Consider the following 230686-nt stretch of genomic DNA (forward strand, 5'->3'; position numbering starts at 1 on the left):
GGGGCTTCGCTACCAGCAGCAGGCCGCCGAAGTCATCGCGCTGCAGCGGCAGGGGTTCGAGCTGGCAACGTACCGCTTGAAGGACCAGATAGCTGCCCATGGTGAAGACGCTGAGCTGGCTATCATTACCGATCTTGATGAAACCGTTATTGATAACAGTGCGTTGTTGGTGCGCGATATGCAGGCATGTCACGACTTTACGACTTGGGACACGTGGAAACACTGGGAGCGCGAAGGTGAGCCGAGCCTGATTCCGGGCGCCAGAGCTTTTTTGGAATTTGCTGATGAGCAGGGCGTTGCCATCTATTATGTCTCTGACCGCTATGAGGAAAACAAGTCGGCAACGCTAGCCACACTGGAGGCGTTAGGATTACCCCAGGTGTCTGAGCAGAGTGTTATGCTGCTGGGGCCGCCCAAAGGCGAGCGTCGGGCCGTCGTGGCCGAGCAGTACGCGCTGGTGATGCAACTGGGCGATACGCTTCACGACTTTTCTGACGTGTTTGCTGGCGTTGAGCTGGAGGAGCAGAAACGGCTGGTAGATGAAAACGCTGAACGGTTTGGGCAGGACTGGATCGTGTTTCCCAACGCGACCTATGGCAGCTGGCGCAACGCTGAGCTTGATGCTTGGCAGGCTCCCTTCGAAGACAATTAAGCAAGACATTAAGCAGAAGGCCGCCTGAACCGGTGGCCTTTTTCGCTTGAGGCGATTACGTCTCTTCAGTCTGTTTCTCTTTGCGCGGGTCTTCACTGTTTTCATCCAGCCAAGTGCCACAGCGAAGGCAGTAGCGTGCGCCTTTTTCGTGGCGGTCGTGGCCGCATCCAGGACACGCTTCATCAGAGTACCGGTCTTCACGGATGGAGCGGATTACTTGGGCTGAAAAAATGCCGGTAGGCACGGCGATAATCGAGTAGCCGATCAGGATGAGAAGCACGGTAATCGCCTTGCCAAGCGCGGTGCCCGGCACGATATCGCCGTAGCCCACGGTGGTGACACTGACCACGGCCCAGTAGATCGACATGGGAATACTGGTAAAGCCGGTTTCCGGCGACTCGATGGTATACATCAGCGCGGCAAACATGGTGACGACCATAAAAATACTGCAGAAAAACAGCAGTACCTGACGCACGCTGCGCTTTAAAGCATCAATTAATAAACGCCCTTCACCGACGAACTCCATTAACCGCAGGATGCGGAAAATACGCAGCACGCGGAGTATGCGAATGATCACCAACGCATGAAAGCCGGGTATTAGCAGCACCAGCCATGCGGGCAAAATGGAAATCATGTCGACCACGCCATAAAAGCTTTTCAAGTAGATCGAGGGGCGCTCAAGGCAGTAGATGCGCACCGCAAGCTCCAGCGTGAACAGCACGGTAAATCCCCACTCCAGGTAATAGAAAAGCCAGCCATACTCCTGGGAAACCTCCTGAACACTGCCGAGCAGAATGACGGCGACGCTGCCCAAAATCATCACAATCAGCGCAATATCGAATCCCTTGGCAGTGGGCGTGTCGGACTCGAAAATAATGTGAAATAGCTGCGAGCGAAGCCCTTCAGCGGCAGGGGTCAGGTTAAAACTCATGGCGATCCTGATGAAATGAACAATCACTTATCACAGTGATTAGGTCTATGGGCAAACGTGCCTGAATCTATCTAAAGCAACGTGAAGGTTAGCTTAGCTCGCTTTGCAGCGCTAAACGATGAGAAAGCGTCAAGAGCGTCACGCCATAGGTAATACTCGGCCGACCAGCGTCATCTAGCGCTGTGGATAGGTGGGCCGCTTGGGCCTTCATGTCCTCGGGCAGTGATGCGTGTTCGGCCAACTGGGTCAGCGCTTCGTGGGTAAGGTTTAGGAACTGGCGCTGCTGGCTATCGTGGTAGGCATCAAGGGCAAGCGTTGCCCGGTGTAGCCATTCAGCAGGTGTCGTTGCATCAGGAAGCGACCACTGTTGGGCGCGCAAGGCGTTACCCCGCGATGCCTTGCTGCTATCAGATGGGCGAAGCGGAACCTGTTCTGCCAGCGCAATCGCCAGCGACCAGAGCGCTTGCGGATCACCGTTTTTAAGCTCCAGTTCCACTTCACAAATGGGCGTGCGGTAGTCACCACTTTCAATTTCGCCCTCATCCAGCACCAGCTCAACCTGGCTGCCCTGCCAGTCGAGTTGCCAGCTATATCGGGTAAAGTCGGTGCGCAGTTTCGGCGCCAGTTGCGTAAGCCGTTCACCAAGCTCACCTTTAAAAGGCGGCAGCGCGGCAAGCCCTGCCTGGTCGAGTTCAGCGCTTGCGACCGGCCACTCCCACTCCTGGCGGCTGGATAATCCGCCACCCCCCTGGCCCGCTGTTTTTACCGTTTGCAGCACGCGACCATCGACTTGACGAAGACGCACCGCGATCCGTGCGTTGGCCAGGTCATGGGTCGGTGTGTCGAAGTAGGTATTGGCTAAGGTCTGGATTAACGGTGTTTTTGTGTCGAGTAAAGGGTGGTGCTTGAGCGCCTCAATATTGGCTTGGGCAAGCGCAAGCTTTATCTCTACTTCGATTGGTGTTGCATTTTTCATGACAATAGCCACTCTTAAACGTGAAGTACTGGTTAAATTTTTGCTACCAATATGAAGTTTTCATGACGGCGGCGAGCGCACTCTTTATACTGGCGTCGCCATTTCCAGGCTCCCCGAAAACAGGCTAAAAGGCTCTATGGTTACCTCCAACCCTTTTTCCGCGATGTTTGGCCGCTCGCCATTCCAGCCGTTGCTGGCCCACATCGTCAAGGCCAATGAATGCGCCGACCAACTGTTACCATTTTTTGAAGCATCGCTTGCTGGCGATTGGGAAACAGCCACTGAGCTGCGTGAAAACGTAACCCGTTTAGAGCACGAAGCGGATGTGCTGAAAACGGATCTACGGCTCAACCTGCCCAGCACCATGTTCCTGCCGGTTTCACGGTCTGATCTGCTGGATTTGATTAGCGTCCAGGACAAAATCGCCAACAAGGTGCGCGACATTACCGGCATTATGCTAGGCCGTAAAATGCGCGTGCCTGATGAGCTCGCTAATCCGATGCGCGATTATATGGCGACTAGCGTGGCATGTGTGGCCCAAGCGCGCCAGGCCCTTGAAGAGCTGATGGAACTTTTAGAGTCAGGCTTTGGGCGTAACGTCGCGGATGTTATGCGCAATATGATCAGTGAGCTGCATAACCTTGAACACCAGGCAGACAGTCAGCAGGTGGCCATTCGTCGCCAGCTGTTTCAGCTTGAAAGCCAGCTACCGCCCGTCGATGTGATCTTTCTCTACAAGATTATCGAATGGGTGGGTGAAGTGTCTGACCGTGCTGAGCGCGTAGGCAGTCGCTTGCAGATTTTGACCGCACGCTAAGGGAAACCAATGCAAATTATTGCCCAGTACGGCGAGATATTTATTATTCTGGCCTGTTTATTTGGCTTTTTCATGGCGTGGGGCGTCGGCGCAAACGATGTTGCCAACGCCATGGGAACGTCGGTGGGGTCGAAAGCGATCACCATCAAACAAGCCATTATCATTGCTGTTATTTTCGAGTTTTTAGGTGCCTGGCTTGCCGGTGGTGAGGTTACTGCCACCATTCGTGGCGGCATCATCGACCCGAACCTGCTTGAAGCCAACCCACAGTTTTTGGTTTACGGCATGCTGTCAGCGCTGTTGGCGGCAGGCATTTGGCTGATGGTCGCTTCTGCCCGTGGCTGGCCGGTGTCGACCACACACTCCATTGTTGGCGCCATTGTCGGTTTCGCAGCGGTAGGGTTAGGCGTTGATGCGGTGGCCTGGGATAAGGTCGGTCAGATTGCCTCTAGTTGGGCCATTTCTCCGCTGATTGCCGGTACCATCGGCTATATGCTGTTTAAGTCTGTACACCATTTGATTTTCGAGAGTGCAGATCCGTTTGCGGCGGCCAAGCGCTATGTGCCGGGCTATGTGTTTTTGGTCGGCTTTATTGTTGCCATGGTGACGCTGACCAAAGGGCTTTCTCATGTTGGCCTGCATCTTAGCTTCAGCGAAAGCCTGCTGCTTTCGATTCTGATCGGTGTGCTGATCATGGGCCTTGGCATAGTGATGCAGCGGCGTATCAAGTACACCCAGAACGCCAATGACCACTTTGGCTATGCCAATGTAGAGCGTGTTTTCGGTGTGCTGATGATCTTTACCGCGTGTGCCATGGCCTTTGCCCACGGTTCCAACGATGTCGCCAATGCGGTGGGCCCGCTGGCCGCAGTAATCAGCGTAGTGCGTAGCGAAGGCATGATTGATAGCGCGGCGCTGGTGCCCTGGTGGGTGCTGGTGTTGGGCGGCGCGGGTATCGTCGTTGGTCTGGTGACATATGGGCGTCGGGTAATTGCTACCGTGGGCACCGGGATCACCGAACTCACCCCTAGCCGTGGCTTTGCCGCAACGCTTGCCGCTGCGAGTACCGTCGTTGTTGCCTCGGGCACGGGCCTGCCAATTTCAACGACCCATACGTTGGTCGGTGCGGTGCTGGGTGTAGGGCTGGCGCGCGGTATGGCGGCACTTAACCTGCGCGTTATCGGCACCATTGTTGTCTCGTGGTTGATTACGCTGCCCGCCGGTGCGGGTTTAGCGATTGTGTTCTTCTTTATGTTTAAAGGCATGTTCGGCTAACGGTGTTACAGGCGGCGCCGCCCGGCGTACGCCAGCACGAAAAGCCTCAAGATCAGCGGCACCTTCATGCAGATTTGCGCTAGCCGATTTGCAATAGAAGGTGCCGCTGTTTTTTGCGCTCTGGTAAAGTAACGCGAGTAGTGTTGTAAACGCCGGTTTTTTCTTTCATCTGCTGCCGGAGAGCGGCCCTTGGATAAGCATTTCCCCTTTGTTGATTGGTTTCGTAACGCATCCCCCTACATTAATGCACACCGGGGGCGAACCTTCGTCATCTTGATTGAAGGCGAAGCTATGGCGTCTGGCCGTGGGGAGCAATTGATTCAGGATTTAGCCCTGCTGCATACCTTGGGCGTGCGCTTGGTGGTGGTGTTTGGCACCCGCCCGCAAGTGCAGGAAGCGCTTGGCCAGGCAGGGGTTGAACCCATGCGCGTTAATGGACGCTGGGTGGCCGACCGCGCAGTAATGACTCACGTAGAGCAGGTTGCTGCCCATCAACGGCTTTGGCTTGAAGCTCGGTTATCGCTTGGCCTGCCCAGCACGCCACTTCATGGTGTAGAGCTTAGCGTGATTTCCGGGAACCTGGTCACCGCCAAGCCCTTGGGTGTTCGGGAGGGTGTGGACTTTGATCATAGCGGCGAAGTACGCCGCGTTCGGGCTGGCGCCATTGAAGGGCTGCTCGACAAGGGCTCGCTGGTACTCCTGCCGCCACTGGGTTTCTCAAGCACCGGCGAAGTGTTCGACCTGGACGCCGCGGAAGTCGCCCAGCATGCTGCCGTTGCGCTCAAGGCCGACAAGCTGATCCTGCTGGGCGAATCAGAGGGTTTACAGGATGAAGGGGGCGCCTTGCTGCGCCAGCTAACCCCTGCCGATGCTGAACCCCGGCTTGAGAGTGCGCTGCCTGGCAGCGAGCTTGCCCGCCACCTCCAAGCTGCTTGCAGCGCTGCACGTGAGGGTGTGGCCCGCACCCACCTGTTGTCGTGGCGCAATCACGATGCGCTGCTGGGTGAGCTTTTCACCCGCGATGGCGTGGGCACCATGATTACCCAGCACCGTTACGAGCAGCTACGCTCAGCGACGCTAAACGATATTGCGGGCCTGCTGGAACTGCTTGAACCGCTGGAGCACCGCGGCATGCTAGTGGCGCGCTCGCGTGAGCGTTTGGAGCATGAAATTGATGACTATATGGTTATCGAACGCGATGGCATGGTGATTGGCTGCGCCGCGCTGCACGTGTTCCCTGGCACCACGGTTGCCGAGTTGGCCTGTGTGGCCGTGCACGGTAATTACCGCGGGGGCGAACGCGGTGAGCGCTTAATGGAAGCGCTGGAACGCCGCGCACGCCAGCGCGGTGTCAGCGAAATCTTCGTGTTAACCACCCATACTGCACACTGGTTTGTGGAGCACGGCTTTCAGACCGCCAGCCTTGAAGAGTTACCCCCTTTAAAGCGCGAAGCCTATAACCACGCACGCAAATCGAAGGTATTACTGAAAACGCTGAAAGTTTAGCCAATAACGTAGCGTGTGGTAAGCGCAGCGCACCCGCGGGAGCAGCGCGCAGCGGTGCCGGGGTTGAAGTTTGATGGTGCACTTGGGCGGCAAAGCCGCCCAGCTCTCTTGCATCTTTTGGCCTTTAACATCTTTTGGTTTTTAACACCTGTGCCGGGCTTACGTATTTAAAATAACCCCACCGTTCAGGTGGATCGTCTGCCCCGTCATGTACGAAGACTCTTCGCTTGCCAGGTACACATAGGCAGGCCCCATTTCGCTCGGTTGCCCGGCGCGCTTCATGGGTACTTGCCCGCCAAACTCGGCGACTTTCTCATCGTCAAAGCTTGCTGGGATCAGCGGCGTCCATACCGGGCCTGGGGCAACAGCGTTCACCCGAATACCGCGACCGACCAGCGACATGGCAAGCGAGCGCATTAAACCCTGGATGGCCCCTTTAGTGGCGCTGTAATCGATCAGCGTGTTGTTGCCTTTAAAGGCATTAATGGAGGAGGTGGCAATAATGGTATCGCCTTCCTCCAGATGAGGTAACGCTGCCTTGGAAAGGTAGAAATGGCTAAACAGATTGGTCTGAAAGGTGCGTGTTATCTGATCATCGGGGATCTCGGTCAGATCGCTCCAGTCGTACTGTTCGGCCGCATTGTTGACCAGAATATTAAGCTTGCCGAAGTGGTCTAGCGTTTTTTTAACGATGTCACGACAAAAGGCGGGGTCAGCTACATCGCCCTGTAATACCAGGCAGCGGCGACCTTCCGCTTCTACCAAGGCTTTCGTATCTTCGGCATCTTTAGGCTCTTTAAGGTGAACAATCACACTATCGGCGCCTTCACGGGCGTAATGTACCGCTACCGCGCGCCCAATACCGCTATCACCGCCGGTAATAATCGCTACCTTATCAACAAGCTTATCGGTGCCTTTATAGCTATCACGAATAAATTCAGGTTCCGGACGCATTTCATGCTCATCACCGGGCTGTTTATTCTGGTGCTGAGGCGGCTGTTTCTGATCGCTCATGTGCAGTGACTCCTTGTTGGGACGTTAATCCTTCCTCTACGAAAAGCCGTGGCCTAATCGTATTTCTGCGTTACTTACACTAGCGCAAGGTTTTATCAAGAGCCAATTCAAGTACGTTTTATTTATAAAAGATTGAATTATTATAAAGTTCGGGGTTAATGGGTAAAAGGTTTTTATAGGCTTGGGTTGGTATAGGTGAGTTGTTTATCCTTTTAATCTTTTTATCTCAACCATGTAATGTGTTTGTTGAGCTTTAAGGTTTCTTTGCGTAGATCTTTAAATGGTGGGTTGGGTGTTTTAGGCCCTGATGCGCTGAGATGAACAGCTTGAGGGATGCAGTGATTTATCCCTGCTGGATGTGAGGAAAGATAGCTGTGGTGGGAGGTCGAGGCGGCTTGGTTGATGTTTGTTAAAGGCTGGGCTTTGCTTTTAATTAAATGTTTTTTGATATTGGTTAAATAGCGGTGCCGCAAGAGTGTGTCCAAGCTTATAAGTTGACAGAGGGTGATGGGTAACTATAGTAAAAAAGCCGATTTATATTAAACGACTATTTAGGTGGTGAGCTCGTTATCTATTGCGTGTGTTTAATTGATTAGCGGTTCAGTTCGTTTTGTTTCAAGCCGCTGCTTGTTAATAAGTGTTTGTTAATACGTGCTTGCTAACAAGTACATTAACGCGTGAAACGACAAGGAGGAAGTAACAAATGAACGATTATGGAAAACAGGCTGACCCAGGTTCTTCAAATACCGACTCGCTCAAACAGCAAGGGCGCGATGCGGCACATGACGTAGGTGAAGCGGCTCAGCATCAGGCTGAAAGCTTTTACAATCAGCAGCGTGATACCGCCACCGAGCAGACGCAAAAATTTACCAGCGCTTTTCGTAAGATGGCCGATGAGTTTGATCATCAAGATCAGCCGTACTTCTCACAACAGGCGAGAAAGTTCGCCGATACAGCTGATCGTTTTTCAAACAAGCTACGCGACAAAGACTTAAACAGCATCTGCCAGGAAGCGAAAAGCTTCAGCGAGCGTGAGCCTGCATTGTTCGTTGGCGGGGCGATTGCTGCTGGTTTTTTGGTGACACGCTTCTTGCGTAGCTCAGGCAAGCATTCGCACTCGTCTGGCGGTTCAAGCCGTTATTCAAACGGCCCAAGTAGTTATGCTCATCCGTCATCGGGTGCTTATTCAAGCCATGAGTCTCCTACGCCTGAGAACCCGGAAGGTGGCGTGATGGGTGGGGCATCTTCGCGTGCCTCGGACCCCACACAGCAACGCTCAGCGCCTACGGCAACGCCCGGCGGCACGGCCGATAACACTACTGCTACGCCAGGTTCAACCCATAAGCCCGGTGGCTCCGGTCGGCTGTAGCTGGCCTGTGTAGCCGCCAACTGCGGATCAACTTGCCGCCAAGTTTAAAAGATTGAGTTGTACGCCCTTAATCAAGGGCAAGAGAGGTTATGAATGGATTCAGATCAGAATACGCCCCCACAAGGCTCGTCGGTCGGCTCGCTTTTAGCGACGGTGATGCAGGAAATAACGTCGTTAGTGCGCAATGAAGCCGAGCTTGCCAAGGCAGAGGTGTCGGAAAAAACGCATCAGGCCATGATCTCCTTAGCGGCCATTGCGGTCGCAGGCGTGGTGCTTTTAGGCGGCTTTCTCACGCTGCTTGCCGCCCTTGTCTTTATGCTCAATGAGGTGCTTCCTCCTGATATGACGCCTTGGCTCTCTGCCATTATCGTAGGCGTGGTGGTATCGGTAATTGGCATCGTGATGCTTAAAAGTGGGCTTGCCAAACTTCAGGCGCGCAACCTGGTGCCTGATCGCACGTTGCATAGCCTAAAGACCGACAGGGAGCTCGCCAGAGAGCATAGGCATAACGTCAAGGAGGAGTTGAAATGAGCGATCACGGCCATAACGACAGCCACAGCGATACCCATAATCAGCGTGACCACCATGGCCATCGCAGCACCGAAGAGATTGAAAAGGACATTCATCGCTCGCGTGAACGCCTTGACGCCACGCTGCATGAAATTGAAGAGCGCTTCTCTCCTCAGCAGCTGTTAAACAGCTCTTATGACTATATTCGTCATGGCGGTGCTAACGAATTTGTGTCCAACCTTGGCGCAGCGATCAAGCAGCACCCGCTGCCGTTTTTGATGACCACTGCCGGTCTTGGCTGGTTAATGCTTTCCCAGCGTCACCCGAATCATGAACGGCGCGATCAGCATGCGTCTTCGCACCGCTATGCAGATGAACATGCGGTGAGCGGTTCTCACGGCTCGCCGGGAGTGCCGGTTCATGAAGGGACACATACCGATGATGGAACGCCTATCTATAGCGGTACGCCAGGCTACGTTGCCGGTAATCCAGCACATCACAGCAGTAGCAAAGGCCGTATGAGCAGCATGAAAGAGGGGGCGAAAGACAAGGCTCATCATATTAGCCAAAAGGCCAGAGATACCGCTCACCACCTTGGCGACAAAGCGCATCATCTTGGCGAAAAGGCACAGCATATGGGAGGCAGTATGCGAGACACCACATCCCACCTTCAACATGGCACGCGGGATCACCTGCACAACATGTCGGATCGCGCTCGCCACGCGGGCAGTCAATCCTCTGAGTTTATTCAGGAGCATCCGCTGGTTGTTGGTGCGCTAGGGTTTGCGCTAGGTGCTGCGTTAGCGGGGCTGTTCCCCACTACGCGTAAAGAGGATGAATATATGGGCGAATACCGCGACCGCGCCTTGCATAAGGCATCCGAAGCGGGCCACGAGCAGGTGGATAAAGCCCAGCAAAAGATTCATGAGAAAGCCGAGCACATGAAAGAAGACGCGCATTCTGACCACACGCATTCGACTTCCGGCCAGCCTTCAGCGTCTTATGCAACGCCGGGCATGTCATCAAGCAGCAGCCCCACAGGCCATGGTTCGGCTTCAAGCATTAGCGCAAGCACCACGGGCACCACGCCGAATACGGCTAAGGGAGTCACCGAACCCGGCCTTGCAGGCTCAAGTACGCCCTCCGGTAATACGCAAGGCAACGACACCTTGACACCGCCTAGGCGTTAATCAGGCAAGCAGAAACTCTTATCTTGTCGCGCAGTGCCCGGCCTTGGCTGGGCACTTTTTTATGGGCAGCATCAATGCTTGTTGCGCCCGAAGCCAACCAAAGCGGTAGCGTTCACTCTCGCCGGGGGAGCGCATTCGAGTAGGTATTAAGATGCGCAAGGTGGTCATCGGCGTCCTGCAGTGCTGCTAGCGTGGCAGGGCGGTCACGCTCGGCCAGCAGCGTGCAGAGCACTTCCGAAACGGCCAGCGCAGGGGCCAGAGTATGAAAGAAGCTGTAGCTCTCGGTGGCGCAGTAAACCGTATGCTCGGAAATACTCACCAGCGGTGATACCTCGCTATCGGTGATCGAGAGAACCGCCAGGCCTTTATCTTTTGCTAACTGCGCAAGCGTTAACGTATCGCGCGCGTAGGGGTTGATGGATATGACCAGCAGCACCTCATCCGGTTTTGCACGAATCAGGGCATCGCCCCCTGTGCCAGCAGGCCCATCAAGATGTACCGAGCGCTCGCCCAGCAGCGACATAACGTAATGAAAATGCCAAGCCACCACATGGCTTGAACGTAACCCCAGCACATAGATTTTTTTGGCTGCAGCCAGCTTGCTGGCCATGGCGGTCAAGCGTTGTAGCGGTTCAGGCTCGCAAAGCGCGGCTATTTGGGCGCTTAACCCGTGCAGCATGTGATGCGCAATATCACTGCCTGGCGCGCTTGCCGCCTGACCATCACGTTGGCGCACCTTGGCCGCAAAGCCATCGTTTCGCTGACGCACCGTTTCAGCATAGTGGGCGCGAATTTCGTTATAGCCCTGAAAGCCCAGCATCTTGGCAAGCCGCGTCATGGTCGCTGGTTGAACCGCCGCCAAGCGCGCCAGTTCGCGCATGGACACCAAGGCCACTTCTTCCGGATGCTCAAGTACGTAGCGCGCGGCCTGTTGCAGCTGTGCTGACATACCATCGAACTGCGCAATGATCTGCTCTCTTAACGGATCGCTCTGAGATACAGGGCTTTTTGACGCAGAGCTTTTTGATGTAGGGCTTGTTGGCATGGGGCTTTTTGACATAGGGCTTTTTGATGACATAGAAGAGCTGCCTCTTGAATACGCCCAAGGGCTTTAGATGATTGCGCACGAGGGTAAGGGCGCTTTTCGATAAAATAATGATCCAATTGTTTTAATTTTTCAATTAAAGATTGGTGTGTTGCATTGGCGACCTCGGTCGTGTCACTCTTATTCTAAATAGTGTGGTTGATGGTCATCTGAAGAGGAAAGGGCTATGACGCGTATTCTTCATCGCAGTATTGGTCAGGCGTTACCGCATGCGGCGTCAGCGCAGGGCGTTTATATCACTGATACCGAGGGGCGCCGCTATCTGGATGGTTCGGGCGGGGCGGCGGTGACGAGTGTGGGGCACGGCCATCCGGAAGTGCTGGCGGCCATGCGCGCTCAAATTGATAACCTCTGCTACGCCCATACCGGCTTTTTCACCACGGATGCCGCCGAGGAACTGGCCGAGCAGTTGGTGAACTTGGCGCCAGACGGGCTGGATTATGTCTATCTGGTATCCGGCGGTTCAGAAGCCGTAGAGGCCGCGTTAAAAATGGCCCGCCAGTATTTTGTCGAAACCGGCAGGCCAGAGCGGCGGCATATTATTGCCCGGCGCCAGAGCTATCATGGCAATACACTGGGCGCGCTTGCCACCGGCGGCAACGCCATGCGTAGGCAGCAGTTTCAGCCGCTTTTGCCTCAAACGCACCACGTTTCGCCCTGCTACGCCTACCGTGACAAGGCAAGCGACGTATCTTTTGAGGCGTACGCCGCAAGGCTTGCCGATGAGCTTGAGGCCAAGATTCTCGAGCTGGGCCCTGAAAGCGTGATGGCGTTTGTGGCCGAACCGGTGGTGGGGGCCACGCTTGGCGCGGTGGCCTCTGAGGCCGATTACTTCAAGCGAGTGCGTAAAATCTGCGACCAGCATGGCGTACTGCTGATTCTCGATGAAGTCATGTGCGGCATGGGGCGCACAGGCACCCTGTTTGCCTGCGAGCAGGACGGCATCACGCCCGATATTCTCACCGTGGCCAAAGGCCTGGGCGGCGGCTACCAGCCGATTGGGGCTGTGCTATTGTCCTCCGCTATTTTTGATAGCTTCGCCAACGGCTCCGGCCTTTTTCAGCATGGGCATACGTATCTTGGTCACCCGGTCGCGGCTGCCGCTGCCAACAAGGTTGTCGAGATCATCGCACGGCCTGAAACACTGGCGAATGTAAACGCTATGGGTGCGCGCTTGCAAAGTGGCCTTGAAGCGGCGCTGGGCGCGTCACCTTATGTGGGCGATATTCGAGGCAGGGGATTGTTTCGTGGCATCGAGTTGGTGGCCGACCGCGAGCTAAAGACGCCGTTTGATCCCGCTCGAAAGATTCACGCCAGGATCAAGCGGCAGGCCATGGCACGGGGCCTGATCAGCTATCCCATGGGCGGTACGATTGATGGCGTGTATGGCGATCACGTGCTGCTCGCGCCCCCCTATACCATCCAGGCAGACGAGATTGATCTACTCATTGAACGGATTGCTCAGGCGATTGACGCCGCAATTAACAGTTTCAATAATTGACGCGACGGATAGAGGCAGGAATCAATCATATATGCGTTTTTTACACCAATGATTGCGACATGATTGAGGCCAAATAACGCGACAGTGTTCCATTGGTGCAGGAATATATGCGACAACCATCGAAGGTTGATATATCAAGGGTTCAGGTGCGGCACAATGGTGACAGCAACGGAGACTATCCAGTAATAGATGAAGAGGCGGCACTACAAGAGACTAAGCGGTACCGTGTTACGGCTAACCACATGGTCTGCATCGAGGATGCGAGCATCCGTATCAAACGGTGGGACAGAGACAAAATTGAGGGTGAGAATCGCTGGTATCGTTGTAGTCCCATACCATGGTAACGCTTGGCGCTATCCTTCTTGCTAGCGTTGCACACCCCTGTGTATCGCTTCGCGTTACCTTGTCGCAGCATTTGTTCAAACATCGCAACAATAACTGCAACTGACAGACATCGCGATGCCCTGTTTGGCCGTTTAGGTGAAAAGTGGCAGTACGTGGTCGCCAAGTTCCTGAAGGGTATCTTTCACTGATCGGTGTGATACGCGCATGTTTAATGCAACATGTGAGACGCCCTGGTCGCGTTGGCGTTGCCATAAATCAATGAGCGTTTTGCGCCCACCCCGTAAGCCTCGCCCCCACCTCAGTGGTGCATTTGGATTGCTGTCCAGCTCGAAGAACGTCCCGTAACCGTACGGTTTGAACGTCTCAGGACCGCATACTGAGCGCCATGCTTCAATCAGCTTGGGCAGGTGGTCCAGATTGCTCTGGTGCCAGATCCAGCCATCCATGTTGTCGGCTAACCAGGAAATGTCCTGGCCACAACGGCCGACCGCCACTAGGGGCAACCGCGCATTAAACGCCTTAGGCACTAGGTCTAAAGAACCATCCAATGAGCCAAAATTACTTGTCTGATGAACCGGGAAAGACTCGTTAGCGAGTACCTTTATCATCGAGTAAGCATCACGGAAACGCTCGGTGCGATTTTCGAAATCAACTCCGAAGGCAGGATACTCGGATGGCCGGTCTCCGGTGGACACACCCAGTACGAAGCGGCCATTCGAGAGTTGATCCACTGACAGCGCTTGCTTGGCGATGGCGATAGGATCGCGCAGCGGCAGAATCATACCAGCGGTTCCGATCGCGATTCGCTGCGTAACGGCAGTCAGCCAACTTGCGTAAACCATGGGATCGTAGATCTGCGCGACATCGCCGAAGGCAGGATCACGGAACGGCACATCGCGCAGCCATAGCGCAGCGAAACCAAGATTGTCTGCCTGCTTGGCCAGCGCGGTATGCCCTTCCATGGTAGGGGTGTCGCTCAGGGGATATCCTTCAAGGGGGGCTAGGATGCCGAAAGTGAGTTTTTCCGGTCGGAAAACCGTACTAAAAACACTATTCGCTAGGCCAGCGGGGGGATGAAGGTCAGGCATAACCTACCTCTAAAGAAAAATTGCATTTATGGCTGTCGATTGTCTCGTTAATAAAAGAGGCCACGATTCCCCATGGCCTCTTGAGACAACGCAGAAGCGATTTAGCGTTCGGAGTTAATCGGGTTGCGATATTCCACCGGCACCCAACGGTAACCCGTCTCCTCGCCTTGCAGATGGCCTATGCCAGGGAAGGGCAAATGCGCTGCGGCAACGAGCCAACGCTCGCTCGTAGCCTCAGCTAATAGCCTAGTACGTGATGCAATGGCTGCTTCTGGATCGACATCCACTGCAATCGTGACGTCTGGATGCTGTAGCTGCACAGAGTGCATATGGACAATGTCACCCCACAACAGAAGCTTCTCAGTGCCAGAACTCAGTAGGTAGGACGTGTGGCCAGGCGTATGGCCGTTCGACGGTACTAATTGGATGCCCGGAACGATGGAATCTCCATCGTTGAAGGTCTTGAACTTGCCTGCACTGTCGTAGGGCACAATCGCATTACGCGCCATTTGGAAGAAGGGTCGTTGATCTTCTGGAAGAGTGCTTTCCATATCTTCGTTGAGCCAATACTCCGCATCACGGCTGGCTGCCCAAACAGTCGCATTGGGGAAGGCCCGCTCGCCATCTGGTAGTGCCACACCGCAGGCATGGTCAGGGTGCATGTGCGTCAATAATACGGTATCGACTTCTTCCGGCTCGAAACCTGCGGCACGGATGTTGTCGACCATCCGGCCCATGGTCGGTCCGAAACAGTCCGAAGAACCTGAGTCAATTAAGACCAATTGCTCACCATCGTCGACCAGAAAAGCGTTTACGGCCGTCTGTACGAGCGGCGATGCCTTTTGATACTCGTTGAAGATGTGTTCTTGAATCTTGTCCTGGGACAAGCCCGAAAGGTGATTCGGGTCAAGGTCGACGTAACCATCATAAACAGCGGTCACAACCGTTTCGCCCACCATTTGCCGATAAAAGCCAGCCGCTTGTTGATACTGATCGGTGGGGGCCGCAAACGCCATTTGAGTCGCCGCCAGAATCCCTGCTAGCCCTAAGACGCCCGCAAGGCGAGGAAGGTTTTTAATTGTATTCATTACTGTAACTCCAGTGTCAGGCTCTTTTAGAGCGGTGCTTATTCAACCTCAGATTCCTCGCGCCCAGCACTTAGGAAACTTTGATGACTACTTTGCCGAACGCACCGCGGGCTAGGTGCTCGTAAGCCTGAGGAGCTTCGTCAAACGAATAGACGTGGTCGATCACCGGCCGGATTGCGTGCTGGTTCAGGAAGTCATTCATGCGATCAAAGGACGAACGAGGTGCTACCGCGATTCCCCGAATGGTTGTCTGTCGGAATATCAGTGGCATTAAGTTGAGGGTGGTCGTCTGCCCAGTGAGGAAGCCGATCTGCGCGATCTTGCCTGCGGCCTTGGTGGCCGCGATAGACTGGTTCAGCCCCTCACCACCCGCAACATCCAGTAGAAGGTCTACGCCTTTACCATCGGTGAGCTTTAGCACTTCCTCTTCCCAGCGTGGGTTTGTCCGATAGTTTACGCCGGCGACAGCGCCGAGCTTCTTCACCGCTTCCAGATTGTCGTCACGGCTGGAGGTGATGATCACCTTTGCGCCAAGCGCGGTGGCAAGCTGCACCGCGAAGATTGACACACCACCGGTCCCTTGCACGAGTACGGTTTGACCCGGCTGAATCTGGCCGAAGTCCACCAACGAATACCAAGCCGTCAGCGCGGCAATCGGCAGGGTTGAGGCCTCTTCGTCAGACATGTTGTCAGGGGCACGAACAGCGCTTTCCTCGTGGATGATCATGTATTCGGCTAGGCCGCCCGGTAGCGGAGAGCCGAAGCAGTAGTCGGGCTCGTTCGGCCCCGGCTCGCCATCGAGCCAGCGTGAGTAAAGGTGCGAATTGACGCGGTCACCGACCGTGAATCGGGTGACGCCTTCGCCGACCGCGACGACAGTACCTGAAGCGTCGCTAACCGGGATCAGCGGCTTCGGCACCATGTGCGGTTCGTAAATGCCATCGACGATGGCTTTATCACGAAAGTTCAGTGAGACGGCGCCGACTTTCACCAGCAGCTCGCCCGCTTTGGGTTCAGGGGTGGCTGTATCGCCAAGTACCAAATTATCGAGACCAAAATCTTTTAAAAGCCACGCTTTCATTGCCTATCTCCAGGTGGGTGAGTAACCAACTGGCGCTATTGTTCGGCATCGGCGCGGTTCGATAAATGCCTAGCGAAGGAAATAGTTATTGCCTAATAACGTAACAATCTTCATTGTTGATTTGCTTTATATGGCAACAAAAGGGATGGGCGAGGGAGAAACTGATGGAGCTACTCAAGACAATGCAGGTGTTTTGCCGATTAGCGGAACTGGGCAGTTTTACCCAAGCAGCGGAGGCTATGCAGTTAGGGCGCCCCCAAGTCACCAGAACGATTCAGGCGCTAGAGACGTCCTTAGGCGTGCGGCTTTTTCATCGTACTACCCGAAAGGTTCGACTTACTTCTGAAGGTGAGCAGTTCTATGAACGCGCTCAGGAGATCCTCGGCGACGTCGCGGAGGCCACATCGATGTTCGGACGCCCCGACGCCACCATGCATGGAAAGCTACGTATCGACATCCCTACCGCATTTGCGCAGCCAGGTTTCATTGAGAGCCTTCGAGAGTTCACCGCCCTCTATCCCGAGATTGAGCTTGCACTAGGGGTCACGGATAGAACCGTGGATCTGGTGGCCGAGGGGGTAGACTGTGTCATACGCATCGGGGAGTTACCCAATTCGAGTTTAGTCGCCCGGCGCATAGGCCAAGCGACCATGGTTACTTGCGCAGCCCCCAGCTACCTTCAAGACTACGGTGAGCCTAAGACACTGGACGACCTGAATGCGCACTACGGTGTCAGGTTCCTCTCTGGACAGAACAAGCGACCACTGCCTTGGCATTTTCTAAATGGGAGTAGCGACCAAACCTATGTCAGCCGACGGGGTATTACCGTCAATGAGTCCAACGCCTATGTAGAATGCGGTGTTGCTGGCTTCGGCATTCTGCAGGCACCTGGTATCACCCTTGACCGGTACCTGGCTGATGCCTCCCTAGTCGAAGTGCTCAGAGGCTACCGGCCGCGCCCTCGGCCTGTATCGGTCTTGTACCCCAGTCGATCCCACTTGGCCCCGCAAGTCCATGCTTTCGTCGAGTGGGTGCGCGAGCGATTTCCAGCGCTCAACGGCCGTTGGCTAGAGCAGTAGCAATTTAGGGACAGACTCAGTAGCTTCGAATCAGCTTTGAATGTCGTTTTAAACACTTGAGTTACGAAAGTATAGATCGGCTCGTGCTTGTTCAGGGCTACCGCATCGAGAAACTTCGGTAAGCTTGTAAAACACTAAATACGCTGTATTGCTGCCATTCGAGCGTATGAAATATTGATGAGACTTATAGCCCACGTTGCAACAATTGGTGAAATGCCGCAACAGTTATTAGAAATGACAGCAATAGCCGAATAACCTGGCGCGATAGCCAAATAATACAAGAGGAAATGCACCATGAAGCAGTCTCCCTGCCCGCCGATGAGCGACGCCGATTGGCCAGAAGCGATTGCAGAGTTACGTGAAGGTTTTGCAGGCGCGATGAACGTCTACCGCACCATGGCACACCATCCGGCCCTGCTAAACGCCTGGGCGCCGTTGCGGCAGCACGTGGTGAAAGACAACGCCCTAGGCCCCGAGTTAACCGAGGTGGTGATTCTACGTGCCGGTTTTCGCCTGGGGTCGGCCTATGAGTGGGCTCACCATGTCAGCCGTGCGCTGGCGCTAGGGTTTTCTGATGCGAGGATAAACGCTATTCGTGGCGTGCCTGAATCAATTAACGGCGTTGATGGCCTGATTGTTAACGCGGTAGATGCGCTACTCGACAAGCGAATGCTGGCAAGCGATCAGGAAGAAACATTGGCCGAGGCGATTGGGCGTGAAGCCGTGATCGACCTGATGGCCATGGTCGGCTTCTATTCGGTGCTGGGGTATTTGCTCAAGACCTACGACACGCCGATTGATGAGGGTATTCAAGAAGAGGCGCGGTTGAACCCAGGGCTGTTTTCGCTAACGCCACCTTCCGCGTAACCAACGAAGGTTTCTAGCTGTTTACTTGAAGCGCCGTTTCACCTCGACGCTCAGCCTGCCTTCACCCAAACGCAGTGAGAGTTTCTGGCCGGGTTTGGTCTCCTCGGCGCGGCGCACGACCTGGCCCTTTTCATCCTGGGCAATGGCGTAGCCCCGGCCCAGTACGGCCAGAGGGCTAATCGCATTGAGCTCCCGTGCGGCGCTGGTTAAACGCGCCTGCTGACGTTGAAGCTGGCGCTGCATGGCGTTTTCCATACGGCGGTGCAATTGGCCCACCCGTTCGCTTTCTGCGCGGTGCAAACGCGCCATGTCCTGGCTCGCCAAGCGCTTGCCCAACTGCGTTACGCTTGCCTGCTGCTGAGTAAGCGTTTGCTGCATAGCGCGATTTAAACGCTGGGAAAGGGTCGCCACGTGCTGGCGCTGGCGGTTTAGCTGCTCGCCAGGATGGCGAAGCCGTGCGCGCAGGCTATCCAACTGCTGGCTGTCGCGCTCCAACCGGCGCTGCATGGCGCGGTGCAGGCGGTGTTGCTGATCAACTAGCTGGCGCTTCAAGGCGTGTTGATCCGGCACCAGGCGCTCGGCGGCAGCCGAAGGGGTCGGGGCGCGTACATCGGCGGCAAAATCGGCAAGCGTGACATCCACCTCATGGCCCACCGCTGACATTACCGGCAGGCGTGAATGAAAAATCGCCCGTGCCAAGTGCTCGTTGTTAAACGCCCATAAATCTTCCAGGCTGCCGCCGCCCCGTGTGATTAACACCACATCGCGCTCAGGGTCCAACCGTGCCTGGCGGTTGAGTAGCCCAAGTGCTGCGATCATCGCGGAGGCGGCTTCCACGCCCTGTACCGGCACCGGGATTAACGTGACATCCGCCAGAGGCCAGCGCGCCGCTAAAACGGCCAGCACATCACGAATAGCCGCGCCGGTGGCAGAGCTTAAAATCAAAATCTTGCGCGGCGGAAAGGGCAGGGGACGCGTATTGGCAAACACGCCCTCGGCATCCAGCTGGGCTTTTAAGCGCTCAAACGCGGCCAGCAGCTCACCAAGCCCGGCCGCCTGCACGGCTTCGGCAATCAGTTGGTAGTCACCACGCGGCTCAAACAGCGACACCCGCCCGCGCAGTTTTACCTGGTCACCATCGCGCATCGGCGCCGATACAAAACGCGCCCGCTGGCGAAACAGCGCGCAGCGCACCTGGGCGCGGTCATCTTTAAGCGTAAAGTAGATATGCCCGGACGCCGGGCGCGAAACGTTAGAAAGCTCACCTTCCACCCACACCTCGCCCACATCGCGTTCAAGCGCCTGGCGGGCCTGCTTGTTGAGCTCGCTGACGGAGAGGGCGCGGGAGGCGTCTGGCATGGCAATCACCTTGGTTTACATGAAATAAAAGCGGTTAGTTTAGCCTACCACCAACGCAGAGTAGATAATTGGTCGCATGCTCACATTGCTGGGGAACCCCTCAAAACGCTATAATGGGGGATTAACTTTTCACGCCCCTTCTTCCCACATCAAATTGGGTGTTGCCGCTATGCTACGTATGGCCCAAGAAGCGCTTACGTTCGATGACGTACTTCTCGTTCCTGGTTTCTCCGATATCCTCCCCAAGGATGTCAGTCTCAAAACCCGCCTGACCCGTAATCTCTCGCTTAATATCCCGCTCGTTTCTGCCGCGATGGACACCGTGACCGAAGCGCGTCTGGCGATTGCGATGGCTCAGGAAGGCGGCATCGGCATCATTCACAAGAACATGACCATGGCCCAGCAGGCCACGGAAGTGCGCAAGGTCAAAAAGCACGAAAGTGTCATTGTTAAAGACCCGGTCACCGTTAGCCCCAAGGCCAAGCTTGAAGACCTTCTCGCTATGGCGAAAGAGAACGGTTTCTCCGGCTTCCCAGTGGTGGAAGGCGAAACGCTGGTGGGTATCGTGACCGAGCGTGACATGCGCTTCCAGCCGAACGTAGGCGACAGCGTGGCCGATATCATGACCCCGCGTGATCGACTGATTACCGTCAAGGAAGGCACTGACCTTGAAGCCAGCAAAGCCAAGATGCGCGAACACCGCATTGAGAAAATGCTGATTGTCGATGACGCCTTCCACCTGCGTGGCCTGGTCACCTTCCAGGATATCGAAAAAGCCCGCACCTACCCGATGGCCGCTAAAGACAGCGATGGCCGCCTGTTAGTAGGCGCCGCCGTAGGCACCGGCCCGGAAACCCCGGACCGTGTTATCGCACTGGCGGAAGCAGGCGTTGACGTCATTATTGTCGATACCGCCCACGGCCATTCCCAAGGCGTTATTGACCGCGTTAGCTGGATCAAAGAGCACTACCCGGACATCCAGGTCATCGGCGGCAACATTGCCACCGGCGCCGCTGCCAAAGCACTGGCCGAAGCGGGTGCCGACGGCGTGAAAGTGGGCATCGGCCCTGGTTCCATCTGCACCACGCGTATTGTGGCAGGTGTGGGCGTGCCGCAAATCACCGCCGTTTCCAACGTCGCCGCCGCGCTTAAAGAGTATGACATTCCGTTGATTGCCGACGGTGGCGTACGCTTCTCTGGCGACCTGGCCAAGGCAATTGCCGCTGGCGCAAGCGCGGTGATGGTTGGTGGCCTGCTGGCCGGTACCGAAGAAGCGCCGGGCGAAGTCGAACTGTTCCAGGGGCGTACTTATAAAGCCTACCGCGGCATGGGCTCCATGGGCGCCATGGCCCAAAACCAGGGCAGCGCCGACCGCTACTTCCAGGATAAGGATGCCGGTGCCGAGAAGCTGGTGCCTGAAGGCATTGAAGGCCGCGTACCTTACAAAGGCATGATGAGCGCCATCGTTCACCAGATGATGGGCGGGCTGCGTGCCTCCATGGGCTACACCGGCTGCCGCGATATTCAAGAAATGCGCACCAAGCCGGAATTTGTCCAGATTACCGGTGCTGGCTTTAACGAATCCCACGTTCACGACGTGCAGATCACCAAAGAAGCTCCCAACTACCGGGTGAGCTAACCAGCGCTTTTAAGTAACACGGCGGCGGGCATTGCTCCGCCGCTTGCTTTTCGGCCTTACCAGCAGCACCTCCACTGCTTACTCGAGATACCGCCATGAATGATATCCACGCCCACAAAATCCTGATTCTCGACTTCGGCTCACAGTACACCCAGCTGATCGCCCGCCGGGTACGCGAAATTGGCGTATTTTCTGAGGTTCGCGCCTTCGATATCACCGAAGAAGAGATCCGCGAGTACAACCCCAACGGCATCATCCTGGCCGGTGGCCCGGAGTCCGTGACCGAGCTGGATTCCCCGCGTGCGCCGCAGTGCGTGTTCGAAATGGGCCTGCCTGTGTTTGGCGTTTGCTACGGCATGCAGACAATGGCCGAGCAGTTGGGCGGTAAAGTGGAAGGCTCCAACAAAAGCGAGTTTGGCTACGCACAAATCCGCATCGACGCTGAAAACGCACTGTTCAAAGACATCAAAGACCACGTAGACACCGCCACCGGCAAAGCCCTGCTGGATGTGTGGATGAGCCACGGCGACAAGGTAGCCCAAGCGCCTGCCGAGTTCACCATTACCGCTTCCACACCCAGCTGCCCGATTGCGGCGATGGTCTGGGAAGAGAAGCAGTTCTACGGCGTACAGTTCCACCCGGAAGTCACCCACACCCTGCAAGGCCAGCGGATTCTTGAGCACTTTGTGCTGGATATCTGTAAAGCTGAAAAACGCTGGACGCCTGCCCAGATCATCGAAGACCAGGTACAGCGTGTACGCGAGCAAGTGGGCGACCGCCACGTACTGCTCGGCCTTTCCGGCGGTGTGGACTCTTCCGTAGTAGCCGCGCTGTTACACAAAGCGATTGGCGACCAGCTGACCTGCGTATTCGTGGATAACGGCCTGCTGCGTAAAGACGAAGGCAACCAGGTCATGGAAACCTTCGCCAAGCACATGGGCGTCAAGGTCATCCGTGTAGACGCTGAAGACCTGTTCCTAGGCAAGCTGAAAGGCGAGAAAGACCCGGAAGCCAAGCGCAAAATCATCGGCAACACCTTCATCGACGTGTTCGATGAAGAAGCCAGCAAGATTGAAGGCGTCGAGTTCCTGGCCCAGGGCACTATCTACCCGGACGTGATCGAATCCGCCGCCTCCAAAACCGGCAAAGCGCACGTGATCAAATCCCACCACAACGTGGGTGGCCTGCCAGAAACCATGAAGCTCAAGCTCGTCGAGCCGCTGCGCGAGCTATTTAAAGACGAAGTGCGCAAGCTTGGTTTGGAACTCGGCCTGCCCTACGACATGGTTTACCGCCACCCCTTCCCAGGGCCGGGCCTGGGCGTGCGTATTCTGGGTGAAGTGAAGAAAGAATACGCCGATATCCTCCGCGAAGCCGACGCCATCTTCATCGAAGAACTGCGCGCTTCCGGCTGGTACGAAAAAACCAGCCAGGCATTCGCCGTGTTCCTGCCGGTGAAATCGGTAGGCGTAGTAGGTGACGGCCGCCGCTACGAGTGGGTCATCGCCATCCGCGCGGTAGAAACCATCGACTTCATGACCGCACGCTGGGCGCACCTGCCCTATGAGCTGCTGGAGACCGTTTCCAACCGCATCATCAATGAGTTGGGTGGGGTTTCTCGGGTGACTTATGATGTGAGTAGTAAGCCGCCTGCTACTATTGAGTGGGAGTGATTGGGCGTCTGGTACTGAATGGTACTATGTAGCAAGACATACTCTAAAGTTCGCGTAGTCGAATGCATCCCGAAAGTTGGATACCTACAATCTTCGGGGTGTTTCTATGAGGGAAAGTGCAGCGAATAGTTGAAGCTAAAGATAGTGCACTAGTACCTCCATGGAGTTTTCTTATAGCCAGTGCATATTTGGAATCAAACTAGCTTACGAAGGCGACTATAAGGGCTTAAAGTCTAAAAAATCTAGACTCAATAGCCATTTATGCATAACATAGCTGCAAATTATAACCTCAGTTACCTGTCCCTAATCTGTGTGTAGGAACTTTAGACTTTTAGGAAAATCGTATGGCCCTGCGTGCCCAAAAGCCAATTGCTCTGGATCTATTCTGCGGATCTGGTGCCGTTTCCTTAGGGTTGCAACAGGCTGGGTTTGAGGTCGTTGGTGCAGTGGACTACGAGGCTGGGGCATGCCGTACCTACCGTGCTAATCATCCCTCAGTGCGTCTGCTCGAAAAAGATATCCGACAAGTCGATCCTGATGATTTTGCCGATCTTATACCGATCAAACTTGATCTCTTGGTCATCTGTGCGCCTTGCCAGCCTTTTAGCAGCCAAAACCGTCGCAAAACTCTCAGCGACAGCCGAAACAACCTTGTAGCAGAATCCAAAAAATTCATTCTGCGCTTTAGCCCATCGCTGGTCTTTCTTGAAAATGTTCCCGGTTTGGCATCAACCGATATTTTTGACGACTTCACATCATGGCTTCGTAATGAAGTCGGCTATGAAGTGGCAGAGCCAATGCGAGTAGATGCTGCAGAGCTAGGTGTTCCCCAACGCCGATCTCGCATGATACTCGTAGCTGCTAAAGGAGTCGCTCTGCAGAAAGCAGTTAGTATAGCTACAACCAGAAGAACGACAGTTGGGGAGGCCATCAGCGATTTACCTGAGCCTCCCATCGGCCGGACAGCTGCGGGAGCGGACCCGCTGCACTATGCAAGAAAGCATTCTCCACTTAATATCGAGCGTTTACGGCATATTCCCATTGACGGAGGCGGTCGCAATGCGCTCCCGCCCCACCTACAACTTGCTTGCCATAAAAATGCTAAAAAAAGCGCTTTTTCAGATACTTATGGGCGAATGGGCTGGTCTGATGTGGCGCCAACTCTTACTACTGGATGTACGGATATAACTCGCGGTAGATTCGCTCACCCGGTACAAAATCGAGCCATTACCCTACGAGAAGCTGCGAGACTGCAAACTTTCCCCGACGATTATATCTTTTATGGCAATGCCAGCCAGGTGGCAATGCAGATTGGCAATGCAGTTCCGCCCAAAATGATGTTTACCATCGCCTGTAGTTTAAAAGCTGCACTCATCTCTTGATGCTTCGCTTAAGCTCTCTACACACCTTCTACTAGCACTGACCCCTTTTATCTCAGTTTATTTTGGCAGCATCATCTCGATTACAGTAGTATTCCAGATACTACTGTACAATAGTTCGTAACTACGTCCTATATGATTCGGCTACCAAATTGATGTCATAACCGGAAAATAGCCATGGCGCGAACTTTAAAAAGTCGCCTGTAGAAATTGCGGTTGGGATGGCTGAGTTGCAGACCAAAACTGATAAATCTAGGGGCCTTAATGACACAGCTCAAGGTTAGAGCTAGAGCTGTCGACATGCTTGGTCGACAGCAAATCGCTGGTATTCCCAATGCGATTCATGAGTTGTTTAAAAATGCGCATGACGCATATGCAGAGAACGTCGAAGCCGACTATTTTCGCCGAAATCGCGTGTTGGTTCTACGAGATGATGGATATGGCATGACCCGTAACGACGTTGAGAATCGTTGGCTTACTCTAGGCACAGAATCACGAGTCAACGCAAACGTTGTAAATAAAGATATTGCTGAACACGAATGGCGTGGCCCAAAAAATTTACCTCAACGCGCAATTATGGGTGAGAAAGGTATTGGAAGACTCGCGATTGCAGTAATTGCACCAATTACCATTCTTATGACCAGAGCGAGCCGTCCAGATGGATTGAAAAATCTAGTGGTAGCCCTCGTTCATTGGGGACTCTTTGAACAACCGGGGTTAGATATTAGTGAAATTAATGTTCCTGTTGCAGAGTTTCCAGGCGGAATGTTGCCAACTCGGGAAGATATATGTGGCCTCGCTGATAAGGTTGCAAAAAATCTGGAGGACCTAAGGCACGAAATATCTCCAGAAGCTTTTAAACAGCTAAAAGAAACATTGCAGCAGGTCAGGTTCATTGGGCCTGATATGCTGGATAAAACTTTAAATAAAAACAGTGACGGTAGCGAGAGACAAGATCCGCTAACTCTCTCAGGCGACGGCTATGGCACCACCTTTATTGTGCTTCCAGTAGCACCAGAGTTAGATGATGACATTGATAGCGGCACTGAGCGTGAATCATCAAAGCTAGAAAGAAATCTATTAGGTTTTTCCAATGTAATGTCTTTACTTAAACCAGTAATAAAAACTGAGTTTAGAGATCACCTTGCGGACGGTCCGCACGAACGTATCGGCTCGAAAAGTTTTTTTACCAGTGAAGACTTCAAACGAACCGACCAATATTTTGAAGGCACATTTAATGAGCAGGGTCAGTTCATAGGTACTGTTTCGATTTATGGTAAGCCTCGACCATATGTATGTAACTGGATAGACGGAAAGGGGAGAACTCCGAGGTGTGGGCCGTTTTCCTTAAGGTACGGATACGTTCAAGGCAGATCCACCGAATCTCGCCTCAACCCAACAGATTGGCAAGAAATGTCGTCTAAAACGGATCGTGTCGGTGGACTATACATTTATAGAGACGGAATACGGGTTTTACCTTATGGAAACTCGGATGTAGATTGGCTTGATATTGAGAAACGAAGAACTTATTCAGCTAGAGATTGGTTCTTTTCATATCGACGGGGGTTTGGTTACGTCGAAATAAAACATTCTGTAAATGATTCATTGACTGAGAAAGCTGGTAGGGAAGGTTTTAGAGAAAACCTTGCATACCGCGACTTTCGTTCTATCCTAGTTAACTTCTTCAAACAACTTGCTTACGAATTTTTTCGCAATACTTCTCCTCAGGGTGAAGATTACATTGAAGGTAAGGAGCTATTTACAGCGCAAGCAGAGCTGCTAAAAAAACAAAAGGTAAAAGCCGAGTCTCGCAGAAAAGATTTTCAAAAGCTTTTAGATGTTTTTTTCGAAAAGTACAACTCGGGATATTTTGAAACCGAATCGAAGCGAATTCTAGAGGAGCTGTCCGAAAATATTTTTAAACTAGATGGAATAAAATCTACCGAAGAATTTGCATATGGCTCGAGAGTTCTTGAAGCTGAAATAAAACAAAAAATTAATAAAATTAACTCGTCAAACCCAAATTGCTATGCCTAGGGGGTTGCAGCTAACAAAGCGTTTACAAAAAGATTGGGCAGCATATGAAGAGGTTTCTAGGCAATTAATTACTGAAGTTCTGGGCCCACTTCGGAGTGAAGCGGATGAGAAAATTGCAGAGACGAATAAAGGACGAATTTCTCAATCTGAACTTAGAGCTATTGCTCTCCAAGATATAGAAAAAGAGAAAGAAGAGATAGTGCGCGACTTAGTTAATCTTCGCCGAGAAGCTGTAAGTGCTAGCGAAAAAATGCAGGGTATCGTACAAAAAGTACTTCAGGAAGAGTTTTCTGAGTTGCGCGCTAGTATGGAAAAACATGTTAGCAATTTTACAAGGATTTCTGCTGAACAGCCTGAAAAATTGGATATACTACGCCGAGAAACAGAGCAAAAAATACTTACATTAAAGATGCATGAAGCCAGCCTATTTGAGTCGCTTAAGCGTCAGATGGTAGAGATTTCGGAAAGTGTGCAAGTTCGCGAAACCCTAGATGATCAGCTTGGAGCACTTGAATCAAGAAACCAACTGCTAGAAGAGCAAGTTGAGTTTTATGCAGATTTTGCACAAATGGGAATGTCAGTAGGTATTTTACAACATGAGTTTGAAGGTGCTGCTCGTGGTATCCGAAGTGCCATGTCAGAGCTAAAACCATGGGCTGACAAAAATCCGCCCCTTGCCAAAATTTATAAAAAACTACGTGATCATATAGAACATTTAGATGGATATTTAAAAGTATTAGATCCATTAGGCCGTCGAATGCATCGTTCTACAATTGAAATATCAGGAAGCGAAATCCTAAATGTAATACGCAATGTATTTGAGGATAAACTTACGTCCTCCAATATCAAGCTTGAAGCAACGCTATCTTTTAGAAGCTTTAAGGTTAGTTGTAAATCTTCTGCTGTGATAGGAGCTTTTATCAATATAATAGATAACGCTATCTATTGGCTTGATAGCCGTGCACAAGGAGATAGAACAATCACAATGGATGCAGATGACGAAGGCTTCTTAATATCTAATAATGGACCTGGAATTGAGGAACGTATGCAGCGGCGTATTTTTGAGTTCGGTGAGACCCAAAAACCTGGAGGGAGAGGTATGGGCCTTGCTGTAAGTCGTGAAACTTTGCACCGTGAAGGGTTTACTATTGAGCTTAGCCACTCGGGAGCTTATCAAAATCCTCAATTCAAGATTTATCCGAAGGATATGCAACATGGATAATATGGAAGATACAGCTGCGGTGGCTGAAGCTCCATCTCCAAGCCCTAGTGAAATTTGGAGTGAGCATATTCAAAGCGCGGTTAAAGAGTTTCTCAAAACTGCAGTAGTCATAGACAATGAACCATGGGTTAGTTATAGCACCCCAGAAGCTACTGCACCATTAGTCTCAGATGACGGGTTTGGAGAAGACATACCTACTCTTGTTCCTCCAGATGCGGTGACGATTGAAAATCGTCATGATTTAGATGTTCGTGCGATCTCAGATGATTTCGCCTCAAAGGGAATCGCGTGTGCTTTCGTTCTTCCTGATGATAACGACAAACATAATAATGAAAAGATCAACCGAGCAGTGGCAGCTGCGAAGGTTTCAGATCTAGTGATCATAGATTGGTACTTAAAAAAACAGGATGAGTCTTTAACACTTCAGATACTACAAAAAATAGCTGAGTCCGATTCATTTGAGAATGGAAGGCTTCGACTTATATGTATTTATACAGGCGAGCCATTAAAGAAAACTATATTTGCCGATGCAAAAGAATATCTTCAAAAGGGAGGCGTTTCACTCAATGACCTCGAAGGAGAGGAGTTTTGCGCATTAGGAGATAGCACTATTATTGTTATGAAAAACAAAGCGGCTACCTCCGCTTCGGAGCTTCCTACCGAGCTCATAAATATTTTTTCCCGTTTTGCAGATGGTTTGGTCCCTGCCTTTTCAATGGCCGCCGTAGGTGCAATTCGAAAAAGTGCACATCATATGCTCACCAGGTTCGGCAACTGGTTGGATGCTGCATATATTTCAAATTACATCATAACTAATCCCTCTAGCGATGTTTCGGAAATGTTACGAGAGTTATTCGTCGCAGAGTGTGATGCTGCGCTCGGAATTGAGTCGGTAGCCGACCGATATCTAGATTCAAAACCGATTTTAAAATGGCTGGCAGCCAATGAGCAAACCATACAGGTTCAAAATGCGGGCAAAAATTTAAAAATTGATTATGCACTGATTGATGAAATTCTTAGGAATGGCATTAAGGATGACAATTTTTTTTACGGTGACATGAAGGATATAAAGATAGCAAAAGATCACCGCCACTTTATCTCTTCAGCATTAGCGGGATCCGTTGATACTTCAAAAACATCGCAACATGAGTTTGCAAGGCTAGTGGCATTAAAACGGGAAGCATATGGACGCTCAAAGCTACAGGGAACTGAAGGCTGGCTTCCATCCCTCACTACTGGAACTCTTATAAAATACAAAATTGAAGATGCACAAACTAATGACGAGGGGCAAATAACTCCTGAGCTATTTGAATATTTGGTTTGCTTAACCCCTGCATGCGATACCCTTCGGTTAGAAACTGACACCCCATTTGTCTTTTTAAAAGCGAGAATTGAAAACATAAGATATGGCATAGTTCTAAAAGAGCATAGTAGTGAGGAGACTCGGCTAAGTTTAGACTCAAAGAAACCGATTATTAGGACTTTTTTCTTTACGCCCGATGCAGCAGTCCAGCGTGTTTTAGCATCACGATCCGAAGAGGGGGACTTTAAGTTCTTCGACTCTGGAAAAAGAGAGTTTTACTGGCTTGGCGAAATCAGATATACGCGTGCCGCAAGTGAGATGGCCGGGCTGGTTCGAAATTGGATGAGAATAGGAATCGCAGACTCTGAATACTTGAGGCTAACTGGGCAGGGGAAAACTTAGATAATCTAATACATGTTGGGCTGTTTAAGGAAGTCCACTTTCTGTTCAATGCTTTAAAGCACAGTGTTTCAAGCTTGATAAGCGTATTACTGGGCGCCGTCGACATAAGCTCAGCCTGCCTCAAGCCCTGATGCATAAAGTAACGTGGCTGTAAGCGCAGTAAGCGGGCCAATGCTTCAAGGCGCGAACGCTCGATGCTGCCGGGACGGTCCGCACTGTTGATGTGAAGCTCAAAGTATCGCGAGAAGTAGCTCTATAGCGTCGTGCTCATTAGATCATAAAACGGCGCTAACCGTGGCCCTTCGGTGTAGAGGATAGAGAGATTCTTAGCATGGCTGTCGTTGTTTTCGATCAGCAAATTAAAGAATAGCCAACCGATTAGGCGCTGCAGATCTCTGGTCGGTGCTCCTACTTCCTGAAGGGGGGCACGTCAGCGAGCCAAGCCGAGGCCGCCGTCGCTCTCATATTTGATCAACGATGGCGTTCCTGCAAGCTGGCAGAAGTCGAGCTGGTGTAGGCGGCGCAAGCTGGCCTGTGCATCGGAAATCCGGTCGTAGTAGTGTACAAGGTAGGCGCGGATTTCGGGTTGGTAACACAACTCGGCGGCGTCGAGCCCAAGTCCATCGGCCAACTGCATACATAAGGTTCAATCTAGGCAACTGGTTAAGCGTCTGTTTCTCCCGTTGGTCGGGCGTCATGGGCACGCTTGGTTTTCGCACCTATCAATTGAGAGTGCGAACCTCGGTCGTGGTAAGCGTTCGCTTGTTCTTGGTGGCCGCCTGCATCCCGCGTATCACATTGTCCTACTGGGAGACCTTGATTGAGCAGTTGGAGTAAGAGGCGACCTGCTCTAGTCCGCTATGTGCTTTACTATCTACACCTGTTATTCACGGAGAAAACATCCATGGCCATAGGCGGCTTGATTGGATTGCTGGATGACATTGCCGCATTGGCGAAGTTGTCCGCCGCATCATTGGACGATGTGAGTGCCGCCGCTGGGCGGGCGACGGCGAAGGCGGCCGGGGTGGTGGTGGATGATACGGCGGTAACGCCGCAATATTTGCAGGGGGTGGCAGCGGAGCGTGAATTGGCGATTGTGAAGAAAATCGCGCTGGGTTCGATCCGCAACAAGCTGATTTTTATCCTGCCGGTGGCGCTGCTGTTGAATCACTTTTTGCCCGCGCTATTGCCGATCATCCTGATGGTGGGCGGCACCTACTTGGCCTTTGAGGGCGCGGAGAAGGTCTGGCACAAGCTCTGGCACAAGCTCTCTGGCAAGCATGACGACGATAAGCCAGCGGTAGAGAAGGGGCCGGAAGCCGAGAAACAGATCGTGAGTGGTGCCGTTCGCACCGACCTGATTCTTTCCGCTGAAATCATGGTGATCGCGCTTTCTACTGTTTCCCATCAAGGGTTCTGGTCACAGCTGGCGAGCCTGGTGGTGGTCGCGTTTGTCATCACTATCCTGGTGTATGGCGTGGTGGCGCTGTTGGTCAGGATGGATGATGTCGGCCTAAAGCTCGCCCAGCGGGAGAGTTCGATCATGCAGAAACTGGGCCGTGGTCTAGTGACGGCCATGCCCAAGGTGCTAGCGGCCATCGCAGTGGTGGGAACCATCGCCATGCTCTGGGTGGGTGGGCATATTTTGATGGTCAATCTAGGTGCCGATGGAACGGGTTGGTTCAATTCCCCCTATGAGTGGGTACACCACATTGAGCATGGCATTAGCGAGGCAACCGGTGCCTTGGGCGGCCTGTTGGGCTGGAGCTTCAATACACTGTGCTCTGCGGTGATTGGCTTTTTGGTGGGTTCGGTGGTGGTGGGTGTGCTGCACCTCGTGCCCTTCAAGAAGGCGCATTCGGCATAGGGGCAGCCGCGACTTCATTTACTCGACAATCCGCGCAGCATTGGGCGCAATCACTTTACTGCTAACGTATCGTGAACAGATTCCAAGGGATCAGTAAGAAACGCGCTTGCAGTTGTCTTGATACAGCGGGGCATCGGTGCCCAACGCCAGTCGCTTGGTGTTGCTGTTGTAGTAGAAGCGACCGGACTCGGCGCCTGAAAGCGCATAGTCGCCGCACACCCCATACCCCTTGTTGACAGTCGCCAGGTTGGAAATTTCGGCCGGTGCTTGGCTATTAAGACGCTCCGAAATCGTCTCGGCGATGTGGGCATCACGCTGGGCCTCGGAATAGGCTTGGCCACCGAATATCAGGCCCGCAACGACGAAAATGGCGACGACGGGAATCCATAGGTTATGCATAGCGTGTCCAGTGAAAGAATATAAACGTGCATGAAGTCTGCAGAAAACTATTTAGCAGGATAATAACTTTATCAGATTTGCGCAGAAAACCCCGTACTTTTAGTGCGGGGATGTCGAGCGCGCCGTATGACTACCTAAATTCATCAAGCCCAACGCAGCCAGCATCTTTTTCAGTTGAAGAGTCGGCTTTCACTATGAATTTTTCTAAACTTACCATGAAATAAGACCATTTTTATTCATCTTTGTACTCCTGTATAAAATCCCCAGTACTCTTCGTTATAGAGCCTGTCAGCTTCTCATGAATAAGGCTGTCAGGCTTAAAAGCTGTAAAGCCGCCCGATTTATAAATATTGGGCCGTTCCGCAGAAGCGAAGAACCGGTTCGATTTTTTACTATTGGAGGCGAGATGATGAATAACGACGTCGCATTTACTATCAAGCGTATCGGCTTCGATGAGAATTATCGTCCGTCGGACAATACGCGTATCACGACCAACTTTGCCAATTTGGCCCGGGGCGAGAGGCGGCTCGAGAACCTCCGCAATACCCTGGACATGATCAATAACCGTTTCAATGCCCTGGTGCATTGGGATAACCCCGAAGGACGTCGTTATTCCGTCGAACTCGACATCATTTCCGTGAGTATGGAGGTTGGCGCAGGGGGCCATGAAGCGCCTTTTCAAATCATCGAGATACTCAAAACCAGTTTTCTGGACAAGCAAACCGGCAAACGCATTGACGGTATCGTAGGGAACAACTTTTCATCCTATGTTCGAGATTACGACTTTAGCGTGCGCCTTTTAGAGCATAACAAGCACCAGTCGACTTTCAGTATTCCAGATGATTTTGGTGTTCTGCACGGCAACTTGTTTAAAAGCTTCGTGAATTCATCCGTTTACAAAGAGCATTTCGGGAAACCTCCCGTCATATGCTTGAGCGTGTCGGATAACAAGGTCTATCACCGAACCGATAATCAGCATCCCGTATTAGGCGTTGAATATCAGCCGAACGAGTCTTCGCTGACCGAGCAGTACTTCAAGAAGATGGGGCTTCAGGTTCGCTACTTTATGCCTGCCAATAGTGCTGCCCCCTTGGCGTTTTATTTTTCTGGCGACCTGCTCAACGATTACACCAATCTTGAGCTTGCCGGCACCATCAGCACCATGGAGTCTTTTCAGAAGATTTACCGGCCTGAGATCTACAACGCCAATGCGGTCGCGGGAAATGTTTATCAGCCCAACTTGAAGAACTCGGATCATTCACTCACTCAAATCGTTTACGACCGAGAAGAACGTAGCCAGTTGGCCGCCGAGCAGGGGAAATTTGCTGAAGAGCACTTCATCAAACCCTATCAGGCGATGCTTGAGCAGTGGTCTTCCAACGGCTCGCTTTAACCTAATCAAATGCACGGGATGATGACTCATGAGTAAACGCTTACCCACCTCGACGGCGGGCAGCCTGCCCAAACCCTCCTGGCTTGCGCAGCCCGAAACCCTTTGGTCGCCCTGGAAATTGCAAGACGAGGCGTTGATTGAAGGTAAACAGGATGCGCTGCGCGTATCGTTGCAGGAACAGCAACAAGCCGGTATCGATATCGTCAGCGACGGCGAGCAAACGCGTCAACATTTCGTGACGACCTTTATCGAGCACCTTAGCGGCGTCGATTTCGAAAAGCGCAAAACCGTGAGAATTCGCAATCGCTACGATGCGAGCGTGCCGACGGTTGTGGGCGAGATCAGTCGCCATAAGCCAGTTTTCGTCGAAGATGCCAGGTTTTTGCGTCAGCAAACCCGCCAACCCATCAAATGGGCGCTACCGGGCCCGATGACCATGATCGACACGCTGTATGACGATCATTATAAAAGTCGTGAGAAGCTGGCGTGGGAGTTTGCTAAAGCGCTCAATCAGGAAGCAAAGGAACTGGAGGCAGCGGGGGTCGATATCATTCAGTTCGACGAACCTGCGTTCAACGTATTCTTCGACGAGGTGAATGATTGGGGAATCGCCGCCTTGGAAAGAGCCATTGAAGGGCTCAAATGCGAAACCGCTGTCCATATCTGTTATGGCTACGGCATTAAAGCCAATACGGATTGGAAAAAGACGCTAGGGTCGGAGTGGAGGCAATATGAAGAAGTCTTCCCCCGGCTGCAAAAATCCAACATCGATATCGTTTCGTTGGAGTGCCAGAACTCCCACGTGCCCATCGAGCTGATCGAACTTCTTCGCGGCAAGAAGGTGATGCTGGGTGCCATCGACGTCGCCACCAACACCATTGAAACGCCGGAAGAAGTCGCCGCAACACTTAGAAAGGCACTTCAATTCGTTGATGCCGACAAGCTCTACCCCTGCACCAACTGTGGCATGGCGCCGCTTTCTCGCTCGGTCGCCAGAGGTAAACTCAGTGCCTTGAGTGCCGGGGCGGAGATCGTTCGAAAAGAGCTTTGATATCTTAACGTCAGTAAAAATCTGGTTTCTATCTGGGAACGAGGTGGGGCTGACGACTTTGAACGCCTGCTCCTATACATGGCAGAGCAAGCGTTCAGATTAAGTAAATCAGATCTAGCTTAGCCCTGAGCAAGCGCGCGGCGTGCTTTAAGCGTGGAAAAAAAGCTCCATATCAAAATCAGCGCAGCAATGGCGAGGATGGTGGCGCTGATCGGCCGCTCAATGAAGGTCGCAAAATCTCCCGACGAGAGCAGCATGGCGCGGCGGAAGTTGTCCTCCATCATCGGGCCAAGTACAAACCCCAAAATGAGCGGCGCCGCAGGGAAAGCCAGTTTGCGCATCAAAACGCCCAACGCACCGAATATCATCACCAATAGTACGTCGAACGAGCTGTTATTGACGCTGTAGGTGCCCAGGCAAATGAACATCAATACGGCTGGAAACAGCAGATGATAAGGGACGGCAAGCAGGCGTACCCATAGACCAATAAGAGGAACGTTAAGGATAACCAGCATAATATTACCGATCCAGAAGCTCATGACGAGACCCCAGAAAAGGCTCGGTTGCTCTGTCATCAGACCGGGGCCAGGTGTAACGCCATGAATAATGAGCGCACCTAACATTAGTGCCATTGTCGGGCTGCCGGGTATACCCAAGGCCAGAGTAGGGATGAACGAGGTTTGGTCAGCTGCGTTATTGGCGGATTCCGGAGCCATGACGCCTTCAATTGCTCCTTTACCAAATCGGCTTGGATCTTTGGATGAGCGCTTTTCCACTGCATAAGCGATAAACGCGGCCAGTGACGGGCCTGTTCCCGGTAGGGCGCCAAAGAATGAGCCAATGCTTGAGCCGCGCAGCATCGGGAACCACGAACGTCGCATATCATCGCGCGTAGGTTTCATGGCGCGTAGCGTCAGGTCAGACGATTTAAAGCGGTTTGCCTTAACACTGCCAACACTAATAATGAGCTCCGCTACCCCGAACACTCCCATGGCCAGTGCTACCAGGCTAATGCCGTCACCGAGTTCTGGGATACCAAAGGCAAAACGTTGTGTGCCTGTGTAAACGTCGGTACCGATACTGCCAAGGAAAATACCCAACATGACCATGACGAAGCCTTTGACTGCGGAGCCATCAGCAATACCGGTCGCCGCAATTAGCCCTAGCAGCATTAATGAGAAGTACTCAGCGGGGCCCATGCTCAAGGCATATTGTGCTATCACCGGTGCGAAAAGGGTCAGGATGACGATGCCGATGGAGCCGCCAACGAAAGAGGCCACTGTGGTCATAAACAGAGCAACGGCACCACGACCTTTTTGTGCCATAGGGTAGCCATCTAAACAGACCACCGCATTGGCAGGCGTGCCTGGCACGTTAAGCAGGATAGACGCCGTGCTGCCACCGTAACTCGTGCCGTACCATATTCCTGCCAGCATTATGAGTGCTGATGTCACTTCCATATGAAACGTTATGGGAAACAGCATGGAAATGGCGGCTAAAACGCCAACGCCCGGGATAACGCCAAGCAGTGTTCCTAGAAACACACCAACAAAGCAGAAAAACAGGTTGCTGAGCGAAAGTGCGGTGTGCAAACCAAGTGAAAGATTGCCAAAAAAGTCCATTAGAATGCCCACCTGAAGATCGGTATGTTCATGCCAAGTGCCAAGCGGAAGATCAAAATGGCCACCAGAATGAGAAAGGCGATGAGTGCCAAAACCGTCTTGATTCGCAACTGCTTATCGGCAAGCGAGGTGATCAGTGTTAACAGGAAAATGGCAGGCACTAAGCCAACACGTGGTACTGCAAGAGAGAAGACCAAAATTCCGCTGAGGATAGCGGCTAGCGGGCGCCACTCAATGCTTGGCATTGGAAAATGTGGGCGCGATGCGCCTCCAATGGAAAGCATTATGCCAAGCAGGGCAATAATCGATCCTATGCCCATAGGAACCATGCCAGGCCCCATACGCTGAAGTGACCCAAGGTTATAATGCGTAGTGGCATAGGCGGCAATGATTAAGCCAAAAGCTGCCAGTGCCATCCCCGTAATAATGTCAACGATATCGCGATTTAGCATAATGATGTCTCCCATAAGGCCGAGCAAATAAATCAATGCCCGGCCTTAAATGATCACTCCACTGTCGCGCCCGAGGCGCTTACTGCTTCAGCCCAGCGCTCATACTCGGCCTGCAGGTAAGCAGCAAATTCATCGGCGGAACCACCTTCCACCGTACTGCCCTCGTTCTCTATCGTTTCGATCAGGCGTTCATCCTGAAGCGCCTGATTGATAGCGGCGTTAAAGGTTGCGACTACATCGTCGGGAAGACCGGCGGGGCCGACCACTGCTTTCCAGTCGGAGGCTTTAAAACCTTCATAGCCTAACTCGGCTATCGAGGGAACGTCGGGTAGGGCTGCATTGCGCTCAAGCGAGGTAACCGCTAACGCTTTTAATGAGCCTGATCGGATATGCGACAATAAGCTGGGAAGGCTGGCAGTCACAAAGTCCACATGTCCGCCAATAGCGTCTGTTACCGCTTGGGCCGCACCGGGGTAGGGCACATGCATGAACTCTACGTCTGCTTGGTCGCTAAATACTTCCATTGACAAGTGACTCACCGTGCCAGAGCCGGGCGTACTCATGGAAACCTTGCCTGGGTTTTCTCTGGCGGCGGCGACTAAAGATTCAAAATCTTCGTAGGCCGAGTTCTGGTTAACGGCTAGCACCATGGGTTGAGAACTAACTAGCGCAATAGGCGTAAAATCATTTAATGAGTCGTAGGGAATGCTGGCGTACAGCGTTGGGTTAATCGCCATGTTAGACGTTTGCCCCATGCCCATAACTTGCCCATCATTTTTAGCACGCGCGAGTTGTGAAAGGCCGATGTTGCCTCCAGCTCCGCCGCGGTTCTCAATAACAAAGTTCCACCCTTGCTGCTCGGAGAGCTTCTCTGTCAGTACGCGTGAGGCAAAATCTGTACCTCCTCCAGCGGAGAAGGGCACAATAAAGTCGATCGATCCTTTGGGATAGGATTGGGCCATTCCTACGGTAGGAAGTATAAGCAATGCGGCGCAGGCGATAGATTTTAAAGCGTTGTTTTTCATAGCGTGTTCCTTATTATTGATGTTGTCGTACTGCTTGTTGTTGTGTGCTGAAGTAATGCTGGGTGTTGAAGTAATAGCTAAAGCGGACAGCCTTTCTTACGCAGGATGGAGTCAAAGCGCTCGCGGTCGACCTCGCCGGTCTCATTCTGCGCACGTATGCGCGCCTCTTTCTCTGCCTGGGCTTGGCACAGGCTTAAAAGTGCCTCGGCTTCACTAGCGGGAATAGCGATAACACCGTCGGCGTCTCCCAGAATCAAGTCGCCAGGCATCACTGTCATGCCGGCACAGGAAATGGGGATGTTTATTTGACCTGGGCCATCCTTGCTGGGGCCACGATGAACATGGCCACGGGCGTAAGCCGGTAAGGCGCCTTCGGCCCATTCAGCGACATCGCGTAGCGCGCCATCAATCACGAAGCCACCTAGTTGGCGAGCAATTGCTGTTGTGCGCATCAGCCCACCAATCACTGCGGTAGAGAGGTCGCCGCCCCCGTCGATAACGATAATGTCGCCTGGCTGGGCGCGCTGTATGGCGACATGCACCATGAGGTTGTCACCTGGGCGGGTACGTACCGTAATAGCTGTACCACACATGGTGAGCCCAAGGTCGTTGTGATAAGCGTGAAGGCCTACTGCCCCTGTATGGCGACCCATCACATCGCCTGCATGAGCGACCGGCACTTGTTTAAAGGCGGTCAGCAGCTTTTGCGTTAGGGTGGTTTGGCGCGGTTGGACAGCAAAGCCAGCAGGCCATGTTCCGCCATCAAGTGTCATGCTCATTGAGTTATCTCCAGCAAGTGTTCATTGACGATGCGTCCATGCGCAGGGGGGTGCCCAGACAGCAACGCCAAGGCATTTTCGGCAGCGGCACGGGCAGTCATTGCCAGCGCTGCATCGCTATTGCCGCCTACATGCGGAGTGAGTACCACTTGGGGTAAGCGCAGAAGAGGATGGTTTTCAGGCGGGGGCTCAATATTCAAGGTATCCAGCCCCGCGCCCTTCAGGTGGCCAGCCATGATGGCGTCGGCCAATGCATTCTCATCAATCAGCCCACCGCGTGCGGTGTTGATCACAATGGCGCCCGAGTGAAGCTTCGCGAGTGCTGCGGCATCAATCAGGTTCTGGGTAGAGGGCAATAGCGGGCAGTGCAGAGAGAGGACATCGCTACTGGTTAGCAGGTCGTCCAGATTAGCCGCCTTGGAAATACCTTCTGGCATGGTTTCAAGGGCGGGGTCATAAGCGATAACGCGCATACCAATGGCATTGGCCATTCGGGCTACATGACGGGCGATGGTGCCGCAACCCACCAGCCCCAGCACACGGCCTGAAAGTTGTAAGCCAGGGGTTTGTCTCGGCCATTCACCGGTACTAACACGTTGGCCCAGATCCGACACGTTACGCGCCACGGTGATCATCAGGCCAATGGCTAGCTCAGCGACCGACTGCGCATTGGTATCACCGACGACTGTCACAGGAATACCCAGCTCAGCCGCTGCTTGAATATCTACTGCGTCATGGCCTACGCCGTGGCGGGATATCGCGCGCAGCCCTTGGCACGATGCAATGGTTGCTTTATTCAGCGTGAGCGTGCGTGCGATGACGGCGTCGATAGGCTGGCTGGCCATTATTTCACCCAGGCTATCTTCCTCCCCTTTGGGGATGAATAGCAGACGGCAGCCTGCTTGTTCCAGCACTTCCCGGCCTTCGTCAGCCAAGCGAGGGGCCGTCACCAGAATCGTATAACTCATGGCTGGCCGCCTTCCTGCTCAACACTACGGGGAGCATGGCCGGTATAGGTCCAGGTTTCGGTACGGGGGAGTGGGCCTTTATTGCGCTCGGGTCGCTGCATCTGTTCCCAGGCATGGCTCATGATGCCTACCGAGCGAGATAGCACGAACAGGCCGCGGCATAGCGTTGGTGGAAATCCCAGTGCCGCATAAATAGCACCGGTTGCACCATCCACATTCATGGGAATTGCACGGCTGCGGCCTTGGGATATCTGGCGCTCAACTTCTTCTGCAATGTCGGCGAAATGAGTGTTGATGCTGTCGTCGGCTGTGGCGCGTAGAACCTCCATCAGTTTGGGGGCTCGTGGGTCTTTAGGATGGAAGCGATGCCCGAACCCTGGGATATAGCGCACGCCACTCTCTTTAAGCTTGGCAAGCTCGGTATGGGTGGCAGAGGTAATATCTTCACCAGCTTCACAGCGTGCCTGGATAGCGTTATATAGCGCCACGCACTGCTCGCCCGCACCGCCATGTACATCGCCTAGTACGTTGGCTGCAGAAGCCATGGCGTTGTTGATGCCTACACCGCAGGTGGATGCAATGCGCGCAATGGCAATAGACGGCGCTTGTGGGCCGTGGTCAATGGAACTCATCAGTACCGTGCTTAACAGAGACGCCTGGGCTGCACTGGGTAGATCGCCGCGTAGCATCAACCAGATCATTTCCGGAAAGCCAACCTTGCCAATCAGGTCCTCAATGGCGTAGCCGTGGTAGCGAATTATACCGGGGGACATTTCTATGATATCGGTAGACCACCAGTCTTCACCGGCGGTACGGCGGTTCTCTTCAATCATTTTTCCGTCTCTTTGGTTGTTATGTTTGGATGAGTGAAGGCGGCGCGTGCGGCAGCGTCATAGCCGAGCTCTGCAAGAATCGCATCAGTGTCCTGACCCAATGTGGGAGGCGGTGTTTTGGGTTCGGGATCGCCGCTGCCCAGGCGAAAACCTGAGCGCACTACTGAGAGGTTTGTCTGGCCGACGACGCCGGGGAACGTGCGCGTTAACTCACGCTCTTCGACCTGGGGGTGGCGAAGCGCCTGAGGAACGGTGAGCACTTCGCCTGCGGGTATGCCGCGGGCGTTCATTTGTGTTGCCCACTGCTCAGCGGAAGCGCTTTGCAAGGCGGCTTCCAACTCGATAGTTAAAGCGTTACGGTTGCGCTTGCGCTCTTCACGTAATTGAAATCGTGGATCGGATATCAAATCCACGCGCTCTATCAACTGGCACAGAATCTCGAACTGTTCCTGCTTATTGGCAGCGATGTTCAACAACCCATCACCAGTGCGGAAGGTGCCGGATGGGGCCGCCGTTGTATTTTGGTTTCCCATAGGAAGTGGCTCAATGCCACACGTCAGCCAGTTGGACACCACCCAGCCCATGGTGCCCATCATGGATTCAAGCATGGATACATCAATAAACTCGCCGTGCCCGGTTCTATGTCGGCCGACCAAGGCGCTGGAAATGGCGAAAGCTGCGGTCATACCACCGATGGTGTCGCAAACGGGGTAGCCAACGCGCAGTGGTGCAGACGTTTCATCGCCTGTCACGCTCATTACGCCGGAAAGACCTTGGATAATCTGATCGTAAGCAGGGTTCTTTGCCAGCGGGCCGGTTTGTCCAAACCCTGAAATAGCACAGTAGATCAGGCGTGGATTAAGCGCTTGAAGGCTCTCATGGCCAAGGCCAAGCCGGTCCATTACGCCAGGGCGAAAGTTTTCGACCAATACATCGGTGGTTTGTACCAGTTTGCGAAAAGCCTGCTTGCCTTGGTCGGATTTTAGATTGAGCTCAATGGAGCGCTTGCCCGCATTCTGGGCGAGAAATGAAACGCCCATTAACTGGGCATTCAGTTCGGGGTCAGCGCCTAATTGGCGGGCCAAGTCTCCACTTCCGGGTTGCTCAACTTTGATGACATCGGCACCCTGCTGCGCTAACTGATAGCAGCAGTAAGGACCAGCAAGAACGTTGGTCAGATCCAGTACCCGAATCCCTTTTAACAGTTCAGACATGGGGCTTGCCGAATGCTGTAATTTTGATAAGCGGCATAATGGTTCCTTTTTGTTCTGTCAGGCATAATGATGTTCTTTATGGCAGAACGATTTTTACATGTCAAACATGTTCTATTTTAAAAATGTTTGTTCTGTCAGGTAGAACTATATGCAGTGGAGGTGTAGCTTGGTCCAAAAGCAAAATCGAGTAGAAGCCGTTGAGCGTGCTTTAACGATCCTGGAAGCGTTTACAGATCAGGAGAGATCGCTGTCGCTCGTTACGTTAGCGGAGCGTACGGGGCTTTATAAAAGCACTATTCTTCGGCTGATAGGATCCTTGGAGCGCTTTGGATATATCGTTCGTGAAGGCGATGGCACGTATGCTTTGGGGCCCAGCCTATGGCGGTTAGGAAATCTATTCCGTCATACAGGAGATATGGGCGAGCTTATTCGTCCACAGTTGACTAAATTGGTAGGGCAAACTCAGGAAACGGCATCGTTCTTTATCCGCTTGGGTAACCAGCGCATGTGCCTTTATCGGCTGAACTCGCCAAAGCCTGCCCGGCACCATCTGGATGAAGGGGCATTGCTACCTATCGAACGGGGGGCGACAGGCCGCGTTCTTTTAGCGTTTAGTGGGGAAGAAGGCGCGTTCTACGATGATATCCGTACCAAAGGCTATGCCTTCTCGAAGGGCGAACGAGACCCGGATGTTGCTGCCATAGCGCTGCCGGTACTCGACCGGCATGGAGTAATGCGCGGCGCAATATCCGTTTCTGCATTAATCACCCGATTAACCGATGATAAAGTCGAATCAACAGTCGAGCTGCTCAAAGCGAGTTGTGACACCTTGCGTGAAACCATGCCTTAAAAAGTATTACCACAGAGACAGCAGGACTGTTGAACACTGGTCTAATTGTCTCGCGTATTTTAGCCCCCAAGCTGCTGTGCCCAATGAGAACCCCTTGCCTTAAATGGTGAAGGAGGAGGCTGCTCTTGCGGGCTTCTTGATAGGTGCTGCCTTGGGACCAGGCGCGGGCGGCGGTCATGCCGGAAAAACGCAGAGTTACCGCGCCTTCCATTACTTCAAAGTCGCCGTAAAAGGCGACCAGCAAGAAGTCGAACAACTGATCAGTAGGCGTGCCAGCTACTCTTCCAACTGACGATTCGCCGCCCTAACAAAAGCGGTGGGAGTTTGGCCAAGCACCTTACGAAACATACTGGAGAAAGCGGCTGGGCTGTCGTAGCCGAGTTCCAGCGCGGTGCGAGTAACGGAACTACCGGACAGCAGCCTGGGAAGGGCGGCCATCAGGCAGGCCTGTTGACGCCATACGGCAAAGGACATGCCGGTCTGCTGACGGAATAGGCGATTGAAGGTGCGCTGGCTGCGATGCATCTGCCGGGCCCAGTCCTCGGGAGGGCTGTGTATATGTGGCTGGCCGAGAAACGCTCGGCACAGGTTGGCTAGTTGAGGGTCATGGGGCAGGGGCGCAAACAGCGGCAGGGCCTGAGCCTGTTGCAGCTCGTATAGGAGTAGTTGCGCCAGGGCGCCGTCGCGGCCATTTTCATCATAGAGCGCGGGTAGATGGGCGGAAGCCAGCAGCAGGTGATGCAACAGGGGCGTCACGACCAGCACCTCACAACTGCAAGTCGTGCGTGGCGAGACACGGGGCTCGATATACAGGCTTCGGGTGCTCACCCCGTTCATACGTACTTGGTGGCGCTTGCCCGCAGGCAGCCAGACTCCGCTATAGGGCGGCACCATCCAGGTGCCGTCATCCGTATTGACTTCCATCACGCCTGTCATGCCATAGAGAAACTGGGCGCGGCGATGGGCATGAAAGTCAAGAAGCGTACCGGGGCTGTAATCAGTGCCGATGGCCACCATGGGCCGTGCCACGTGATCCACGTCGGATAAAAGAGTATTGAGCATAATCGTTATTCTGGCCGAAATGCGATGATTGTTGTCCAAAAATCGAAGGTCAGCCAGTTCTAGTCGGCATATTCTCCCTGCTGTTGAATTTCATCAGGAGAGTGGCGGTGTATAGCGTATTACTTCTTTGTGGCGGTTTGGCGGGCGTCACCACCGTGTTGTTCGGCTTCGGTGGTGGGTTTGTAGTGGTTCCCTTGCTGTATACCTTACTGATTGCCGTCCATGGGCCAGATAGCGCGGCGGGTATGGCAGCCATGCATATCGCGGTGGCGACCTCGACGGCGCTGATGATCTTCGCGGCTTCAATGGCAACATGGCGTCATCATCGGCGACAGACCGTGCAGTGGCATCTAGTGCGTCCGTTAGTCGGCTATATCGCCATGGGGGCGGTGCTCGGCGCGGCAGTGGCAGTATCGTTAAGTGGCGAATGGGTGCGCTGGGCGTTTATCGGCTATCTGGGTATTACGATTGCGGATGCTATTCTGCGGCCCGGTTTTCTGCGTCAGTCAGGGAGTGATGTGCGCCCTATGGGGCGTGGGGTAACGGCAATGGTGGGTACACTGATTGGTGCGGTGGCTGCTTTGCTGGGCGTGGGTGGCAGTGTAATGACCGTACCGCTTATGCGGCGAAGAGGCGCGAGCATGACGGCGGCCACCGCCATGGCCAATCCGTTGTCGTTGCCCATGGCAGTGAGTGGCACCGCGACATATGTGTTGCTGTCGGCAAATCACTCAGCGTTAGGAAACTGGTATGCCGGTTATGTGGATCTGCGTGCCTTGCTGGTACTTGCGGTAGGCTCATGGCTCGGTATCCGCCTGGCGTCAGTCTGGATCGGGCGCATCCCTGACCGTATTCATGCCAAGGTGTACCTGCTATTGCTGACAATGGTGCTGGTGGTGATGGTTTTTATGCATTGAATTGAGCCAGGCTCCCACGATTGCTACTGCCAAATCGTTTTTAGTCGGGGCAGGTGTTAGGTGCTTACTGTTACGGTGCAGAGATCATGTGGCTTATTCTGTATGAATAAACAGTTGCTGTATTAAGGTTTACTTAACCTCTTATAGCAGGTGCGCTTGAGTATTTGCTTTGGTGTGTAAAGGTGAATATTGCTGCATTGAGTGATGCTTGCTTGGCAAGTGCATGTTTTGGAGGTGCGTGGCGCTTGATGTAAACCTGGGGCAACACTTATGAATGATCAGCAAATACAGATATTCACCAGTGAAGATGGGCAAGCACACCTTGAGGTGACGCTGGAGCAAGAGACTGTTTGGCTAAGCCAAGCGCAGATGGCTGAGCTGTTTAACACCAAGCGCCCTGCAATCACCAAACACTTAAGTAATATCTATAAGAGTAAAGAGCTGGATGAAAACAGCACATGTTCCATTCTGGAACATATGGCTGAGCATGGGCAGCGATACCGCACCAAATACTACAACCTTGATGCCATTATTTCTGTTGGTTATCGGGTTAGCTCGAAGCGTGCCACTCATTTCCGCAAGTGGGCAACTCAAGTATTAAAAGACCATTTGGTGCATGGCTACACTCTGAACCAGCAACGCTTAACCGAGCGAGGAATAGAGTTCGAGCAGGCGGTAAGTTTGCTCAGCCGCACCTTAACCAATCAAGGTTTGGTCTCAACAGAAGTCGAAGCCGTCGCCCGGTGATCAGCGATTACGCGCGCTCTTGGAGCTTGTTGCAAAGCTACGATGAACAGCAATTAGCTGAATTAAATATCAAGCAATCTGATATGCAGTCGCTGGGATTGGAAGAAGCCTTGAAAGCCTAAAGCACACCTTAATCACCAAAGGTGAGGCAACCGAGCTGTTTGGGCAGGTGCGAGGCGATGGTTTGACATCGGCTTTGGCTACTATTGGCCGACGGTAACAAGCGCTGTGGATCGTTTCTGTTTTTATGGTACCTGCGCCGCAACGCGGCCCTATTGGCCCGGCCCGTCGAGCAGTTGATCAACGACAACACTCTGGTGGCGCTGGCGCTGGCGCTATTAGTCGCGGAGAGCCTACCCGGTCAAAAAACGCTGATGATTCGACTGATCGAGCATTTTATACTGTTGAAAGAAAGCTGATTATCTGTGTCACCTCAAATCACGAGCGCTGCCTTGGGCTTCATAGTAAGCTGCTTTCATCAGGGTGCACCATCCATCTTTTCAGGTAAAAGTGCGCAGCAAAGCGCTAGCCACTGCGGAAAAGATATTCTAGGTACTAGGGGATAATTGAAAAGTAGGCACTGTTTTGATATGTAGGGATATATTTTATACTAATGGCGAGAGTGTAACGGGTGAAGAACGAAGGTCATGAGTACCGATGCACTGTTGAAGCGACCGTTGCGGTTGCTGGCGGCAAATGGAAACCGCTGATCATTTACTATCTACTCAGCGGAACCAAAAGATTTGGAGAGCTTCGCAAGCTTATCGGTGGCATCACGCAGCGGTCGTTGACATTGCAACTTCGAGAGCTTGAATCGCACGGTATTATCTCTCGAGAAGTGTTTGCCGAAGTTCCACCACGCGTCGAATACTCGCTGACCGAGCTTGGGTTTACTCTTTCCCCTGTGCTCAACGCCATGAAAGAGTGGGGAGATAGTTATCTCTCTTGGCAGCAAGATAAAGAGCAATAATATTGATGAAACTAGCTGGCTCTTTTGGAACTGGTAAATGATATGGCCAACCTGCGCGCTTTGGACCTCAATCTTCTGGTTATCTTGCATGCTCTGTTAGAGGAGCAACACGTAACACGAGCAGCACGTCGTCTCGCGCTTTCGCAACCTGCCACTAGTAACGCACTAGACAGGTGCCGACATGTTTTTGATGATCCTTTATTGGAGCATATTGCAGGTGAAATGCGATTAACGGCGAAAGCCCAGTCGCTAAAAGAACCGTTGTCCCAAGCACTGCTTGCCATATCGGCTGTCGTAGAGACACCGCAAGCTAAATTGACGCAAGTTCGCCAAACGGTCCGCTTGATAATGGCAGATCAACCAGGCCTTACGGTTATGACCCACCTTTTAACCAGGTTAAGTACCAGCGCTCCAAAAGTGAATTTAGTGCTATTGCCATGGCGCAGCAGCAAGGATGCTCTGCATCGTCTGGAAAATGGTGAGGCTGATATTGCGATATCAACATTTTCTGCGCTGCCTCCAAAATTCCATCGTCAGGAAATTGGGTATGAGGGCTATGTTGTGGCCATGCGGGCCTCGCATCCTGCCGTTCAGAAATTTAACGTGGATGAGTGGCTGGCCTGGCCACATATCGTTGTTTCCGGTGAAGGGGATATACGCGGGTCTCTGGAAGGAGTGTTAGCCCAACAAGGAAAAGCTCGTCATGTCGGTGCTGTTGTACCGAATTTCACCATGATCGAGCCCTTGCTTAGAGCAACGGATATGATTGCTACCACACCTATAAATTGTCTTTCTGACACCCAAGCCCTAGCGATTTTCGAGCCGCCCATCCCGGTGCCAGGCTTCAGTCTACATTTAGCTTGGCATGCGCGAAGAGATGGCGATTTGGTCGTACAACATGTGACCGAAACGCTGCGATGCCTCTTTCAAACAGAAGGCATCGCAGCAGCGATATAATGCACCGCCAGCGATAAGAAATTGTCCTAAAACACCACATGGAAAGACCCCAGCTAGTAGGGGATACCAGCGAGGAATCTTTTGCGAGGAATTGGTAACATGACTATTTAACTCACTCATCACTCAAACCTCCTGTGGCTCGGGTGATGCAATCCAGGATTTTAATACCTCTGCATAACGGGCCCCTTCGGTCTTGAGCTCGTCCAGAGACAGCTGATTGGCACGGTAGACGATAAAAGGGTTGCTCCAGGTCAGCTCACAACGGTGGGCTGTCGCGCGAATCGGGGCAAGTAGCTCAAGCATGGTGAACATATTACGCCCGCCCTTGCTATAAGCGTCGGGCGTATTGCCTGCGGTCACCGAGACCATTATGGGCATGCCTCGTAGCCTGCGCCCCTCCGACTCGTAGTTAATGTAGAACAGTCGCGTTAGCACGGCATCTAGCCATGCTTTCAATATCGGCGGGGTAGCGTACCACTGCATAGGGTACTGCAGGACGACCCGGTCCACGGCCAACAAACGATGCACCTCGGCACCGGTGTCAATCTCGCCATTGGGGTAAGCTCGCTGTACGTCGAAGATTTCGACATCATCGATTTGGGAGGCGGCAGTGGAAAGGGCTGCGTTGGCATGCGAGCTCGCAATATCAGGATGGAAAAGTAGTACAAGTGTTTTCGACATGGGAATACTCCGGTTGGGATTACCCCGCTAGCTTTATCCTGTGCGCATTATTTGTCTAATGGATAGTTGGTATGGCTATCTATTGATTTGGTGAATGGCTGGTGTGAGTAATAATGTTTGTCTCAATTAGCCTAGGAAAATGCCGGATTTAATATTATTTTAGGCGACAGCCTGTGATCATCGGTTCACTGACTTTGCTAATCCTATAAGCCGGTTGGTCCTGATTATCGACTCCAACTACTATCGGTTCATGAATACAAACCTTATAGATATAGTGCGTCGATATTTGGATGCACATGCAGATACTGTGGGCCTCGCGCAAACACCGGTTTCCGGATTGACGATTATTCGCTCGACCAAACCAAGCGATCTGCAACATGCCATTCCCAACCCGCTTATCTGCTTGATATTGCAAGGCACGAAGCTCGTCACGTTGGGAAAGGAGACCTACAATTTCGAGGCAGGAAACTCGCTGTTGATCACGGCCGATGTCCCAACGGTCAGCCAGATTACGCACGCCAGTACCGATAAGCCCTATATGGCACTTGTGCTGGATCTCGATCCGGTGGTAATTAGCGATTTGGTACTGGATATGAAAATGGTACCGAGGGTGAACGGAGCCGCCGTACGTTACGATGCGACTGATACGGATGTGCAGGATACGGCACTGCGTTTGATGAAACTTCTGGATCGCCCTGAGTCTCTGCCGGTGCTACATAGCCAACTGGTGCGAGAGATGCACTATTGGCTGTTGTCTGGCCGCCATGGAGAAGCCATTCGGCGCCTCGGAGCCCCAGAAAGTCGTGAGCAGCGAATCTCCCGTTCAGTTGCTATTCTTCGCGCCGATTTCAGGAAGACACTACCGGTGGAACAGCTTGCCGCTGAAGCGGGGATGGGCGTCTCGTCTTTTTATCAGCACTTCCGTGCTGTGACGTTGCTCTCGCCATTGCAGTTCCAGAAACAACTTCGACTTATTGAGGCCCGCCGACTTATGGTGTCGAGAGGTCTGTCTGCAAGCAGTGCAGCCTTTGACGTGGGTTACGAGAGCGTTTCTCAATTTTCAAGGGAGTATCGACGCCTGTTTGGCTTGTCACCAAGCCGGGATAAGGAATCCGCTAAGAAAGTGCTTCATACCAAATAAAATTAACAGTTCGGCCGTTGCTCACAGAGAAAAATTTACGATTTTTCAGTCCGGACACTAACATAAAAAGCCTGCCGTAAAGGCAGGCTGTTGGTTAGCTACATGCATGTACCTAGCGAAACTATTCTGATCAGATACCTTGCCCGCCGGATACTTCAATCCGTTGCCCGTTCACCCAGCGATTGTCGTCGGATAGTAGGCTAGCAATCATAGGCCCGATATCATCGGGTACTCCGACGCGGCCAAGTGCAGTCATATCAGCGAACACTTTGTTAAGGTCCGGGGTATCCCTTACGGCGCCCCCTAGAAAGTCGGTTTCGATAGCGCCGGGCGCAACGGTATTTACCGCTATTCCTCGTTCACCAAATTCCTTCGCCATATATCGGGAGAGTACTTCCACAGCCCCTTTGACTGCCGAATAAGCAGAGAAGCCCGGGAATGTACTTGTGGTCAGACCGGAAGACAGGTTTACGATTCGTCCACCGTTAGCCATTAGTGGCAGTAAAGATTGTGTGAGGAAAAATACCCCTTTGAAATGTACATCAACCAATCGGTCAAACTGTTCCGGGGTGGTTTCGGTAATAGGAGCCATATCTCCATGGCCGGCATTGTTCACTAAATGATCGAACGTCTCGCGTTGCCATATGTCATTCAGCACTTTTCGTAGCTGATCGACAAGCTGCGGGAAACTGGCGATATCTACTGTATCTAATTGCAGAGCAATGGCCCTACGGCCTAGCCCCTCAATTTCCTGAACCACTGCCTCGGCGTTTTCTCGGCCGCTATGGTAGGTCAGGATTACATCGCTGCCTTTGTGGGCAATGCTGAGCGCAGTATTTCGGCCGAGGCCTCGGCTCCCACCTGTAACGATAGCGATACTCGACATGCTTCACCTCCACTATGTATTTGTGTAACACCTCGCAATTATTGCGAATATGGTGAAAGAGTACGCAGCCGGAACCTCGAAGAATTTTGCCTATTTCTCCAAATTCGCTAGCATTATTAAAATCAGGATAGTGAAGCCCTTTAGTATTCTGAATGAGCATACGTTGCAGACAGGAAGATGCGGTGCATGAAACTGGAAGTTGGAACTCGCCCTGTATCGAGTCGAAAGGCCGGTCAGCTAGTAATACTTGTTTTTGTGGTGAATATCCGGATGGGCTAAGTCATCGCGCCTCTAGTAAATTATTAATTTCACTCTCAATTGAATCCTCTACTGCGGCTCGTACTGGATAGCCGAATGCCTTGCCCAGAGGTGCCAAGGCGACACGCAGAGATAGCGCTACGGCTGGGCTTTTGACGATGACGATGTTACCCGCACACACACGCTTGAGGTGTTCCCGGTTGCGCTTGAGCCATAGGGAAAAGCGCTTTCTTTCTTCCTTATCGACTTCCTGATCCCGGTTCGGCACCTCGCGTGTCAATAGGACGAACTGTTCGCTTTGGTGCAGCAAACTATCCAATTGTGATTCCCAATTGGAGGATCCAATAGAAGATATCCAAACGCGTGGAAAGTGGCTGGTGTCGATATGCATATAACAATCCTCTGAATGATTACAGCCGATGATGAGGAGAGGTGATTCGTTGCTTAATTCCTGCGATGAGTAAATCCAAGCCCGTTGCAAAACGATTGTCGAAATCTTCTGAAAAGATCGCCTCGCGTGCGGCCCAGCTATGTGGATATTTCTCTCGCGCTGAGTCGAGAAAAGTCTGCTTGCGTGCAGCCAGGTCCAGATTGCTCTCGGGACCCAGTGCTTGCTCCTCCATCACGAGGCCCAAGACATAGTAGGTCACCGTGAAACTGGAGGTGGCGGCTAGCTCTGCATTTGCACCTGCTTGTATAAAAGCTGAGATCATGGCTTCGCCAGTGCGCAACACGTTGTCGGTAACGACATAGGTGCCAGCAAACACTCTTGCGCCATCGCGGTGTCGTAACAGCGCTAGCCGAAGTTCTACGGCGACTTGGTGAACACGGTCCTCCCATGGCTGTGCTTCAGGTAGATCCTTTGCAACAGCGTCAACCAAGGCGTCGGCCATACCGTCGATAAGTGACTGCTTATTTTCGAAATGCCAATACAGCGAAGGTGCCTGTATCTGAAGCGCTTGTGCCAGCTTGCGCATCGTCAGTCCTTCAATCCCATATCGGTCAAGTAGTGACAGTGCGGTCTCGATGACCCTGGATCGCTCGATTCGAGGTGCTTTTGTCGCCATGTTCTTTCTCTCATGTTCTTGCTCTGCAGAGGTTGACATCTAACACTGTTAGTCTAGCATGACGCACTACTGCCTAACAGCGTTAGATTGGTGTTGACCATGAAATACCTCTGGAACCTTATGCTCGCAGTCACGCTTTCGGGTTGTGCCAGCATGGGGGATATAGAAGATCCCCAGTCCGCTTTGAATACCCCGAAATCATTTGGGGCGGTGGATACAGGGTGGCATCGGCCATCACCGCATTGGTGGGAGCGATATCATGACGCCGGTTTGAATGCGTTGATAGATCAAGCGCTTGCCCAGAGTCCTGACATACGGTTGGCGCAAATACGGGTCTCTCAAGCGGCGGCTGTTGCCGATCAAGCCGGTGCGGAACATGGGCCCAACGTGGACGGAAATGCTCGTGCAACGCGTAAACGTTATGCAGAGCAATACGATGTTGGCGCACCTTTGGCGGGGCACTATGGATCGACGTATGTTCTTGGGGTTGAAGCTCGCTATACCTTCGATTTCTGGGGGCGCCAGCGTGCTGCCTTGAAGGTAGCGCTGGGGGAGACGGCAGCACGGCAAGCCGAGGTGCAAGACGCAAAGATCTTACTCACAAGTCAGATAGCCGAGAGTTGGTTTGAGCTATCCAGATTACTAGAGGTGAAAAAGTTAGCTGAGAACGCTCTCGAGTTGCGCACTCAGACTCTGCGTATTGTCGAGTCTCGAGTTAAGGCGGGGCTCGACACCGAGGTTGAGCGCTGGCAAGCCGAGGGTGATTTGCCCGCTACGGAACGTGATATTGCTGAGCTCGACGAACAGATCGGCTTGCAGCGAAACACATTAGCAGCCTTGGCAGGGCTGCCGATGAATGCGTTGGCCGATGCGGTACCAGACCTGGAGCCAACACAGGGCACCTTCTTGCCGCCCTTTATACCTGCTGAATTGATCGGGCAGCGTGCCGATGTCGTGGCGGCGCGCTGGCGCGTGGAAGCGGCCACCCAAGGCATTGAAATCGCCAAGGCCGATTTTTATCCCAATATTAACTTGCATGCTTTCGCAGGTTTGGCTCGGCAAGATCTTTCTGTGGGGCTATCTGACTGGCTGGATGCTGGTAGCCGCACCTACAGTATTGAACCTGCCATCAGTTTACCTATTTTCGATGCTGGCCGATTGCGTGCTCATCTAAAAGAGCGTGTATCGGATCTTGATGTCGCCGTTGAAACCTACAACCACGTGTTGCTGACGGCTGTTCGTGATGCAGCGAATCAAATGGTCTCGCTGGGTGCGCTGGAGCCACAGCTTCAAGCTCAAGAGCGAGTCCTGACGACTAGACGTACAGCATTTGATCTAGCCAAGCGGCAGTACGCGTCGGGTTTGACTAACTATCTGACCGTGTTGAATGCCCAGAATGCCCTACTTCAAGCGCGTAAACAGCAAGCGGATATAAGATCGCGAGCCTTGGTGCTTGATGCCGAACTCAACCGCGCTTTGGGTGGCGGTTTCGATACCTCAAACTCAACCATGCATTTTACGGGTAAGTCATCATGAGTACGTCTGAAGTAGGTAAGCGGCGGTCCTGGGCTCTGCGTTTGGCACCATGGGTCGGATGTATTGCCATTTTCGTGTTGGTGGTAATGGTTACAACACATTGGCGTCACTGGACAAGTAATCGAACGATACAAACCACTCAAAATGCCTTTGTAAAATCGAATTTCGCGATACTAAGTGCCAGGATCTCGGGGTATATCAATGTATTACCCGTCGGTGATTATCAAGCCGTCCAGGCGGGTGACATTATTGCTCAGATTGATGATGCCGATATTCGGCTCAGGATCTCTTCCAGAGAAGCGGCCCAAGCCAAGGCCCAGGCTGAGTTGGAGAACCTGGATAGAGAGTTAGCCCAGCAGCTTGCACGCATTGAGCAAACTCAGGCCAAAGTGCGCGCGGCCGAGGTAAGGGCGCGCCAGTATCGAACCAGCCCAGAACGCCAGTCTGAGCTGGTTCAGGAGGGAGCATTATCCCGTCAAGTTTTTGAAAGAGCCCAGGCAGACTTGGAGCACGCTGAAAGTCAACATGAGGAGGCGGTTGCAGAATTAGAGTTAGCAAACACTTCGTTGAGTGTTTTGGAAGGCCAAAGGGCCGTCCGTCGAGCCGAGTTGGATGCAGCCACCGCTGATCTCGAAGCTGCTCGCCATGATCTTGACTATACGCGGATCGTAGCACCTTTCGATGGTGTCATTGGCAAGCTGAAGGTTCAGCGTGGCAGCCTGGTCACCACTGGAACACAAATTGTTTCTCTTGTCCCATCAGCGCGGCCTTACATCATCGCCAACTATAAGGAAACGCAGCTCGCACGTGTGAGAAATGGTCATCCAGTTGAGCTGACTGTCGATGCATTGCCCGGGATAAAGTTACATGGCCGTGTAGCGGAAATTGCTCCTATGAGCGGTGCTGAAACCGCATTATTGCCCGCTGACAATGCTTCAGGGAATTTTACCAAGGTTGTGCAGCGAATACCGGTTCGTATTGAACTGGAACCTGGGCAGGAGACTATCTCGGCGCTACGGCCAGGGATGTCAGTTAAAACTGATATCAATACCGGTGGAAAACTAATAACACCCTATCCGTCCATCTCTTCAGAGGTGGCAAGCCTTGTGGCTCGTCATGGAGAAGGGTAATGATGAAGCTCGTGGGCATGCTTTCCAATGCCTCTCGGCCGCGGCCCATCCTGACGGTAATGGCCATTTTTCTGGGAGCAGTACTTACCACCTTGCAGGGGCGGCTGTTTTCCATGGCCTTGCCCGACCTGCGTGGCCAGTTTGGGTTGGATGTACTAGAGGCTGCTTGGTTGGGGACCGCGCTGAATGGCGCCCAACTGATTACCATGCCGATTGTCCCTTGGCTAGCCACGGTAATCGGCCCGACGCGTGTATTGGTCACTCCCAGTCTCGTTCTGGGGCTGGCAACCTTGTTGATTCCCGTATTTGCGCAGAACTATCCCATGCTGCTTATTCTGCACTCCGTCACAGGGCTATGCTTGGGGGTTTACCTCCCTCTAACGATCTCTTTGGCACTGCGCAATCTACAGCCACATTTTTGGCTGATGGCCATGGCTGCCTACAGCCTGCGTGTCTCAACGGGAATGGATGCGGGGGTAGGCATCTCTGGATTTCTCGTGGAAGAGATCAGTTGGCACTGGGTTTACTGGGCCGCGAGCATTGTCGCACCACTGATTGCTCTGCTGGCGTGGAAAGCGATACCTCTGTCACCTATCGATCATGAAAAATGGCATCAGGTAGATTGGGGAGGCATGGGACTATTCTGTAGTGGATTAGTGCTGATTTTTATGGGTCTTGAATCGGCTGAGCGATTGGGATGGTGGGACTCTGGTTTCGTCGTTTCCGCTTTAGTAGGTGGGGGTATTCTTTTTTCCTCTGCCGTTGTGCGAGCAGTGATAAGTAAGGGGGGCAAGTTTGGCGAGCTTATCGGGCTGAGCAACTGGAATGTCAGAATCTGCATGGTGATTGCCTGCTTATTTGGTGTTTTGATGACACCTACTTCACTGCTTATTCCAACATTTATTCAAGAAATGGGAAATCTCAAGCCACTGCAGGTTAGTACTGCCACTTTCGCTGCGTTCGGCGCTTATTTGGCCTCGATACCGTTGGCCATCTTTCTAGCTCGACGGATAGAGGCACGGTTACTGATTATTCTAGGGCTCACGGCGATCGCCGTTGTTGCATGGGTGGGGGGCGGCATCAATCATAGCTGGAGAACGGAGCAGTTTATCTCCATGCTTATTTTCCAGGCTCTGGGTGAGAGCATTATGCTGATTGGTTTGATTGCTGCTTTTGTCACCAATATTAATCCGCAGCATACGATAGCGCTGGGTGCTTATATTCCGATCGCTCGTGTAATGACCCCGGTAGTGGCAGGCGCCGTTATGTCGACTTGGTTACGGATGGCAGGGGATACGAGCCGTGCATCACTAAGTATGTATTTGCAAGGAGGAGATCCTGTCGTTGTTGAAAGTTTATCCAGCATAGGGTTGTCGGGTATTGCACAAGTGCTCACTCGAGAATCACATGTGCTTGCCCATATTAGCGGATTTCACTTAGTGTTTTGGGTGAGTATTTTGTCACTTGCTCTGGCTACACTGCTACGTTCATCGCCTCCTAACCCAATCACGCCACCTGTGGTCGCTGCGGGAAAAACATAGTTCCGTTTATTACTGAATGGTGAATATCTGGAAGAGTGAAACATGGCAGTGAAAGTGCTGTATGCCGGGTATTCTTGCAAGTTGACTAAGTCGTGGAGAGCCTAGCTGATAAAAGAAAGCTGATTACCCGCGCCACCTCAAAAGAAACAATCCCACTATCGCTGGCTAGAGGCGTGTTCTTTTTTTACGCGTCAGATATGGCGCGCAGCGCCTGCTCGATGAACTCATCCATATCGGCAGACAGGGTTACCTCCTTACCTGCCTCCAATACATTGAGCCTTTGCGTTAGCGCTTGGTTAATGGAGTGATAGGCCGTGCTGCCTAATGCTAGCCGTAATGGGGGAGTGGACATATCGACTGTTTCGATGATGAGATTAACGGTTTTTGTCGCATCGCCTTTAATAGTGAAAGCACCAGAAGCTAACGCACGACGAATCTCGCCCGCTGGCGTCTCTTCATATATCGACATCGTCTGCGTGCGGTCCAGCGCATCCGCAAACTGGGTGGCGGTGGGGCCTGGTTCGGCAATAATGAAATCAATACCCCAGGGCGCTACCTCCTGAGCAACCGACTCGACAAACCCCTCAATTCCCCATTTGGTGGCATGGTAAAGGCTGAAGCATGGGTAGGCGATTTGACCGCCTTCTGACGATACTTGCACGATACGTCCGCCCCCTTGCTCGCGTAGATGAGGCAGTACCGCACGAATCAATTGGATCGAGCCTGTGAGGTTGGTCGCTATTTGTCGCTCGATCTGTTCGTCACTTGCTTCTTCGGCGGCGCCAAAAACTCCATATCCCGCGTTGCTGACGACTACATCAATTCGGTCGAACGTTGAAAATGCTTGCGACACCGCCTCTCTCATTGCCCGTGTATCGGTAACATCGAAGTTAACTACCTGTAAACGGTTACCGTGCTTGGCCTGCAAGTCGTCCAGGGCGCCGTTGCGCCGTAGCGTGGCCACGACACGGTCGCCGCGTTCAAGTAGATATTCGGTAAGAAGGCGGCCAAGGCCGGTAGAGGTGCCTGTAATAAGCCAGGTTTTAGCCATGAATTATCTCCTGTGAGTTGATTGAGCGTTGCAAGAGATAGGTTAGGCCAGTAATACTGTTAATAAAATACTCAACAATTGAGATGAAGTAGTGAAGGATGTTCACCAATGAGTAAGCCAACGTTAACCGATCTTAACGCCTTTAAAGCGGTGGCTGAACATCGTAGCTTTCGCCGTGCTGCTGACCTGATGGGCGTTAGCCGGTCATCACTTAGCCACACTGTACGCACCCTTGAACGAAGATTGGGCACGCGGCTTTTACACCGAACCACGCGGAGTGTCTCGCTAACCGAGAGTGGCGAGCGTTTACTCCTGCGCTTGAATCCGTTGCTAGGTGAGCTGGATACCCTTCTGGAAGAGGCATCGAGTCATGAAGGTAAGGTAACGGGAAGATTACGCATTAACGGTAGCGAAGCGGCTATTCGCCTGTTACTGCAACGTACCGTGCCCCGGTTTCTAACGCTTTACGATAGCGTCGAGCTTGATCTGGTCGCGGAAGGGCGGCTAGTAGATATTGTGAAGCAGGGCTTTGATGCGGGCGTAAGGTTAAGGGAGGCCGTCCCCAAGGATATGATCGCTATTCCTGTAGGGGGTGAGATACGTTTTCTTGCCGTTGCTTCTCCTGGCTATTTAAACGGCAAACCGATTCCTGAAACGCCCGACCAACTCGCCATGCATCAGTGCATAAGGCAGCGGTTGCCCAGCGGGAAACTTTACCGTTGGGAATTCCAGCAATATGGTCAGGATGTGTTGGTTGACGTGCCTGGTGTTATGACGCTGGACAGCAGTCAGTTGATGGTGGAGGCGGCAGTGGCTGGATTAGGCATTGCCTATGTACCGGAACCCTATGCTCACGCCTATCTTCGCGATGAAAAGCTAGTAACGGTGCTTGAGGATTGGTGCCCTCACATACCCGGCCTGTATCTTTACTATCCCAACAACCGGCATGTACCGCCCAGCTTGCGAGCATTCATTGATTTGCTGCGAGAGTGACGCGCGTTCCTGAGGGAGGAATCAGTCAGCTACTTCCCACCATTATTGGGGGGCTGAAGTATCATTAGTAGGGATGGGAGCCTGCTATGGAATTACCGAGCGGTAATTATTAAAGGATTAAGGTTAAAAATATGAGAATAGTTACTGAGCGGTAATCTAATGCTGGGCTTGCGCTGTTCAAGATCAGCCAAGCGGTTATTGGGTGGGTGTTCTTTGCACTAAGCAGGCCAGCATATCTTCGGTCTGCCAGAAACATCTGGCTGGAAGCGAGGGGAGGGATAGGGCGTAAAAAGATAGAAGGGCCGTTCGTTAAACCACGAACGTCCCTTGCTGCTTCTAAGCACTACTACAAAAGGCTTTTACGCCTCTTCAACCCCATCCACAATAAATACACGGTAGTCCGCACCCTGGAAGCGGTGTTTACGGGCTTCCTGGTAGGCGTCGCTTTGGTACCAAGCGCGGGCGGCAGCCATGTCGGGGAAGCGTAGAATTACCGCGCCTTCCATGTCGCTGCCTTCCATTACTTCAAAATCGCCGTAGAAGGCGAGCGGTTTCGGGTCGTGGCCTTCGCGGGCGGCTTTAGCCTTGTTGGCGTATTGCTCCATCTCCTTGGCGTCGTGGGTGCGTTCACGGGTCAGTACAACATAAGCCGGCATTCCATTCTCCTTGGGTAATTATCAGGAAAGCTTCTTCAACAGTGCTTGGGCGGTGGCTTCAGACGAACCGGGGTTTTGGCCGGTAATCAGCAGGCCGTCGACGAGTACGTAAGAACTCCAGTCATCGCCTTTACTGTACTGGCCGCCGCTCTCTTTGAGCATATCTTCGACCAAAAACGGTACCACATTCGTCAGGCCAACGGCGTCTTCTTCGCTGTTGCTGAAGCCGGTGACTTTGCGGCCAGCGACCAGCGGCTTGCCGTCGCTACCTTTCACATGGCGCAGCACGCCGGGGGCGTGGCATACCGTGGCGACCGGCTTGTTGGCGGCCATCGCGCCTTCGATCAGGCGGATGGAGGTGGCGTCTTCGGCCAAGTCCCATAGCGGGCCGTGGCCGCCTGGGTAGAACACGGCATCGAATTCAGTCAGGTCAACGTCGGCCAACTTGTGCGTGTTTGCCAACACTTGCATTGCATCGCTGTCGGCCTCGAAGCGCTTGGTGGCGTCGGTTTGAGCATCCGGCACGTTGCTGTTGGGGTCGAGCGGCGGCTGGCCACCAGCGGGGGAGGCCAGGGTCAGCTCGGCACCTGCGTCTTTAAACGTATAGTAAGGCGCGGCCAGCTCTTCGAGCCAGAAGCCGGTTTTATTGCCGGTATCGCCAAGCTTATCGTGTGAGGTAACGACGACTAGAATTTTCATGATTGCGTCCTTTCCTGGGTGAGAGAGAGGTTGGGATCGAGGTTTAACAGAGCGTAGGTGGCTTTTAAGGCGGCATCCAGGGGCACCCGGTCACGGGTAATCTTGGCGCGCAGGCTGGCACCCAGCCATAGCTGGTAAAGGGTGGTAGCCAGTTCCAAGGCACTGCCGTGAATGTTGACAGACTGAGGCAGCGAACCATCGGCAGCGGCGGCTTCGATTGATTGCGCTAACCTGGCAATAATGCGCTCAGTACCGTGTTGCAGCACGCGGCGCATGCGCTCGGAAAGATCGCTGACTTCGGCGGCAAGCTTCACCGCCAGGCATTTACCGCTGGGGTCGCAGTGGTGTTGAGTATCCCGCCAGTGCGCCCAGTAGCTGAGCAAACGCTCAGCGTGGGAAGCGCCCGGTTGGGTAAGACGTTCTTCAGTTTGCGCGAGATAATCACTGAAGTAGTCTTCCAGCAGTGCTTCGCCAAACGCTTCTTTGGAGCTGAAGTAGTGATAAAAGGAGCCTTTAGGTACCTCGGCGGCTTTGAGGATCTCGTTAAGACCTACCGCCGAGAACCCTTTGCCGCCAATGATGACCTGGCCGGTGTTAAGAATGCGCTGCCGGACATCGCCGGTAACAGGTGTCATATTCATAGCCACTAGCTTACGCCTGATTAGACCAGTCGTCTATAAGGGGCGTATAACCGTTTCTATGCCGATTAGGCGTTTCTGCAATGTCGGTCTTCACCCTCGCGTTTTCAAAAACAGTGAATCTTCCTGGTTAGTTGGAGAGTCTCGCAATTACTTTGATTTCAAAATCGAAGCCTGCCAGCCAATTCACGCCGACCGCCGTCCAATTGGGGTAAGGCTTGTCTGGAAACGCGCGGTTCTTGGCTTCCAGCACGGTCGCGAATTGGGCTTCAGGATCCGTATGAAAGGTTGTGACATCGACGATATCGTCAAAGCTTGCGCCCGCAGCTTCCAGCACGCTTTGCAAGTTGTCGAAGGCGAGCTGAACCTGTGCGGCGAAATCCGGCTCGGGCGAACCATCTTCACGGCTGCCCACTTGGCCCGATACAAATAGCAAGTCGCCCGAGCGGATGGCCGCAGAATAGCCATTCTTCTCGTAAAGCGCCTGTCTGCTTTGAGGATAAACTGCATTACGTGTTGCCATATCTCTTTCTCCATCCGTTGTTCAAATACCGGCTTGGCCGTTGGGTGATCTACTGTAGGTCTGCTGTCAGGCTGGATAAACAGAGAATTCTGGTCAACACTGTTTGCACTTTCCAAACAATCACAAGGCGGCAACGCTGTAATGGACCGTTTCAATGCAATGCAGGCATTTGCTCGGGTCGTCGAGACGGGCAGCTTTACCAAGGCCGCTGAAACGCTGCAAATCAGTAAAACCAGCGTGACCCAGTTAGTGCAGCAGTTAGAGGCACGGCTGCGGGTAAAGCTTCTTAACCGCACCACACGAAAAGTTAACGCGACGGCAGACGGCGCGGCCTACTACGAGCGCGTTATAAAACTGTTAGCCGATATGGATGATGCTGAAACCAGCCTCTCCAATGCGGTGGTGTCGCCGCGCGGACGGCTTAGAGTCGATGTGCCCAGCCCGTTTGCGCGAATGATTTTGATACCGGCGCTACCGGATTTCTACGCACAGTATCCCGATATTCAACTTGATATGGGCGTTAGCGACCGCTTGGTGGACTTAATTGACGAAAACGTGGATTGCGTAGTGCGCGGCGGAGAACTTACCGATTTATCGTTGGTAGCGCGCCGGATAGGGGAACTGAGCGTCGGCGTTTACGCCGCGCCCAGTTATCTGCAAAAAGCGGGGGTGCCTCTGCATCCGTCAGCGTTATCTGCCCCGCCTCATTACATCGTCGGCTTCAAGTGGCGTGCCGGTTTGGCTTCCCTCTATACCCCTTACCACGAAACAGAGAGCGTTAGCGTCCAGGGGCGCCATAGGATTACGGTCGATGATGGCAATGCAGCGCTTGCGGCAGGTTTGGCGGGGCTTGGCACGATTTTGCTGCCTGATTACATGGCCCGGGAACACGTTGCACGCGGTGAGTTAGTGCCCTTGTTCGAAGAGTGGCACTTGGACCCCATGCCGATGTTCATCGCATTTCCGCCCAATCGGCATGTAAGCGCCAAGCTACGTGTGTTCATTGATTGGGTCATCGCGCTAATGAATGAGCGTGAGCTGGGGCATAAACCAAACCGCTCATAGACTAAAGTTCAGCGCAGCGAATAGCTATAGAGGCGACGTAACTTGGTACGCTAGCGAGGATTAGCATTTAAGGTTTCAAACGTACGGTCACTTCTCCGTTCCCGTGTCGAGTTAAGGCGAATTCATGATCATTTCAAGCCCTTCTGATTACCGGCAAGCCGCCAAGCGGCGTGTTCCTCGTTTTTTGTTTGATTACCTTGATGGCGGTTCGGTAACGGAAAGCACGCTGCGCAGCAACGTGGAGGCGCTACAGGCCATCCCATTGCGCCAGCGCGTGCTGCAGGGCGGCGGTACGCCGTCACTTGAAACTGAAATTTTAGGCAGTCAGTGGAAGATGCCGGTTGCGCTGGCGCCAGTGGGTGCCACGGGCATGTACGCCCGGCGCGGTGAAGTACAAGCCGCGCGCGCGGCAGAAAAGGCGGGGATTCCCTATACGCTTTCCACGGTGTCGGTTTGCTCGATTGAGGAAGTGGCGAAAAATGCCCACGGCGAGCAGTGGTCTCAGCTTTACGTGCTGAAAGATCGCGGCTTTATGAAAAACGCCCTGGAGCGCGCTTGGGAGGCGGGCATGAAAACGCTGGTATTTACCGTGGATATGCCGCTGCCGGGTTCGCGCTACCGTGACCGTCGCTCGGGTATGTCAGGCCCCAATGCCAAGCTGCGCCAGTACGCCCAGGCAATCACCCACCCGCAGTGGGCGTTTGATGTCGGGCTTAAAGGCAAGCCGCTGTCGTTTGGTAACATCGAGGCCTACACCGGGCACGAAATGAACATGGACGACTACATGGGCTTTCTGGCTAAAAACTTTGACCCATCCATTAGCTGGAGCGAGCTTGAGTGGATTCGAGAGAGTTGGAAGGGCAAGCTGATCATCAAAGGGCTGTTGGATAAAGAGGATGCACGGGATGCGGTGCGCTTGGGGGCTGACGGCATCGTGGTTTCCAACCACGGTGGGCGCCAGTTGGATGGGGCTATTTCCACCGCTCAAGCGCTACCGCATATTGCCGAGGCCGTGGGCGATGAACTGACGGTCCTGGCGGATTCTGGTGTGCGCTCTGGGCTTGATGTGGTGCGTATGCTGGCGCTAGGCGCTCAAGGCGTTCTGCTGGGCCGCGCTTACGTTTACGCCTTGGCCGCACGGGGCGAGCAAGGCGTTTCCCATCTGCTGGATCTGATCGCCGCCGACATGCGTGTCACTATGACGTTGATCGGTGCCAACTCGCCCGCCGAGATCAATTCAAGCCACCTGGATGCTGTGGTTAAAGAGATAAAAATGAGCGAGTAGCACACGCTGCCCTTAAAATGTTCAACGATTGGCTGGTGGTGGCGTCAGTCGGTATCATAGTGCTGATGTTGTCGACCATGACGCCTTTCTACGCGAGCTTTTATGACCCAATCTAAAACGCCCTTTATTGTGGTGCTGAGCCTGGCATTGACCATGATGCTGGGTCCGTTTTCAATGGATACGTACCTGCCGGCCTTTCCTGTCATTGGCGAGTCGCTGGGGATATCTCAGCAGGCCGTGTCGTTAAGCGTTTCAGTGTATGTGTTCGCGATGGCCGTGGGGCAGCTCATTGGCGGTGCGCTTTCGGACCGCTTCGGTCGCCAGCGTGTATTGATGAGCGGGTTAGCGATTTTTGCGCTCTCAAGTATTGTCATCGGCATGGCGGATTCCTTGAACACTCTGCTTAGCGGGCGGGCCGTTCAGGCCATTGGCGCGGGTTTGACGCTGGTATCGGTACCGGCGCTGGTACGCGACAGGGTAGCGGGCCGCGATGCCGCGAAACTGTTCTCGATGATGGGCTTTATCATGGTGCTGGCGCCGGGTATCGCCCCGAGCGTTGGTAGTGCGATTCTGGCGTTGGGTTCCTGGCACTATATTTTCTTTGCCCTGGCGGTGTACGCGGTGCTGCTGGTGCCGTTACTGGTGCGAGTACTTTTTTCCGGGAAGGGCAAGGTGTCGCGAGCGAAAAGTCCCAAGATGAGCCTGTTGGCACGTTATAAACTGGTGCTGTCGACGAAACCAGCCTTGCCGTTTATCGCTTGGCAGGCTGCCTCCTTTTCCACCCTGATGATGTTCATTACCTACGCTTCCTTTATCTATCAGGGGCACTTTGGTCAGTCGCCCTCAAGTTTTTCGGTGCTGTTTGCGGCTAACATCGTTGCGATGCTTTTCTTCAATATTTGCAACCGTGTACTGCTTTCCAGGATGTCGTCGATGCGCATCCTGCAATTGGCAACGGGCTGTCAGGCGGTCGGCATTGCATTGCTAGTGATGGCTGCCTTTATGGAGTGGCCAATGTACGCTTTCCTGTTTGCTATGATGCTGACCATTGGCACAGTAGGGGCGATCTCACCCAATATTCAGGCCTGCTTTTTGGAGTTTTTCCCCACTAGCAGTGGTACCGCCGCCGCGCTTCTGGGTGCCGCCCAGTTCGGTATCGCCGGGATTTTGAGCGCCCTGTCTGCCATGCTGCCGCATACGCTTGAAGCGGTTGTATTGGCCATGGCCGCCTGTGGCTCAGTCGCGTATCTGCTGCTTGCCCGATCAATTATCAAAGGGCGTGCCGCGGTCGAGGCGTAATGAGCCCAACAGCGCTCTTGCCAAAAGCCCCGTGTTATCCAGAACACGGGGCTTTTTTATTAAGCATCTGCTGAGCTTACTAATTGTTCGAAAAGTGCTTCTATGGCCTGCGCAGTTGGTGTTTCGTTGGCAAACAGGATGCGGTACATCAGAGGCGCCACCACTATTTGGGTGACCCGCCCTATATCCATCGGCTGCTCTCCTCTGGCAAGGCCGCGTTCGTTTATTACTTCAATCTGCTGACGCAAGAAGCCATCACATTTACCCGCGCTGGTATGGCCTTCTGTGCCTAGAACATCGCGGAGCATCGCCCGCCCTGGGGCTGATGACATTTCCTCAAAGTACTCAACAAGCCAGGCTAACAAGTCGCTACGCACACTTCCTGTATCGGCTGGCGGCTGCTCCGGCTGCAGTTGTTCGACGGCAACGTCGGCCAGTAACTGGGCAAGATCACCCCAGCGACGGTAGATCGTCGAGGGGGTGACGTCAGCGCGTGTGGCAATGGCGGGCACCGTAAGCCCGGCCCGGCCTTGCTCTTGTTGCAGATCTCGAACGGCTTGATGAACGGCAGCCTGAATACGAGCGCTGCGGCCCCCTGGACGAGGAGTGGGTTTGTTGGTCATGTGTCCCTTCTGTACCTATTCGTCGGCACGGTTTCGTCGGTACGGTGCAATAAATCACTAAGGCAAAATATTTGCGTTAGTGGTTTGTTGAGTTTATGCTCTTTAAAGCTAATATTTTGCCTTTTGGGAGAGATCATGTCCATCAACGTTTCTGATACTGTCCGCCGTTCCTCTAGCTGGAGTTTGTCTCCCGCCCGTACCGTTTTCCTGCACACAGCGATAATGATTGCCTTTTTAGCAGCATCGAGTGCGCCTACCCCGCTGTACCAACTTTATCAGCAGCAGTGGAGCTTTAGCGCAACACTGCTGACGGTGGTTTTTGCCACTTACGCGCTGGCTTTGCTTTTGGCACTGCTGGTGACGGGGAGGCTGTCCGATCATATTGGTCGACGTCCGGTTATTGCCATGGCGTTGTCGCTACAGATCATCGCTATGGTGGTTTTTTTGGGTGCGGCCGGGCCGGGTTGGCTGATTGGTGCGCGCGCTCTGCAAGGCTTTGCCACGGGTATGGCTACTGCAGCAGTTGGCGCGGCGATACTCGATGTTAGTCGGGAGAAGGGGGCTGTGATTAACAGCATCTCACCACTGCTTGGTATGGCAGCCGGCGCGCTAGGCAGTACCTCGTTGGTCGTGTTGGCGCCTGATCCGCTGCACATGGTGTATGCGTTGCTGCTGGCTATTTTTCTGGTGATGCTGGGCTTGATTTGGCTGGCACCAGAGACGGTGACATATCGCCCGGGTGCATGGGCAAGCCTGAAACCACGCATTACCGTGCCGCTGCAAGCGCGAAAAACGCTGTTATCTGTCACTCCTGCAAACGTGGCAGTGTGGATGCTAGGTGGTTTTTATCTATCGCTTATGCCATCGCTGATCGTTGACGTTACGCATGTGAACACGCCATGGCTGGGTGGTCTTGTCGTCGCAGCGCTAACGCTCACCGGCGCCATAGCGGTTCTGGCGGCTCGCAAGCTGAGCGCTTTTACAACCCTCTTGTCTGGCGAGCTTGCCTTGGTCGCAGGGCTGGTTGTCATTTTGGTCGGGGCTAACCAGGGAAACGCTGTCTTGCTGTTGGTCGGGTCGGTTATTGCGGGGTTTGGGTTTGGCGCGAGCTTCCTCGGGGCTGTACGCAGTGTCCTGCCGTTGGCTGAGCCCCATGAACGTGCCGCGCTGATGGGCGTGTTCTATATCGAAAGTTATCTGGCCCATAGCGTGCCCACGATGGCTGTCGGCTTCCTGGCGCAGAAGGCCGGCTTGCTGGCCGCGGTCAATATCTATGGTGCGGTGATCACTGCACTGGCCTTACTCGCCATTATCCTGCTGCTTGTGCAAGCGCGCACTTCAATGAAGAAAGGAAATCAAGCATGACTGCTCAAACTGTTTCTCCTATGTCCGCCGAGGAAACCCTGGCTCTGGCTACCAGCTTGGGGCTGCCCCTGAACTCTGAACGTGCGCCACTGATTGCGGGTGTCCTGCATCACATACACACGGTCATTGCCCGGCTTGACGAATTACCTATCGATGAATCATGCACTCCTTCATTTACCTTTGATGCTAGCCAGGGGAACCAACCATGCTAAATCCATTAAACCTGACACTGGCCCAAGCCAGTGCCGCCATCGCGGCACGCGAACTGTCACCAGTAGAATTGGTGGATGCGGCCTTGGCGCGTATTGGTGCACGAGAGCCAGAGATCAACGCTTTTGTATCTGTATGGGAAGACGCCGCCCGTCAGCAGGCACTTGAGGCCGAGCGAGACATTCAACATGGCCGTTACCGTGGGCCGCTGCATGGCATTCCTATCGCGCTGAAAGACCTGTTCGATGTTGCTGGTCAACCCACCACTGCCAGCTCCCGTGTTCGGGACGGACATCTGGCCGAGGCCAACAGCGCGGTAACGGATGCCTTGCTGCGTGGCGGCGCCATACTCTTGGGCAAGACCCATTTGCATGAGTTCGCTTTCGGCCTGACCACACCACAAACGCGCAATCCGCTTGATCCACAGCGCACGCCGGGGGGCTCCAGTGGGGGCTCTGCAGCAGCGGTTGCCTATGGCGGCGCCTGGGCAGCCATGGGAACCGATACCGGTGGCTCGATTCGGGTGCCCGCAGCACTTTGCGGGTTAGTCGGGTTCAAGCCAACGTATGGCTTGGTTTCTCGCCACGGCACTATGCCCCTGGCCTGGTCGCTCGATCATGCGGGCCCTATGGCACGCACGGTAGAGGATGTTGGCCTGTTATTGCAGGCAGTGATGGGCTTTGATGCGCGCGACCCCGCTAGCCGTACTCCTCCTGCCTCTTTCGATACCAACGCACAGTCAAATGTGCATGGGCTGCGTGTTGGTATTCCGCGCAACTATTATTTTGACCACGTTGCGGAGCCAGTCGCCGCGGCGGTTAGGCGTGCGACAGCGCATCTGGAACAACAGGGCGCCGTGCTGGTGGAGGTGGATATTCCACTGGCTGACTACCTCATCCCGACTCAGTGGGGCCTGATGGTGGCCGAAGCAGCAACCGTACACGCCAAGGACATACGCCAATCAGCATCGCTATACGGTGATGATGTACGCAGCTTGCTCGAAGCCGGACAACTGCTGCCAGCAGGCGATTATCTGAAGGCGCAGCGTGCCCGAGGCCTCATCGCTAAGCGCTGGAGTTCTCTGTTTTCAGACATCGATGTTTTACTGGCACCCACCGTTCCTCAGACAGCAGCACGCTTGGAGCAGGATACGTTTGATTGGGACGACGGCAGCCAAGAGAGTGTCTCCGAAGCGTATGTGCGCTTATGCGCACCCGCCAATGTGACCGGACTACCCGCGCTGACGGTGCCATTTGGTAAGGATCATCAAGGGCTGCCCGTGGGGGTCCAGATTATGGGCAAGGCATTTGATGACGCCAAAGTGCTACAGGTTGGGCGGGCTATTGAGCAGCCTCTTTCCCCCACTTAACCGAGCAGGCATTGAGTTCGAGAAAGTGGTGACGTCAAGGCAACTACCAGGGATTGCTTGGTAGTTGCCTTAAGCACCAGGTTGAACGGGAAGGCCAAGCACATCCACGTCTTCTTCAGGCCTGTGTCTCCCTATCGGCAGTAGATGCATGCTTACGCTTGCACGCCCCATGCCGCCCCAGCGGTATCATCATTGGCTTGCCCGTTACCGGGTCGTCGATGACGCGGCTTTCCAGGCCAAAGACATCGCGTACCATCTGTTCGGTAAAGACGTCTTCCGATGAGCCAACGGCGTAGACATTGCCGTTCGCCATGGCGACTAGCTTGTCGGCGTAACGGGCGGCCAGGTTCAGCTCGTGAAGCACCATCACAATGGTGGTGCCGCGCGTTTGGTTTAAGTCGGTGAGCAGGTCGAGCACTTCGATCTGGTGGTTGATGTCCAGAAAGGTAGTGGGTTCATCCAGCAGCAGTACATCGGTTTGCTGAGCAAGAGCCATGGCGATCCACGCCCGCTGGCGCTGCCCGCCGGAAAGTTCTTCTACGGCGCTGTCGGCCAGGTTGGCCATGTGAGTCGCGCTTAAAGCATCGGCTACGGCGGCTTCATCGGCAGCGCTCCAGCGTTGGAAAAGCCCTTGATGCGGGTGGCGGCCGCGGCTCACCAGCTCAAGCACGGTAATGCCTTCTGGCGCGATAGGCGACTGAGGCAGAAACCCCAGCTGTTGCGCCAAGCGGCGGGCGGGGAGCTTGTGAATGGCATTGCCATCCAGCCACACGTTGCCTTGCTCCGGTGTCAGGAGCCGTGAAAGCACGCGTAACAGCGTAGATTTTCCACAGGCGTTAGCGCCCACAATAGCGGTTGTTTGCCCCGCTTGAACGGTTAGGCTGACGTCATTAAGAATGGTCCGTTCGCCGTAGCCTGCGGTCAGGTGTTGGGTGAGTAGCGACGAAGCGCTCATAGGGTGCCTCTGCTTTTATTGTCGCGAGTAATCAGGTAAACGAGATAGGGGGCGCCTAATACGCCGGTCACAATGCCGACCGGATAGCGGGCAGGTAGCAGAAACTGGCCCGCGTAGTCTGCCAAAAGCACCAGCAGAGCGCCTACCAGCGCAGAAGGGATCAATAGCGAGTCGTTGCGCCCCACTAAACGTGCCGCAATGGGACCGGAAAGAAACGCCACAAACGCAATCGGGCCGGTTACCGCAGTGGCAAAGGCGACAAGTGCCACGGCGGTAATCACCACAGTAATTCGCGTGAGGGCTAGACGAACGCCTAATCCCACCGCGATATCGTCGCCCATTCGCAGGGTTTCCAGGTCTCGGTGGCGGCTTAACAACAGCCCGCCAAACAGTAGCAGGGCGATAAACAGCGGTAGTGCCTGCTCAAGCTGGACACCGTTAAGGCTACCTGCCATCCAGCGTAATGCTTCCTGTAGCGACCAACTGGGCGCGCGCATTAAAAGGTACGCCGTAACGCTTTGTAGCATCGCGGCCAGGCCAATGCCGATGAGAATTAATCGAGCGCCGGTTACGCCTTGCTGCCAGGAGAGCCCGTAGATTAACAGCGCCACGCCTAGCCCAGCTGCAATCGCAATGATTGAAACTGCCGTGCCACTGAGCGATAGCACCACAATGGCAAACACTGCGCCGGTGCTCGCGCCGGTGCTAATGCCGATAATGTCGGGGCTTGCCAGCGGATTACGCAGTAGGGTTTGAAAAGCGACACCGCCCAGTCCAAAACAGGCGCCTGCCAGCACCGCAACCACGGCCCTTGGTAAGCGTAATTCTCGCACGGTAAAACTTGCCCCGGGCACCTCAGCGCCACCCATAATGCGCAGCACCGTGGTGAGTGGCGTAAAGGATTGCCCCAGCATCAAGGTCAACACTACGCCTGCCAGTAAACAGGCGGCCAATACCGCAAGTATCCGCCCCCGGCGCTTGGCGTGTGCCCGACGCATCTGCCTATAAGGATGATGTTCATGGTGTTGAGAGAGGGATGAAGGGGTGGCGTTATAAGAGGGCGGGTTCATAGCGCACCTACTTTGCGGTTGCGTACAATCCAGATAAACACGGGTGCACCGATAAAGGCGGTAACGATGCTTGCATCAAGCTCTGCAGGATGCGCTACCAGTCGCCCCACCACATCTGAAAACGTTAACAGTACGGCGCCACCCAAGGCGGAAAATGGCAATAGCCAGCGGTAGTCACCGCCGACAAGCAGGCGGCAGGCATGTGGTACCACCAGCCCGACAAAGCCGATGGGGCCACAGATAGCCGTAATCGGGCCGCATAGCAGTACCGCGCCCACCGCCGACATGGCTCTGGCGACGGCGACTTTTTCGCCCAGGCCCGCAGCGGCATCGTCGCCCAGTGCCAGCAGGTTGAGCTTGCGCGCGGCGAGTAACGTGATCACAAAGCCTGCGAGCAAAAAAGGCAGCACGGGCATGATCTGGTCGTACGTCGCGCCGCCAATGCCGCCCACCAGCCAGGACTGCGCCAGCCCCGCAATATCGCCGCGTGGCAGTATAACGGCCGTCGCCAGCGAGCTTAACGCCGCCGTCGTAGCGGCCCCGGCCAATGCCAACCTGAGCGGTGTAGCGCCCCCGCGTGCCAGGCTGGCAATAGTGTAAACCGCCACGGCGGCAAGCCCGGCACCCAGAATAGCCGTCCAGATGTAGGTCGTGGTTTCATCAATCCCAAACCACGCGATCCCTATTACAATGGCCAGTGCTGCACCGGCGTTAACGCCTAACAGGCCGGGGTCGGCAAGCGGATTACGGGTAAGCCCTTGCATAACGCCTCCCGATACGGCGAGTGCCGCGCCCGCAAGCACTGCCAGTAGAGTACGCGGCAAGCGACTCGCCACGGCGGCATCGCCAATGGTTTCTACCTGCCCGCTTAGCGCTGCCGCTATCTCTGGCCAACCCACCGTGCGAGCGCCAAACGCTACAGAAAGCGTTAGCGCCAACGCAAGCAGCGCCAGCAGCAGTAGGCCTCCAGCAAGGCGCGTGCCTCGCTTTTTACGCTGCCGGGTAACGCTAGCGGTTGGCGCAGTAACAACGCTACTCTGCGTGGCGTGCGGCTTCTGAGAGCAGGTCAGCATAATCGTCTAATAACCATGAAATCGACATGGGTGTCGGATTGGCCGCAGTACCCAGCGGACTATTGTCGAGCAGCACAATGGCGCCGTTTTCAACGACTGGCAGCCGAGAGGTCAACGGATGGGCTTCGAGCTGTTCAATCAGCGCTTGTCCGCCGTAGGTGACCAGAATATCCACGTCTGCCAGTTGGTCGATTAGCTCAGCGCTGATTTCGCCTGAAAACGTGCCCGGTGCCGAGTTGGCTTGAACGATCTCTGGCGAGACCAGCCCCAGGTCATGGAAGAATCGCACGCGTGCATCGTTATCGGTGTAGAAAGAGATGCGCCCCAGGTTGGTGGGGTCGAGGTGCGTCACGAACATGGCTGTTTTGCCCTCTAGTTCGGCATGCGCCTGGGCAGTTTCAGCAATTTGGCGTTCAAGGCGTTCAATCAGTGCCTGGCCTTCGTCGGCCATGCCCATGCCAGCGCTATTGAGACGAATCATATCGCGCCAGTCTGTCGCCCACGGGCCTTCGGAGTAACCGACTACCGGGGCAATTTGACTCAAGGTGGTGTAGTCCGCTTGGCTAAGCCCTGAGTAGGCCGCAAGGATTACATCAGGTTGACTGGCCGCAACGGCCTCAAAATCAATGCCATCACCTTCATCAAACAGGGCGGGGGGCGTTACTTCAAGTTCTTCAAGCCTGGCTTCCACCCAAGGCAGCAAGCCGTTGCCGTTGGTATCGCCAAAATTAGCGGCAGCAAAGCCGACCGGTACAACGCCTAACGCCAGCGGCACCTCGTGGTTCGCCCACGCCACGGTGGCGATTCGTTCCGGTTTTTCCTGAAGGATGGTGGTGCCAAGGGCGTGTTTGATTTCTAGCGGGTACTCTTGGGCACCCGCGAGGGTTGACCCTAAAGTAAACGTTGCAACGGCCGCAAGGCCTAGTGCTTTACTGCTACGTAGCCAAGTCATTATGCTCTCCGGTTCAATTATGCAATCGCCTCCATTCGAGCAGTGCCGAATGGAGGCGGTGGTATCAAGGCGACGCCATCATCGCTAACGCCTATGCATTAGAACGAATAGCGCAGCGTCGAGGAGATGCTGGCTGGTTCGCCATAGACGCCGTAGCCACCGACATTGCTGTAGTACTTTTCGTCGAACAGGTTCTTGATGTTGACCTGAAGTGATAGGTCTTGATTGAACTGATAGCGGCCAAAAAGATTGGCAAGCATATAGCTGCCTTGCTCATACTCGGTAGGTATACCGGCGGGGGTGGTGAGGTCGCTAGCCAACAGGCTGCTCTGCCAGTTAACGCCGCCGCCAATCGTTAGCTCACGCTTTTGTGGCACGTTATAGCTTGCAAAAAGATTGAACAGCGAGCGTGGCTGATTGGTATTGAATGTGCCTTCTTTGGCTTTCGCGGTGAAGTGGGAGTAGCCGATCGTCATATCAAGATCATCAGTGACCGCACCACTTAGTTCCACTTCAAAGCCTTCACTCACCACGCCGCTAGCGGCGGAGTAGTATGTCTCGGTTTGCCCAGGAAGCCCCGGGTCTGCCATAGCAACGTTGTCTTGCTCTATACGGAAGACTGAGAAAGAGCCGTTAACCAGGCCATTAAGCCAGGCCGCCTTGAGGCCGGTCTCATAGTTTTTGCCTACCACCGGGTCCAGGTAAGCGCCACTAGCATCGCGGTAGTTTTGTGGCTCGAAAATCTCGGTGTAGCTGGCAAAGGCTGAGTAGGTATCGTTGAGATCGTATACGAGTCCACCGTAAGGTGTTACTTCGTGCTTGCTCTGGCTATCCAGGCTGCGGAATAGCGTCATTCCATCCCATTCGGTATAGCGTGCGCCGAGAATCAGCGTTAGCGGATCAGCAAGTGAGAAGCGTGAAGCGGTATAGACGGCTTTCTGACGAGTGCTTGATGCTTCAGAAGGGGTGAATTCGGACCAGCCCTCGTTAGGTGCCGAGCCACCCCAGTTGTTGAAGTCATCAACCGTGAAGAGACCATCAATGAAGCTGTTTTCGTAGTCGTTCTTCTGGTCGCTGTAGCTACCGCCTACGACCAGTTCGTGTTCGCGTCCCAGTAGCTCGAAGGGCCCGCTGACCTGGGCATCTACAGAGTTAACTTTCCGATGCCCCTTGTTCCATCCGGTATAGAAGCCGACACCACTGCCATCCATCTGGTTTGGCAGCATTCCTTCCACGTAGGGATACGCCAGCTTGCCATCCATATCGGTTTTTTCGTGGGTGCCCACTACACGAGCCTGCCAGTCATTAGCAAACCGATGGTTGATTTCCGCGAAGACTTTTTCAGATTTGAAGTCGTAGTAGGACCAATCCGGCGCCACGCTGAACGAGCGTGAGTAATTGGTTGGCGTGCCGTCGCTGAACCACAGCGGTAAACCGCCCCACGTGGGTGAAGAGGTGTGGCTGTCCTGGTAATCAAAGCCCAACGAAAGCGTGGTGGCGTCGGTTACGTCTGCATCAATAACGCCGTAGCCGAACGTGCTTCGCTTATCCTGACGGTCAAGATGGGCACCTCCTTCCTCATAACCACCGATAAAACGCGCCCGCACATCGCCGGAAGCGGTTAGTGGTGTCGTTATGTCGACGGTGGTACCGCGCTTGTCCCAACTGCCCAGCGTACCAGAAACGGAGCCAGTAAATTCCCGGTTCTCAGCATGCTTGCGCACAAAGTTAACAGAAGCGCCTGGGTTGCCCGAGCCACTGACTAGCCCGTTGGCGCCACGTATTACTTCAACGCGGTCGTAAATAGCCGTATTGAGCCGACCTTCGCCAAAATACCAACGGTTATCCGTGTTTAGCGTAGGGATACCGTCGTACTGAAAGCTGTTAATACGAAAACCTCGGGAGGAAAAGCCGACACGATCACTATCGACATTACGCGTTGAAATACCCGTGATGTTACTTAATACCGCCTCGACGGTATTCAGGTTTTGGTCCTGCATTCGTTGTTCAGTGACGATGCTGATGGCTTGTGGCAGCTCTTTTTGGCTTAGTGTTAAACCGGTACCCGCGCTGGTGGTGCGGCGCGTATAGCCAACGTTGTCATAAAGGTTTTCGCCCGTGACCGTCACTGTTTCCAGCGCTTCTGGGCTAGCGGCGTCAGTGGTTTGCGCCACAACACCCGTTGAAGCCAGCAGCGACGTAGACAAAATGGCGGTAAAGGTGACTTCTCGAAAGGATGGCGAGCTTTTAGTGAATAGCTGGCTGGGCATAGAGGTGGAGGGAAGTGCCGTGTTTAAGGCATGGAGCAAAGACGTTTTCATATAATCCCTTGCATCGCGCCTACAGGCGCTTGCTCGTTAGTATTGTCAGTCAATAACGAGGGATCATATAAGAACGGTTCCTATATGTAAATGCTCATGAGAACTCTTATTGTTCGTGCTGCTAGCCTGACAGGCTCTGCCGAAGATACAATGATGCAAAGCGAAACAAGCCAGTACCTCCCACTACTATGCTTTACTCGGGTTCTACTGGACCCGGTGCTGGCCCTAAGTTTGTTTGGTTATTCTCCAGCGCAGCCAGCGCAATTTTATAGCAATCCTCAATATGGCTATTGCCCATATACTTCATCGCCGTAAAACTGATGCCACCCGCCACGGCGCTGCCGACAAAGGGTACATATTTAGCCACACCGGTGGCTGCTAATTTGACGCCCATTTTTTGAAGCAGCGATACCACCAGTTTTTTGGTGATGTACTTCCCGGCCATCTTGCTGCCGACATTGGAAATAGCGGTCATCACCATCACTTTTGATTCGGTATCCAGGTCTTCGATTTGCTCGGGCGTTAGGCCGAATTTATCGTTTATTTTGGGAATGAGTCTTAGCAATATGGCAACGTCTGACCCGATATCCACGCCGGGAATGGGGATGATCGCTGTGCCAGCAGAAAGGCTGGAGCTTCTGGTCACCATTGAGTGGCATGTTTTTCTGATGGCTTCTAGCTCTTCGCGTGATTCGATCATTTAAAAGCCCTTTTTACGATGCGCTAACACCATTGTAGTCGATAGCTACTTGAGGAAGAGGGGCGCCTCGCCACGCTTCTACGCATCGTCGCCTCTATTTATCCACAGCCGTGTTCGCTGCAGGCAAGCGTGTGGTCGTATAGCGTTTGGATGATCTGGCAGTCGGCGGTTTTGCCACCCCGGCATTGCTGTACTACCTGGCGTAGCTCAGCAGCGAGCGCTTGCAACTTGGCAATGCGCGCTTCCAGATGCTGAAGGTGCCGAGTGGCGATGTCGTCAGCCGCGCCGCAGTCGGTGTCCGGGTGGTCTGAAAGTGCCAATAATTCTTGAATGCTATGTAGATCAAGACCGAGGCTGCGGCCGTGACGAATAAAGCCGATACGCGCAAGCGCTGCTTGATCGTAATGCCGGTAGCCTTGCTCGCTGCGTTTGGCGGGTGGCAGTAACCCGAGCTTTTCATAATGACGAATGCTTTCCGGTGAGCAGCCTGTACGGGTAGCCACTTCACCAATGCGATACGTGTTTTTCATCGGCTTGACCCTGTAACGATTACAGGGTTTAGGCTAGCCCCTATTCCCACTGTGGACAAGCAGGTGATGACATGACGCTGGTTATAGAGCTATTGCAAATTGCGTTAACGGCGGCCCCGTGGCTGCTGTTGGGGTTGGTAATTGCTGGGCTAATTAAAGCATGGCTGCCGGAACACGTGCTGCAGCGCTGGATGGGAGGGCGTGGCTTGGGCAGTATTGTTCGGGCGGCGGTCATAGGTATGCCCTTGCCACTGTGTTCGTGTGGCGCGATTCCTACCGCTATTGCTTTGCATCGTGGTGGTGCGGGGCGTGGGCCCACGACGTCTTTTTTAATCAGCACGCCGGGGGTGGGCGTTGATTCCATTCTACTGACCAGCGTACTGCTTGGCCCGCTGATGGCCGTCGTGCGCGTCATCGGTGCATTAGTAACGGCCATTGTCACCGGGCTGCTGGTCGGGTTAACGCGTGAACCTGCCACTCCCGCCCCTGCCACGCCTGGCGGCTGCTGCGCTTCCTCCGGCTGTCATACGCCCACCGCGAAAGCCGACGAACCCAGCGGTTTGAAGGCCGGGCTGCGTTATGCGTTTAGTGATCTGTTGGATGATATCAGCGCATGGGTGTTTGCCGGGCTGTTACTGGCGGGCGTACTGGTAACGCTGGTGCCGCCTGATACGCTGGCCCATTACTCTGGTGGGCTGCTGGCGCTTGCGCTGATGGCCGTGGTGGGCATCCCACTCTACATTTGTGCGGCAGCGGCCACGCCGGTTGCCGCTGGGCTGCTGTTAGCGGGGATTTCACCGGGTATGGCGCTGGTTTTCCTGCTGGCAGGGCCGATCACCAGCTTGGCGACGTTAGCGATATTGCGTCGCGAACTGGGCAATGCCGCGTTGGCGGTTTATCTCGCCAGCGTGCTTGTCGTTACTGTGCTCGTAGGTTGGACAGTAGATGGCGTGCTGGGAATGACGGGCTGGAACGTGGTCGATCAGGCAAGCGAGGTTCAGGAACTACTGCCTGTTTGGCTGGAGTGGTTGGCGCTGGCAGTGCTGGCTCTGGTGGCTGCTCGCCCCGTGCGTAAGCGCTTGCTGGGGTTTTAAACATTCACCGTTTGAGACAGCGTGATAAAGCAGCAACGGGTAGGGAGTACCTACCCGTTGCTTGGTGGTTAGTCAGCCTCTTGGGACGTTGATGGCTGCTCGGGTGGCTCGGTGGATGTTGGCCCGGGCTCCTCTGGCTCAGAAGCGTTTGCTTCAGGCTCCTGCACCGGTGGGGCGGGCGGATTATCCGGCGTAACCCGCCAAATCGCATTGGTCAGGTCATCGGCAATAATAAGCGCGCCATCCGGGTCAATAGTGACACCGACCGGGCGGCCAAGTGCTCTGCCATCATCGGTAAGAAATCCGCTGGCAAAATCAATCGGGTCGCTGTCAGCAAGCTGGCCGTTTCTGAAGGGGATGAAGCTTACCTTGTAGCCAACCGGGTCCGCGCGGTTCCAGCTGCCGTGCTTACCCACAAAAACGCCCTCGGCGTACTCTTCGCCCATGGCGGGCGTAGAAAAAGCCAAGCCAAGCGGGGCCACGTGAGAGCCCAGGCTGTAGTCCGGTGCAATAGCGGACGCCACTTTTTCAGGATCTTCCGGGCGTACGCGAGGGTCAACATGCTGCCCCCAGTAGCTGTAAGGCCAGCCATAAAAGCTGCCCTCCTGAACCGAGGTGAGATAATCAGGTACCAGATCTGGGCCTAATTCATCACGCTCGTTCACCACTGCCCAAAGCTGATCGGTTTCTGGGTGGATGGCGAGCGCCGTGGGGTTGCGCAGGCCGGTGGCATAAGGGCGGTGCGCGCCCGTATCGACATTGATCTCCCACACTTCGGCGCGATTAACCTCCGCCTCCATGCCCCGCTCGGTAATATTGCTGTTCGAGCCGATACCGACATAAACAAATTGCCCATCGGCACTGGCGGTCATCGCCTTGGTCCAGTGGTGGTTGATCGCTGAGGGCAGTTGCGCAATGACCTCGGGCGGCCCGCTGGCCTCTGTTTGACCCTCTTCATAATCAAAGCGTACCAGCGCATCCTGGTTGGCCACATAGAGGTTGTTGTCTACCAAGGCCAGCCCATAAGGCGCGTTAAGGTCTTGTGCGAAAATCATCTGTTCGTAGTTGCCGTCGCCATTGTCATCGCGTAGCAGGGTTAAGCGGTCGCCGCCCTCTACAGCGGTGTTGCCTTGGTCCTTGATGTACCCAGCGATCACATCCTTGGGCTTTAATGCAGGTGCATTACCGCCGCTACCTTCCGCCACCAGAATATCGCCATTAGGCAGCATGATGGTTTGCCGGGGCACCTTAAGATCAGAAGCAATCCTGGCGATGGTGTAGCCCCCAGGTACCGTCGGTAGCCTGTCGCCCCATTCGTCGGGCTCGGGGACGGTCATGTCTGGCAGCAGCCCGCGCTGTGGCTCGGGGAGTGTTGGGTTGGGGCCAAAGGGCTGTTCTACATCAAAGGCATTCGCGCTGCTGGCAGCCAGCATAAATACCAGCGGCGTTGTGTAACGAAGGGCGAAATGTTTCATGACGTTGCTCCGACAGTGGGCCGAGAAAAACCGATCCAAATCGCTGCGACGCTCAATACGGTAACGATGATCGAAAGAATAAAGCCAGTGGGCATCATGGCCCAGGCATCGCGGGCATGCACCAGGGCATTGATAAAGCCAAGTATCCAGATGACCAGCAAGAGTGCTGGGTAAACCAGAACAAGCCCGCGACGATGTTCGGCACGAAAGAGACCGATAATTGCGCATAAAAACGCCAGGCCTGCGAAAACAAGCCCGCCAGCAATTAACCAGGAAGAAAATGTGCCCCATTGAATATGAAAGCTTTTCGAGTAGGCGTAATCGCTTAACGCGGCGCCAAGAAAAAGTGGAAAAATGCTCACCAGTAATACGGCATGAAGCGGATAGATGCCGCCTGGATAGGTCGTCGTTGTAGACCTCCTCATGATACGCCCTCCTTGATAAGTGACCCCAAAAAACGTGGTCAAACCCGCTCTCTATACGGGCTTACGATAGCCAGCTGGATAGCTGACAACGTGAGTATAGGTCACGTTTTGCTACCCCAAAAATTGCCATGTTTTTCGGTTAATACAATAAGCGCAGAAGATGAGCGCTGCGGTAACTATCGAAAAAAATATGTTCGTTAGTTGATGTGAGGATGTTTTTTGTGAACAGGGAATGATTAATTATTATAAGGAAAGGGGGGTTAAACTAATGTCTACTTACTTAAAAAAATTATATTAATCAAAAGAATAGTTGAATATTAGGAAGAGAGTTGTTTTTTTATATTGTTTTTTTCAATACCCCCTATAGGATGAAAAAAGGAAAGCGATATTTTCTAAAAAGAACATTCGATCGCTCTAAACAGAGCGAACCATTCACATGGAATAGCTGGGTACGATGCTTGAAACAATTTTTCTATACGAAATAGTGGGTACGGCCATATTGACGCTCTTGGGGTGTGGCGTAGTCGCTAACGTGCTGCTGAACAAAACCAACGGGAATGGCAGCGATGGCATCGTTATCTTCTTTGGTTGGGGGCTAGCGGTCTTTTGCGCGGTTTATGTTGCCTATGATACTGGGGCACATATCAATCCCGCCGTTACGCTTGGATTGCTCGTCGGCCCGGCGACGGAATACGCCCCCGGCATCCCTATTAACGCTGTGACCACTGCGGCCTACTTTGCGGCTGAGCTCATCGGTGCCTGGTTGGGTGCAACCGTTTGCTATCTGGCCTATAAAAAGCATTACGACGCGACCGAAGACGCGTCAAGCATACTGGCGACGTTCTCTACAGGCCCGGCGATTCCTTCTTACGGGTGGAATCTGGTCACTGAGATCATCGGTACCTTTGTGCTGGTGTTCGTCATTATCATGTTTGGTCATACACCTTCTGGGCTTGGCCCGTTGGCGGTGGCATTGCTGGTAGTATCCATTGGTGCTTCGCTGGGTGGGCCTACAGGCTATGCGATCAACCCCGCTCGGGACTTGGGGCCACGCATTGCCCATGCATTACTTCCCATCAAGCACAAGGGGACGAACAACTGGTCTTACGCTTGGGTCCCTATTTTAGGACCCCTTATCGGCAGTGTCCTTGCCGGGCTTGCCGCGTATGTTTATTAAGTCAGCCGGGTTTATTAAGCCAGCCTGCTGATTTGATTCTTTTTAAAACAATCATTTAACGTTAACGCTTGAGAGGCATTTCATGAGCCAGAAAAACTACGTTCTCGCTATTGACCAAGGCACCACCAGCACGCGGGCGATGCTGTTTGACCATGAAGGCCGGGTTGTCAGCGTAGCCCAGCATGAGTTTGAGCAGATTTTTACGCGCCCGGGTTGGGTCGAGCACTGCCCTCGCGAAATCATGACCAGCGTGCTGACCACCTTGACCGAGGTGATTAACAACAGCGGCGTTGATGTCTCCGAAGTTGCCTCTATCGGTATTACCAACCAGCGTGAAACCACCGTGGTATGGGATAAAAATACCGGGCAGGCCGTACATAACGCCATTGTCTGGCAGTCGCGTCATTCCGCCGAAATCTGCGATGAGCTGCGCGAAGCGGGCCATGCCGATATGATTCGCGATAAAACCGGGCTGGTCATTGATGCTTACTTCTCCGCCACCAAATTGAAGTGGATTTTCGACAACGTAGCGGGCGTTAAGGAAAAAGCGGAAAAGGGCGATTTGCTGTTCGGCACCATCGATTCCTGGCTGGTGTGGAACCTGACTGGCGGTGCTGTGCATGCGACAGATGTCAGCAACGCATCGCGCACGATGCTGTTTAATATTCGTGACCGGAAGTGGGACCCGGAGCTGCTGGCACTGTTTGGCGTACCTGAGTCAATGCTGCCCGAAGTTAAGTCCAGCAGTGAAGTTTACGGCAACGTGCTGCCTAAATTCCTGATGGGGCAGGAAGTGCCGATTGCCGGTATCGCTGGCGACCAGAACGCCGCGCTGTTCGGCCAAGCCTGTTTCGAGCCGGGTATGGCGAAAAACACCTATGGCACAGGCTGCTTTACGTTAATGAACACGGGCACCCAAGCCACGCCGTCTAAAAATGGCCTGCTTACTACTGTTGCGTGGGAAGTGGATGGCACGCTGGAATACGCCCTTGAAGGTAGCGTATTTGTGGCGGGCTCGGTGATCCAGTGGTTGCGTGATGGCCTGAGAATGCTGGGCAAAGCGTCTGATTCCGAAGCGTACGCCACGCGCGCTAAGGATAATGACGGCGTTTATATGGTGCCTGCCTTTACCGGGCTGGGGGCACCTTACTGGAACTCTAACGTACGCGGCGCCATGTTTGGGCTCTCTCGGGGCACTCAAAAAGAGCACTTTGTGCGTGCGGCGGTCGAATCACTTGCCTACCAAAGTGCCGATGTTCTTAAAGCCATGCAGGCGGATGCCGACATTGCGTTAACCGAGCTTCGCACCGACGGTGGGGCGATCTCCAATGATTTTCTCGCTCAGTTCCAAGCCGACATACTGGGGGTCGACGTACTGCGTTGTGAGGTGAATGAAACCACTGCGCTTGGCGCGGCGTATCTTGCTGGCCTCGCCGTTGGCTTCTGGAAGTCGCGGGATGAAATCGTTGCACAGTGGGCGCTGGAGCGTCGCTTTGAGCCACAGATGAAAGATGAAAAGCGCGACGAACTTTATGCCGGCTGGAAAAAGGCCGTCAACGCTACCATGGCATTCCACGTAGAGTCCTAAGCGTAACGCTGTAAGCGCAGGTGTTTGTCACGCCCCGGCCCAGGCCGGGGCTTTGCTTTAAAGGCATCCCTAGGGCATTGATAATGACCTGCCAAGAACCATGCCTTTTTCTTTACAATCTCTCATTCCTTCGGGTTTACTTGGGCTTAGTTAATTAAAAGTGGTCAAGCTATTAGACGTACTACGCTTGAGGCGACCAGGAGAATAACCGTCTGAATATTCATGCCACTATGGCACGCCCCCGATTGGCTTGCTTCACCCCGCGACCGTTGAGGCGAAGGCATGAATAAAGCCACGCTTTATCAACAGCTGGCGCCTGAAGCTCGGCATGAAAAGGGGCTTTCAAGGCTCAATCAGTTTATCTGCCTGTTGATTCTACTTGCCTCGATGACTGCCATATTGGAGACAGAACCGACGCTTCGCCTGATGGCGCCTGGGCTTTTTCCTGCTCTAGAAGCCATCTTTGTCGGGTTGTTTATGGTGGAGTATCTGCTGCGTTTGTATGCCATTGGTGAGGATCCTCGTTATCGAGGCTTGGGCGGCCGGCTGCGTTATATTTTCTCGTTTTGGGCACTGATAGATCTGATGGCGATTTTGCCCTATTTCATGGGCTTTATCGTTTATAACAATGCCTTTTTACTGCGTTTATTACGGCTGGCACGTATGTTGCGCCTGGCACGGCTCGGGCGGTTCAGCCAGGCTTGGGCCTCTTTAGCCGATGCACTAAAATCCCGTTCCCACGAGCTGCTACTTAGTGCGGGCGTCGCCGGTTTATTGCTGCTTTTTTCATCCTGCTGCCTGTATGTGGTGGAAGCTGCTGCCCAGCCTGAAGCCTTTGGCAGTGTGCCGCGCGCCTTGTGGTGGAGCATCGCAACGCTCACCACGGTAGGTTATGGCGATGTCACACCCGTCACAGCGCTGGGAAAAGTGTTCGCAGGCCTAACTGCCGTGGCCGGTATCGGCCTTATTGCTATGCCCACCGGCATTTTGGCCGCTGCGTTTAGCGATGCGTTTCAAAATAAACGTAATTCGTAAAGAGAGTGTAGAGCGTCAGGTTCAGAATAATGGATATTTTATTCCAGAATGCTTGATTCACTATTTACCGCTTTAACTCTGCAGATACTCCTCCGGCAGGCGTTCGGCCAGAAAGTCCATAAACAGCCGGGCGCGTTGGGATAGTGTGGCTTGGCGGTAGTAGACGGCATTGATGGCCTGCATTTGAAGTTCGGTATGACTGGGCAGTACATCGACCAATGCACCTGCCTTGCGGGGCTTGATGGTCATGAAGTCGGCAAGGCAGACGATCCCTTCCCCTTTAAGCGCTAGCTCAATCAGCGTGCTGCCGCTGGAGGCGGAGAGGGCGGGCGTAATATGTAAGCACTCACCATTGGCACGGCGCAGTGGCCAGTGGTTAAGGTGTTCAAGCTGGCTGAAACCGAGCAAACTATGGTGCTCAAGCTCTTCAATACTTTGAGGAGTGCCCGCGCGCTCAAGGTAAACGGGGCTTGCCAAGAGGCGAAGCGGGCTATGGCCCAGGCACCGTGCATGCAGAGAAGAGTCGTCCAGCTTGCCAATACGGATGGCGAGGTCCACATGCTGTTCCAGCAGGTCAATAAAGCGGTCGTGGGTATCCAACTGTAGCGTTATGCCTGGGTAGCGGGCACGAAACTCACCAAGTACCGGCACAATGACAAACTGCATAAAGCTGGGCGCGGCGTTCACCCGTAGCCGCCCTTGAGGTTGGCCGTGGTGATTCTGAACGGACTCTTCCGCGGCTTCTACCGCAGTTAGAATACGGCGGCAGTGCTGTAAAAACGTTCCTCCCTCTTCAGTTAGCTCCAGGCGGCGGGTGGTTCGTCGTAGCAGGGTGGCGCCAAGCTTGCGCTCCAGGCGGTTAAGCGCTCGGCTGACGCCCGATACCGTAATGCCCAGCCGTTCGGCGGCGCCGGTGATCGAACCGCTGTCCACCACGGTAATAAATGCTTGCTGCTCTTCAAGCGTGGTTTTCATGAGCGTTGTTCTTGCCTGTTCAGGTTAAACACGGTTGTTGATTCTATATCAAAAGTCTCTTGCCAGTGGGCGGGTTTTTCCATGTTTTTAAGCATCCCATAATAGGCGGCATTCAAGCCATGCTGATAGGACTATCGCCCATCGGCAGGCAAAGCTATCTATTGGGTAAGAGGTTTTTAACGATGAAGATTCTGTTAATCAATGGCGGCAAGCCGTTCGCACATTCTGGCGGTGAGCTCAATAATACTCTGCATGATGTCGCGTGGCGTACGCTCGCCGAGTTGGGCCATGAAGTTCGCGAGACGGTAATTGAACAGGGTTACGAAGTCGAGGCCGAGGTGGGAAGATTCCTTTGGGCGGACACCATCGTCTATCAGATGCCGGGTTGGTGGATGGGCGCGCCTTGGAGCGTTAAACGCTACATTGATGAAGTCTTCACCGCCGGGCATGGCTCGCTTTATGCCAGCGACGGCCGCTCGCGCCAAGACCCCACCAGGCAGTACGGCAGTGGCGGCTTGTTACAAGGGCGTCGTTATATGCTGTCGCTCACCTGGAATGCGCCGCTGGCCGCCTTCGATGAAGCGGATAACTTCTTTGAAGGGCGCGGTGTCGATGGCGTTTACTTCCCGTTCCATAAGTCTCAGGAATTTGTTGGCTTGGAAGCGCTGCCTACGTTTATCGCCAACGATGTAATCAAGGCGCCAGACGTTGCTCGTGATATGGCCGCTTATGCTCAGCACCTGACGCGCCTGTTCGGCTAAGTGAATTGATGTTATTACGGGATTAGCGATCTTGTACTTCTTGAGTAAAGTGCTTGGCCGGCGGTTTCGACGGGCGCTGAGGGCGTTCTGCCATAATGTGTGCCAAGCGCTCAAGGGATAGCTCCAGTCGCTCAATCAAACCTTCCAGAAGTACACGGCGATCAGCGGGTACATCACCGTAACGTTTAATGGCCTCTTCCAGCTGTTGGCCTGCGGCGTGAATGCCCTGCGGCTCTCGTCCATTAGCGCTCTCTTCAAAACCGTTGGCCAGCGTATGCAGCAGGTTTTGGTGTGCTTCACGAATTAGTGGATGCGGAGCATCATCAAGCCGGTCGCGCAGACGCAGCGTGGCCGTACCCAGGTCAAGCCCGGTCAGGCCGAGTATAAACAGGTGGCGCTGCTCTTCGGGAAGCATGTCGTCGTGCTGGGCCAGCTGCAGAAGGCGGTCGGCCATGTGGCCACTGAACCGGGTTTCGGCATCGCGAATGGAGCGCCGCCGCAGCCCATGAATATCCTGGGATATCGCCTTGATCAAACGCCGCCGTCTTAGCCTTGTGCCCAAACCTGGCAGTAAACGAAAGCTCATCATGACACACGTCAGCCCAATGACGACGGCCACTGCTCGGTTGGCAAAACTGTCAAATGAGAAGTCCATGCCGTTACCGGGCATGGTGAGCATGATATTGAAAATGGTGAAGGAGAGGCAGTAACCCATGATGGCTGGGTTGGTCGCGCCCAGTAGCCCTAAAAACAGCGGGGCACCGAAAATCATCGCCAGCATGGGAAAGCCGTGTGCTTGGGAAAGCAGTACGTGGCCGAATAAAAAGGCGCTTGGGATAGCGGCCAGCATGCCTTTGTAGAACATCATGGTGATCATGACAGGGTTATCGCGGCTGGCAAAAAAGGCCGAGAACAGTGTGCCCAGCATCATGGCGATCATCGCACTTTGCCATGCTGTTACGATCCAAAACACAGCAAGCAGCGCGAATACCAGCCCTGCGCGTAAGGCGTTAATGCCGGCGGTCAGATGGTCGCGGTGCCAAGCCAGCGGTGATGAGCGAAGCGTGTGGCGGGTGGGGAAGGCTATCGCTTCGCGAGCGTCGAGCATGATCATCGCATGGCCAATCGATTCGCGTAGCCCTAGGCGTAAGCGGCGATCAAGCGGCGCTAATGCGCTACTTTCATTGCTTTCATAAACCAGGTGGCGTAACGCCTGGAGCTCTTTTCTAGCCTGGGGAACGCCTTTTACGTGCTCCGCCTCACGCGACCCCTTCGCGACCTGACAGGCAAGTGTGAGGCTTTGCGGATCAAGCCGATCAGCATGGTCGTGCATAAGCTGATGAAGCGCCTGCACGTTAGCGAAAAAGCGCAGCGTACGCCGTGTAAGCACATGGGTGGCGCGAACCCGGCCAGCACCTTCCGGGCCTTCAAAGCGTGCGGCTTGACTATCAGTTTCCAGCAGAGTGAGTGGCCCCAAGCTACCGCGCAGTGCAGTTTGCATGGCCGCGATATCATCGCTGGCCTCAAGGCGCAGCGCGGCATGTTCGAACGCCTGGTTAATCACCGTGTCGGCTTGGGTTGCCAGGTGAGTACCTACATGCGAGGGCCATAACAGCGAGCTGACCAGCATGGCGCAAATGGCACCCAGCCCCAGCTCGGAAAGGCGCGCTACGGCAATATCAAAAATGCCAGCGGGCGTACTGTTGCTGGAAATCACCACAATCAGCATGGCGGTAACCGCCGCCATCAGGCAGCCGTAGGTGTAGTTGTTACGCCAAAGTGATCCCACGTAGGTGCACAGCATGATCCAAATAGTTAAAAAAAGGAGCGCCGGGACCCGTGCCTGGGCAAACAGGGCCATGATGACGATGCCCGCAACGGCACCGATAAACGTACCACCCAGCTGGCAGATGCCTTTCTCGATCACCATGCCGCTCATCGGGCGGATCTGAAGAAACGCCGCTGACATCAATGCCCAGTAGGGGCGCTCCAGATCGAAAAAAAGCGCGATGTAAAGTGCGAGCATCATCGCCAGGGTGGTCTTGATGGCAAACTTGACCGCCGTGGCGTCAGGCATCAAGTAGGTTTGAACGAACGGCGACATGGTTTAGTCAGCCTGTTGGGCGGGATGAACACGTACGGTGGCTGTCATGCCTACGCTGAGTAGCATTTCATCGGGAACCTCATCCAGCGTTATACGTACCGGAATACGCTGCGCCAGCCGCACCCAGTTAAACGTGGGTTGTACCTGCGGCAGCAGTTGCTGATTCAGGTTGGTGTTACTGTCGGCAATGCCGCGACCAATACCGGCAACATGGCCATTGAGATGAATATCACCATTCATCAATATCACATCGACAGGGTCACCCACGCTGATCGACGCCATTTTGGTCTCTTCAAAGTAGCCCACCACGTAGTAAGAGTTATCGCTGATGATGGCCATCACCGAGCTGCCGCGGTTAACGTAGTTACCGGCTGAAAACTGCATGTTTAGTACGTGGCCGCTTACCGGTGCGGTTATTTGAGTGCGTTCTAAATCAAGCTCAGCGCTTGCCAAGTCGGCTTGGGCCTGCTGTAAATCGGCGGCGGCAATTCGTGAGTTGATCTGGGCGACCTGTTGGTCTTCGGCGCTAATCGCTTGGCTATTACGTAGCTGATTGCGGCGACTTTCTTCGGCACGGTTAAGCTCTAACGTCGCGTCACGATGTGCAACCGTTGCCTGTGCTCTATCGACCGCTGCTTGGTAACGCGCATCATCAATTGTAAACAGAAGCTCGCCCTGGTCGACGTGATCGGTGTCCATCACATTAAGTGTTGTCACCCATCCGGAAACATCGGGGGTGATGGTAACCACCTGCGCATGAACGCGGGCATCACGGGTCCAGGGCGTATAAAGGTAGTAGTGCCATAGCCAAATACCGGCCGCAATGGCAATCGCTACAATAACCAGAGTAAGTAGAATACGGAGCGAGTTGCGCATCAGAAACTCTCTTAAGGGCTTTCAAGAAAAATGGTAAACACGTAGGTGATGCCAGCCGTCAGGATGACAAATAGCGATAAATCGAACCATGCCGCGTACCACAGCGTATGGTTTCCCAGCACCCAGTGCAGCAGTGTGCGGATGACCAGCGTGGCAACAAAGCCAAGCAGGGCATAGGCCAGCAGCGGGCTGAGATAAATGCCGCCGAATGCAATTTCCTGAAGACCCATAATGCTCCTTCATGACGGCCATAGCGTCCATCAACCGATGATGAGTAATCAATGACGAGATAAGATGGTTTTTTTATCCAGTAACCTCATAAGCATCGTATCCTCGCGTTAACTAAAAGCGCCACGTAATGCCGGCGATAGGTCCGCCCATTTCGATATCGATGAGTGAGTCTGTTTCATCGCGTTTAACCGATAAATGGCGATAGCCGCCTGAAAGGTAAAGCGTATCGCTGAACTGGTAGTTGAGTGTAGCGACAACTTGCCAGGTGTTTTTTTTCGACATATCCAGACCGCCAATATCCGCATGAAGCAGTGTGGACCAGTTGGGCGCCCAGAGTGATCGCAGGCGTGCCGCCACAATAGGATCTACCCACTGTTTGGTTTTGGCGACATCAATGCCCAGCGCAGGAATGTTGATGTCGGTATCAATTTGCCAGGCACGTGCACCTGCTAGTAGATCAAGCTGCTGTGTCGGGGTCGTCATCACTTGATAACCCGCAGCGGCCGTTATAAAGCGCTGACGTAGCTTACTATTCGCGACAATGCCGAAGGGCAGCGTGCTTGCCTGGCTAAGGGAGGCCCATGAAATATCGCCAAAAAGTACTAAGCGATCCTGGCGTGCGGTGCCGGTCATGAAGAAGGCGCCATCCAAGTCATCCAAAATGCTGCTGAAAGAGCGTGAAGTACTAACTGTAGGGGCATTTTCAAGCGGGCGCACATCGCCTGCCAATCCGGCCATCCAGACATAGGGGGTAAGCTGAAACCGCCAAGCTTCCTCATTAATGTCATCAGCGTTGGTGGGCAGGGCAAGGCCTGCTGCGATAAGACCTATAATGGCTGAAAATGACCGTAATCGACGCATCTAAAGGTTCCCCTGCTGTGTTTTATTCGGTTTCCGCTCTTTTTTTGATTAACACGCTGCTTATCCCAACGCCGTTTTGGGGAGACGTTTTATCGGCCTCGTTAGAGTAAGCTATAGTGAGGTTAGATGCTTTGCAAGTCGCTAATATGACCCTAGTCACACTGTTTTTTTACCCAACCTAAGCGACGCTATGCAGCTTTGTTGCAAGGCCTTACGAATAGTAGGCATAACAGACCGACTCTTTATGCGTGAGGCGGTGGGCAGTATTGATATATTGCTGTTTAGGACTTCGCCTTGCGTCATACCTAAAGGTAGGCTGTAATTTATTTTTTCACCTTCACTGACATGGATAGTCCAGTAACGCTGGATGTTAGTGCAGATCTTTTGACTCCCAAGTGAATATGGGGCTTATGAAAGCACACAGCTCGTGGCCTACATGGATGGTACTGGTAATTGTATTCGCGTTTTCTAACCTCTGTGCCGCGCAAACTCAGGGCGAAGAAGGCGAAGAAGCTACACAGTGGTTTACCACGGATGAACTGAATGTAGGGCTGGGTGAAGCGCCCGACGAGATTAACCGTATGTCGCCGAGGGAGGCGATTCGGAGTTTTCTTGAGCTGATTGAGGAGGAGGACTATCAGGGTGCCGCCCACGTACTGAATCTTGCCGAACTGTCACCAGAAGAGCAGCAGGAGCGTGGACATGTGCTGGCCAGGCAGTTAGCCGAGGTATTCCGGCGCGGCGAGTGGCTGAGTGCGTCGAACCTTTCAGGCCGGCAGGATGCCGTTATCGAAGACACCACGGGCGAAAACCCACTCGCTGGTAATCCGCGACGGGATATTGAGTTGGCCTCACTGCAAGCCGATGGTGAAGCCTACGACATTCGCCTGGGGCGATACCGAGTAGAAGACGAAGACCCCATCTGGCTGATCATGCCGGGAAGCGTTGCCTCAATCCCTTTACTCTACGATGAGTATGGCCCCTCCATGGTTGAGGAGTATATACCCGACCGATTTAAAACCACGTTCGGCTTTCTAATGGTATGGGAGTGGATTGCCGTTCCCGCCTTTCTTGTATTAATTGTACTGCTGGGCTGGGGCATCTACACCTTTGTGGGCCTGATGGCCCGATGGCTACCTTCTGGCGCGCTCAGTATTTTTGCCGCGCGTATCAAGGGGCCGGTGTCGCTCATTGTCATGTCGCTTGTCACGCAGATGCTGCTTGAGTATGTCGTCTCTTTCTCTGCAGTGGCAATGACCACATTCCGTGTTCTGCTGATTACTGTTATGGCGTGGGGAGTCGGCACGATTGCCCTGCGTTTGGTGGACACAATCATGCTGCGCATGGCCCGACGGCTAGTGGGGGAAATCGACGACACCAAACCAAAGGATGAACGTAGGCTTCTCACCACGCTCTATGCGGTACGCCGGGCCGTTATACTGGTGATGGTGTCGGCAGTGACCATCTACGTGCTAAGCCAGATCCAACTCTTTGAGACACTTGGTCTTTCATTGCTGGCCTCGGCCAGTGTGTTGGCGGTCTTGGTCGGTATCGCCGGGCAGACCGTGCTGGGCAATATTCTTTCGTCGCTGCAGCTCTCGCTTGCCAAGCCTATTCGTATCGGCGATCTGGTGATATTTGAGGACGAGTGGTGCTATGTGGAAGGTATTTTCTATACCTTCATCCGGCTGCGGGTATGGGATGAACGGCGGATTATTGTTCCAGTGACCTACTTCGTTTCCAAGCCTTTCCAGAACCTGTCGGTCAAAAGCGCGAAGATGTACCGCAGTATGGAGCTGATTCTGCATTTAAGTACCGATATCGCGCTATTACGCAAAAAGTTTCTAGAGTATGCCCAAGAAGAAGATAGCGTCATTGAGCACCATAAACTCCTGTGTTACGCGACCGGGCAAACGGCGACAACGCTGGTGATTACCTGCTACTTCGTGGCTTCTGATCCCATGTCGGGCTGGACCGCTGAAATGAATATCCGGGAAAAGCTGCTGACCTTTATACGTGAAGATCATCCCGATTGGTGGCCAAGAGACGTTATGGTGATTAGCCATCAGGACGTCGCTCGCGCGGAAGGCACCAAGCCCCACAAAACAATTATGGGGACAAGCAGTGAAAAGCCAGCCACACACTCTGAGCCGCGTAAGGAAGAGTAACCTTTGTGAGATAGCGTACCCTGCAGTGAAACGTAGGGTTCGCAGGGGGGATCTCGCACGAGCAGGTAGAGGGTTCTGATGTTCTCTGGTTATTTCTAGTTTAAGCACTCAATCTTTCTCTTGTAACGCGGCGCCCCAGCAGAAAAACATCATGCTGTGGAGGCTTTCGCGCTTAATTCCAGCACGTGTCTTGCAAACGTTCTCCGCCAGCTCTAAGTGCTTGCCCGCCCAAGACCTTTCATGCATGCCAAAAAGCTACTACGCGCAGTTTTCAGAAAGCTGACTGGTTTCAATATTAAATGCATGATTTTAATAAGCGTGTAATTATTGAATGCAATTATGCTTTAGGCTAATACCCATAAGTAGGGCGTCCTTGTAAGGTGCGCCTGTCTAACAAATGTCTACATTACTAACTATTTTAAGAATTCATTAGACAAAAAAGGCGCACTATACAACACTTCTAATCTTACGATTCTTGCTCTAAACATACCTCACAAGGGAACACCAAGATGTTCAGCTCCAGGCTCTCAATATTAACCGGCGCTATGCTGGTCGGATTGCTTACCGTTTCAGCTCAGGTGCAGGCAGCGACAACCCTACGCTTGGGATGGACCACTGCGGATAGCGAAGTTGATCCTTACGCGATTGCCGCACGCTATTTTGCTGAAGAATTAGAAAATGCCGCGCCTGGCGAGTTTGATGTTAAATTTTTTCCGAACCACCAGCTTGGTGACGATACGGAAATGCTACAGGGCATGCAGTTGGGTATTCTGGACGCCGCTGTTATCACTGGAACTCAAATCAGCACCATCGACTCCAGCTTTCAGCTCAATGATTTGCCCTTTCTCTATTCCAACAGTGAGCAAGCTCACGAGATTCTTGATGGCGAGATCGGACAAGAACTTATGCAGCGTCTTGAACCGCAGGGAATCATTGGTTTAGGATTTGCTGAGGCTGGTTTTCGCCACACAATCAATAATGAACGGGCGATAACATCACCTGAAGATTTTAACGGCATTAAATTGCGTGTACAGCCGAGCGATCTTTACATAGAGAGCTTCCGTGTTCTGGGATCGAATCCTCTTCCTTTGGCTTGGAGTGAGTCATTCACCGCGGTACAGCAAGGCACTGTGGATGGTCTGGAAATTCCCTTGGCGGTGATCTTTGCTAATAAATATCCTGAGGTAACGGACTACCTTTCTCTGACAAGTCATACCTACAATGCGTTGGGCCTGCTGATTTCAAAGCAAGCCATGGACGGCCTGTCTGCTGATATGCAGGGCATTGTTCGTGAGGCTTCCGCCAAGGCGATTGAGCGTCAGCGCGAGACGATTGCGGCCAATAACGAAGAGATCCTTGTTCAGATCGCAGAGCAGGGTATGGAAATTAACGAGATCGAAAACGTTGAGGCTTTCCGTGAAAGAGTCGCACCTGTCTATGAAGAGTACCGCGGCAAAATCGGTGCCGATCTTGTTGATCGTACCCTTCAGCTCGTAACTGAATAAATCGCTGAATAAATCCCTCGCCCGGCCTAAGGCCGGGCAGTTTTGACGCCAGGTAGCCATCATGTACCGTTATATTGATGCGTTCAGTCAAAGGCTAACTACGCTTAGCCAGTATGTAGGCGCCTTTTCCGCTGCGGTGATGGTTCTCACCCTTTTGTTAGGTGTTTTTTATCGATATGTGCTGCAAGACTCGCTGTCCTGGTCAGATGAGATAGCGCTGCTGGCGGCCTCTTGGACCACCTTTCTTTTTTCTAGTGCCTTGGTACGTCGGTTTGAGCATGTCCGCGTGACGCTTTTTCTGTCGCTACTGCCTGATGCACTATCGGGCTTATTCGAGCGTATCAACGTTCTTCTTGTACTGATATTCGGTATTGCCATGGTTTGGACGGGTTATGGCTTTATGGAATTTACGATCAACCAGGTCTCTCCTGCCATTCGTTATCCCCTCTGGGTAAAGAACGCTGCATTGCCGGTTGGGGGCGCCCTCATCTGCGTCCACGCTATCGCCTTACTGTTTAGGCCAGGCTCGCTCAATGCCTTAAGGGAACAAGATAATGGATGACACAGGCCTCGTTCTTATATTCGGTCTCTTCGGCCTTTTATTCCTGGGTACTCCCATTGCTTTCGCGCTTGGCCTGCTGGCCTTGGTCGGCATTTGGATGGCTGATCTCAATCTTTTGATTGCGGCACAGCGCTTTATGGCCGGCAGTAGCTCAACCAGCCTGCTGGCGATTCCTGGGTTTATACTTGCAGGCGCGCTAATGGGCGCTGGGGGGTTGTCACGACGCCTCGTCAAAGTAGCCTCTACCTTTATAGGTCACTTCCCCGGCGGCCTTTCGATGTCAACCGTCGGTGCGGGTACATTCTTTGGTGCTATTTCTGGTTCTGCCCCTGCTACGACAGCGGCTATTGGCTCCATTATGATTGATGAGCTTGAGTCGCGTGGCTATAAGCGTGGGTATGCCGCTGCACTATCAACGGCGGTAGGGCCTCTTGGCCAAATGATCCCTCCCTCTATTCCTATGGTGATATGGGGCGTGCTGTCAGAACAATCGATCTCCAAACTCTTCCTGGCAGGCGTTGTTCCGGGGCTTCTTGCTGCCGCAGGTTTTTGTGTCATCAGTTATTTCTATGCCAAGCGACAGGGGATTGTTAGCGACCCCCGGGCGTCCGGTGCTGAGATTCTTTCAGCGCTGCGGGAAGGCTTATGGGCGCTGCTTGCTCCGGTTGTCATTCTGGGCGGTATCTATGGAGGTATCTTTACACCGACAGAAGCGGCGATGGTCGGTGCGCTCTATAGTGCTGTGATAGGGCTTTTCGTTTATCGCGACCTACATTGGCGCCAACTGCCGGGCTTGTTAATCAGCGCGATGCGCACGACGGCCGTGATCATGTTTATTATTGTGACGGCCTATGGTTTTGCTTGGGTCATCGCGAGTGAAGAGTTGCCTACTAAAATCACCGAGCTGATTCTAGGGGTCACTACCAACCCTCTCTTGCTATTGCTGTTTATCAATCTACTTTTGCTGTTGCTTGGTGCCGTAATGGACAATATTTCAGCCATGGTGATTATGAGTGGCGTACTTATTGGTATCGGCGCACAAATCGGTCTCGACCCCATTCAGTTGGGCGCTATGGTAGTGATCAATTTTGCTGTAGGCATGGTTACCCCTCCGCTGGGTTACTCCATTTTCGTGGCTTCCTCCATTAGCGGAATGAGTATCGAGCGGATCGCAACACACCTGTTGCCGTTCCTGGGAGTACTTCTGCTGGTGATAGGGCTCATTGCCTATGTTCCCGCCGTTACGCTATGGCTGCCGAGTGTGCTTGGATGATATCCGGCTCACAGCCGCCTATACGTGGTCGACGCTTGTCATCTGAAGCAGCGGCTACGCTAGAGCGCGAAATTCGCGAAGGGATTTATCTTCCCAACGCGAAGCTGCCCACTGAAGCGAGCTTAATGAAGCGCTTTGGTATGAGCCGAGCCGTCATTCGTGAAGCGATTGCCGAGTTAAGGCAAACCAACCTGGTTTATACGCAACAGGGTAGCGGTACGTTTATAGCCGCTATTTTGCCCGAAAGGTCTGCATTTGCACTGAATGTGGATGAGATTGATCAACGCGAACTGCGATTTATTTACGAGATGCGTAGAGAAATCGAAGCAGGGGCGGCTGCGCAGGCCGCCACTCACGCTACTCAAAACCAGCGCGATGAGATTGCGTTGGCGCTTGACCGGCTTGCTATCAGCCTGGAGCGTAAAGTGGACGGCGAAAAATACGATCTCGCCTTGCATCAAGCCATTGCTGCCGCCACAGGCAATCATTTCTTCTGCGATTTTATAGACTTCTTTTATAACCGTATGTCCATGGCTATCAGTACCGCACGTCGACATACGGCCCGTGACGCCAAGCTTGAACAGATCGTTCAGGTCGAGCATCAGAATATCGTTGATGGAATCCTGAATGCTGAGCCAGAAGAGGCGCGGGCGGCCATGCGGCTACACCTGACCAATGCTTCGCGTCGTCTTGGCTTGCTTTCCACTGAGTCGAAGGGATCCTAATGTTAGTACCTGATATTTTAGTACCTGATATACCCGCTCCCCACCCCAATCCCCGAGCACCCAAGCGCAAGCTTCCAAAGGGGGCCTGTGATTGTCATGCTCATTTATTTGGCCCGGCTACGCAGTACCCTTATCAGCCGGATCGTAGCTACACACCGCCTGATGCAAGTTTTGACAGCTACCAGCACATGCTGTCGGTGATGGGGTTTGACCGTGCTGTGTTAGTGCAGCCCAGCGTGTATGGAACCGACAACCGCCGATTGATTGACGGGCTCCAACACGCTCAAGCTTGCAATCTTGAATGGCGCGGTATTACTGTTTTAAATACCGATACCAGCGATGAAGAGATTGCTCGTCTGCATGAGCTAGGCGTGCGGGGGATTCGCATTAATATGCTTTTCCGAGGCGGCATCGATTTTGACGCGGTTACCGCACTCAGCGAGCGGATTGCACAGTGGAATTGGCATGTCCAGTGCCTGATTGATGTGTCCAATTTTAACGACCTTGCCCATACCCTGGACCGTTTGCCGGTATCCAAGGTCATTGACCATATGGGGCACATGCCTGTCTCTAAAGGGATTAATGACCCAGGTTTTAAGCATCTGCTTGATCGAATTGAAAAGGGCGACACATGGGTCAAGCTCTCGGGCCCTAACCGTATGACGCTTAAAGCCAGTGCGCCTTATCAGGATGTAGACCCCTTCTTCCATGAGCTAACTCGCCGTAACTCGGATCGGTGTGTGTTCGGTACAGATTGGCCCCATGTGCAGCTGCCAGGGCCTATGCCAAACGATGGCGACCTGGTAGACGAGCTCCTGCGGCTTATAGATGACCCCGCCACGCTCGAGAAGGTACTTGTCCATAACCCTACTAAGCTGTACGACTTTGAAGGTTGATTGTCTGGTAAGTAAGGAGCTATGTAAGGAAGCTTTGCACATAAAAGCGATGCTTTAAAACTGAAGCGCCCCGCAAACCCTTCCACAATGAAGTGTATAAGGGGGCGGGGCACTTGGACACACATTTCGCTGCTATAATGATGGCGCGATTTATATCCGCAAAGGCCTGTTTTTTTTTAAGAAAATGCTTAAGCGAAGATGCGGAAACGTTCTTCGTCATCCATAAATGTCTTCTCGCCTAACGGCGCCTCATGAGAGCCGAATGGCATTTGCGCACGCAGTTTCCAGGAAGCTGGCAGGTCCCAGGTTTCAAATACGGCGTCGTCGATAATCGGATTATAGTGCTGCAAGCTGGCACCGATATCGGCCTCGGCAAGGGCGGTCCAAACGGCAAACTGGGCGATGCCCGTGGCGTGTTCTGACCAGGCAGGGAAGTTGTCGGCGTAAAGTGGAAACTTCTCCTGCAATCCTTTGACAATGTCCTGATCTTCAAAAAACAGTACGGTACCCGCGCCAGCGGAAAAGCTATTGATCTTTTGCTCGGTCGGCGCAAAGGATTCAGCAGGCACGATGGCACGCAGCGTATCCAGCACCAGTTGCCAGAACTTGTCGTGCTGCTCGTTGAACAGAATGACTGCGCGCGAGCTTTGGGAATTGAAGGCAGTGGGGGCCTGTTTCACCGCTTCCTTGATCAGGGAAGTGGCGTCGGTTTGATCGATGGAAATGTTTTTACCAATAGCGTATTGACTACGACGTTGCTTGTAAATATTGATGGCTGGGTTGGACATAAAGCATTCCTCTTTTAGTGGGTAGGAGCTTTTACGAAGCAGTAATTTCATAGGACTATTAGCTTAACTTAATACACATTTATTCTGGATGCTATAAGTAAAAATTATCGGCTCGGATAAAAAAGCGCTTCTTCACACCCGTAATTAAGCCTTTGAAACCAGGCAATTCTTTTAGACACCGCCTGGTTTCTACAGCGCTAATGGGAGCCCATTATTCACGGTTGGGCTACTGTAGCGAGGGCTGCTCGCTTTCGGTTAGTTGTTCCTGCGCCAAGCGTTTGGCACCGGCGATATCAGGCTTCCCGGAACCTAGTTGTGGTAATTGATTAACGGTGAACCAGTGGCTGGGAATCATTAGCGATGAGATACCCTGGCCGCGCAGGGCCGTTCTGACAGCCTGTGCATCCAGCGGGGTTTCCGAGAGCAAGACAATACGCTCGCCTTTATGAGCATCCGGTATGTTGACCGCCATGATGGCGGTATCGGGGTCGGCAAGCGTGGCTTTAACAGCCTGCTCCACCGCGCCGAGGCCAATCATCTCACCGCCAATTTTAGCGAAGCGTGAGTAGCGATCAACAATGGTCAGAAAACCATCTTCATCCAGATAACCCTTGTCTCCGGTGATATACCAGCGCTGGTCGTTGAGATTGCACACTACCTTGGCGGTACGTTCAGCATCGTTCAGGTACCCCTGCATGACCTGCGGTCCGCTAATCAAAATCATGCCTGCTTCGTCAGTGGAAAGTTCTTCAAAACTCTCTGGGTCAACAATTTTGAAACTCGTACCGGGTAGCGGCATGCCAACCGTGCCTATCTTGGCCCCCCGCTGCACTTGCAGGTAGTTCACATCCAGCGTATCGGGAAGATTAACCGCCGCTACCGGCGAGGTTTCGGTTGCGCCGTATCCTTCATAAATCAGCTTATGAAATTTAAGCTGGAACGCGCTGCGTACGCTGTCGTCGACCTTTTCCGCCCCGGCTACTACCACTCTGATGCTATCCAGCATGAGCGGATGAACGTTGGAGCTGCGGGTGAACAAGCGCAGGAACGTTGACGTGCCACACATAATGGTCGCCCGATGCTTGGCAACCGCTTTTGCGATACCCGCAACATCGGTCGGGTCGGGGTGGCACACCAAGGGCAGGCCCTCAATTAACGGTAAGAACTGGGTAACCGTGAGGCCGAACGCATGAAACAGCGGGAGCGAGCCCATCATGACGTCGTTATGCTCGGTATTCAGCGCGTCGGATGTTTGCTTAACGTTCGCCATTAGGTTGCGGTGGCTTAACATCACGCCTTTTGGCTGTCCTTCGCTACCGCTGGAAAACAGGATGGCGGCGGTGGCCTCGGCATCATGTGCTCGGCAGTAGCAGAGGCGCAGCAGCCAGGTCGGCAGCAAGCGGACGCTAAGCCATGTGCCTAAGCGTTCAGCCCGGCCCATGGAGGCTTGTAGTGTTTCCAGGTAAACAACGTTTTGGTTGGCAAGTAACGCCGATACATCAAGCCCACGGGCGTTAAGTTTTTCCACGAAACGCGTAGACGTGAGAACGGTATCTATCCCCGCTTGCGAAAGGGCCGAAGCCAACGCATCGCCGCTGGCGGTGTAGTTAAGGTTGACCACCGTTTTTCCCGCCAGCAGTGTTGCCATATTGGCGAGTACACCCGCGCTACTGGTAGGCAGTAACAAGCCGATGTTCTGCGCTTTGCTCTGTTTACGGATGCGCTTGGCCATCAGAATACTCGCCGTGAGGGCTTTAGCGGCACTCAATGGGCGGCTGATCGTGTCCGTGAGCGCCAGCTTTCCTGGGCGGCGTTTTACGCTGCGTATCCAGGCATCCGGCAGGGTGTGCAGGTTCTCCATCGAGAGCTGCCAGGAGCGGGTAGCCTGCTCAAAGATGCGTCGCTTGAGTACATCGGCTGGGGTCTCTTTTGGCAGCGCTTGGCCAAAGACCACAACGATAGAGCGGTGTAGCGGTGCATGGCGTAGCTCTTTAAGCTTGCTGGAAGAGTGCGAGAACTGGCTGCCCCATAGCCCACGTAGATAAAACGGAACGATTTTTACGTCGGGATTGGCCATTTTGCAGGCCCGCTCATAGCCTCGGCGAAATTCGCCCAGCTGCCCGGTGCGGCTGATAGCGCCTTCCGGAAACAGGCAGACCACTTCACCTGCGTTGAGCAATTCGGCAACGCTATTAAGTGCCCGCTCGGCGGCAGCGCCGCGCTCAATGGGGATACAGCCCAGTGCTTTAAAAAACCAGCGCAAATACCAGCGCTGATAAATGCTTTTCAGCATCACAAAACGCACCGGCCGAGGGCTTGCGATCTGCACCATGGCCCAATCAATCCAGCTGATATGGTTGCCCAGTAACAGCACGCCGCCTTGGGCAGGCAAGTTTTCCAAACCGTAAACATCAACGCGATAGCGGCGGGTCAGCAGAAAGCCCAGTAAAAAACGCACCAGACTTTGGGGCAGTTTTATAATGGTGTAGCCACCCCCTATCATCGCTACGCTAGCGATCACAAGTAATAAATAGTGGCTATCCACGCCCGCCAAAGCAAACAGCGCCGTGAGCGCCAAAAAGCCCAGCATGGCGATATTTTGAATCCAGTTATTGGCTGCCAACACCGTGCCCAGCTCGTTATCCGCAGCGTGGAACTGGATCAGGGCGTTGAGCGGCACAATAAACAGCCCGCCCATTAAACCGATAAACACAAAGTTCAGCGCTTGGCTGAGTGGCGTTGTGAGTAGCGGTAAGCACCATAAACCAACGGCAACGCCCAGAGCGCCCACCGGAATTAAGCCGGTTTCAATACGGTTGCGCGAAAGACGACTGGCCAGCACCGAACCCAGCGCAATACCGATGCCGCTAGCGGCGAGAATGCCTTGCAGCACCAGCGTGTTATCAATGCTGAGCGCGGATTTGGCGTAGGCAGGAAAGGCGGCTAACAGCACTTGGCCAACAGACCAGAAGGTGGCAAGGCCGATAATCGACAGTCTTAACACGGGCTGGCGTGCAACGATGCGCAGATTATCTTTAAGCGCGCTGCCTTTTATATAGCGCTTCCAGGTCAGCGGTGTGCTGGACGGCTGTGGGGTATCCAGCGGCAGACGATAAAGTGCCACCACCTGAATGATGCTATTGAGCACTAATAGCCAGCCTAGCGGAGCAATTTGGCGCAGCAACTGCTCAGGGGGTTGGTTGGCCAAGGGGGTCCATGCTTCAAAGAAGGCAGTAAACACCACCGTGCCCGCTAAAATGGCACCAATGGTAACGGCTTGGACGATACCGTTCGCTTCGGCCAAGCGGGGTTTTCCAAACAGCGTTTTGACCATGCCGTATTTGGCAGGCGAGTAAAAGGCTGACTGTATCGCCAGCAGAAGCGTCATCGCAAAAGCCAGCCAAAACCAGCCTTGATAATAAGCCGCCGTAATGCCTAGTGATACCACGACCGCTGCCCACGCCGAAACGCGTAGGATACGTACTTTGGGATAGGTATCAGCCGCGTGACCTGATGGGCTAAACAGTGCAATGAACGGGAGCAGGATTAACCCGTTCACCAGCGCTGTAAGCACTATTTGGGTGGTGCCATCGTAGCTTTTGAAGATCGAATTCTGAATCACGATCTTGTGCCCTAAATCCATAAAGGCATTGAGAAAGATAGCGATAAGATAAGGCCAAGCACCTGGCGTGCGGAGCAGTCGTTGCATGGTTCGTTAGCCTTGTTTGCGTCTCGAAGTCACCGGACTTTCCTTTAAAGCTCCGCTTTACGCAACCTTTTAAGCACGAGTTGCGTTATGTGTACAGTAAAGTATCGTTATTCGATACTTTTATGCTAGGGGATTGCTGTGTCTCAAACCGACTCACTGCTTAATACTTTAAAGCGTCAGCTGAGAATGCAGGGAAAAACCTACGCCGATGTGGCTCAGTGGCTTGGATTAAGCGAGGCATCGGTCAAGCGCCTTTTTGCTGAACGCAATATCACGTTAGCACGTCTTGAATGTATCTGTGAGCAGCTCAACCTTGAATTTGCCGAGCTGGTGCAAACCATGCAAACCGAAGAGCGCCGCCTGCAAGAGCTTACCCAGGCGCAAGAGCAAAGTATTGCTGACGACCCCAAGCTGTTCCTGATTGCTGTTTGTGTGATCAATGGCTATAGCTTTGATGAGATTCATCACCAATATCAGCTAAGCGAAGCGGAATGCACCCAGCAACTGCTTAAGCTTGAACGGCTTGACCTTATCCAACTGCTGCCGGGTAATCGGATTAAACGCCGGGTGGCGCCTAACTTTCGTTGGCGCACTGGCGGGCCCATTCAGCGGTTCTTCCAGCAACGCATTGCCAACGAATTTTTCCGCTCACGTTTTGACAGCGAAAGCGAAAAGCTGCTGGTACTCAACGGACTATTATCCCGGGCGGGTAATGAGGAATGGCAGCAAGTCTTGCAACGTCTGGCAAACGAGTTTCACGCCTTGTGTGAAAGAGAAAGCAGCCTGCCTATCCATCAGCGTTTTGGCACCACGTCAGTGTTAGCGGTGCGTCAGTGGCAGTATGCCCTGTTTCAGGATTACACCCGGGAAAGCCCGCCAAAGCGCTAGGTGTAGTAGCGTATTCTACGCGAGAGCCTCGCCCGTTATTTGGTGATTTAGCGATAACTTTATTAGTGATACTTTAGTGGTGATCAGTAAGTATTTAACATTTAAAGAGAGGAGAGGAACGCCAAAAGGAACTATAAATTAATACATAGGTACGGCTAAGCATTAAGTTCGCGCTTAATATCGACTAACTTAGTTAGCATGCACACGATTATGATAAAGTAGCGCCGCTACGAATGGGTGATTGCACTTCACCGATAATTGGGTTTGGGGCTTACTATATAACGCAGGAATTGATATGACTCATGCTGGCAGCAAATCAGTATCCGGGCCTGTAAAGGCACTGCTGATCGTTGTAGGTTTAATTTTTGCCGTTGCAGGGCTCGGCTTGGCAATCGGTGGTGCCATGCTGATCTCACGCGGCGGCAGTTGGTACTATTTATTAATGGGGGTTGCACTGCTTGCCACAGGGGTTCAAGTGGTGCGTGGCAGCCCATCAGGCACGGCCATCTATACATTGGCTTTCATTGTCACGCTGGTATGGGCGTTTTGGGAAGTGGGTCTTAATTTCTGGGCGCTGCACGCGCGGATATTTACCTTCCTGTGTATCTTCTTCGTATTAATGCTGCTACACCCACTAATTCTCAAGCGGGCTGGTAGCAGGCCGGTTATGGCGCTCAATCTGGGCGTTGCGGGAGTGGCTTTTTTAGCCATAGTGGGGATGGTCTGGGGAATGTTCCAGCCTCATGGAAACCTGGTTGCCAAGTCACCGACAGGCCAAATGCCGGTTGCTGAAGATACCGCATCGAACTGGGAGCATTACGCGGGCGACGTCAACGCCACTCGCTTTGCAGCGCTTGATCAAATCAATCGCGATAATGTGCAAGAGCTTGACGTTGCCTGGACCTTCCAGACAGGCGATGTTCCCTATAGCGATGGCGGTGGGGCTGAAGACCAGGGTACGCCGCTAATGGTCAATGACACTCTCTACTTCTGTACGCCGCATAACACGGTGATCGCCCTGGCTAGCGCAACGGGTGAAGAGCAGTGGCGCCACGAATTTCCGCCTGAAACGGAAACCTGGGTACGCTGTCGCGGGCTTGCCTATTTCGATACGACCGCAACGCTTGAACAGCCCACAGTTCCCGATAGCACGCCAGTACCCGAGGTTGCCCAGACTGACGAGGCTATCTGCCAGCGTCGTATATACATGAATACCATTGATGCCGTACTGGTCGCGCTGGATGCCGATACGGGCGAGCTTTGCGAAGACTTTGGTAACGCAGGGCGCATAAATCTGAAAGAAGGGCTGGGGAATGCCGAAGCGCCGCTTTATTCGCTAACCTCACCGCCAGCGATGGCAGGTTCCACCGTTGTGGTGGGTGGCCGTGTGGCGGATAACGTCGCGCTGGATATGCCCGGCGGCGTTGTACGTGGTTTTGACGCGATGACAGGCGAAATGCGTTGGGCGTTTGACCCGGGTAATCCTGAAAATCGTGAAGCGCCTGAGGGCGAAGATATTTTTGCTCGCTCAACGCCTAACGTTTGGGCACCCATGACCTATGACACTGCGTCCAACACCATTTATATGGGACTTGGCAATGCGGCGATTGATCTTTGGGGCGTAGAGCGTACTGAGCTTGATGAGACTTACGGTGGCACGATTCTCGCCCTGGATGCCACGACAGGGGACGAGAAATGGCGCTATCAGACGGTACGCCATGACCTATGGGACTACGATGTTCCGATGCAGCCAACGCTCATCGACTTCCCTGACGAAGACGGTAATACCGTTCCGGCCATGGTATTTGGTACCAAGGTAGGCCAGCTGTTTGTTCTTGACCGGTTAACCGGAGAGCCACTGACGGAAGTCGAGGAGCGTGAGGTTCAGCCTGCCAATATACCGAACGAGCAGTATGCAACACATCAGCCTGTGTCAGTGGGTATGCCGCAAATTGGCGCTCAGGAGTTAACCGAAAAGGACATGTGGGGTGCCACGCCCTTTGATCAACTGATGTGTCGCTACATTTTCCGTGGCTATCGTTATGATGGTCTGTTTACAGCGCCCGATGTTGATTACTCGCTCAGTTTCCCAGGCTCGCTTGGTGGACTGAACTGGGGCGGTGTCTCTTATGATCCGACGTCGCAGACGATGTTTGTCAACGATATGCGCCTGGGGCTGTGGGTGCATATGGAAGAGCAGGAAGTGGATGCCGCACCTTCTGATGGTTCTGAAGCCGTTAACGCCGGTATGGGTGCCGTGCCTCTTAAAGGCACGCCTTACTCCGTACTGAAAGACCGCTTCCTGTCACCGCTGGGTATTCCTTGCCAGACACCTCCGTTCGGTACGCTGACCGCAGTTAACATGGAAACTCGCAGCGTTGACTGGGAAGTTCCGCTGGGAACCGTTCAGGACACGGTGCTGTTTGGTATAAAAACCCATCTACCTATGCCGATTGGTATGCCCACCATTGGTGGCTCATTGGCTACGCAAGGAGGCTTGGTGTTTTTCGCGGCAACGCAGGATTACTGGCTGCGTGCCTTTGATAGCGCGACCGGTGAAGAGGTCTGGAAAGCCCGCTTGCCGGTCGGCTCTCAGGGCACCCCAATCTCCTACGTTTCACCGGAAACGGGCAAGCAGTACGTCGTTATTTCAGCCGGTGGCGCTCGCCAATCGCCTGATCGTGGCGACTACGTGATTGCCTATGCGTTACCCGATCGTTGATCGAGTAGAAAACGTGTACGCTACGCATTAAGTGACAGGCTGACGATCATTCACTTGGCACTTGAAACTGCCCACCAGACAACTGGTGGGCAGTTTGCGTTTATACCCAGCACAACTCAGCAAAGCACCAGGCTATACACAGGTATTCCGAAAGAGGGCGGCTTCCTGGGCTAGCCATTCACTAAAACGCGTAACTGCCGGTGGGGCCTTTCCCGTAGAAGGTAAAAGTAGGTCGTAGGCGAAAGGAGAAGCCAGCGGATATTTATCACCAAAAGGGCGCACCAAGACGCCACTGGCCAACCGGTCAGCAATAAGGGGGTAGCTTGCAAGTACCACGCCTTGGCCTGCAATGGCCTGATCAAGGGCCAGGCTGTAAAGCGAATATTGCCGTTGATTAGATACTTTGCGTACCTTTACCCCCGCGCTTTTGAACCAGTCATCCCAGCCAGGAACATAATTGGAAGCATGCGTGCACCAATCGACAGCGAGCAGTGTCTGCGCCAGTAAGTCGCCGGGTGTTGCTATGTTGGTCTTGGCGAGTAGAGACGGTGAGCAAACGGGGAAAAGTGTGTCTTCGAACAGCCGTATACTGGTTGCATCACGCCAAGGGCCTTGGCCGTAGCGCAGCGACAACTTTGCTCGGTTGGGCAGCCATAACGGTGGCGTTAAGCGCGCATCGGCATCAAGTGATATTTCTATTTGGCGCTCGTTAGCTTCGAACTGGGATAGTCGGGGCAGCAACCAAAGCTGTAAGAAAGAAGGTGGGGCGCTAATCAGCAGACGAAAAGCGTCTTCTGAGCGCTCGGTTAAATGCTGTACGCCGTTTGCAATACGCAGAAGACCCGCTTGCACATCGTCTGCTAGCACTCGTCCCGCCTCCGTCACAGAAACACCATTAGCATGACGTTCAAAGAGTACTACGCCCAAATGAGCTTCCAGCTGTTTAACCTGGCGACTGACAGCACCAGGGGTTACCCCCAGACGATAAGCGGCATTTTTAAAACTGTTCTCCCGCACGGCTTCAGAAAATGCGCGCAGCGCATTAAGGGGCAGCCTTTCAATTCTCATAGCGTGAGTTTTCCTATGTCTAGACCTGCTGAGTAATCGTTTGTACGGAATTTTGCTTCCTGCTGCAATGACCGTCTTATTGGAGCAGGAGTTTAAAATGAACAGCAGAAAAACGGTTTTAGCTAGTCATTCATGCACTATAGAGGAGAGATATCAACGTAAGTCTGTGGATTTAATGGCGGCATCACTGATGTTGCTATTCTGTCTGGTGCTGGGCTTTCAGCAGGTTGCTATTAAAGGAGTGGCTGAAGAAATATCACCCCTTACTCAGGTCGCCTTACGTTCGCTTATCGCTGGCGTGTTGATAACGGCATTTGCTTATACACGAGGGATTCGCTGGCAAGATTTCAATTTACATTGGCGCCCTGGACTGCTGGTAGGTTTAGGGTTTGCTTGTGAGTTTGCGTTTGTAGCATGGGGGCTGAACTATACGCTGGCGTCCCACATGTCGGTTTTTCTTTATACGGCTCCCATTTTCGCAGCATTGGGGCTGCATTTGTGGGTACCCGGCGAACAGTTCACGACACGCCAGTGGTGGGGCGTAGGATTAGCATTTTTAGGGATGCTGGTTGCTATGGCGCCAGGGCAAGTGGGCAGCGCTGACGTGGCAATTATCATAGGGGATATGCTTGGCTTGCTCGCGGGGCTGTCGTGGGCAGCGACAACGATTGTTATCCGTAAGTCTTCTCTTTCAGAGGCACCTGCTGAACTTACTCTGAGTTATCAGCTTGGTGTAACGGCGCTCTTACTACTGCCGGTCGCTATTATGTCTGGCCAGTTAATGAGCGCGCAGTTTTCCTCCTTGGCCATGGCGAGCCTTGGGTTTCAGTCAGTGGTTATCTCGTTTGGTGCATTGTTACTCTGGTTCACGTTGCTGCGACGCTACCGCGCTTCGCAGCTGGGTGTATTCTCTTTCTTATCACCGCTTTTTGGCGTTCTTTTTGGTACCCTATTGCTCAATGAGCCGCTAAGTATCAACTTCCTTATAGGAGGAAGCGTGATCTTGCTAGGGATTGTGCTCGTAATGCGCTAGTTATTTGGAGTATCGAATAGCGCCTTCAACCCTTGCTTGTAACTTGGTGAATAATAGTCTTTATGAGCCTGATTATTTTATGAACATGGCCTCTTTTCAAGCGCTTGCCTGCCCACTCGATGGCGACCCGCTGACTCAGGCAGAAGGCGCATGGCGCTGCCCGGCTGGGCATAGTTTTGATATTGCCAAACAAGGCTATGTGAACCTTTTGCCGGTTCAGAAAAAACGTTCAAACGATCCCGGCGATAGTAAAATCATGGTGGCTGCCCGGCAGCGTTTTCTGAATGCAGGATATTACCAGCCTATTGCTGAAGCTCTTAATCACGCTGCCTTGAACGGCGTGCCAGAAAATATGCCGCTAAGCTGCCTGGATGCCGGTTGTGGTGAAGGCTATTACCTGCGCAAGCTGGCCCAAGCGGCGCCTGATACGGCTCTGCTTGAGTTAATCGGCTTGGATATTTCCAAGTGGGCGGTCATGGCAGCGGCCAAGCAAAGCCGTCAGCAAGAGCCGAACCGTCAGCAGGAACAGTCAGTCACCTGGGTGGTCGGCAGTAACGCCAACTTGCCCGTGCAAACTGCCTCGCTGGATAGGCTGTTATGCATGTTCGGCTTTCCCGTGATGAGCGAGTTTTCCCGAGTGCTTAAGCCAGGTGGAGCGCTATTACAGGTGGAAGCAGGCGCAAATCATTTGCGCGAGTTGCGTGAAATCATCTACCCAACGCTTAAGCCTGAACGCAGTGGTGAGCAGGCAGTGCCGGAAGGGTTTGCTGCGCAAGCAGCGGAAACGGTCGGTTATTCGCTCACGCTGAATGGCAAAGAGGCTATTGCGGATTTGCTGGCCATGACCCCGCATCTTTACCGGGCAAGTGCTGAGGGCCGAGAAAGAGCGGCAGCACTGAAGACACTCATCGTGAGTGTTGATGTGCGAGTGATTAAATGGATTAAAAACGCATAGAAGAAGGGTAGGCAAGCCGTGATTGGCGGCTTGTTTGGTTTTGGTCAGAACTTTACCAGCCCCAAAAGCAACAAGGCCCGCCGAGGCGGGCCTTGTCAGTCAGACCCTAAGGTCTGAGCAAACACTTAATAAGAAATATTAAGAAGTTTGCTTGATGTTAGAAGCCTGAAGGCCTTTTTTACCCTGGGTAACGTCAAAAGAAACGCTAGCGCCTTCTTGAAGGGTTTTGAAGCCGTCAGACTGAATTTCGGAGAAGTGTGCAAACAGGTCGTCGCTGCCGTCAGAAGGAGCGATGAAACCGAAGCCTTTAGTGTCGTTGAACCATTTAACTGTGCCAGTTGCCATGATTAAATCCTTTCGCGCATAAGCGCCGTAATAAAGTTCCTGGTATTACCCAGATTGAAGTAGCGGGTGAAACAAGGAATACAATATCAGGCTGCCGAAAGAATCGTACGCTTCTGAAACCATGCTGCTTGCTAACCAACTGACGATACAGTGCCATGATTCGCGGCGCGCGTCAACGGGTTTGTGCATTTGTTTTCTAAGCCCAAGGCAATATTTCACTCTTGCGCACCACTGGCCATGTCGCGAGTGCTAAGTACTTAATACTAATTACTTAGTGGCTGCGCTTGTGCATGGTGAGCTGTAATAACGCACCGCTTGCAGCAAGCGCACCGGCACTTAACGCAAGCGTCCAAAGCGGAAAGGCACTGGCAAGCATAAGCCCGCCTACCGCCGCCCCAGTCGCGCTACCCAGGTAAAGCGCTGATTCGTTCAGGGCCACGGCGAGATTGCCATCGCCATGCGGTTTGCGAACGTGCATTAGCGCGTTATTTTGCGGCACCTGCAACGCCCAACCGACGGCTCCCCATAGGGCGATAGGCACAAGCGCAAGCCATGGATGCAGAGCTGCAGCAATTGGCAGGCTTATCAGCGAAACGGCCAAGACCAGCATAATAGTCAGTACAACGCTGGAGCCTTGGCTTTTATCCACAACCGGTCCAATTAAAAAGCTGCCCAAAATTCCGCCAACGCCCCAAACCCATAAATAAAGTGCAATAGAGGGAGGGCTGCCAGAAGTTGATGCTGCTATAAGCGGTGAAATAAAGGTATACATCCCAAGACTTGCTACGGCAGCTAACAGCGAGACAGCTAAAATGGTCATGGTTGTGGGGTGCTTCAAGATGACCAATTTGCGCCGCAACGATATATAAGGCGCTTCGGGAATATCGGGGAGCTTGTAGTACAGGCCTGCCAGGGAAATCGCGCCAAGCAGTGCAATCAGCCACATGGCCGAGGCCCAGCCCAGTTGCTCTGCGAGTAATAGGCTAAGCGGTACGCCAAGCACGGTGCCACTCGCCATTCCGCCCATAATCATCGCAATGGCGTTGCCGCGCTGCGCTTCAGGTGCGAGTGCCGCCGAGGCTGCAATTCCTAGCGCCAGATAAACCCCAGCTCCCACGCCAGCCAGTGCTCGCCAAGCCATTAGCGTGACAAAGCTTGTGGCCAGCGCGCTTGCAACATTTGCAACAACGAAGATCGCCAATGCGAGGATTAACCCTGTGCGCTGCTGATGACCTGGCAGGAGCGCGACCACGATGGGAGAAACCAGGCCATACGCCAGTGTAAATGCCGTTACCAGTTGTGCCGCCATTGCATCTGATACTAAAAAAGCGGGAGTAATCAGGGGAATAAGGCCTGCGGTGACATAAGACGCCATCCCCAAAGAAAAGGCGCCCAAGGCAATTAAATAAATCGATAGTCGAGAAGAAAATGCCATTAGGTTCTCCAGTCAGGCTCATACGTTACTTGGTAGGCGTCTATTGCTGACGGCTGCCAAGCGGTGAGTGCGCTATTCTGGAGAGGCTTTAAAGGGGGTACAATTTAACTGTTTATACTATTACTAAAGGCAACAAGATGGCGGCAGTACGTTCTTTAAACCGCACCCGCACCGAGCTTGGGGAATTCCTGCGTAGCCGACGCGAGCAGGTAACACCTGAAGAGGTTGGTTTACCCGTGGGTAAGCGGCGGCGCACGCCTGGCTTACGCCGCGAGGAAGTCGCGGCACTCGCCGGGGTTGGATTGACCTGGTACACGTGGCTCGAGCAAGGGCGCGATATTCGCGCCTCGGCAGATTTCCTCGACCGCCTTGCGCGTACGCTTAAGCTTGATGCCACCGAGCGGCGCCATCTGTTTTTGCTGGCGCACCAGCGCCTCCCCGCTGAGCCGGGAAAAACATGGTGCATAGTGCCGCCTTTGATACTTCGTCTGATGAACGATTTACCCACTCGGCCTGCCTACGTGTTGAATTTGCGCTGGGATGTGCTGGCCTGGAACCACGCGGGTGATCGTCTGTTTGGCTTCTCTAAACATCCACCGGAGCAGCGCAATCTTCTGTGGCTACTGTTTACCGATGCAGCCACTCGCGGGCTTTTCGACCCTTGGGAAGTGCAGGCCCGCCAAATGCTCGCCAGTTTTAAACGCGATGCGGCCCGCGCGCCAGAAGACCCGGCGATCAATGCGTTGATCAAAATGCTGGTCCACGTGGATAAGGATTTTAAAACGTGGTGGGCAGGGCAGGATATCCACGGACCTTGCCATGGCGTTCGACACTTTCACTTCGCGCCGTTAGGGGCGCTCGATTTTGAGCATACCTCGTTGTTGGTTGACGAAGACCGCCACCTGCGGCTGGTCTATTACGTTATTAAAGACGGCGCCACTGAAAACGACGTTGCTAACCATGGCATGGGTAACGAAGAGGCATTTAATCGCTGGCTTCAGGACGCCCAAACGCCAGCGTCATAATGAGTGGTTCCAGGCTTTTTCCAATAGACAGCGACTGGACGTTCACTTAAAAGATAATAGTGATCTATTCGTAAATGGTTAAAGAACGCGTTCCCTGTGCACGTCAGGCGTTTCTTGAATGGGTTTCGAAGGCCCGATGGCATATAAACGTTGTATTTTAGCCCCGGCTCCGTAGGGTGACGTTTTCAGTTGGCGGGCTCTAATGAGCTTTCTGGGTAAAGGTGACTAACATGGCGGCGCTTTTGAAAGGGTATATGCGCTCTTCGTTGATTCTACGTGTCACGATCGCGTTGCTGCTGGGTGTGGTGGTGGGTTTGTTGGGTGGGGAAACCATCGCCACTTGGCTGGCGCCGGTCGGCGATCTACTGCTGCGTCTGCTGACGTTTCTAATTGTACCCATTGTACTGTTTACGCTGATGGTCGGTATCAACCAGTCAACGGTGGGCAGCGTTGGCCGCGTTGGTCAAAAGGTGCTGCTGTATTACTTGGCCTCTTCCGCGTTCGCAATTGTGGTGGGGCTATCGGTTGCCTCACTGCTTAATCCAGGCAGTGGCATGACGCTGGATGACAGTGCGAGCTTCTCAGTGCCGGAGAATCCGGGACTCGTTGATGTACTGCTTAATATCGTACCGAACAACATTATTGGCGCGTTGGCTGACCAGAACCTGCTCGGCATCATTTTTACCGCGTTGGTGTTCGGCGTCGCTTTGATGAAAGTGCGCCAAAGCGAAACGCATGGCAAAAGCGCTGAGCGGTTGTATGAAATGATCGAAGGCTTGAATGCCGTGACGCTGAAGGTGATGTCGGGCGTGCTGCATGTCGTACCGATTGGGGTATTCGCTATCGTGGCGGAAACCGTCAGCCAGCAGGGGCTTGAAACGTTACTGTCGTTGGGTGACATGGTCATGGTGCTTTACATTGCCCTGGCCGTTCAACTGGCGATTTACTGTGTCATCATGCGTCTTTTTGGCGTGAAACTGCGCCGCTTTTTTCGGGAGGCGCGTACGCCGATGGCCACGGCGTTTGCCACGCAAAGTAGCGCGGGTGTGCTGCCACTGACCATGGATGCCGCCCGCCGTATGGGCATCGCGCAAGGTGTGTATGGGTTTAGCCTGCCGCTGGGAGCGACCATGAACATGGATGGCGCGGCGATCCGGATCGCTATTTCCTCTGTGTTTGCTGCCAATGTGATCGGCGCACCGCTGGATCTTGCCAGCATGGCGCAGATTGTAGTGATCGGTACGCTGATTTCAGTTGGCACTGCGGGCGTACCGGGGGCGGGTATCATCATGATTGCCACCGTGTTTGCTCAGGTAGGGCTGCCTATCGAAACCGTCGTACTGTTAACCGCTATTGATGCGCTGGTAGGAATGGGCGCCACTGCCCTGAACGTAACCGGTGATTTAGTGGGCACGGCGGTGATCGCCAAAAGTGAAGAAGGCAAACAGAAAGACGTGCCTTTAGACGATATATCTTCCACAGTGAAAGAGTAACGAGCAAGGCCATTAATCGACAGGAGACGCCGGGATGAATGACCAGGAACTCACTTACTTGACCCGTGCCATTGAGCTGGCTGAAGAAGCCCTTGATGCGGGCGATGAACCCTTTGGCAGCGTGCTGGTAAGTGCACAAGGGGATATTCTTGCCGAGGACCGTAACCGAATTGTCAGCGGTGACGTGACGCAGCATCCCGAGTTCACGCTGGCACGTTGGGCAGCACAACACATGACGCCGGAGGCGCGCGCTAAGGCAACGGTGTATACCACAGGTGAGCACTGCGCCATGTGCGCAGCCGCGCATGGTTGGGCAGGGCTTGGCCGGATCGTTTATATCAGCTCATCTGAACAGTTAGGGCGTTGGCTAGATGACTTGGGCGTCGCCCCACCGGCGGTAGCCTCCTTCCCTATTCAGCACATTGTGCCAGGGCTTGAAGTAGCAGGCCCGTTAGCAGGGTGGGATGAAAAGGTCCATGCGTTGCACCAACGGCGCCATGCGGTTTAGCTAGCAGCAACAAAAGAGCCGCCCAGGCATTCGTCCAGGCGGCTTCAGGGTTTATCTATGTTGTACAATCAGTGCTTTAAAATCGCATAAAACGCATGAATGATGCCGGGGATAAAGCCAAGCAGCGTCAGGATGGTGTTTAGCCAAAAATAGCCTTTTAGGCCAACCTCTAAAATACACCTAACGGCGGTAGGATGATGGCAAAAATCATCTTGACCGGATCCGTTGCTGTCAACGCCACAACGCCTCCTTTACTTATATGAATTGTCATCTGCGGCGTTATTTCTATCTTTAATTAACGCTTTTTTTCAACATCCTTAACTATCATTTTTTTATCAGAAAAACGGGAAAGGGAACCCATGTATAAGTTACTACCGCCATCACTACTACTTGCAAGCTGCGCTGTTACTGGCCCGCTTTGGGCACAAGCCGAGCCGGTATCTACCCAAACGCTGCCCACCGTTGAAGTGAGTGCACCCCGTTTAGCGCGTGAGCTTTATGCCACGCCTGCCGCAGTTTCTATTCTGGATCGAGACGCTATTGCTCAGGGCCAGCAGCGCGTGCGGTTGGATGAGTCGTTGGTACGCGTGCCGGGTGTGTTTGTCCAAAACCGGGATAATTTTGCCCAGGGCCAGCGTATTGCAATACGTGGCTTTGGTGCGCGTGCGCCGTTTGGTGTACGTGGTATTACGGTGATGGTTGATGGTATTCCTTATACCTTGCCCGATGGCCAAGCGCAGTTGGACGCCATTGATCTGGACAGTGCCGAGCGCATTGAGGTGATTCGTGGGCCTTCCTCGGTGCTTTATGGCAATGCCGCCGGTGGGGTGATTGATGTGACGACCGCTGACGGGCGTGATAATCCAGGTACACGGCTGCGAGTAGGGGTAGGCAGTGATGGGTATCGTAAAGCTGCCCTGCAAACCGGTGGCGCCCAAGGGGAATGGTCACACCACGTCAGTTTTTCAGCCTTGAACATGGATGGCTATCGCGATCAGAGCTCTACTGAAAAGTATTTGTTGAATGCCAAGCTACGTCGGGAGCTGGGTAGCGAGCGTGCGCTAACCGCGATTGTCAACCTGTTGGAAAACCCACGCTCGGAAGATCCCGGCGCACTCAATGCTGGCGAAGTGGCCAGCGGGCGCCATCAGGCGGCACCTAACGCATTGGCGCTTGATTCACACCAAAAAGTCGACCAGCAGCTAGTCGGTTTGCAGTATGAAGATCTGGCCGCAGGCCCGGGTGAACTCTACATTAAAGGGTTTATTGCGCGACGCGATTTTGAGCAGCAACTGCCCTACGTGGGCGACAGCCGATTAGGGTATAAGCGTGATTACATGGGCGCCAGCGCTGAATACCATCATGATATTACTCTGGGCGAGCTACCGCTGAGCTATGTCGCGGGAATTGATGTCGCGCGCCAGAGTGATGATCGCTTCCGCAATGATGTGAACGCCCAGGGCGCGGTAGGTGATCAAGTGGCGGATGAAACCCAAAAGGCCACGTCGGCGGGTGTTTTTGCTCAGGGCGATTTGGATATCGCCGAGCAGGTAACGCTTTCGTTAGGCGCGCGGTTTGACCGTGTGGATTTGGATGTGGGTGACCAGTATTTTGACGATGGCGATCAAAGCGGTGAGCGTACCTTTAATGAGTGGAGCGGCTCTGCCGGGCTTAGCTACCGCTATCGTCCTCAGCATCAGGTGTATATCAATACCGGGACCGCCTTTGAAACGCCTACGTTCGCTGAGTTTGCTAACCCGGCAGGCGGTGGCTTTAACCCATCTATTGAGCCGCAAAAGGCCTGGAACCGTGAAGTGGGTATGCGCGGGTATATTGAGCCGCTAGCGATGGATTACGACGTTGCTCTGTTCTCGGTACGTGTGCGTGATGAGCTAGTGCCTTATGACGATGGCGGGCGTACCTTCTATCAAAATGCGGGCGATACCAATCGGGACGGCCTGGAAGTAGCGCTGGGCTGGCAGCTTGCCGATCAGTGGCGGCTAGACAGTGCGTTGACGCTGGCGCGCTATGAGTTTGACCGGTTTTCCACGCCTGATGAGCGCTTTGATGGCAAGCGTATCCCCGGCTTGCCGGAGCAAACCTGGGTCAATCAGCTCACCTGGGAGAGCTCAGCGCACCGTTTTGCCACGCTTGAAACGCAGTACACGGGAGATATGGTCGCTGATAACGCTAATGAAACCGATATAGATAGCTACTGGCTGGTGAACCTTCGCGCGGGGGATGGTTGGCAACTGGGACGCGATACACGCTTAAACGCTTATGTGGGCGTGCGTAACCTGTTTGATCAGGAGCACTATGCCAACGTCCGCTTGAACGGCACCTATGGTCGTTACTATGAACCGGCACCGGGGCGCAGCGTTTACGGTGGGGTAGAGATGCGCTTCTAAGCCCGTGGTATAGGCAAAGGCTTCGGTAAGAGCCACTACACTGTAATGACAGCGGGCAGCCCAAGGGCTGCCCGCTGTGTTATGACGAGACGATGAGTAAATGCTTATTCAGGTAGCGCGTACCCGATAACGTAATCGCCCATTTTAGTTCCGAAGGTGCCGTGACCACCCGCCGTTACCACCACGTATTGACGGCCATCGGCGCCGGTATAGGTCATGGGAGTGGCTTGGCCACCGGCGGGCAAGCGTGCTTTAAAGAGTTCTTCACCCGTGGTGATGTCGTAACCACGCAGGTACTGGTCCAGCGTGCCCGACATAAAGACAACGCCGCTGGCGGTGGAGAGCGGGCCGCCTAGTGCCGGAACACCCACCGGCAAACCAATTGGCAAATCAAAGGGCATGCTGTCACGCGTAGTGCCGTTGCGGTGCTTCCACACGACCTCGGCATTTTGCAGATCAATACCCGCTACATCGCCCCAAGGCGGTGCCTGGCAGGGCAAATCAAAGATCGACAGCAGCGGCCCTAGTTCAACGGCGTACGGGGCTCCTGCATTAGGTTGTAGCCCTTGTTCGCTGGCAGAACCCTGGCCTTCTTCAACCTCATCACGAGGAATCAAACGCGAGATAAATGCCAAGTACTTGGCCCCGGTGAAGAGCGCCTGGCGCTCAGGGTCAACCGCGACGCCGCCCCAGTTCATCACCCCGACGTTGCCCGGGTAGATGATACTGCCTTCAAGCGAGGGTGGCGTGTACTGGCCTTCATAGCGCAGTGAGTTGAACTGAATACGGCACATCATTTGATCAAACGGTGATGCACCCCACATGTCGCGCTCGGTCAGCGGTGGGGGTAGCAGATTGAGTGCCGAACGAGGCTGAGTTTCTGCTGTCCAGTCGCCTTCAATGGCGCCCTGGGGCGCAGGAATTTCTTCAATCGGCACGATCGCTTCGCCGGTTTCCCGGTTAAGCACGTAAAGGCTGCCCTGCTTTGTCGGCTGAATCACCGCGGGTTGAACGCCGTCACTGGTCGCCAAATCAATCAGTACGGGTTGGGCGGGCATATCCATATCCCACAGGTCGTGATGAACGAACTGATAGACCCAGGCAACCTGGCCGGTTTCGAGTTCAAGCGCCACCAAGCCTGCGCTGTAGATTTCATCGTTTTCGGTACGGTCCGCGCCATACTGGTCGGGCGTTGCATTGCCCATTGGTAGGTACACCAGCCCCAGCGTTTCATCAACGCTAATGGGCGCCCATACGTTGGGCGAGTTGCGCGTGTAGGTTTCGTTATCGGCAAGCGGTTCTGTTTCTTCCGGGTTGCCGCTATCCCAGTTCCATACCAGCTCGCCAGTGCGCACATCAAAGGCGCGGATAACGCCTGACGGTTCATCGGTTGAGCTGTTATCCGTCACGTGGCCGCCCAAGATGACCAGGTTCTCGGTTACGGTGGCGGGGGAGGTTGAGTAGTAGCCGCCTGGGTCGAAGCTGCCGATGTTGCGGGTTAGATCAACTTCGCCGTTTACCCCAAACCCTTCACAAGGCTCTCCGGTGTCGGCATTCAGGGCGATCAAGCGGGCATCGGCGGTGGGCAGGTAGAGACGGCGCGGGCACATCACATCGGTTTGGCTAATAATTGCCGAGGGAGCATTGTCAGCATCATCTGCAGCGGTTTCGGTCAAACCACTAAGAAGGGCAACGTCGATATCAAAGGCGCTGGCATCCGCAAATAGTTCAGACGCCTGAGCGCTTGTGACACTTTCGCTAGTGCTTTGGGCGCCTGCTTCGCTCGCATCATCCGTACCGCTGTCTGCGTAGTTGGCAGCATCGTAGTACGCCAGGCCTCGGCAGGTCATGTGCGCCCAGCCCGAGAAGTCGTCGGCACCCTGGGTGCTGATTTGCGGGTCAAACTCCCAGAGGGTTTCGCCGGTTTCGGGTGAAAGCGCCATTGCGCGGCTGTGGGAGGTACAGATATACAGGCTGTCGTTAACTTTTAACGGCGTATTCTGGTTGGTAATTTCGGGAGGGGCGTCGGGGCCCGCCTGGTCACCGGTCTGAATGAGCCATACCTCTTCCAGTTGGCCGATGTTTTCAGGGGTGATTTGACTTAACGACGAGTAGTGCGTACCAGCGTTGGTGCCGCCATAGGCAGGCCAGTCGTCGCCGGCTACTTGAGCGGGGTTGACGCTCTCACTACCCGGAGTGTTGTTATTGGCAAGCGTACCACCAATGGTCGTGGGGTCATCAAATTGGCTGGCGATAGCCACCACAATAGCGGCTGCAATGCTGGCGGTCAGCGCGAGGCTTCCGCCTCGTGAACGAAGCGGCTTTCGCCACCAGGGAAGCAGCATAATGATGCCGATGAGCGCAAGAATGGCGACGCGGGGAACCAACTGCCACCAGTCCAGGCCAACTTCCCATAGTGCCCAAAGAAGCGTCGCTATTAAAACTAGCGCATAAAGCCAAAGGGCAGCGCCCCTGCGCATAGCGAGTAAAATACCGGTGGCTGTAATACCAATGCCAACGATCAAATAGTAGGCGCTTCCGCCGAGGCTAATGAGTTTGCCGCCGCCTACCGCTAACGCCAGGCCTGCAACAATAAGTAAGAGGCCTAGCAGTAAGGCAGGCCATTTCCCGCGTGCTCGCGTATTTTCATCCATGAGTGTTCCCCCTGTTTATTACGTTTGACAGCTTATTACGTTTGATAGCTGTTGATGACTAAGCTTGGTACCGGCTCCGACGGGGTTTACCCATCAAACAGGTGACTGCGCTGCGCCGAAAGTACCAGTAATGGATGTGAACTGATCAAACGGCGTTTGATAGCGCATAAAAAAGCCACGCTATAAAGATAGCGTGGCCATGGTGTGTTGCTACTATTTATTCATTCTAACACGGTGTTAGCGCTCTAGTGCCACTAGCATCTTGCCAGTATTGCCACCTTTGAACAGCTCCAAAAACGCATCCGGTGTGCTCTCCAGGCCCTCTTTAACCGTTTCCTTGTAATCAATTTTACCCGCCGTTACTTGGGGAGCCACTTCCTTGAGGAACTCAGGGTAGTGATCCCAATGGTCTGCCACAATAAATCCTTGCATCTTCGCTTTGCGTACAAGCATTTGAGACAGATTACTGGGGCCTGGCGTGGGTTTTTCGGCGTTATAACTTCCGATCATGCCGCAGACCGCAATACGAGCGCCTTCATTGAGCTGGCTTAATGCGGCTTCCAGGCAAATGCCACCCACATTTTCAAAATAAACGTCAATGCCTTCGGGGCTGGCCAGCTGTATCGCATCGCTTAACTCGTGAGCGCTGCGGTCGCGGTAGCTAACGGGCTCAACACCCAACGACTCAAGCCACGCAAGCTTATGCGCTGCACCTGCAATACCGACCACGTGACAACCCTTGGCCTTGGCAAGTTGAACCACTAGTGAGCCCACCGCACCGCTGGCAGCACTTACCAACACATTGTCGCCAGGGCGGCACTCGGCAATGCGGTTAAGGCCGGTCCAGGCAGTCATGCCAGGCATGCCCAATACCCCAAGATATGCCTGCTCGGGTACATCAGCGTTGGGTAGTGGATAAACGCCTGATGAAGAGATCTGAGCGATATCGCGCCAGCCGCCCATATGGCTAACAATATCGCCCTCTTTTAAGCGTTCATCGTTGGAGGCAATAACTTCGCCTATTGCGCCACCTTCCATCGGCTGACCCAACCTGAACGGTGCGACATACGTATGTTGCCCGCTCATGCGGCCGCGCATGTAGGGGTCCACCGAGAGCCAGCGGTTGCGAATACGCACTTCACCTGGGCTGAGATCAGGAAGTGATTGGGAGTCCAGAGTGAACAGTTCACGTTCGGGTAAGCCGTTGGGGTAATCGGATAGGGTAAAGAAATGAGACTTCATGCATAGCTCCTGTCACGTGAAAGCGTATTAACGTACTTGAAACAGATGTACTTGAAGCAGATGTACTTGAAGCATAGAGATCATTACCTTGCGCGCAAGTTCGTTTTTTTTGAAGTCATTTATGGGGTAAGCCAAGTTTTTAAAACACTAGGCAAGAACTGGAGGCAAAAAAACAGGGCGCTCAAATGAGCGCCCTGTAAGGTTCAGCGAATTACAGAAGTGATGTGTCGTTGAGCGGCTAAGGGGTACCACACACTTAGGGGGTGTGCTATCCGTTAATCCAGCAACGTTACCATGACCGGGGCTACTCCTTGGTTCAGCATGCCCAATGTGCGCGCTGCTCGTTTGGATAGATCAATAATCCGCCCTTTTACAAAGGGGCCGCGGTCATTAATCAGCACTTCTACTTCTTGCCCTGTATCAGGGCGGGTTACCAGCACTTTCGTCCCAAACGGTAAGCTAGGATGAGCAGCGGTGAGTGCCTGCTGGTCAAACGCTTCTCCGCTGGCAGTGAGTGCGCCTTGAAAGCGATCACTGTAGTAGGAAGCAACGCCTTCCTGTATATCTGTGTCGTTGGCAAACGCGCTATTTGCTGTCATGGCGATAAGCAGGACAGCTAAACAACTCGTTCGAAATAGTCGTGTAGGGGCTCCCATTGGAGTACCTCAGTTATTCGTATCGAGAGTCTCGTAAGCATCAATGAGGTGCCGGATAGGCGAAGGGATGGTAACGCGCTCTTTCAGAGTCAGCAAGCTTTAAGACGTTCGGTGCAATTGACCCCAAAGTTGCGTGTTTTTTGATGTTCCCGTTATGACCTTGCATTTCAGGGGGTTAATGGGAGATGGCGAAATATGAGTAAAGTTCTTTTGGTACATTAAAATGATACCGCTCATTGAGCATTTTACTTACCATTACGTATTATTCATCTTGCTGAACGACCCATCCTTCCGTCATTGATCAAGGACGCCCTAATGGCTAAATCTTCTCCTTTTGCGCTAATCGTGGTTGCGGTAGGGGGAGCTGTTGTCGGCTTTTTAGCTGCACAAACGCTGTCTTCCGATGCATCTTCCTCTTCCTCGGTGGCGTCTCAATCCGCCGAACAAACGCCAACCGCAGATGCACTGGTGGGGTTGGATAGCATTACGCTTGGCGAGCGACTGCGTGGGGAAATTACGGCCAGTGACCTGCTTAATGGTAATGATGGAAGCCGCTATGACCGCTACATGATGACGCTTGATGAGAGCGATCTGATTGAGTTTAGTTTGCGCGGCGCCCTGAATGGCATCGTAGCGCTTTATGATGACCAGCTTCAGCTATTGAGCGTAGCGCCTACTGCACGCCACCGTATTGAGCAAGCGGGCGATTACATGGTGGTGGTCAGCGGTGCTGATAGCAGCAGTTACGGCCCTTATACGCTGAATAGCCGAGTGGTTGAACTAAGCGATAGCACGGTATTGACCCTTGATGCTCCACTGGACAGCTGGTTGGATGGCACCTCCAGTGAGTATACGCTGACCATCGAAGAAGCTGGCATGTATCAGTTGGAAATGCGTTCCGATGAATTTGATGCGTATCTTGAGCTTAGCGGGCCAAATGGCTATTTCCGGGAGGACGACGATAGCGCGGGTAATTTGGACGCCCGAATTTCAGACTTCCTGGTGCCGGGTGACTACACAGTGACGGCGCGCACATCTTATAACGAAGGTGCTGGCCTTTTCACGCTTACTGCTGAGTCGCGCGAATTACCCGGCGATGGCGAGCTGCGCAACGACGGTAGCATTGTGCCAAATGACTCATTAAATGGTTTGTATAGCGGCCAGAATCTTAGCTATCAGGTTGAAATTGAAGAAGCAGGCATGTACCAGATTGACATGATGTCTGATGATATTGATGCTTACCTGGTGCTCGAAGGTCCTGATGGCTATTACCGTGAAAATGACGATGGCGGTGATAATCTGAATGCCCGTATTGCTGATTTTTTTGAGCCCGGTACTTATCAGTTAACGGCGCGCACTGCTTATGGCAGTGATAGCGGTTTGTTCAGGATTACCTTGGAACCGCAAGAGCTACCTGAGGGGGTCGAACTGCGTAACAGCGGTGCAATCACGCTTGGCGAAACGTTAAACGGTTGGTATACCGGTGAGTCACTGGTGTACGAGCTTGAGCTAGCCGAAAGCTCATTAGTCACCATCAATATGCGCTCCAGCGACTTTGATGCTTATCTGGAACTTGAGGGCGAAGGTGTAGCTGTTAGTGATGACGATGGTGGTGCCGGTACCGATGCGCAACTGCAACAGCAATTGCTGCCGGGCACCTATACGGTCATTGCGCGTGGCTTTAGCACGGCGAGCAGCGGTTTGTTTGAGCTTGACGTAACCGCTGAACCGGCACAAATGCAGCCCAACATGTAATTGATTACGCTATTTTAAGCTGTTGTTCCTCTCCTTGGTGGGCAAGGGCGCTTAAGTATGACTAAACTCAACTTGGCGCCCTACAAAATGCCTTACAAGGAGATAAAATATGCTTCGTTGGAAAATGAGTGTATGTCCCATCGCGGTTCTGCTGCTAAGTGGCTGCCAATCGGCTGATGCTGAAACGGCCGATATCAGTGCCCTCGCATACCAGCCATTGGATAAGCAGTATTCATCTCCTGATTGTCAGGATGAGCATTGTTCAACGGTGAAGATCTCTGCATTAACATTCCCTGATAACCCCGCATTAACAGAGCAGGTGCAAGAGCGCCTGCTTGCGCTTGCCTTGGGTATCACCGATGGCGACGACACGCCCGCTGACGACTGGGATCACTTCGCTGATGAGTTTTTTCATCGTGCTGAAGAGGACAATACCAGGCTGCCTCACCCGATGGCGAGTGAAGCACAGCTGAGTGCCAGCGTGTTTTCCCGTCAGAACGACCTTCTGGTGCTTGAGCTTGATAGCTATGTGATTTATGCAGGCCAGGCCCACGGTTTGCCATCCACGCAATTTATGGTCATTGATGAGCGTTTGGATGAGGTGGTGACTCTCGATGATATGCTCATGGCTGGCGGTCAGGAAGGCTTTGATGAAGCGTTAGCCGAGGCTCATGAGCGTTGGTTGAGTGAGCAGGATGTGGGTGAAGATTTTGCGTCCAGCTGGCCATTTACTAACAGCACCAACGTGGCACCGCTTGAAAAAGAGTGGATGGTAAAATACAACGTGTACGAAATTGCTCCCTATGTGATGGGGCAGCCTGAGTTAACGATCCCTGTTGAGGAATTAAAAGGGATAGTTGAACCTCGTTATTTAGGCCAATGATAGTTGTTAGCGCCATTGGCTTTATAAGGCAATAAAACAGTGGCTGTGGCAGGCAGGAGCACACTGGAAATACACCATCATTCTAAAGCTTCTGCTCTGCTGCCTACTATTAACAATAAAAAGGCATGGATGGCGATGAATCAATCAATGGAAGCACGCCGCTGGGTGTGTTTAGTTATCGTAAACGCGGAAGGAAAATTCTCAGCCAGCTTACCGTTGGTGGACGCTAGCTGAGATGAACGGTGATGCCGATGATGTGTTTAAGCCGAGCTGGTTGCCGGCGCTTATGGCAGGCGTGCTGCTTAGCGAGCCGCTTCTAAACGTCTTCACCGGCCAGCGTTTAAGCAGCCCACCACTACCAGTAGAGCCGCGGTGGGTAAGCGCCAATCCAGTACGCTAACGCCCGCAAGTACCAGCAAAAGGCCCGCTAAAATGGGCACGCCATAGGCAAGACTGCCAACCAGGCTTGCATGCCCCCAGCGCAGGGCTTTATCCCAGGCTACCATGGCGATTCCGTAAGGCCCTAACCCCAATGCAACACCTGCCAGCAGCGCTTCACTGCTGGGTAGAACCAGCTGGCCTTCCATCCCGATACTGGCAAGCGTTGCGATGGCGCAGGCAATCAGCAGCAGGCGAGGAAGAAGCGGCGTAATGCACACGGGTGCGGCCTGGCTTAACCATGAATAGAGTGCCCAGCAGCAGGCGGCAAGCAAGGCGAGCCCATAGCCCAGTGTTGCTCCCCCCAAGCCATTACTTAATGCCTGCGGCACGAGCAAAATGGCGGCACCTGAAAAGGCAACCAGCGCCCCGGTAATACCTGCCAAGCGTATCCGACCAAAGCGACTCCACTGGCTTAACAACACGAAAAGTACTGGCCAGGTGTAAGTGATAAGCGCAGCCTCGGCCGCAGGCGCAAGGCGCATGCCGATGAAGTAAGTGCTTACTGCGCCCAGTATCAACAACGGGATGCCTACCCAGATGCCTAACTGCCAGTTCAGGCTGCAGCGGGTGGTATTAACGCGGCGGCTTAGCGGCAGTGTGGCAAATGCGCCAGCTAATAGTGTTAAAGCTGTTAGCTGCAGGGGCGAAGAAGTGTGAGCTCGTTCAGCAAGCAAGGGGGCCACGCTCCACAGGATGACAGCCACTAACGCGGCGCCAACGCTATACCAACGAGGAAACACAATAGGGGAGTGTGTACGTTGCATGAATGATCTCCTTGCCTGGAACATATGCAATGCAGCATACTCGCCAATAACACATCACAATATCAATCTTTTATGATTGTTTTAATCAATTATGGTGATATATGCGGGCGCCAACGTTAGACCTCACGTTGCTACGTACGCTAGTAGCGATTGCCGATACCGGTAGCGTCACGGCGGCGGCTAAACGGCTGGATTACACGCAGTCCACGGTGAGTATGCAGCTTCAGCGTCTGGAGGCTCAGCTGTCGCTCAGCCTGCATGAACGCGATGGGCGACGTATCCGGTTTACACCTGACGGTGAGCGATTACTTACTCACGCTCGGCGTATTCTGGCGCTTAATGACGAAGCATGGGGCGATATGCAGGCCCAGCAGGTAACCGGGGATCTGACGCTGGGCATTCCAGAAGATTACGCATCGCTGTTGCCATCGGTATTTGCTTACTTTCACCAGCTTTATCCAGCGGTGGGGCTAAAGGTTATTTGCGGAACAAGCGCCCACTTGGTTGACCAGGTAAAAGCTGCTGAGCTTGATTTAGCTCTGGTGACGCGCCAACGTAATTCGCCCGGAGGCGATGTTATCCGCCGTGAGCCGCTGGTCTGGGCGGTGGGCGTTAACCAACAGCCGTTACTCAGCGACCCTATCCCGCTGGCGCTTTACTCGCCAGGCGCCGACGTGTTTCGGGAAGTCGCCGAGCAGGCGCTGCATGGCGCCGGGCGTAACTGGCGGGTGGCGTATACCAGCCAGTCGATGGCGGGGTTGGCACCGATTGTCATTGCCGGGCTTGCCGTTGTCGTGGTGACACGCAGCATGTTGACACCTTCACTGCGCCCGCTGGATGAAAGTAGCGGCCTGCCCGCCTTGCCCATGATCGAGCTGGCGCTGCACCGTGCGCCTCATCGGCCATCCGAGCCAGCTCGGCGCTTGGGCGAGTTGATTCGTGAACAGCTAGCGGCCCCCAGTGAGGCGCTATAAGATCAAGTGTAAAGCGTTGAATGATTAATCGACTTAATATAGCTAGACTAAACGCCATATAACGTTGCTGCCAGGAGTGCTCAATGCACGAATTGGATCACTACATTTATCCACACCGGGTGCTGCATTGGCTGGTGGCCGTCGCCGTGCTACTTGCTCTGGCCAGTGGCTTAACCATCGGAACGATAGGGTATGAACGTACGGTGGCGCTGGTAGGCAACACGTTCACTAACCTGCTTTATACCAGTCATAAAACACTGGGTTTAACGATTTTACTGCTAATGACACTGCGCATTATTACTCGCGTGGCGTTTGTCGTGCCTGACCACGACCCGCCCTTGAATGCGTTTGAGCGTATTGTCAGTACGAGCGTGCATCACCTGCTTTATTTGGCGTTGGTGATGATGCCGCTGCTGGGTTGGGTTGCGACCGCCAGCGGTGGGTATCCGGTTGAGTTTTTTCAGTGGCACCTGCCTGCGCTGATCAGTGAACGCCCAGCGCTTTCTGACCAGCTCTACACATGGCATGGACGTCTTGGCTGGGCCATTGTGGTGTTAATCGTTTTGCACGTGGCGGGAGCGTTATTTCATTGGCGGGTAAAGCGCGATAATGTCACCAAACGTATGAGCCTATTCGACTAGGTTTCAAACGACTGGGTTTCAAGCGACCAGGTTTCAAGCCCAAACCCTCGCAGGGAGCGATGATATATGGGCCTACAGATCGCTTTCATTATCGGTTTGGCCGCCGTGCATATCTTTGCCAGCAGGCTTCGAAAGCTAAGTGCTGTACCTCGCAGCGCTTGGCTTTCATTAGCAGGTGGCGTCTCGGTTGCTTATGTCTTTATTCATATATTTCCTGCCCTTCGCGATGCCCACGAAACCATTAACGCCCATGGGCTGCTGAAGGTGCTGGAGCATAATGCCTATATCGTGGCGCTCATTGGGTTGGCGGTATTTTATGGGCTTGAGCAAGCCGCGACATGCGTTTGTGGCCGGTGGTATTGTGCTTAATGTGTTGAAAGAGGAGTTGCCGGAAGACCGCCATAGCCGCTTTTGGCCTTTTGCGTTAGGCGCGCTTATTAGTACCGTGCTGCTGGTGTTTTCGTAGCGTTTTTTTAAAGTGTCCAACCGGTGCCAAGTCTTGGGTTTAGACAGGCTTTTGATCCTTGCTGGCAATATGGGTGGCCCGCCACACGGTGCTGGGTGTTGCTCCCTGCTCAAAATCTGCACAGCTATCCACGCGTGTTAACACATACGGTTCGCAGGTAATTCGTAGTTCACCCTGCTGACTGAGCGTTTGCCACGTGACGCTTACCTGGCAGGCCGAAGGCGGCTCAGTGAGCGTGACGCGACTCACGTTTAGCTCACTTACAGTGCCGTAGTCATTGAGCCAATTGAGTGCAGCTACCTGGGCACACTGCTGTACGGGCGTAAGGTCTGCGCCGCCGCGATAACAGGGTAGGTAAGGGCGATTGGCCGCTTCGGCATCCAGCAGGCGCGGCAGGTGTTCTTCACTGATTCGCCCATATTTGCGCCGCTGGGGAAATACGATAACGCTGGCGGCCAGCCGACAGCCTCCCAGGTGAGTGCTTTGCCAGACATCGAACGGATGAGCATGTTGCAGCGCCTGCTCGTTAAGCGCTTGATACGTTTTAAAGCCAAACTTGGCGCAGCACTTATCTTTTTTACCGTGAGTACAACACAGGATCAGTGAGCCCTGTAGCGATGTTGAGTACCAATGTTCAAGCGTGATGTTCTGGGTCAGCGCAGTTAGAAAGCCCAGCAGCTCATCGCGAGGCACGTCATAGATGGCCCCTTCGGGCAGCAAGAAAATCCTGTGCTGATGGGATGGTTGGTCGCGACGGTGAATAAGATTGATACGCCGCCCATTGCCCGCAATGCTATCAACCGCTTCCTGTACCGCCTCTGACATATCGCTGGCATGGCGCATGCCGCGTCCCCATTTCTTGCTAGGCCAGCTAATCAGTAAATTACGTTCGGCGTGAGCGCCGTTGCCCGCTAATGGGTCGCCTATGGCAGCACTCTCGACGCTGCAAAATAATGACGCCGCGCTCATAGCGATGCCGTGGCGGTTAACGGGTTATTAGGCAGGCGAGTAGCCGGTGTTGAGCAGTGACCAACGCTGGGTACGCAGACCAGCCGCTGACTGTAAGGATCGCGGATAACGTGAGCATTCAGATCAAAGACCTGCTTCAGGTTATTACGGGTAAACACGTCTTCAGGCTGGCCGCTGTGAACAATTTCGCCGTTACACAGCATTACCAGCCGGTCAGCATAAGCCGCCGCAAGGTTAAGGTCGTGTAAAACCACTAACAGCGTGCGGCCTTTGTCATGGGCGAGGCGCACCAGTAACTCAAGTACATCCACCTGGACTTTTAAATCCAAGAAGGTAGTGGGTTCATCCAGCAGGATCAGCTCGGTTTCCTGCGCGAGCACCATGGCAATCCAGCAGCGCTGGCGCTGACCGCCTGAAAGCGCATCAATCGAGCGGTGAGCAAAGTCGCTGATATCGGCCGTTTGCATGGCATCCTGTACGGCCCGCTCGTCTTTTGCCGACCACTGACGAAAACGGCGCTGATAGGGAAAGCGGCCCAAGCTAACAAGTTCACGAACCGTCATGCCGTCTGGTGCCGTTGGGCTTTGCGGTAAAATACCCAGTTTGCGCGCCACATCACGGGTGGCGTGCTGGTGGATATCCTGCCCATCCAGAATGACCTGGCCACGTTCAGGTATCAGCGTGCGTGCCAGAGTCTTCAGAAGGGTCGATTTGCCGCTGCCGTTAGGGCCCAATAAAGCAGTAACACGGCCTGTCTCAACCGTGAAGTCGACGTCTTTTAAGACGGGCCGGTCAGCATAGCCTGCCGTCAGGTTGATACCGCTAAGCCGCTGTTCGGGCATGGAAAATCGCCGCCTTTTAGTGATAATCATTTGTATCTATGCGCCCAAGTGTGGCATTGTCGCAAGCTTTCTGTCTACTCCAACGAGGCCCTCTTTGCCGGGGCCGGGTGGGTTATGCGCTTTTTGTACGTAATGTTAGCCCTGCTAAGCGGTTTACTGACCAACGCTGCCGTAGGCGATGAGCCCGCGCGCCGGGTGGTGCATCCGTTCGGGGAAACCCTTATCGAAGGCCAGCCTGCGCGGGTCGTGTCGCTGTATCAGGGCGCGACCGATACCGCACTGGCCTTGGGCGTTACGCCCATCGGTGTAGTGGAGTCCTGGGTCGAGCGCCCTATGTATCACTACTTGCGCGATGCGCTGCCCGAAACGGTGCGCTATTTAGGCCTTGAAACCCAGCCTGACCTTGAAGGTGTCGCTGGCCTTCGGCCTGATCTGATTATCGGTGCCGACTATCGCCATGAGCTTGTTTATCCGCTGTTATCGCGAATGGCGCCAACTGTGATTGTAAATACTGGACTTGATTTTAAAGCCCTGCTTACCCTTGTGGGGGCTGCAACCGATCGCGAAGACGCCGCGCACCAGCTACTCATCCAGTGGAATACCCGAGTGGCTGATTTTAAGCGCCAGATCTCAGCCAAGCTGGGCGATGCCTGGCCCCAGCGAGTGGCGATTGTCAGCGTGCGAGCTGATCACGTACGGCTTTATTATCACGGCTTTGCGGCCAGTATTCTTGCCGAGCTCGGGTTCAGCTTGCCTGATAAGCAGGGTAGAGACAGCTGGGGAATCAAGCTTAGCAGCCGCGAAGGCATACCCGCACTTGAGTCCGACGTCATGTTTATGTTCCTGCAGGGCGCTGAGGCGTCCGTCGCGTATACCCTGGCGCAGTGGGCGCAGCATCCTTTGTGGCAAAACCTTACCGCCGTGCGTAATGACCAGGTGTTTGAAGTCGACCCTGTAACGTGGAATATGGGCGGCGGCATTATCGCGGCCAATCATTTGCTGGATGAGCTTTACGCCCATTACCGGCTAGCTCCTTTTTATCCTGAGGAGGGCGTACGTGTTAATCACCCATAGCGCTAAGGGCTGGGGGATGCTCACAAGCGCAGCACTAATGCTGGTGGCTTTTTGGCTGAGCCTTGCGATAGGCCAGATCGAGATGGAGTGGTCCGCTGTTTTCAACGCATTGACGGCCTATCAGCCGGGCAATATTGATCATCTTATTGTGCGTACTGAGCGTTTTTCACGCACGGTGATCGCGGCGTTAGTGGGGGCAAGCCTTGCCGTGGCAGGCGCGTTAATGCAGACCTTAACCCGTAATGCGCTAGCCGCCCCGAGCGTGCTGGGCATTAACGCTGGGGCCATGCTGCTATTGGTGGTGGCAAGCACGTGGTGGGGCTTAAAGTCGCCGTTTGCCTTGGTGTGGGTGGCCTTTTTAGGTGCCGGAGGAGCGGCATTTCTGGTGTATCTATTGGGGCGTAGCCCTGGGCGAGGGCTTTCTTCGGTGCGGGTGGTTCTTGCGGGTGTGGCCATGACGGCGCTGTTTGTTTCACTCGCTCAGGGTGTGCTGATTGCCCATCAGGACCAGTTTGAAAGCCTGCTCTTTTGGTTGGCAGGCTCGGTCGCCGGGCGCGAATTAAGCGCTGTTACCCCGCTATTGCCGCTTTTTGGTGCGGCACTGCTGCTCTGCGCTTTGCTATGCCGTTCCCTGAACCTGCTGGCGCTGGATGATGACGTCGCCACTGGTCTGGGCCAGCGCACCGGTACCATTAAACTTTTAACCGGAAGCGCGGTGATCGTACTGGCCGGTGGGGCGGTGGCTATCGCCGGCATGATTGGCTTTGTAGGACTGATTGTGCCGCATATGGTGCGCGGGATTTTTGGACGTGATCATCACTGGGTATTGCCGGGCTGCGCCTTATTGGGCGCAAGCTTATTGATGTTGGCGGACACCGGCGCACGAGTGTTAATGCCCCCACAGGAAGTGCCGGTGGGCATTATGACCGCGCTGCTCGGAACCCCGTTTTTTCTCTACCTGGCTCGGCGCAGGAGCCTTGGCTTATGACCGCACAACCACGCCTTTGCGCTTTACAACACAGCGATGCGCATCAATCTCGCTGTGTGGTGGCCGTGCTTAGCGTCATACTTTTGGCAAGCCTGCTGCTCTCGGTATCACTGGGCAGTCAGCCCACGGCTTTTATGGATGTGCTGCACGGGTTGATACGCCCCCAGCACAGTGATATCCAACTGATACTTTATGAGCTGCGCCTGCCAAGGACACTGCTGGCCATCTTCGTTGGGGCAGCCCTGGCGGTGTCTGGGCTGATACTCCAGAAACTGGTGCGCAACCCCTTGGCTTCCCCGGATGTCATCGGGATCAGTAGCGGTGCATCTGTGGCGGCGGTGCTGGTGTTAACGTTGGGGGCGGGCGTGATCAGCGAGCGTTGGCTGCCGCTTGCCGCCATGGCCGGGGCGGCACTCGTTGCGCTGGGTATCGTCACGCTTGCCTGGTCGCGCGGAGTAACGCCGACACGCCTGGTGCTGATGGGAATCGGTATTGCGGCGGCCTTGGGCGCCGTTACCACGCTGTTGCTGGTCTTAAGTACCGATACCTCAGCCATGCATGCGTATATCTGGATGACCGGCAGCCTGTATGCGACGCAGTGGCCATCGGTAATAGGCATGGTGTTTTGGGTCGCTTTGGGCCTGCCACTGGCCTTCGTGATGGCGCGCCAGTTGGATGTATTATCGCTGGGGGATGAACTGGCGATTGGCCTGGGGTCACAGGTCACGATGAGTCGTTTAAAGCTATTGGGCTTAAGCGTGATCTTAACCGGGGCGGCGATTGCCTATGCGGGAGGGCTAAGCTTTATCGGCCTGATAGCACCGCACATCGCGCGGCGCCTGGTGGCTAATCGCACAACCGCATTGCTGCCGGTTACCGCGCTCATCGGCGCACTATTACTGCTGTATGCGGACTTAATCGGCCGGCTTGCGTTTTTGCCCCGCGACTTACCGGCGGGCATCTTTGTGGCTGGTATCGGGGCGCCTTTTTTAATCTATCTGCTTTATCGCTGGCAGCGTCATTAATCTTAAGCCATATAACTAATTAATCCTTGGCTATGTACCGATAGGCCGCAGATAAAAAAAGGCGACCCCCAAGAGGCCGCCAATCGATCGCTAGAAGGAATACTAGATGATAGAAAATAGTGGTTAAAAATCGACGCTATAGCCCAGCGTAAAAGTACGTCCGCGACCAGTGAAATAGTAGTCGTCACTGACGCGCGCCGCTTGGGAGTAATAGGTCAGGTACTGCCGGTCAAACATGTTTTCGATACCGAAGCTCGCTCGGCCCAAGGGTAGTTGGTAAGTGAGAGCGGCATCCACCAGGCTGTAGCCATCGAACTCAAGTTCAGGGTCGTCGACGCTGCGGTTAAAGTAATGCGTGCCTTGCAAATGGCTTGATAGCTGATTGTTCCATGCCGCCGACCAGGAAAGCTTGAGCGTGCTGGGCGCGATATTGATCCCGGTAAGCTCGGTATCGACCTGGCCATCGCCGGTAGTATCCGATTTACCCTCGGCATAGGTATAGCTGGCCTTCAGCGTATGGGCGTCGGTAACCTGCATATCGCCGCTAATCTCAACGCCACTAATTTCGGTTTTCTCCCGGCTGCCTACCCACACGCCGTTATCCTGGGTTAAACGCTCGCCGTAATCCGAGTTGGATTCGTAATAGCTAAGCTCAAGCCCATAACGTCCCCAGTCAAACCGAGCGCCGATTTCGCGGTTATCGGTAACGATAGGCTCCAGCTGTAATAGGCTATCAACAGACTGATTGGGGGTTGAAATACTGCGCAGCACGCGACCAACGTCAGGCATGCCAAAGCCTTCCGAGTAATTGGCATAGAGCTGTGCCCAATCGTTAACCTGGAAGACCAGACCCGCATTAAACAGCGTTTCATCGAAGGAGGGTTTTCCGCCTTCAACGCTCACTAAATCCTGGGTTACGTCGCTACGGTCAAGCGTTGCAAAACTATCCACATCCAGTTTTGCATGCTCATGGCGAATGCCGGTTTGCAGCAATAGCCGATCCGTCAGATCCAGGTCGGTCTGCAGGAACGCGGCAATGTTATTGAATTCGCTGTCCGGCACGTAGGTGCGGCTGGTATGGGTCAGCATCTGGCGCGTTTGATCCTGCAGTAAATCCACCCCGGTGGTGAGCGTTAAGCGGTCATCCCACAGCCCGCCCCGGCTAAGCGTGAACTTGGCGCCCAGCTTGTCTGACTCGTTGCGCGTTTGATCATACAGCGTTTCGTCAGCTTCGCCGGGGTAGGGAAACGTGGTGATGGTGTCGAACTGAGCCCGAAACTGTTGGCTGTAAAGCTGGGCATCAAGGGTATTGCCGTACCAGTCGCTATGCGAGTAAGCCGCGCTGATCGTGGTGACTTCGTTATAGCCAGGCTCGCCCAGCGGTGTACCGCGCCTCGCAGTGGTGGGGGTTCCTGCGCTACGGTCGCCCGCAACCGGCACATAGTCATTATGGCCTTCAAGCTCGAAACGATTGACCGAGAGTTCGATATGTTGATCATCGCCCAGCCAGTAGCCGACTTTCGCCAGCACGTCGTAGCTGCGTGAATTTTGCAGCTCGCCTGGGTAGGCAACGCCAATAATCTCGTTGTTACCGTCGAAGAATACGCCGCGCTCGTGGCGTGTAACCGCTGCCAGGTAATCCCAGTTGTCCTGCTGGCCGCTGAGCCGATAATCAATCTGATGACCAAAGCCTTCCGACTCGAAGCGATCATCCGTGGTTAGACGAATGCCAGCATGCTGATTGAAAGAGCCGCTCTCTGCTCGGCGGGTCACGTAGTTAATAATGCCGCCTGTTGCTCCCAAGCCATGCTCGGCACTGGCGCCGTGGATAACCTCTATACGCTCGATCATGCTCAAGTCGATGGTATAGCTGTCTCGGGCGCTGTCACGCAGTGGATTGGATTGCGGTACACCATCGATTAGAAACAGCGGGGAGCGGCCACGGAAGGTTTCTCCGGCATTGGAAAGCTTTTGGCGACTGGGCGAGTAGGATGGAATCAAATTGCTTAGCACTTGCCCTGGGTCTTGGGTGATTGCCAGCTGCTGCTCGATTTGTTCACGGGTAATGATAGTGACTTTTTGCGCCGTTTCCCCTGCGATGCTCTGGTTACGCGTCGCCGATACCACTAACTCAGCTAGTTCATGGGTAGGCGGCTCCTGAGCGGATGAGTGCGCTGGTTGAGACTGTTGAGCATTGGCCAGCGCAGGCCATAAAAGCAGCGGTAGCAAGCGAGCAGGGGTAAGTGTCGAGCGAATAAACATAGCGATTGGGCCCTTACTGGATAGCATTTTTTCGTTTTAATAAAGAGCGAATGTCAGTCTTTCAATATAATGGTAATGTTTATCATTGATATGTGTAAATGATTATGTTTTGAGTTCTGGGTAGGGGCTGAAAAATGCAAATGAAAATCACTTTGCGCATTGACTTGACGAGGTAGTCCGTCACAATTTGCTGCCTATCTTTCTGTCAGGAAGCGCTAATGGAGTTGTTGCAGGTTGTCTTTCGTCATTACCGCTGGCCATTTTTAGGTGCCATTGGTTTAAGCCTTTTAAGCGCGGGCCTCGGGGTCGGCGTCATTGCCTTTATTAATCAACGCTTGATTGAAGTTGGCAGCCCGCTTTCAGCGCTGCCCCAGTTTTTGGGTTTGCTGTTTGTGTTGCTCGTTGTGACGCTGGGGACGCAGTTAGCGATTACCCTGCTGGGTCACTACTTTGTGTATGACCTGCGCACAAGGCTTGTGAAGCGCATTCTGGACACCGATATCGAGCGGCTTGAGCAGTTGGGTAATGCCACGCTGTTGGCGAGTCTTTCAAGTGATGTGCGTAATATCACCATTGGTTTTGTGCGCCTGCCTGAGCTTGTGCAGGGTGCCGTGTTGGCGCTTGCTTCGGTCGCCTATTTGGCGTGGCTTTCACCGAAAATGGTGGTCATTACCGTGATCTGGATTGCGGCCACGATGGGGGTGGGCTGGGTGCTGATTTCGAAGGTATATCGGCACTTTAGCCTGGTACGCGAAAGCGAAGATCGTCTCTACAAAGACTACCAATCCGCCATTGAAGGGCGCAAAGAGTTAGCGCTCAACCGTGACCGGGCTCAGCACTTCTTTGATGCCACCTTCACCCGCAATGCGCGCGAGTACCGCTACCATATTATTCGCGCGGATACGTATCATCTAAGCGCGGGGAACTGGTCCAACATTATGATGCTGGGAGCCATTGGCGTGGTGTTTTTCATGGCCAACGGGCTTGGCTGGGCGACCCCTGCCGTTGCCGCTACGTTTGCATTAACGTTACTGTTCTTACGCACCCCTTTAATTCAAGCCATCGGCGCCTGGCCCACCTTGATAAGTGCACAGGTCGCGTTTGATAAGCTGGCAAGCTTGGAGCTTGCCGAGTATCAGCCGGGCTTTGCGGTTGATGACGCCTTTGCTTCCTGGCAGCGTCTTGAGCTTGTGGATGTGAGCTATCACTATCCTGGCAGTGAGCAGGGCGAAGGATTTCACGTTGGCCCCGTCAACCTGACGCTTGAGCGCGGCGAGCAGGTATTTTTGATTGGCGGTAACGGCAGCGGAAAATCCACCCTGGCGCGTTTGTTAACCGGCTTGTATCAGCCGCAAAGCGGGCATATCAAGGTGGATGGACAGACGCTCACACCGGCGCAGTGGCAAGGGTTCCGAGCGCGATTTGCCAGTGTATTTACCGACTTTCATCAGTTTGACCTAGCGATGGGACCGGACGGGAATAATGCCGACCCTGTGCTGTTGGCAACCTGGCTTGAGCGGTTACAAATGCAGCAAAAGCTGAAGTGGGACGATAATCGGGTCATTAATACCCAGCTTTCCCAAGGGCAGCGCAAGCGCTTGGCACTATTATTGGCGATTGCTGAAGAGCGGGATATTTTACTACTTGATGAGTGGGCCGCCGACCAGGACCCTCAGTTCAGGCGGTTGTTCTACCGAGAACTATTGCCGTACCTGCGTGATATGGGCAAAACGGTGTTTGCGATCAGTCACGATGATAGCTACTTCGTACATGCTGACCGTTTACTGGAAATGTCCCAAGGGCAGCTAAGTGAATTAACCGGCGCGCAGCGCGATCTGGCAAGCCAGGATGCGGTCACTCAGATTAACAGTTGATGTTAAAAATCTGAGGTTAGAAATCTGATATTAGAAATCTAAAGTTAGACAGCCGTTAGGTGGCCCGCTTGCGGGCCACTCGGTCACACCCTTCCAGCGGGCAATTGCTGCACACGCTGAATTCATCAAGTAAATAGCGCAGGCAGCAAAGCTTGCGCACTTGCTTCACCTCATCACTGCCCTTGGGCGTATACGTGCGTACTGGCTCAAAGAGCGGATTGCGCTGGCCATCAATATGGCGTGATTCCAACAGCGCTCGGGCAGCGCTAAGCGCCGCTTGGTTCACTTCCGGGTGTTCGGCAAGTACCTTCACATAGTAATCCAGATAGCCACCGGCGTTGCTCCAGAACACGCGGGGGGCTGCGCCTGAAATGGCGGACAAGCGTTCAATAAGTGGCGCCCAGTGCTGGGTAATTAATTTGGCAAAACGTTCGCTGGAATCCTGAGCGTCCATCAACGCGCCTTCATGAGGTAGCCAAAGCTGCGCTGTACAGCCTTCATCATTCAAAATGACGTGTGCGTCATCCAGCTCTACCGGTAGATCACGGTTAAGAAGCAGGTGAGAGGCGAGGGTAGGCACTGTAAGTGCGCTGAAATGCCACTTCGACCACAGCGACGTAATGGCGCGCTTGTCGCCACCCGGGTAGCGAGCAGCGTAGCGCTCCAGGTCCTGTTCCAGCAGTGCTGTATTGCGCCAGCGCGAAGCCTTTATTGCACCGACCGGTGGCGTGCCGCCAATCAAGGGCGGGGTAAACAGCACAAGCGCGCCCTGATAGCAGTCAGCGAGCGAGGGCAAGGTACGGTTCAGGGCTAGCGGTGGCATAACAAAACTCCCGACATGAACTTGTAAAAGTTCAAGCACACTCGCGCAAACAGTAATGGTAACGATGTGGCATTAGCGCAGGTTGAAAGTGAAGGAGTCAGCTTAATCGATAATGCTTATCAGTTGAAGTGTTAGTTGCGAATCAGTGCGTTTTACAAAAACGCACTTATTGAGCGACCGCGATATTATGCTCGCCGTTAGGATGTTTCATGACCTGCATGGGCAACCCATAAATAGCTTCCAGGGTGCTGTTACTCATCATGTCACTTGGCCTGCCGTGAGCGAGCAAGCGGCCGCTGTGCAGGGCCATCAATTCATCGCAGTAGCGCGAGGCCATATTAATATCGTGCAGAACGATAATAACCCCCAGACCGAGCTCATCGCAGAGCTTGCGAATGAGCGCGAGGACTTCCACCTGGTGAGCAATATCCAGCGCGGCCAGCGGCTCATCAAGCAGCAAAAAGCGGCTACCTTGTGCCAATAGCATGGCAAGCCAGACGCGTTGGCGTTCACCTCCAGAAAGCGTATCGACCAAGCGGTCGGCAAACGCTTCGGTATGGGTGAGCGTGATGGCTCGGTCAATCGCGTCTTTATCTTTCTGGTTATGGCGACCCAGTAGGCCGTGCCACGGGTAGCGGCCAAAAGCGACCAATTCGCGACCGGTTAAATTTTCGGCGCTGGGTAAGTGCTGGGGAAGATAGGCCACCTGGCGCGCAAACTCCCGGTTGCCCCAGGCACTTAGCGAGCGTTGATCAAAATGGATCTCGCCCTGACTTACCGGCTGCTGCTGGGCCAGCAGCTTGATCAGGGTCGATTTTCCCGAGCCGTTATGACCAATCAGGCCGTAGACCTTGCCTTGCTGAAAGGTATGCTCAATGGGCTGTAAAAGGGGCTTGCCGTTGATCGCAAAGGTAGCGCCTTTGACCTCGAACATGGAGAACTCCTGGCCGTCAGAAGGTGATTACGAAAAACCGATTGTATCGTGAATGGTTATCATTTAGTAGCGCTGGTCCAGCGCTTCACGAAAGCGGCTGTCTAATCACGAAGGGGCCCCGCCATACGGGAAAGCACGCCATCTTTGAGCCCGATGGGGTGAATAAGCGCCATTATCACGTGCCCAACCACCAGTGCTAAAAGCAGCCAGGCGAGCGGACTATGTAGTGCGTTGGCCGTCGCTATCATCCATGGGATTTCGCGCTCGGCTGCGCTGAAAAGCGGTAGGCCATAAATATCCAGCGCACCGCCTCTGCCGTACTGGCGCAAGATGGCAAGCGTTGGTAGCGCGATCAGCAGCGCATACAAAGTGACATGCACGCCATGCGCTAGCGCGCCACTTATCCCAAGCGCATACGAAGGACGCTGCTGACGATTTAGCCATGCCCAGCCCGCACGCAGTAACGTCATCACTAAAAGTATAACGCCCAACGAGCCGTGAGGGCCGACGCTTGATAGCAGCAAGGTGAGGGGCGTTTCGCCAAACCCGCGCCACGCCAGCACAACGCTGAACTGAAGCAATACGATAGCGGCCGTTAACCAGTGCAGAGTGCGGCTTATGATGCCGTAGCGCGTAGCGCTGTCCCGCCAGAAGAAGGAGGGGTTTGTTAAAGCAGCAGGGGAGGTTATGTCGGCCATTATTATCTTTCTCGATTCAATAACTGTTTTGATGGTGCGCTGTTACAGCCCTGCAGAGCGGCACTAACGAGGGCATCAATTGTAGTGCTAATCGTTATCATTTAAAATCACGCGCTTATATTCACCCATGACTGATTAAAAAGCCAAGGCGCTTAAATGACCGTGCTGCCTATCGCGTCCACCACACAAGCGTGGACGATTATCCGAGATACCCCGCCATGCTAGATGCAGCCGCCCTTCAAAAAGCGTGCCGTATGTCGCCTGCCAAGGCCGTTTGGTTGCTTAGCCTACCGTTGCTGGTGCTGTTCGGCATTAGTCTTCATGTTCAGGGCGGTATTGTTTCCGGGTTTCAGGCACTGCTGGCGCCTTCGTTTGGAAATACCCATGAGGTATTACTCTATTATGCCTGGTGGCCACGGGTGTGCGTGGCATTGCTGGCTGGCGGCGGTTTGGCGCTGGCGGGTGTGTTGATGCAGCAGGTGCTGCGAAACCCGCTGGCGTCACCCACTACGCTGGGGGTGGCATCGGGTGCTAACCTGGCGTTGCTGGCTACCACGTTGATGGCGCCAGGGCTGCTGGTCATCGGACGTGAGTGGGTGGCGTTAATCGGTGGCGGTTTAGCCGTTGGGCTGGTGTTCGCGCTGACCTGGCGGCGTGGGCTAGCGCCCGTGGTCGTGGTATTGGCTGGGTTGGTGGTTAATCTGTATTTGGGCGCACTTTCGACCGCGCTGTTGCTGTTCAACCATGAGACGCTGGCGGGGCTATTGATTTGGGGGGCGGGGTCGCTTGCCCAGAACGGCTGGAGCGGGGTAGCCACCTTATGGCCCCACCTGGCCATCAGTGCTGTGGCTGCAGGGCTGTTGTTACGCCCACTGGCCGTGTTGGAACTTGACGATGCCAGCGCCAAGAGCCTGGGTATCTCGCTTAAATATCTGCGTTTTGCTGGACTCGGGCTTGCGGTGTTTATTACCGGCAGCGTGGTCAGCGTTGTCGGTATTATTGGCTTTATTGGCTTGGCGGCGCCCAATATTGTGCGCATGGCCGGGGCACGCCGATTAGGCAGCCGCATACTCTGGTCGACGCTGCTGGGCGCGGTACTGCTGGCGACCACGGATCTTCTACTACAGCGCTTTTCGGGCATGCTGACGACGCTGGTTCCCACCGGCGCCATTACCGGCGCGCTGGGTGCACCGCTGCTTTTATGGCTCATTTCTCGACTGAAGCTTCAGGGGGACAGGCCTCCGCAACCCCCGGGGATGTTGGTAAGCCGTCATCCAACGCCGTACCGCTTGGCGATGGGGCTTTTAATCGCGTTATTAATGGCAGCGTGCTTAGGGCTTCTATCAGGCCAGGGTGCCAACGGCTGGGAGTGGGTTAGTCCGGCCCACTGGCAGGTGATGGAGTGGCGCCTGCCCCGAGTCATCGCCGCGGCAGCCAGTGGCTTGATGTTAGCCATCGCCGGAACAGTGCTTCAACGCCTTTCCGCTAACCCTATGGCAAGCCCCGAAGTGCTGGGTATCAGTGGGGGCTGCGCGATTGCGTTGGTCCTGGGTATTTACGTGCTGCCTGCACCGAGCAACGCAGCGCTGATCGGCATTGGAACTCTAGGGGCGTTGACTACGCTGGCCGTGCTAGTGATTTTGAATCGCCGTAGTGGCTTTGTGCCTGAGCGGCTGTTGCTTAGCGGCGTTGCGATTGGCGCACTGTTTGATGCGGTGCGTAGCGTGCTGCTGGCGGGCGGCGACCCGCGGGGGCAGCAGGTTATTGCCTGGCTGGCGGGCTCTACGTATTACGTGGATGTGACCAGCGCGGTGGTCGTGGGAAGTATCGCTGCTGTGTTGGCAGTGATAACCCTTCCTTTTACCCGCTGGCTCGACATCCTGCCGTTGGGCGCGCCGATGGCCCAAGCGCTGGGTGTTTCACTGAATCGAGCAAGGTTGGGGCTGTTGTTGCTGGTGGCACTGTTAACCGCGTGTGCCACGCTGGTCGTCGGGCCGCTCTCGTTTATCGGCCTGCTGGCACCGCACATGGCGCGGTTGGTGGGTTTTTCCCGCGCTCGGCAGCAACTGGTTGGCGCCGCACTGATCGGAATGTTGCTCATGGTGCTGGCCGACTGGGTCGGCCGCCAGATTATGTTTCCGTATGAGATCCCCGCAGGCCTTGTTGCCTCGTTGATTGGCGGCGCCTACTTTATGTGGGGCCTGCGGCGTTTATGAGGCTTACGCGCTTAAGTGTTACCCCTAAGTGTGTTGTTTGAAGTAAACGGCCATCACGTCGAGTACCTTTTCGATATCGGCATCAGCGATATCGCGGTGCACGACAAGACGCGTGGCGTATAGAAGCTCAATTAAAATATCGTGCTGTTTAAGCCATGTTGCAAGAGGCTGAAGGTGCTCTTCCGAAATGTGTATAAACAGCATGTTGGTGGCTTGAGACGTCACCTCTATGCCCGGAAGCAGGGCCAGGCCTTCGGCCAAGCGTGCTGCGCGGCGGTGGTCGTCGGCCAGGTCCTGAATATTGTTATCTAACGCATACTGGCAGGCGGCGGCTATTATTCCTGCCTGGCGCATACCTCCTCCCGCTACCTTGCGCCAGCGGCGGGCGCGCTCGATAAAGTCTCGTGGACCTACCAACGCCGAGCCGATCGGTGCGCCCATCCCTTTTGAAAAGCACAATGAAACGCTATCAAAGGGGCGGCATAGTTGTTCAAGCGGCACCTGGCTTGCAACGGCCGCATTAAAAAGCCGCGCGCCGTCCAGGTGCGTTGCCAAACCTCGTGAACGGGCAAATTCGGTGGCTTGATGAACGTAGGTTTCGGGCAGAACTTTACCGGCAATGGTATTTTCCAACGCCAAAAGACGCGTGCGGGCAAAGTGAACATCATCGGCTTTAATCGCCGCGCTGATTTTCTCTAATGGCAGGCTGCCATCACTGGCATTTTCAATTGGCTGTGGCTGAATACTGCCCAACACCGCAGCGCCGCCGCCTTCATAACGATAGGTGTGGGCTGACTGCCCAACGATATATTCATCACCTCGCTCGCAATGCGCCATCAGTCCCACCAGGTTGCTTTGGGTGCCGCTTGGAAACAGCAGTGCCGCCTGCTTGCCGGTTAAGGTGGCAAGGTGCTCCTGAAACGCATTGACCGTTGGATCATCGCCCCAGACATCGTCACCAAGGGGCGCACTCATCATGGCTTCTAGCATGGCGGCATCGGGTCGGGTGACCGTGTCGCTGCGTAAATCGATCATAAAGATTTCCTTTATAAATAAGTGATTTCTACGTTAACCCACTATGGTTAAAGCTATCGATAAAAACGTTGCGAAGGGGACATGATGGATCTTAAAAGCGGCTATCCGTTTTGGGCGGTAAAGAACGGTCTATTGACTACTTTCCCACAGCTAACCCATGACCATCAATGCGAGGTGGCCGTCATCGGCGGCGGCATAACCGGGGCGCTGATTGCCAATGAACTAAGCCAGCATGGTCATCACGTGGTGGTGGTTGAGCGCCGTGATATAGGCTGGGGAAGCACGGCCGCCAGTACCGCACTGCTGCAGTATGAAATTGATACCCATATGACCGAGCTTGCCGAGCGTTACGGCGAGGCAAACGCGGTGCTTGCCTATCGGGCGTGTGCCGAATCAATTTTTGAGCTTGAAGCCTTGGCGCTTGAGCTGGAGGATGTGGAGTTTGAGCGCCAGCAAAGCCTCTATTATGCAAGCAGTGGGGAAGACGTAGCGTCGTTAAAAGAGGAACTTTTGCTGCGTCAGAAACATGGTTTTAAGGCCAGTTGGCTTGAGCGGGCAACGCTTTTGGAACGCTACGGCTTTGATGCGCCAGGCGCTATTTTAACCGAGCTTGCGGCACGCATGGACCCTTATCGAATGGCCTATCAGCTGTTTGGCAAGATAACCACGCGGGGCAGCAAGGTATACGACCGTACCAGGGTTGAGCGCATGACCCGGCACGGTGAGCATATAGCGCTTACGTTGACGAACGGCGCGACGCTCAACTGCCAGCAGGTCGTGGTGGCCGCAGGCTATGAGTCTCAAGCGTGGCTGCCTGAGCCGATGGCTAAAAACCGGAGCAGCTATGCATTCATTACCGACCCGCTAACGCCTGACATGCTGGGCGAGCTTAAACATACCCTCGTCTGGGAGTCTGCGCGGCCCTATCTTTACTTGCGGACTACTCAAGAGGGTCGGCTGCTGGTGGGCGGCGATGATGATGAGCAGGATATACCCAAGCGCCGCGATGAACGAGTGCTGGAAAAAGCCCAAGGGTTGGCAGATAAGATCAAGATGCTCTGGCCGTCGTTAACGATTAACCCTACCTTTAGTTGGGCGGGCACGTTTGCCGAAACATGCGACGGGCTGCCTTATTTTGGTCCTCATGATTCCCATGGGCCAAACGTGCACTTTGCCATGGCGTACGGCGGAAACGGCATTAGTTACAGCATGATAGGGGCCAAGCTGCTGCGCGCTTTAATTGAAGGAAAACCGCATCCGCTGGCAGAGTTATTTTCGTTTAAACGCCACATTTAAGCCACGTAACGGGCTATGTGATATTGCCACCCCACATTGCCGCTACACGATGAGGGCTGCGCCCATGAACCACTTGCTATTTTTACGTGCCCTTGAGCGTGGCGACCTGCGCTTTGTACATGAACTTAATAATAATCAAAGCATTATGTCGTACTGGTTTGAGGAACCCTACGAATCATTTGATGAGCTGGAAGAGCTTTATAACAAACATATTCATGATAATGCCGAGCGACGTTTTGTAGCGGAAGACAGCACCGGCACGGCGATTGGCTTGGTGGAACTGATTGAAATTGATTACATCCATCGCAGCGCAGAGTTCCAAATCATCATTACTCCGGACCATCAGGGAAAAGGGTTTTCACGTTCGCTGATCCGCCAGGCCCTACACTACTCGTTTACCATCCTGAACCTTCATAAGGTGTTTCTCATCGTCGCAGTGGAGAACGTTAAGGCGATTCATCTTTATGAAGAGAGTGGGTTCATCGAAGAAGGCCACCTGGTTCAGGAGTTCTTTATCAACGGCAAATACCGAGACGTAAAGCGGATGTATATCCTGCAGGAGGCTTATTTAGCAGCGCTTGAAAGCGACGCTACCTAGTGGCTGGCTGATGGGTGGTTTGAATCGACTACTCATGTACAAAAAATAACGCCTCCAAGGGGAGGCGTTGATAGGGAATAAATAGCAGCAGGCTTTAGCAATCGCAAATATAAGCGGCAAAGGCGTCAAACGCTGCGCGCTGCGCAAGCGCGTGCTGTGCCCATACTTCCATAATGTCCGCATTAGTGGCCGGGTACTGAGTCATTGAGTGTTGCATAGCATGCACTCCTGTTAGCAGGGGAGTTAACAACGGTTCTTGTTATGAGGATTTTTGGTTGTGCGTCGCAGCATTGGCTGCGGCGGAGGATAGTAGGCGCTTTTGAGGGTTGATGCTAGTCCTAACGTTGTAGGTAAAAGATGATGGGCTGTAAGTAATGGCTTACAGATTGAGTAGATGAGTGCTTACATTGTTGAATGAAAAAGGTTTTCACAAACAATATAAAAAAGCCTCAGGGTGGCATGAGTTGGATATTTTTTAGCAGTTCGCTGGTGAACTAACGTGTAATTCCCAAAAGCTAAAGCCCATGGCCATATGTCTGGCTTTAAAGCGCCGTCACGGCCCCTCCGTGAGCCTTTACACCTGGAGTAGCTCGCAGCTCCCCATTAAGCGCTGTCTTGGCTAGCGCATGAGCTTTTACAGTTATTTTTGGGTCTATTGGTTAGCTATGGGCCATCATGCACCATTTTATGGGGCATGATTAATAGTTGTGCTGCTTATATTTGCTGCGCTGCACTCTGTGCTCAACCGTTTGTTTTAATAGTTTTTTGCTTTTCGGTTGAGACGAAAGTCTATGTCCTGTGTGATTAAAACTTTGGTCTCAATTTAAGCAATAAGCCTTGCGACACTCGGTACTTGGCAATAATGTTTATTTGTATGATGTATGACGATAAGCCGTGATAGCGCTGTGTGTGAGAGACGACTCTGCTCTCAAGGTTTTAACTAATAACTTATTAGCTTGTGAAATGAGTTGATGTGGCTGTATTCGCAGGTTTGTGAAAGATGCTTAATTTTCGTAAAGATAGGGTACTGAATCGAATGGCAGTGGCAGCCGTTGGAACAGCTTTTTGATAGTGCCAACGAATAAGTATCTTCAAACCGATAAAATCAACAATGAACGCAAAAGGTGAATTTATGTTGCTATCAAAGAAAACAATGATGGGCGTTGGCTCTGCTGGCTTGATTGCAGCATTAGCTATGCACTCCGGCATTGCCATGGCACAAGACGCCCAGATGCGTGGCAATATCCGCGTCGTAATTGGCTCTACTTCTACCGGTGGCGACACTTACCAAAACGCCAGCATCGTTGTTGATCGTCTAGCCGAGCATCTCGGCTTAAATATGAAGGTTGATGCCGTAGGCGCAAGCTCAGCGTTTCGCACACTGGATAGGGATTCTCGGGGCAATACCCTGATGATTTTTCATGATCAATCCTATCTTGGTCATCTCTATGGCGTGCAAGGCTATGACGATATCTTTGAAAAGTACACGATTGGGCCGACTATCGCGATCAACCCCGGCAACGCCTATCTCGTGGCCAAAGACTCTCCTTATGAAACCCTCGACGATATCATCGAGGCGGTAGGTAACGGCGAAACCGTGCGCGTAGCGATCCAGCCTGGCGGCGTTTCCGAGATCGGCTTCAGTGCATTGAAAAATGCCATTGCTATTGAGCACCCCGGACAGGAAGACAATCTGGTAGCCGTTAATACAGGCTCTCAGTCTGATAAAAACCAGCAGCTGTTTGATGGTCAAGCCGATGTCATTAATGGCAGTGTCCAAGCCAATGAGCAATACACCCGTTTACCCGAAGATGATCAGAAAGCCATGCGCTTTGTATGGTTGACAGCACGCCAAGGCACTATCGAGCAGGCGTTGGAAGAGGGTCTTGGCCAGACGACCCGCGAGCAACTTCTTGAATACGTCGAGCCTAATGTGGATGTCACCATGGGTGAAGACGAAAACTTTACCTTCGATAAAGAGTTCTTCTTCCTTTACAACAAAGAGATGGACCAAGGTATCGTAGATCAGATTGATGAGGCGCTTGCTGCAATATATGACGAAGGCAGCATTCAGGAAGCGCAGTTAAATGCGTTCTTTATTCCTGACTTCAACCCCTCAGAAGAGGCTTCTGAATACCTCCAAGAGAAAATGACTCGCTACGAAGAAATCATTAGCAACATCAACTAAGCGGGTAGGCGCTAGTAGCTTGTTACTAGCGCCTATCCATGCGCTGAGCATGGGTATGGGGCCAAGCGTATATACCTTACTTATACGCACGCTGCGTTAATACTTCTGGAGTAAATATGGAGTCAGGGCTGTTTAGTGTTTCGATAGATTTCGAGACTTCACACTTATTCTTTCCCACTATTATTCACTGGATTCTGGGTGGGCTGTTTGCCTTGATTCTAATAACCAAAGTAGCCCCCTTTATGGTTGCGGTTAAGCGAGGAGAGCGCACTTTACCCATTATTGGCGAATCAAGAGACAATTTTCGTTTCTTCGGCACCTTTGCTTTGATAGCCGCGTACTTTTATCTAATGGCGGTTGTCGGTGATCTGTTCCCCTATACGGGCTATGGCTTTCTGTTTGTCTCAATAGCTTTTGTACTTCTCATGTCGCTGCTTTATCTGCATGAGTGGACGAAAAAAGCCCTCGTTATTGTCGTCATCAATGCTGTTGTTGCGCCAACGCTAGCTTGGTTTGTGCTCGCCAAGCTATTCACCATCACACTGCCATAACCAACGCGAGTACCGCCATGGAATTTTTGTCAGTTCTCGATTTTACTTTTTTTCTACTCGTTGGATTTGGCACCCTTGTAGGTATCATTTTCGGCGCGATCCCAGGCATGACGGCTACCATGGCCGTCGCTGTCTGTCTGCCGCTTACCTATGCTTTGGGGTTGAACCATGGCTTGGCACTGTTGCTGGGCCTCTATGTGGGCGGAATTTCAGGCGGTATGGTACCAGCGGTACTTCTGAATATCCCCGGTACGCCTTCTTCGATAACCACCACCTTCGACGGCTATCCTATGGCGCGTAAAGGGGAGGGTGAAAAGGCATTGCGCATTTGTGTCATTGCCTCTGTCATTGGCGGGCTTATTAGCGCAGCCGTACTGTTCCTGTTTGCGCCACTGCTGGCGGATTTTTCGATCAAATTCTCTTATGTAGAGAAGTTCCTGATTATCTTGCTGGCATTGAGCGTTATTGCCTCTCTTTCAAATAGCATGCTGATCGGTATATTTAGCGGCGTCATTGGCGTCTGGCTAAGCCTTATTGGCGATTACAGCATTTCTGACGGTGGTAATGGCCATACGCGGCTGATGTTCGACTTCATGGAACCTTACCTGTTTGAAGGCTTCTCGCTGTTACCGGTGCTAATCGGCATTTTCGGTATTTCCACCATTTTGCTGGAGGCTGAAAAAGGCGTAAAACGCGATGTCGCTGGGCAACGTATTAAAATTGGTAAAGAAGGTGGGTTTTCGCTGTCTATCTTTAAGGGCAGCCTGACCAATCTGACACGCTCTTCTTTTATTGGCACTTTTGTGGGGATGTTGCCGGGCGTGGGTGGCAGTGCTGCTTCCGTTCTCGCCTATACCCAAGAGAAAAACCTGGCACGTAACTCGTCTCAGATGGGCAAAGGAGCGCCACAAGGGTTAATCGCCTCGGAGTCTGCTAATAACGCGCTGACCGGTGGTGCGCTCATCCCCCTGCTCTCGCTTGGCATTCCAGGTGATGCTACCACGGCAGTACTGATTGGCGCCTTTACGCTACAGGGAATACAGGTCGGGCCTCTGTTCATCCCGGAAAATCATGAAACATGGTACGTCATGATGACGGCTTTGGTGCTTGCCAATTTCGTGATGTTCTTTTTGATGTTCTTTGCCATCAAGTACATTGCCAAAGTGGTAATGGTACCCAAACATATTCTCTATCCCATTATTGTGATGATGTGCGTAGTGGGCGCTTACGCCATTAATTACGGCATCATGTTCGATGTTTGGACTCTGCTTATCTTTGGCGTTCTGGGGTATTTGATTCAGAAAATCGGCCTTGAAATAGCGCCACTGATCATCGGCTTTATTCTGGGAAGTCAGGCCGAGGTATATTTTGTAAAAAGCCTTGAATCCTTTGGCACCTACTCGGTCTTCTTCACTAAAAGCCCGATTGCTATGGTGCTATGGGGATTGATCGCTGCCTCTGTGGTGTTTGCAATCATCATGGGCATCAGGTCTCGTGCTCGCCAAAAGATGGAGCTAAGCCAAGCCTCGGGCCCGCACACCGTTTCAGGAAAACACCATGGCTCAAACAATGACTAATTCGCGCGTAATAAAAGTACATCCGAACGATAATGTTGCCATTGTGATTGAGCAGGGCGGGTTGGCTGAAGGTGTGAGTATCAGCGAGGGGTGTACTACCTTGATGCCTATTCCGCAGGGTCACAAGGTGGCATTGACAGCGATTGCCCAGGATAGCCCAGTGATTCGCTATAACGAGGTAATCGGCACCGCCGTGGTTGCTATCGAGCGTGGCGGCCACGTCAATGAAACCAATGTACGCCTGCCGACGGCCCCAGGCCTTGGCGAGCTCTCGTTGGCCACGCGACAGGCGCCAGCTTCCGAACCGCTCGAAGGCTATACCTTCGAAGGGTTTCGCAATCCGGACGGCGGCGTGGGCACCAAGAACGTACTGGGGATTACCACCAGCGTTCAGTGCGTGGCCGGCACCGTGGATTATGTAGTCAGTCGTATCAAGCGTGAATTGCTGCCACGCTTTCCCAATGTTGATGATGTGGTCGGGCTCAACCATAGCTATGGCTGCGGCGTGGCGATCAACGCACCGGCGGCGATTGTGCCTATTCGTACGCTAAAAAATATTGCGCTGAACCCCAACTTCGGTAACGAGATCATGGTGATCGGATTGGGTTGCGAAAAGCTTCAACCCTCGACACTGCTCGAAGATCGCCCGGTCAAAATCTATGAAAACAGCGAAGCCGCCGATCCGGAAGCCAACGTACTGAGCCTTCAGGATGAGAGCTTTGAAGGGTTTGGTGACATGGTCGACGGCATTTTAGCCATGGCCGAGCGCCATTTGGAACGGCTCAACAAGCGCAGCCGTGAGACCTGTCCTGCATCTGATCTTGTGGTAGGTATGCAGTGTGGAGGAAGTGATGCTTTCTCTGGCGTCACTGCGAACCCAGCCGTCGGCTTTGCTACTGATCTGATCGTAAGAGCTGGCGGTAGCGTGATGTTCTCTGAAGTCACGGAAGTGCGCGATGCCATCCACTTGCTAACGCCGCGAGCTATTAACAAGGAAGTGGGAGAAGCGCTGATTGAACAGATGGCTTGGTACGATGATTACCTCTCTCAAGGACAGGCTGATCGTAGTGCCAACCCCTCGCCTGGCAACAAGAAAGGCGGGTTAAGTAATGTCGTTGAAAAGGCGCTTGGTTCGGTGATTAAGTCGGGTAACTCGCCCATTGTGGATGTGATTGGTCCTGGTGAGCGCTTACGGCGTAAAGGACTCACCTTTGCAGCTACACCGGCGAGCGACTTTATTTGTGGGACTCTGCAATTGGCTGCAGGCATGAACATGCAGGTGTTCACCACAGGCCGTGGAACGCCCTATGGTTTGGCAATGGTGCCGGTGCTAAAGGTCTCCACTAATTCACAGTTAGGAAGACGTTGGCACGACATTATCGATTTGGACGCCGGTCGCATCGCCACGGGTGATGCCAGCATTGAAGACGTTGGATGGGAGCTTTTTCATCTGATTCTCGATGTGGCGAGTGGGCGCAAGCAAGCCGCTGCTGATCGATTGGGTATCCATAACGATTTAGTGTTATTTAATCCTGCACCTGTGACGTGAGTGTGGAAAAGACATCCTGGCTGGACTAATAGTACAAGAGGTTAGTGATTTATGTTCCCGAGAATTAAATCCATGAGCGTCGTTCCTGTTGCTGGCTACGATGGGTTTTTGCTCAACTTGAGCGGCGGCCATGCACCATGGTTTATCCGTTGCGTTGTCATTCTTGAAGATGACGCCGGTAATAAAGGGGTAGGTGAAATTCCTTCTAGTGCCGGTATTCTTAAGGGTTTGGAACAGTGCCGGGGTATCGTTGAAGGGTCGCGCATCAACAATATCAAACAAACCCTCAATAACGCGCGCTTGGCATTGGCCAAAAATGGCCGTGAAGAGCGCGGTCGCCAGACGTTTGATCTACGAGTCGCTGTTCACGTTATTACGGGTATCGAGTCCGCATTGTTAGACCTTTATGGCCAAACGTTGCAGCTGCCTGTCGCCGATTTGTTAGGGCAATATGGTCGCCAGCGCGATGAGGTAGAGGCTTTAGGTTATTTGTTTTTACTTGGAGATCCTGGCAAAACCGATCTCCCATATCCTCAAGCATCAGACCCTAAAGATGCGTGGGATGAAGTTCGCTATCAGGAAGCGCTAACGCCTGACGCCGTGGCGAGCTTGGCTAAGGCTGCCTATGAGCGTTACGGATTCAAGGATTTCAAACTTAAAGGCGGTGTGCTGCGCGGTGAAGAAGAAGCTGACTGCATTCGCGCCCTTTATGAAGCCTTCCCTGAGGCGCGCTTGACGTTGGATCCCAACGGCGCATGGAAGCTTGATGAGGCGGTGCGTGTTCTGGACCCGATCAAGCACCTGCTTAGCTATGCAGAAGATCCTTGCGGTCAGGAAGAAAGCTACTCAGGCCGTGAAACCATGGCTGAGTTCAAGAAGCGTACAGGCCTGCCCACAGCAACAAACATGATTGCGACCGACTTTAAGCAATTGCAGTACGCCGTACAACTTAATGCAGTGGATATTCCGCTTGCTGATTGCCATTTCTGGACCATGCAAGGAGCGGTCATGGTTGGCGAATTATGCCACGAGTGGGGTATGACTTGGGGCTCGCACAGCAATAACCATTTTGATATTTCACTTGCGATGATGACGCATGTTGCGGCCGCCTGCCCAGGAGAGATTACGGCGATTGATACCCACTGGATCTGGCAGGATGGGCAGCGTATTACGAAAAATCCGTTTTTAATTCGAGATGGAAAAATTAAGGTTCCTACCACACCTGGCTTAGGAATTGAATTGGATGACGATAAGCTTATGGAAGCACATCGCCTTTATAAAACCCTGGATGTAACGCAACGAAATGACGCCATGGCTATGCAGTTCCTTGTTCCTGATTGGAAGTTTGATCCTAAACGCCCAGCATTGGTTCGTTAAATGAACGGTAAGTCTTGTATGCTAGTCGAGTAGAAGTTTCTCTTACGCTTTGGTTAACTATAATTTTCTTGCTTGTATAAAAGATAGTTGATGTTTCCAAGTTTGCTGCTTATTAATCAGCGTGGTTTTGCTTTTAATTTGCAGCTTACTTGGTGTGTTTCATCAAGTTATAATTAGTGACTTTGCACAATTTGTGTAGAGTAGCAAAACTTTCTGTTCCTGTTCCTGTTGCCATTATCGTGTATCACTTTGACCGGTACGAATGTAGGCAGAGTAAACTATTTGGCTAAGTCTGGACTATAGTCGTATGTTCAACGTATTAAACCCACGCTAGGTTATGGTTGTATGATTAAATACATATGACGTTTGAGGCGGCATACTAATTAATACCGAGATTTGACATAACTATAAAATTAACAACCTGGAGCAGATGTCATGATAAATATCAAAAGCTTATTTGTAGGTTCTGCGTCTGTATCGCTGATCGTAGCCGGTAATGTCGCTTTAGCTAATGAATTTCAAGGGCCTGTTAGGATCGTTGTTCCGTTTGCTCCTGGAGGCACCTCAGATATTCTTGCACGCTACATTGCGCCAGAACTCTCCGAAGCCATTGGTCAACCCGTCATTGTCGAAAATAAGGCGGGGGCAGGGGGGAATATTGGCGCGGACTATGTGGCTAAAGCAAACCCTAACGGGCATACGCTTTTACTTTCGGATCTGACTGCACTACTAGCTGCGCCCAGCGTACTTGATAATGTTGCTTATGATATTGAAAGCGACTTGTCGCCTGTGACGATGGTTTCTTATTCGCCTTATGTGTTAGGCATGTCACAGCAGCATAATTTTGAAAGCTTTGATGATCTTGTCGAGTATTCTCGCAATAATCCTGGTGATATTGCCGTCGCAACATCCGGTGTAGGAGCAAATAATCATATTACTACCGAGCGATTAATCCAGGATTTAGGGCTTGATTGGACGGTCATTGCTTATCGAGGTGGGTCTGATGCTACACGTGCCGTAGTGTCTGGTGAAAGTGATATGTTATTGAACGGTACAACAGCTTCCCTTCCTTTTGTTTTAAATGATCAAATGAATGCGCTAGCAGTAACTGGAGAAGAGCGGTTAGAGGAGCTCCCTGATACGCCAACGTTTCGTGAGCTAGGACTTCCGGGGGAGCTTGATGGAACCTATCAAGGTATTTTGGTAACAGCAGGCAGTCCGCCAGAAGTAGTTGAACGCCTTCAGAAAGAGCTTGCTGATATACTGGCGACTGAAGATTTACAAGCAAAAATTGCCCAACAAGGCGGCCAGGCTCGACCTTCTGAAACCTCTGCTCAGTTACAGGAATGGATGACCGAACAAATGGCAGAGTTAACTGAGTTTATTGCTGGATCTGATATTAAACAATAATTGTTAGCTATTAAGAAGTTTAAATATAAAAATAGAATCCTGCTCTTTGGAGCAGGACTCTCGTTGCCCAAGAAAAGAGAAAAGAAGGATGAGAGTACTCACCAATAGAGATTTTCTGGCAGGGTTAATGTGCCTTGTATTGTCGATATGTGTACTTTGGCAGGCGCAAGACTATAGTTTAGGAACTTTGAGAAATATGGGGCCTGGATATTTGCCAAGAGTCTTGGGCTACTTTCTTGGTGCGCTTGGTGTTCTGATAATAGCTTTTTCAGCCAAGACAGCGACTGATTTTCCGAAAATTAACGTTAGAGCGTTAGTTTGTATTACTGCTGGCATCGTTGTGTTTGCATTCTTAATGAACCCCGCCGGGCTGTTCATTTCAACAATTACGCTTGTTTTTTTGTGCGGTTTAAGTGAGAAAAAGTTCAAGCCAGTAAGGTTGGCTTTGCTATCACTTGCATTATGCCTAATGTCGTATCTAATCTTTATACTGGGGCTTAATATGCCAATTCGCCTTTTTCCTTGGAGTTTCTAATGGAAATTATAAATAATTTGGCACTTGGTATATCCGTTGCTTTTACCCTTGAAAACCTTATGTATTGCGCTTTGGGCGTAACGATTGGAATGTTTATTGGGGTTATCCCGGGTGTTGGCCACCTCGCTGCTATTTCGATGCTCTTGCCCTTAACATATTATGTACCTGCTACAACGGCGCTCGTAATGTTAGCAGGCATTTATTATGGGGCACAATATGGTGGGTCCACGGCGGCAATTCTCCTGAATTTGCCTGGTACACCGTCTTCGTCTGTCATCTGTTTGGACGGCTATCCCATGTCGAAAAATGGGCGGGCTGGTGTTGCGCTTTTTATGACGACGATTGCATCGTTTGTAGGTAGCTTTATTACAGTAATTGTACTGGCTGCTTTTGCACCACCTTTGGCAAATTTTGCCGTTGCTTTTAATTCGGCAGATTATTTTGCCATGATGTTGCTTGGACTCGTGGCTGCTGCAATTCTAGTGCAGGGATCGCCTGCTAAGGGGTTAGCAGCAGTCGTGTTCGGTCTTATGTTAGGGATGGTAGGTACTGACGTAAGTACTGGTATTCAACGATACACGTTTGGGCTTACCTTTCTCTATGATGGTATCAATATTGTAGCCATTGCTATGGGCATTTTTGGTGTTACAGAAGTCATTGCAAATGTTGGTAAAGTGGCCCAGATAAAAAATGATCAAAAAATCACGTTTCGTTCACTTCTACCAACGAAGCGCGATGTTAAAGATAGTGTATTCCCTATATTAAGAGGTACTGGAATAGGTACCGGGATTGGCATATTGCCAGGAACGGGCACGTCAATAGGGTCTTTTATAGCCTATGCCTTGGAAAAAAGAATTTCTAAGGACCCTTCCAAATTCGGCAAAGGGGCGATAGAAGGTATTACTGCGCCTGAAAGTGCAAATAATGCAGCAGCTCAATCTGCTTTTATACCTACTTTAACCTTGGGTATTCCCGGTGATGCAGTTATGGCTCTTATGCTGGGCGCGCTTTTAATCCACGGTATCACGCCAGGGCCTAATGTCATTTCAGATAACCCTGATTTATTTTGGGGATTAGTTGTTAGTTTTTTAATTGGTAATTTACTTCTTTTGATACTTAATATTCCTATGGTGGGGTTATGGGTTCGCTTGTTGAAAATACCTTATCCTATACTTTATCCCGCAATTATTCTGTTTATTGTGATTGGTGTTTATAGTATTAATTATGCCAATATGGATATTATGCTAGTGGCTATGTTTGGCGTTATTGGATGCGTGTTATTAATCTTGGGTTTTGAGCCAGCGCCATTGCTCCTCGGGTATATTTTGGGGCCGATGATGGAAGAAAACTTTCGGCGTGCCATGTTGATAAGCCGGGGAGATTTGATGGTGTTTTTAGAAAGACCTGTTAGCGCAACCTTTTTTGCGTTAATAGCGCTTTTTTTATGTTGGTCAATCTATTCAGCAATTAAGCAAAGGCGTAGCCCAGTTGAGGGTGAGCTTTAGCGTTTTAAACTAATTCTTAAAAAGCTGTTTTTAACCTTGGGAAGTTTTTTAGGTTCTGTCTGAAAAGCTGGCGAGCGAAAGCAAGGCAAAATCGGTAAAGAAACGGAGTTTACTAAAGAGCAAACTGAGCTGATTTTTACGCTGTATTGCCGAACACAGGAAATTTTCAGACAGGGCCTGTGGTTCAGCTACACATTGCTGCCTAGAATTTTTTCATATTAATAATAATTTTCAGTTACTTAGCCAGTAAGCGGCTCCACGTCCTGATCGATAATCCCGGGGGTTGTCTCATTCAGAACCGTCTTAGGCTAAAGTCTAGAGGAAACTTTGTATGATGTATGACAATGTTGGCTATATGATACTGAGATATTCAACCTGGTACTAAATAACTGAGCCACACGAGTCACCGCTCGTCCAGGTTCGCTTACTGTATAAACAAGAGGAGATTACCATGAACTTTTCCAAAGCGACGCTTAAAGCTTCTATTTCTGACGGCCTGCTTTCCTTCCCTGTAACTGATTTCGATGCTGACGGTAAATTTGATGCTGAAAGTTACCGTAAGCGCCTGCTATGGTTGAAAGATTATGAAGTGACCGCACTTTTTGTCGCTGGCGGTACGGGTGAGTTTTTTAATATTACGATCGACGAGTATCGTGAAATTGTTAAGGTGGCTGTTGAAACCATCGATGGAGATGTGCCGGTCATTGCGAGTGCGGGCCAAAATGTCGAGCTAGCGAAAGAGCAGGTTAAAGCCGCCCAAGAAGCAGGCGCCGACGGCATTTTGTTAATGCCTCCCTATCTTACCGAGTGTTCGCAGTCCGGGATTGTTGATTACGCTGCTAGTGTTTGTGAAGCGACTGAGCTAGGTGTTATCTATTATAACCGTGCTAACGGGTATCTGGGTGTAGATGGTGTCAAGGCGTTAGCCGATCGTTGCGATAACCTGGTCGGGTTAAAAGATGGTAAAGGCGATATGCAAACGCTGAACATCACCATCAAAACGCTAGGTGACCGTTTGGCCTATGTTGGCGGCGTGCCAACGGCAGAAATCATTGCTGAAGCTTACTTGGCCATTGGTGTGAGCACCTACTCCTCGGCGGTCTTTAACTTCGTGCCGGAGATGGCCGTGACGTTTTACAAGGCAATGCGTCAAGGCGACAGTGAGTTCGTTAAGAAAGTAACCCGCGAGTTTTTCATTCCTTTCGTTACTTTGCGCGACACCACGCCGGGGTATGCAGTGAGCTTGGTTAAAGCAGGGGCTGGCATCGTGGGCTACCCAGGCGGCAACGTACGCGCCCCCCTGACTATGCCTAATGATCAAGAGATGGGGCAGCTTAAGCAACTGGTTGAGAAAGCAAAGTCTTTTTAAGTATTTCTGTTAGTTCATGAGGGATGGCGTTTTGCCGCCCTCGTGATTTCAAAAGCTGACACCTAAAATGGTTACGCGCTGAAGAAGTAGAATGATGGAGAAGTGTTTATGCCAAGTCACAGTACTCCCACAATAACCGAAATGCGGGTCATACCTGTTGCTGGCCGCGATAGCATGCTGCTCAATATCGGGGGGGCGCATTCGCCTTACTTCACTCGTAACCTGGTTATTTTGAAGGATAGCGCTGGCAACGTTGGCGTCGGCGAGGCACCTGGCGGCGCGACGATTGAGCAATCACTTGAGCAGGCAAGAGAGCTTGTGGTGGGGCAGTCGATTAGCCGTTTACGCTCTATGGTCTCTTCTTTAAGTAATGCGGGGCGAAGCGCTGACTTCGAGGATTTTGGTAAGGGGTCTTGGACCTTTGAGTTGCGCATCAATGCGGTTGCGGCACTAGAAGCCGCTTTGCTCGATCTAATGGGTAAGTTCTTAGGCGTACCGGTTGCTGAGCTATTGGGCAACGGTAAGCAGCGCGATAGCGTCGAAGTACTGGGATACTTGTTCTTCATTGGCGATGGTCACGCCACGCCGCTCGACTTCCGCCGCGGTACGGATGGGGTAAGTCATGAATGGTACCGTCAGCGCGATGAAGCATCGATGACACCTCAGCGTATTGTAGAGTTAGCTCAAGCTGCTCATGATCGCTACGGTTTTAAAGACTTCAAGCTCAAAGGTGGTGCATTGCCGGGCGAGCAGGAAATAGAAGCGGTCAAGGCACTGCATAAAGCTTTCCCTGAAGCGCGCACCACGATTGACCCGAACGGTGCCTGGTCGCTAAATGAAGCCATTCATCTTTGTAAGGATCTGCATGGCGTCATCGCGTACGCAGAAGATCCGTGCGGTGCTGAACAAGGCTTTTCAGGACGAGAAATTCTGGCTGAATTTCGTCATGCCACAGGGTTGCCGGTGGCGACCAACATGGTAGCAACTAACTGGCGTGAAATGGCCCATGCCTTGATGCTTCGCTCAGTGGATATACCGCTGGCCGACCCGCATTTCTGGACACTGTCAGGCGCTGTACGAGTTTCACAGCTTTGTCAGGACCATGGCATGACCTGGGGTTCTCACTCCAATAATCATTTCGATATTTCGTTAGCCATGTTTGCTCACGTGGGCGCAGCGGCGGTAGGACGTACGACGGCCCTGGATACCCATTGGATCTGGCAAGAGGGAGATGCTCGTTTGACGCATAACCCACCCGAGATCGTTGATGGGAAAGTGGCGGTTACTGATGAGCCTGGCTTGGGTATTGAAATTGATATGGATCAGATCGAAAAAGCCCATGAACTTTATCGCAGTTTACCGGCAGGCGGACGCAACGACGCCATGGCGATGCAGCATTTAATTGATGGGTGGACCTTTGATCCAAAAAGGCCAGCATTAGTGCGCTAAGTCGGCTCGAATGACCCAGTCGCCGGAAATAACTTCAAAAAGTGATTGGGCTTATAAACGCTAGATAGAGGTAACTTAACAATGAAAAAATTATTAGGCACGCTAACACTGGCCGTAGGGCTTGTCGCTGGTAGTCAGGCTATTGCGAACGATTACCCTAATAAAAGTATCAATATGATTGTGCCATTCTCGGCCGGTGGTGGTAACGATACCTTTGTCCGGGCGCTTCAGCCGTTGCTTGAGGAACAGCTAGGAGAAACGCTGGTCATTCGCAATATTGCGGGCGGCGGTGGTGCGGTGGGCATGTCTCGTGCAGTCGCTTCTAAGCCCGACGGCTATACATTGCTTGCCGCTAGTAACGCAATGTTGACGCTCGAAGCGATGGGTAACGTCCCGTTTACGCATGATGATTTTGATTTTATTGCGAAAATCATCGAAGAGCCGTACCTCATCGCGGTAAGTGAAGATAGCCCTTACCAGGATCTGGATAGCCTGGTGGAAGCCGCTTCAGATAGCTCTATCCGGATCGGGGCGTCGGGTGTCGGTTCTTCTGCGTACATCACCGCTAATGCTATCGCCAACCGCACCGATTCCAACTTCAACCTTATTCCTTACCCGGGTGGCTCTGAAGCTATCTCCGCCGCTATGGGCGGGCATGTTGAAGCGGTAGTGCTGGGCGGGGCAGAGCTACGTTCAGCGCTGGAATCCGGTCGATTGAATGCGCTTGCGACTACTTACGCCGAACGTAGCGACAATCTACCTGATGTGCCCACCTTTCAGGAGTCTGGTTACGATCTTACGCTTACCGTGTGGCGCGGCATTGTAGCTCCTAAAGGTATTTCTGATGAAGTGAAGGAGCGCTGGGTGACGGCGATTCAGCAGATCATAAGCGACGGCTCTTATGAAGAAACGGCCAGCAACTTAGGTACTGATCTATCGCCTCTTTACGGTGAAGAGCTTGATGTTTTCATCAATGAGTCCGCAGGCGTCATGCGCGAAGCCGCTGGCGATCTAGCCAAGTAAAAGCTCTCTTGTGCAGCCAAGGCCTCTAGGGCTTGGCTGCTTTGTCATTAATCAAAACATGATGGGGCTGCCATTAAGAAGGGGCTGGGGTCTGAATAATGGAACGTGATATTGGAAAGCCGCTATTTAATCTTTTTCTACTGGTCGCTTCGGCAAGTGCTTTTGTGGCAGCTGCAGCGCTACCCAACATTGAAATCGTAGGGGATTTATCACCTGCCTTTTTCCCTCAGCTGTTATCTGGATTGATATTTCTATTTGCTATTCCGTGTCTGATTAAAGATGCGCGAGAATGGTGGATAGCCAAGCAAATACATTCGGATACCCCACATGCTTTACAGGTACGAAGTATCGCGCAATGGCTGTTTGTTGTGGCCTTGCTGGCGGGCTATATCTTTGTATTTGAACGAATTGGATATATCGCCAGCACAGGGCTTTTTACCTTTTTCTGCATAATGGGATTCGTAGTGATAAGCGGCGTATGGTCGACGCTTTCGATGTCTCAACGATGGAAGTCGCTTCTCTCTACCTTGGTGTTTTCCACGATATTAGCCGTAGCTATTTTTTATGTTTTTACCGTTCTTTTCAAAATTCCGCTCCCGACTTAAGCGGGTAGCTCTTTTCCTGAGATTTGGGAGACTTATATGATTTCAGGTTATCTCGATGGCCTAGGTATGGTGCTGCAAATCAGCACGTTACTGGCCATTGCTGGCGGTACTCTGCTCGGCATCATTATGGGGTCGCTCCCCGGCTTGACCTCGGCAATGGCGATAGCGCTACTGTTGCCGGTGACCTTTGGTATGCCGCCCGTCGCGGGAATAGGTATGCTGCTAGGTGCTCTGTGTGGCGCCGGCGCTAGCGGATCAATTCCTGCGATACTGCTTAATATTCCCGGGACCCCCTCATCGGTAGCCACCACCTTCGATGGCTTTCCCATGGCTCAGAAGGGCGAAGCGGGCCGTGCACTTGGCTTGGCGATCGTAGCCTCCTTCTTTGGTGGTGTCGCGAGCATGGTTATTCTCAGCCTATTGGCGCCGCCCATCGCTGAGTTCGCCCTACGATTCGGCCCTGCTGAATACTTTTCTTTGAGTATCTTTGGCTTGGTTATCATTGCTTCTGTCGCTGGTAAGTCGTTACTCAAAGGTTTAATTGCCGGCCTGATCGGCTTTTTTGTATCGACTATCGGAACCGATCCTATTACCGGCGTGGGCCGATTTACCTTTAACGAACTTTCGCTGCTGACAGGGGTTAATTTATTGCCAGCTCTCATTGGCCTATTTGCCGTTTCTCAGGTGCTTAAAGATACATTTGAGTACGACCCTCACGAGCGAATGAAAGAAAGTGCGCATCGCATTGATATTGCACGCCCGCGTTTTATTGAAACGTTGAAACACTGGAAAGCTGTCGTAATCGGTGTGATTTCTGGATCGGTGGTCGGTCCTATCCCAGGCGCCGGGGGGAGTATTGCCTCACTGGTAGCCTATGACCAAGCACGACGTTTTTCCAAAACCCCCGAAAAATTCGGTTCGGGTCATGCGTCGGGTATTGTGTCTGTAGAGAGCGCCAATAATGCATTGCTTGGTGGGGCACTGATACCTACGCTCGCACTGGGGATTCCAGGCGAAGCAGCGACGGCGGTACTGCTCGGTGGGTTGATGATTCAAGGGATCACTCCAGGCCCCCTTCTATTTGCGGATCAAAGTGGCACGGTATACGGCATTTTTCTAGCTTATCTGATCGCCAACATCTTCATGCTATTGATTATGTGTCTCGGTATTAAGCTATTTATTCGGGTGCTTACTGTGCCTAGAAAACAGCTCCTTGCTGCCATTTTAGTGTTCTGCTTTATCGGCGTGTACGGCGTGGATGGAGATGTATTCAATCTTTACTTAATGCTTGGCTTTGGCATTTTAGGCTATTTCCTTAACCGCTATGGTTTCGGGACTGCGCCCGTCATTCTAGGGCTGATTTTAGGGCCGATTGCTGAGTCAAATTTACGTCGAGGGTTACAGTCCTTCCAGGGAGACTGGACACCGTTCTTTACACGTCCCATCAGTATCACCTTCTTGATCATTGCTTTGGCCTTGTTGGTGCTAACGTTGTGGCAGAACTATCGTACCAACCAGAAAAACGCTGCTTCGGGCTAGCTATACTCGAAAGTTATAGCGGTAAAAAAGTGCGCGTCGCGAAAGCGAAGTAGCCTAATTCCTCAGCGCGGTTGAAGACAATCAAAGCAACAAGTTTTGGGTTGTGCTCGCGGTACTGCTAGATGCGCGAGAAAAATGTAAGTAACGCTTGGTCTAAACCGAGAAACTACGAAAACCACTCTCATTTAGGAGGCAAGATGAATCTGACAGGTGAAATGCTCATAGGACAACAGGCTGTTAAAGGTAGCCGTAGTCCCGTTCAGGCAATAAACCCAGCAACCAACGAGCTCCTTGAACCGGCCTATGCGGGTGGTACTCAAGCCGAAGTCGAGCGGGCTTGCGAGTTGGCTTGGAACGCCTTTGATGTTTATCGTGAAACTTCACTTGAGGACCGAGCCAGGTTCTTGGAAACTATCGCTGATGAGATTGAAGTGATTGGCGAGGACCTGATTGAGCGCGCAGTGGCTGAGTCTGGTTTGCCGAAGGCTCGAATTCAGGGGGAGCGCGGGCGCACCTGTGGACAGCTACGTCTGTTTGCAAAAACTGTACGCGCTGGCGAGTGGTTGGACGTACGCATTGATCCGGCTATGCCTGATCGTCAGCCTATGCCACGTTCTGATCTTCGTCAGCGTCATATTGCACTAGGCCCGGTTGTTGTATTTGGTGCGAGTAATTTTCCGCTAGCATTTTCTGTCGCTGGCGGTGATACCGCTTCTGCACTAGCGGCTGGCTGTCCTGTCATCGTTAAGGCTCACGCTGCCCATCCTGGAACCGGTGAGCTGGTTGGCCGTGCTATACAGGCTGCAGTTAAAAAGTGCGCTTTACCAGAAGGTGTTTTCTCGCTGATGTTTGGTTCTGGCCGAGAAGTGGGGACTGCCTTGGTTTCTGATTCACGTGTCAAGGCTGCTGGCTTCACAGGCTCTAGAAGTGGAGGTTTGGCGCTTTGGAAAGCTGCTCAATCACGGCCCGAGCCGATTCCTTTCTACGCTGAAATGAGCTCTATTAATCCGGTTTTCCCGCTACCTGCGGCCCTCAAGTCGCGTGGCGCAGAAATGGGCAAGGCATTTGTTGGCTCACTCAACATGGGCGCAGGCCAGTTCTGTACTAACCCAGGGCTGGTCATTGCGGTTAAGGGGGCCGAGCTAAACACCTTTATCGAAGCCGCAGGTGAGGCCGTTAAAGCGAGTGGCGCGCAAACAATGCTGACGCCAGGTATTTTCGAAGCCTACGAAAGCGGCGTGAAGAGTTTTGCCGACAGTGGTAAGGCGCAAGAAATCGCGCGAGGGCGGAAGGGTGATGGCCCCAACCAGTGTCAAACCGGCTTGTTCGTAGCCAGCGCTCAGGATTTTCTTGGCAATGAAGCATTGCAGGGAGAAGTGTTTGGTTCGACCTCGTTAATCGTTGAGTGTGCTAATACCGCAGAACTCACGCAAGTTGCAGAGCATTTGGAAGGCCAACTGACTGTAACGCTACAGATGGATGATGCTGATCTGGAAGCCGCGCGAGAGTTGTTGCCGACGCTGGAGCGCAAGGCAGGTCGTATTTTGGTTAACGGCTGGCCAACCGGGGTTGAAGTGTGTGATGCAATGGTTCACGGCGGGCCGTTCCCAGCAACATCCGACTCACGTACTACCTCTGTAGGTACGGCAGCAATCTTCCGCTTTCTGCGGCCGGTTTGCTATCAAGACCTTCCTGATGCGCTATTGCCCGCTGCTATTAAACAGGAAAACCCATTAAAACTACGTCGTTTAGTCGATGGTGCACGAGAGAGTTAAGACGTTCGCGTGTATAAATGTTAATGACAACATAGGCCGCTCTCACGAGTGGCCTTTTTAAGCTACGAATATAAAAATATGCACGGTTATATTAAGTCCTTTTATTTCGCCTGAGTATAAAAGCACCTTCATTATGTTTGGAGAAAATATGGCTGACGTTGACTTTGCGACATTGCAAAATACCCTTGAAAAGGCACTATTAAAGGCGGGTCTCACACCAGATGATGCTGCAGTCTGTGCCCAAATTCATGCTGAAAGTACTCGCGATGGTGTCCATTCTCATGGGATTGGCCGGATCCCTCGATTTATTGAATATGTTGGACGTGGATGGATAAATATTAATGCTACGCCAAGCGTTGTACAGCGGTTAGGAGCGATTGAGGTGCTTGACGGAGGCCAAGGCATTGGTGTGCTTAACGCTCTTAGTGCAACAGATCGAGCAATCGCATTAGCGCGTGAACACGGTATGGGGCTGGTAGCGTTACGTGATACTACCCATTGGATGCGTGGAGGAAGTTACGGATGGCGTGCAGTTGAGCAAGGGTTCGCTGCGATTATGTGGACCAATACCGAGTCTTGTATGCCTGCTTGGGGAGGAGTATCGCAGTCTATCGGTAATAATCCATTAGTGATGGCTGTACCGCATAGTTCAGGCCCACTAGTACTCGATATGGCGATGTCCCAATTTTCCTACGGAAAGTTGCAAACAACAGAGTTAAAAGGTGAACAATTACCTATTGATGGTGGTTTCAATGAACGTGGAGAGTTGAGTCGCGATCCTGCAGCTATCGCCGCGACACGGCGCTTGCTTCCAACCGGTTATTGGAAGGGGTCAGGGCTTGCGATTCTACTTGATGCAATGGCCGCTTTACTCGCGCAAGGGAGGCCAAGCCATGAAATTGATGCAGTTCAGCGTGGAAGCGGTGGTGGTAGTTGCCAAGTGTTTATGGTTTTTGATCCAGAGCAGCTGGGTAGCCGTGCGGCCTGTGATGCCCTTGTTGAGGGAATTCAGACGCATTTAGCCGCCACTAGGCCCGCTAAGCAAGGATGCAAAGTACGTTGGCCGGGAGAGTCTACTTTTCGACAGCGATATGGTCGTGAGTTAATCTCAATTGATGATACTTTATGGCAAGCTGTTTGTGAGTTAGCTATCTAGCTGTATGTTAACAAAGGTTAATGATTGTTTGAGATAGTGTATGGTTTGCTAAGTATATATTGGATTTCATCATGATTAGATAGTTTAAATATAGTGGCTAAATAAAACTTGACATCAATGTGTGTGGAGAAGCCATTATCTTAACTAGGCGCCTATGACTGAGGGAGTTGCGATGTTTTATATGAGTTTAAGCCAATTTCCCCCTCATTTGCTGCTAGTAGTCGAGCGCTTTTATGAAATTAATAGATTGACATAAAACATTATTGTGAGGAAGAAACCTGAAACTTTGTATAGCTTTAAATTTAAGCACAGAGTAGTCGCAGCATAAGATGGAAAAGGTATACTGCAAAAGCGATTGCTCTTTTGATGTTAGGTGGTATATGTCGTATGTTCTAATAGACCCCTTGAGTGAGTAAACGCCTGTTGAAAGGGTAGCAGGTCTCCTATGGTGGCTGAAAAAAGCCTCGAGTTAATACCTTATATCAGCCGACCATAGCAAATATCTTTACGTTGAACACGGTAAGGAAACAGTACGGTAGCATGGAGGAAAATTTTTCTTCGCTGGGCATCCTTATAAAGCCTAATAGTACTTATATAACTTTGTTTGTACGATATAGTACAAACAAGTAAATAAATGGAAAGGATCGTTGATATGATCAAACAGACACCTAGTACGGCGTCATTTAAGGTCAATAAAGTCGCTCAGCAGGGCAGTTTGTCTGTTCATGTGGCGGATCAGTTAGAGGCGCTTATCACACAAGGCAAGGTGGCGGTAGGTGATAAATTGCCAACAGAAAATAGCCTTTGTGAATCCTTTGGTGTAAGCCGTACCGTTATCCGAGAAGCCATTACTCATCTAAAATCATTAGGGTTGGTAGAAACCCGGCGTGGTGTAGGTACGTCCGTTCTGCGTTCTTCTAAATTGAAGGCGCTTCCAGCAGAGCGTATCAATCCCACTACGGTGGAAGATATTTTGCATCTTTTGGAGCTGCGCTTAACATTGGAACCTGCGGCCGCCGAGTTGGCAGCCCTGCGCTACGATGATGAAGACCGGCAGCGCTTGGAATTCCAACACCAAGCGTTTGCCAACGCTTATGAAACCAAGTCCCAGGCTCGGGAAGAAGATTATCTATTTCATTTTGCAATTGCTACGGCGACTAAAAACCCTTTTTTTCAATCGTTCTATGAGCAGTGGAGTCAAAGCGTGATTCCACGAGCCAAGCTTCTGAGTAATGATATTAATCCGCTTTCTTCTCAGCGCTATCTGGAGCGGGTGCAAGAAGAGCATGTCCAAATTCTCAATGCTATTTTATGCCGTGATGGCAATGCCGCACGAGAAATGATGCGTCAGCATCTTGGCCGGGCTCGAGATACCTATGCCCAGTATCGTGATTTAAAATAGCGCAGAGAATATCTATCGGCTCTCTCTATCCAGAGAAGCGAATGCCAATTCAGGCCTGAAATGCCATCGGAGGCGCACTCTATGGGCTGCAACTACGTGGCGTAACTGCCAGCGCGCCCATGGTAAGTGTCTATCCTTTACTGGGGCAGCGTTATGGTATGGGGAACGTGGCTGCCGGTGCATTGATGGCGAGCACACTCATGTCCTTTATCACCATCACCATCAGCGTCATCGTTGGTTTGATGACCTATTTTGGCGTGTTGCCTTGATCGCTATTGGCGGCAATAAACGCTTTAGCTCTTGGGTCCTGCAGATAGGCGATATTCAGGCGCAGCCATGGCGTTGTTTGATTGTCAGGGAAAAACAAGTGGCTGGGCGATAGCATGATGTCAAAACGGCGTGCGCTCTCCATTAGTGCCTCCTTCTCTACCGGCGATTTGGCCCATACAAACATGCCGCCTGCCGGTTCAGTGAATACCACCCAACCGACTTGCTTGAGCTGCGTAAGCGCCAGTGCCATCTGGTTGGAGAGCCGGGCCCTTAAGCGTTCAGCGAGTTTTCGATAGCTGCCGTTTTGAAGCAGCGTGATCAGCACCTGCTCAGCAAAACGGGAGGAGGAAATACTGGTCAACATCTTGATATCCACAAGCCGTTGCACTAGTGAAGGCGGGGCGGCTATAAAGCCGACCCGCAGCGATGAGGTGAGCGTTTTGGAAAAGCTGGATAGGTAAATAACCCGTTTAAGACCATCCAGTGCGGCGAGCCGTGTGGTCGGGGTGTGCTGAAAATCAGCGTAGATATCGTCTTCTACAATCGTGAAATCGTACTGCTCGGCGAGCTGTAAAACGCGATGTGCAATCGCCGGTGTGAGCGAACTGCCGGTAGGGTTATGAAACACGCTGTTCACGTAAAAAAGCCTGGGACGGTACTCTGCTAAGAGGGCTTCCAAACGGTTAATATCCGGCCCATCAGCAAGGCGCGGTATTCCTATCACGCGAACGCGCTGTAAATGCAGCAAGCCGAATAGGTTGTAATAGCCCGGCGATTCCACAAACACCACGTCGCCGGGCTCAAGCAGCATTCTCACCAATAAATCCAGTGAATGGCTGCCGCCGCTGGTCATGACAATTTGCTCAGCACTTGCCGATATTGCGAGGGGGCGCAAGCGCTCCTGGATCAAGCTGCGAAGCTCCTGCAGTCCTTGGGGCGTGCTGTATTCAAAAATTCCTGATTGGCTTTTACGCGCCACTTGGCGAATGGCGTAGGTCAGGTCTTCGCTCTCGCGCCAAGCATTAGGCAACCACCCGCAGCCCAGTTTTAGCGAGTGCTCATTAGCGCTAAAAAGCCCCCACAGCCCATTGGTAACTTCTTGAAGAGGGGTAGAGGCTAACGATGGTTGGGGAGTAACGGCAGCGCCATCAGCGATAAAGAACCCGGAGCCGGGTCTTGAGCGAACCAAGCCAATAGCCACCAACCGTTCGTAGGCGTCAATAACCGCGTTACGGCTAATATCGAGCTCTGCCGCTAGGCGGCGTATGGAAGGTAAGCGACGCCCACCCGCTCCATTCTCTTGAATCCAATGGCGAATACTCTCTTCAAGCTGCTGCGCAATCGGGGAAGCGGCATGTCGGTCGACCTGAAGTTTCATAAAAATCTCTGCTGCCGGCCACTGTTCTCAAAAACGCAGGAACAGTGCTTGGGTAATGATGGATAAGTGTACCTTACCTCTAGGCGGGAAGGGTGCGAGCGTAATGGCTTAACCCATGACCCGTTTAGGAAAAAAGATGGACCGATATAACGCGCCTCGGTTGGCTTTTGCACTATGTATGATTACCACTGCGGTTAATTTACAGGCACCGCTTTACGATATTCTGGCGGCGAAAGCAGGCGTAGGCGTGGGCGCAGCCACACTCGCGTTTGCCTGTTACGTCGCGGGCGTCATGCCGGTATTGCTGGGGCTTAATGGGCTGGCGGATCGGGTGGGTCCTAAACCGCTAATTATTGTCGCACTTCTGCTCTGTTTAAGTGCCACTGCGCTAACCCTATTGATGCCTGGCTTGATAACGCTGGGGGTTGCGCGCTTTTTATTAGGCATTGGTACCGGGCTGACCTCAGCCGTCGCGCCTGGATATATGCATCAGTTACTTAATAGTGACGACAGTCGCATGGCAACGACGTACGTAACGTCCAGTACCGCGCTTGGGTTTGGTTTGGGTGCGGCGGTTACCAGTTTGTTTATTCTCCATACGCCCAGTGTGACGCCGCCAAGCCTATGGCTGTATCTGGGCGTAGGCACCATTGCGTTAGTTGCAGTGATGCCACTAAAAAATATCGCACCTGCTGTTACCCAAAGTGCGATGTGGCGACTGCCAGGTTATCCGCCGGGAACACTGAGCTTTGGGCTAGCCATTTTACTTGCATGGGCAACCGTAGGGTTGGTGATTGCTATATTGCCTTCCACGTTAAGCCAGCACGGTTTAACACCCTGGAGTGGTTTTGCCACGTTTGGCATTTGCAGCTGCGGAGTACTGTTTCAGCCTTGGGCACGCGCCTTGGCACCCGTGAAGGCCACGGTGCTGGGGTTGATGATTTTACCTCTCGCCTACGGATTAATTGCCTGGGGCGCCCTTCAGGGGAGCCTGATAGCTGTGTTACTGGGAGCAGTTGCGGCCAGCAGCGCCTGCTATGGGTTTATCTATTTGGGTGGCTTAAGCGGAGTGCTCGCCATTGCTGGCCCGTCTTCTACCCAGACAAGCGCCGGCTATTTTTTGATGGCGTATGTGGGATTTAGCCTCCCGGTAATTACAACGGGAGCCCTTGTTGATTCAGTAGGCCATGTAGCCGCATTGACGCTATTTGGCGTGGCGTTACTGGTGGGCGCCATTGCCACGGTTAGTCTGCTGCTCATCGGCCCGAACAAATCTTCCAAGCGGCTGACGGCCATTCGCCAGCCATAAGCCGTGCGCTTCGCTTACGTGTGTCGCTCAATCAGCAACCCACAAGAGGGCGCTGCCCATAGCGTGTCTGCGGTAAACACCACATCGCACACGACCGGTGCATAGCAGCGCCGCACCTGCTCATCAATCCGTGCGCGAAGCTCATCCTGAGCGGTTAACGACGTGGTGACGCCTTCATCAGGCAGCACCACGTGCACCATAACGTAAAGCAGGCGCCCTGGACGTACCATACGCACACGGACTTCTTGGGTATGCGTTTCTGCCAGTGCCTGAGAGATAGCGTCGCGCACAGGGGCAGCAATGGCTTCTTCGGGCGTTTTATTGAGTAACTCCTTCAGCGCTTGGGAGGCCATGCGTACAGGCACGCCCAAGCACAGCACGACGACCGCAATAACCAGTACCGAATCGATATACGGCACTAGCGTGTTCAAATTTAACTGCTCAAGGAGTACTACCAGGCAGAATGCCGCGAGAACCGCAGCAGAAATCACGCTATTGACGATCCAGTTGAGTTTGTCGGCCGCGATCAGAGGGCTTGCGGTGTAGCGTTGGCTGCGGTGCATTACCCAAGCGGTCAGCGAGCAGGCAAGTGTGGCAAACAGGGCATAGATGACCGCAAGGCCCGCTGCAATCTCTCGCCCGCCTGAGAGGAGCGCGACAATGGCATCGACCAAAGCAAAGATGGAAACACCCAGAATTAATAACCCTTTACACAGGTTAACCAGCGACTCGAAGTAACTGTATCCAAACGGATAAGATTCACTATCAGGACGGCTGGCTAATTTACTCACCTTGATCGTCACTAAAGCTACACTAAAGTAGATTAGGTTAAATAACCCATCGAGCAAAATAGCCTGGGAATTGGAGGCGAGTGTAGCGGTAATCCCGGCACAGCCAATCAAGAACGCCATAAAGGCGGAAAATGCCAGCGTACGCGTTTCTGTTTTCATGGATATTTGGCCCCGCCGCCAGTGATATAACCCGCAAGCATAGCAATATTTGTCATCTTCTAACCAACGAAAGCTATGCATTAAGGCCACAAAGGCGAGTGACAAAGCACTCACAAAGAGAAGGACGTTATGCGTTATGCCAAGGACTTAACCTTTTCGCTATTAACCCCTGAGGACGCTGTCGACCTGTTGGCGTTTGAAACCGCCGAACGTGCCTGGTTTGAGCAGCATATTGAAGCGCGTTATAGGCATTTTTATACGCCTCAAGGCGTCTCACAGCATATTGTTGAGTGCCTTTCCCTGAATGCCCAGCGTCGAATGAGCCCGCTGTTGATACGCAATAGAGGAATGCTTATAGGCCGCGCCAATTTGCGCGATATTGACGAAAACCAAGCGAAGGTAGGTTATCGCATTGCAAAAAGTGCCTGTGGTCAAGGAGTTGCTTATAGGGCGCTTAAGCATCTAATGAAGGAAGCGCGTGGTGTCTATGGTCTCACTACGCTAACGGCGATTGTTTCTGTCGAGAACGATGCCTCTCAGCACGTGTTGCAGAAAGCCAGCTTCGATGCCATGGATATCTTGCCAGCGCACTCCCGAGTGGCCGACAAGCGCGTTGATTGCCTGGTATATCAGTGTGTCTTGAATGCAATCTGCTGAAAGCGGCGTTATAGAGCCCAGCAACGCTCTGTGCTGCGTACCTTGGTAACGTTAAAAAGCGTGTACTACCTTGAAGGCATGCCGTTGATCAATACGCAGCCAATCAGGAGGGGCTAACGATGCCAATGTTAAGCGCGGGGACAGAACAGGGAACGCCGGTAGAGATTTATTACGAGGTATATGGTGCAGGCAAACCTGTGGTGCTTATCCATGGATGGCCATTAAGCGGTCGTTCTTGGGAAAAGCAGGTACCAGCGCTAGTGCAGGCGGGTTATAAAGTCATTACCTATGATCGCCGTGGGTTTGGCAAATCAACCCAGACAGACGGCGGCTATCACTACGATACGCTTGCGAGTGACCTAAAAAAGCTCATTGATACGCTGGACCTGCACGATGTTACGCTAGTGGGTTTCTCAATGGGCGGTGGCGAAGTGGCCCGCTATCTTGGAAGTTACGGCACTAGCCGCGTGACAAAATGCGTATTTTCCGCCGCCGTTCCTCCGTATCTTTATAAGGCAGATGACAACCCGGAAGGCGGTCTGGACGATGCGACCATTAACGGGTTTTTGGAAGGTGTCAGCGGTGATCGAATCGCTTTTCTGGAAGACTTCACCAAAGATTTTTTCTCAACCGCGGAGAACAGCGATTTAATCAGCGAGCCCAATCGGCTTTATCATCGCGATATCGCCGCCTTTGCCTCGCCGCTAGCCACCTATGAGTGCGTTAAAGCGTTTAGCTATACCGACTTTCGCAAAGACCTGCCCAAAATCGACGTGCCTACGCTGATACTCCATGGCGACGGCGATCAAATCGTTCCGTTTGAGGTTAGCGGTAAGCGTGCCGCCGAGCTTTTACCCAAGTCCCAAACGTATGTTATTAAAGGCGGCCCGCATGCGATTAACGCCACCCACGCTGATGAGTTTAATAAAGCGCTGATTAATTTTCTTAATGCTTAATGGCTAATGGTTGTAACGCGCTTCTAACGCCGCCTTGATAGGCGGCGTTTTCGTTGGGGAAAACTGAACTGGGATTTCACCAAAGCAGAAAATCGGCTAAAACAATAAATTGTATTTTTGAGACGTAAAGTGCAATTATGACGCCTGAGATCGACTCATCAATCAATAACGACAATCGTCAGATACGGCGGCGAACTATGCACAATATTGAGAAGCTAACCCACTACACGCACGGCTATTTGACGTTCAAGGGCCATGATTACGCGATTATCGAACTACCCAAATTACTCGGCGAGGCGCTTCACAAGCTGCCCTATGTGCTGCGCCTTCTGCTTGAAAATATTATGCGTAATACGACGGGGGAGGAGCGTAAGCGCAGTGCTCAAGCGCTTTTGAGGTGGCTGGAAAACGGCACGAGCAGTGATGAAATCGCTTTTCAGCCGGGGCGGATATTGATGCACGATACAACGAGTACACCTGCGTTAGTGGATATTGCCGCTATGCGTGACGTGATACGTGAGGCGGGTGGTGACCCTGAAGTGCTTAAGCCGCATTTGCCGGTAGATGTTTCAGTAGATCATTCGCTTGCTGTAGAAGTGTTCGCCAGCATCAGCGCCTCAGAAGACAACCTTCAGCATGAAATGCGCCGTAATCACGAGCGGTATCGTTTTTTACGCTGGGCCTCCTGCGCACTTGAAGGCGTGACCATTCACCCGCCGGGCACCGGTATTATGCACACGCTAAACCTTGAGCAACTGGCCACCGTCGTAACCACTCAAGAGCGGGATGATGAGTGCTGGATGGTGCCCGATACGATGATAGGTACCGATAGCCATACGCCAATGATTAACGGCATTGGTGTATTGGGCTGGGGAGTAGGTGGCCTGGAGGCGGAAACGGTAATGTTTGGTGTACCCACCATGCTACGCATTCCTGACGTGGTGGGGGTTAAGTTGACAGGCACACTGGCGCCACATGCACAGGCCACCGACTTGGCGCTGATAGTCACTCAGCGCTTGAGGGCGCTGAACGTAACGGGCAAGTTCGTTGAGTTTTTTGGACCGGGCGTGAGCACATTAACGGCCGGTGATCGTGCAGTCGTGGCAAATATGGCGCCTGAGTACGGCGCCACTACCGGTTTTTTTGCGGTGGATGAGCAAACCCTGCGCTATCTTGACCAAACAGGGCGTTCAAGAGAAGCCGTTGAACGGGTAAAGCACTATTGCCAAGCGACAGGGCTTTGGTTTGAAGCCGATGAGCAGCCTACCTATACACAGTGTATAGAGATTGATTTAAGCGTTATTGGTGTACAGGTCGCCGGGCCTACGCGACCCCAGGATGTGCATGGCTACACCGATGTGGGAGAAGTGTTGTCACAGCTTGAATTTAAGCCAAGTGCAGTATCTCACCGCGCAGTTTCAGACCTGCCCCGCCACCCCGTAGCGATTGCTGCCATTACCAGCTGCACCAACACGAGCGATCCACGCCTTATTATCACCGCAGGGCTATTGGCCAGAAAGGCTCGCCGCTATGGGTTAACACCGCCTGCTTGGGTAAAAACCTCGCTTGCTCCAGGCTCACCAGCAGCGGCTACCTATCTCAAGCGGGCGGGGCTAATGGAAGATCTGGCCGCTATCGGTTTTGATATCGTCGGGTATGGGTGTACCACCTGCATCGGTAACTCGGGGCCATTGACCCCAGAGATCAGGCAGGCACAGAAAGCAGGCAACTGCCGTGCAGTAGCGATGCTGTCGGGTAATCGAAACTTCCCAGGCCGTGTGCACCCAGACCTTGATCTGGGTTTTATCATGTCGCCTGCGCTGGTCGTGGGTTTTGCCTTGGCAGGTAATGCCGAGCATGATTTCAAGCAGCCACTGGCGGAGTATGACGGTAGGAGTATCTACCTGCGTGACTTATGGCCTGCTAGGGATGACGTCGATGCCGCATTAGCCAAGGCGCTGAACGCTGCCGATTTTGCAAAAGATTTCAAACAGGCAAGCCGTAACGCCCGTTGGGAGGCTCTGGATGCGCCTAAAACAGCGACCTTCCCATGGGAGGAAGCCTCTAACACGCTGCGCCGCCCACCGTTTGCTTCGGTATCCGAGGGCAGCCAGCTAGGCCATTACACTGCTTACCCGCTGCTGATAGTCGGTGATGATGTCACGACCGACCATATCTCACCTGCCAGCGCCATTCCGGCTGATAGCCGTGTCGCTGACTATCTGGTTGAGCGCGGTGAACGTCGTGACGATCTGAACGTATTTGCCTCACGCCGGGGCAATTGGGAGGTCATGGTAAGGGCCGCCTTCCACAATAAAACGTTAAAAAACTATCTCGCCCCTGATGCACCGGTTGCACATACGCGTCATCTACCCAGCGGCGATGTTATGCCTCTTTTTGAGGCAGCCAGGCGCTACCGTGAAGCCAATGAATCCGTTGTGATCGTCGCGGGTGAGCGCTACGGTATGGGGTCATCGCGAGACTGGGCTGCAAAAGGTCAGCGGTTGCTGGGCGTTCGTGCGGTGCTCGCCGCAAGTTTTGAGCGTATTCACCGCTCAAACTTGATCAGCATGGGAATTTTGCCACTGAACTTACCCGCGGGCGTTAGCTCAACCACGCTGAATATTGAGCCGGGTGATCAAATCGACATTCAGGCGCAGGCCGAAACGCTAACCCCTCGTGCTCGAATTACGGTTAATATTTTAAGAGCGCAAGGCGAGATAGAGTCGCTAATGACTATCGCCCAGGTCGATACGCAGGCAGAAATTGTACTGCTTAAAGAAGGCGGCGTTATTCCCTCTCTACTGAAAAAAACATTGGCCTGAGTAATGCTGGCCAAACCCTTCATAAGGAAAGTGATAAGTGAACGATATTAACAAGCTAAGAGAGCTAATGGCGCCTACCGGCGTGTTGCGCACCACTATTAACGTGGGTAACCCAATTTTGGCGGGGCTCGATGCTGATCAGCAGCCCTACGGCGTTTCGGTTGATTTGGCAAAGATGATTGCGCACAGGCTGGACGTTGAGCTTGAGCTTCAAGTATATGCTTCCGCCGGTGAGGCCGTTGCCGTTGTCAGCGATGAAAAGGCCGATATGGGCTTTTTTGCGCTAGACCCCAAACGCGCTGAAAGTATTCAATTCACCGCGCCCTACGTGCTGATAGAAGGCTGCTATCTGGTGCGCGAGGATTCGCCGATTACTGATCAGCAAGAGGCTGACCGCCATGGTCAGAAGATCGTGGTTGGTAAGGGCAGTGCTTATGATCTTTACCTTAGCCGCGCTATTCAACACGCCGAGCTGGTTAGAGCACCTACTTCTCCGAAAGTGGTGGCGTTCTTTATTGAACACAAGCTGGATATCGCCGCAGGCGTGAAGCAGCAGCTGGAAGCGGGTATTGAGGAGTTTGGTGGTTTGCGGCTGTTGCCTGGGCACTTTATGACGATCCAGCAGGCGATGGGCGTTCCGAAAAACCGGCCTCGGGAAGCCGCTGCTTTTCTATCCGCGTTTATTGAAGAGGCAAAAGCGGAAGGGGATGTTGCTCGCTTGTTAGCCAAGCATAATATTCAGGGTGCTTCGGTCGCGCCAAGCGCGTAAAGGATAGGTCGTGGTTAATAGTGCATCACCTCTTACCGCTGAGCTTTTGGCAAAGCGTATTCACACGTTGATTAATGAAGAGGCTATACCCGTAGGGAGCCACCTGACGGAGGCGAGCTATGTAACGAAATTGAAGGTCTCCCGAACACCCATTCGCGCGGCCTTTCAGTTTTTGGAAGAGCAGGGGGTGGTGAAGCGTCAGCCTAATCGCGGCTTCTTTTTAGTGGATACCAAGCGTGGGCTTTTTGCCGATGCTGACGAGCCGCTAGAGCAAGGGTCTTCTATCTCGCCACTATGTTTTACGATTGGCGTCGATTATTTAAAGAATCAGATCGCCGGGAAAATTACCGAGGCGGAACTTGCTAAAAAATATACGCTTGGTCGTAGCACGGTCCTTCAAGCGATGCATGCCATGGAGGCCGAAGGCTGGGTGTCCAGGCTTTTGGGCTATGGCTGGGAATTTAACGAATTCTTAACCTCTCAAGCAACGTATGATCAGTGTTTTCGTTTTCGTCTGTTAATTGAGCCCGCCGCGTTAAGAGAGCCTGGCTACCAGGTTAATGAAAAAGTCTTCGGTCAGTTAAGGCAGTCATTAACCGAGGCCGTGTCTGAAGAAGGTAGCACGATCTCTGAACGCCAAATGTATATAAACGGCACCTACTTCCATGAAAGCATCGTTAATGGCTCAAATAACCAGTTTCTGATTGAGAGCCTTAAACGCGCTAACCGGTTGCGTCGCCTGATTGAATACCACGTTTATGCCCGGCGTGAATCGCCAGTGCCCGAGTATAAAGAGCACTTGGCGATTCTTGATCTGCTGGAGGCGGGGGATAATCAACAAGCGGCTGTTTATCTAACGGAACACCTGGAGCGAACGCGTCAGGAAAAAATGCGCATTGCTCAAGGTATCTTTGCCCGTTAACGGCGCGGCAGGGAAAGATGAAGCTGCTTCTTGCATGGGTATCTTCGCCTATGTGGCTTATTCCTCAATCCACACATCAACCCCTTTAAAACTCACCTTCCAGGTGCGTAGCGTGACGCTGTCATCTTCCAGGCACTGACCATCTTCTAAACGAAAATGCTGCTTGTAGAGGGGGGAAGCCACCACGGCGGCGCCCTTTATATCGCCCACAATGCCGTGGGCGATGACATTGGCGTTGGAAAACGGGTCGTGGTGGTCAATGGCGTAAAGTTCACGCGGGTGGCCGGGTAGGTAGAATAGCGCGACTTGCTTTGGCCCCTGTGGCGTTTCAAACCACGCAGCAACCCCGGAAAACGCGACCAAATCGGCTTTACTGCACAGTTTCTGGCCGGTCGGTACCTGTCTGCTTTGTGTAACCATTGCTTGCTTCATTGCGGTAGCGGTCATGGAGTAGCCCTTTGAAATGATGACGATTAGGCAGGCCGTAGCTGGCCGCGCTCACTGGTCATGATGATTGACGGATCTGGGCGGCTGTCGTTGACGTAGCTTCTAAAGCGCTTGAGTTTATCCGGGTCGCTGATGGCGCCTGCCCATTCGCACTGATAGTTATCCACTACGGTTTGCATCTGGCGCTCCAGTTCCTCGCCCATGCCCAGGCTGTCGTCGAGAATCACTTCTTTTAGATACTCCAGCCCGCCTTCCAGGTTTTCCCGCCATACCGAGGTGCGCTGCAAGCGATCCGCCGTGCGCACGTAGAACATCAAAAAGCGGTCGATGGTGCGGTAGAGGGCTTCATTGTCAAGATCGGTGGCAAACAGCTCGGCATGGCGTGGGCGCATGCCGCCGTTGCCGCACACGTAGAGGTTCCAGCCGTTTTCGGTGGCGATAATCCCGATATCCTTGCTTTGCGCTTCGGCGCACTCGCGGGTACAGCCTGATACGCCAAACTTGATCTTGTGCGGTGCACGAAGGCCCTTGTAGCGGTTCTCAAGTTTGATCGCCATGCCCACGCTGTCCTGCACGCCGTAACGACACCAGGTGCTGCCCACGCAGGATTTCACCGTACGCAGCGACTTGCCGTAGGCGTGGCCGGTTTCAAAGCCGGCCTCGATCAGCTCGCCCCAGATATCAGGCAGGTCCTCCAGGCGGGCGCCGAACAGGTCAATCCGCTGGCCGCCGGTGATCTTGCTATAAAGGCTGTACTTTTGAGCCACCTGGCCCAGCACCACCAGTTTATCCGGCGTGATTTCCCCGCCTGCGATGCGCGGTACTACCGAGTAGGTGCCGTTCTTCTGCATATTGGCCATGAAGGTATCGTTGGTATCCTGCAGCGGAATATGCGCGGCATCGGTAATCGGCTCGTTGAAGCAGGAGGCCAGAATGGAACCCACGGCGGGCTTGCAGATATCGCAGCCCAAGTGGTGGGCGCCAGAAGCACCGTGCTTTTCGATCAGTTCGCTGAAGGTTTTGATACCTTCCACACGCACGATGTCGTAAAGCTCTTGGCGGGTGTGCTGAAAGTGCTCGCAAATCGACTTGTCCACCTCAACGCCGCGTGCGGCCAGCTCATGATCCACCACGCTTTTCAAAAGCGATGCGCAGCCACCGCAGCCGGTGCTGGCGCGGGTATCACCTTTCACGGATGCCAAGTCGCTGGCGCCAGCATCAATGGCCGCGAAAATGCTGCCCTTGGTCACGTTATGGCACGAGCAGATCATCGCCGTTTCCGGCAGCGCGTCCGGGCCCAGTGCTGGCGCAGCGCCGCTTTGAGGCAGAATCAGCGAGGCGGGCTCTTTGGGTAGCTCGATACCGTTGGCGTAGTACTGAAGCAAGGTGTCGTAGACGCTGTTATCGCCCACCAGCATGGCGCCCAAGAGCTTCTTGCCGTCGCTTGAGACCACCATCTTGCGGTAAATCTGGGTAAGTGGGTCAAGGTAGCGAAACATCCGCGCGCCGGGATTTTGGTTGCCGTGGGCATCGCCAATCGAGCCGACGTCCACACCCAGCAGTTTAAGCTTGGTGCTCATATCGGCACCAACAAAAGAAGCGTTGCCGTCGGTGAGTGTCGAAAGCGCTGTCTTTGCCATCTGATAGCCAGGCGCCACCAGGCCAAAAATGCTCTGATTCCACAGCGCCACTTCGCCAATGGCTAAAATCGCCGGGTCGCTGGTTTGACACTGATCGTTGATCACCACGCCGCCGCGCTCGCCGATTTCTAGGCTGCACTCCCGGGCCAACTGGTCCCGGGGGCGAATACCCGCCGAGAACACGATCAGGTCGGTTTCCAGTATTTTGTCATCCTGAAACACCATGCGATGGCGGCTGGCTGCACCATCTTCAATGCGCTGAGTGGCCCGCTCGGTCAGTACCTGAACACCCAAGGCTTCGATTTTTTCGCGCAGCAGCTCGCCGCCCTCAGCATCTACCTGCATGGGCATCAGGCGTGGAGCGAACTCGATCACCGCGGTTTCCAGATTCAATCCGCGCAGTGCGTTGGCAGCTTCCAAACCTAACAGGCCGCCGCCCACCACGACACCGGTGGCGGCACTTTGCGCCGCGTCGCGTATGGCGTCCAGGTCATCCAGCGTGCGATACACCAGGCAGCCTTCGCGATCATTGCCGGGAATGGGTGGCACGAAGGGGTAGGAGCCGGTGGCCAGTACCAGGTGATCGTAGGCGTAATGGCCGCGCTCGGTGGCCACCGTTTTTGCTGCGCGGTCGATGGATACAACCGCTTCGCTGCTGTTGAACGTCACGCCATGGCGTGCGTAGTAATCGGCATCGCAGAGGGCCAGCGCTTCGGCGTCGCGGCCTTTGAAGTATTCGGAAAGGTGCACGCGGTCGTAGGCGCGGTGGCGCTCTTCGCCAAACACGGTGACGTTCATCTGCGTCAGGGCGCCGTTTTCAACCAGCTGCTCGACCAGATGGTGGCCGACCATACCGTTACCAATAATAACCACGTTGCGTTTAGAAGTGGTGGACATGGCTAAGCTGCCTCCAGCGTCGATGAGGGAGTGGACGGATTATCAAGAAGCAGGGCGTTGGCATCGGCTTCACCAAACAGCAGCGCCTGGCGGCAAGTGCCAAGATTGGTTTTGGCCAGCGCCTGGGCGAAATACCAGGGGCCAGAATGGGTATCTCCATACAGCACGGCGCCTTCCAGCTTGCCATTGCGCAGTAACAGGCGGCGGTAATCTCCGCTTTCTGGGTCGCTGTAATGCAGTACTTCATGCTCTGGCGCCGCCACGATGGGGCCAAATGCGTAGAGGGCCACCCCGCTGATTTTAAGCTTGGTGGCGGTCGGCGCTTCACGGTAGCGGGCGCTGCCATCGCCGCACAGGGTGTTGGCTAACACATCCACCTGGCGCCAGATCGGCTCGACCAAGCCGTAGGTGTGCTGCTCGAACTGGCAACACTCGCCCAATGCATGAATATGCGGGTCAGAGGTAGTGAGCGTGTCATCAACCATAATGGCGCGCTGCGTTGCCAGGCCTGCCTGATGGCCCAGCTCTGCGTTAGGCGTAACGCCGGTTGCCACGATAACGCTCTGAGCAGGCAGGCGATGGCCATCCTCGAGTACGACAGCGGTTAAGCTTCCCGCGCCGTCGTCTTCAAAGTGGCTGATGCGTGCGTGGGTGAAAATATTTAAGCCACGCTTGGCAAGCGTCGTTTCAAGCAGCTCAGCGGCCACGCTATCCAGCTGACGATTCATTAATCGCTCGCTGCGTTGTAGAACGCTGACGCTGGCGCCACGCTTGCGAAGCCCTTCGGCGGCCTCCAGGCCCAACAGCCCGCCGCCGACCACGACACACTCGCCGCCCTGTCGGGCAAGCGTTGCGAGCGTGTCGGCATCTTGCAGGGTACGAAACCCATACACGCCGTTAAGGTTAATGCCGGGTACCTCAGGTAGCGTCGGGCGTGAGCCGGTGGCAATCACCAGGCGGTCATAAGTCAGCGTACGGCAGGTGGTGACAACGCGCTGCTCTGCACGGTCGATCTCCAGCACGCATTCATTCAGGTGCAGGGTAATACCGTGCTTGGCGTACCACTGAGGGCCCCGCAAGGCGAGAGCGCTAGGCGGCATTTCATCGGCGAGTAGGGGCGATAGCAGTATCCGGTTATAGGCGGGAGATGCTTCTGCACCAATCACCGTTATCTGCTGGGGTCGATGAGGCAATTTAATGACGGCCTCTAGCAGTCGATGGCTCGCCATGCCGTTGCCGATAACGACTAAGTGATCATCAGGCGAGCACCGAGAGATAGCGATCATGGGTTGCTCCTTACTGTTTAGCGCTTGGCTACAAATGCCTATCTACAAATACGCGGCAGCGATAAATGCTGTCGTGGCGCAGCGCTGAAGAAAAACCAATAAAAAAGCCCCTGAGTTAGCGCCCCAGGCAAGTGGATTGCCAGGAAAGCAGACTCAGGGGCTTCGTTGCCCGGTAGCTGAGGCCAAACCCGTTAGCTGGGTTTCGCACAGAGCAGCCACCGTTGGCTGCCAGCTAAGCTTGAATTTATCTAACCAGTACAGGGCAATTTATCAGCCAAGCCTCGGCTATTATTTATTTTTATATTGATTATCAATGCTTTGATTTAAAGAGATAGATTGAAGGCAGCGCCTTTTCAGCCGCTTACGCTCAGCCTGCGCACGCTATTGGTGCGCTAAGCGGTAAGAATGCACCGTGAGTAGTCAGCGTTAGCAAAAAACCTGCCTACAAGATAAGTCGAAAGATATTTTATTGGTTATTAACCTTCTGTTTAATTTGGTGTTTTTATTTTAATTGGCTTGTTGGCGTAGGCCTTGCTATTACCTTATCAACAAGCAACAAAGCACAGACGGGTTTATCGGCACAATAAAAGGCAGCCATCGAGTTTGACGGGCAAATAACAACGCTAATGCCATTAGACGACAGGCCATTAATAAATGTGCCCAATCCCGGCAGTGCGACATTTGGCACCGGTGCAGGTGTCCCTGAGACAACGGCGTCCAGGCAGGCTTCTTGTGAGGCTCGCTTGGGCGCTTTTTGCTTTTTAAGCGGGAGGAAATCAGTATGTCCCAGGCCACACGCTCGGCTTGTAAAGCAAACACGACGTGCCCTTATTGCGGTGTCGGCTGCGGCGTCACCGCCACTGTAGCTGGCGGCACAATCAGCGCCGTTGAAGGCGACCGCGACCATCCCGCCAACTTTGGTCGGCTATGCGTTAAAGGCTCGGCACTGCAAGAAACACTTGGCCAGCATGACCGGCTCACCACGCCCTGGGTCGATGGGCAAGCGGTTGACTGGAATGTGGCGTTAACCACCTTGGCAGAGCGGTTGCAGGCGACTCGCGCAACTTACGGTGCTGAGTCAGTGGGTGCCTACCTTTCAGGCCAGCTATTAACCGAAGATTACTATGTGGCCAATAAGCTGTTTAAAGGCTTTTTAGGCACGCCACACCTGGATACCAACTCGCGACTCTGCATGGCCTCTGCCGTAGCGGCGTATAAACGCTCGCTGGGCGCGGATGCCGTTCCTTGCAACTATGAAGATATTGAAGAGGCTGAACTGGTGGTGCTGGTGGGCTCGAATCTGGCTTGGAATCATCCAGTGCTCTATCAGCGTTTGAAGGTTGCCAAAACGCGCAATCCGCTGATGCGGGTGGTGGTGATCGATCCGCGCGTGACCGACAGCTGCGAGATTGCCGACCTTTACCTGGGCATCGCCCCCGGCAGCGATGCGGTGCTTTTCAACGGCCTGCTGGCCTGGATGGCTGAGAATAACAAGCTGGACCAACTCTATCTGGATCGTCATACACAAGGTTTCGACGAAGCCCTGCTAGCCGCGAGCCAGTATGGTATTAACGACGTAGCGGCCATATGTGATATCGACCCTGAGCGGCTAGAGACCTTTTACTACTGGTTTGCCAGCCAACTCCATGTCGTGACGCTCTACTCCCAGGGCGTCAACCAATCCACCAGCGGTACCGATAAGTGCAATGCGATCATCAACTGCCATCTGGCGGGCGGCAAAATCGGATTGCCGGGGGCGGGGCCTTTCTCGATTACCGGCCAGCCCAATGCCATGGGCGGGCGCGAAGTGGGCGGGCTTGCCAACCAGCTGGCCGCGCATATGGATTACCACACGCCCGGTGCCCTCGGCCGAGTCACCCGCTTCTGGGCGACGGAAACGTTAACGCCCGAACTGCCCCAGGCGCCCGGCTATAAGGCGATTGAGCTTTTTGGCGCGGTTGAGCGGGGCGACATAAAGGCGCTGTGGATAATGGCCACAAACCCGGCGGTCAGCTTGCCGGATGCCGCCCGCGTGCGGCGTGCGCTTGAAAAGTGCCCGCTGGTGATTGTGTCAGAGTGCGTCAGCCATACTGATCTGCTGGCCTATGCCGATATTATCCTGCCCGCGACGGGATGGTCTGAAAAAGATGGCACGGTGACCAATTCCGAGCGGCGTATTTCACGGCAGCGTGGTTTGCTACCTGCGCCAGGCCAGGCGCGTCACGACTGGTGGATTATGTGCGAAGCCGCCAAGCGGTTGGGCTTTCATGAGGCGTTTGACTATACCTATCCCCATGAGATTTTTGATGAGCACGCGCGCCTTTCCGCTTTCGAGAATGAAGGGACGAGTAAACGGCTATTCGATATTTCCGGCCTGGTGGGGCTTGGGCGCGAGGGCTACGACGCGCTGGCGCCAATTCAATGGCCGGTGACGTCTTCAGCACCTCACGGAACGGCGCGGCTGTTTGAAGACGGTGAATTCGCCACGCCTAATGGGCGAGCCAATTTCATCGCCATAACGCCGCGCTTGCCGGAGCAACGCTTAAGTGACGCCTATCCGCTGCGCCTGAATACCGGGCGTATTCGCGACCAATGGCACACCATGACGCGGACGGCGCGCGCCCCCCGGCTGATGAACCACCGCTATGAGCCGTTTATCGAACTCCACCCAAACGATGCCGCGAACTATGGCATTGGCGACCAGCAGCTGGCAGTATTGTCCGCCGCCAGCGGCGAGTACCGGGGGCGGGTGCGAATCTCAAGCGCCCAGCGGCGTGGTGAGGTGTTTATTCCCATGCACTGGAGCGATGCGTTCAGTAAATCGGCGCGTAGCGGTGCCCTGCTAAAATCCATCACCGACTCCGTTTCAGGCCAGCCGGAAACCAAGCACGGCGCGGTGGCGTTGGCGCCGCTTAACACGGCTTGGGAGGCAACGCTGTTGATTGCTCACCCATTAGGGGATAATAGCCAGCAGGAAGCGCCCTCGTGGTGTAAAAGCGATTACTGGGCGCGCGTGCCCATGCAGGGCTGCCAGCGCTGGCAGCTGGCAGATGCAAAGCCGGTACATGACTGGGTGGCGCTGCTCGCTACGTGGCTACCCGAAGGGGCTTCTTTGTGGTGTGAAGACAGCGGCAATGGCCGCCTGCGCGCTGCGGCTATTGTGCAGGGCAAACTGCGCTGGTGGCTGATGGTCGGCCCGCCGCGCGAATTGCCCGGGCTTGCCTGGCTTGAAGCGCGTTTTAATGAAACAGTCATAAGTGATAAGCACCGGCGCCGGCTGTTAGCGGGGTGTGACGATGGCGCCGCCGATACCGGCCCTGTGGTATGCAGTTGCCACCAGGTGGGCCAAACGATGATTGTTAATGCTATTCGTGCCGGTGATGCCAGCGTTGAAGCATTGGGCGCACGGCTTGCCTGTGGAACCCAATGCGGTAGTTGTTTGCCTGAATTGAAGTCCCTGATTGAAGAGGAGCGTTCACATGCGCGTGCTAAGCAAGCGTCTACTACAGAAGTGGCCTGAGGCCACGATGCGCTTTACGCAGCGTGTGCTGTCGCCATTCCAGCGCTCCACGCGCAGCGCCTCAAGCACTCCTTCGCTTAAGCTGCGCGGAGAATGCACGGCCGGGCATGTGTATCTGGTGGGCGCGGGCAGTGGCGATATGGAGCTGTTAACGCTGAAAGCCGCCCGGCTGTTAATGCAGGCCGATGCCATCGTGTATGACCGTTTGGTCGGCGATGATGTGCTGGGGCTGATTCCGCTTTCCGCCGAGCGCTACTACGTTGGCAAGGCCAGTGGCCATCACAGTATGCCTCAAGCGGAAATTGGCGCCTTGATGGTCAAGCTGGCGACCGCCGGCAAATCGGTGGTGCGCTTGAAAGGCGGCGACCCCGGCATATTTGCGCGTATGGGCGAAGAGCTTGCCGCTCTGGCGGATGCCAATGTGCCCGCGCACATCGTGCCCGGCATTACTGCGGCGTCTGCCGCCGCCGCAAGCCTGGGGATCCCGCTAACCGACCGGGGCCACTCTCAGCAGCTGCGCTTTATTACCGCACAGCTATGCCGTGAGGGCGGCGCGCCCGACTGGAAAACTCTGGCCCGCCGCGATGAAACCCTGGTGTTTTATATGGGGCTTTCCAAGGTAGAGGCCATTTGCGCAGGGCTACGTCAGGCCGGCTTGCCCGATGAGTGGCCGATTATGCTGGTAGCCAATGCCAGCCTGCCTGAACAGCAGGCATTGGTGGGTACCCTTAACGATATGCCCCAACGCCTGGCGGATCATCCGCTGCCATCACCCTGCGTGATTCTGGTGGGCAGCGTGGTGAGTATGGTGGCGAGCAGCCCCGCTAATGCGCTTGCCTCAGCGGGCATCATCGAATCGGTCGACCTGACGTAGCGTTGGGAACAGGCGCATCCACAGGCCGACCACCGCCAACGTGCCCACGCCGCCAATCACCGCGGCGGGCACTACGCCAAACCCGGCAGCCATGCTGCCTGCGCGGAACTCGCCCAACTCATTGCTTGAGCCAATAAACAGCATATTGACGGCATTCACCCGGCCGCGCATTTCATCCGGCGTGGCCAGCTGAATCACAGTGGTGCGTACATAAACACTGATCATATCGGCCGCACCCGCCACCAGCATGGCGATCATTGACACCCAGAACAGGGTTGAGAAGGCGAACACCAGATTCGCTAGGCCAAACACGGCCACGGCGGCAAACATCACATGCCCGGCGCGGCGCTTGATGCCGCGAACGCCAAGATAAAGCCCCATCAATAATGCACCCACCGCAATTGCGCTGCGCAATGCACCTAGCCCTTCAGGGCCAACATGCAGAACTTCCTGAGCGTAAATGGGCAGCAGCGCCACGACGCCACCCAGCAGCACGGCAAATAGATCCAACGAAATGGCGCCCAGAATAATCGGCTGATAGCGGATATAACGAATGCCGGCGGAAAAGCGCTTCCAAGCGGTGCTTTCTAATACCTTGGCTTTCTCGACATAGCGCACTGGTACCAGCATCAGTAAGGCCAGCGCGACGATAAAGCAGCCCAAGCACACGGCATAAGCCAGGCTGCCGCCGCCCACACTGTAAAGTACGCCGCCCAGCAATGGCCCGCTAATCACTGCGACTTTCATGATCGAGCTATTCAGCGCAATGGCCTGGGCAAGCTGAGCGCGGGGCACAATATTGGGCAACATACTTTGCAGCGTGGGGCCGGTAAATGCCCGAGCACAGCCAAACAGAGCCAGCACAACATAAAATTCAATAACGCTACCGTGATTGGCCTGCGCCAATAAAAGCAGTAGTGCACTACAAATGCCCTGTACTGCCCAGCTGAGTTGCAGAATGCGCTTGCGCGGAAAACGGTCGACCACATCGCCGGCGGGCAGCAGTAAAATCACCATAGGCAAAAACTGCGCAAGCCCCACATAGGCAAGCGACATGGCATCACGGGTAATGTCATATACCTGCCAGGCCACCACAATGGCTTGAATTTGCATGGCAAAAACGGCTGCAAGGCGGGAGAGAAGAAAGCTTAGAAAGCCCGGTTGGCGATGAATGGGAAGCAGTGGGGCATCGGTCGCTGCAGGCGTGTTGTTGTCTGGGGGCATGGGCGGTATCTTGGTTAGCAAGAGAATGTTAGCAAGCGAATTTTTATAATTCTATCGCTTATGGCGCCAAACGTGGATCAAAATGCCCGTAAATTCCGCCTGGTTAATGCCAAGCCTATTAAGGGGTTTTTCTAGTGAGTGGTTGAAGTCACGTGACGGCTGCCCCATGTTAATTAACACGCTATCAATAGAAAAGGATGTTAATGATGCAAAAGGTTATGCCTAACCCCGGTTTCGGTACTTTTCGCTTGGAAGGCGATACGCTAAAAGAGAGCATTCATGCGGCGCTTGAAGCAGGCTACCGCCATATCGACACCGCTCAGTTTTACGGTAATGAGAAGGGCGTTGGTGAAGCGATCCGTGACAGCAGCGTGCCACGTGGCGACATTTTTCTAACCACCAAGGTGTGGCACGACAACCTGGCGCCGCAGCGCTTGAAAGAGAGCGTTGATGAAAGCCTTGAAAAACTGGGCACCGATTACGTTGACCTACTACTGATCCATTGGCCATCGCCGGATAACGAAGTGGCGATGGAAGAGTATCTGGCTGCTCTCAAAGAAGTAAAGGCACTGGGCAAGGCGCGCCATATCGGCGTATCCAACTTCACCATCGAGCAGCTTGATAAAGCGGTGGAGATTTTGGGTAAAGGCGAAATCCTCACCAACCAGATCGAAGTGCATCCTTTTCTGCAAAACCGCAAGCTGGTTGAGCGCTGCGAGCATCACGGTATTCAGGTAACGGCCTTTATGCCGCTGGCGGTGGGCAAGGTAATGGACGATGCGACCCTCAAGCAGATTGCTGATGCACATAGCGTAACGCCTGCGCAAATTGCCTTGGCTTGGGTCAATCAGCGCAATATGGTCACCATTCCCTCTTCCACCAAGGCGCGTAACATCCAAAGCAATATTGCCGCGTTTGATCTTGTGCTAAGCGACAGCGAAATGACCGACATTGCCAAGCTGGACCGCAAGGAGCGCATCGCCAACCCCGACTTTGCGCCCGCCTGGGACGAGTGATCTTAAATGAGTGCTGAGGAACCTTAAGCTTCTTATAATGTCTTAGCGGTGCCTGTTTTAGCAGGCACCGCTTTTATATAGCTTTTAAATAATCGGCTGTACAGGAAGATTCCATGAAGCAAAAGATTCGCGACAACGCGCTCAAAGCGCAGCTACGAACCCCCATGTTCAAGATGCAACAACAAACGCCCAAAAAAGGTAAAGGCAGCTACTCCCGTAAAGGGCGCAAGGCCCTGCGGGGGTATCGCCAAGCCGCTTAATCAGGCGTTTTGGTGATACCACTGCTTTGCTTTGTGCAACGTATTTGAATAATGCTGGTTTTGTAAAAGTGCTAGAAACAGGATCTAGTTATCGATGCTAACTCACTTTCATTAAATTATTGTTGTGGCGCATTAGTATTATTTTTAATGCCGGTTAAGTATTGAATGCTGTCTTCAATATCGTCTTTATTGATTTCATCCATAATAATATTGATGTGCGGCTTACGAGAAATCAGTTGCTCAAAAACCAGCTCGTAATTTAGCCAGCCTTTGCCCAATGGCACAAACATCAGGTTTCCGTCCTCGACTCTAAAGTCCTTGGCATGAACAACCGCAACTCTATCTCCCCAGGAGCTGATGGCTTCCTGCAATATACTCTGTTGTTGGAGATAATTATCACTGGTTAAAAAATTGACAGGGTCAAAAATGATTTGCAGGTTGTTGGAATTGACCATTTCTAGCATGCGGGTGACTTTCTTCGGGGTATGAAGTGGATGATTAACGCCTGGTTCTATACCCACGATAACGCCACATTTTTCTGCTTCGGCGACCAGTTCACGAACGCTTTCCAGCATGTCCAGGAAGGGTGCTTCAGAAAAATTTTCGTCAGTGTAAGCAATTTCAGCATGTATATTGCCCGTTTCGGTGCCTACGATGCTGCAGCCAAAGTCACGCGCATAGCGCAGATGCTCCTTAAATTGCGCCAAGGCTTGCCGTCTCTCTTTCCTGTCAGGATGTATAATATTGACATAACAGCCGAGTACGGCGATCTGTATGTTAGCCTCCCGAAACGCGGTGCCAATATGATGGGCAAGTCCGGGTGATAAGAAACCGGGTGCTGTTGTAAAGTCGAATGATTTGTTAAGAGCGAGTTGAACGGCGTTAAGATTGCGCTGAGATAGATTTTTAACGAGATCTTCTAGCGGCATTTTAGGAAGGTCATGTGCCCTTATGCCCAACTTCATAAGCTCTCCTAATGCAGGTTAGTATAGGCCAAGAGACTGCCTTTATTACGATTGCTATAAATATAAAGACAGCCGCCTTGGTTTAAATGGTAATGAACGAGATACGCTGTGTAAAAGGCAGCTATATCTCGTATTCATCGACAATTATTGTGCGTTTGTCGCTTTGATTTGCTGATAAACAGCGTATTGTTCCGGCATGTTTTCAAGTTCTTCGTACATGGGTTGTACGGCTGCCTGGAAGGGCTCGATATCGACATCATTAATTTCGACACCAAACTCTTCTTGAATTTGAGTTCTGGCGTCAGCGATGCCTTTTAACCATTGTTCGATTTGGAACTCAGTTGACTCCTGAAGTGCTTCCGCAACAGCTGTACGTTGTTCATCAGAGAGCGAGTCAAGCACTCGGTTGCTGATCAGAATAATATCTGGAATGCGGGTGTGGCCATCAAGAGAGTAGTAGTCAACGACCTCGCCATGGCGAGCAGCGGTAAGGGCAAACTCATTGTTTTCGGCACCGTCCAGTACGCCTTGCTGTAACGCGGTGTACACCTCTTCTTGAGCCATTACAACGGGGGATGCACCCAGCAGACGCATCATATCAATGGCCGTTTGGCTTTGCATAACACGTACTTTCTTGCCCGCCAAATCTTCAACCGTTTCTATCGGAGCGCCTGTGGTATAAAAGTTACGCTGCCCAGAGTCGTACCAGCCAACGCCAACAAAGCCTTGGTTTTCCGTTGAGCGGTATACGTCACTCATAATCTCTTCATCATTCATGACCTGATAAAAATGGTCCTGATCATCGAAGAGGTAGGGCATTGAAAAAACATCGTAAAGGGGTGAGAAACTTCCCATTAAGCCGCCCGACACTTTGGTAATATCAATAGCGCCTGCCTGGAGAAGTTCAACCAGCTCGCTTTCTCCGCCTAGTTGGCTATCAGGAAAATAAGAGACACTGATTGAGCCATCCGTTTTTTCTTCGACAAGCTCGCCAAAAAGCGCGAGTGCATCTTTTACGGGCTGGGAGTTTTGTGCATAGGCTAGCTTAAGATTAACGTTTTCCTGCGCATAAGCGGTGTTTGTACCAAGGGCGAGCGTAGCGATTGCAGCGGCAAGTATTGTTTTTGTGTAGCGGTGCGTCGTCATGATTAACTCCTGATGTTGGTCTTATTGGTGTAGAGCGTCCTGCATGGTGATGTTGATTATAGATATGTCCGCATATACTCGGATAAACACAAAATAGCCATTGCTTGTCCATAAGGCGTTGATGTTAAAGGGATGTTTCTGTAGTAATCCAGATTTTCACCCATCGCTGTTCCGAAAGAGACTTGCTCAAGCTCGCCGTCTGAATTGATATTATTAATGACGCCTTTAATAGCTTTTTCAGCGGCATCGAAGTAAGAAGCGTCGATATAGCGCAGCCTTATCGCTTTTAATAGACCATAAGAAAACCCAGCGGTGGCTGATGCTTCAAGATATGAGGATGGATCATCTAGCAAGGTATGCCAAAGGCCACTATCGGATTGCCATTGAATCAACGCCTCAACTTGAGCTTCAAGCACTTGAATAAGGTAGCGATGAAATGAGTCGGTTTTGGGTAGATCTAAAAGTTCTAAAAATTCTGGAATAACGATGGTGACCCAACTATTACCACGGGCCCAAAGCGCATTCGCATAATTGTGATGACCGTCAAATGTCCAGCCATGAAACCAGGCACCGCTTTGTCGATCCATTAGATATTGAATATGCAGTAAGAATTGATATTTAGCTTCTTCCACATATTCAGGCTTGTTTAGCAAAAGACCAATTTTTGCTAATGGAAGCACCGTCATCATCAGCGTGTCATCCCACATCTGCTGATGATTTTCATTATTGTAAACTATATGCTGTAAGCCTCCTCGCTTTGTGCGAGGCATTTCATACATGACCCATTCTGCCCAGGATTGCAGGTAGGGAAGCCATTCTTTACGTCCGGTTTCTTCATAGCGATAAGCCAGGGTTAAGAAAGGGCACATGGTGTTAACGTTTTTGGTGGCTAAGCGCTCGCTGAAACGCTCCTTAAACCATTCATCAATAATACCCAAGGCATGAGGATCCGATGTCTGCTCGTAGTATTTATAAATTCCATATAGGCCAATGCCATGCGTCCATTCCCAACCAGCCCATCCTTTGGTGTCTATCGTGCGGCCATCATCTAAATGAAGCAGAAACTCGCCTGTTTCATCCTGAATGTTGATCAGGTTATGAATGGTTTTCTTTATAAGCTCGCTGACATCATTTTTTTCGATAAAGCGTTCATCCTGTCTTAAGAGATCGCTGTGTTTTACGCTAAATACGTTCATACACCATAGACTCCGTTCATGTTAAATAAGATCAAAGGCCCATAAGTCTGGGTAAAAATAGCGTTATTTCTGGGATGTAAGTGATCAAAAGTAATGTCATCATAATTACCAAGTAAAAAGGTAAAAGAGGAATCAATAGATTTTCTACCTTTTCCCTGGCAATCCCTGCGCCTACAAATAAGCCAGTGCCAACGGGAGGAGTAATAGTTCCAATACAGAGATTGAATACCATCACGATACCAAAGTGGACAGGGTCAACCCCGATTTGGTTAGTAATGGGTAGCAGTATCGGAGTAAAAATTAGTATCGCCGGACCAATGTCCATAAAACACCCGACAGCCAAGAGCATCGCTGTGATGACCAATAAGACGATCACCGGGTTGTCGGATAATCCAAGAATAATGTTACTTAACGCAGAGGGTAGCCCGGTAATTGACATGGCAAACGACATAGCGGCCGATGCCGCCAATAGAAACATAATCACACCGGTTGTCTCTAATGCTTTAATTAAAGCAGCTTGGAAAGCTGAAAAATCAATGGTTCTATAAAAGCCGATGGTTAGTAACATTGTATAGATAACAGAAATGGCAGAGGCTTCAACAGCGGTAAAAACGCCAAATACAATTCCTCCAATAATGATAACAATCAAAAATAAGCTGGGAAGCGCATCTGTTATCACTTTTCGAACGGAGGAGTGGCGTAAGTCTATTTTAGTCGTATAGCCACGAGCCTTAGCGGTAATATAGGCAACGACCATGCAGCCGAAACCCCACAAACAGCCCGCTATTAAACCGCCTGCAAAAAGTGCGGAAATGGATGTTCCTCCGCTTGCTAATGCATAAAGAATAAACGCGGTTGTAGGGGGGATTAGCATCCCGGTAGGTGCAGAAGCGATATTGGCAGCGGCAGAAAAAGGTCGGCTGTAGCCTTCTTTTACGCTCATTGGCACCATTACACCGCCAATTGAGGTAGAGGCAGCAATGGCTGAACCTGAAATAGCTCCGAACATCATGTTACCCATGATATTGGTATGCGCTAGCGAGCCGGGAATACGACCACTAAATAATTTGGCAAAATTAACCAAGCGTAGGGCGATACCGCCATGGTTCATTAACACCCCAGAAAGTATAAAAAAGGGAACTGCCAAGAGTGTAAAGCTATCCAGACTTGATACCATTTTCTGAGCAGTAGTGAAAATAGCGATCTCAGCGGGTAACGCCATCAAGATGGTAGTGGTTGAAGAAACGGCAATACAAATACCGATTGGCACGCCAATGATCAGCAGGCCGAGAAACGTTGCGATCAATATAACGCCAGCGTCCAGCATCATGGTGTTTCTCTCCTGATGAAATACTTGTTTTTATACAAAATTAAACAGTTGTTTAAGCAATATACGATGATGAGACTGCCTGACACGGGAAGGGATAAATAAAGAAGGCCTTTGGGGATATTCAGCATGGGATATATCTGGCTCATGCTGTTTGAGGTAGCTTGCATGCCGCCGTAAATAAGCACTACTGCGGCGAAAATAATAAACAATAATTCTATTGAAAAATCTGAAAAAAATCGCCAGTTACCAGTTAGCTTATCGGTAAGCAGTGTTAATCGAACATGCTCTCGTTGTCCGGTAACATACGCAATCGCTAACATTGATAGCCATACGAGCGAAAACCTGAGTAACGCTTCTGAAACGGTGCTTGGGTTGTTAAGTACGTAGCGTGCAATAACTTGCCAGCTGGCCACACCAACCATGGAAATAAATAGCAGGCAGCATACAAATTTTAATATTTTGTCGATGGCAGCGTGTAGCGTTAACATTGCAGTTACTCTGTAATGAATAGGCAGGAATAAGGCTAACCTTCTTGTTCCCTTGTGCTTGGGAATTTATGCTTAAGAAATAAAGTCATATTGTCTCCGTGGCTAGCTTTATTAGCCTGTATATAAGCCAAGTCCGATTTATTATTTTTTGAAGACATCACCAAAAGCCTTTCTTTCCTATTGGTCCGTTGGTTCTTATTTAATGTATCAATGTGCCTATAAAATTGAAACGTCGTTTCTTTTATACTTTAGTCGTTCGTTCTCTTTATCCCGCTAGATGAATTTCTTCAGGTAATGGAAAACAGGTGCTTTTTAAGGTAAATTCAGACCAGTAGTCCAATTTTTATGAAACGAGGTATGAGGCATATGGTCGCTTCGCAGAAGCCTGATAATGTGGCCGCTGTCATGAAGGTGTTCGCTATTCTTGAAGGGCTTGCTGAGCGGCCGAGCATAGGTCTTTCTGAGCTTTCACAACGTTCGTTTACATCCAAAAGTACGGCGTATCGCTTCCTGCAGACGATGAAAGAACTGGGCTATGTCTCTCAGGAAGAGGAGACTGAAAAATATGCTCTTACCCTCAAGTTATTTGAGTTGGGTGGGGCGGCCCTTGAAAATGTCGATATGATTAAGTTGGCTAATGCTGAAATGCAAGCTTTGTCTGACAGCACACACGAAGCCATCCATTTAGGTGCATTGGATGAAGACGGTCGGCATATTGTTTATCTTCATAAATACGACTCGCAATTCAATTTATGCATGAACTCACGGATTGGCCGACGTAGCCCGGTTTATTCCACCGCTATGGGTAAGACGCTTTTGGCTTGGATGGATGAAAGTAAGGCGCGTCAAATTCTTGAAAGTACGGAATTTGTCTCGCGCACTCAGCATACCTTAATCAGCGCAGACGCTGTGATAAGTGAGTTGCCTGAGATTCGCCAGCAAGGTGTGGCTGAAGACCGTGAAGAAGCGGAGCTTGGTGTGCGCTGCCTATCCGTGCCTGTGTTTGATCGGTTTGGTAAAGCAGTGGCAGCGATAAGTCTGTCTTTTCCGGTGGTTCGTTATGATGAGAAAAAACGCGACGAGTACGTCCAGCTACTGTTTAAAGCAGGGCGGCGCGTTTCTGCTGGGTTAGGGTTTCATGAATATAAGTTTACAAGCCCGTTAGAAGACTCCTGATAACCATGCTTCAAGTTCCAATAAATAAGGCGCCACCATCAGGGGGCGCCTTTTCTTATGGTACTTGCTAGAGGTGACTTCCCCACAAATTAGCGTGCAAGCCACCCGCCATCTACCGCGAGCGTATGACCATGCACGTAATTTGATGCATCAGAAGCCAGAAAGACGGCGGCGCCCGCAAGGTCCTCGGGGTTGCCCCACTGGCCAGCAGGAATACGGTTTAAAATTTCCTTGCTGCGATCAGGATCATTTCTTAGTGCTTCCGTGTTATTGGTCGCCATATAGCCAGGCGCAATGGCGTTAGCGTTGATGCCCTGTGAGGCCCATTCATTTGCCATTAGCCGAGTTAGCCCCAGTACACCGCTTTTTGATGCGGTGTAGGAAGGCACGCGAATACCACCCTGAAACGAGAGCATTGAGGCAATGTTTATAATTTTTCCTCGGCGCTGCTGCTGAATGCAGGCCTGTGCAAATGCTTGGGAGAGAAAAAAGAGGCTTTTGAGATTTACATCAAGGACATCATCCCAATCCTGTTCAGTAAAACTGAGCGCGTCGGCGCGGCGAATAATACCGGCGTTATTGATTAAGATATCTGCCTTGCCAAAGTGCTGCTCAGTTTTTTGCATGATTTCAGCGATAGGCGCAGTGCTTCCCAGGTCGGCTTCAATCTCCAAAAACTGGGCGCCTGCTGCTTCGACAAGCTGCCGTGTTGTTTCGGCAGAACGGCGATTGACCCCCACAATGTTGCAGCCAGCTTCTGCAAGGCCTGAAGCCATGCCTTGCCCAAGCCCGGTGTTACAGCCGGTAATGATCGCAGTCTTGCCGCTAAGGTCGAACAGCGTGGTTTGCATGGTTTCTCCTCACGGTTTAGCGCAGATTTTCCATTGGAATATGATCCATGTCCGAGAAGGTCTGATTTTCACCCGCCATGGCCCATATAAAGGTATAGCGCCCCGTGCCTACGCCTGAGTGCAAGGACCAGCTGGGTGAAAGGGCTACTTGTCGATTGCGGATGACCAGGTGACGTGTTTCCTGTGGTTCGCCCATCATATGAAAGACAACACTATCGTCAGCCATATCGAAATAGAAATAGGCTTCCATACGACGCTCATGAGTATGGCAGGGCATGGTGTTCCATAAGCTACCTTCTTCAAGACGCGTCATTCCCATCAGTAGCTGACATGTCGGTAGTACATCAGGAACCAGATACTTATAAATGGTGCGCTCGTTGCTATTGGCAGAATTACCGAGCGTCTGCGGAGAAGCTTGGTCAAGCGTGACTTTTCGCGTTGGATATTTTTGATGAGCCGGTGTGCAGCAGATATAAAAAACGGCAGGGTTAGAGGCATCAGTACTTTCAAACTGTATCTCGCGGCTCTCTTTGCCAATATACAGCGCTTCATGCGTGTTCACTGTATGTTGTTTACCATCTACGACGATCTTGCCTGGGCCACCAATATTGATGGTGCCTAGCTCTCGGCGTTCAAGAAAATAATCGGTGCCCGTGTGTTTGCACATGGACGTAGAGATAGATATTGGCTCATTGACGGGCAATGCACCGCCGACGATCAAGCGGTCAAGGTGACTATAAACAAGCGTTAACTCATTTTTAACAAATATCTCTTCAATCAAGAACTGGTCACGCAGCCCTTGGGTGTCGAGTTGCTTGGCATGTTCGCTGTGAATAGCTTGACGAAATTCCATGTATCCTCCGGATTGCTGTTCTTGTAAAAAAGAAATGGTGGTTCAAAATAACAGGAGCTATATTTCTTTTCAACGCAGCGACTCATAACCACCCTGTTTTCTACAGAACAGAGGGCAGAAAATGGTGAAGCGCCCCGACCACTTCCTGTGGCCGGGGCGTTGGCTATGTCAACGGGCTCCCGCAGTGGGGACACGTTTCATAAGCATTGCGAGTGTCAGCCTGATGGCGCTGTGTGCGGGCGGCTGCTTCTTCTACGCCATGAATTGAGACCAGTTGGCCGTGCTCCCAACGCAAGCCGATATCGTTAAGCAGGTGAGCATCGTGTAGACGCAGGTCTGTAGGCAGGCGGCGCTGTATGCGGTGCTTTCTTAGGATTTTTAACAGGTTACGGGTAAGGGTGATTGCCATGAGTTCGGTCTCCATATATTCATTGGGAGGCCGGACGGGCTTGCGGTCAGTCGTTAAGCGAAGGGCTGGTTTTAACTGAGACTGGCCGCGAGATCGTCGCAGCCAGTGATAGCTCTCTTACTCTGGCGCACGATGACAATAAGCACTCGCCACGTTATGCATAACGCGGGGTAGCTTATTGGATCGTGTGACGCGGATTTGCCAGCGCATGATAGTTTCTCGGTTAATACAGCGAGTTAAAACAAAGAGGTTGCCTTCAGCAGACAACCTCTTTGTTTTAACGTATTGATAAAAATGCTGCAACATTTACTTAGCGATAACCTTTCGCCTGAAGATGAAATAAATGAGCATAACGACCATTGATGGTCAGCAACGCCTCATGCGTGCCGCGTTCAATAATTTCTCCTTGGTCGATAACGAGGATGAGATCCGCATTGCGGACGGTTGAGAAGCGGTGCGATATAAGAATCGTCATTTTATTGCGGCTATGCTGCCGAAACCGGGTAAATACGTCGGCTTCAGCGGCAGCGTCCATCGCGGCGGTGGGTTCATCCAGTACTACAATATCGGCCTCTTCGCGCATGTAAGCACGTGAGAGCGCTATTTTTTGCCACTGCCCGCCGGAGAGTTCCTGTCCGTCCTTAAACCAGCGGCCCAACTGAGTGTTATAGCCTTGAGGCATGCGTTTGATAAAACTGTCAGCCATGCCATTGCGAGCGGCCTGCTGCCAGCGCTCTTGATTATTAAACGCCTGGATGTCGCCCACGCCCAGATTTTCGCCAACCGGCAATTGATAGCGGACAAAGTCCTGAAAAATAACCCCGACGCGTTTGCGTAGCGCACTGCTTTCCCAATCACGAAGATCACTGCCATCCAGCAGAATTCGCCCCTTTGTAGGGTGATAAAGCCGCGTTAAAAGCTTAATGAGGGTGGTTTTTCCTGAGCCGTTTTCGCCGACCAAGGCAAGGCTTTGACCGGGAGACAGGTGCAGTGAGATATGCTGCAATACCTGCTTGCCGCCTGGGTAAGCAAAGCTTACATCTTCAAAGCGCAGCCCATCGCCGGGAAGCGCGCCTTGCAAGCGCGTGCCGCCTTCCTGCTGGGTAGGTTGTTCCAGGTACTCGTAGAGGTTGGAAAGATAGAGGTTGTCTTCGTACATGCCGCTGATAGCTGTCAGGCTTGCAGAAAGCGCAGACTGGCCCTGTTTAAACACCATCAAGTACATGGTCATCTGCCCCAGCGTGATAGCACCTGCAATCGTCTCAACCACTACCCATCCATACGCCGCGTAGAATGTTAGCGTGCCCAGCAAACCAAGCAAGAAGCCCCAGCCCTCACGGCGGAGTGTTAATCGCCGGTCTTCGCTAAATAGCCGGTTGAAAATGTCGCGATAACGTTGCAAAAAAAGCGTCTCAAGGCCAAACAGTTTGACTTCTTTAATGCTGTCTTCGCGGGCCAGCACGGTTTCCAAATAGCCCTGCATACGCGTTTCGGGTGAGCGCCTGCGAAACAAGCGAAACGCATCACCTGAAAACTTGGCTTCTGAAACGAACACCGGCAGGGCGCCTGCCGCTAGAATCAGCAGCGCCCAAGGGGAAAACTGCACAAGCAGTACACTAAAACTGACCAGTGAGATGGCATTTTGCAGCAGCCCGAAGGTTTTATTCACCAGCGCTAAAGGTCGCGTGGAGGCTTCACGGCGAGCACGTGTTAATTGGTCATAAAGCTCTGAATCCTCGAACTGGCTTAATGATAGCGTGCCCGCTTTTTCTAAAATCATGACATTGACTTTCTGGCCCAGCAGGGCGCGAAGCAGCGACTGCTGAGCAGAAAGACCGCGTTGGGCCAGTGCGATCAAGGCGATGATGAGAGCCTCTAACGCCACAAGCTCAAGCACCGGCATAATAATAACCGTCAGGTTAGCGGAAGGGTTGTCGTGATAGGTGTCCATCGCGCTGACGACGCCATCAACGATTAGTTGGCCCACCCAGGCACCCGCCGCAGGCAACACGCCAGCCACCAGAGTGCAAAGCGCCAGCCCGAACATCATCCAACGAGAGGTTTCCCAAACAAGGCCCAAGGCTCGCTTGCTGTAGCGAAAAACGTTGAAAAAACCGTTAACCGACGGGGCATTATCAGAGGTGGAAAACAGTGGAGGCATAGGGAGTTAACATGAACCGAGAACGAAAGAAGCTATTATGATGCGTGGGTTGCGTCGCAATAGCCACTTCAACCGCCGGCGCTTTAATAGCGCGCGACGGTTGAAGCGGGAGAAGAAGATGAGCACAGGCTCTTTTCGTACAAACCTTAGGGAAGGATAAAGGCACCGTATACAAGCGCACCCATTACCACAAACGCGGGATGAACGCTGAACCGTATCAGCGCAATCGCGGCAATGGCGCCGATAATCAGCGTATGTACCCACCCCGCGCCATTAACGCCTTCAAGGAAAAAGCCAAACGTTAACCACACCATCATAATGGCGATCACTGGGCGTACCCATTGGCTCATACGCTTGACTTGGGGCGACTCGCGATGACGGTACAAAAGTCCTAGTGCGGCAATCATCAGCAGTAGCGAAGGCACAACAGTTGCCGCTATCGCGACGGCGGCACCGCCGATGCCGGCCACTTCATAACCCACGTAGCCGGCCATTTTAGTAGCAATCGGGCTAGGCAGCGCGTTTCCAAGTGCAAGCGTTTCCGCGAAACCCTGAGACGTCATCCAGCCATAGCGGCCGACTACTTCGGCTTCAAGCAGGGGGATAATGGCTGGGCCACCGCCGTAGCCAACAATGTTCGGGACAAAAAATGCCAGGAAGAGCTCCCAATAAATCATGCTGAGCGCTCCGCTTTTTTAGCCGTGGAAGGGCGTAACAGCGCCGCCAGCAAAATCGCGCCAATAATAAAACCGGGGTGAATGCCCAGCCAATAAATCAATATGCCAGCGGTAATCGCCATTAGGCTACTGACAAGCCAACCTAGCGCCTTTTGCGATTTATCAAAGAAGTCCCAGGCCAGTTGCCCCATCATCACCATCACGACGGGAACCACGGCTTGCCCCATCCCACGAATCCAGGCCACATCCCGATACCGGCTAAAAACGCCCAGCATGACCACCATGGCAACTATCATGGGAAAACAAACTGCAAGTACCGACGCTATACAGCCACTAATGCCGCCTACACGGTAGCCGATATAACCAGGCATTTTAGTTGCGATAGGACCAGGTAAGGTGTTGCCAATGGCTAATACATCGGCAAACTCTTCGTCCGTCAGCCATTGGTGGCGTGTAACGACTTCTGCATGTACCAGCGGTATCATTGAGGGGCCGCCACCGAAACCAAAAATACCGACTCGAAAAAAGGCCCAGAACAGGGCTGTCTGTTTCATCAGCGTGTCACGCTATGGTAAGCAGGCCGAAAACGGTAGTAGATGCGTTGAAAAACCATATTTTCTCTTTATATCGTTTATAAGTGATAAAATCGATTATTTTTCAGGATAGAATAATATAATCAAGAGCGTTAGCAGGCGTCAAACGGAATAAATGATATGCGCTCACCGGTGGATGAAAGGACCCTACCATGAACCAGTACATTCAGCCCTCCACAACGACAGCATCTAGCCGTATTTACGATATTTTACGCAAAGACTTGGTTAATGGGCGTTTTGCTGCTGGCGAAAAGTTGGCAATCAATGCGCTTAAAGAGCTGTATCAAGTGGGTTTAAGCCCCTTGCGTGAAGCGTTAAACAAGTTGGCCGCCTATGGCCTGCTGATACAGGAAAATCAGCGCGGTTTTCGGGTGCCAACACTTTCACGCAGTGAACTGGATGATATTGTAAAAACGCGCTTAGCCTTGGAAGGCATGGCATTTGAACAGGCAATTTCGCTGGGGGATGCGGCGTGGGAGGCAAACCTTCTCGCGGCAGAGCATCGCCTGAAGTGTGCCGACATGACGCTGGATAATGACGATGAGTGGGAGCGATTGCATACCCAGTTTCATCGCACGCTGGTCGCATCGTGCGGCTCTATATGGTCGCTGCGGTTTATTGAGCAACTGCATGATCAATTTGATCGGTACCGGCGCTTGGGGCCCAAAATGCCGGTAATTCGCCAGGAGTTGGATCAGCAGCACCATGAGCTAGTGGCGCTCGCTTTAAAGCGCGATGTGAAAGCAGCGCGAAAGCTTCTTGATGAGCATATCCTTAAATCCTATGAGGCTGCGCTAACGTGCTTTGCGCAGCACGGATAAAAGCATCAGCTAAGCCGTTAGTGATCGGTGTACACTGGCGCGCACTAAACACGATAAAGCGGATGTAAAAGAGCGATGCAATATTCAGATAATGATGTCATTGAGCAAACGTTGAGCTGGGTGCGCAACTTTATTGTGGCTGAAAACGTATGTCCTTTTGCTCAGCGAGAAGTAGAGCGTGACACTATTCGTGTGGGCGTCGTACGCTCAAAAAAGCTTGAGGTGGCATTGGAAGAGCTGATGGTCGAAGTGCAGTGGTTGGATGAGCATCCGGAAACAGAAACCACGCTGCTGGTCTTTCCCACGCTTTTTAAGCACTTTGACCATTACCTGGACTATGTAGAACTGGCAGAAAGCATGCTGGCCGAACAGGGCTATGAAGGTGTTTATCAGCTGGCGACTTTTCACCCCGACTACTGCTTTGAGGACGCCACGCCAGAGGACGCCTCGAACTACACCAACCGCTCACCCTACGCAATGGTGCACCTATTGCGCGAAGCGAGCGTTGAAAAAGCCATTGAGTTTTATGGTGATACCTCGGTCATCCCGGAACGTAATGTGGCCCACTTGACCGCGATGGGAAGCAGTAGGGCAGAGCGCTATCTTCAGGATGCATTAGCGCAACGGGCATTTCCGGATAAAGCGCCATAACACCTTGTTCGTGTTGTTTATTTAAAGCTCAAACGTCCTTGCTTTGGATCGATTGTTACGCTTTTCTTTGCTTGTATTCCAAGCGCCGCCACTACAATCAACATGACAACGAGCAAACCTAATGCACTTGCCGGAGTATGGTTCATCGGGGTGGTTGTAATATCGATTAAAAATCATAAAAATTAATATGCTAGTCGATTAATTTATAAAAATTTATGCATCACGTAGCTGTCTACGAGTCCTTGTGCCGCGTGACAATAAGCCTTCGGCACCGTGCCCACAATACTAAATCCTAAACGCTGCCAAAGCGCTACCGCTGCGTCGTTCGTAGCTACGACAGCGTTAAACTGCATGGCTTTAAAATCATGGGTGCGGGCGAGTTGCTGAGAGTGTTCACACATCGCGCGCGCAACGCCTTTGCCGCGGGCGGCAGCGGTGACCATATAGCCGCAGTTACACACATGGCTACCCGGGCCTGCCGCATTGGCTTTTAGGTAGTAGCTTCCCACCAGTTCGCCTGCTGAATCTCTTACGGCATACGTGGCTTTGGGTACTTGGCACCATAGTGAGTAGGCCGCCTCGTAGCTAATGTCGGGGTCAATGGCATAGGTGTGTTGTTCCGCCACAATCGCCTTAAAAGTGGGCCAGAAAATAGCGAAGTCGTCTTGCGTCATCAAGGTGAAGGTAAGTGTAGACATGGTTAATACCTGGTAGAGATAAGCCGCGTAGCATGTGATGGGCGTTAATGGTACCAGGCCGCAGCGATACATGCGGCTGTCAACATGGAAGGGGCATCTGCTGAAGCCCCTTAAGCGGCTGCACGTTGCGCTTATTTTGCTACTTGAGCAACGATTTCGTAGCTACGCACGCGGTTGGCATGATCAAAAAAGTCACTATTAATCATTAATTCATCGGCGCCTGTACGTTCCTGAAAGTCTTCAAGTCCCGCTTTAACTGTTTCTGGACCACCAATAATCGCGGCACCCAGGAACTGGTTGACCTGCGACTGCTCCATGGGTGACCAGTCCAACTGCTCTACCGGGGGCTGCGACTGAGTGGGCTTGCCACGAATAAGGTTCAGAAACTTCTGCTGGGCGGAGGTAGCAAGGTAATGCGCCATGGCATCATTTTCAGCGGCCATCACCGGCAGTCCGACCATGGCATAAGGCTTATCCAGATGCTCAGACGGGCGGAAGTTATCGCGGTAGAGGCGTAACGCTTCAAATAGATAGCCGGGTGCAAACTGCGCCGCAAACGCAAAGGGCAGGCCCAGCCTGGCGGCCAGTTGGGCGCTGTAGCCGCTTGAACCCAACAGCCAGATAGGCACGTTAGTTCCTTGGCCAGGTACCGCTTTCACCTGCTGGCCGGGCTCTGCATCACCCAGGTAACGACGCAGCTCGCTTAGTTGCTCGGGGAAATCATCTACGCCAGCATGCATGCTGCGCCGCATGGCACGCATAGTGGCACCGTCAGAACCAGGCGCCCGCCCAAGCCCCAGGTCAATGCGCCCAGGGTAGAGCGTTTCCAGCGTGCCAAACTGCTCGGCAATCACAAGCGGAGGATGATTAGGCAGCATTACCCCGCCCGAGCCTAGCCGTATAGTGGAAGTGTGGCCTGCCAAATGGCCAATCAGAACGGACGTGGCGGCACTGGCGATTCCAGGAATGTTGTGATGTTCGGCAAGCCAGTAACGGGTATAGCCCAACTGCTCGGCTCGCTGTGCCAGTGAAATGCTATCACGGAACGTTTCAGCAGCGCTGCCGCCTTGACGTATAGGGGCAAGGTCGAGAACAGAGAGCGCGGTCGAAGAGAGTTGGCTCATATTTCACCTACTAATAAAGACGTGGGGCATGCTTAAAAATTTGGGCGCGTATGCAATGAGACGGTACGCGGTTAAATCATTAGCACGCTTGTTAGTAGAGTGTATGCGGGCTACGAAGGCCAAATGCAAGGAGTAGCCCCTTTTGAGCTGCGTAACCTGTTTTATCGGTTAGTCACTCGGCGGGGTGGGGCGAATCAGGATCTCGTTAACGTCGACATGAGCCGGTTGAGAGAGCGCATAAATAACCGCGTTAGCGATATCGCGAGCTTCCAGCGCCGTTTCAGGCGGTTCATCAAAAAAGGGCGTATCGACCATGCCGGGCTCAATCAGGGTAACTCGCATGCCGCTGCCCCTAAGCTCCTCGCGAAGGTTATAACCGATGCCGGTAACCGCCCATTTGGTCGCGCTGTACATGGAGCCTGGAATGGTTGAACGGCCAGCGGCTGAACTGGTGAGTAGTACGTGACCTTTACTGCGTTTGAGCGCAGGAAGGCTTGCTTGAAGGGTAAGGCCAACGCCATAGACGTTGGTGAGAATCATCTCGCGCCATACGCGATGGTCAGCGCCACTAAACCCGCCTGATGAGCCGCCTTGTCCTGCATTGGCAAATACCGCGTCCAGCCGTCCAAAGGTTTCCAGCGTTTGTTCGATCATCGCCTGCTGTTGTTCCATGTCGGTAACATCCAGCTCGCAGGCCAAGACGTTTTCAGGTCCAAGCTCTTGGGCAAGGGCCGTCAGCTTATCAGCTGAACGGGCGGCCAATACCAGTTGATAGCCTTCACGCGCGGCTGCCCTTGCCGTTGCCGCGCCAATGCCGCTTGATGCGCCGGTGATCAATAACACGCGTTGCATGGTTGGCACTCCTTGCTAAGCCATAGACAGGAGCTTTCAGGATGGCTAATACCGGGGCATCTTGCAAACCAGGTGACATCACTGGATGGCCCGTTTAGCGTGAGTGTGCTGGAGCCTCTTTGAGCATGGAGGAGAGATCGAGAATGGCTTGCGCCATGTCTGCCATGCTTTTGCTTTGATCCATAGATGTCTTGCGAAGGAAGCGGTAAGCCTCCTCTTCACTTATTGATTGGTGCGCCATAATAAGTCCTTTAGCGCGTTCAATCAGCTTGCGCTCACGCAGTGCCTTACGGGTATTTTCCAGCTCATCGCTTAACCCTTGTAGGCGGCTGGACTGGGCCTGGGTTAACGCTATCAGGGAGCGGCCAAGCGGTGAGGTCAGCGCGCTGGCCGTTAAATCACCCAGCGGCTGGGCATGGTTAAGTGCCAGTAACGGTTCGCAAGGCGCAGGCTTATGCGCGCCATGCTTGGTTTTGGTCTGCTCAAGCGTTGCTTCTGCCTGGTGTATTTTGCGATAGCAAAGCGCGGCTAACTGTGCGTTTAACGTATCTTCGACGCTTTTGATTGCGTCAATACGCAGCGTGGTTAGCTCGTACCAGGTTTCACCCAACGCGTTAGACGTTATGTGCGGCGACGCTGGCTGGCAGGCGGCCTCACGCAGCTGTTGAATGCCGGTTAGCGTGCTGGTTGAAACGGCTTGCTGCCAGGCAAGCGCGGCGTCTGGCGTAGCAAATTCGATAAAAGTGTCAAAACAGCGCTGCTGGTCGTTAACCAGTTGGCCGAGAAGTTGGCGATGATTGTCATCAAAATGGCCAAGAGTATAGCCAAAGGCGCCACAGGCACGCTCTTGTCCAGCCAGCTCCTTGCCTTGCATGAGATGGAAAATAGCTACCAGCGCGCGGGTGATATCTGGATCGTCTGAGGTGTCGGCAGCTTCGAAGACAATCGCTAACAAACCGCCAATCAGGTGATTAAAGGCTTGGGTGGCGGCATCGGGAGAGATAGCAACGTTATCAATGGCGCTGCGCAGTACGCTTAAGTCGTCCAGGGCGTTCCATACGGCGGCTATCCGGCGCAACAGGCGTGCCGCCGCCTGCGGGCGCACTTCCTGGCTTAGTGCTTCTAAGCGCCTGCGCAGCAGCGCTTCGGCCTCTTTGCTCTTGTTAATATACGTCTGGCGGCGTGTTTTAAAGCGCTGACCTTGAGAGGCGAGATAAATCGTTGAGGCACCGCGTTCGCGCTGAAGCACATGGATAAAACGGCTAATATCCGCAACGATTTCTGAGGTCGTTGCTAAATAGCGAAAATTGTCGATATCGCAACGAATGGCGGTTAAGAGTAGCTGCTGGGCAGATGACATAACGATTTCCTTTTACTCGCCGCGTTGCCCCTTCTCCCATGGCTGGCTTGCGGCGGAGAGTAGGGGGCTGCTTGAGTGTAATGCCTGGTGTTAACGTAATGCCTAGCGCTAACGTAATGAAAGGGCCCCCGCACCGGTATCATCGCCCACGGCATCACGGTAAGCGTTTGCTTCTTGTGCTTCCGTTATGTCGTTAAACCGAACGACTAATACACACGAGGCCAGTACCAGAACGGTCACGCCCAGGTAAAATAGCCCTTGTTGATAGCTTAAGCTTTCACTGCGAAACAGAAAGGCTGCCGAGACGGCGCCGACATTTCCGCCCGCACCCACAATCCCGGCAACTGCGCCCAAGGCTTTTTTATTGATAAACGGCACGACACCGAACGTGGCGCCTTCGGCCATTTGTACGAAGAGGCTAAACACCAGCATGATGCCAATGGCCAAGCTTAGAATGTGCATTTGCGAAAAGGCGACCAGCGCAATACCTTCACAAAGCAGCGCAATAAATAGCCAGCGCACGCGTCCTTTTAACCCGCCCTGTTTGGCGAATAGGTCCGAGAAAACACCACCCAGTGTGCGGGCAAAAATATTCATCAACCCAAAAAGCCCTGCAATCATGCCAGCCATTGCCAGCGTTAAGTCGAATTTGTCGAAGAAGTAGATAGCCGCAATATTGTTGATCGTAAGTTCAACACCAAAACAGAGCCCATAAACTACAAACAGTGCCCAAACGCGGATGTCTTTCGCCGCTGCTAAAAAGCATTGAGTGGCGCTGTTCTCGCCCGTTGCCTCGGGCAATTCACCCCGTGCGCGCAGGTCACTAAAGTTGCCGTCAGGCGCATCCTGCGTGAGGAACCAGTAACCTATCCCGGTGATAAACATCACAATGCCGGGCACGACCATGGCAAGACGCCAGCCTAGCGCTTCGTTAACGCCCAGCATTAGCATGCCTGCAAAGATAAGCGGCATGAGAATTTGCGTGGTACCGCCTCCCAGATTACCCCAGCCCGCACTCGTTGCATTGGCGGTACCCACGACATTGGGCGCAAACATCATGGTGGTGTGGTACTGCGTAATCACGAATGAGGCACCGATAGCGCCAATGGCTAAGCGGGCTAGCAGGAACGTCTCAAAACTATTGGCAAAGCCGATGCCCATGACCGGTAGGGAGCCTAAAATGAGCAGGCCCGTGTAGGTTTTGCGCGGTCCTAATCGGTCACACAGCAATCCGATCAGGAGCCGTACGATAACGGTAATCGCGACAGACGCGATGATCGTGTTGCCAATTTGTGTCTGTGTCAGGGAAAGGTCATCGCGCACCACCGCCATGAGTGGCGCGATGCCGAACCAGCCAAAGAAACAGATATGAAAAGCAAACCACGACAGGTGGAAGGCACGCATCTGAGGCGTGGAGAACGTCAGCAGTCGAATACGATTGGCTTTATTGCGTATGTCCATGAGATGGCCTCGGGGATCTTGAACCAGTTGAGCATCACGCAACGCTAAATCGCTTTGCTGCGTTACGTGTTCACGAGAACATGCCTTCGTCATTGAAGGTCAGGCTCGACGCACTCGTACCCGGTTGGGCCTGGTCTACGCCTACCATCACAAGAGATAGTTAAGCAATTAATTCGCCATCGGGGGTTTTTGTAAGCCTTATCAGTTGGTTACTTTTTATAGGCCGGAGATTTACAGAAAGAGGAACAGCCCCACGCGCTGTTGATGGGCATGCCGTAGGCGGCATGCATCACAATAGTGCTGTTTAGTCGTGCAGGTAAACGGCGTCGATATCCAGCGTTGAGTGATTGCCGATTGCCTCGAAGTGCTCATCCAGCCAGCGCTGCGCGGCGTCTCGGCCTTGTTCAAAAAGATGTGAAAGAAACGACCATTCCGAATTCATCTTGCTGGAAACGGAAAGATTTTCCAGCGCTTGCTCGCCGCTAATACGATGAAAGAGTGCCTGCTGGTAACAGTTTTTAATCCCTTGCTCTTCCAGGGCATGTTGCAGCAGTGCAATCATGCGTATCTCTTTAATCAGCGCGGCGTTAAAGGTAATTTCATTAAGTCTGTTCAGGATGGATGACGCACAGGTCGGCACTGAGTCGCGGCTGATAGGATTAATTTGTACCAGCAGGATATCGCGTGAACTGCACTCCTCCATTAAGGGAAACAGCGCGGGGTTACCCATGTAGCCGCCATCCCAGTAGGCCTCACCATCAATTTCAACGGCCTGGAACATCAAGGGTAAACAGGCAGAGGCCATCACAGCATCAAGGCTCATCTCTTCGCGACGAAAGACACGCTGTTTGCCCGTGCGCACATTGGTGGCTGCCACAAACAGCTTAAGCTGCTCGCATTGGCGCACCCGCTCGAAATCAATGTGTGCATCAACGATGTCACGCAGTGGGTTAACGTTCAACGGGTTGAATTGATAGGGCGAGATCAGGCGCGTCATAAGGTCCATCGCGATATAGCCAGGCGAATGATCAAGGCTCCAGTTGCCTGTCCAGACATCCATCGGCGAACGGCGTACCGGGCTTGCCATACCCGCGCGGCTGACGGCCTGCCAAAAATCTGTAAGTGCTTGCCTGGCTAACGGCTTGCCGCCCCTGGTAAGGGCATCTGCCATCACCACGCCATTCATGGCGCCGGCACTGGTGCCGCTAATACCTTCTATTTCGATGCGCTCATCTTCAAGCAGGCGGTCAATGACGCCCCATGAATAAGCGCCGTGCGCCCCACCGCCTTGCAATGCGAGATCCAGCTTCTTGACTTGAGTCATAAGGCCTCATGCGTTAGTAAGCTTATTCATGCTGCACTGCTTCTCAGCATGGCATAAGAACCAACACATGCCACCACCAACGCGTATGAGACGAATTTAACGCTGCGCTAAATGGGGGGAACCTGGCGTTTGGCAGCGTAAGAAATCTGAGCTGGCGAGCCACTCTTCATCGGGGTAATAGGCAAACACATACTGATCTTCTCTTAAGCTATCAATCAGCGGGTAAGTGATATCCTCGCGTACAGCGGGACAGCCATGGCTGCGGCCGAGACGACCTGTTTGCGCGATAAAGTCGTCGCTAACGTAGTCGGCTCCATGAATCACAATGGCACGTTCGTAGGCGAGGTCGTTGACCTCGGGTTCCAGCCCGTTAAGCCTAAGGGAGTAGCCGTTGCGTCCGTAATAGCTATTCATGGTACGAAACAAGCCAAGACTTGATTGATAACTTTCAGGAATATTCGAGAAGGTTTCGGCTTGCGCATCACCAGAACCCTGACCATGGGAGACCAATTCCTCAAACAGTAGCGTGTGCTGGCGCAGGTCAAAAACCCACAAGCGCCGCTCGGTGGAAGGCAGTGAATAGTCGATAACTGCCAGCCGCTCGACATTGGGGTCCGCACAGCTAAGCGCTTGGGCGGCAAGGCGCAGCGCTTCTGGGGTAGCCGAAGGCGCTAATTGAAGCAACTGATGATTAAGCGATAACACACCGGGAGGGGGCGTTGAGGCGACATCAGAAAAGAAACTGCTCGCGTATAAAGGGAGGCTAATGAACGCGAAAGGTAAACAGCATGACAACGATAGTGGGCGCAAACGGGTTACCATACAGAGCAATCCTGCTGACAAGAGCGACGACGAAAAACAGTAAACGGCTATGATGAAAGTAAGCATGCCGCGAATGGGAATTCATAGTAACGCAAGGAGAGGGTGATGAACGAGATGCAGTCACTAAGACAATGGGCGATAGGGGCCGCTCTAGGTCTAGCACTGTCCCATATCCCCTTCGGTGTAACACCGGCGTATGCGGCCTCTGAGCCGCTTAAACAGGCACTTATACAGCGCTTGGCGGCTGAAGATCAGGCTACGCTGCCGATCCGTGAATTTTATCAATTGCGTAATGAGCAGCTAGCTTGGCGCGAGGCTTCATCGGTTGAGGCGTTAGCCAATGCGCTTAACCTGCTTGAAAGTGATGGTTTGACCCCTAGTGACTACCGTGCCGATAGATTGTTGAGCGCTTTCCAGAGTAGCCAGAACGCTGGAGAGTCCGCTCAGGCCGCGTTTGATATTCAGGCAACGTCGTCGCTGTTGTTGGCGCTCGATCACTTGGAGCGTGGCAAGGTCAACCCGCGTGACGTTGAGCCGAATTGGGATGCCCCACGCCCTGAGCGTCGCTACTCGCTGGCTCGCGTTGCTCAGGCCGTTGATGACCAGGCGTTGGAGCGCGCCTTTGAACTGGCTCGCCCGGCCTCAAGTGAGTATCAGCAGTTGCGAGAGGCGCTCAGTCGCTATCGCCAGATGGCCACGCTAGGCAGCACCCCGTATTTGCCGTCGCGCGAAGTCTCGCTGCGTCCGGGTGATAGGGATGATGACGTTATCCTGCTGCGCCAACGTTTGGCGATGTGGGGAGAAGATGGCCTGGTCTCGGCAGACAGCAGCGCCTATCCCATGATTGGCGTTCAGGCGCCAGGCGATAGACGCACCTTTGATACTGAACTCGAAATGGCCGTAAAACGCTTTCAGAGGCGCCATCAATTAACCGCCGATGGCGTCGTCGGCGATCGTACTCGCCTGGCGCTTAATGCACCTGCCGCCTCACGTGTTGACCAGTTGCGGGTTAATCTGGAACGTGCTCGCTGGATAAGCCCCCAGCAGTCTAGCGAGCCGCGGGCCTGGGTGGATATCGCAGGCTACCAGTTGCACTATATTCGGCCAAACGGCCAGCAGTGGAATGCTCGGGTGGTCGTTGGGTCGCCGCGCCGTGAAACGCCTATTATTCACTCATCCATCAGCCACCTAACGATCAATCCCAGCTGGACGATTCCGCCTACTATCCTGCGTGAAGATGTTCTGCCCCGTATACGTCAGAACACCGACTATTTAGCCCAGCATAATATGCAGGTGATCAATATGTCCGGTGCGCAGCTAGACCCCGCCGAGGTTGATTGGCAACGCCCAGGGGGCGTTATGTTGCGCCAGGTAGCGGGTAACAGTAACCCTTTGGGTCGAGTGGTGGTGCGTTTTCCCAATAATGACATGATCTATTTGCACGACACGCCAGCACAGGGGCTTTTCCAGCGTGATCAGCGGGCATTGAGTTCTGGCTGTGTACGCGTGGAAGGGGTGCGCGAATTTGCCCAAATGCTTTTGCAAGACAGTGGCAGTCGTTATCAGCTCAGCACGCTATTAAATAGCGGTGGCAGCGACCGTAATGTGAGCTTGCCTCAGCGCATTCCTGTCGCGCTACATTACTTGACCGCATGGCCCAACGCCCAAGGGGAAGTGGAGTTTCGCACGGATATCTACCGGCGCGATGCGTCACTATTGGCAGCGCTTCAGCGTTCTGTATGAACGTAGAGGGCAGGCCAGCGTGTAGATAGCGCAAGGTGCGTGGCTACCGTTCAGGGTATAAAAACGACAATGCCGCCCCAGGGGGCGGCATTGTTATATGGTGTTAAAGCTTGGATTACAAAAACCTGGATTACTCAGTATCGCTTTCTGACTGGTAGCCCGCCACGCTAATCGTGCCGGTTTCGCCACTTTCAAGCGCAGCAAGCATCGGTTCGGCCTGGCGTTGGAAGGCAATCAGTGTGTCGCCGTTTAAGCCCATGTTTTCAGGCAGGTCTATCGTCATTGCATTAACGGGTGAGTTATTAACGATGACCTCGTAATGCAGATGAGGGCCTGTACTGCGGCCAGTGTTACCCGAAAGCGCGATGCGCTCGCCCATGGCGACGCGCTGGCTCTGGCTTACCAACTGCCGGGACAAGTGCAGATAGCGCGTACGATAACCATTGTCATGGCGGATAATAATATAGCGGCCTGCGGCTGGGTGGTTGGCAATTTTCTCAACACGGCCATTGGCGGGGGCAGTCACCGGTGTGCCAATAGGCATCGCAAAATCAGTGCCATTGTGCGGGCTAATCCGGCCTGTTACCGGATGTTTGCGGCGCGGGTTGAAGTTGGAGCTAAGGCGATAACTGCCGTCAAAGGGGTAGCGGGCGAAAGAGGGGTCCAGACTATTGCCTTCGGGGGTATAGAAGTTATTATCGGTGGCATTACGTACGACAGTGAGGTCCATGCGCTCTCCGGAATACTTTACTGCTAGTACGCGGGAGCCCAGCGTTTCACCATCAATCATGTCGGACTCAACCAGCACCTGGAATTGGTCGCCACGGCGACTGTCCCGGCGAAAATCAAGTTTCTTCTCTAGCAAGTGAGTAAGCTCGGTAACCGAGCTACTGCTCAAACCTGTTGCCTGAGCTGAGCGGGCGAAACTACCGCTAACACTACCCGCAAAAAGGCGTTGAACCGGCTCACCCTGTCGCTCAATAGACGTAATGGCGAAATTGTCAGTGTCGCTTTCTATTAATACCCCGTCGCGCATGTTTTTCATCATGCGAAGCGCGAGCAGGCGGCCGTCCTCGTCTAGCTGGTAGTCGAAGCTGTGGCCTGCACGCCAGTTTGTCAGCATTCGAGATTCTGGCATGTCATCCAGCAGTGCCAGTACTTCGCTATAGCCTAGTCCCAGCTCATCTTGTGCCAGAACGGCAAAGGTTTCACCTGGCTCAACAAGGTGGGTTTTCCATTCGGGGACATAGGGCTCTTCAGCAGCCAGTTCCAGCTCAAGAAAAGAGACGTCATCGAACAGATCAATGCCGTAATCTTCATAAGAAGTAGCATCTGCGATTTCGACAGAGGACGACGGATCGATATCGAGCATGCCGCTTGAAAGTGTGCCTACGACAACCGCCATATGCAGCGCGCCGTTATCGATTGCACTGTGGGTGAGTAATGCACTGGGGGGCTGGTGTTCTGCTACCGCCGCATCCGCACTGGAGATAAGATCAAGGTCAACGATTTCTGTTGCCGCTAAATCGCTAAGGGGGATATGTTCGCGGGTGGCATCAATGGCCCTTGAGGCGCGATTGATGGCATCAGCAACCGGCGTTCGTTCCTGACCAAGGGAAGGAAGACCTGGCGCTGAATCGCTGGGAAGCGGTACTAACACGCTTTCAAGCGGTGTATGGGGTTGGTTTAAATCGTGATACGTTGTAATTAATTTTTGTGCGCCCAGCACAGTGACCATTGTAGCCACAGGTAACAGTAACAACTTATGCGTGCGGGGCAGCGAATGAAGGATTCGCAACATGGGTAAATAGACCGCCGAGTTCGTGATCGAAAACGAATATGAAAGTAAACAAACCCCGGAACCATACCCCATGGAGCAAAAGGTGCATAGACTGTATATCTGTACATAAAAGATACTTTTGCTATATGAGCATAAGTAAATGGCAGATATTACTGTTTGTGAACACTGTTTGCTAACAAAGGTAAATAAAAGCTTGAATAAAGCGAGTTGGCTAGCTCTGCGCATCGCATGCTTCAGACCTGAAAAACATGAGAATTATTAACCTAACCATAGACAGGTAGGGAGTAGTGTAAAGGATTTATAGAGGATGGGAGGGTCGAGTAAGTAAGATCTAATAGGAATTGTTGTTATTATTGTTTAAAAACAAGTGCTTAAATTTTTATTAATGTTAGTTAAGAGTTTTTGAGTTGGACGAAGATAATACCGTTAGCCATAGATGCTGTCTGTCAGACTTAAGCCGGGGTTGATCTTGATGTTTTTTTTTGTAACAAAAGGTTAATTGCAGATTTTTTGAGTGTTTTTAACGTGGTTAGGCAACAGCTGACAGGCTGATGGATTCGCATGGATGCGCTTGGCGTTGCTGTTCCGAGGAGGCTGTATTGTGCCGGATGGCGCAAATAAGCGCTGAATAAGCGGTACTTTTTATTGATTACTGGCATTCTAGTGAGATTTTTTCGAAGATTAAGCGGATTGTATCGCTGTATAGCATCGAGGAAATCGAAATGTCCCGGGTAACACTTGCGCAATGGCAAATGCTGGCAGCCGTGGTAGACCATGGAGGATTTGCGCGTGCAGCGGAAGCGATCCATAAAAGCCCCTCTACGTTGAACCATGCCGTTCATAAGCTGGAAGAGCAGTTAGGTGTTCAGGTGCTTGAGCCGGTTGGGCGTCAGGTTCGCTTGACGGAAGCCGGTGAATTACTGCTGCGTCGCGCACGTCAATTGGTAGAAAACGCAGCCTCTTTAGAAGATGTGGCGTCAAGGCTGGCGGCAGGCCTGGAAGCTGAAATTATCGTGGCAATCGAGCAGATATTCCCTGCGGCGGTCCAGGCGAAGGCGCTAGAGCGCTTCTCGGAAGAGTACCCACAAGTACGCGTGCAGCTACATGAGAGCGTGCTCCATGGTGGAATTGAAATGCTCTATGACGGCCGTGCAGACCTCGTGGTTTCGGGTATATCGGCGCAGGGTTTTTTAGGCGAGCCTCTGGTGCTCGTTCGCTTTATTGCGGTTGCCCATCCGGATCATGCCCTACACCAGCTGGGGCGATCACTGGATCTCCGCGATCTGGCGCAGCATCGCCAGTTGGTGGTTCGTGACTCAGCCTTGCGTCAGCCTTTGGATGCAGGGTGGTTAAAGGCCGAGCAGCGTTGGACGGTAGGTCATTTGAACACCTCTCTAGATATGTTAAAGCGTGGCCTGGGGTTCGCTTGGATGCCTGAATCCCATATTACAGAAGAGCTAGCGCGTGGCGAGTTAAAGCCGCTACCGCTTCCGGCGGGTGGCATACGTGAAGTACCTGTTCAGATGATTTTTCGGGATCGTGATCGTGCGGGGCCTGCCGCTCATGCCATGGCTACTGCGTTAAAGCAGGCGGTCGACGAACTCTATTCTCATGGTTCGATTATCTCGAATGAAACACCGTAAAACATCCGCTTGAGCATCTGTGCACCGGGGGTATGCTGAAGGTAGCGTCGTCAGATACTTATTACCCCCTTTAGGAGATGCCTTATGGGCTTGCTTGTTAATGGTGAATGGCACGACCAGTGGTACGACACGAAAAAGAGCGGCGGTGAATTTGTGCGTGAGTCTGCTCAGCTGCGTGATTGGGTCGGCGATCAACCGGGAACTGACGGGGCCTGCTATCCCGCTGAAAAGGACCGCTACCATCTATACGTTTCGTTAGCCTGCCCTTGGGCGCATCGCATCCTCATAATGCGTAAGCTAAAAGGGCTGGAGTCGTTGATAGGCGAGTCACATGTGAGCCCTTTGATGTTAAATAAGGGGTGGACCTATGAGCAGAATGAAGGCTCAAGCGGTGACGCCGTTAACGGCGTTGATTACCACTATCAGCTATACACCATGACCAATCCCACCTATACCGGTCGGGTAACGGTCCCTGTGCTCTGGGATAAAAAGCGAAGTGCCATCGTTAATAATGAGTCGGCCGACTTGTTACGTATATTGAATGTCGCGTTTGATGATCTTACTGGCAACCACTTGGATTTTTATCCGGAGGATTTGCGCGAACAGATCGATCAAGTGAATGCCGATGTCTATGACCATATTAACAATGGCGTCTACAAGACCGGTTTTGCCACCGAGCAGGCTGTGTATGAAAAGCATGTTCACGCGCTATTTGAAGCACTAGAGCGTGTGGAAAAACGCTTGGGTAACCAGCGTTACTTGGCGGGGGAGTGGCTAACAGAAGCGGATATCCGCCTGTTTACGACGCTGATTCGTTTTGATGCCGTGTATTACGGCCACTTCAAATGCAATTTTAAGCGTATTGAAGACTTTCCCAACTTGTCCAACTATGTGCGTGAGATCTACCAGTGGCCGGGGGTGGCTGAAACGGTTGATATGGATCATATAAAACGTCACTACTACTATAGCCACGATACGATTAACCCAACACGCATTGTACCCGCTGGGCCGCTGCTTGATTTTGAACGCCCCCATGATCGAGAGCGCTTGCCGGGACGTGGGGTACGTTCTAAGCAGAGCGCTTAGGCAGCTTGTTCAGCACAGCCGCCGTTGCAAACCAGAAGACCGCCGAAAAGGCGGTCTTCTGTTATTACGTTAGCTTGATGATTAACGGTGTTAATCGTGATCTGAAATGGCTTCACGTGTTGATTGCCAAGCGCTTTGTGCGCCATCGCGGGTAGTTTCCCACGCATCGCGCGCATTTACTTTGGTTTGTTCCCACCAGTCATGGTTGTAGGCAGGAAATTCTTCAACTTCTTCGGGGGTTGCATCAAGAATAATGCGGTGCTCGGTATCCCCGTCGCTCTCAGTGTGAGTTTCAAGCGAGAAGTAATCAGTGCCTACAACGATCTCACGACCACCAAGGCCTAATACGGCGCCACTCTCAATGACCAGCGCATTGATACGCATCTCTTCATCGAACAGAATATTATCGACTTCACCGATCTCATCGCCGGATCCATTGTTGAAGTAGACGTCAGCGTCAAGGATATCTTTAGCGGAGTACATGCCTTGGGGCTCTTCTGACGCTTGCACTCCGAAGGCCAGACTGCCTAGCAGGGCGGTACCGATAGCGGTGGTTAACATTGTCTTACGCATAGCTTCTCTCCATGTGGCTAAAATACAGAATGGTCAACAATTGGCTGCCCATTCATTACTAGTCACCAATAACTTGCAACGTTTGACTAAAATAGAAGCGAGTAGGCTTATGACGCTGACGGGTTATAGCGTGTTGGCCCAATCATCAGCACGTCTTTCAGCTTCTTCACGCGTCAGACCATATTTTTGCTGAAGCTTGCCCACTAGCTGATCTTTCCTGCCACCAATCTGATCAAGCTCATCATCGGTGAAGTCGCCCCAGCTAGTGCGTGCTTTACCTTTCATTTCCGTCCACTTGCCTTCAATTTGATCCCAGTTCATACATCACTCCTTGAATTGCTGAACGTGTTGAGGCATCTAATTAAGTTAGACGATGTTTACACAAGTGCAAGTGAAGGTGTTTGTTTTGGGTGAAGTAAAAGAAGGTGAAGTAAAAAGGCTGGTCATTCATTATTTGAGGTGTTAGGATGCGCGCTCCTCGCATGTGTTGACCCCTCCATCACGACGATAAGCGATGTCTACGTAGTTTTTATATTTGATGCGTAGCAAGGCTTGCTGGAACATCTCTATGATTGCAGATGTTCATTGCTGTGAAGATGGCGCGCCTCCAGCATTTCACCAAACGGGTGAAATCGGCGCAGAAGGTCGCCACAGCGGTTGGCCCTTTATATAGATTTGAAAATATATAGGTTTGCCAGCCGTATGCCAGGTGCGACCGGCGTCTCCGACTCCACTGATGACATTATCCGCTTATTGACGGAACCTGTTTTTCGATGCTGCCTTTTAGCGCACGTCGATGTCAGAGTCAGAGACGCTTACGATGCTCTTTTGCCGGTACTGCCGGCCTACCAAGGTGTGATTAATGACCTCGACTTCTGTCGCCTCGCCGAGCTTCGGCGATCTGGCTCTATTGCCTGCCGTTCTGTCTGCTGTTGAAGCACAGGGCTATGTAACCCCTTCACCTATCCAGGCGCAAACTATTCCTGCGTTGCTGGAAGGTCGCGATATGCTGGGCCAAGCACAAACGGGTACCGGTAAAACCGCAGCATTTGCTTTACCGTTATTGTCACGACTGGAACTTCAACGTCGTGTACCCCAAGTATTAGTCATGGCCCCAACCCGCGAGCTTGCTCAGCAGGTGGCAGCCTCATTTAGTAAGTATGGTCAAAACCTGCAGGGCCTTGAAGTGGCAATCCTGTGTGGTGGCCAAGAGTACCGTGAGCAGTTAGGCGCGCTGAAGCGCGGTGCCCAAGTTATCGTTGGCACCCCCGGCCGTATTATTGATCACCTGGATCGCGGCAGCTTGAAGTTGGACGGCCTGTCAGCACTCGTGTTAGACGAAGCTGATGAAATGCTGCGCATGGGCTTTATCGACGACGTTAAACGCGTGGTCGCCGATACCCCGAAAGATGCACAGCGTGTGTTTTTCTCGGCCACACTGCCGACTGAAATTGAGCGCATTGTTAACCGCTACCTGGTTGACCCGGTAAAAGTGGCGATTGAGTCGCGCACGACCACTGGCGAAAACATTGAGCAGCGCATTGTACGCGTTGACGGCGGTGCCAAGCTTGAAGCGCTGGCACGTATTCTTGAAGTCGAGCCGGTCGATGCCGCTATTGTCTTCGTACGTACTCGCGCCGCTTGTACTACCCTGGTTGAGCAACTGACGGCTCGTGGCGTCAACGCCGCTGGCCTGTCCGGTGACTTGGACCAAAGCCTGCGCGAGCGTACGATTACTCGCCTGAAGCGTAGCAAGGTCGACGTACTGATTGCGACTGACGTTGCTGCCCGTGGTCTTGACGTGCCGCGCATTACGCACGTTATCAACTACGATCTTCCGCAAGATGCAGAAGCGTATACGCACCGTATCGGCCGTACTGGTCGTGCTGGTCGTAGCGGCATCGCGATTACCTTTGCCGGTTTCCGTGAAGGTCGTAAAGTAGGCTGGATGGAGCAGGCAACCGGTCAGAAAATGACCGAAATGCCGCTGCCTGACGAAGCTGCTATTCGCGCTCACCGTGACGAAGTTTTCCACCACCGTGTGGTGGCAGCGCTTACCAAAGGCGCAGAAGAGCAGCAGGCACTGGTAGAGCGCCTGGTAGAAGAAGGTCACGACGCTATTCAGCTGGCCTGCGCCTTTGCTGCCATGGCGCGTGCTGATGAAGCGCCGATTGGCCGCTTGCAGGCGCCGCGTAAAGAGCGTGCACCGCGTGAAGGTGGCAGCGCCAAGCCAGGTGCTCGCCGTGAGCGTGGAGAACGTGGTGAGCGTCCGCGCGCACCTAGCGAAGGCATGACCCGCTACCGCGTATCTGTTGGCCATAAAGACGGCGTTAAGCCAGGCCAGCTGGTTGGCGCACTGGCGAATGAAGGCGGCATTGAAGGTGCACGTATCGGCCGTATCGATATCCGTAACGCCTTTTCCGTGGTTGAGCTACCCAGTGGTCTGCCTTCCACTATCCTGACCAAGATGGCCCGTGCTCGCGTAGCCGGTCGTCCGTTGGAAATCAGTGAAGACAGCGCGCCTGAGCGTGCGCCGCGCCGTCGTCGTGATGATGGCGATGCGCCGATCCGTCGCCGCGAAGCGTAATCGCTTAAGCATGCGATAGCGGTATTAACCGCGCCTAAAATGCCCTCGTACCGGTTTCCGGTGCGGGGGCATTTTTTTGCTACGCTAAAAGATGACACGCCAAAAAAGCGACAGGGAGTCGAGACAGGGAGTCAACAGTGAAAGCAGCCTTGCATGAATGGAACCTGGCGCCTAAAGAGGCTATTGCGCTTCAGAAAGAGCTTGCTACACGGTTAGAGTCTGATGACCGTATTGCTCCGGTAACGCACATCGCCGGGATGGATATTGGCTTTGAAGACAACGGAGATACGACGCGGGCAGCCGTGGTGGTGCTCAAGTGGGACCCACAAACAGCACCTGACTTAACGCTTGTTGAGCAAGTTGTTCATCGTGAGCCGACGCGAATGCCGTATATTCCAGGACTGCTCTCTTTTCGCGAAATACCTGCGGCACTGGGCGCCTTTGAACGGCTCAATATACTGCCCGAATTAATCATGGTGGATGGCCAAGGGATCGCCCACCCCAGAAGGCTCGGGATCGCTGCGCACTTAGGGCTATGGCTAGACCTGCCCACCATCGGCGTTGCCAAGTCACGCCTTTACGGCAAGCACGATGAGGTAGGCGAGACACGTGGGGACTGGGTGCCGCTGCGAGCCGGTAGCGAGACGATTGGTGCCGTACTGCGCTCGCGTGACAAGGTGAAGCCGGTATTTGTCTCGCCTGGCCACCGAATTAGTCTTGAAACATCGCTTGATTGGGTAATGCGTTGCCTGGGACGTACCAAGCTGCCAGAGCCTACCCGCTTGGCCGACAGGTTGGCTTCAAGGCGCGACCAGCATGTCAAAAAGCCCCAGGATTCGCTGTTTTAAAATGCCAGGCTCACTTAACCACGTGATGAGCGTTTTATAAAAGCGTGATAAAGCGCTTGAGTAAGCTTGTAGCCTCCTGCGTTTCAACCACCTGAGCGGCAATTGCCTCTGCGTCTTGTTGCTGGTCAAGCAGCACTTCGCGCTGATGCGCTATATAAGCACGCATGACAGGTACGGTGAATTCAGGATGAAACTGCACGCTCCACTGGCGCGGCCCGTAACGCAGTGCCTGGTGCGCATCGTGGGAATTACAGGCTAATACCTGCGTATTGGAAGGCGGCGTTAACACAGACTGCGCATGGGTCAGGTGGGCCATAAACTGCGCGGGTAACTGGCTAAACAGGGGGTCTTGAAGGCCCGCATCCGTCAGCGTAACGCTATGCGTACCCAGCTCACGCCCCTTGGGGTGGAAGTCGCTTACGCCTCCAAAAGCCGCTGTCATTAACTGATGGCCGTAGCAAACGCCTAACATGGGAATGTCCGCTTGAAGCGCCTCCTGTAGCCAGGGTTTTAAGCGTTCGCTCCAGGGCTCTTTGTGGCTCACCATGCTGTGCGAGCCAGTAATGAGAATGCCTTTCAGCGCTTTTAGCGGTAGCGGCGCAGACTCCTTTCGGGCGTCCCATACGCGAAGTGTTAAATGCTCAGGCAGCGTATCGTTTAGCTGTTGCTCAAAGAGGGTTTCAAAATCACCGTGCTGTTCGACAACGTCAGAAAATGCATCGCCGGTTTTAATAATGACGACAGAGGCCATATTGATTCCTGTGAAAAAAGGCAGCCTGGTACGCAAACTGCTGATGCGAGCACCAAGGGGATAAAGCATGTCATTATGCGATAGGGCGAATAAGATGTAACCGCCATTCAGTGTGTAACGCCAATAATGAGCGATCCTGTTCATTAGGCTTTAATAAGGAGATGACAATGCAACACGTGACGCGTGCCGGTGAACCGATGGATGTGGCCGGGGTAATACCTTCCGTCGATCAAGCCGCGCCAGAGATGGTATTAACCGATGGCAATCTTCAAGACGTAACGCTGGACACCTACGCAGGCAAGCGGAAAGTCCTCAATATTATTCCCAGCGTCGACACGCCGACCTGCGCCATGTCGACACGGCGTTTTAATGAGCTTGCCTCTAATTTGGACGATACCGTGGTGTTGGTGGTGTCGGCTGATCTGCCCTTTGCCGCTCAGCGATTTTGCGGTGCGGAAGGGTTGGATAACGTTAAAACGCTTTCCACCTTCCGCCATCCCGAGTTTTTAGAGGCCTGGGGTGTTGCGCTGCGTAATAACCCTATGGAGGGCTTATGTGCACGTGCCGTGGTGGTGCTGGATAGCGATAATCGCGTACTGCATAGCGAGCTGGTCAGCGAAATTAAAAATGAACCGAACTACGATGCGGCACTGGCCGTACTTACGGCGTAGCTGACTGCTGACAACGTTTAGCGGCCTCCAGCAGCGCACTAATCAGGCGTTGCTGGGGGCGGTTAAATATCAGCCATTCGGGATGCCATTGAACCCCGATTAAAAAATCATGTTCGCGCGATTCGATGCCTTGCACCAGGCCGTCACGGTCACGCGCGACAATCTCTATCCCTTGGCCCGCTTGGTTAACGGCCTGATGATGAAGGCTATTTACCCGGCACCAGGTGACGCCGAGTAATTGATACAGTTGGCTTGCACCCACAATATCGACCGTCTTACGGGGAAGTACCGTGCGCCGACGTTTTAAGCCTTCGTGGGTGGTGTAAATATCGGGGTCCAGCGTGCCGCCTAAATGCACGTTGATTAATTGGGCACCTCGGCAAATACCCAAAACGGGTGTGTTTAAGGGAATGAATCGTTCAAGTAAGGCAAGTTCCAGAGCGTCGCGTGCTGGGTCAAGGCGTACATCCAGCTGGAGCTCACCGCCGTAGAGGGTCGCCTGAATATCATCGCCACCGCCAATAATTAACCCATCCAGATACGCTGGCAACGGGCGGGAAGGGGATAGCCGTAAGGGTTTTCCGCCATGCCGCCATACGGCAAACCAGTCAAACCACCAGGCAAGGTGGCTTTTATAATCCGAGGTGGTAATTCCAATAAGCGGCCGTTGCATTCAGATAAGTTCTCTTGAGTCGTCAAAATAGCCGTGCTGCTGACATGGAGCGCTGCCTTAACGGCGCATCCATGTTTTCAGTTTGTCTTTTAAGCGCATCATGAACGGTCGATTTTGCTTGGCTATATATTCATCACAGCGTGCTTGAAGAAGCTGAGTGTCCGCCGCGAGTTTTTCCACTTCAACCCAGCGATTCCATTCCACTACCGCCCCCCACTCTGGCTGAGAGAGCTGTGCATTGGGCAAGCGGTAATGAAACGTGGGGCGCGGCTTTATAAGTTTGGTATGCAGCATCGCGTGAGGATGCTCTGGACACAGATACGCAAATAACGGCAGTAGATCAAACTCACGATTTCGCGTGGCGTTATAGTGCAGGTAATCGTTAATAAACGATGCAAGGTCTGGCTGGTAGCGACTATCCAGCACCTTTAAGGCGTACTCCTTGGGGAAAGGATTAGCATGGGGCAACACTTCACGGGTGATATCCACTTTGATCTCATCGCGAAGCCAATGGGCCAGCAAGAGATAAGCACGCAGCATCGCCAGCAGGTAGTCAACGTCCAGGCGCGCTACCTCCAAATTAAGGTGTAAACCAAAACCATACAGCAGGCTAGCATCAGTGCCTTTTGCACCCTGGTCGCGTAATGCCTGAAAAATAGTATCCAGTTCTTCAAGTTCATTCCACGGAACCGGCGGGCAAATAAGCTCGGTGGGCACCAGGCCTGTTACCATGTCGCCAATAAATTCGCGGGTCTTTTGGTGAAATTCCAAGCGGCGCTGACGCCGATGGCGTTCCCATTCGCTATCCTGGTTAGCCTGCTCTTCAAGCAGTGACTGGTCAGGATGGGCGTACTGGGTGTCAAGCTCAATGCCAAATACACCCCAGCGGGTTCCCTCAACCAGTAGCCGGTGGGGGCTTACCACGTTAAGCTCACCTTTAAACAGATCGCGAACCACTAATGCAGTGTCGTGGGGTGGCAAGCCGGCAAATTCGATCTCAACGCCCACACGGCGTACCTTGCCGTCGCTATTTAACCGATTCGGGGGAGCTTGCAGCGTCATCTCGGCATCCTGTGAGGTGAACGTTTAGATTATCAGCCTATCATAGTCGCGCAGGTAGGCTGAGCGGATTCCGGGAGGCGAGAGGGAATAGGCGCGGTGTCATTTTTGAATCCATTTTAGGAGCATGGTGTGCGACAGCACTGGATAATTAACACTGCCATCTACATTGCGTTAACGGTACTGGTCAGCGTAATGGCGGCTCAGGTTCAGGCCCAGGTCGTCTCGCTTTCCGGTTTAAGTGGAAATGAGCCTAACCAGGAAGAAGAGGTCAGCAGTGATGAATTCCAACGCTCACTGAATGATGTTATCGCCATGCTCGACAATGAAGAGCAGCGTACGGCGCTGCTTAACTCGCTGCGCGAGCTACAGGTAACAGCGGATGCTACTCAAGAGGAAGGCATCGTACGCCAAGGGCTGCTGGGCGCGCTTGCCGACACGCTAACGGATCTCGGCGAGCAGGCCCAGTCAGGCAACTCACCGATTGATGAGTGGTCACGGCAACTGGTGCAAGGGGCCGCTGATCTGCGTGCCTTAAATGCTGGCATGGATCGCGGGCAGGTGATCCGTGAGGTTGTTGACGGCGCAGTGATGGGGATTATCTGGATCACGCTGCTGGTACTGATGATTGCCTTTGGCCGCTTGGTTGCGACGCGCCGAGAATGGCCCCTGGATTTGCCCCGTGACCCCAAGGCGTGGCTGCTGGCAGCGCATTTTCTACGCCGCATGCTGCCTTGGGCACTGGCCTTTGCGATTATCTTGGGCATTGCCCAACTGCTGCCCTACAGCCCCGGGCGCACGGTGGTGTTGGTCATTGCGTATGTCTGCCTGTTTGGTCGTGCGTTATCGGTAGTTTTCGAGACAGTCATTGCCTTCTTTAGCCGAGGGCACCGCTTTACCGCTGTGCAACTGTTGCAGCAGCAGGCACTGCGTGGGCTGTTTGTGATCGGGGCGTTGATCGCTTTGGGCGACGCGGTAAATTCAGCGCGCCTGGTGGATCTACTGGGTACCGAGCTCTCAGGCCTTGTTTCGATGCTGTCCAATATGCTGGCCGCGCTGCTGGCTGCGCGCTTTATTATCAAGTTCAAGCAGCCAGTACGCCATCTCATTTGTAACCGGCCCTATAAGCAGCGCCGGGAGGCCAGCACGGCCGTTGAGATGGTTCGTACCTTGGGTGGCTTATGGCATATCCCGGCACTGCTACTGGTGGGTGGCTCGTTATTGGCTATTTTTATCACCGTGGGCGATGTCGGGACCGCTCTGGCACGTTCGATAATTTCTGCGAGCTTGCTGGTACTTACCCTGGTGATTACCGGGTTGATACGCCGTCAATCCGAGCGCTTGAGTAAGCGTCGTCGTCGGCGCTTTAGCCAGTACCGAAAACGCCTCGAGCGCTTTGGGTTTGTGTTGGCGCATATCTGTTCATGGATGGTATTTGCTGAACTCTCCATGCAAGTATGGGGAGGATCGTTGTTTGGGCTAGGCCAAGAAGCGGTGGCCAGTACGCGTATCGGCCAAGCGCTGGTTAGCCTAGGGGCGACAATTTTGTTGGCATGGCTGGTGTGGATATTTGCCGACACGGCCATTCAGCGGGCGCTGACTTCCTCGGGCCGCGCTCGCGGTCGGCGGGTTAACCAGGCGCGGGCGCAAACCATCACGCCGATGATCCGTAACGTGATCTTTGTCGCCATTTTAATTATCGCGTTTATTGTCGGGCTGGCTAACCTGGGGGTGAACGTTACACCGCTGCTGGCGGGTGCCGGTGTGATCGGCTTGGCGATAGGTTTTGGCGCACAGACGTTGGTTCAGGATTTGATTACCGGCATCTTTATTCTGATTGAAGATTCGTTGGCGGTGGATGATTTTGTGCGCATCAATACCCATATGGGGACGGTAGAAGGGCTGACTCTGCGTACCGTGCGGTTACGCGACCTGGATGGCGTGGTACATATTATTACCTTCAGTCGTATTGAATCGATCCACAATATGTCGCGTCAGTTTGGTATTGCGCTAATGCGGATACGCATTCCCTATGATATGAAAATTGATGATGCCATTACGCTAATGCAGGAAACCGCCCAGGAGCTGCGCAATGACCCGATGATGCGTCATTACATCTGGTCGCCGCTTGAAATGCAGGGGGTTCAGGGATTTGAAGAGGGCTGCCCTATCTTGCGCATGCGCTTTCGGACAGCTCCTGAAATGCAATGGGATGTTTCGCGGGCCTTTAATCTACTGCTTAAACAGAGGATGGAAGCGCAGTCCATCGATCTGGGTGTGCCGCGTCTAAGTGTCAGCATGGAAGCGCGCTCAGAAGACCATATGGAGCCGACCGGAGGCACCGACCTATCGCTTGATAATGGGGAAGCCACAACGGGTGAGCACGAGGCCAATAAAAAGCCTGCACCGCCCAAGCCCGCCCCGCAGCCTACTCAAGCAGAGATAGAGCGTGATGAGAGGGGGACGTATCGCGGCTCACCTTAAGCAGCAAGCGTCTGGCTCAAGGTAAGTCCCAGCGCAATCCCCAGGCCTGTACCGATGGTGAAAATCGCAATGAGTAGCCAAGCGCCGCGCAAGCCACGCCAGCGGTTGTAGAGTTTTACGACGTGGCTGACGCGGTCGACCAATTTATCGTGACGGGAAACTATCTCGTCAGGCGGTACTGAAAAGTCGTTGGCAACATCATCCTGCCAATGGGCGCCGTGGGTTAGCCCAAGCTGAGTACGCAGCTTCCCAATGTCGCTCAGCGTGGCGTGCAGCTTATCGTAGTCTGCACGCCGCTTGGCGACGGCGAATGCAGCTTCAGCATCCTGGCGCAAAGCGCTGTTGGGGCAGCGAGCAACGGCTTGCTGTAGCTCTTCATCGTTTGCTTGGGGTGGAACGTTAAGGCGTTGGTACAAATCCCGCATAGGTGCATTGTTCTTTTAGGGTTGGAGGTTAACACCAGAGAGTGCGCACATTTTATCGATAGGTTTGCATCAAGTAATCATAGGCGCTTTTTATGCGTTGAAAACGTGCTGAAGCAAGGGCAATTTGATGTTCACTTTGGGTATAGAAGCGGTCCGGATGGTGTAGCTGTGCCATACGCCGGTAGGCACGGCGCACTTCTGCTTGGGTAACGCCGGGTGATAACTCCAGTACCGCTAGGGCGCGGGTGGTGCGATCAGGTGGCGGCGGTGTGGACGAGCGCTGTTGATGGCTGTGCTGATAGCCGTTCTGATAGCCCTGGTGTGAGTTCTGCTGAGAGCCTTTTTGTGAACCGCTTTTCGAGTTTTGTTGCTGGCGCTTTGTGCGCTCACGCTCCTCTTTGCGCCGAGCACGTTCCTGCTGCTGTCGGGCCTTGTCGTTATGAGCTTGGTCTTTACGCGCCTTGTCGTTGCGAGATTTGTCGCTGCGGGCTCTCTCACGCTCGGCCTTTTCCTGGGCTTTCGAATGCGCGCGTTGGGCTTCTTCTTCCTGGCGCCTTTTTTCCTGCTGTTCGGCTTCTTCCTGCGCCTCGCGGGCCTGGCGGGCAGCCTCTTCAGCCTTGCGTGCTTGCTGCGCGTAATAGTCAGCGTCATGGACGCGCCAATAGGCGTCGCGGCTGGGATCTTCCGGCAGAGCGAGCGCTCGTCCTGTAAGCTCTTTAAATAGCGTGCCAAGTGTTGTGGGCAGCACATTGAGCAAATCTGCCACGAACCGCAATATATAATGGTTCGACAGAGAAAGGTCTCCATTGTCGGTTGCCACCGTGATGGCTTGATGCATTACGCCAAGGCTATGCTCTTCAGAGCACTCCTTGCGAATGACTTCAGCGGCAAGCTGAATAGCCTTGAGGTCGCGCTGCCGCGCAATATGCATGACTGGCGCCAGTTCATGCCCATGACGAAAGTGCGCGCACACCTGGGCCAAACGGCGTCGCCGTTGACCTTCTGAAACGTGTTGGCGGTGTACCAATATCCAGGCCAACAGCAGTAGCTTTGCCGTATCCACTTGGCTGCGGCTTTGCAGTAGCAGCAGCTCAAAGGGGGAGAAACGGGCAATGGGCATTCCCAGGCTCCAAAGGCGTAAAGGTGAACCATCCCCGCATGAAGCGGACCATCATGACAATTGGTGTCATGGTATATCATCGCTCAAGGCAATGAAGTAGGAGATTGACCAGGTGATTAACGTCGAGCGCAAAAATAGCTACCAGCTACGCCTTACACGGCGGCTCAAGGAAGAGACATCGCATAGGCTTGACGTCTATCTTTTTGTACCTGGCGAGCTGGGTTTAAATGCTCACGTCATCTCGGAAGAGGCATTTTATCACTCATCCATTAGTGTCTCGCGGACGTACTATAGCGATGCCTACCACCTGCCGCTAGTGCATAGCCGGCTCGCTAGCCGTAATCAGTTGGGCAGCGAATCTTACCGATTAAGCTTAAGTCTTTATGCGTATCAGTATGTGACTGCCATGGAGCGGACGACTCAAAAAATGCTGGTCAGCGAGCGCAAACTGCGTAGCGAACGGCAAAAAGAGTCCAGTGATGTGCAGACGCTAAGAGAAGAGCTGTGTGAGCAACTGAATGAAATGCAGAAGCTCAGCGAAAGCATTTTAAGGAAGATGCGCCGCAACCAACCCACGGACGAGCGCTTATACAAATATTTCGCCAATATCGATAACTATCTTTCCTGGTTTACTGAGCAGCAGCTGCTTTCACTAGTGGCCTATATGCCAAGAGGTGGCGAGTTTAGTGATATCAAGCGCCAGTTTATTAATGTTTGCGAACGTGAAAGTGAGTATCGACGCGAACAGAAGTACAACTCAGAGCGTGTGATGGAAGACCCGACACGCATGTCGAATAAAATGCGCTTGCTACGACGCTTGATTGAATATCCGATTACCTTGAAGCAGGAGGCGCTGGAGTTAGGCGGCGGTGAGCAAAAAGCCGTAAAAGCGTTGGCAACCGCACTGGTAATGGCCTGTGTCACGCTGGGAGTATTGCGCGTACGCGAAGTCGTTGGCGATATTACGGCGCTGTTTGTGCTTGCCATGGCGCTGCTGTATGCCTTGCGTGAAGTGTTTAAGGACGACCTGCGCAATACGCTTTGGCGCCTGCTGCGTCGGGGGCGGCCAAAATGGCGTCGCCAATATGTTGACCCCACGCGTAATGCACTGGTGGGGCGTCAGCTTGAATGGTTTGATTACAAGCGCTACACCGCCCTGAATGAAGACATCAAACAGATGCGAAGACGGACCGTGGCTGAGCGGGAAGAGGATGTGCTGCATTACCGTTCCAGTTCCCGTATGTCGCCCACGCGGTTTTTGAGTGGTTACGAGCATACGCGAGAGACACTGTATATTGATCTCTTGATGCTGACCCGCTTAATGAGCAAAGAGAAGCATCATATCTTTCGGTTAAAAGATGGCCAGGCCGTACGTGAAAGCGTTGAACGGCGCCATTTGTTCAACCTGGTGGTGCGCGAAACCGGCAGTGAAGATGCCCCTTACCTGGCGCGTTGGAAGGTGGTGGTTAGTCGTTCGGGAATTGTCGATGTCGAAAAAGTTGCTGAAAGTGGCGTCTCAGAAGGCACATCCAGTGAGCTCAGTCCTTAAGTGCAGCCTCTGCGCATACGAGTGCCAGCCAGCTGCAAGCGATTCACTCAGAGGCGCCCCAAAAGACGCTCCTGAGTGGATATAGCTAGCGTTAAGCAACGTGTAATGGCTGATTAATTGAACGAATTAAGGGCCTTTTCCAAGTTGTCCACACTGCGTTTAGTATGATGCAGCTTATCCAGCCCAAACAGGCCGATACGAAAGGTCTGGAAGTTATCACCTTCATCGCACATCAAGGGCACACCGCCCGCCACTTGAACGCCCGCTTGGGCAAACTTGCCGACAAGCCCGGCGTCGTTGGTGTAGCTGACCACGACACCCGGCGCTTCGAAGCCGTTGGCGGCGACACTGATAAAGCCATGGCGCGAGAGCAACTCCCGAACGCCTTGGCCAATGGCTTGCTGCTCTTGCTTCACCTTGGCAAAGCCGTATTCGCGGGTTTCCTGCATGATATCGCGCAGCTGGCGCAAGGCATCCGTTGGCATGGTGGCGTGGTAGGCATGCCCACCGTTTTCGTAGGCCTGCATGATCGAATGCCATTTGGCTAAATCGCAGGCAAAGCTGTTGCTTTGCGTTTCGCTTAAGCGCTGTGTGGCGCGTTCGGAAAGCATGACCATGGCGCAGCAGGGTGAACCGCTCCAGCCCTTTTGCGGAGCGCTTACCACCACATCGATGCCCAAATCCTGCATATCTACCCATAGGGTGCCTGCGGCAATGGCGTCCAGCACAAACAGGCCACCCACCTCGCGCGTCGCTTGCGCCACGGTACGAATGTAGTCATCGGGCAGCAGTAGACCCGCAGAGGTTTCTACCTGGGGGGCAAACACCACGGCGGGTTTTTCCTGGCGGATACGCTCGGCGGCTTCTTCCGCAGGTACGGGCATAAACGGCGACTGCGGGTCATCGGCAGTCACGCGGCGTGCTTTGAGTACCGTGTGTTGGTCGGTTAAACGGCCCATCTCGATAATCTGCGTCCAGCGGTAGCTAAACCAGCCGTTACGAATCACCAGGGTTTTCTGGTCCAGGGCGAACTGACGTGCGACCGCTTCCATGCCAAACGTCCCGCTACCGGGAACAATGGCCGTTGCATGGGCGTTATAGACCTCTTTCAGCGTGGTCGAAATATCGCGCATGATGCCTTGAAACTGCTGCGACATGTGATTGAGCGAACGGTCGGTATAAACCACCGAGTATTCAAGCAGTCCGGTGGGGTCAACGTTGGGCAGTAGGGCCGCCATGGCATTCTCCTTGATAAGTAGGCGTACAGTTCACGCGAGATAAAGTGCCTTACAGAGTCCGAGGAATTAGAGCCCGAGGAATTAGAGCCCGAGGAAGTAGAGTACGAGGAAGTAGAGTACGAGGAATTGTTAGGTGAGGCCAGTGCTGGCAGTGTGGTTCGCAAGGCAATAAAAAAAACCGCCGTCATGAAGACGGCGGCAGAGTGATAACCAGCCTGATGCGGCTAACCGCAGTAATGAATGCGGCTTAGCGTTGAGGCAATTGCTCGGGGCCAAAGGCGTCCGGCAGTAATGTTTCCATGGTGTAGGTTTTGAGCACCTCACCTTGGCGGGAGATAACCATGATTTGCGTATCGGGGGTAGCGAACTCACGAATACGCTGGCGGCAATCCCCACAGGGCGTGCATAGGTGCTCACCCGGCCCCATTACATACACCTTGGCAAGCTCACGCTGGCCAGCGGTTACCATCGCGCTAATGGCCGATGCTTCCGCACAAAGCCCCTTGTAGTGAGCGACTTCGACGTTAGCGCCTACGAACTGCTGGCCATCCGGGCACTCCATGATGGATGCCACCGGGTGGTCGGAGTAAGGGACGTAGGCATTATTCAATGCATCAAGCAGCGTGTTGACCAGAGCAGAGTCTGCTTGGCTCATAGATGATTCCTCGGTTTAACCCACTTGGGCATTGTGACCCACTTAAGCATTGTGACCCACTTGGGCGTTGGCGGCGTCGTCACGCAGGACGGTATCCAGCGCGATCACCATCATATCGTTGAAGGTGGTTTGACGATCGGCGCTGGAGAGCGCTTCACCTTTCAGAATATGATCCGATACGGTGCAGATGGTCAGCGCACGTGCACCGAACTCGGCGGCGACGCCGTAAAGGCCAGCAGCTTCCATCTCAACGCCTACAATGCCGTAGCGCTTCATCAGCTCGGCCATATCGGTTTGCGGGTTGTAAAACAGATCGGCGGAGAAAATGTTGCCCACTTTCACCGGCACGTTTTGCGCTTTGGCGGCGGCCACGGCGTGGCTTGTCAGCTCAAAATCTGCAATAGCGGCAAAGTCGTGGTCGTTAAAGCGCATGCGGTTCACCTTGGAATCCGTGCAGGCACCCATGCCGATCACCACATCACGAACGTTAACGTCGTCGCGTACCGCGCCACAGGAGCCCACACGAATAATCGACGTCACGCCGTAATCGGTAATTAGCTCTTTGGCGTAAATCGAGACCGACGGAATACCCATGCCGTGGCCCATAACGGAAATTTTGCGGCCTTTATACGTGCCGGTATAGCCCAACATGCCACGCACGTCGTTCACCTGACGCACGTCATCAAGGTAAGTTTCGGCAATGTACTTGGCGCGCAGCGGGTCGCCGGGCATCAACACCGTATCCGCGAAATCACCCTGTTCAGCATTAATATGCGGAGTAGCCATGCGGTTTCCTTATGTCTTGTTAAATAGCGCTATCAGGCAGCATACGATAGAAAGCTTTTGCCATCGTCCATTGCGGGAAGGGCGAAGTAATCCGCCAGTGTCTGGCCAATATCGGCAAACGTATCGCGTGCGCCCATCGGCCCTGGCGCGAACCCAGCGCCGCTGACCATCACAGGAATGTATTCGCGCGTGTGCTCAGTACCTTCCCAGCTTGGGTCGCAGCCGTGATCCGCGGTAAGAATTAGTAGGTCGTCACTGTTCAACGCAGCCAGCAGCTCCGGCAGGCGAGCGTCAAAGTGCTCAAGGGCGGCCGCGTAGCCCGGCACGTCACGGCGATGACCGTAGACCGAGTCGAAATCGACAAAGTTGGTCATGATCATGGTCGGGCGGTCGCTGGTTTCAGTAGCAGTGCGCGCCACTTCACCCAACGTCGCATCCATCAGCGCATCGTGGCCGCTGGCTTTAACCTTGTGAGTAATGCCGCAGTGGGCGTAGATATCGGCAATCTTGCCAATCGATACCATTTCACCACCGGCATCGGCGAGCTTTTGCAGTACGGTGGGCGAAGGCGGCTCAACGCTGTAGTCGCGACGGTTACCGGTACGCGCAAAGCTTGCGCTGTCTTCACCTATAAACGGGCGGGCAATCACCCGGCCGATGTTGTAAGGCTCCAGCAGCTCGCGTACGGTTTCGCACAACGCGTAAAGGCGATCCAGGCCAAAATGCTCTTCGTGAGCGGCAATCTGGAAGACTGAATCCGCCGAGGTATACACAATCGGTTTGCCGGTTTGCACATGCTCGTCACCCAGCCGGGCGATGATTTCGGTGCCTGAGGCGTGGCAGTTGCCGATCACGCCGGGCAGGTCCGCCGCCTGAACAATCTTGTCCAGCAGTTCAGCAGGGAAGCTTTCGGTCTTGTCGCTGAAGTAGCCCCAGTCAAAACGTACCGGCACGCCGGCGATTTCCCAGTGGCCGGACGGGGTGTCCTTGCCGCTGGAAATTTCCTGGGCGTGGGCGTAGGCGCCTTCGAGCACCTCGGGCAGGGCAACGCCTTCGGCAACCGCGCCGGTGCTATCCCGGTGGGCGTGAAACAGGCCAAGCTTGGCCATGTTAGGCAGCTTCAAGGGGCCTGAGCGCTCAGCCGTATCGGCGTCGCCACGCGCGCAGGCGGCAGCGATATGGCCCAGGGTGTCCGAGCCTTCATCGCCGAAGGCGGCGGCATCGGCGGCGCTGCCGATGCCGAAGGAGTCTAGTACCAGCACAATTGCACGTTTCATGGCGTTTTCCTCGTCAGTCGGCACTCATTAAAGCTCTTCACCGCGATAGGTTTCCTGGAGCAGTGAATTAATCGTTGCTTCACCCGTGCCAATAGTGATCGCTGCACGCAGCTGGGCAGCGGCGCGGTCAGCTGCTTCATCGCTACGTGCGTGAACGAAGGCCAGCGGCTGCTGGTTATCCACCTGGGCGCCCAGTTCGGCAATCGCACTAAAGCCCACGCTATGATCGATACTGGCATCGTTACGCAGGCGACCACCGCCCAGTTCCACCACGCTCATGCCTACTGCGCGAGTATCGATGCGCAACACATTGCCCGACTGCTCGGCATACACAGGTTTGACCACGTTGGCTTTGGCAAGGTAGCTGTCAGAGCGCTCCATAAAGTCACCCGGGCCGCCCAGCTCACGTACCATGCGTGCGAATACTTCGGCGGCGGCACCCGAGGTCAGGGCTTTTTCAAGCTGGCTTAGGGCATCTTCACGGCTTTTCGCCAGTTTGCCCGCCATGAGCATTTCCACGGCCAGTTCACGGGTAACCTGCATTACGCGGCTGTTCGGGCGCTCACCGCGCAGCAGTTCCAGCGTCTCGACGATTTCAACCGCGTTGCCCGCGCACGGTGCCAGCGGCTGGCTCATGTCGGTGAGAAGTGCGGTCGTCGGCGTACCGGCCTGGGTGGCCACCGTGGCGATACTTTTGGCAAGCTCGTGGGATTTTTCGGTGGTGGGCATAAACGCGCCACTGCCGACTTTGACATCCATGACCAGCGCATCAAGGCCGGAGGCAAGCTTCTTGCCCAGAATGGACGCGGTAATCAGCGGAATGGACTCAACCGTGGCGGTGACGTCACGCACGCCGTAAATGCGCTTATCCGCCGGTGCCAGGTTACCGGTCTGGCCGATGATCGCCACACCGGTGGATTTCACCACGTCGCTGAAGCGCTCAGGGGCAGGGTAGGGGTCGTAGCCGGGGATCGATTCAAGCTTGTCCAGCGTGCCGCCGGTGTGGCCCAGACCACGGCCTGAAATCATGGGAACAAACGCGCCACACGCCGCGACCCACGGGCCGAGCACTAATGACACCAGATCACCCACGCCGCCGGTGGAGTGCTTATCGACCACAGGTCCTGGCAGGTTGAGTGAGTCCCACTGCATCACGTGACCCGAGTCACGCGTGGCGGTGGTTAGGGCTACGACTTCCTCACGGCTCATGCCGTTAAGAAATACCGCCATGGTGAAGGCGCCAATCTGAGCGTCGCTGATGCGGTCATCGGCAATGCCTTGAATAAACGTTTTGATATCCGCAGCTGCCAGCGGGTTGCCATCACGTTTTTCGCGAATTAATTCCTGCGGGAGCATATTAGTAGCCTTCCTGTGGTGCTGCGCTTTCTACGCCGCCCAGTGTGTTTAATAAATTGGCTAAAAGACTGGATGCGCCAAAGCGAAAATGTGCCGGTGTAATCCATGCACTGCCCATGATGTTGCTTGCCAGCGCCAGGTACTCAGCGGCTTCTTCTGTGGTGCGCACGCCGCCTGCGGCTTTAAAGCCAACGTCTTTGCCGCTTGCTTTAATCGCGTTCAGCATAATTTCGGCGGCTTCCAGCGTGGCGTTGGTGGCCACTTTGCCGGTAGACGTTTTAATAAAGTCGGCGCCGCCTTCAATAGCAAGCTCGCTAGCACGTTTGATAAGTGCTGGGTCTTTGAGTTCGCCTGATTCGATAATGACTTTTAACTGGGCCTGATCTGCGCAGGCGGCTTTACACATTTCAACCAGCTCAAGGCCGGTTTCTTCGTCACCTGCCATCAGCGTGCGGTAGGGGAACACCACATCGACTTCGTGGGCGCCGGAGGCAACTGCGTCACGGGTTTCACGGGCAGCCGCCATAATGTCATCGCCGCCATTAGGGAAGTTGGTAACGGTCGCGATTTTTACCAGCTCGTTGAGTTTGTGGGCGGTCAGCGCACGCTGAGCGGTAACAATAAACTGCGGATATACGCAGACGGCCGCCGGATTACCGTGAGGCGTTTTAAGCTGCTGGCAAAGCGCTTCAATCGTGCCGTCGGTGTCGCTGTCATTCAGGCTGGTCAAATCCATTAAGCTCAGCGCTTGGCGGGCGGCCTGGATGACGTGGGGAGAGGCTGTCGCGGTCATTGGATTCTCACAAAATTGATAAAAGACAAAACGGGCACTGCGAGATAAAACAGCAGCGCCCGTTGCATGGTGTCGTACTCGCTGCGTTAGGTCGTAATACTGCTCAGCGAGATGAAGAAGCCAGCAATGGTGGCTGACATTAAATTGGACAGTGTACCGGCCAGAACGGCTTTGCCCCCAAAGCGGGCAATTTCAGCGCGACGGCTCGGCGCAATACTGCCTAAACCGCCCAACAAAATAGCGATTGAAGACAGGTTGGCAAAGCCGCACAGGGCGAAAGACAAGAAGGCCGTGGTATGGGGAGTCATTAATTGACCCGTCGCGGCAACCACTTGCTCCCCATCAATGTAGGGGGCCAGGTTAATAAAGGCGACGAACTCATTAACCACTAGCTTCTGGCCAATAAAGGAGCCAGCAACGGTGGCTTCAGCCCATGGCACGCCCAGCATGAAAGCCAGCGGGGCAAACAGCCAGCCCAGGATCATTTCAAGGCTCAGCGACTCAAATCCAAACCAGCCGCCAACGCCCCCTAAAATGCCGTTGATCAGTGCGATCAAGGCAATAAAGGCCAGCAGCATGGCGCCAACATTGGCCGCCAGCATCAGGCCAGAGGTGGCGCCCGAGGCCGCAGCATCCAGCACGTTGGCGGGCTTGTTTTCCTGCTCTTGAAGCTCTTCCTCGACTTTAGAGATGCTGTCGCTGTCAGTCGCGTCCTGGGTTTCCGGCATGATCAACTTGGCGAAAAGCAGACCACCCGGGGCTGCCATAAACGACGCAGCAACCAGATACTCCATGGGAATGCCCAGCTGTGCGTAACCGGCAAGTACCGAACCCGCTACTGAAGCAAGGCCGCCACACATAACGGCAAACAGCTGCGAGGGCGTCATGCGAGCAATAAACGGACGTACCACCAGCGGCGCTTCGGTTTGGCCTACGAAGATATTGGCTGTCGCAGAAAGCGACTCTGTACGCGATGTGCCGAGTGCTTTTTGCAGCCCGCCACCCAGAATACGAATCACCCACTGCATGATGCCCATGTAGTAAAGCACGGCGATCAGCGAGGAGAAGAAGATAATGACCGGCAGGACCTTGATCGCGAAGATAAAGCCAACATTATCAACATCAGCCAGACCACCAAACAGAAAGCCAATACCGTCGTTGGCATAAACCAGTACCTGGCTTACTCCCATGGAAATGGTTTGCAAAAAGGTTTGTCCAAACGGCACATAGAGGACAAACGCCCCGATGGCTGCCTGGATACCAAAAGCGCCCAGCACGGTACGCAAGCGAATTGACTTACGGTCGTAAGAAAAAATCAGAGCGATGACCACCAGAGTGACCATGCCAACCAAGCTCATAAGGAGTGTCATATGGGAATCCTTTGAGTCCGCTAGGGGGGCTCGTTTAAAGTAAGTTGAGCCTGTTTAAAGTATGTTGAGCTTGACAGAGTAAATCATCGCGTTTTGATAAGCATTCGGCGTGCCGAGCTTATTCTCCGAGTAGCGATACTGAACGCCCGTTGTGATCAAATCGCTGGGGTGCCACCAAAGGCTCAGCGCACCGTTGGTGCCTACGCTTCCGGCTTTGCCATCTACATAGTTCTGTTCCAGGTAGTCACTGTCGCGGCCAAACGTTTGCTCGTGCCAGTTGGTGACGCTGAAGTTTTGATTAAGTGCGGCGAAGTCATAGCCCGCGACCCAGCCCGCCATGTAGCCATTCATGCCAGTATAGCTTTCGCTCTGAACGCGTGCTGCGCCAATAAAGGGTTTAAACCATAAGCCGTTGGCGAATGTTGTGCGGTAGCCTAGGCCCAGGATTTGGTCTTGTTCGCGGCTGTTATAGCCGTAGTCACGGAAGTCGTACACGTGAGCGTAGAGCGACAGCGGGGTATCCCCCAGATAAATGTGTGACGTTACCTTGCCTGCCGTGCGGAAGTTATCTTTACCGCCGCTTGATTCATCGAACCGGTCGTTGGTCGGGTTTTCGAAATCAAAGAAACCGTAGAACTCGCCCCAGCTAAAGCCCGCACCGCCTTCGATCTCTACGTAGGTGAAGTCGCTTTTTGCCGCATTGGAGGCCGTGCGACGTTCGGTACCGTTAGACCAGTCGAGGTAGTTAACCGAGACATTGGCAAAGGACCAAAGAGGTGTCGTCGGCTGGTGCGGCGCATCGGCAGCTATTGCCGGTGTTGCCAGTGCCAAGCCAGCGGCTAAAACGCCAACGCTGGTAGTGAATGAAAAAGTACGCATTGAGATCGGAGCAGTCATGTAAGCCTCAAGAGGGGTTGCCACAGTTTGGCCGTCGTTAGAATTATGTGGGCTGGCGAAAATGTTATAATTATAACATTGCATGTTATTTTTTTAACGCCCATTTGCAATAAACTCAAACCACCGCTTCTTGGATGCCTCTATCGGGGTGTCGCAGGAAGGCATGGAGTTAACCGAACGTCTAAGGCCAGACTTGCATGTTCCAGACGTTAAGCTTGTGGCTTTAACGTCACGGCCATAGGCTAAGTACGCCGTTGGATATAAGTACGCCGTTGGATAACAGTGGTCATGGCACCAGCCATACACGACATATTATAAAGTGAATAATAACGGTATTGAGGAGACGTCTGGTATGAACGACCGTAGCGCCCAACGGTTGGCATTGCTTCAGGAAACGCTTGCCGGTGGTGGTACGTTGCATTTACGTGACGCCGCTAGTTTATGCGGTGTTTCAGAAATGACCATACGCCGCGACCTTTCAACGCAGTCTTCTGCGTTAGCGCTGCTGGGCGGAAGGTTGGTAATGGCAAGTTACCCAAGTAGCACTCCTGCGTACGATTTGGCGGAGCAGCAAGCCAACGACTATCCGTTAAAGCACTTGCTCTGCAAGCGGGCCGCAAGCTTTATTGAAGAGGGCGATACGCTGTTTATTGATTGCGGCTCAACGCTGGTGCCTCTTTTGGGGCAGCTGGGGAATTTTCATGAGCTAACGGTGGTGACCTATGCGTTAAATGTCGCCACGGCGGTGTCGGCTCTACCCAATGTGCGTTTGGTGCTATTGGGC

General features: G+C 53.1%; 205 protein-coding genes and 2 pseudogenes (2 of these 207 cut by a window edge). 107 read left to right on the top strand and 100 right to left on the bottom strand.

Annotated features, from left to right (window positions below; genetic code table 11):
* A protein-coding gene (locus tag CZ787_RS08100; RefSeq protein ID WP_087108004.1) for a 5'-nucleotidase, lipoprotein e(P4) family crosses the window boundary here: on the top strand, positions 1 to 652 show its 3' portion. Its footprint begins 125 nt before the window's first position; the window shows 652 of its 777 coding nt (coding positions 126-777); its start codon lies off the left edge, out of view; the stop codon is at positions 650 to 652.
* A gap of 55 nt (positions 653 to 707) precedes the next feature.
* Here the strand turns inward: CZ787_RS08100 and CZ787_RS08105 are convergent, their stop codons facing one another.
* Positions 708 to 1583 carry an ion transporter gene (locus CZ787_RS08105; protein WP_087108006.1) on the bottom strand — a complete coding sequence of 292 codons (876 nt, stop codon included), beginning with the start codon at positions 1581 to 1583 and terminating at the stop codon, positions 708 to 710.
* Positions 1584 to 1671: 88 nt separating this feature from the next.
* On the bottom strand, positions 1672 to 2559 hold the full coding sequence (locus tag CZ787_RS08110; protein WP_087108008.1) for a CYTH domain-containing protein: 888 nt from the start codon (positions 2557 to 2559) through the stop codon (positions 1672 to 1674).
* 136 nt (positions 2560 to 2695) lie between these two features.
* Between CZ787_RS08110 and CZ787_RS08115 the strand changes: the two genes are divergently transcribed.
* From CZ787_RS08115 to argA, 3 genes are all read left to right on the top strand, one after another.
* Entirely contained in the window at positions 2696 to 3376 is a 681-nt protein-coding gene (locus CZ787_RS08115; protein WP_087108010.1) for a TIGR00153 family protein, read from the top strand.
* Positions 3377 to 3385: 9 nt separating this feature from the next.
* Complete coding sequence (locus tag CZ787_RS08120) at positions 3386 to 4651, top strand: inorganic phosphate transporter (RefSeq protein WP_087108012.1); 1266 nt, start codon at positions 3386 to 3388, stop codon at positions 4649 to 4651.
* A 189-nt stretch (positions 4652 to 4840) separates the two neighbouring features.
* Positions 4841 to 6157 (top strand): amino-acid N-acetyltransferase, encoded by a 1317-nt coding sequence (argA, locus tag CZ787_RS08125; RefSeq protein WP_087108014.1) that lies wholly within the window; start codon positions 4841 to 4843, stop codon positions 6155 to 6157.
* A gap of 159 nt (positions 6158 to 6316) precedes the next feature.
* On the opposite strand, the gene CZ787_RS08130 is transcribed toward argA, so the two are convergent.
* A complete protein-coding gene (locus CZ787_RS08130; protein ID WP_087108015.1) occupies positions 6317 to 7171 on the bottom strand; it encodes an SDR family oxidoreductase in 855 nt (284 codons plus the stop codon).
* Positions 7172 to 7874: 703 nt separating this feature from the next.
* Here CZ787_RS08130 and CZ787_RS08135 point away from each other — a divergent pair.
* The 3 genes from CZ787_RS08135 (at position 7875) to CZ787_RS08145 (ending at position 10240) form a co-directional block, all read left to right on the top strand.
* Complete coding sequence (locus tag CZ787_RS08135; RefSeq protein WP_176372194.1) at positions 7875 to 8540, top strand: hypothetical protein; 666 nt, start codon at positions 7875 to 7877, stop codon at positions 8538 to 8540.
* Between the two features lie 93 nt (positions 8541 to 8633).
* Positions 8634 to 9071 carry a phage holin family protein gene (locus tag CZ787_RS08140; protein ID WP_087108016.1) on the top strand — a complete coding sequence of 146 codons (438 nt, stop codon included), beginning with the start codon at positions 8634 to 8636 and terminating at the stop codon, positions 9069 to 9071.
* Entirely contained in the window at positions 9068 to 10240 is a 1173-nt protein-coding gene (locus CZ787_RS08145; protein WP_087108017.1) for a DUF3618 domain-containing protein, read from the top strand. Before CZ787_RS08140 ends, CZ787_RS08145 begins: the two co-directional genes overlap by 4 nt.
* 112 nt (positions 10241 to 10352) lie before the next feature.
* Here the strand turns inward: CZ787_RS08145 and CZ787_RS08150 are convergent, their stop codons facing one another.
* Complete coding sequence (locus CZ787_RS08150) at positions 10353 to 11318, bottom strand: MurR/RpiR family transcriptional regulator (RefSeq protein ID WP_412767823.1); 966 nt, start codon at positions 11316 to 11318, stop codon at positions 10353 to 10355.
* Between the two features lie 193 nt (positions 11319 to 11511).
* On the opposite strand from CZ787_RS08150, the gene CZ787_RS08155 reads away from it, so the two are divergent.
* Complete coding sequence (locus CZ787_RS08155; RefSeq protein ID WP_087108019.1) at positions 11512 to 12846, top strand: aspartate aminotransferase family protein; 1335 nt, start codon at positions 11512 to 11514, stop codon at positions 12844 to 12846.
* A 476-nt stretch (positions 12847 to 13322) separates the two neighbouring features.
* On the opposite strand, the gene CZ787_RS08160 is transcribed toward CZ787_RS08155, so the two are convergent.
* The 3 genes from CZ787_RS08160 to CZ787_RS08170 all read right to left on the bottom strand — a co-directional run bounded on the left by CZ787_RS08160 (position 13323) and on the right by CZ787_RS08170 (position 16448).
* A complete protein-coding gene (locus CZ787_RS08160; protein ID WP_087108021.1) occupies positions 13323 to 14279 on the bottom strand; it encodes an LLM class oxidoreductase in 957 nt (318 codons plus the stop codon).
* Between the two features lie 101 nt (positions 14280 to 14380).
* Positions 14381 to 15367, bottom strand: coding sequence for an MBL fold metallo-hydrolase (locus tag CZ787_RS08165; RefSeq protein ID WP_254908588.1), 987 nt, complete (start codon positions 15365 to 15367; stop codon positions 14381 to 14383).
* A 70-nt stretch (positions 15368 to 15437) separates the two neighbouring features.
* Entirely contained in the window at positions 15438 to 16448 is a 1011-nt protein-coding gene (locus tag CZ787_RS08170; protein WP_087108023.1) for a zinc-dependent alcohol dehydrogenase family protein, read from the bottom strand.
* Positions 16449 to 16612: 164 nt separating this feature from the next.
* Here CZ787_RS08170 and CZ787_RS08175 point away from each other — a divergent pair, with 164 nt between their 5' ends.
* A complete protein-coding gene (locus CZ787_RS08175; protein ID WP_176372195.1) occupies positions 16613 to 17527 on the top strand; it encodes a LysR family transcriptional regulator in 915 nt (304 codons plus the stop codon).
* A gap of 294 nt (positions 17528 to 17821) precedes the next feature.
* Positions 17822 to 18394 carry a carboxymuconolactone decarboxylase family protein gene (locus CZ787_RS08180; RefSeq protein WP_087108025.1) on the top strand — a complete coding sequence of 191 codons (573 nt, stop codon included), beginning with the start codon at positions 17822 to 17824 and terminating at the stop codon, positions 18392 to 18394.
* Positions 18395 to 18415: 21 nt separating this feature from the next.
* Here CZ787_RS08180 and xseA read toward each other — a convergent pair whose 3' ends face one another.
* The gene (xseA, locus tag CZ787_RS08185; protein ID WP_087108027.1) at positions 18416 to 19753 is read right to left on the bottom strand and encodes an exodeoxyribonuclease VII large subunit; all 1338 of its coding nucleotides are present in this window, start codon (positions 19751 to 19753) and stop codon (positions 18416 to 18418) included.
* 169 nt (positions 19754 to 19922) lie between these two features.
* Here xseA and guaB point away from each other — a divergent pair, with 169 nt between their 5' ends.
* The 6 genes from guaB (at position 19923) to CZ787_RS08210 (ending at position 29408) form a co-directional block, all read left to right on the top strand.
* Complete coding sequence (gene guaB / locus CZ787_RS08190; RefSeq protein ID WP_087108029.1) at positions 19923 to 21392, top strand: IMP dehydrogenase; 1470 nt, start codon at positions 19923 to 19925, stop codon at positions 21390 to 21392.
* A gap of 95 nt (positions 21393 to 21487) precedes the next feature.
* A complete protein-coding gene (gene guaA / locus CZ787_RS08195) occupies positions 21488 to 23065 on the top strand; it encodes a glutamine-hydrolyzing GMP synthase (RefSeq protein ID WP_087108031.1) in 1578 nt (525 codons plus the stop codon).
* Positions 23066 to 23409: 344 nt separating this feature from the next.
* Positions 23410 to 24447, top strand: a complete 1038-nt coding sequence (locus tag CZ787_RS08200; protein WP_087108033.1) for a DNA cytosine methyltransferase — start codon at positions 23410 to 23412, stop codon at positions 24445 to 24447.
* Positions 24448 to 24708: 261 nt separating this feature from the next.
* Positions 24709 to 26481: an ATP-binding protein gene (locus CZ787_RS18930; RefSeq protein WP_217883854.1), complete on the top strand. Its 1773-nt coding sequence runs from the start codon at positions 24709 to 24711 to the stop codon at positions 26479 to 26481.
* A gap of 4 nt (positions 26482 to 26485) precedes the next feature.
* Positions 26486 to 27703: an ATP-binding protein gene (locus CZ787_RS18935; protein ID WP_217883855.1), complete on the top strand. Its 1218-nt coding sequence runs from the start codon at positions 26486 to 26488 to the stop codon at positions 27701 to 27703.
* Entirely contained in the window at positions 27696 to 29408 is a 1713-nt protein-coding gene (locus tag CZ787_RS08210) for a response regulator receiver domain (RefSeq protein WP_217883856.1), read from the top strand. Before CZ787_RS18935 ends, CZ787_RS08210 begins: the two co-directional genes overlap by 8 nt.
* 253 nt (positions 29409 to 29661) lie before the next feature.
* On the opposite strand, the pseudogene CZ787_RS19080 reads toward CZ787_RS08210, so the two are convergent.
* A pseudogene (locus tag CZ787_RS19080) lies at positions 29662 to 30045 on the bottom strand (HipA domain-containing protein).
* A 22-nt stretch (positions 30046 to 30067) separates the two neighbouring features.
* Between CZ787_RS19080 and CZ787_RS19265 the strand changes: the two are divergent.
* Positions 30068 to 30232: a type IV toxin-antitoxin system AbiEi family antitoxin domain-containing protein gene (locus CZ787_RS19265; protein WP_419866535.1), complete on the top strand. Its 165-nt coding sequence runs from the start codon at positions 30068 to 30070 to the stop codon at positions 30230 to 30232.
* Positions 30233 to 30312: 80 nt separating this feature from the next.
* Entirely contained in the window at positions 30313 to 31275 is a 963-nt protein-coding gene (locus tag CZ787_RS08230; protein WP_087108041.1) for a DUF808 domain-containing protein, read from the top strand.
* A gap of 90 nt (positions 31276 to 31365) precedes the next feature.
* Here the strand turns inward: CZ787_RS08230 and CZ787_RS08235 are convergent, their stop codons facing one another.
* Positions 31366 to 31674 (bottom strand): hypothetical protein, encoded by a 309-nt coding sequence (locus CZ787_RS08235; protein WP_087108043.1) that lies wholly within the window; start codon positions 31672 to 31674, stop codon positions 31366 to 31368.
* 409 nt (positions 31675 to 32083) lie between these two features.
* Here CZ787_RS08235 and CZ787_RS08240 point away from each other — a divergent pair, with 409 nt between their 5' ends.
* Complete coding sequence (locus CZ787_RS08240) at positions 32084 to 33067, top strand: DUF1852 domain-containing protein (protein WP_087108403.1); 984 nt, start codon at positions 32084 to 32086, stop codon at positions 33065 to 33067.
* A 28-nt stretch (positions 33068 to 33095) separates the two neighbouring features.
* Positions 33096 to 34118, top strand: a complete 1023-nt coding sequence (locus CZ787_RS08245; protein ID WP_087108045.1) for a methionine synthase — start codon at positions 33096 to 33098, stop codon at positions 34116 to 34118.
* 119 nt (positions 34119 to 34237) lie between these two features.
* On the opposite strand, the gene CZ787_RS08250 is transcribed toward CZ787_RS08245, so the two are convergent.
* The 7 genes from CZ787_RS08250 to CZ787_RS08280 all read right to left on the bottom strand — a co-directional run bounded on the left by CZ787_RS08250 (position 34238) and on the right by CZ787_RS08280 (position 41011).
* On the bottom strand, positions 34238 to 35740 hold the full coding sequence (locus CZ787_RS08250) for a tripartite tricarboxylate transporter permease (RefSeq protein WP_087108047.1): 1503 nt from the start codon (positions 35738 to 35740) through the stop codon (positions 34238 to 34240).
* Complete coding sequence (locus tag CZ787_RS08255) at positions 35740 to 36192, bottom strand: tripartite tricarboxylate transporter TctB family protein (RefSeq protein ID WP_176372196.1); 453 nt, start codon at positions 36190 to 36192, stop codon at positions 35740 to 35742. Before CZ787_RS08255 ends, CZ787_RS08250 begins: the two co-directional genes overlap by 1 nt.
* Before the next feature lie 53 nt (positions 36193 to 36245).
* Entirely contained in the window at positions 36246 to 37217 is a 972-nt protein-coding gene (locus CZ787_RS08260; protein WP_087108051.1) for a Bug family tripartite tricarboxylate transporter substrate binding protein, read from the bottom strand.
* A gap of 77 nt (positions 37218 to 37294) precedes the next feature.
* The gene (locus tag CZ787_RS08265; protein WP_217883858.1) at positions 37295 to 37996 is read right to left on the bottom strand and encodes an RraA family protein; all 702 of its coding nucleotides are present in this window, start codon (positions 37994 to 37996) and stop codon (positions 37295 to 37297) included.
* A complete protein-coding gene (locus CZ787_RS08270; protein WP_087108053.1) occupies positions 37993 to 38964 on the bottom strand; it encodes a hydroxyacid dehydrogenase in 972 nt (323 codons plus the stop codon). Before CZ787_RS08270 ends, CZ787_RS08265 begins: the two co-directional genes overlap by 4 nt.
* On the bottom strand, positions 38961 to 39797 hold the full coding sequence (locus CZ787_RS08275) for a citryl-CoA lyase (RefSeq protein WP_087108055.1): 837 nt from the start codon (positions 39795 to 39797) through the stop codon (positions 38961 to 38963). The genes CZ787_RS08270 and CZ787_RS08275 overlap by 4 nt, the downstream gene beginning before the upstream one ends.
* Positions 39794 to 41011, bottom strand: coding sequence for a CaiB/BaiF CoA transferase family protein (locus tag CZ787_RS08280; RefSeq protein WP_087108057.1), 1218 nt, complete (start codon positions 41009 to 41011; stop codon positions 39794 to 39796). Before CZ787_RS08280 ends, CZ787_RS08275 begins: the two co-directional genes overlap by 4 nt.
* Before the next feature lie 166 nt (positions 41012 to 41177).
* On the opposite strand from CZ787_RS08280, the gene CZ787_RS08285 reads away from it, so the two are divergent.
* Positions 41178 to 41861: an IclR family transcriptional regulator gene (locus CZ787_RS08285; protein ID WP_217883859.1), complete on the top strand. Its 684-nt coding sequence runs from the start codon at positions 41178 to 41180 to the stop codon at positions 41859 to 41861.
* 276 nt (positions 41862 to 42137) lie between these two features.
* Here the strand turns inward: CZ787_RS08285 and CZ787_RS08295 are convergent, their stop codons facing one another.
* Positions 42138 to 42923, bottom strand: a complete 786-nt coding sequence (locus CZ787_RS08295) for an AraC family transcriptional regulator (protein ID WP_087108063.1) — start codon at positions 42921 to 42923, stop codon at positions 42138 to 42140.
* 107 nt (positions 42924 to 43030) lie between these two features.
* Here CZ787_RS08295 and CZ787_RS08300 point away from each other — a divergent pair, with 107 nt between their 5' ends.
* The 5 genes from CZ787_RS08300 to CZ787_RS08315 all read left to right on the top strand — a co-directional run bounded on the left by CZ787_RS08300 (position 43031) and on the right by CZ787_RS08315 (position 46514).
* Positions 43031 to 43840, top strand: a complete 810-nt coding sequence (locus tag CZ787_RS08300; protein ID WP_087108065.1) for a sulfite exporter TauE/SafE family protein — start codon at positions 43031 to 43033, stop codon at positions 43838 to 43840.
* Between the two features lie 270 nt (positions 43841 to 44110).
* On the top strand, positions 44111 to 44587 hold the full coding sequence (locus CZ787_RS18940; RefSeq protein WP_217883860.1) for a virulence RhuM family protein: 477 nt from the start codon (positions 44111 to 44113) through the stop codon (positions 44585 to 44587).
* Positions 44588 to 44793: 206 nt separating this feature from the next.
* Positions 44794 to 45006 carry a hypothetical protein gene (locus tag CZ787_RS18945; protein WP_217883861.1) on the top strand — a complete coding sequence of 71 codons (213 nt, stop codon included), beginning with the start codon at positions 44794 to 44796 and terminating at the stop codon, positions 45004 to 45006.
* A gap of 212 nt (positions 45007 to 45218) precedes the next feature.
* Complete coding sequence (locus tag CZ787_RS08310; RefSeq protein ID WP_087108067.1) at positions 45219 to 45557, top strand: winged helix-turn-helix transcriptional regulator; 339 nt, start codon at positions 45219 to 45221, stop codon at positions 45555 to 45557.
* Between the two features lie 42 nt (positions 45558 to 45599).
* Positions 45600 to 46514 (top strand): LysR family transcriptional regulator, encoded by a 915-nt coding sequence (locus CZ787_RS08315; protein WP_087108407.1) that lies wholly within the window; start codon positions 45600 to 45602, stop codon positions 46512 to 46514.
* Positions 46515 to 46637: 123 nt separating this feature from the next.
* Here CZ787_RS08315 and CZ787_RS08320 read toward each other — a convergent pair whose 3' ends face one another.
* The gene (locus tag CZ787_RS08320) at positions 46638 to 47195 is read right to left on the bottom strand and encodes an NAD(P)H-dependent oxidoreductase (protein ID WP_087108069.1); all 558 of its coding nucleotides are present in this window, start codon (positions 47193 to 47195) and stop codon (positions 46638 to 46640) included.
* Between the two features lie 286 nt (positions 47196 to 47481).
* On the opposite strand from CZ787_RS08320, the gene CZ787_RS08325 reads away from it, so the two are divergent.
* Entirely contained in the window at positions 47482 to 48336 is an 855-nt protein-coding gene (locus tag CZ787_RS08325; RefSeq protein WP_225733682.1) for an AraC family transcriptional regulator, read from the top strand.
* 130 nt (positions 48337 to 48466) lie between these two features.
* Here the strand turns inward: CZ787_RS08325 and CZ787_RS08330 are convergent, their stop codons facing one another.
* From CZ787_RS08330 to CZ787_RS08340, 3 genes are all read right to left on the bottom strand, one after another.
* Complete coding sequence (locus CZ787_RS08330) at positions 48467 to 49222, bottom strand: SDR family NAD(P)-dependent oxidoreductase (RefSeq protein ID WP_087108073.1); 756 nt, start codon at positions 49220 to 49222, stop codon at positions 48467 to 48469.
* Positions 49223 to 49502: 280 nt separating this feature from the next.
* Positions 49503 to 49871: a hypothetical protein gene (locus tag CZ787_RS08335; protein ID WP_087108075.1), complete on the bottom strand. Its 369-nt coding sequence runs from the start codon at positions 49869 to 49871 to the stop codon at positions 49503 to 49505.
* A 19-nt stretch (positions 49872 to 49890) separates the two neighbouring features.
* Positions 49891 to 50547 carry a TetR/AcrR family transcriptional regulator C-terminal domain-containing protein gene (locus CZ787_RS08340; RefSeq protein WP_087108077.1) on the bottom strand — a complete coding sequence of 219 codons (657 nt, stop codon included), beginning with the start codon at positions 50545 to 50547 and terminating at the stop codon, positions 49891 to 49893.
* 99 nt (positions 50548 to 50646) lie between these two features.
* On the opposite strand from CZ787_RS08340, the gene CZ787_RS08345 reads away from it, so the two are divergent.
* The 3 genes from CZ787_RS08345 to CZ787_RS08355 are packed head-to-tail and all read left to right on the top strand — an operon-like array spanning position 50647 to position 54754.
* Positions 50647 to 52083, top strand: a complete 1437-nt coding sequence (locus tag CZ787_RS08345; protein ID WP_087108079.1) for an efflux transporter outer membrane subunit — start codon at positions 50647 to 50649, stop codon at positions 52081 to 52083.
* Complete coding sequence (locus CZ787_RS08350) at positions 52080 to 53213, top strand: HlyD family secretion protein (protein WP_087108081.1); 1134 nt, start codon at positions 52080 to 52082, stop codon at positions 53211 to 53213. Before CZ787_RS08345 ends, CZ787_RS08350 begins: the two co-directional genes overlap by 4 nt.
* On the top strand, positions 53213 to 54754 hold the full coding sequence (locus tag CZ787_RS08355) for an MFS transporter (RefSeq protein WP_217883862.1): 1542 nt from the start codon (positions 53213 to 53215) through the stop codon (positions 54752 to 54754). Before CZ787_RS08350 ends, CZ787_RS08355 begins: the two co-directional genes overlap by 1 nt.
* Positions 54755 to 54938: 184 nt before the next feature.
* On the opposite strand, the gene CZ787_RS08360 is transcribed toward CZ787_RS08355, so the two are convergent.
* Positions 54939 to 55805, bottom strand: a complete 867-nt coding sequence (locus CZ787_RS08360; protein ID WP_087108083.1) for an SDR family oxidoreductase — start codon at positions 55803 to 55805, stop codon at positions 54939 to 54941.
* A gap of 108 nt (positions 55806 to 55913) precedes the next feature.
* Between CZ787_RS08360 and CZ787_RS08365 the strand changes: the two genes are divergently transcribed.
* The gene (locus tag CZ787_RS08365; protein ID WP_087108085.1) at positions 55914 to 56798 is read left to right on the top strand and encodes a LysR family transcriptional regulator; all 885 of its coding nucleotides are present in this window, start codon (positions 55914 to 55916) and stop codon (positions 56796 to 56798) included.
* Between the two features lie 359 nt (positions 56799 to 57157).
* On the opposite strand, the gene CZ787_RS08370 is transcribed toward CZ787_RS08365, so the two are convergent.
* The 4 genes from CZ787_RS08370 to CZ787_RS08385 all read right to left on the bottom strand — a co-directional run bounded on the left by CZ787_RS08370 (position 57158) and on the right by CZ787_RS08385 (position 59314).
* Complete coding sequence (locus CZ787_RS08370; RefSeq protein WP_087108087.1) at positions 57158 to 57454, bottom strand: DUF1330 domain-containing protein; 297 nt, start codon at positions 57452 to 57454, stop codon at positions 57158 to 57160.
* 21 nt (positions 57455 to 57475) lie between these two features.
* A complete protein-coding gene (locus CZ787_RS08375; protein ID WP_087108089.1) occupies positions 57476 to 58153 on the bottom strand; it encodes a type 1 glutamine amidotransferase domain-containing protein in 678 nt (225 codons plus the stop codon).
* On the bottom strand, positions 58150 to 58794 hold the full coding sequence (locus CZ787_RS08380; protein WP_087108091.1) for a TetR/AcrR family transcriptional regulator: 645 nt from the start codon (positions 58792 to 58794) through the stop codon (positions 58150 to 58152). Before CZ787_RS08380 ends, CZ787_RS08375 begins: the two co-directional genes overlap by 4 nt.
* Before the next feature lie 127 nt (positions 58795 to 58921).
* The gene (locus CZ787_RS08385) at positions 58922 to 59314 is read right to left on the bottom strand and encodes a RidA family protein (protein WP_087108093.1); all 393 of its coding nucleotides are present in this window, start codon (positions 59312 to 59314) and stop codon (positions 58922 to 58924) included.
* Between the two features lie 141 nt (positions 59315 to 59455).
* Here CZ787_RS08385 and CZ787_RS08390 point away from each other — a divergent pair, with 141 nt between their 5' ends.
* From CZ787_RS08390 to CZ787_RS08400, 3 genes are all read left to right on the top strand, one after another.
* A complete protein-coding gene (locus tag CZ787_RS08390) occupies positions 59456 to 60379 on the top strand; it encodes a LysR family transcriptional regulator (RefSeq protein ID WP_087108096.1) in 924 nt (307 codons plus the stop codon).
* A 124-nt stretch (positions 60380 to 60503) separates the two neighbouring features.
* On the top strand, positions 60504 to 61664 hold the full coding sequence (gene lldD / locus CZ787_RS08395) for an FMN-dependent L-lactate dehydrogenase LldD (protein WP_087108098.1): 1161 nt from the start codon (positions 60504 to 60506) through the stop codon (positions 61662 to 61664).
* Between the two features lie 102 nt (positions 61665 to 61766).
* Positions 61767 to 62963, top strand: coding sequence for a Bcr/CflA family efflux MFS transporter (locus tag CZ787_RS08400; protein ID WP_087108100.1), 1197 nt, complete (start codon positions 61767 to 61769; stop codon positions 62961 to 62963).
* Between the two features lie 59 nt (positions 62964 to 63022).
* On the opposite strand, the gene CZ787_RS08405 is transcribed toward CZ787_RS08400, so the two are convergent.
* Positions 63023 to 63586, bottom strand: coding sequence for a TetR/AcrR family transcriptional regulator (locus CZ787_RS08405; RefSeq protein ID WP_087108102.1), 564 nt, complete (start codon positions 63584 to 63586; stop codon positions 63023 to 63025).
* 135 nt (positions 63587 to 63721) lie between these two features.
* Between CZ787_RS08405 and CZ787_RS08410 the strand changes: the two genes are divergently transcribed.
* From CZ787_RS08410 to CZ787_RS08420, 3 genes are read left to right on the top strand one after another with little or no spacing between them, the layout of a single operon-like run.
* A complete protein-coding gene (locus CZ787_RS08410) occupies positions 63722 to 64951 on the top strand; it encodes an MFS transporter (RefSeq protein ID WP_217883863.1) in 1230 nt (409 codons plus the stop codon).
* Positions 64948 to 65163: a hypothetical protein gene (locus tag CZ787_RS08415; RefSeq protein ID WP_087108104.1), complete on the top strand. Its 216-nt coding sequence runs from the start codon at positions 64948 to 64950 to the stop codon at positions 65161 to 65163. Before CZ787_RS08410 ends, CZ787_RS08415 begins: the two co-directional genes overlap by 4 nt.
* Positions 65157 to 66530, top strand: coding sequence for an amidase (locus CZ787_RS08420; RefSeq protein ID WP_087108106.1), 1374 nt, complete (start codon positions 65157 to 65159; stop codon positions 66528 to 66530). The genes CZ787_RS08415 and CZ787_RS08420 overlap by 7 nt, the downstream gene beginning before the upstream one ends.
* Positions 66531 to 66645: 115 nt before the next feature.
* On the opposite strand, the gene CZ787_RS08425 is transcribed toward CZ787_RS08420, so the two are convergent.
* The 7 genes from CZ787_RS08425 to CZ787_RS08455 all read right to left on the bottom strand — a co-directional run bounded on the left by CZ787_RS08425 (position 66646) and on the right by CZ787_RS08455 (position 74131).
* Positions 66646 to 67485 carry an ABC transporter ATP-binding protein gene (locus CZ787_RS08425; protein ID WP_087108108.1) on the bottom strand — a complete coding sequence of 280 codons (840 nt, stop codon included), beginning with the start codon at positions 67483 to 67485 and terminating at the stop codon, positions 66646 to 66648.
* Positions 67482 to 68555, bottom strand: a complete 1074-nt coding sequence (locus CZ787_RS08430; RefSeq protein WP_087108110.1) for a FecCD family ABC transporter permease — start codon at positions 68553 to 68555, stop codon at positions 67482 to 67484. Before CZ787_RS08430 ends, CZ787_RS08425 begins: the two co-directional genes overlap by 4 nt.
* The gene (locus CZ787_RS08435; RefSeq protein ID WP_087108112.1) at positions 68552 to 69628 is read right to left on the bottom strand and encodes a FecCD family ABC transporter permease; all 1077 of its coding nucleotides are present in this window, start codon (positions 69626 to 69628) and stop codon (positions 68552 to 68554) included. Before CZ787_RS08435 ends, CZ787_RS08430 begins: the two co-directional genes overlap by 4 nt.
* Positions 69588 to 70580, bottom strand: coding sequence for an iron-siderophore ABC transporter substrate-binding protein (locus CZ787_RS08440; protein ID WP_087108114.1), 993 nt, complete (start codon positions 70578 to 70580; stop codon positions 69588 to 69590). Before CZ787_RS08440 ends, CZ787_RS08435 begins: the two co-directional genes overlap by 41 nt.
* A 98-nt stretch (positions 70581 to 70678) precedes the next feature.
* On the bottom strand, positions 70679 to 72901 hold the full coding sequence (gene fhuE, locus CZ787_RS08445) for a ferric-rhodotorulic acid/ferric-coprogen receptor FhuE (RefSeq protein WP_087108116.1): 2223 nt from the start codon (positions 72899 to 72901) through the stop codon (positions 70679 to 70681).
* A 193-nt stretch (positions 72902 to 73094) separates the two neighbouring features.
* Complete coding sequence (locus CZ787_RS08450) at positions 73095 to 73601, bottom strand: hypothetical protein (RefSeq protein ID WP_087108118.1); 507 nt, start codon at positions 73599 to 73601, stop codon at positions 73095 to 73097.
* Between the two features lie 98 nt (positions 73602 to 73699).
* Positions 73700 to 74131 (bottom strand): MerR family transcriptional regulator, encoded by a 432-nt coding sequence (locus CZ787_RS08455; RefSeq protein ID WP_087108120.1) that lies wholly within the window; start codon positions 74129 to 74131, stop codon positions 73700 to 73702.
* Positions 74132 to 74202: 71 nt separating this feature from the next.
* Between CZ787_RS08455 and CZ787_RS08460 the strand changes: the two genes are divergently transcribed.
* A complete protein-coding gene (locus CZ787_RS08460; RefSeq protein ID WP_087108122.1) occupies positions 74203 to 75225 on the top strand; it encodes an SO_0444 family Cu/Zn efflux transporter in 1023 nt (340 codons plus the stop codon).
* Between the two features lie 68 nt (positions 75226 to 75293).
* On the opposite strand, the gene CZ787_RS08465 is transcribed toward CZ787_RS08460, so the two are convergent.
* A complete protein-coding gene (locus CZ787_RS08465; protein ID WP_087108124.1) occupies positions 75294 to 76700 on the bottom strand; it encodes a PQQ-dependent sugar dehydrogenase in 1407 nt (468 codons plus the stop codon).
* Complete coding sequence (locus CZ787_RS08470) at positions 76697 to 77125, bottom strand: DUF2231 domain-containing protein (RefSeq protein ID WP_087108126.1); 429 nt, start codon at positions 77123 to 77125, stop codon at positions 76697 to 76699. Before CZ787_RS08470 ends, CZ787_RS08465 begins: the two co-directional genes overlap by 4 nt.
* A 454-nt stretch (positions 77126 to 77579) precedes the next feature.
* Between CZ787_RS08470 and CZ787_RS08475 the strand changes: the two genes are divergently transcribed.
* The 3 genes from CZ787_RS08475 (at position 77580) to CZ787_RS08485 (ending at position 80925) form a co-directional block, all read left to right on the top strand.
* Positions 77580 to 78302: an MIP/aquaporin family protein gene (locus tag CZ787_RS08475; protein WP_087108129.1), complete on the top strand. Its 723-nt coding sequence runs from the start codon at positions 77580 to 77582 to the stop codon at positions 78300 to 78302.
* A gap of 82 nt (positions 78303 to 78384) precedes the next feature.
* Complete coding sequence (gene glpK, locus CZ787_RS08480) at positions 78385 to 79890, top strand: glycerol kinase GlpK (RefSeq protein WP_087108130.1); 1506 nt, start codon at positions 78385 to 78387, stop codon at positions 79888 to 79890.
* Between the two features lie 282 nt (positions 79891 to 80172).
* Positions 80173 to 80925, top strand: coding sequence for a potassium channel family protein (locus CZ787_RS08485; RefSeq protein ID WP_087108132.1), 753 nt, complete (start codon positions 80173 to 80175; stop codon positions 80923 to 80925).
* 72 nt (positions 80926 to 80997) lie between these two features.
* On the opposite strand, the gene CZ787_RS08490 is transcribed toward CZ787_RS08485, so the two are convergent.
* Positions 80998 to 81900 (bottom strand): LysR substrate-binding domain-containing protein, encoded by a 903-nt coding sequence (locus CZ787_RS08490; RefSeq protein ID WP_087108134.1) that lies wholly within the window; start codon positions 81898 to 81900, stop codon positions 80998 to 81000.
* A gap of 182 nt (positions 81901 to 82082) precedes the next feature.
* Here CZ787_RS08490 and CZ787_RS08495 point away from each other — a divergent pair, with 182 nt between their 5' ends.
* A complete protein-coding gene (locus CZ787_RS08495) occupies positions 82083 to 82661 on the top strand; it encodes an NAD(P)H-dependent oxidoreductase (RefSeq protein WP_087108136.1) in 579 nt (192 codons plus the stop codon).
* Between the two features lie 22 nt (positions 82662 to 82683).
* Here CZ787_RS08495 and CZ787_RS08500 read toward each other — a convergent pair whose 3' ends face one another.
* The 4 genes from CZ787_RS08500 to CZ787_RS08515 form a co-directional block, all read right to left on the bottom strand.
* A complete protein-coding gene (locus CZ787_RS08500) occupies positions 82684 to 84765 on the bottom strand; it encodes an FUSC family protein (protein ID WP_087108138.1) in 2082 nt (693 codons plus the stop codon).
* Between the two features lie 3 nt (positions 84766 to 84768).
* On the bottom strand, positions 84769 to 85641 hold the full coding sequence (locus CZ787_RS08505; protein WP_087108141.1) for an HlyD family secretion protein: 873 nt from the start codon (positions 85639 to 85641) through the stop codon (positions 84769 to 84771).
* Positions 85642 to 85652: 11 nt separating this feature from the next.
* Positions 85653 to 85871 carry a DUF1656 domain-containing protein gene (locus CZ787_RS08510; protein ID WP_087108143.1) on the bottom strand — a complete coding sequence of 73 codons (219 nt, stop codon included), beginning with the start codon at positions 85869 to 85871 and terminating at the stop codon, positions 85653 to 85655.
* Positions 85872 to 85983: 112 nt separating this feature from the next.
* Positions 85984 to 86733 (bottom strand): hypothetical protein, encoded by a 750-nt coding sequence (locus tag CZ787_RS08515; protein WP_087108145.1) that lies wholly within the window; start codon positions 86731 to 86733, stop codon positions 85984 to 85986.
* Between the two features lie 410 nt (positions 86734 to 87143).
* On the opposite strand from CZ787_RS08515, the gene CZ787_RS08520 reads away from it, so the two are divergent.
* From CZ787_RS08520 to CZ787_RS08545, 6 genes are all read left to right on the top strand, one after another.
* Positions 87144 to 88901, top strand: coding sequence for a mechanosensitive ion channel family protein (locus CZ787_RS08520; RefSeq protein ID WP_087108413.1), 1758 nt, complete (start codon positions 87144 to 87146; stop codon positions 88899 to 88901).
* Between the two features lie 509 nt (positions 88902 to 89410).
* The gene (locus CZ787_RS08525; RefSeq protein WP_087108147.1) at positions 89411 to 90406 is read left to right on the top strand and encodes a TRAP transporter substrate-binding protein; all 996 of its coding nucleotides are present in this window, start codon (positions 89411 to 89413) and stop codon (positions 90404 to 90406) included.
* 61 nt (positions 90407 to 90467) lie between these two features.
* Positions 90468 to 90968, top strand: a complete 501-nt coding sequence (locus CZ787_RS08530; protein ID WP_087108149.1) for a TRAP transporter small permease — start codon at positions 90468 to 90470, stop codon at positions 90966 to 90968.
* Positions 90961 to 92241 (top strand): TRAP transporter large permease, encoded by a 1281-nt coding sequence (locus CZ787_RS08535; RefSeq protein ID WP_087108151.1) that lies wholly within the window; start codon positions 90961 to 90963, stop codon positions 92239 to 92241. Before CZ787_RS08530 ends, CZ787_RS08535 begins: the two co-directional genes overlap by 8 nt.
* 35 nt (positions 92242 to 92276) lie before the next feature.
* A complete protein-coding gene (locus CZ787_RS08540) occupies positions 92277 to 92966 on the top strand; it encodes a FadR/GntR family transcriptional regulator (RefSeq protein WP_176372197.1) in 690 nt (229 codons plus the stop codon).
* Positions 92966 to 93862 carry an amidohydrolase family protein gene (locus tag CZ787_RS08545; protein WP_087108155.1) on the top strand — a complete coding sequence of 299 codons (897 nt, stop codon included), beginning with the start codon at positions 92966 to 92968 and terminating at the stop codon, positions 93860 to 93862. The genes CZ787_RS08540 and CZ787_RS08545 overlap by 1 nt, the downstream gene beginning before the upstream one ends.
* 188 nt (positions 93863 to 94050) lie before the next feature.
* Here CZ787_RS08545 and CZ787_RS08550 read toward each other — a convergent pair whose 3' ends face one another.
* A complete protein-coding gene (locus tag CZ787_RS08550) occupies positions 94051 to 94650 on the bottom strand; it encodes a nitroreductase family protein (RefSeq protein ID WP_087108157.1) in 600 nt (199 codons plus the stop codon).
* Between the two features lie 226 nt (positions 94651 to 94876).
* Positions 94877 to 98359, bottom strand: coding sequence for an acyl-[ACP]--phospholipid O-acyltransferase (locus CZ787_RS08555; protein WP_087108159.1), 3483 nt, complete (start codon positions 98357 to 98359; stop codon positions 94877 to 94879).
* Between the two features lie 138 nt (positions 98360 to 98497).
* On the opposite strand from CZ787_RS08555, the gene CZ787_RS08560 reads away from it, so the two are divergent.
* Complete coding sequence (locus CZ787_RS08560) at positions 98498 to 99247, top strand: helix-turn-helix domain-containing protein (RefSeq protein ID WP_087108161.1); 750 nt, start codon at positions 98498 to 98500, stop codon at positions 99245 to 99247.
* Positions 99248 to 99542: 295 nt separating this feature from the next.
* Entirely contained in the window at positions 99543 to 101969 is a 2427-nt protein-coding gene (locus CZ787_RS08565; protein WP_087108163.1) for a membrane-bound PQQ-dependent dehydrogenase, glucose/quinate/shikimate family, read from the top strand.
* Between the two features lie 132 nt (positions 101970 to 102101).
* Here the strand turns inward: CZ787_RS08565 and CZ787_RS08570 are convergent, their stop codons facing one another.
* The gene (locus CZ787_RS08570; RefSeq protein ID WP_087108165.1) at positions 102102 to 103037 is read right to left on the bottom strand and encodes a LysR substrate-binding domain-containing protein; all 936 of its coding nucleotides are present in this window, start codon (positions 103035 to 103037) and stop codon (positions 102102 to 102104) included.
* 190 nt (positions 103038 to 103227) lie between these two features.
* Between CZ787_RS08570 and CZ787_RS08575 the strand changes: the two genes are divergently transcribed.
* Together CZ787_RS08575 and CZ787_RS08580 are read left to right on the top strand one after the other, a co-directional pair.
* Entirely contained in the window at positions 103228 to 104070 is an 843-nt protein-coding gene (locus tag CZ787_RS08575; protein WP_254908589.1) for a DMT family transporter, read from the top strand.
* A 79-nt stretch (positions 104071 to 104149) separates the two neighbouring features.
* Entirely contained in the window at positions 104150 to 105025 is an 876-nt protein-coding gene (locus CZ787_RS08580; RefSeq protein WP_087108169.1) for a putative RNA methyltransferase, read from the top strand.
* Between the two features lie 138 nt (positions 105026 to 105163).
* Here CZ787_RS08580 and CZ787_RS08585 read toward each other — a convergent pair whose 3' ends face one another.
* The gene (locus tag CZ787_RS08585; RefSeq protein WP_018917934.1) at positions 105164 to 105370 is read right to left on the bottom strand and encodes a cold-shock protein; all 207 of its coding nucleotides are present in this window, start codon (positions 105368 to 105370) and stop codon (positions 105164 to 105166) included.
* A 271-nt stretch (positions 105371 to 105641) separates the two neighbouring features.
* Positions 105642 to 106805, bottom strand: coding sequence for an MFS transporter (locus CZ787_RS08590; protein WP_087108171.1), 1164 nt, complete (start codon positions 106803 to 106805; stop codon positions 105642 to 105644).
* A gap of 137 nt (positions 106806 to 106942) precedes the next feature.
* Between CZ787_RS08590 and CZ787_RS08595 the strand changes: the two genes are divergently transcribed.
* The 3 genes from CZ787_RS08595 (at position 106943) to CZ787_RS08605 (ending at position 109831) form a co-directional block, all read left to right on the top strand.
* Entirely contained in the window at positions 106943 to 107830 is an 888-nt protein-coding gene (locus CZ787_RS08595; protein ID WP_087108174.1) for a helix-turn-helix transcriptional regulator, read from the top strand.
* Positions 107831 to 108060: 230 nt separating this feature from the next.
* Positions 108061 to 109323, top strand: coding sequence for a dicarboxylate/amino acid:cation symporter (locus CZ787_RS08600; protein ID WP_087108176.1), 1263 nt, complete (start codon positions 108061 to 108063; stop codon positions 109321 to 109323).
* Positions 109324 to 109357: 34 nt separating this feature from the next.
* Positions 109358 to 109831: a nucleoside deaminase gene (locus CZ787_RS08605; protein ID WP_087108178.1), complete on the top strand. Its 474-nt coding sequence runs from the start codon at positions 109358 to 109360 to the stop codon at positions 109829 to 109831.
* 68 nt (positions 109832 to 109899) lie between these two features.
* Here CZ787_RS08605 and CZ787_RS08610 read toward each other — a convergent pair.
* A pseudogene (locus tag CZ787_RS08610) lies at positions 109900 to 110042 on the bottom strand (YqaE/Pmp3 family membrane protein).
* 148 nt (positions 110043 to 110190) lie between these two features.
* Between CZ787_RS08610 and CZ787_RS08615 the strand changes: the two are divergent.
* Positions 110191 to 112239, top strand: coding sequence for a TonB-dependent receptor family protein (locus CZ787_RS08615; protein WP_087108180.1), 2049 nt, complete (start codon positions 110191 to 110193; stop codon positions 112237 to 112239).
* Positions 112240 to 112343: 104 nt separating this feature from the next.
* Here the strand turns inward: CZ787_RS08615 and CZ787_RS08620 are convergent, their stop codons facing one another.
* From CZ787_RS08620 to CZ787_RS08630, 3 genes are all read right to left on the bottom strand, one after another.
* Positions 112344 to 114893 carry a glucose/quinate/shikimate family membrane-bound PQQ-dependent dehydrogenase gene (locus tag CZ787_RS08620; protein WP_087108182.1) on the bottom strand — a complete coding sequence of 850 codons (2550 nt, stop codon included), beginning with the start codon at positions 114891 to 114893 and terminating at the stop codon, positions 112344 to 112346.
* A gap of 237 nt (positions 114894 to 115130) precedes the next feature.
* Positions 115131 to 116135, bottom strand: a complete 1005-nt coding sequence (locus tag CZ787_RS08625; RefSeq protein WP_087108184.1) for an NADP-dependent oxidoreductase — start codon at positions 116133 to 116135, stop codon at positions 115131 to 115133.
* 275 nt (positions 116136 to 116410) lie between these two features.
* On the bottom strand, positions 116411 to 116734 hold the full coding sequence (locus CZ787_RS08630) for a septal ring lytic transglycosylase RlpA family protein (protein ID WP_412767824.1): 324 nt from the start codon (positions 116732 to 116734) through the stop codon (positions 116411 to 116413).
* Positions 116735 to 117106: 372 nt separating this feature from the next.
* Between CZ787_RS08630 and CZ787_RS08635 the strand changes: the two genes are divergently transcribed.
* Together CZ787_RS08635 and CZ787_RS08640 are read left to right on the top strand one after the other, a co-directional pair.
* On the top strand, positions 117107 to 118546 hold the full coding sequence (locus CZ787_RS08635) for a hypothetical protein (RefSeq protein WP_087108188.1): 1440 nt from the start codon (positions 117107 to 117109) through the stop codon (positions 118544 to 118546).
* Positions 118547 to 118655: 109 nt separating this feature from the next.
* The gene (locus CZ787_RS08640) at positions 118656 to 119429 is read left to right on the top strand and encodes an RsiV family protein (protein ID WP_087108190.1); all 774 of its coding nucleotides are present in this window, start codon (positions 118656 to 118658) and stop codon (positions 119427 to 119429) included.
* 326 nt (positions 119430 to 119755) lie between these two features.
* On the opposite strand, the gene CZ787_RS08645 is transcribed toward CZ787_RS08640, so the two are convergent.
* Positions 119756 to 120634, bottom strand: coding sequence for a DMT family transporter (locus CZ787_RS08645; protein ID WP_087108192.1), 879 nt, complete (start codon positions 120632 to 120634; stop codon positions 119756 to 119758).
* A 101-nt stretch (positions 120635 to 120735) separates the two neighbouring features.
* Between CZ787_RS08645 and CZ787_RS08650 the strand changes: the two genes are divergently transcribed.
* The 3 genes from CZ787_RS08650 (at position 120736) to CZ787_RS08660 (ending at position 122618) form a co-directional block, all read left to right on the top strand.
* Positions 120736 to 121608, top strand: coding sequence for a LysR substrate-binding domain-containing protein (locus tag CZ787_RS08650; protein ID WP_087108193.1), 873 nt, complete (start codon positions 120736 to 120738; stop codon positions 121606 to 121608).
* An 83-nt stretch (positions 121609 to 121691) separates the two neighbouring features.
* Positions 121692 to 122249: a cytochrome b gene (locus CZ787_RS08655; RefSeq protein WP_087108196.1), complete on the top strand. Its 558-nt coding sequence runs from the start codon at positions 121692 to 121694 to the stop codon at positions 122247 to 122249.
* 66 nt (positions 122250 to 122315) lie between these two features.
* Positions 122316 to 122618, top strand: coding sequence for a hypothetical protein (locus tag CZ787_RS08660; protein WP_225733688.1), 303 nt, complete (start codon positions 122316 to 122318; stop codon positions 122616 to 122618).
* 136 nt (positions 122619 to 122754) lie between these two features.
* Here the strand turns inward: CZ787_RS08660 and CZ787_RS08665 are convergent, their stop codons facing one another.
* Both CZ787_RS08665 and CZ787_RS08670 read right to left on the bottom strand, forming a co-directional pair.
* Entirely contained in the window at positions 122755 to 123684 is a 930-nt protein-coding gene (locus tag CZ787_RS08665; protein WP_087108198.1) for a sucrase ferredoxin, read from the bottom strand.
* Positions 123681 to 124526, bottom strand: coding sequence for an ABC transporter ATP-binding protein (locus CZ787_RS08670; RefSeq protein WP_087108200.1), 846 nt, complete (start codon positions 124524 to 124526; stop codon positions 123681 to 123683). The genes CZ787_RS08665 and CZ787_RS08670 overlap by 4 nt, the downstream gene beginning before the upstream one ends.
* A 114-nt stretch (positions 124527 to 124640) precedes the next feature.
* Here CZ787_RS08670 and CZ787_RS08675 point away from each other — a divergent pair, with 114 nt between their 5' ends.
* The 3 genes from CZ787_RS08675 to CZ787_RS08685 are packed head-to-tail and all read left to right on the top strand — an operon-like array spanning position 124641 to position 127613.
* Complete coding sequence (locus tag CZ787_RS08675; protein ID WP_087108202.1) at positions 124641 to 125600, top strand: ABC transporter substrate-binding protein; 960 nt, start codon at positions 124641 to 124643, stop codon at positions 125598 to 125600.
* Positions 125584 to 126588: a FecCD family ABC transporter permease gene (locus CZ787_RS08680; protein WP_087108204.1), complete on the top strand. Its 1005-nt coding sequence runs from the start codon at positions 125584 to 125586 to the stop codon at positions 126586 to 126588. Before CZ787_RS08675 ends, CZ787_RS08680 begins: the two co-directional genes overlap by 17 nt.
* Positions 126585 to 127613, top strand: coding sequence for a FecCD family ABC transporter permease (locus CZ787_RS08685; RefSeq protein ID WP_087108206.1), 1029 nt, complete (start codon positions 126585 to 126587; stop codon positions 127611 to 127613). Before CZ787_RS08680 ends, CZ787_RS08685 begins: the two co-directional genes overlap by 4 nt.
* 123 nt (positions 127614 to 127736) lie before the next feature.
* Here CZ787_RS08685 and CZ787_RS08690 read toward each other — a convergent pair whose 3' ends face one another.
* Positions 127737 to 129875 carry a TonB-dependent receptor gene (locus tag CZ787_RS08690; RefSeq protein ID WP_087108208.1) on the bottom strand — a complete coding sequence of 713 codons (2139 nt, stop codon included), beginning with the start codon at positions 129873 to 129875 and terminating at the stop codon, positions 127737 to 127739.
* Between the two features lie 218 nt (positions 129876 to 130093).
* Between CZ787_RS08690 and CZ787_RS08695 the strand changes: the two genes are divergently transcribed.
* Complete coding sequence (locus CZ787_RS08695) at positions 130094 to 131749, top strand: multidrug ABC transporter permease/ATP-binding protein (protein WP_087108210.1); 1656 nt, start codon at positions 130094 to 130096, stop codon at positions 131747 to 131749.
* Positions 131750 to 131804: 55 nt separating this feature from the next.
* On the opposite strand, the gene fhuF is transcribed toward CZ787_RS08695, so the two are convergent.
* The 3 genes from fhuF to CZ787_RS08710 all read right to left on the bottom strand — a co-directional run bounded on the left by fhuF (position 131805) and on the right by CZ787_RS08710 (position 134204).
* Positions 131805 to 132572 carry a siderophore-iron reductase FhuF gene (gene fhuF, locus CZ787_RS08700; RefSeq protein WP_087108212.1) on the bottom strand — a complete coding sequence of 256 codons (768 nt, stop codon included), beginning with the start codon at positions 132570 to 132572 and terminating at the stop codon, positions 131805 to 131807.
* A gap of 166 nt (positions 132573 to 132738) precedes the next feature.
* Positions 132739 to 133506: an ATP-binding cassette domain-containing protein gene (locus CZ787_RS08705; RefSeq protein ID WP_087108214.1), complete on the bottom strand. Its 768-nt coding sequence runs from the start codon at positions 133504 to 133506 to the stop codon at positions 132739 to 132741.
* Positions 133507 to 133607: 101 nt separating this feature from the next.
* A complete protein-coding gene (locus tag CZ787_RS08710; protein WP_087108216.1) occupies positions 133608 to 134204 on the bottom strand; it encodes a cytochrome b in 597 nt (198 codons plus the stop codon).
* Between the two features lie 218 nt (positions 134205 to 134422).
* Between CZ787_RS08710 and fhuB the strand changes: the two genes are divergently transcribed.
* Positions 134423 to 136420 (top strand): Fe(3+)-hydroxamate ABC transporter permease FhuB, encoded by a 1998-nt coding sequence (gene fhuB, locus CZ787_RS08715; RefSeq protein ID WP_087108218.1) that lies wholly within the window; start codon positions 134423 to 134425, stop codon positions 136418 to 136420.
* A 24-nt stretch (positions 136421 to 136444) separates the two neighbouring features.
* On the opposite strand, the gene ltaE is transcribed toward fhuB, so the two are convergent.
* Positions 136445 to 137455, bottom strand: coding sequence for a low-specificity L-threonine aldolase (gene ltaE, locus CZ787_RS08720; protein WP_087108221.1), 1011 nt, complete (start codon positions 137453 to 137455; stop codon positions 136445 to 136447).
* Positions 137456 to 137536: 81 nt separating this feature from the next.
* On the opposite strand from ltaE, the gene CZ787_RS08725 reads away from it, so the two are divergent.
* Both CZ787_RS08725 and speG read left to right on the top strand, forming a co-directional pair.
* Positions 137537 to 138751, top strand: coding sequence for an NAD(P)/FAD-dependent oxidoreductase (locus CZ787_RS08725; protein ID WP_254908590.1), 1215 nt, complete (start codon positions 137537 to 137539; stop codon positions 138749 to 138751).
* A gap of 64 nt (positions 138752 to 138815) precedes the next feature.
* On the top strand, positions 138816 to 139349 hold the full coding sequence (gene speG, locus CZ787_RS08730) for a spermidine N1-acetyltransferase (RefSeq protein WP_087108225.1): 534 nt from the start codon (positions 138816 to 138818) through the stop codon (positions 139347 to 139349).
* A gap of 94 nt (positions 139350 to 139443) precedes the next feature.
* Here speG and CZ787_RS19085 read toward each other — a convergent pair whose 3' ends face one another.
* Positions 139444 to 139566 carry a hypothetical protein gene (locus CZ787_RS19085; protein ID WP_254908591.1) on the bottom strand — a complete coding sequence of 41 codons (123 nt, stop codon included), beginning with the start codon at positions 139564 to 139566 and terminating at the stop codon, positions 139444 to 139446.
* A gap of 915 nt (positions 139567 to 140481) precedes the next feature.
* On the opposite strand from CZ787_RS19085, the gene CZ787_RS08735 reads away from it, so the two are divergent.
* The 17 genes from CZ787_RS08735 (at position 140482) to CZ787_RS08815 (ending at position 160628) form a co-directional block, all read left to right on the top strand.
* Entirely contained in the window at positions 140482 to 141537 is a 1056-nt protein-coding gene (locus CZ787_RS08735; protein WP_087108227.1) for an ABC transporter substrate-binding protein, read from the top strand.
* Positions 141538 to 141653: 116 nt separating this feature from the next.
* Positions 141654 to 142088 carry a tripartite tricarboxylate transporter gene (locus tag CZ787_RS08740; protein WP_087108231.1) on the top strand — a complete coding sequence of 145 codons (435 nt, stop codon included), beginning with the start codon at positions 141654 to 141656 and terminating at the stop codon, positions 142086 to 142088.
* Positions 142089 to 142105: 17 nt separating this feature from the next.
* Positions 142106 to 143665, top strand: a complete 1560-nt coding sequence (locus tag CZ787_RS08745; protein ID WP_087108233.1) for a tripartite tricarboxylate transporter permease — start codon at positions 142106 to 142108, stop codon at positions 143663 to 143665.
* Complete coding sequence (gene garD / locus CZ787_RS08750; protein WP_087108416.1) at positions 143646 to 145214, top strand: galactarate dehydratase; 1569 nt, start codon at positions 143646 to 143648, stop codon at positions 145212 to 145214. The genes CZ787_RS08745 and garD overlap by 20 nt, the downstream gene beginning before the upstream one ends.
* Positions 145215 to 145265: 51 nt before the next feature.
* Positions 145266 to 146591, top strand: coding sequence for an enolase C-terminal domain-like protein (locus tag CZ787_RS08755; RefSeq protein ID WP_087108235.1), 1326 nt, complete (start codon positions 145266 to 145268; stop codon positions 146589 to 146591).
* 435 nt (positions 146592 to 147026) lie between these two features.
* Positions 147027 to 148001, top strand: coding sequence for a Bug family tripartite tricarboxylate transporter substrate binding protein (locus CZ787_RS08760; protein WP_087108237.1), 975 nt, complete (start codon positions 147027 to 147029; stop codon positions 147999 to 148001).
* Between the two features lie 88 nt (positions 148002 to 148089).
* A complete protein-coding gene (locus CZ787_RS08765; RefSeq protein WP_087108239.1) occupies positions 148090 to 148536 on the top strand; it encodes a tripartite tricarboxylate transporter TctB family protein in 447 nt (148 codons plus the stop codon).
* Positions 148536 to 150041 carry a tripartite tricarboxylate transporter permease gene (locus tag CZ787_RS08770; protein ID WP_087108241.1) on the top strand — a complete coding sequence of 502 codons (1506 nt, stop codon included), beginning with the start codon at positions 148536 to 148538 and terminating at the stop codon, positions 150039 to 150041. The genes CZ787_RS08765 and CZ787_RS08770 overlap by 1 nt, the downstream gene beginning before the upstream one ends.
* 451 nt (positions 150042 to 150492) lie before the next feature.
* Positions 150493 to 151410 carry a 5-dehydro-4-deoxyglucarate dehydratase gene (gene kdgD, locus CZ787_RS08775; protein ID WP_087108243.1) on the top strand — a complete coding sequence of 306 codons (918 nt, stop codon included), beginning with the start codon at positions 150493 to 150495 and terminating at the stop codon, positions 151408 to 151410.
* A gap of 108 nt (positions 151411 to 151518) precedes the next feature.
* Positions 151519 to 152859 (top strand): enolase C-terminal domain-like protein, encoded by a 1341-nt coding sequence (locus CZ787_RS08780; protein WP_087108245.1) that lies wholly within the window; start codon positions 151519 to 151521, stop codon positions 152857 to 152859.
* Between the two features lie 81 nt (positions 152860 to 152940).
* Positions 152941 to 153882 carry a tripartite tricarboxylate transporter substrate binding protein gene (locus CZ787_RS08785; protein ID WP_087108247.1) on the top strand — a complete coding sequence of 314 codons (942 nt, stop codon included), beginning with the start codon at positions 152941 to 152943 and terminating at the stop codon, positions 153880 to 153882.
* Between the two features lie 98 nt (positions 153883 to 153980).
* Positions 153981 to 154487, top strand: a complete 507-nt coding sequence (locus tag CZ787_RS08790) for a tripartite tricarboxylate transporter TctB family protein (RefSeq protein ID WP_087108249.1) — start codon at positions 153981 to 153983, stop codon at positions 154485 to 154487.
* A gap of 36 nt (positions 154488 to 154523) precedes the next feature.
* The gene (locus tag CZ787_RS08795; RefSeq protein WP_087108251.1) at positions 154524 to 156026 is read left to right on the top strand and encodes a tripartite tricarboxylate transporter permease; all 1503 of its coding nucleotides are present in this window, start codon (positions 154524 to 154526) and stop codon (positions 156024 to 156026) included.
* Positions 156027 to 156223: 197 nt separating this feature from the next.
* Positions 156224 to 157801 (top strand): aldehyde dehydrogenase (NADP(+)), encoded by a 1578-nt coding sequence (locus CZ787_RS08800; RefSeq protein WP_087108253.1) that lies wholly within the window; start codon positions 156224 to 156226, stop codon positions 157799 to 157801.
* A gap of 148 nt (positions 157802 to 157949) precedes the next feature.
* Positions 157950 to 158957: a 3-dehydro-L-gulonate 2-dehydrogenase gene (yiaK, locus tag CZ787_RS08805; RefSeq protein WP_087108255.1), complete on the top strand. Its 1008-nt coding sequence runs from the start codon at positions 157950 to 157952 to the stop codon at positions 158955 to 158957.
* A gap of 652 nt (positions 158958 to 159609) precedes the next feature.
* Complete coding sequence (locus tag CZ787_RS08810; RefSeq protein WP_176372198.1) at positions 159610 to 160359, top strand: FadR/GntR family transcriptional regulator; 750 nt, start codon at positions 159610 to 159612, stop codon at positions 160357 to 160359.
* A gap of 119 nt (positions 160360 to 160478) precedes the next feature.
* Positions 160479 to 160628 (top strand): hypothetical protein, encoded by a 150-nt coding sequence (locus CZ787_RS08815; RefSeq protein ID WP_254908593.1) that lies wholly within the window; start codon positions 160479 to 160481, stop codon positions 160626 to 160628.
* On the opposite strand, the gene CZ787_RS08820 is transcribed toward CZ787_RS08815, so the two are convergent.
* Positions 160607 to 162007, bottom strand: a complete 1401-nt coding sequence (locus CZ787_RS08820) for a PLP-dependent aminotransferase family protein (RefSeq protein ID WP_087108257.1) — start codon at positions 162005 to 162007, stop codon at positions 160607 to 160609. The genes CZ787_RS08815 and CZ787_RS08820 overlap by 22 nt on opposite strands.
* 136 nt (positions 162008 to 162143) lie before the next feature.
* Between CZ787_RS08820 and CZ787_RS08825 the strand changes: the two genes are divergently transcribed.
* Positions 162144 to 163316 (top strand): MFS transporter, encoded by a 1173-nt coding sequence (locus CZ787_RS08825; RefSeq protein WP_087108259.1) that lies wholly within the window; start codon positions 162144 to 162146, stop codon positions 163314 to 163316.
* A 14-nt stretch (positions 163317 to 163330) separates the two neighbouring features.
* On the opposite strand, the gene CZ787_RS08830 is transcribed toward CZ787_RS08825, so the two are convergent.
* Positions 163331 to 164266 carry a cation diffusion facilitator family transporter gene (locus CZ787_RS08830; RefSeq protein ID WP_087108261.1) on the bottom strand — a complete coding sequence of 312 codons (936 nt, stop codon included), beginning with the start codon at positions 164264 to 164266 and terminating at the stop codon, positions 163331 to 163333.
* A 129-nt stretch (positions 164267 to 164395) separates the two neighbouring features.
* On the opposite strand from CZ787_RS08830, the gene CZ787_RS08835 reads away from it, so the two are divergent.
* From CZ787_RS08835 to CZ787_RS08855, 5 genes are all read left to right on the top strand, one after another.
* Positions 164396 to 164923 carry a GNAT family N-acetyltransferase gene (locus CZ787_RS08835; protein ID WP_087108263.1) on the top strand — a complete coding sequence of 176 codons (528 nt, stop codon included), beginning with the start codon at positions 164396 to 164398 and terminating at the stop codon, positions 164921 to 164923.
* Positions 164924 to 165042: 119 nt separating this feature from the next.
* On the top strand, positions 165043 to 165879 hold the full coding sequence (locus CZ787_RS08840; RefSeq protein ID WP_087108265.1) for an alpha/beta fold hydrolase: 837 nt from the start codon (positions 165043 to 165045) through the stop codon (positions 165877 to 165879).
* A gap of 137 nt (positions 165880 to 166016) precedes the next feature.
* Complete coding sequence (acnA, locus tag CZ787_RS08845) at positions 166017 to 168704, top strand: aconitate hydratase AcnA (protein WP_254908595.1); 2688 nt, start codon at positions 166017 to 166019, stop codon at positions 168702 to 168704.
* Between the two features lie 37 nt (positions 168705 to 168741).
* Complete coding sequence (locus CZ787_RS08850; RefSeq protein WP_087108269.1) at positions 168742 to 169473, top strand: ABC transporter substrate-binding protein; 732 nt, start codon at positions 168742 to 168744, stop codon at positions 169471 to 169473.
* A 10-nt stretch (positions 169474 to 169483) separates the two neighbouring features.
* Positions 169484 to 170395 (top strand): GntR family transcriptional regulator, encoded by a 912-nt coding sequence (locus CZ787_RS08855; protein WP_087108271.1) that lies wholly within the window; start codon positions 169484 to 169486, stop codon positions 170393 to 170395.
* A 57-nt stretch (positions 170396 to 170452) separates the two neighbouring features.
* On the opposite strand, the gene nirD is transcribed toward CZ787_RS08855, so the two are convergent.
* Genes nirD through CZ787_RS08870 form a run of 3 tightly spaced genes read right to left on the bottom strand, consistent with a single transcriptional unit; the run spans position 170453 to position 174665 of the window.
* Positions 170453 to 170842 (bottom strand): nitrite reductase small subunit NirD, encoded by a 390-nt coding sequence (gene nirD / locus CZ787_RS08860; protein WP_087108273.1) that lies wholly within the window; start codon positions 170840 to 170842, stop codon positions 170453 to 170455.
* A 26-nt stretch (positions 170843 to 170868) separates the two neighbouring features.
* Entirely contained in the window at positions 170869 to 173379 is a 2511-nt protein-coding gene (gene nirB, locus CZ787_RS08865; protein ID WP_087108275.1) for a nitrite reductase large subunit NirB, read from the bottom strand.
* 2 nt (positions 173380 to 173381) lie between these two features.
* Positions 173382 to 174665 (bottom strand): NAD(P)/FAD-dependent oxidoreductase, encoded by a 1284-nt coding sequence (locus CZ787_RS08870; RefSeq protein ID WP_087108277.1) that lies wholly within the window; start codon positions 174663 to 174665, stop codon positions 173382 to 173384.
* Between the two features lie 781 nt (positions 174666 to 175446).
* On the opposite strand from CZ787_RS08870, the gene CZ787_RS08875 reads away from it, so the two are divergent.
* Positions 175447 to 178185: a nitrate reductase gene (locus tag CZ787_RS08875; RefSeq protein WP_087108279.1), complete on the top strand. Its 2739-nt coding sequence runs from the start codon at positions 175447 to 175449 to the stop codon at positions 178183 to 178185.
* Positions 178145 to 179059 carry a uroporphyrinogen-III C-methyltransferase gene (cobA, locus tag CZ787_RS08880; RefSeq protein WP_087108281.1) on the top strand — a complete coding sequence of 305 codons (915 nt, stop codon included), beginning with the start codon at positions 178145 to 178147 and terminating at the stop codon, positions 179057 to 179059. Before CZ787_RS08875 ends, cobA begins: the two co-directional genes overlap by 41 nt.
* On the opposite strand, the gene CZ787_RS08885 is transcribed toward cobA, so the two are convergent.
* On the bottom strand, positions 179024 to 180283 hold the full coding sequence (locus CZ787_RS08885; RefSeq protein ID WP_087108283.1) for an MFS transporter: 1260 nt from the start codon (positions 180281 to 180283) through the stop codon (positions 179024 to 179026). The two genes, cobA and CZ787_RS08885, sit on opposite strands and share 36 nt — an antisense overlap.
* Positions 180284 to 180480: 197 nt before the next feature.
* On the opposite strand from CZ787_RS08885, the gene dkgB reads away from it, so the two are divergent.
* Both dkgB and arfA read left to right on the top strand, forming a co-directional pair.
* Positions 180481 to 181299 carry a 2,5-didehydrogluconate reductase DkgB gene (gene dkgB, locus CZ787_RS08890; protein WP_176372199.1) on the top strand — a complete coding sequence of 273 codons (819 nt, stop codon included), beginning with the start codon at positions 180481 to 180483 and terminating at the stop codon, positions 181297 to 181299.
* 113 nt (positions 181300 to 181412) lie between these two features.
* Entirely contained in the window at positions 181413 to 181559 is a 147-nt protein-coding gene (arfA, locus tag CZ787_RS08895) for an alternative ribosome rescue factor ArfA (RefSeq protein ID WP_087108287.1), read from the top strand.
* 116 nt (positions 181560 to 181675) lie between these two features.
* Here arfA and CZ787_RS08900 read toward each other — a convergent pair whose 3' ends face one another.
* From CZ787_RS08900 to CZ787_RS08920, 5 genes are all read right to left on the bottom strand, one after another.
* Positions 181676 to 182524: a sugar phosphate isomerase/epimerase family protein gene (locus CZ787_RS08900; protein ID WP_087108289.1), complete on the bottom strand. Its 849-nt coding sequence runs from the start codon at positions 182522 to 182524 to the stop codon at positions 181676 to 181678.
* A 144-nt stretch (positions 182525 to 182668) separates the two neighbouring features.
* Entirely contained in the window at positions 182669 to 183670 is a 1002-nt protein-coding gene (locus CZ787_RS08905; protein WP_087108291.1) for a TRAP transporter substrate-binding protein, read from the bottom strand.
* A 56-nt stretch (positions 183671 to 183726) separates the two neighbouring features.
* Positions 183727 to 184866 (bottom strand): glycoside hydrolase family 88/105 protein, encoded by a 1140-nt coding sequence (locus tag CZ787_RS08910; protein ID WP_087108293.1) that lies wholly within the window; start codon positions 184864 to 184866, stop codon positions 183727 to 183729.
* A 31-nt stretch (positions 184867 to 184897) separates the two neighbouring features.
* Positions 184898 to 186196: a TRAP transporter large permease gene (locus CZ787_RS08915; protein WP_217883864.1), complete on the bottom strand. Its 1299-nt coding sequence runs from the start codon at positions 186194 to 186196 to the stop codon at positions 184898 to 184900.
* A complete protein-coding gene (locus CZ787_RS08920; protein WP_087108295.1) occupies positions 186193 to 186684 on the bottom strand; it encodes a TRAP transporter small permease in 492 nt (163 codons plus the stop codon). The genes CZ787_RS08915 and CZ787_RS08920 overlap by 4 nt, the downstream gene beginning before the upstream one ends.
* Before the next feature lie 366 nt (positions 186685 to 187050).
* Between CZ787_RS08920 and kdgR the strand changes: the two genes are divergently transcribed.
* Complete coding sequence (gene kdgR, locus CZ787_RS08925) at positions 187051 to 187860, top strand: DNA-binding transcriptional regulator KdgR (RefSeq protein WP_087108297.1); 810 nt, start codon at positions 187051 to 187053, stop codon at positions 187858 to 187860.
* Between the two features lie 89 nt (positions 187861 to 187949).
* On the opposite strand, the gene kduD is transcribed toward kdgR, so the two are convergent.
* From kduD to CZ787_RS08955, 6 genes are all read right to left on the bottom strand, one after another.
* The gene (gene kduD / locus CZ787_RS08930; RefSeq protein ID WP_087108299.1) at positions 187950 to 188711 is read right to left on the bottom strand and encodes a 2-dehydro-3-deoxy-D-gluconate 5-dehydrogenase KduD; all 762 of its coding nucleotides are present in this window, start codon (positions 188709 to 188711) and stop codon (positions 187950 to 187952) included.
* Positions 188712 to 188727: 16 nt separating this feature from the next.
* Positions 188728 to 189564 carry a 5-dehydro-4-deoxy-D-glucuronate isomerase gene (gene kduI / locus CZ787_RS08935; protein ID WP_087108301.1) on the bottom strand — a complete coding sequence of 279 codons (837 nt, stop codon included), beginning with the start codon at positions 189562 to 189564 and terminating at the stop codon, positions 188728 to 188730.
* A gap of 163 nt (positions 189565 to 189727) precedes the next feature.
* Entirely contained in the window at positions 189728 to 189973 is a 246-nt protein-coding gene (locus CZ787_RS08940) for a hypothetical protein (RefSeq protein WP_087108303.1), read from the bottom strand.
* A gap of 310 nt (positions 189974 to 190283) precedes the next feature.
* Positions 190284 to 192134 (bottom strand): ABC transporter ATP-binding protein, encoded by a 1851-nt coding sequence (locus CZ787_RS08945; protein WP_087108305.1) that lies wholly within the window; start codon positions 192132 to 192134, stop codon positions 190284 to 190286.
* Positions 192135 to 192280: 146 nt separating this feature from the next.
* Positions 192281 to 192811, bottom strand: coding sequence for a chromate transporter (locus CZ787_RS08950; RefSeq protein ID WP_087108307.1), 531 nt, complete (start codon positions 192809 to 192811; stop codon positions 192281 to 192283).
* On the bottom strand, positions 192808 to 193365 hold the full coding sequence (locus CZ787_RS08955) for a chromate transporter (protein ID WP_087108309.1): 558 nt from the start codon (positions 193363 to 193365) through the stop codon (positions 192808 to 192810). Before CZ787_RS08955 ends, CZ787_RS08950 begins: the two co-directional genes overlap by 4 nt.
* A 191-nt stretch (positions 193366 to 193556) precedes the next feature.
* Here CZ787_RS08955 and CZ787_RS08960 point away from each other — a divergent pair, with 191 nt between their 5' ends.
* Together CZ787_RS08960 and CZ787_RS08965 are read left to right on the top strand one after the other, a co-directional pair.
* The gene (locus CZ787_RS08960) at positions 193557 to 194225 is read left to right on the top strand and encodes a GntR family transcriptional regulator (RefSeq protein WP_087108311.1); all 669 of its coding nucleotides are present in this window, start codon (positions 193557 to 193559) and stop codon (positions 194223 to 194225) included.
* 75 nt (positions 194226 to 194300) lie between these two features.
* A complete protein-coding gene (locus CZ787_RS08965) occupies positions 194301 to 194876 on the top strand; it encodes a DUF1415 domain-containing protein (RefSeq protein WP_087108313.1) in 576 nt (191 codons plus the stop codon).
* Positions 194877 to 195079: 203 nt separating this feature from the next.
* Here the strand turns inward: CZ787_RS08965 and CZ787_RS08970 are convergent, their stop codons facing one another.
* The 7 genes from CZ787_RS08970 to CZ787_RS09000 all read right to left on the bottom strand — a co-directional run bounded on the left by CZ787_RS08970 (position 195080) and on the right by CZ787_RS09000 (position 202517).
* The gene (locus tag CZ787_RS08970) at positions 195080 to 195574 is read right to left on the bottom strand and encodes a GNAT family N-acetyltransferase (protein ID WP_087108423.1); all 495 of its coding nucleotides are present in this window, start codon (positions 195572 to 195574) and stop codon (positions 195080 to 195082) included.
* A gap of 131 nt (positions 195575 to 195705) precedes the next feature.
* Positions 195706 to 196698 carry an LLM class flavin-dependent oxidoreductase gene (locus CZ787_RS08975; RefSeq protein ID WP_087108315.1) on the bottom strand — a complete coding sequence of 331 codons (993 nt, stop codon included), beginning with the start codon at positions 196696 to 196698 and terminating at the stop codon, positions 195706 to 195708.
* Positions 196699 to 196866: 168 nt separating this feature from the next.
* Positions 196867 to 197550: an SDR family oxidoreductase gene (locus tag CZ787_RS08980; protein WP_087108318.1), complete on the bottom strand. Its 684-nt coding sequence runs from the start codon at positions 197548 to 197550 to the stop codon at positions 196867 to 196869.
* Between the two features lie 94 nt (positions 197551 to 197644).
* Positions 197645 to 198910, bottom strand: coding sequence for a nitrate regulatory protein (locus tag CZ787_RS08985; protein WP_087108320.1), 1266 nt, complete (start codon positions 198908 to 198910; stop codon positions 197645 to 197647).
* 108 nt (positions 198911 to 199018) lie between these two features.
* On the bottom strand, positions 199019 to 200371 hold the full coding sequence (locus CZ787_RS08990) for an MFS transporter (RefSeq protein WP_087108424.1): 1353 nt from the start codon (positions 200369 to 200371) through the stop codon (positions 199019 to 199021).
* Between the two features lie 304 nt (positions 200372 to 200675).
* Positions 200676 to 201695: a patatin-like phospholipase family protein gene (locus CZ787_RS08995; protein WP_087108322.1), complete on the bottom strand. Its 1020-nt coding sequence runs from the start codon at positions 201693 to 201695 to the stop codon at positions 200676 to 200678.
* A gap of 96 nt (positions 201696 to 201791) precedes the next feature.
* Entirely contained in the window at positions 201792 to 202517 is a 726-nt protein-coding gene (locus tag CZ787_RS09000) for a murein L,D-transpeptidase catalytic domain family protein (protein WP_087108324.1), read from the bottom strand.
* A 105-nt stretch (positions 202518 to 202622) separates the two neighbouring features.
* Here CZ787_RS09000 and CZ787_RS09005 point away from each other — a divergent pair, with 105 nt between their 5' ends.
* The gene (locus tag CZ787_RS09005; protein ID WP_087108325.1) at positions 202623 to 204260 is read left to right on the top strand and encodes a L,D-transpeptidase family protein; all 1638 of its coding nucleotides are present in this window, start codon (positions 202623 to 202625) and stop codon (positions 204258 to 204260) included.
* Between the two features lie 130 nt (positions 204261 to 204390).
* On the opposite strand, the gene CZ787_RS09010 is transcribed toward CZ787_RS09005, so the two are convergent.
* A complete protein-coding gene (locus tag CZ787_RS09010; RefSeq protein ID WP_087108327.1) occupies positions 204391 to 206061 on the bottom strand; it encodes a peptidoglycan DD-metalloendopeptidase family protein in 1671 nt (556 codons plus the stop codon).
* A 722-nt stretch (positions 206062 to 206783) separates the two neighbouring features.
* Between CZ787_RS09010 and CZ787_RS09015 the strand changes: the two genes are divergently transcribed.
* Positions 206784 to 207704 carry a LysR family transcriptional regulator gene (locus tag CZ787_RS09015; protein WP_087108329.1) on the top strand — a complete coding sequence of 307 codons (921 nt, stop codon included), beginning with the start codon at positions 206784 to 206786 and terminating at the stop codon, positions 207702 to 207704.
* An 84-nt stretch (positions 207705 to 207788) separates the two neighbouring features.
* Positions 207789 to 208790 (top strand): glutathione S-transferase family protein, encoded by a 1002-nt coding sequence (locus CZ787_RS09020; RefSeq protein ID WP_087108331.1) that lies wholly within the window; start codon positions 207789 to 207791, stop codon positions 208788 to 208790.
* 90 nt (positions 208791 to 208880) lie between these two features.
* On the opposite strand, the gene CZ787_RS09025 is transcribed toward CZ787_RS09020, so the two are convergent.
* Both CZ787_RS09025 and CZ787_RS09030 read right to left on the bottom strand, forming a co-directional pair.
* Positions 208881 to 209363, bottom strand: coding sequence for a PRC-barrel domain-containing protein (locus CZ787_RS09025; protein ID WP_087108333.1), 483 nt, complete (start codon positions 209361 to 209363; stop codon positions 208881 to 208883).
* Positions 209364 to 209486: 123 nt separating this feature from the next.
* Positions 209487 to 209684, bottom strand: coding sequence for a CsbD family protein (locus CZ787_RS09030; RefSeq protein WP_087108335.1), 198 nt, complete (start codon positions 209682 to 209684; stop codon positions 209487 to 209489).
* Between the two features lie 541 nt (positions 209685 to 210225).
* Between CZ787_RS09030 and CZ787_RS09035 the strand changes: the two genes are divergently transcribed.
* Together CZ787_RS09035 and nfi are read left to right on the top strand one after the other, a co-directional pair.
* Positions 210226 to 211950, top strand: coding sequence for a DEAD/DEAH box helicase (locus CZ787_RS09035; RefSeq protein WP_087108337.1), 1725 nt, complete (start codon positions 210226 to 210228; stop codon positions 211948 to 211950).
* 137 nt (positions 211951 to 212087) lie between these two features.
* Positions 212088 to 212798: a deoxyribonuclease V gene (gene nfi, locus CZ787_RS09040; protein WP_087108340.1), complete on the top strand. Its 711-nt coding sequence runs from the start codon at positions 212088 to 212090 to the stop codon at positions 212796 to 212798.
* Positions 212799 to 212832: 34 nt separating this feature from the next.
* Here the strand turns inward: nfi and CZ787_RS09045 are convergent, their stop codons facing one another.
* On the bottom strand, positions 212833 to 213549 hold the full coding sequence (locus CZ787_RS09045; protein WP_087108343.1) for a glutamine amidotransferase: 717 nt from the start codon (positions 213547 to 213549) through the stop codon (positions 212833 to 212835).
* Positions 213550 to 213716: 167 nt separating this feature from the next.
* Between CZ787_RS09045 and tpx the strand changes: the two genes are divergently transcribed.
* Positions 213717 to 214220, top strand: a complete 504-nt coding sequence (tpx, locus tag CZ787_RS09050; protein ID WP_087108345.1) for a thiol peroxidase — start codon at positions 213717 to 213719, stop codon at positions 214218 to 214220.
* Here tpx and CZ787_RS09055 read toward each other — a convergent pair.
* Both CZ787_RS09055 and CZ787_RS09060 read right to left on the bottom strand, forming a co-directional pair.
* Complete coding sequence (locus CZ787_RS09055; protein ID WP_087108347.1) at positions 214210 to 214893, bottom strand: gamma-glutamyl-gamma-aminobutyrate hydrolase family protein; 684 nt, start codon at positions 214891 to 214893, stop codon at positions 214210 to 214212. The two genes, tpx and CZ787_RS09055, sit on opposite strands and share 11 nt — an antisense overlap.
* Before the next feature lie 57 nt (positions 214894 to 214950).
* On the bottom strand, positions 214951 to 215955 hold the full coding sequence (locus CZ787_RS09060) for an amidoligase family protein (protein ID WP_087108350.1): 1005 nt from the start codon (positions 215953 to 215955) through the stop codon (positions 214951 to 214953).
* 129 nt (positions 215956 to 216084) lie between these two features.
* Here CZ787_RS09060 and CZ787_RS09065 point away from each other — a divergent pair, with 129 nt between their 5' ends.
* A complete protein-coding gene (locus CZ787_RS09065) occupies positions 216085 to 218436 on the top strand; it encodes a mechanosensitive ion channel family protein (RefSeq protein ID WP_419866534.1) in 2352 nt (783 codons plus the stop codon).
* Here CZ787_RS09065 and CZ787_RS09070 read toward each other — a convergent pair.
* Complete coding sequence (locus CZ787_RS09070) at positions 218433 to 218861, bottom strand: hypothetical protein (protein ID WP_087108352.1); 429 nt, start codon at positions 218859 to 218861, stop codon at positions 218433 to 218435. The genes CZ787_RS09065 and CZ787_RS09070 overlap by 4 nt on opposite strands.
* 52 nt (positions 218862 to 218913) lie before the next feature.
* Positions 218914 to 219981: a J domain-containing protein gene (locus tag CZ787_RS09075; RefSeq protein ID WP_087108354.1), complete on the bottom strand. Its 1068-nt coding sequence runs from the start codon at positions 219979 to 219981 to the stop codon at positions 218914 to 218916.
* A 112-nt stretch (positions 219982 to 220093) separates the two neighbouring features.
* Between CZ787_RS09075 and CZ787_RS09080 the strand changes: the two genes are divergently transcribed.
* Positions 220094 to 221530, top strand: a complete 1437-nt coding sequence (locus CZ787_RS09080) for a hypothetical protein (RefSeq protein ID WP_087108357.1) — start codon at positions 220094 to 220096, stop codon at positions 221528 to 221530.
* Between the two features lie 113 nt (positions 221531 to 221643).
* Here the strand turns inward: CZ787_RS09080 and CZ787_RS09085 are convergent, their stop codons facing one another.
* The 8 genes from CZ787_RS09085 to CZ787_RS09120 all read right to left on the bottom strand — a co-directional run bounded on the left by CZ787_RS09085 (position 221644) and on the right by CZ787_RS09120 (position 229902).
* On the bottom strand, positions 221644 to 222768 hold the full coding sequence (locus CZ787_RS09085) for an aminotransferase class V-fold PLP-dependent enzyme (protein ID WP_087108359.1): 1125 nt from the start codon (positions 222766 to 222768) through the stop codon (positions 221644 to 221646).
* A gap of 247 nt (positions 222769 to 223015) precedes the next feature.
* Entirely contained in the window at positions 223016 to 223423 is a 408-nt protein-coding gene (gene cdd, locus CZ787_RS09090; RefSeq protein WP_018919042.1) for a cytidine deaminase, read from the bottom strand.
* A 42-nt stretch (positions 223424 to 223465) separates the two neighbouring features.
* On the bottom strand, positions 223466 to 224209 hold the full coding sequence (gene deoD / locus CZ787_RS09095; RefSeq protein WP_087108361.1) for a purine-nucleoside phosphorylase: 744 nt from the start codon (positions 224207 to 224209) through the stop codon (positions 223466 to 223468).
* A gap of 32 nt (positions 224210 to 224241) precedes the next feature.
* Positions 224242 to 225486, bottom strand: a complete 1245-nt coding sequence (locus CZ787_RS09100) for a phosphopentomutase (protein WP_087108363.1) — start codon at positions 225484 to 225486, stop codon at positions 224242 to 224244.
* Between the two features lie 27 nt (positions 225487 to 225513).
* Complete coding sequence (gene deoA, locus CZ787_RS09105; protein WP_087108365.1) at positions 225514 to 226842, bottom strand: thymidine phosphorylase; 1329 nt, start codon at positions 226840 to 226842, stop codon at positions 225514 to 225516.
* Between the two features lies 1 nt (position 226843).
* The gene (gene deoC, locus CZ787_RS09110; protein WP_087108367.1) at positions 226844 to 227635 is read right to left on the bottom strand and encodes a deoxyribose-phosphate aldolase; all 792 of its coding nucleotides are present in this window, start codon (positions 227633 to 227635) and stop codon (positions 226844 to 226846) included.
* 86 nt (positions 227636 to 227721) lie between these two features.
* Positions 227722 to 229005: a NupC/NupG family nucleoside CNT transporter gene (locus tag CZ787_RS09115; protein WP_087108369.1), complete on the bottom strand. Its 1284-nt coding sequence runs from the start codon at positions 229003 to 229005 to the stop codon at positions 227722 to 227724.
* 54 nt (positions 229006 to 229059) lie between these two features.
* Entirely contained in the window at positions 229060 to 229902 is an 843-nt protein-coding gene (locus CZ787_RS09120) for an outer membrane protein OmpK (RefSeq protein ID WP_407647898.1), read from the bottom strand.
* A 352-nt stretch (positions 229903 to 230254) separates the two neighbouring features.
* On the opposite strand from CZ787_RS09120, the gene CZ787_RS09125 reads away from it, so the two are divergent.
* On the top strand, positions 230255 to 230686 hold the 5' portion of the coding sequence (locus tag CZ787_RS09125; RefSeq protein ID WP_087108371.1) for a DeoR/GlpR family DNA-binding transcription regulator. The gene runs 360 nt beyond the window's last position; only the first 432 of its 792 coding nucleotides appear in the window; the start codon lies at positions 230255 to 230257; the stop codon falls past the right edge of the window.

The sequence above is a fragment of the Halomonas citrativorans genome (genome assembly GCF_900163645.1).
GTDB lineage: Bacteria > Pseudomonadota > Gammaproteobacteria > Pseudomonadales > Halomonadaceae > Vreelandella > Vreelandella citrativorans.

Bases quoted from the DNA above. Each gene is read 5' to 3' on its own strand.
- CZ787_RS08410 (WP_217883863.1), top strand. From the start codon at position 63,722: ATGTCCATCAACGTTTCTGATACTGTCCGCCGTTCCTCTAGCTGGAGT.
- CZ787_RS08485 (WP_087108132.1), top strand. From the start codon at position 80,173: ATGAATAAAGCCACGCTTTATCAACAGCTGGCGCCTGAAGCTCGGCAT.
- CZ787_RS08160 (WP_087108021.1), bottom strand. From the start codon at position 14,279: ATGCCTGACCTTCATCCCCCCGCTGGCCTAGCGAATAGTGTTTTTAGT.
- CZ787_RS09115 (WP_087108369.1), bottom strand. From the start codon at position 229,005: ATGACACTCCTTATGAGCTTGGTTGGCATGGTCACTCTGGTGGTCATC.
- fhuE (WP_087108116.1), bottom strand. From the start codon at position 72,901: ATGAAAACGTCTTTGCTCCATGCCTTAAACACGGCACTTCCCTCCACC.
- CZ787_RS08385 (WP_087108093.1), bottom strand. From the start codon at position 59,314: ATGGCAACACGTAATGCAGTTTATCCTCAAAGCAGACAGGCGCTTTAC.
- CZ787_RS08405 (WP_087108102.1), bottom strand. From the start codon at position 63,586: ATGACCAACAAACCCACTCCTCGTCCAGGGGGCCGCAGCGCTCGTATT.
- CZ787_RS08175 (WP_176372195.1), top strand. From the start codon at position 16,613: ATGGAGCTACTCAAGACAATGCAGGTGTTTTGCCGATTAGCGGAACTG.
- CZ787_RS08970 (WP_087108423.1), bottom strand. From the start codon at position 195,574: ATGTCTACACTTACCTTCACCTTGATGACGCAAGACGACTTCGCTATT.
- CZ787_RS08240 (WP_087108403.1), top strand. From the start codon at position 32,084: ATGAATAACGACGTCGCATTTACTATCAAGCGTATCGGCTTCGATGAG.
- fhuB (WP_087108218.1), top strand. From the start codon at position 134,423: ATGCTAGATGCAGCCGCCCTTCAAAAAGCGTGCCGTATGTCGCCTGCC.
- CZ787_RS09010 (WP_087108327.1), bottom strand. From the start codon at position 206,061: ATGTTGCGAATCCTTCATTCGCTGCCCCGCACGCATAAGTTGTTACTG.
- CZ787_RS08945 (WP_087108305.1), bottom strand. From the start codon at position 192,134: ATGCCTCCACTGTTTTCCACCTCTGATAATGCCCCGTCGGTTAACGGT.
- CZ787_RS08520 (WP_087108413.1), top strand. From the start codon at position 87,144: ATGAAAGCACACAGCTCGTGGCCTACATGGATGGTACTGGTAATTGTA.
- lldD (WP_087108098.1), top strand. From the start codon at position 60,504: ATGATCATTTCAAGCCCTTCTGATTACCGGCAAGCCGCCAAGCGGCGT.
- CZ787_RS08605 (WP_087108178.1), top strand. From the start codon at position 109,358: ATGAATGACCAGGAACTCACTTACTTGACCCGTGCCATTGAGCTGGCT.
- CZ787_RS09015 (WP_087108329.1), top strand. From the start codon at position 206,784: ATGTCCCGGGTAACACTTGCGCAATGGCAAATGCTGGCAGCCGTGGTA.
- CZ787_RS08265 (WP_217883858.1), bottom strand. From the start codon at position 37,996: ATGAGCATGACACTTGATGGCGGAACATGGCCTGCTGGCTTTGCTGTC.
- guaA (WP_087108031.1), top strand. From the start codon at position 21,488: ATGAATGATATCCACGCCCACAAAATCCTGATTCTCGACTTCGGCTCA.
- CZ787_RS08155 (WP_087108019.1), top strand. From the start codon at position 11,512: ATGACGCGTATTCTTCATCGCAGTATTGGTCAGGCGTTACCGCATGCG.
- CZ787_RS08570 (WP_087108165.1), bottom strand. From the start codon at position 103,037: ATGAGAATTGAAAGGCTGCCCCTTAATGCGCTGCGCGCATTTTCTGAA.
- CZ787_RS08825 (WP_087108259.1), top strand. From the start codon at position 162,144: ATGGACCGATATAACGCGCCTCGGTTGGCTTTTGCACTATGTATGATT.
- CZ787_RS08365 (WP_087108085.1), top strand. From the start codon at position 55,914: ATGAGTAAGCCAACGTTAACCGATCTTAACGCCTTTAAAGCGGTGGCT.
- CZ787_RS08910 (WP_087108293.1), bottom strand. From the start codon at position 184,866: ATGAACGTATTTAGCGTAAAACACAGCGATCTCTTAAGACAGGATGAA.
- CZ787_RS08835 (WP_087108263.1), top strand. From the start codon at position 164,396: ATGCGTTATGCCAAGGACTTAACCTTTTCGCTATTAACCCCTGAGGAC.
- CZ787_RS08950 (WP_087108307.1), bottom strand. From the start codon at position 192,811: ATGATTTATTGGGAGCTCTTCCTGGCATTTTTTGTCCCGAACATTGTT.
- CZ787_RS08345 (WP_087108079.1), top strand. From the start codon at position 50,647: ATGAAATACCTCTGGAACCTTATGCTCGCAGTCACGCTTTCGGGTTGT.
- kdgD (WP_087108243.1), top strand. From the start codon at position 150,493: ATGAACTTTTCCAAAGCGACGCTTAAAGCTTCTATTTCTGACGGCCTG.
- guaB (WP_087108029.1), top strand. From the start codon at position 19,923: ATGCTACGTATGGCCCAAGAAGCGCTTACGTTCGATGACGTACTTCTC.
- CZ787_RS09020 (WP_087108331.1), top strand. From the start codon at position 207,789: ATGGGCTTGCTTGTTAATGGTGAATGGCACGACCAGTGGTACGACACG.
- CZ787_RS08735 (WP_087108227.1), top strand. From the start codon at position 140,482: ATGTTGCTATCAAAGAAAACAATGATGGGCGTTGGCTCTGCTGGCTTG.
- CZ787_RS08600 (WP_087108176.1), top strand. From the start codon at position 108,061: ATGGCGGCGCTTTTGAAAGGGTATATGCGCTCTTCGTTGATTCTACGT.
- CZ787_RS08370 (WP_087108087.1), bottom strand. From the start codon at position 57,454: ATGCCGGCTTATGTTGTACTGACCCGTGAACGCACCCACGACGCCAAG.
- CZ787_RS08200 (WP_087108033.1), top strand. From the start codon at position 23,410: ATGGCCCTGCGTGCCCAAAAGCCAATTGCTCTGGATCTATTCTGCGGA.
- CZ787_RS08530 (WP_087108149.1), top strand. From the start codon at position 90,468: ATGTACCGTTATATTGATGCGTTCAGTCAAAGGCTAACTACGCTTAGC.
- CZ787_RS18940 (WP_217883860.1), top strand. From the start codon at position 44,111: ATGAATGATCAGCAAATACAGATATTCACCAGTGAAGATGGGCAAGCA.
- ltaE (WP_087108221.1), bottom strand. From the start codon at position 137,455: ATGATCGATTTACGCAGCGACACGGTCACCCGACCCGATGCCGCCATG.
- CZ787_RS09075 (WP_087108354.1), bottom strand. From the start codon at position 219,981: ATGCCCATTGCCCGTTTCTCCCCCTTTGAGCTGCTGCTACTGCAAAGC.
- CZ787_RS08515 (WP_087108145.1), bottom strand. From the start codon at position 86,733: ATGCGTCGATTACGGTCATTTTCAGCCATTATAGGTCTTATCGCAGCA.
- CZ787_RS08940 (WP_087108303.1), bottom strand. From the start codon at position 189,973: ATGGCAATCACCCTTACCCGTAACCTGTTAAAAATCCTAAGAAAGCAC.
- CZ787_RS08580 (WP_087108169.1), top strand. From the start codon at position 104,150: ATGAACATGGCCTCTTTTCAAGCGCTTGCCTGCCCACTCGATGGCGAC.
- CZ787_RS08745 (WP_087108233.1), top strand. From the start codon at position 142,106: ATGGAATTTTTGTCAGTTCTCGATTTTACTTTTTTTCTACTCGTTGGA.
- CZ787_RS08590 (WP_087108171.1), bottom strand. From the start codon at position 106,805: ATGGCATTTTCTTCTCGACTATCGATTTATTTAATTGCCTTGGGCGCC.
- CZ787_RS08135 (WP_176372194.1), top strand. From the start codon at position 7,875: ATGAACGATTATGGAAAACAGGCTGACCCAGGTTCTTCAAATACCGAC.
- CZ787_RS08450 (WP_087108118.1), bottom strand. From the start codon at position 73,601: ATGATCGAATCACGCGAAGAGCTAGAAGCCATCAGAAAAACATGCCAC.
- CZ787_RS08645 (WP_087108192.1), bottom strand. From the start codon at position 120,634: ATGCAACGTACACACTCCCCTATTGTGTTTCCTCGTTGGTATAGCGTT.
- dkgB (WP_176372199.1), top strand. From the start codon at position 180,481: ATGTTAATGATGCAAAAGGTTATGCCTAACCCCGGTTTCGGTACTTTT.
- CZ787_RS09085 (WP_087108359.1), bottom strand. From the start codon at position 222,768: ATGGCGGCCCTACTGCCCAACGTTGACCCCACCGGACTGCTTGAATAC.
- CZ787_RS08675 (WP_087108202.1), top strand. From the start codon at position 124,641: ATGCGCTTTTTGTACGTAATGTTAGCCCTGCTAAGCGGTTTACTGACC.
- CZ787_RS08980 (WP_087108318.1), bottom strand. From the start codon at position 197,550: ATGCAACGCGTGTTATTGATCACCGGCGCATCAAGCGGCATTGGCGCG.
- CZ787_RS08535 (WP_087108151.1), top strand. From the start codon at position 90,961: ATGGATGACACAGGCCTCGTTCTTATATTCGGTCTCTTCGGCCTTTTA.
- CZ787_RS08875 (WP_087108279.1), top strand. From the start codon at position 175,447: ATGTCCCAGGCCACACGCTCGGCTTGTAAAGCAAACACGACGTGCCCT.
- CZ787_RS08565 (WP_087108163.1), top strand. From the start codon at position 99,543: ATGACTCATGCTGGCAGCAAATCAGTATCCGGGCCTGTAAAGGCACTG.
- nirD (WP_087108273.1), bottom strand. From the start codon at position 170,842: ATGACCGCTACCGCAATGAAGCAAGCAATGGTTACACAAAGCAGACAG.
- CZ787_RS08260 (WP_087108051.1), bottom strand. From the start codon at position 37,217: ATGAAAAACAACGCTTTAAAATCTATCGCCTGCGCCGCATTGCTTATA.
- CZ787_RS08475 (WP_087108129.1), top strand. From the start codon at position 77,580: ATGCTTGAAACAATTTTTCTATACGAAATAGTGGGTACGGCCATATTG.
- CZ787_RS08505 (WP_087108141.1), bottom strand. From the start codon at position 85,641: ATGCGCAACTCGCTCCGTATTCTACTTACTCTGGTTATTGTAGCGATT.
- CZ787_RS08150 (WP_412767823.1), bottom strand. From the start codon at position 11,318: ATGTCATCAAAAAGCCCTATGTCAAAAAGCCCCATGCCAACAAGCCCT.
- deoA (WP_087108365.1), bottom strand. From the start codon at position 226,842: ATGCTCCCGCAGGAATTAATTCGCGAAAAACGTGATGGCAACCCGCTG.
- CZ787_RS08415 (WP_087108104.1), top strand. From the start codon at position 64,948: ATGACTGCTCAAACTGTTTCTCCTATGTCCGCCGAGGAAACCCTGGCT.
- CZ787_RS09055 (WP_087108347.1), bottom strand. From the start codon at position 214,893: ATGCAACGGCCGCTTATTGGAATTACCACCTCGGATTATAAAAGCCAC.
- CZ787_RS08795 (WP_087108251.1), top strand. From the start codon at position 154,524: ATGATTTCAGGTTATCTCGATGGCCTAGGTATGGTGCTGCAAATCAGC.
- acnA (WP_254908595.1), top strand. From the start codon at position 166,017: ATGACGCCTGAGATCGACTCATCAATCAATAACGACAATCGTCAGATA.
- CZ787_RS08440 (WP_087108114.1), bottom strand. From the start codon at position 70,580: ATGACTTGGCTACGTAGCAGTAAAGCACTAGGCCTTGCGGCCGTTGCA.
- CZ787_RS08915 (WP_217883864.1), bottom strand. From the start codon at position 186,196: ATGATGCTGGACGCTGGCGTTATATTGATCGCAACGTTTCTCGGCCTG.
- CZ787_RS08740 (WP_087108231.1), top strand. From the start codon at position 141,654: ATGGAGTCAGGGCTGTTTAGTGTTTCGATAGATTTCGAGACTTCACAC.
- cdd (WP_018919042.1), bottom strand. From the start codon at position 223,423: ATGAGCCAAGCAGACTCTGCTCTGGTCAACACGCTGCTTGATGCATTG.
- CZ787_RS08120 (WP_087108012.1), top strand. From the start codon at position 3,386: ATGCAAATTATTGCCCAGTACGGCGAGATATTTATTATTCTGGCCTGT.
- CZ787_RS08770 (WP_087108241.1), top strand. From the start codon at position 148,536: ATGGAAATTATAAATAATTTGGCACTTGGTATATCCGTTGCTTTTACC.
- CZ787_RS08695 (WP_087108210.1), top strand. From the start codon at position 130,094: ATGGAGTTGTTGCAGGTTGTCTTTCGTCATTACCGCTGGCCATTTTTA.
- CZ787_RS08105 (WP_087108006.1), bottom strand. From the start codon at position 1,583: ATGAGTTTTAACCTGACCCCTGCCGCTGAAGGGCTTCGCTCGCAGCTA.
- kdgR (WP_087108297.1), top strand. From the start codon at position 187,051: ATGGTCGCTTCGCAGAAGCCTGATAATGTGGCCGCTGTCATGAAGGTG.
- CZ787_RS19085 (WP_254908591.1), bottom strand. From the start codon at position 139,566: ATGCAACACTCAATGACTCAGTACCCGGCCACTAATGCGGACATTATG.
- CZ787_RS08965 (WP_087108313.1), top strand. From the start codon at position 194,301: ATGCAATATTCAGATAATGATGTCATTGAGCAAACGTTGAGCTGGGTG.
- CZ787_RS08800 (WP_087108253.1), top strand. From the start codon at position 156,224: ATGAATCTGACAGGTGAAATGCTCATAGGACAACAGGCTGTTAAAGGT.
- arfA (WP_087108287.1), top strand. From the start codon at position 181,413: ATGAAGCAAAAGATTCGCGACAACGCGCTCAAAGCGCAGCTACGAACC.
- CZ787_RS08380 (WP_087108091.1), bottom strand. From the start codon at position 58,794: ATGAATATGACACCTGTTACCGGCGATGTCCGGCAGCGCATTCTTAAC.
- CZ787_RS08665 (WP_087108198.1), bottom strand. From the start codon at position 123,684: ATGAGCGCGGCGTCATTATTTTGCAGCGTCGAGAGTGCTGCCATAGGC.
- CZ787_RS08400 (WP_087108100.1), top strand. From the start codon at position 61,767: ATGACCCAATCTAAAACGCCCTTTATTGTGGTGCTGAGCCTGGCATTG.
- CZ787_RS08815 (WP_254908593.1), top strand. From the start codon at position 160,479: ATGGTAAGTGTCTATCCTTTACTGGGGCAGCGTTATGGTATGGGGAAC.
- CZ787_RS08420 (WP_087108106.1), top strand. From the start codon at position 65,157: ATGCTAAATCCATTAAACCTGACACTGGCCCAAGCCAGTGCCGCCATC.
- CZ787_RS08760 (WP_087108237.1), top strand. From the start codon at position 147,027: ATGATAAATATCAAAAGCTTATTTGTAGGTTCTGCGTCTGTATCGCTG.
- CZ787_RS08235 (WP_087108043.1), bottom strand. From the start codon at position 31,674: ATGCATAACCTATGGATTCCCGTCGTCGCCATTTTCGTCGTTGCGGGC.
- CZ787_RS08765 (WP_087108239.1), top strand. From the start codon at position 148,090: ATGAGAGTACTCACCAATAGAGATTTTCTGGCAGGGTTAATGTGCCTT.
- kduD (WP_087108299.1), bottom strand. From the start codon at position 188,711: ATGCAAACCACGCTGTTCGACCTTAGCGGCAAGACTGCGATCATTACC.
- speG (WP_087108225.1), top strand. From the start codon at position 138,816: ATGAACCACTTGCTATTTTTACGTGCCCTTGAGCGTGGCGACCTGCGC.
- CZ787_RS08295 (WP_087108063.1), bottom strand. From the start codon at position 42,923: ATGCTCAATACTCTTTTATCCGACGTGGATCACGTGGCACGGCCCATG.
- CZ787_RS08180 (WP_087108025.1), top strand. From the start codon at position 17,822: ATGAAGCAGTCTCCCTGCCCGCCGATGAGCGACGCCGATTGGCCAGAA.
- CZ787_RS08465 (WP_087108124.1), bottom strand. From the start codon at position 76,700: ATGAAACATTTCGCCCTTCGTTACACAACGCCGCTGGTATTTATGCTG.
- CZ787_RS08725 (WP_254908590.1), top strand. From the start codon at position 137,537: ATGATGGATCTTAAAAGCGGCTATCCGTTTTGGGCGGTAAAGAACGGT.
- CZ787_RS08130 (WP_087108015.1), bottom strand. From the start codon at position 7,171: ATGAGCGATCAGAAACAGCCGCCTCAGCACCAGAATAAACAGCCCGGT.
- CZ787_RS08620 (WP_087108182.1), bottom strand. From the start codon at position 114,893: ATGGATGAAAATACGCGAGCACGCGGGAAATGGCCTGCCTTACTGCTA.
- CZ787_RS09030 (WP_087108335.1), bottom strand. From the start codon at position 209,684: ATGAACTGGGATCAAATTGAAGGCAAGTGGACGGAAATGAAAGGTAAA.
- CZ787_RS08710 (WP_087108216.1), bottom strand. From the start codon at position 134,204: ATGGCCGACATAACCTCCCCTGCTGCTTTAACAAACCCCTCCTTCTTC.
- CZ787_RS08885 (WP_087108283.1), bottom strand. From the start codon at position 180,283: ATGCCCCCAGACAACAACACGCCTGCAGCGACCGATGCCCCACTGCTT.
- CZ787_RS09070 (WP_087108352.1), bottom strand. From the start codon at position 218,861: ATGCGGGATTTGTACCAACGCCTTAACGTTCCACCCCAAGCAAACGAT.
- CZ787_RS08650 (WP_087108193.1), top strand. From the start codon at position 120,736: ATGCGGGCGCCAACGTTAGACCTCACGTTGCTACGTACGCTAGTAGCG.
- CZ787_RS08270 (WP_087108053.1), bottom strand. From the start codon at position 38,964: ATGAGTTATACGATTCTGGTGACGGCCCCTCGCTTGGCTGACGAAGGC.
- CZ787_RS08995 (WP_087108322.1), bottom strand. From the start codon at position 201,695: ATGACTCAAGTCAAGAAGCTGGATCTCGCATTGCAAGGCGGTGGGGCG.
- CZ787_RS08335 (WP_087108075.1), bottom strand. From the start codon at position 49,871: ATGCATATCGACACCAGCCACTTTCCACGCGTTTGGATATCTTCTATT.
- CZ787_RS08960 (WP_087108311.1), top strand. From the start codon at position 193,557: ATGAACCAGTACATTCAGCCCTCCACAACGACAGCATCTAGCCGTATT.
- CZ787_RS09000 (WP_087108324.1), bottom strand. From the start codon at position 202,517: ATGGTAACCCGTTTGCGCCCACTATCGTTGTCATGCTGTTTACCTTTC.
- CZ787_RS08975 (WP_087108315.1), bottom strand. From the start codon at position 196,698: ATGAGCCAACTCTCTTCGACCGCGCTCTCTGTTCTCGACCTTGCCCCT.
- glpK (WP_087108130.1), top strand. From the start codon at position 78,385: ATGAGCCAGAAAAACTACGTTCTCGCTATTGACCAAGGCACCACCAGC.
- CZ787_RS08555 (WP_087108159.1), bottom strand. From the start codon at position 98,359: ATGCAACGACTGCTCCGCACGCCAGGTGCTTGGCCTTATCTTATCGCT.
- CZ787_RS09005 (WP_087108325.1), top strand. From the start codon at position 202,623: ATGAACGAGATGCAGTCACTAAGACAATGGGCGATAGGGGCCGCTCTA.
- CZ787_RS18930 (WP_217883854.1), top strand. From the start codon at position 24,709: ATGACACAGCTCAAGGTTAGAGCTAGAGCTGTCGACATGCTTGGTCGA.
- CZ787_RS08115 (WP_087108010.1), top strand. From the start codon at position 2,696: ATGGTTACCTCCAACCCTTTTTCCGCGATGTTTGGCCGCTCGCCATTC.
- nirB (WP_087108275.1), bottom strand. From the start codon at position 173,379: ATGTCCACCACTTCTAAACGCAACGTGGTTATTATTGGTAACGGTATG.
- CZ787_RS08840 (WP_087108265.1), top strand. From the start codon at position 165,043: ATGCCAATGTTAAGCGCGGGGACAGAACAGGGAACGCCGGTAGAGATT.
- cobA (WP_087108281.1), top strand. From the start codon at position 178,145: ATGCGCGTGCTAAGCAAGCGTCTACTACAGAAGTGGCCTGAGGCCACG.
- CZ787_RS08170 (WP_087108023.1), bottom strand. From the start codon at position 16,448: ATGAAAGCGTGGCTTTTAAAAGATTTTGGTCTCGATAATTTGGTACTT.
- fhuF (WP_087108212.1), bottom strand. From the start codon at position 132,572: ATGCCACCGCTAGCCCTGAACCGTACCTTGCCCTCGCTCGCTGACTGC.
- CZ787_RS08110 (WP_087108008.1), bottom strand. From the start codon at position 2,559: ATGAAAAATGCAACACCAATCGAAGTAGAGATAAAGCTTGCGCTTGCC.
- CZ787_RS08625 (WP_087108184.1), bottom strand. From the start codon at position 116,135: ATGAAGTCTCATTTCTTTACCCTATCCGATTACCCCAACGGCTTACCC.
- CZ787_RS08705 (WP_087108214.1), bottom strand. From the start codon at position 133,506: ATGTTCGAGGTCAAAGGCGCTACCTTTGCGATCAACGGCAAGCCCCTT.
- CZ787_RS08920 (WP_087108295.1), bottom strand. From the start codon at position 186,684: ATGTTAACGCTACACGCTGCCATCGACAAAATATTAAAATTTGTATGC.
- CZ787_RS08460 (WP_087108122.1), top strand. From the start codon at position 74,203: ATGACGCTGGTTATAGAGCTATTGCAAATTGCGTTAACGGCGGCCCCG.
- CZ787_RS08755 (WP_087108235.1), top strand. From the start codon at position 145,266: ATGTTCCCGAGAATTAAATCCATGAGCGTCGTTCCTGTTGCTGGCTAC.
- yiaK (WP_087108255.1), top strand. From the start codon at position 157,950: ATGGCTGACGTTGACTTTGCGACATTGCAAAATACCCTTGAAAAGGCA.
- CZ787_RS08955 (WP_087108309.1), bottom strand. From the start codon at position 193,365: ATGAAACAGACAGCCCTGTTCTGGGCCTTTTTTCGAGTCGGTATTTTT.
- garD (WP_087108416.1), top strand. From the start codon at position 143,646: ATGGCTCAAACAATGACTAATTCGCGCGTAATAAAAGTACATCCGAAC.
- CZ787_RS08575 (WP_254908589.1), top strand. From the start codon at position 103,228: ATGTTGCTATTCTGTCTGGTGCTGGGCTTTCAGCAGGTTGCTATTAAA.
- CZ787_RS08785 (WP_087108247.1), top strand. From the start codon at position 152,941: ATGAAAAAATTATTAGGCACGCTAACACTGGCCGTAGGGCTTGTCGCT.
- CZ787_RS09045 (WP_087108343.1), bottom strand. From the start codon at position 213,549: ATGGCCTCTGTCGTCATTATTAAAACCGGCGATGCATTTTCTGACGTT.
- CZ787_RS08425 (WP_087108108.1), bottom strand. From the start codon at position 67,485: ATGAGCGCTTCGTCGCTACTCACCCAACACCTGACCGCAGGCTACGGC.
- CZ787_RS09120 (WP_407647898.1), bottom strand. From the start codon at position 229,902: ATGACTGCTCCGATCTCAATGCGTACTTTTTCATTCACTACCAGCGTT.
- CZ787_RS08355 (WP_217883862.1), top strand. From the start codon at position 53,213: ATGATGAAGCTCGTGGGCATGCTTTCCAATGCCTCTCGGCCGCGGCCC.
- CZ787_RS08230 (WP_087108041.1), top strand. From the start codon at position 30,313: ATGGCCATAGGCGGCTTGATTGGATTGCTGGATGACATTGCCGCATTG.
- deoD (WP_087108361.1), bottom strand. From the start codon at position 224,209: ATGGCTACTCCGCATATTAATGCTGAACAGGGTGATTTCGCGGATACG.
- CZ787_RS08585 (WP_018917934.1), bottom strand. From the start codon at position 105,370: ATGGCAACTGGCACAGTTAAATGGTTCAACGACACTAAAGGCTTCGGT.
- kduI (WP_087108301.1), bottom strand. From the start codon at position 189,564: ATGGAATTTCGTCAAGCTATTCACAGCGAACATGCCAAGCAACTCGAC.
- CZ787_RS08900 (WP_087108289.1), bottom strand. From the start codon at position 182,524: ATGAAGTTGGGCATAAGGGCACATGACCTTCCTAAAATGCCGCTAGAA.
- CZ787_RS08470 (WP_087108126.1), bottom strand. From the start codon at position 77,125: ATGAGGAGGTCTACAACGACGACCTATCCAGGCGGCATCTATCCGCTT.
- CZ787_RS08245 (WP_087108045.1), top strand. From the start codon at position 33,096: ATGAGTAAACGCTTACCCACCTCGACGGCGGGCAGCCTGCCCAAACCC.
- CZ787_RS08510 (WP_087108143.1), bottom strand. From the start codon at position 85,871: ATGGGTCTTCAGGAAATTGCATTCGGCGGCATTTATCTCAGCCCGCTG.
- CZ787_RS08275 (WP_087108055.1), bottom strand. From the start codon at position 39,797: ATGATTGAAGAGAACCGCCGTACCGCCGGTGAAGACTGGTGGTCTACC.
- CZ787_RS08360 (WP_087108083.1), bottom strand. From the start codon at position 55,805: ATGGCTAAAACCTGGCTTATTACAGGCACCTCTACCGGCCTTGGCCGC.
- CZ787_RS08315 (WP_087108407.1), top strand. From the start codon at position 45,600: ATGGCCAACCTGCGCGCTTTGGACCTCAATCTTCTGGTTATCTTGCAT.
- CZ787_RS08210 (WP_217883856.1), top strand. From the start codon at position 27,696: ATGGATAATATGGAAGATACAGCTGCGGTGGCTGAAGCTCCATCTCCA.
- CZ787_RS08780 (WP_087108245.1), top strand. From the start codon at position 151,519: ATGCCAAGTCACAGTACTCCCACAATAACCGAAATGCGGGTCATACCT.
- CZ787_RS08615 (WP_087108180.1), top strand. From the start codon at position 110,191: ATGTATAAGTTACTACCGCCATCACTACTACTTGCAAGCTGCGCTGTT.
- CZ787_RS08810 (WP_176372198.1), top strand. From the start codon at position 159,610: ATGATCAAACAGACACCTAGTACGGCGTCATTTAAGGTCAATAAAGTC.
- CZ787_RS08255 (WP_176372196.1), bottom strand. From the start codon at position 36,192: ATGCTAAATCGCGATATCGTTGACATTATTACGGGGATGGCACTGGCA.
- CZ787_RS08990 (WP_087108424.1), bottom strand. From the start codon at position 200,371: ATGGACATACGCAATAAAGCCAATCGTATTCGACTGCTGACGTTCTCC.
- CZ787_RS08545 (WP_087108155.1), top strand. From the start codon at position 92,966: ATGTTAGTACCTGATATTTTAGTACCTGATATACCCGCTCCCCACCCC.
- CZ787_RS09060 (WP_087108350.1), bottom strand. From the start codon at position 215,955: ATGACGCTGCAAGCTCCCCCGAATCGGTTAAATAGCGACGGCAAGGTA.
- CZ787_RS08550 (WP_087108157.1), bottom strand. From the start codon at position 94,650: ATGTCCAACCCAGCCATCAATATTTACAAGCAACGTCGTAGTCAATAC.
- CZ787_RS08280 (WP_087108057.1), bottom strand. From the start codon at position 41,011: ATGTCTGAACTGTTAAAAGGGATTCGGGTACTGGATCTGACCAACGTT.
- CZ787_RS08145 (WP_087108017.1), top strand. From the start codon at position 9,068: ATGAGCGATCACGGCCATAACGACAGCCACAGCGATACCCATAATCAG.
- CZ787_RS08670 (WP_087108200.1), bottom strand. From the start codon at position 124,526: ATGCCCGAACAGCGGCTTAGCGGTATCAACCTGACGGCAGGCTATGCT.
- tpx (WP_087108345.1), top strand. From the start codon at position 213,717: ATGCAACACGTGACGCGTGCCGGTGAACCGATGGATGTGGCCGGGGTA.
- CZ787_RS08490 (WP_087108134.1), bottom strand. From the start codon at position 81,900: ATGAAAACCACGCTTGAAGAGCAGCAAGCATTTATTACCGTGGTGGAC.
- CZ787_RS08630 (WP_412767824.1), bottom strand. From the start codon at position 116,734: ATGACAGCAAATAGCGCGTTTGCCAACGACACAGATATACAGGAAGGC.
- CZ787_RS08525 (WP_087108147.1), top strand. From the start codon at position 89,411: ATGTTCAGCTCCAGGCTCTCAATATTAACCGGCGCTATGCTGGTCGGA.
- CZ787_RS08660 (WP_225733688.1), top strand. From the start codon at position 122,316: ATGGGCCTACAGATCGCTTTCATTATCGGTTTGGCCGCCGTGCATATC.
- CZ787_RS08375 (WP_087108089.1), bottom strand. From the start codon at position 58,153: ATGAAAATTCTAGTCGTCGTTACCTCACACGATAAGCTTGGCGATACC.
- CZ787_RS08655 (WP_087108196.1), top strand. From the start codon at position 121,692: ATGCACGAATTGGATCACTACATTTATCCACACCGGGTGCTGCATTGG.
- CZ787_RS08495 (WP_087108136.1), top strand. From the start codon at position 82,083: ATGAAGATTCTGTTAATCAATGGCGGCAAGCCGTTCGCACATTCTGGC.
- CZ787_RS08690 (WP_087108208.1), bottom strand. From the start codon at position 129,875: ATGTTTATTCGCTCGACACTTACCCCTGCTCGCTTGCTACCGCTGCTT.
- CZ787_RS08820 (WP_087108257.1), bottom strand. From the start codon at position 162,007: ATGAAACTTCAGGTCGACCGACATGCCGCTTCCCCGATTGCGCAGCAG.
- CZ787_RS08635 (WP_087108188.1), top strand. From the start codon at position 117,107: ATGGCTAAATCTTCTCCTTTTGCGCTAATCGTGGTTGCGGTAGGGGGA.
- CZ787_RS09035 (WP_087108337.1), top strand. From the start codon at position 210,226: ATGACCTCGACTTCTGTCGCCTCGCCGAGCTTCGGCGATCTGGCTCTA.
- CZ787_RS08500 (WP_087108138.1), bottom strand. From the start codon at position 84,765: ATGTCGCCGTTCGTTCAAACCTACTTGATGCCTGACGCCACGGCGGTC.
- CZ787_RS08905 (WP_087108291.1), bottom strand. From the start codon at position 183,670: ATGACGACGCACCGCTACACAAAAACAATACTTGCCGCTGCAATCGCT.
- CZ787_RS08340 (WP_087108077.1), bottom strand. From the start codon at position 50,547: ATGGCGACAAAAGCACCTCGAATCGAGCGATCCAGGGTCATCGAGACC.
- CZ787_RS08140 (WP_087108016.1), top strand. From the start codon at position 8,634: ATGGATTCAGATCAGAATACGCCCCCACAAGGCTCGTCGGTCGGCTCG.
- CZ787_RS08830 (WP_087108261.1), bottom strand. From the start codon at position 164,266: ATGAAAACAGAAACGCGTACGCTGGCATTTTCCGCCTTTATGGCGTTC.
- CZ787_RS08455 (WP_087108120.1), bottom strand. From the start codon at position 74,131: ATGAAAAACACGTATCGCATTGGTGAAGTGGCTACCCGTACAGGCTGC.
- CZ787_RS09100 (WP_087108363.1), bottom strand. From the start codon at position 225,486: ATGAAACGTGCAATTGTGCTGGTACTAGACTCCTTCGGCATCGGCAGC.
- CZ787_RS08165 (WP_254908588.1), bottom strand. From the start codon at position 15,367: ATGAATACAATTAAAAACCTTCCTCGCCTTGCGGGCGTCTTAGGGCTA.
- xseA (WP_087108027.1), bottom strand. From the start codon at position 19,753: ATGCCAGACGCCTCCCGCGCCCTCTCCGTCAGCGAGCTCAACAAGCAG.
- CZ787_RS08685 (WP_087108206.1), top strand. From the start codon at position 126,585: ATGACCGCACAACCACGCCTTTGCGCTTTACAACACAGCGATGCGCAT.
- CZ787_RS08250 (WP_087108047.1), bottom strand. From the start codon at position 35,740: ATGGACTTTTTTGGCAATCTTTCACTTGGTTTGCACACCGCACTTTCG.
- CZ787_RS08985 (WP_087108320.1), bottom strand. From the start codon at position 198,910: ATGTCATCTGCCCAGCAGCTACTCTTAACCGCCATTCGTTGCGATATC.
- CZ787_RS08330 (WP_087108073.1), bottom strand. From the start codon at position 49,222: ATGTCGAGTATCGCTATCGTTACAGGTGGGAGCCGAGGCCTCGGCCGA.
- CZ787_RS08350 (WP_087108081.1), top strand. From the start codon at position 52,080: ATGAGTACGTCTGAAGTAGGTAAGCGGCGGTCCTGGGCTCTGCGTTTG.
- CZ787_RS08435 (WP_087108112.1), bottom strand. From the start codon at position 69,628: ATGCTGACCTGCTCTCAGAAGCCGCACGCCACGCAGAGTAGCGTTGTT.
- deoC (WP_087108367.1), bottom strand. From the start codon at position 227,635: ATGACCGCGACAGCCTCTCCCCACGTCATCCAGGCCGCCCGCCAAGCG.
- CZ787_RS08640 (WP_087108190.1), top strand. From the start codon at position 118,656: ATGCTTCGTTGGAAAATGAGTGTATGTCCCATCGCGGTTCTGCTGCTA.
- CZ787_RS08320 (WP_087108069.1), bottom strand. From the start codon at position 47,195: ATGTCGAAAACACTTGTACTACTTTTCCATCCTGATATTGCGAGCTCG.
- CZ787_RS09025 (WP_087108333.1), bottom strand. From the start codon at position 209,363: ATGCGTAAGACAATGTTAACCACCGCTATCGGTACCGCCCTGCTAGGC.
- CZ787_RS08390 (WP_087108096.1), top strand. From the start codon at position 59,456: ATGGACCGTTTCAATGCAATGCAGGCATTTGCTCGGGTCGTCGAGACG.
- CZ787_RS08430 (WP_087108110.1), bottom strand. From the start codon at position 68,555: ATGAACCCGCCCTCTTATAACGCCACCCCTTCATCCCTCTCTCAACAC.
- CZ787_RS08595 (WP_087108174.1), top strand. From the start codon at position 106,943: ATGGCGGCAGTACGTTCTTTAAACCGCACCCGCACCGAGCTTGGGGAA.
- CZ787_RS08790 (WP_087108249.1), top strand. From the start codon at position 153,981: ATGGAACGTGATATTGGAAAGCCGCTATTTAATCTTTTTCTACTGGTC.
- CZ787_RS08870 (WP_087108277.1), bottom strand. From the start codon at position 174,665: ATGATCGCTATCTCTCGGTGCTCGCCTGATGATCACTTAGTCGTTATC.